The organism is Synechococcus sp. SynAce01, assembly GCF_001885215.1.
Classification (GTDB): Bacteria; Cyanobacteriota; Cyanobacteriia; order PCC-6307; family Cyanobiaceae; genus Regnicoccus; species Regnicoccus frigidus.
On the sequence record NZ_CP018091.1, the window covers coordinates 109,508 to 334,728 of the forward strand.

The 225,221-nt window shown below is 60.0% G+C and carries 235 protein-coding genes, 8 pseudogenes and 1 riboswitch (1 of these 244 cut by a window edge); of the genes and pseudogenes, 122 read left to right on the plus strand and 121 right to left on the minus strand.

What is annotated here, in order from left to right; translation table 11 throughout:
* The 8 genes from BM449_RS00595 to pglX form a co-directional block, all read left to right on the plus strand.
* Positions 1-531, plus strand: the 3' portion of a protein-coding gene (locus tag BM449_RS00595; protein ID WP_233830868.1) for a zincin-like metallopeptidase domain-containing protein. The gene continues 576 nt to the left of window position 1, outside the view; 531 of the gene's 1,107 nt are visible here — the last part of the coding sequence; the start codon falls outside the window, past its left edge; it ends in the stop codon at positions 529-531.
* Between the two features lie 431 nt (positions 532-962).
* A complete protein-coding gene (locus BM449_RS00600; RefSeq protein ID WP_071799665.1) occupies positions 963-1,616 on the plus strand; it encodes a DUF1819 family protein in 654 nt (217 codons plus the stop codon).
* The gene (locus BM449_RS00605; protein ID WP_071799666.1) at positions 1,613-2,230 is read left to right on the plus strand and encodes a DUF1788 domain-containing protein; all 618 of its coding nucleotides are present in this window, start codon (positions 1,613-1,615) and stop codon (positions 2,228-2,230) included. The genes BM449_RS00600 and BM449_RS00605 overlap by 4 nt, the downstream gene beginning before the upstream one ends.
* Positions 2,227-5,712, plus strand: a complete 3,486-nt coding sequence (brxC, locus tag BM449_RS00610; protein ID WP_071799667.1) for a BREX system P-loop protein BrxC — start codon at positions 2,227-2,229, stop codon at positions 5,710-5,712. The genes BM449_RS00605 and brxC overlap by 4 nt, the downstream gene beginning before the upstream one ends.
* A gap of 350 nt (positions 5,713-6,062) precedes the next feature.
* Positions 6,063-6,230: a hypothetical protein gene (locus BM449_RS15130; protein ID WP_186437671.1), complete on the plus strand. Its 168-nt coding sequence runs from the start codon at positions 6,063-6,065 to the stop codon at positions 6,228-6,230.
* A 21-nt stretch (positions 6,231-6,251) separates the two neighbouring features.
* Positions 6,252-6,551, plus strand: a complete 300-nt coding sequence (locus BM449_RS00620) for a type II toxin-antitoxin system RelE/ParE family toxin (RefSeq protein WP_071799669.1) — start codon at positions 6,252-6,254, stop codon at positions 6,549-6,551.
* Positions 6,551-6,883 carry an addiction module antidote protein gene (locus tag BM449_RS00625; RefSeq protein ID WP_071799670.1) on the plus strand — a complete coding sequence of 111 codons (333 nt, stop codon included), beginning with the start codon at positions 6,551-6,553 and terminating at the stop codon, positions 6,881-6,883. Before BM449_RS00620 ends, BM449_RS00625 begins: the two co-directional genes overlap by 1 nt.
* A gap of 50 nt (positions 6,884-6,933) precedes the next feature.
* Positions 6,934-8,739, plus strand: a complete 1,806-nt coding sequence (pglX, locus tag BM449_RS00630; RefSeq protein WP_162922806.1) for a BREX-1 system adenine-specific DNA-methyltransferase PglX — start codon at positions 6,934-6,936, stop codon at positions 8,737-8,739.
* On the opposite strand, the gene BM449_RS00635 is transcribed toward pglX, so the two are convergent.
* Positions 8,703-9,641, minus strand: a complete 939-nt coding sequence (locus BM449_RS00635; RefSeq protein WP_071799672.1) for an IS481 family transposase — start codon at positions 9,639-9,641, stop codon at positions 8,703-8,705. The two genes, pglX and BM449_RS00635, sit on opposite strands and share 37 nt — an antisense overlap.
* A 178-nt stretch (positions 9,642-9,819) precedes the next feature.
* Positions 9,820-10,008: a hypothetical protein gene (locus tag BM449_RS00640; RefSeq protein ID WP_071799673.1), complete on the minus strand. Its 189-nt coding sequence runs from the start codon at positions 10,006-10,008 to the stop codon at positions 9,820-9,822.
* A 472-nt stretch (positions 10,009-10,480) separates the two neighbouring features.
* On the opposite strand from BM449_RS00640, the gene BM449_RS00645 reads away from it, so the two are divergent.
* Together BM449_RS00645 and BM449_RS00650 are read left to right on the plus strand one after the other, a co-directional pair.
* The gene (locus tag BM449_RS00645) at positions 10,481-10,786 is read left to right on the plus strand and encodes an MTH1187 family thiamine-binding protein (protein WP_071801801.1); all 306 of its coding nucleotides are present in this window, start codon (positions 10,481-10,483) and stop codon (positions 10,784-10,786) included.
* Between the two features lie 307 nt (positions 10,787-11,093).
* Positions 11,094-13,265 carry a patatin-like phospholipase family protein gene (locus tag BM449_RS00650; RefSeq protein WP_071799674.1) on the plus strand — a complete coding sequence of 724 codons (2,172 nt, stop codon included), beginning with the start codon at positions 11,094-11,096 and terminating at the stop codon, positions 13,263-13,265.
* Between the two features lie 58 nt (positions 13,266-13,323).
* On the opposite strand, the gene BM449_RS00655 is transcribed toward BM449_RS00650, so the two are convergent.
* Complete coding sequence (locus tag BM449_RS00655) at positions 13,324-15,342, minus strand: ATP-dependent RecD-like DNA helicase (protein ID WP_233830872.1); 2,019 nt, start codon at positions 15,340-15,342, stop codon at positions 13,324-13,326.
* A gap of 14 nt (positions 15,343-15,356) precedes the next feature.
* Here BM449_RS00655 and BM449_RS15240 point away from each other — a divergent pair, with 14 nt between their 5' ends.
* Positions 15,357-15,584 carry a hypothetical protein gene (locus tag BM449_RS15240; RefSeq protein ID WP_233830874.1) on the plus strand — a complete coding sequence of 76 codons (228 nt, stop codon included), beginning with the start codon at positions 15,357-15,359 and terminating at the stop codon, positions 15,582-15,584.
* Positions 15,585-15,853: 269 nt separating this feature from the next.
* Here the strand turns inward: BM449_RS15240 and BM449_RS15245 are convergent, their stop codons facing one another.
* On the minus strand, positions 15,854-16,039 hold the full coding sequence (locus BM449_RS15245; RefSeq protein ID WP_255448143.1) for a DUF1651 domain-containing protein: 186 nt from the start codon (positions 16,037-16,039) through the stop codon (positions 15,854-15,856).
* Positions 16,040-16,226: 187 nt separating this feature from the next.
* A pseudogene (locus tag BM449_RS14800) lies at positions 16,227-16,409 on the minus strand (hypothetical protein); the annotation flags it as partial.
* A gap of 418 nt (positions 16,410-16,827) precedes the next feature.
* Between BM449_RS14800 and BM449_RS00675 the strand changes: the two are divergent.
* Positions 16,828-17,103, plus strand: a complete 276-nt coding sequence (locus BM449_RS00675; RefSeq protein WP_145537095.1) for a hypothetical protein — start codon at positions 16,828-16,830, stop codon at positions 17,101-17,103.
* Positions 17,104-17,112: 9 nt separating this feature from the next.
* On the opposite strand, the pseudogene BM449_RS00680 reads toward BM449_RS00675, so the two are convergent.
* Positions 17,113-17,631: pseudogene (locus BM449_RS00680) on the minus strand (HPP family protein).
* A gap of 155 nt (positions 17,632-17,786) precedes the next feature.
* Here BM449_RS00680 and BM449_RS00685 point away from each other — a divergent pair.
* Positions 17,787-19,994: a cation-translocating P-type ATPase gene (locus BM449_RS00685; protein ID WP_233830877.1), complete on the plus strand. Its 2,208-nt coding sequence runs from the start codon at positions 17,787-17,789 to the stop codon at positions 19,992-19,994.
* A 16-nt stretch (positions 19,995-20,010) separates the two neighbouring features.
* Here BM449_RS00685 and cadR read toward each other — a convergent pair whose 3' ends face one another.
* Complete coding sequence (gene cadR / locus BM449_RS15520) at positions 20,011-20,598, minus strand: Cd(II)/Pb(II)-responsive transcriptional regulator (RefSeq protein WP_255448144.1); 588 nt, start codon at positions 20,596-20,598, stop codon at positions 20,011-20,013.
* A 12-nt stretch (positions 20,599-20,610) separates the two neighbouring features.
* On the opposite strand from cadR, the gene BM449_RS14580 reads away from it, so the two are divergent.
* Together BM449_RS14580 and BM449_RS14345 are read left to right on the plus strand one after the other, a co-directional pair.
* Positions 20,611-20,778, plus strand: coding sequence for a hypothetical protein (locus BM449_RS14580; RefSeq protein WP_186437659.1), 168 nt, complete (start codon positions 20,611-20,613; stop codon positions 20,776-20,778).
* A gap of 54 nt (positions 20,779-20,832) precedes the next feature.
* Entirely contained in the window at positions 20,833-20,985 is a 153-nt protein-coding gene (locus BM449_RS14345) for a hypothetical protein (protein WP_186437660.1), read from the plus strand.
* Here BM449_RS14345 and BM449_RS00695 read toward each other — a convergent pair.
* The 9 genes from BM449_RS00695 to BM449_RS00730 all read right to left on the minus strand — a co-directional run bounded on the left by BM449_RS00695 (position 20,982) and on the right by BM449_RS00730 (position 26,821).
* Positions 20,982-22,439 (minus strand): multicopper oxidase family protein, encoded by a 1,458-nt coding sequence (locus BM449_RS00695; protein ID WP_071801805.1) that lies wholly within the window; start codon positions 22,437-22,439, stop codon positions 20,982-20,984. The genes BM449_RS14345 and BM449_RS00695 overlap by 4 nt on opposite strands.
* Before the next feature lie 8 nt (positions 22,440-22,447).
* Positions 22,448-23,014 (minus strand): DUF411 domain-containing protein, encoded by a 567-nt coding sequence (locus BM449_RS00700; RefSeq protein WP_233830879.1) that lies wholly within the window; start codon positions 23,012-23,014, stop codon positions 22,448-22,450.
* Between the two features lie 80 nt (positions 23,015-23,094).
* The gene (locus tag BM449_RS00705; protein WP_071799676.1) at positions 23,095-23,340 is read right to left on the minus strand and encodes a hypothetical protein; all 246 of its coding nucleotides are present in this window, start codon (positions 23,338-23,340) and stop codon (positions 23,095-23,097) included.
* Between the two features lie 825 nt (positions 23,341-24,165).
* The gene (locus BM449_RS14805; RefSeq protein ID WP_162922808.1) at positions 24,166-24,705 is read right to left on the minus strand and encodes a hypothetical protein; all 540 of its coding nucleotides are present in this window, start codon (positions 24,703-24,705) and stop codon (positions 24,166-24,168) included.
* 58 nt (positions 24,706-24,763) lie between these two features.
* Positions 24,764-24,943, minus strand: coding sequence for a hypothetical protein (locus BM449_RS00715; protein WP_233830882.1), 180 nt, complete (start codon positions 24,941-24,943; stop codon positions 24,764-24,766).
* Positions 24,944-24,969: 26 nt separating this feature from the next.
* A complete protein-coding gene (locus BM449_RS00720; protein WP_120352804.1) occupies positions 24,970-25,719 on the minus strand; it encodes a DUF2092 domain-containing protein in 750 nt (249 codons plus the stop codon).
* Between the two features lie 276 nt (positions 25,720-25,995).
* Complete coding sequence (locus BM449_RS00725; protein ID WP_071799679.1) at positions 25,996-26,256, minus strand: hydrogenase maturation nickel metallochaperone HypA; 261 nt, start codon at positions 26,254-26,256, stop codon at positions 25,996-25,998.
* Complete coding sequence (locus BM449_RS14810; RefSeq protein WP_162922809.1) at positions 26,238-26,378, minus strand: hypothetical protein; 141 nt, start codon at positions 26,376-26,378, stop codon at positions 26,238-26,240. Before BM449_RS14810 ends, BM449_RS00725 begins: the two co-directional genes overlap by 19 nt.
* A gap of 140 nt (positions 26,379-26,518) precedes the next feature.
* Positions 26,519-26,821 (minus strand): PIN domain-containing protein, encoded by a 303-nt coding sequence (locus BM449_RS00730; protein ID WP_145537101.1) that lies wholly within the window; start codon positions 26,819-26,821, stop codon positions 26,519-26,521.
* Positions 26,822-27,106: 285 nt separating this feature from the next.
* Here BM449_RS00730 and BM449_RS00735 point away from each other — a divergent pair, with 285 nt between their 5' ends.
* Positions 27,107-28,618 (plus strand): hypothetical protein, encoded by a 1,512-nt coding sequence (locus BM449_RS00735; RefSeq protein WP_071801808.1) that lies wholly within the window; start codon positions 27,107-27,109, stop codon positions 28,616-28,618.
* A 254-nt stretch (positions 28,619-28,872) separates the two neighbouring features.
* A complete protein-coding gene (locus BM449_RS14815; protein WP_162922810.1) occupies positions 28,873-29,376 on the plus strand; it encodes a hypothetical protein in 504 nt (167 codons plus the stop codon).
* A gap of 551 nt (positions 29,377-29,927) precedes the next feature.
* On the opposite strand, the pseudogene BM449_RS14350 reads toward BM449_RS14815, so the two are convergent.
* The 4 genes and pseudogenes from BM449_RS14350 to BM449_RS00770 form a co-directional block, all read right to left on the minus strand.
* Positions 29,928-30,934: pseudogene (locus BM449_RS14350) on the minus strand (chlorophyll a/b binding light-harvesting protein); the annotation flags it as partial.
* A gap of 157 nt (positions 30,935-31,091) precedes the next feature.
* On the minus strand, positions 31,092-31,577 hold the full coding sequence (locus BM449_RS00760; protein ID WP_071799685.1) for an allophycocyanin subunit beta: 486 nt from the start codon (positions 31,575-31,577) through the stop codon (positions 31,092-31,094).
* 64 nt (positions 31,578-31,641) lie between these two features.
* On the minus strand, positions 31,642-32,115 hold the full coding sequence (locus BM449_RS00765) for an allophycocyanin (RefSeq protein WP_071799686.1): 474 nt from the start codon (positions 32,113-32,115) through the stop codon (positions 31,642-31,644).
* Between the two features lie 285 nt (positions 32,116-32,400).
* Positions 32,401-32,928, minus strand: coding sequence for a hypothetical protein (locus BM449_RS00770; protein WP_071799687.1), 528 nt, complete (start codon positions 32,926-32,928; stop codon positions 32,401-32,403).
* A 137-nt stretch (positions 32,929-33,065) separates the two neighbouring features.
* Between BM449_RS00770 and BM449_RS00775 the strand changes: the two genes are divergently transcribed.
* The 3 genes from BM449_RS00775 to BM449_RS00785 all read left to right on the plus strand — a co-directional run bounded on the left by BM449_RS00775 (position 33,066) and on the right by BM449_RS00785 (position 35,397).
* Positions 33,066-33,410 carry a hypothetical protein gene (locus BM449_RS00775; RefSeq protein WP_162922811.1) on the plus strand — a complete coding sequence of 115 codons (345 nt, stop codon included), beginning with the start codon at positions 33,066-33,068 and terminating at the stop codon, positions 33,408-33,410.
* Between the two features lie 146 nt (positions 33,411-33,556).
* Positions 33,557-33,732: riboswitch (cobalamin riboswitch) on the plus strand.
* A 215-nt stretch (positions 33,733-33,947) separates the two neighbouring features.
* On the plus strand, positions 33,948-34,973 hold the full coding sequence (locus BM449_RS00780; RefSeq protein ID WP_071799688.1) for a fatty acid desaturase: 1,026 nt from the start codon (positions 33,948-33,950) through the stop codon (positions 34,971-34,973).
* 58 nt (positions 34,974-35,031) lie between these two features.
* Positions 35,032-35,397: a hypothetical protein gene (locus BM449_RS00785; RefSeq protein ID WP_083544304.1), complete on the plus strand. Its 366-nt coding sequence runs from the start codon at positions 35,032-35,034 to the stop codon at positions 35,395-35,397.
* Between the two features lie 5 nt (positions 35,398-35,402).
* Here the strand turns inward: BM449_RS00785 and BM449_RS14585 are convergent, their stop codons facing one another.
* Positions 35,403-35,828, minus strand: a complete 426-nt coding sequence (locus tag BM449_RS14585; RefSeq protein WP_071799690.1) for a hypothetical protein — start codon at positions 35,826-35,828, stop codon at positions 35,403-35,405.
* Positions 35,825-36,082, minus strand: coding sequence for a DUF3721 domain-containing protein (locus BM449_RS14590; protein ID WP_071801810.1), 258 nt, complete (start codon positions 36,080-36,082; stop codon positions 35,825-35,827). The genes BM449_RS14585 and BM449_RS14590 overlap by 4 nt, the downstream gene beginning before the upstream one ends.
* Positions 36,083-36,400: 318 nt before the next feature.
* On the opposite strand from BM449_RS14590, the gene BM449_RS00800 reads away from it, so the two are divergent.
* Together BM449_RS00800 and BM449_RS00805 are read left to right on the plus strand one after the other, a co-directional pair.
* A complete protein-coding gene (locus BM449_RS00800; protein WP_071799691.1) occupies positions 36,401-37,159 on the plus strand; it encodes an esterase in 759 nt (252 codons plus the stop codon).
* A 5-nt stretch (positions 37,160-37,164) separates the two neighbouring features.
* Positions 37,165-37,563: a PPC domain-containing DNA-binding protein gene (locus BM449_RS00805; protein ID WP_233831201.1), complete on the plus strand. Its 399-nt coding sequence runs from the start codon at positions 37,165-37,167 to the stop codon at positions 37,561-37,563.
* Between the two features lie 16 nt (positions 37,564-37,579).
* Here BM449_RS00805 and BM449_RS00810 read toward each other — a convergent pair whose 3' ends face one another.
* The gene (locus BM449_RS00810) at positions 37,580-37,792 is read right to left on the minus strand and encodes a hypothetical protein (protein ID WP_071801811.1); all 213 of its coding nucleotides are present in this window, start codon (positions 37,790-37,792) and stop codon (positions 37,580-37,582) included.
* 450 nt (positions 37,793-38,242) lie between these two features.
* On the opposite strand from BM449_RS00810, the gene BM449_RS15250 reads away from it, so the two are divergent.
* Together BM449_RS15250 and BM449_RS00820 are read left to right on the plus strand one after the other, a co-directional pair.
* Complete coding sequence (locus tag BM449_RS15250; RefSeq protein WP_071799693.1) at positions 38,243-38,488, plus strand: hypothetical protein; 246 nt, start codon at positions 38,243-38,245, stop codon at positions 38,486-38,488.
* Entirely contained in the window at positions 38,485-39,048 is a 564-nt protein-coding gene (locus BM449_RS00820) for a pyridoxamine 5'-phosphate oxidase family protein (RefSeq protein WP_071799694.1), read from the plus strand. The genes BM449_RS15250 and BM449_RS00820 overlap by 4 nt, the downstream gene beginning before the upstream one ends.
* Here BM449_RS00820 and BM449_RS00825 read toward each other — a convergent pair.
* Genes BM449_RS00825 through BM449_RS14820 form a run of 3 tightly spaced genes read right to left on the minus strand, consistent with a single transcriptional unit; the run spans position 38,975 to position 42,596 of the window.
* Positions 38,975-40,330 carry a chloride channel protein gene (locus BM449_RS00825; RefSeq protein WP_071799695.1) on the minus strand — a complete coding sequence of 452 codons (1,356 nt, stop codon included), beginning with the start codon at positions 40,328-40,330 and terminating at the stop codon, positions 38,975-38,977. The two genes, BM449_RS00820 and BM449_RS00825, sit on opposite strands and share 74 nt — an antisense overlap.
* Positions 40,327-41,559 (minus strand): multidrug effflux MFS transporter, encoded by a 1,233-nt coding sequence (locus BM449_RS00830; RefSeq protein WP_071799696.1) that lies wholly within the window; start codon positions 41,557-41,559, stop codon positions 40,327-40,329. Before BM449_RS00830 ends, BM449_RS00825 begins: the two co-directional genes overlap by 4 nt.
* Complete coding sequence (locus BM449_RS14820) at positions 41,556-42,596, minus strand: hypothetical protein (RefSeq protein WP_071799697.1); 1,041 nt, start codon at positions 42,594-42,596, stop codon at positions 41,556-41,558. The genes BM449_RS00830 and BM449_RS14820 overlap by 4 nt, the downstream gene beginning before the upstream one ends.
* A gap of 402 nt (positions 42,597-42,998) precedes the next feature.
* Between BM449_RS14820 and BM449_RS00840 the strand changes: the two genes are divergently transcribed.
* The 3 genes from BM449_RS00840 to BM449_RS00850 all read left to right on the plus strand — a co-directional run bounded on the left by BM449_RS00840 (position 42,999) and on the right by BM449_RS00850 (position 45,719).
* Positions 42,999-44,456 carry a DUF6880 family protein gene (locus BM449_RS00840; protein WP_233830885.1) on the plus strand — a complete coding sequence of 486 codons (1,458 nt, stop codon included), beginning with the start codon at positions 42,999-43,001 and terminating at the stop codon, positions 44,454-44,456.
* 93 nt (positions 44,457-44,549) lie between these two features.
* Positions 44,550-45,302, plus strand: coding sequence for an STAS/SEC14 domain-containing protein (locus tag BM449_RS00845; RefSeq protein WP_071799698.1), 753 nt, complete (start codon positions 44,550-44,552; stop codon positions 45,300-45,302).
* Between the two features lie 216 nt (positions 45,303-45,518).
* Positions 45,519-45,719 (plus strand): hypothetical protein, encoded by a 201-nt coding sequence (locus tag BM449_RS00850; protein WP_071799699.1) that lies wholly within the window; start codon positions 45,519-45,521, stop codon positions 45,717-45,719.
* An 18-nt stretch (positions 45,720-45,737) separates the two neighbouring features.
* Here the strand turns inward: BM449_RS00850 and BM449_RS00855 are convergent, their stop codons facing one another.
* A complete protein-coding gene (locus BM449_RS00855) occupies positions 45,738-46,676 on the minus strand; it encodes an IS481 family transposase (RefSeq protein WP_071799672.1) in 939 nt (312 codons plus the stop codon).
* A 255-nt stretch (positions 46,677-46,931) separates the two neighbouring features.
* Here BM449_RS00855 and BM449_RS00860 point away from each other — a divergent pair, with 255 nt between their 5' ends.
* From BM449_RS00860 to BM449_RS15140, 6 genes are all read left to right on the plus strand, one after another.
* On the plus strand, positions 46,932-47,873 hold the full coding sequence (locus BM449_RS00860) for a bile acid:sodium symporter family protein (protein WP_071799700.1): 942 nt from the start codon (positions 46,932-46,934) through the stop codon (positions 47,871-47,873).
* Positions 47,874-47,964: 91 nt separating this feature from the next.
* Positions 47,965-48,405: a rhodanese-like domain-containing protein gene (locus BM449_RS00865; RefSeq protein WP_071801813.1), complete on the plus strand. Its 441-nt coding sequence runs from the start codon at positions 47,965-47,967 to the stop codon at positions 48,403-48,405.
* Positions 48,406-48,625: 220 nt separating this feature from the next.
* Positions 48,626-50,122, plus strand: a complete 1,497-nt coding sequence (locus tag BM449_RS00870; RefSeq protein ID WP_071799701.1) for a DUF1254 domain-containing protein — start codon at positions 48,626-48,628, stop codon at positions 50,120-50,122.
* Positions 50,123-50,242: 120 nt separating this feature from the next.
* Positions 50,243-51,736: a DUF1254 domain-containing protein gene (locus BM449_RS00875; protein ID WP_233830889.1), complete on the plus strand. Its 1,494-nt coding sequence runs from the start codon at positions 50,243-50,245 to the stop codon at positions 51,734-51,736.
* Between the two features lie 44 nt (positions 51,737-51,780).
* A complete protein-coding gene (locus tag BM449_RS15135; protein WP_205526829.1) occupies positions 51,781-52,194 on the plus strand; it encodes a DUF1254 domain-containing protein in 414 nt (137 codons plus the stop codon).
* A gap of 21 nt (positions 52,195-52,215) precedes the next feature.
* Complete coding sequence (locus BM449_RS15140) at positions 52,216-52,830, plus strand: DUF1214 domain-containing protein (protein ID WP_205526830.1); 615 nt, start codon at positions 52,216-52,218, stop codon at positions 52,828-52,830.
* Between the two features lie 122 nt (positions 52,831-52,952).
* On the opposite strand, the gene BM449_RS00885 is transcribed toward BM449_RS15140, so the two are convergent.
* On the minus strand, positions 52,953-53,114 hold the full coding sequence (locus BM449_RS00885; protein WP_071799702.1) for a conjugal transfer protein TrbI: 162 nt from the start codon (positions 53,112-53,114) through the stop codon (positions 52,953-52,955).
* Between the two features lie 101 nt (positions 53,115-53,215).
* Here BM449_RS00885 and BM449_RS00890 point away from each other — a divergent pair, with 101 nt between their 5' ends.
* The gene (locus BM449_RS00890; RefSeq protein WP_071799703.1) at positions 53,216-54,775 is read left to right on the plus strand and encodes an FAD-binding domain-containing protein; all 1,560 of its coding nucleotides are present in this window, start codon (positions 53,216-53,218) and stop codon (positions 54,773-54,775) included.
* Between the two features lie 151 nt (positions 54,776-54,926).
* Positions 54,927-56,576: an FAD-dependent oxidoreductase gene (locus BM449_RS00895; RefSeq protein WP_233830893.1), complete on the plus strand. Its 1,650-nt coding sequence runs from the start codon at positions 54,927-54,929 to the stop codon at positions 56,574-56,576.
* A 328-nt stretch (positions 56,577-56,904) separates the two neighbouring features.
* Here BM449_RS00895 and BM449_RS00900 read toward each other — a convergent pair whose 3' ends face one another.
* From BM449_RS00900 to BM449_RS00935, 7 genes and pseudogenes are all read right to left on the minus strand, one after another.
* Positions 56,905-57,246 carry a type II toxin-antitoxin system PemK/MazF family toxin gene (locus tag BM449_RS00900; protein WP_071799704.1) on the minus strand — a complete coding sequence of 114 codons (342 nt, stop codon included), beginning with the start codon at positions 57,244-57,246 and terminating at the stop codon, positions 56,905-56,907.
* A gap of 331 nt (positions 57,247-57,577) precedes the next feature.
* Positions 57,578-58,669, minus strand: a pseudogene (locus BM449_RS00910) (IS5 family transposase).
* A 751-nt stretch (positions 58,670-59,420) separates the two neighbouring features.
* On the minus strand, positions 59,421-59,681 hold the full coding sequence (locus tag BM449_RS00915; RefSeq protein WP_071799706.1) for a DUF2442 domain-containing protein: 261 nt from the start codon (positions 59,679-59,681) through the stop codon (positions 59,421-59,423).
* Positions 59,674-59,907 carry a DUF4160 domain-containing protein gene (locus BM449_RS00920; RefSeq protein ID WP_071799707.1) on the minus strand — a complete coding sequence of 78 codons (234 nt, stop codon included), beginning with the start codon at positions 59,905-59,907 and terminating at the stop codon, positions 59,674-59,676. Before BM449_RS00920 ends, BM449_RS00915 begins: the two co-directional genes overlap by 8 nt.
* A 134-nt stretch (positions 59,908-60,041) precedes the next feature.
* Positions 60,042-60,395, minus strand: a complete 354-nt coding sequence (locus tag BM449_RS00925) for a type II toxin-antitoxin system PemK/MazF family toxin (protein ID WP_071799708.1) — start codon at positions 60,393-60,395, stop codon at positions 60,042-60,044.
* Between the two features lie 446 nt (positions 60,396-60,841).
* Positions 60,842-61,150, minus strand: a complete 309-nt coding sequence (locus tag BM449_RS00930) for an addiction module antidote protein (protein WP_205526831.1) — start codon at positions 61,148-61,150, stop codon at positions 60,842-60,844.
* Positions 61,150-61,452: a type II toxin-antitoxin system RelE/ParE family toxin gene (locus BM449_RS00935; protein WP_071799710.1), complete on the minus strand. Its 303-nt coding sequence runs from the start codon at positions 61,450-61,452 to the stop codon at positions 61,150-61,152. Before BM449_RS00935 ends, BM449_RS00930 begins: the two co-directional genes overlap by 1 nt.
* Before the next feature lie 401 nt (positions 61,453-61,853).
* Here BM449_RS00935 and BM449_RS14825 point away from each other — a divergent pair, with 401 nt between their 5' ends.
* On the plus strand, positions 61,854-62,264 hold the full coding sequence (locus BM449_RS14825) for a hypothetical protein (protein ID WP_145537238.1): 411 nt from the start codon (positions 61,854-61,856) through the stop codon (positions 62,262-62,264).
* 373 nt (positions 62,265-62,637) lie between these two features.
* On the opposite strand, the gene BM449_RS00940 is transcribed toward BM449_RS14825, so the two are convergent.
* From BM449_RS00940 to BM449_RS14835, 4 genes are all read right to left on the minus strand, one after another.
* Positions 62,638-63,255 carry a hypothetical protein gene (locus BM449_RS00940; RefSeq protein ID WP_145537235.1) on the minus strand — a complete coding sequence of 206 codons (618 nt, stop codon included), beginning with the start codon at positions 63,253-63,255 and terminating at the stop codon, positions 62,638-62,640.
* On the minus strand, positions 63,200-63,847 hold the full coding sequence (locus tag BM449_RS14830) for a hypothetical protein (RefSeq protein WP_145537231.1): 648 nt from the start codon (positions 63,845-63,847) through the stop codon (positions 63,200-63,202). The genes BM449_RS00940 and BM449_RS14830 overlap by 56 nt, the downstream gene beginning before the upstream one ends.
* Positions 63,848-63,974: 127 nt before the next feature.
* On the minus strand, positions 63,975-65,261 hold the full coding sequence (locus BM449_RS00945; RefSeq protein ID WP_071799712.1) for an RNA-directed DNA polymerase: 1,287 nt from the start codon (positions 65,259-65,261) through the stop codon (positions 63,975-63,977).
* Between the two features lie 408 nt (positions 65,262-65,669).
* On the minus strand, positions 65,670-66,437 hold the full coding sequence (locus BM449_RS14835; RefSeq protein WP_145537223.1) for a hypothetical protein: 768 nt from the start codon (positions 66,435-66,437) through the stop codon (positions 65,670-65,672).
* Between the two features lie 82 nt (positions 66,438-66,519).
* Between BM449_RS14835 and BM449_RS00950 the strand changes: the two genes are divergently transcribed.
* Positions 66,520-67,473, plus strand: coding sequence for an IS1595 family transposase (locus BM449_RS00950; protein WP_071799713.1), 954 nt, complete (start codon positions 66,520-66,522; stop codon positions 67,471-67,473).
* Positions 67,474-68,702: 1,229 nt separating this feature from the next.
* Here BM449_RS00950 and BM449_RS00955 read toward each other — a convergent pair.
* The 9 genes from BM449_RS00955 to BM449_RS00995 all read right to left on the minus strand — a co-directional run bounded on the left by BM449_RS00955 (position 68,703) and on the right by BM449_RS00995 (position 78,651).
* Positions 68,703-69,761 carry a transposase gene (locus BM449_RS00955; RefSeq protein WP_071799714.1) on the minus strand — a complete coding sequence of 353 codons (1,059 nt, stop codon included), beginning with the start codon at positions 69,759-69,761 and terminating at the stop codon, positions 68,703-68,705.
* On the minus strand, positions 69,758-70,666 hold the full coding sequence (locus tag BM449_RS00960; RefSeq protein ID WP_071799715.1) for a site-specific integrase: 909 nt from the start codon (positions 70,664-70,666) through the stop codon (positions 69,758-69,760). Before BM449_RS00960 ends, BM449_RS00955 begins: the two co-directional genes overlap by 4 nt.
* A gap of 515 nt (positions 70,667-71,181) precedes the next feature.
* Positions 71,182-72,240 carry a transposase gene (locus BM449_RS00965; protein WP_071799714.1) on the minus strand — a complete coding sequence of 353 codons (1,059 nt, stop codon included), beginning with the start codon at positions 72,238-72,240 and terminating at the stop codon, positions 71,182-71,184.
* Positions 72,237-73,145, minus strand: coding sequence for a site-specific integrase (locus BM449_RS00970; protein ID WP_071799715.1), 909 nt, complete (start codon positions 73,143-73,145; stop codon positions 72,237-72,239). Before BM449_RS00970 ends, BM449_RS00965 begins: the two co-directional genes overlap by 4 nt.
* A gap of 396 nt (positions 73,146-73,541) precedes the next feature.
* Positions 73,542-74,447 carry a tyrosine-type recombinase/integrase gene (locus BM449_RS00975; protein ID WP_071801816.1) on the minus strand — a complete coding sequence of 302 codons (906 nt, stop codon included), beginning with the start codon at positions 74,445-74,447 and terminating at the stop codon, positions 73,542-73,544.
* 77 nt (positions 74,448-74,524) lie between these two features.
* A complete protein-coding gene (locus tag BM449_RS00980) occupies positions 74,525-76,036 on the minus strand; it encodes a cryptochrome/photolyase family protein (protein ID WP_071799716.1) in 1,512 nt (503 codons plus the stop codon).
* On the minus strand, positions 76,027-77,241 hold the full coding sequence (locus BM449_RS00985; protein WP_071799717.1) for an FAD-binding domain-containing protein: 1,215 nt from the start codon (positions 77,239-77,241) through the stop codon (positions 76,027-76,029). The genes BM449_RS00980 and BM449_RS00985 overlap by 10 nt, the downstream gene beginning before the upstream one ends.
* A 6-nt stretch (positions 77,242-77,247) precedes the next feature.
* A complete protein-coding gene (locus BM449_RS00990; RefSeq protein WP_071799718.1) occupies positions 77,248-77,904 on the minus strand; it encodes a DUF3598 family protein in 657 nt (218 codons plus the stop codon).
* Between the two features lie 69 nt (positions 77,905-77,973).
* Positions 77,974-78,651, minus strand: coding sequence for an AhpC/TSA family protein (locus BM449_RS00995; protein WP_071801817.1), 678 nt, complete (start codon positions 78,649-78,651; stop codon positions 77,974-77,976).
* Between the two features lie 255 nt (positions 78,652-78,906).
* On the opposite strand from BM449_RS00995, the gene BM449_RS01000 reads away from it, so the two are divergent.
* A complete protein-coding gene (locus BM449_RS01000; protein ID WP_071801818.1) occupies positions 78,907-80,244 on the plus strand; it encodes a cytochrome P450 in 1,338 nt (445 codons plus the stop codon).
* 534 nt (positions 80,245-80,778) lie between these two features.
* Here BM449_RS01000 and BM449_RS01005 read toward each other — a convergent pair.
* From BM449_RS01005 to BM449_RS01035, 7 genes are all read right to left on the minus strand, one after another.
* Positions 80,779-81,198 carry a lysozyme inhibitor LprI family protein gene (locus BM449_RS01005; protein ID WP_162922812.1) on the minus strand — a complete coding sequence of 140 codons (420 nt, stop codon included), beginning with the start codon at positions 81,196-81,198 and terminating at the stop codon, positions 80,779-80,781.
* 54 nt (positions 81,199-81,252) lie between these two features.
* On the minus strand, positions 81,253-82,350 hold the full coding sequence (locus BM449_RS01010; protein WP_071799719.1) for a hypothetical protein: 1,098 nt from the start codon (positions 82,348-82,350) through the stop codon (positions 81,253-81,255).
* A 66-nt stretch (positions 82,351-82,416) separates the two neighbouring features.
* Positions 82,417-82,665, minus strand: a complete 249-nt coding sequence (locus BM449_RS01015; RefSeq protein WP_071799720.1) for a hypothetical protein — start codon at positions 82,663-82,665, stop codon at positions 82,417-82,419.
* Positions 82,666-83,018: 353 nt separating this feature from the next.
* Complete coding sequence (locus BM449_RS01020) at positions 83,019-83,468, minus strand: hypothetical protein (protein ID WP_071799721.1); 450 nt, start codon at positions 83,466-83,468, stop codon at positions 83,019-83,021.
* The gene (locus tag BM449_RS01025; RefSeq protein ID WP_071799722.1) at positions 83,465-84,319 is read right to left on the minus strand and encodes a sulfite exporter TauE/SafE family protein; all 855 of its coding nucleotides are present in this window, start codon (positions 84,317-84,319) and stop codon (positions 83,465-83,467) included. The genes BM449_RS01020 and BM449_RS01025 overlap by 4 nt, the downstream gene beginning before the upstream one ends.
* A complete protein-coding gene (locus tag BM449_RS01030) occupies positions 84,316-84,825 on the minus strand; it encodes a rhodanese-like domain-containing protein (RefSeq protein WP_083544311.1) in 510 nt (169 codons plus the stop codon). Before BM449_RS01030 ends, BM449_RS01025 begins: the two co-directional genes overlap by 4 nt.
* An 11-nt stretch (positions 84,826-84,836) precedes the next feature.
* Positions 84,837-86,000, minus strand: a complete 1,164-nt coding sequence (locus BM449_RS01035; RefSeq protein ID WP_071799723.1) for an MBL fold metallo-hydrolase — start codon at positions 85,998-86,000, stop codon at positions 84,837-84,839.
* Positions 86,001-86,153: 153 nt separating this feature from the next.
* Here BM449_RS01035 and BM449_RS01040 point away from each other — a divergent pair, with 153 nt between their 5' ends.
* Entirely contained in the window at positions 86,154-86,477 is a 324-nt protein-coding gene (locus tag BM449_RS01040) for a metalloregulator ArsR/SmtB family transcription factor (protein WP_071801821.1), read from the plus strand.
* Positions 86,478-86,491: 14 nt separating this feature from the next.
* Here BM449_RS01040 and BM449_RS01045 read toward each other — a convergent pair whose 3' ends face one another.
* Positions 86,492-87,784: an FAD/NAD(P)-binding oxidoreductase gene (locus tag BM449_RS01045; RefSeq protein WP_071799724.1), complete on the minus strand. Its 1,293-nt coding sequence runs from the start codon at positions 87,782-87,784 to the stop codon at positions 86,492-86,494.
* A gap of 184 nt (positions 87,785-87,968) precedes the next feature.
* Between BM449_RS01045 and BM449_RS01050 the strand changes: the two genes are divergently transcribed.
* Complete coding sequence (locus BM449_RS01050) at positions 87,969-88,475, plus strand: DUF3122 domain-containing protein (RefSeq protein WP_162922813.1); 507 nt, start codon at positions 87,969-87,971, stop codon at positions 88,473-88,475.
* Positions 88,476-88,551: 76 nt separating this feature from the next.
* Here BM449_RS01050 and BM449_RS01055 read toward each other — a convergent pair whose 3' ends face one another.
* On the minus strand, positions 88,552-89,157 hold the full coding sequence (locus BM449_RS01055; protein WP_083544312.1) for a rhodanese-like domain-containing protein: 606 nt from the start codon (positions 89,155-89,157) through the stop codon (positions 88,552-88,554).
* A 175-nt stretch (positions 89,158-89,332) separates the two neighbouring features.
* Positions 89,333-89,554, minus strand: a pseudogene (locus tag BM449_RS01060) (cytochrome b6-f complex iron-sulfur subunit); the annotation flags it as partial.
* 82 nt (positions 89,555-89,636) lie between these two features.
* On the opposite strand from BM449_RS01060, the gene BM449_RS01065 reads away from it, so the two are divergent.
* Positions 89,637-90,311 (plus strand): methyltransferase domain-containing protein, encoded by a 675-nt coding sequence (locus tag BM449_RS01065; protein WP_071801823.1) that lies wholly within the window; start codon positions 89,637-89,639, stop codon positions 90,309-90,311.
* A 129-nt stretch (positions 90,312-90,440) separates the two neighbouring features.
* On the plus strand, positions 90,441-91,040 hold the full coding sequence (locus BM449_RS01070; protein ID WP_205526832.1) for a DUF2202 domain-containing protein: 600 nt from the start codon (positions 90,441-90,443) through the stop codon (positions 91,038-91,040).
* 139 nt (positions 91,041-91,179) lie between these two features.
* Here BM449_RS01070 and cysK read toward each other — a convergent pair whose 3' ends face one another.
* From cysK to BM449_RS01090, 4 genes are all read right to left on the minus strand, one after another.
* On the minus strand, positions 91,180-92,160 hold the full coding sequence (cysK, locus tag BM449_RS01075; protein ID WP_071799727.1) for a cysteine synthase A: 981 nt from the start codon (positions 92,158-92,160) through the stop codon (positions 91,180-91,182).
* 19 nt (positions 92,161-92,179) lie between these two features.
* A complete protein-coding gene (locus BM449_RS01080) occupies positions 92,180-94,789 on the minus strand; it encodes a cyclic nucleotide-binding domain-containing protein (RefSeq protein WP_071799728.1) in 2,610 nt (869 codons plus the stop codon).
* A gap of 409 nt (positions 94,790-95,198) precedes the next feature.
* Positions 95,199-96,200, minus strand: coding sequence for a cytochrome d ubiquinol oxidase subunit II (gene cydB, locus BM449_RS01085; RefSeq protein ID WP_071799729.1), 1,002 nt, complete (start codon positions 96,198-96,200; stop codon positions 95,199-95,201).
* Positions 96,201-96,202: 2 nt separating this feature from the next.
* Positions 96,203-97,612 (minus strand): cytochrome ubiquinol oxidase subunit I, encoded by a 1,410-nt coding sequence (locus BM449_RS01090; protein ID WP_071799730.1) that lies wholly within the window; start codon positions 97,610-97,612, stop codon positions 96,203-96,205.
* A 358-nt stretch (positions 97,613-97,970) separates the two neighbouring features.
* Between BM449_RS01090 and BM449_RS14360 the strand changes: the two are divergent.
* Positions 97,971-98,276 (plus strand): annotated as a pseudogene (locus BM449_RS14360) (transposase); the annotation flags it as partial.
* Between the two features lie 172 nt (positions 98,277-98,448).
* Here the strand turns inward: BM449_RS14360 and BM449_RS14840 are convergent.
* A complete protein-coding gene (locus tag BM449_RS14840; protein WP_145537087.1) occupies positions 98,449-99,291 on the minus strand; it encodes a hypothetical protein in 843 nt (280 codons plus the stop codon).
* A 101-nt stretch (positions 99,292-99,392) separates the two neighbouring features.
* Here BM449_RS14840 and atpD point away from each other — a divergent pair, with 101 nt between their 5' ends.
* Genes atpD through BM449_RS01150 form a run of 9 tightly spaced genes read left to right on the plus strand, consistent with a single transcriptional unit; the run spans position 99,393 to position 106,100 of the window.
* On the plus strand, positions 99,393-100,772 hold the full coding sequence (atpD, locus tag BM449_RS01110; RefSeq protein ID WP_071799733.1) for a F0F1 ATP synthase subunit beta: 1,380 nt from the start codon (positions 99,393-99,395) through the stop codon (positions 100,770-100,772).
* Positions 100,772-101,161 carry a hypothetical protein gene (locus tag BM449_RS01115; protein ID WP_071799734.1) on the plus strand — a complete coding sequence of 130 codons (390 nt, stop codon included), beginning with the start codon at positions 100,772-100,774 and terminating at the stop codon, positions 101,159-101,161. The genes atpD and BM449_RS01115 overlap by 1 nt, the downstream gene beginning before the upstream one ends.
* Entirely contained in the window at positions 101,158-101,478 is a 321-nt protein-coding gene (locus BM449_RS01120) for an AtpZ/AtpI family protein (protein ID WP_071799735.1), read from the plus strand. The genes BM449_RS01115 and BM449_RS01120 overlap by 4 nt, the downstream gene beginning before the upstream one ends.
* A 30-nt stretch (positions 101,479-101,508) precedes the next feature.
* Positions 101,509-101,817 carry an ATP synthase subunit I gene (locus tag BM449_RS01125; protein ID WP_071801825.1) on the plus strand — a complete coding sequence of 103 codons (309 nt, stop codon included), beginning with the start codon at positions 101,509-101,511 and terminating at the stop codon, positions 101,815-101,817.
* Positions 101,818-101,820: 3 nt separating this feature from the next.
* Positions 101,821-102,534 carry a F0F1 ATP synthase subunit A gene (locus BM449_RS01130; protein WP_071799736.1) on the plus strand — a complete coding sequence of 238 codons (714 nt, stop codon included), beginning with the start codon at positions 101,821-101,823 and terminating at the stop codon, positions 102,532-102,534.
* Positions 102,531-102,800, plus strand: a complete 270-nt coding sequence (locus BM449_RS01135; RefSeq protein ID WP_071799737.1) for a F0F1 ATP synthase subunit C — start codon at positions 102,531-102,533, stop codon at positions 102,798-102,800. The genes BM449_RS01130 and BM449_RS01135 overlap by 4 nt, the downstream gene beginning before the upstream one ends.
* A 1-nt stretch (position 102,801) precedes the next feature.
* Positions 102,802-103,596: a hypothetical protein gene (locus BM449_RS01140; RefSeq protein WP_071799738.1), complete on the plus strand. Its 795-nt coding sequence runs from the start codon at positions 102,802-102,804 to the stop codon at positions 103,594-103,596.
* The gene (locus BM449_RS01145; protein WP_071799739.1) at positions 103,571-105,127 is read left to right on the plus strand and encodes a F0F1 ATP synthase subunit alpha; all 1,557 of its coding nucleotides are present in this window, start codon (positions 103,571-103,573) and stop codon (positions 105,125-105,127) included. Before BM449_RS01140 ends, BM449_RS01145 begins: the two co-directional genes overlap by 26 nt.
* 4 nt (positions 105,128-105,131) lie before the next feature.
* Positions 105,132-106,100 (plus strand): F0F1 ATP synthase subunit gamma, encoded by a 969-nt coding sequence (locus tag BM449_RS01150; RefSeq protein ID WP_071799740.1) that lies wholly within the window; start codon positions 105,132-105,134, stop codon positions 106,098-106,100.
* Between the two features lie 260 nt (positions 106,101-106,360).
* Here the strand turns inward: BM449_RS01150 and BM449_RS15255 are convergent.
* The 3 genes and pseudogenes from BM449_RS15255 to pdxH all read right to left on the minus strand — a co-directional run bounded on the left by BM449_RS15255 (position 106,361) and on the right by pdxH (position 108,484).
* Positions 106,361-107,233 (minus strand): annotated as a pseudogene (locus tag BM449_RS15255) (ARMT1-like domain-containing protein).
* 89 nt (positions 107,234-107,322) lie between these two features.
* Entirely contained in the window at positions 107,323-107,838 is a 516-nt protein-coding gene (locus BM449_RS01160) for a DUF4079 domain-containing protein (protein ID WP_083544314.1), read from the minus strand.
* The gene (gene pdxH / locus BM449_RS01165) at positions 107,804-108,484 is read right to left on the minus strand and encodes a pyridoxamine 5'-phosphate oxidase (protein ID WP_071799741.1); all 681 of its coding nucleotides are present in this window, start codon (positions 108,482-108,484) and stop codon (positions 107,804-107,806) included. Before pdxH ends, BM449_RS01160 begins: the two co-directional genes overlap by 35 nt.
* 85 nt (positions 108,485-108,569) lie before the next feature.
* Between pdxH and BM449_RS01170 the strand changes: the two genes are divergently transcribed.
* Entirely contained in the window at positions 108,570-108,971 is a 402-nt protein-coding gene (locus BM449_RS01170) for a DUF393 domain-containing protein (RefSeq protein WP_071799742.1), read from the plus strand.
* Positions 108,968-109,636 (plus strand): HD domain-containing protein, encoded by a 669-nt coding sequence (locus BM449_RS01175; RefSeq protein ID WP_083544315.1) that lies wholly within the window; start codon positions 108,968-108,970, stop codon positions 109,634-109,636. Before BM449_RS01170 ends, BM449_RS01175 begins: the two co-directional genes overlap by 4 nt.
* Before the next feature lie 118 nt (positions 109,637-109,754).
* On the opposite strand, the gene BM449_RS01180 is transcribed toward BM449_RS01175, so the two are convergent.
* Positions 109,755-109,982: a DUF433 domain-containing protein gene (locus tag BM449_RS01180; protein ID WP_071799743.1), complete on the minus strand. Its 228-nt coding sequence runs from the start codon at positions 109,980-109,982 to the stop codon at positions 109,755-109,757.
* 86 nt (positions 109,983-110,068) lie between these two features.
* On the opposite strand from BM449_RS01180, the gene BM449_RS01185 reads away from it, so the two are divergent.
* The 6 genes and pseudogenes from BM449_RS01185 to BM449_RS01205 all read left to right on the plus strand — a co-directional run bounded on the left by BM449_RS01185 (position 110,069) and on the right by BM449_RS01205 (position 115,906).
* The gene (locus BM449_RS01185; RefSeq protein WP_205526834.1) at positions 110,069-111,892 is read left to right on the plus strand and encodes a class I SAM-dependent DNA methyltransferase; all 1,824 of its coding nucleotides are present in this window, start codon (positions 110,069-110,071) and stop codon (positions 111,890-111,892) included.
* On the plus strand, positions 111,882-113,204 hold the full coding sequence (locus tag BM449_RS01190) for a restriction endonuclease subunit S (protein ID WP_071799744.1): 1,323 nt from the start codon (positions 111,882-111,884) through the stop codon (positions 113,202-113,204). Before BM449_RS01185 ends, BM449_RS01190 begins: the two co-directional genes overlap by 11 nt.
* Before the next feature lie 535 nt (positions 113,205-113,739).
* Positions 113,740-113,997, plus strand: a pseudogene (locus BM449_RS15260) (leucine zipper domain-containing protein); the annotation flags it as partial.
* A 248-nt stretch (positions 113,998-114,245) separates the two neighbouring features.
* On the plus strand, positions 114,246-114,677 hold the full coding sequence (locus tag BM449_RS15265) for an integrase core domain-containing protein (protein WP_233830899.1): 432 nt from the start codon (positions 114,246-114,248) through the stop codon (positions 114,675-114,677).
* Positions 114,678-114,728: 51 nt separating this feature from the next.
* Entirely contained in the window at positions 114,729-115,043 is a 315-nt protein-coding gene (locus tag BM449_RS01200; RefSeq protein ID WP_145537208.1) for a hypothetical protein, read from the plus strand.
* Positions 115,040-115,906, plus strand: a complete 867-nt coding sequence (locus tag BM449_RS01205) for a hypothetical protein (RefSeq protein WP_071799746.1) — start codon at positions 115,040-115,042, stop codon at positions 115,904-115,906. Before BM449_RS01200 ends, BM449_RS01205 begins: the two co-directional genes overlap by 4 nt.
* Positions 115,907-116,178: 272 nt before the next feature.
* On the opposite strand, the gene BM449_RS01210 is transcribed toward BM449_RS01205, so the two are convergent.
* The gene (locus BM449_RS01210; protein WP_071799747.1) at positions 116,179-116,379 is read right to left on the minus strand and encodes a hypothetical protein; all 201 of its coding nucleotides are present in this window, start codon (positions 116,377-116,379) and stop codon (positions 116,179-116,181) included.
* Positions 116,380-116,417: 38 nt separating this feature from the next.
* On the opposite strand from BM449_RS01210, the gene BM449_RS01215 reads away from it, so the two are divergent.
* On the plus strand, positions 116,418-116,600 hold the full coding sequence (locus BM449_RS01215) for a hypothetical protein (protein ID WP_071799748.1): 183 nt from the start codon (positions 116,418-116,420) through the stop codon (positions 116,598-116,600).
* A gap of 267 nt (positions 116,601-116,867) precedes the next feature.
* Complete coding sequence (locus tag BM449_RS14365) at positions 116,868-117,077, plus strand: DUF4357 domain-containing protein (RefSeq protein WP_083544316.1); 210 nt, start codon at positions 116,868-116,870, stop codon at positions 117,075-117,077.
* 7 nt (positions 117,078-117,084) lie between these two features.
* Here the strand turns inward: BM449_RS14365 and BM449_RS01225 are convergent, their stop codons facing one another.
* The 4 genes from BM449_RS01225 to BM449_RS01240 form a co-directional block, all read right to left on the minus strand.
* The gene (locus tag BM449_RS01225; protein ID WP_162922816.1) at positions 117,085-117,501 is read right to left on the minus strand and encodes a type II toxin-antitoxin system VapC family toxin; all 417 of its coding nucleotides are present in this window, start codon (positions 117,499-117,501) and stop codon (positions 117,085-117,087) included.
* A 5-nt stretch (positions 117,502-117,506) separates the two neighbouring features.
* Positions 117,507-117,755: an AbrB/MazE/SpoVT family DNA-binding domain-containing protein gene (locus tag BM449_RS01230; RefSeq protein ID WP_071799750.1), complete on the minus strand. Its 249-nt coding sequence runs from the start codon at positions 117,753-117,755 to the stop codon at positions 117,507-117,509.
* Between the two features lie 109 nt (positions 117,756-117,864).
* Entirely contained in the window at positions 117,865-118,383 is a 519-nt protein-coding gene (locus tag BM449_RS01235; RefSeq protein ID WP_071799751.1) for a GNAT family N-acetyltransferase, read from the minus strand.
* A complete protein-coding gene (locus tag BM449_RS01240) occupies positions 118,380-118,664 on the minus strand; it encodes a DUF1778 domain-containing protein (RefSeq protein WP_071799752.1) in 285 nt (94 codons plus the stop codon). Before BM449_RS01240 ends, BM449_RS01235 begins: the two co-directional genes overlap by 4 nt.
* A gap of 96 nt (positions 118,665-118,760) precedes the next feature.
* Between BM449_RS01240 and BM449_RS15270 the strand changes: the two genes are divergently transcribed.
* From BM449_RS15270 to BM449_RS01270, 6 genes are all read left to right on the plus strand, one after another.
* Positions 118,761-119,279: a hypothetical protein gene (locus BM449_RS15270; protein WP_233830904.1), complete on the plus strand. Its 519-nt coding sequence runs from the start codon at positions 118,761-118,763 to the stop codon at positions 119,277-119,279.
* A gap of 220 nt (positions 119,280-119,499) precedes the next feature.
* Entirely contained in the window at positions 119,500-119,850 is a 351-nt protein-coding gene (locus BM449_RS01250) for a hypothetical protein (RefSeq protein WP_071799753.1), read from the plus strand.
* A gap of 75 nt (positions 119,851-119,925) precedes the next feature.
* The gene (locus BM449_RS01255; protein ID WP_071799754.1) at positions 119,926-120,975 is read left to right on the plus strand and encodes a virulence RhuM family protein; all 1,050 of its coding nucleotides are present in this window, start codon (positions 119,926-119,928) and stop codon (positions 120,973-120,975) included.
* Positions 120,972-124,088, plus strand: coding sequence for a type I restriction endonuclease subunit R (locus tag BM449_RS01260; RefSeq protein ID WP_071799755.1), 3,117 nt, complete (start codon positions 120,972-120,974; stop codon positions 124,086-124,088). The genes BM449_RS01255 and BM449_RS01260 overlap by 4 nt, the downstream gene beginning before the upstream one ends.
* A 67-nt stretch (positions 124,089-124,155) precedes the next feature.
* Positions 124,156-124,977 (plus strand): polyphosphate kinase 2, encoded by an 822-nt coding sequence (gene ppk2, locus BM449_RS01265; RefSeq protein WP_071799756.1) that lies wholly within the window; start codon positions 124,156-124,158, stop codon positions 124,975-124,977.
* Between the two features lie 130 nt (positions 124,978-125,107).
* Complete coding sequence (locus BM449_RS01270) at positions 125,108-125,491, plus strand: hypothetical protein (protein WP_071799757.1); 384 nt, start codon at positions 125,108-125,110, stop codon at positions 125,489-125,491.
* A gap of 157 nt (positions 125,492-125,648) precedes the next feature.
* Here BM449_RS01270 and BM449_RS01275 read toward each other — a convergent pair whose 3' ends face one another.
* The 3 genes from BM449_RS01275 to psbA form a co-directional block, all read right to left on the minus strand.
* Complete coding sequence (locus BM449_RS01275; RefSeq protein ID WP_071799758.1) at positions 125,649-126,188, minus strand: cytochrome b/b6 domain-containing protein; 540 nt, start codon at positions 126,186-126,188, stop codon at positions 125,649-125,651.
* Positions 126,189-126,245: 57 nt separating this feature from the next.
* Positions 126,246-126,863 (minus strand): DUF3365 domain-containing protein, encoded by a 618-nt coding sequence (locus BM449_RS01280; RefSeq protein WP_071799759.1) that lies wholly within the window; start codon positions 126,861-126,863, stop codon positions 126,246-126,248.
* Between the two features lie 82 nt (positions 126,864-126,945).
* Positions 126,946-128,025, minus strand: a complete 1,080-nt coding sequence (gene psbA / locus BM449_RS01285) for a photosystem II q(b) protein (protein WP_071799760.1) — start codon at positions 128,023-128,025, stop codon at positions 126,946-126,948.
* A gap of 127 nt (positions 128,026-128,152) precedes the next feature.
* Between psbA and BM449_RS01290 the strand changes: the two genes are divergently transcribed.
* Positions 128,153-128,701, plus strand: coding sequence for a DUF3122 domain-containing protein (locus tag BM449_RS01290; protein ID WP_083544317.1), 549 nt, complete (start codon positions 128,153-128,155; stop codon positions 128,699-128,701).
* A gap of 72 nt (positions 128,702-128,773) precedes the next feature.
* Here the strand turns inward: BM449_RS01290 and BM449_RS01295 are convergent, their stop codons facing one another.
* Positions 128,774-129,163, minus strand: a complete 390-nt coding sequence (locus BM449_RS01295) for a hypothetical protein (protein ID WP_071799761.1) — start codon at positions 129,161-129,163, stop codon at positions 128,774-128,776.
* A gap of 159 nt (positions 129,164-129,322) precedes the next feature.
* Between BM449_RS01295 and BM449_RS01300 the strand changes: the two genes are divergently transcribed.
* Entirely contained in the window at positions 129,323-130,207 is an 885-nt protein-coding gene (locus BM449_RS01300; protein WP_071799762.1) for an SHOCT domain-containing protein, read from the plus strand.
* 15 nt (positions 130,208-130,222) lie between these two features.
* Here the strand turns inward: BM449_RS01300 and BM449_RS01305 are convergent, their stop codons facing one another.
* Positions 130,223-130,888, minus strand: coding sequence for an SDR family oxidoreductase (locus BM449_RS01305; protein ID WP_071799763.1), 666 nt, complete (start codon positions 130,886-130,888; stop codon positions 130,223-130,225).
* A 56-nt stretch (positions 130,889-130,944) separates the two neighbouring features.
* Entirely contained in the window at positions 130,945-131,373 is a 429-nt protein-coding gene (locus tag BM449_RS01310; protein ID WP_233830907.1) for a heavy metal-responsive transcriptional regulator, read from the minus strand.
* A gap of 75 nt (positions 131,374-131,448) precedes the next feature.
* Between BM449_RS01310 and BM449_RS01315 the strand changes: the two genes are divergently transcribed.
* Both BM449_RS01315 and BM449_RS01320 read left to right on the plus strand, forming a co-directional pair.
* Positions 131,449-133,536 carry a copper-translocating P-type ATPase gene (locus BM449_RS01315; RefSeq protein WP_233830910.1) on the plus strand — a complete coding sequence of 696 codons (2,088 nt, stop codon included), beginning with the start codon at positions 131,449-131,451 and terminating at the stop codon, positions 133,534-133,536.
* Entirely contained in the window at positions 133,533-134,138 is a 606-nt protein-coding gene (locus BM449_RS01320) for a cupredoxin domain-containing protein (protein WP_233830913.1), read from the plus strand. Before BM449_RS01315 ends, BM449_RS01320 begins: the two co-directional genes overlap by 4 nt.
* A 7-nt stretch (positions 134,139-134,145) precedes the next feature.
* Here BM449_RS01320 and BM449_RS01325 read toward each other — a convergent pair whose 3' ends face one another.
* Positions 134,146-134,862 carry a DUF305 domain-containing protein gene (locus BM449_RS01325; protein WP_071799765.1) on the minus strand — a complete coding sequence of 239 codons (717 nt, stop codon included), beginning with the start codon at positions 134,860-134,862 and terminating at the stop codon, positions 134,146-134,148.
* A gap of 218 nt (positions 134,863-135,080) precedes the next feature.
* Complete coding sequence (locus BM449_RS01330) at positions 135,081-135,428, minus strand: hypothetical protein (RefSeq protein WP_145537203.1); 348 nt, start codon at positions 135,426-135,428, stop codon at positions 135,081-135,083.
* On the opposite strand from BM449_RS01330, the gene BM449_RS01335 reads away from it, so the two are divergent.
* Together BM449_RS01335 and BM449_RS01340 are read left to right on the plus strand one after the other, a co-directional pair.
* On the plus strand, positions 135,427-135,570 hold the full coding sequence (locus BM449_RS01335; RefSeq protein ID WP_071799767.1) for a chlorophyll a/b-binding protein: 144 nt from the start codon (positions 135,427-135,429) through the stop codon (positions 135,568-135,570). The two genes, BM449_RS01330 and BM449_RS01335, sit on opposite strands and share 2 nt — an antisense overlap.
* 130 nt (positions 135,571-135,700) lie before the next feature.
* Complete coding sequence (locus BM449_RS01340) at positions 135,701-136,432, plus strand: hypothetical protein (RefSeq protein ID WP_071799768.1); 732 nt, start codon at positions 135,701-135,703, stop codon at positions 136,430-136,432.
* A 571-nt stretch (positions 136,433-137,003) separates the two neighbouring features.
* On the opposite strand, the gene BM449_RS01345 is transcribed toward BM449_RS01340, so the two are convergent.
* The 5 genes from BM449_RS01345 to BM449_RS01365 all read right to left on the minus strand — a co-directional run bounded on the left by BM449_RS01345 (position 137,004) and on the right by BM449_RS01365 (position 142,003).
* Positions 137,004-137,993 carry a fatty acid desaturase gene (locus BM449_RS01345; protein WP_233830916.1) on the minus strand — a complete coding sequence of 330 codons (990 nt, stop codon included), beginning with the start codon at positions 137,991-137,993 and terminating at the stop codon, positions 137,004-137,006.
* 274 nt (positions 137,994-138,267) lie between these two features.
* The gene (locus BM449_RS01350; protein WP_071799713.1) at positions 138,268-139,221 is read right to left on the minus strand and encodes an IS1595 family transposase; all 954 of its coding nucleotides are present in this window, start codon (positions 139,219-139,221) and stop codon (positions 138,268-138,270) included.
* 201 nt (positions 139,222-139,422) lie between these two features.
* Positions 139,423-140,208 carry an ABC-2 family transporter protein gene (locus BM449_RS01355; RefSeq protein ID WP_071799770.1) on the minus strand — a complete coding sequence of 262 codons (786 nt, stop codon included), beginning with the start codon at positions 140,206-140,208 and terminating at the stop codon, positions 139,423-139,425.
* A gap of 2 nt (positions 140,209-140,210) precedes the next feature.
* Positions 140,211-141,023: an ABC-2 family transporter protein gene (locus tag BM449_RS01360; protein WP_071799771.1), complete on the minus strand. Its 813-nt coding sequence runs from the start codon at positions 141,021-141,023 to the stop codon at positions 140,211-140,213.
* On the minus strand, positions 141,020-142,003 hold the full coding sequence (locus BM449_RS01365; protein ID WP_186437675.1) for an ATP-binding cassette domain-containing protein: 984 nt from the start codon (positions 142,001-142,003) through the stop codon (positions 141,020-141,022). The genes BM449_RS01360 and BM449_RS01365 overlap by 4 nt, the downstream gene beginning before the upstream one ends.
* A 56-nt stretch (positions 142,004-142,059) precedes the next feature.
* Between BM449_RS01365 and BM449_RS01370 the strand changes: the two genes are divergently transcribed.
* The 3 genes from BM449_RS01370 to BM449_RS14845 all read left to right on the plus strand — a co-directional run bounded on the left by BM449_RS01370 (position 142,060) and on the right by BM449_RS14845 (position 145,186).
* Entirely contained in the window at positions 142,060-143,241 is a 1,182-nt protein-coding gene (locus BM449_RS01370; protein WP_083544318.1) for a glycoside hydrolase family 10 protein, read from the plus strand.
* Entirely contained in the window at positions 143,238-144,914 is a 1,677-nt protein-coding gene (locus BM449_RS01375; protein WP_083544591.1) for a mechanosensitive ion channel domain-containing protein, read from the plus strand. The genes BM449_RS01370 and BM449_RS01375 overlap by 4 nt, the downstream gene beginning before the upstream one ends.
* An 89-nt stretch (positions 144,915-145,003) precedes the next feature.
* The gene (locus BM449_RS14845) at positions 145,004-145,186 is read left to right on the plus strand and encodes a hypothetical protein (RefSeq protein WP_145537311.1); all 183 of its coding nucleotides are present in this window, start codon (positions 145,004-145,006) and stop codon (positions 145,184-145,186) included.
* Positions 145,187-145,244: 58 nt separating this feature from the next.
* On the opposite strand, the gene BM449_RS01380 is transcribed toward BM449_RS14845, so the two are convergent.
* The 11 genes from BM449_RS01380 to BM449_RS15160 form a co-directional block, all read right to left on the minus strand.
* Positions 145,245-145,844 carry a hypothetical protein gene (locus tag BM449_RS01380; RefSeq protein ID WP_233830918.1) on the minus strand — a complete coding sequence of 200 codons (600 nt, stop codon included), beginning with the start codon at positions 145,842-145,844 and terminating at the stop codon, positions 145,245-145,247.
* A 53-nt stretch (positions 145,845-145,897) separates the two neighbouring features.
* On the minus strand, positions 145,898-146,113 hold the full coding sequence (locus tag BM449_RS01385) for a chlorophyll a/b-binding protein (protein ID WP_071801837.1): 216 nt from the start codon (positions 146,111-146,113) through the stop codon (positions 145,898-145,900).
* 201 nt (positions 146,114-146,314) lie between these two features.
* Positions 146,315-146,824, minus strand: coding sequence for a DUF1993 domain-containing protein (locus BM449_RS01390; RefSeq protein ID WP_071799772.1), 510 nt, complete (start codon positions 146,822-146,824; stop codon positions 146,315-146,317).
* A gap of 495 nt (positions 146,825-147,319) precedes the next feature.
* Complete coding sequence (locus BM449_RS01395) at positions 147,320-148,102, minus strand: IS3 family transposase (RefSeq protein WP_120352736.1); 783 nt, start codon at positions 148,100-148,102, stop codon at positions 147,320-147,322.
* 457 nt (positions 148,103-148,559) lie between these two features.
* Complete coding sequence (locus BM449_RS14850; RefSeq protein ID WP_145537314.1) at positions 148,560-149,288, minus strand: hypothetical protein; 729 nt, start codon at positions 149,286-149,288, stop codon at positions 148,560-148,562.
* A 318-nt stretch (positions 149,289-149,606) separates the two neighbouring features.
* Positions 149,607-150,665: a transposase gene (locus tag BM449_RS01405; RefSeq protein WP_071799714.1), complete on the minus strand. Its 1,059-nt coding sequence runs from the start codon at positions 150,663-150,665 to the stop codon at positions 149,607-149,609.
* A complete protein-coding gene (locus BM449_RS01410; RefSeq protein WP_071799715.1) occupies positions 150,662-151,570 on the minus strand; it encodes a site-specific integrase in 909 nt (302 codons plus the stop codon). Before BM449_RS01410 ends, BM449_RS01405 begins: the two co-directional genes overlap by 4 nt.
* A 636-nt stretch (positions 151,571-152,206) precedes the next feature.
* Positions 152,207-152,818 carry a hypothetical protein gene (locus BM449_RS14855; RefSeq protein WP_162922818.1) on the minus strand — a complete coding sequence of 204 codons (612 nt, stop codon included), beginning with the start codon at positions 152,816-152,818 and terminating at the stop codon, positions 152,207-152,209.
* Between the two features lie 543 nt (positions 152,819-153,361).
* On the minus strand, positions 153,362-153,772 hold the full coding sequence (locus BM449_RS01425) for a DUF3368 domain-containing protein (RefSeq protein ID WP_205526835.1): 411 nt from the start codon (positions 153,770-153,772) through the stop codon (positions 153,362-153,364).
* A gap of 67 nt (positions 153,773-153,839) precedes the next feature.
* On the minus strand, positions 153,840-154,016 hold the full coding sequence (locus tag BM449_RS15155; RefSeq protein WP_205526836.1) for a hypothetical protein: 177 nt from the start codon (positions 154,014-154,016) through the stop codon (positions 153,840-153,842).
* The gene (locus tag BM449_RS15160) at positions 154,010-154,198 is read right to left on the minus strand and encodes a type II toxin-antitoxin system Phd/YefM family antitoxin (RefSeq protein WP_205526837.1); all 189 of its coding nucleotides are present in this window, start codon (positions 154,196-154,198) and stop codon (positions 154,010-154,012) included. The genes BM449_RS15155 and BM449_RS15160 overlap by 7 nt, the downstream gene beginning before the upstream one ends.
* 137 nt (positions 154,199-154,335) lie before the next feature.
* On the opposite strand from BM449_RS15160, the gene BM449_RS01435 reads away from it, so the two are divergent.
* From BM449_RS01435 to BM449_RS01460, 6 genes are all read left to right on the plus strand, one after another.
* On the plus strand, positions 154,336-155,547 hold the full coding sequence (locus BM449_RS01435) for a DUF4055 domain-containing protein (RefSeq protein WP_162922819.1): 1,212 nt from the start codon (positions 154,336-154,338) through the stop codon (positions 155,545-155,547).
* Entirely contained in the window at positions 155,480-155,881 is a 402-nt protein-coding gene (locus BM449_RS01440; RefSeq protein WP_162922820.1) for a hypothetical protein, read from the plus strand. Before BM449_RS01435 ends, BM449_RS01440 begins: the two co-directional genes overlap by 68 nt.
* Positions 155,878-156,195 carry a hypothetical protein gene (locus BM449_RS01445; protein WP_071799777.1) on the plus strand — a complete coding sequence of 106 codons (318 nt, stop codon included), beginning with the start codon at positions 155,878-155,880 and terminating at the stop codon, positions 156,193-156,195. The genes BM449_RS01440 and BM449_RS01445 overlap by 4 nt, the downstream gene beginning before the upstream one ends.
* Positions 156,196-156,404: 209 nt before the next feature.
* Positions 156,405-156,995 carry a hypothetical protein gene (locus tag BM449_RS14860; protein ID WP_162922821.1) on the plus strand — a complete coding sequence of 197 codons (591 nt, stop codon included), beginning with the start codon at positions 156,405-156,407 and terminating at the stop codon, positions 156,993-156,995.
* The gene (locus tag BM449_RS14865) at positions 156,965-157,567 is read left to right on the plus strand and encodes a LysM domain-containing protein (protein WP_071799779.1); all 603 of its coding nucleotides are present in this window, start codon (positions 156,965-156,967) and stop codon (positions 157,565-157,567) included. The genes BM449_RS14860 and BM449_RS14865 overlap by 31 nt, the downstream gene beginning before the upstream one ends.
* A 60-nt stretch (positions 157,568-157,627) precedes the next feature.
* Positions 157,628-158,404 carry a hypothetical protein gene (locus tag BM449_RS01460; RefSeq protein ID WP_162922822.1) on the plus strand — a complete coding sequence of 259 codons (777 nt, stop codon included), beginning with the start codon at positions 157,628-157,630 and terminating at the stop codon, positions 158,402-158,404.
* A 688-nt stretch (positions 158,405-159,092) separates the two neighbouring features.
* On the opposite strand, the gene BM449_RS01465 is transcribed toward BM449_RS01460, so the two are convergent.
* Both BM449_RS01465 and BM449_RS01470 read right to left on the minus strand, forming a co-directional pair.
* Positions 159,093-159,425 carry a hypothetical protein gene (locus BM449_RS01465; RefSeq protein ID WP_071799781.1) on the minus strand — a complete coding sequence of 111 codons (333 nt, stop codon included), beginning with the start codon at positions 159,423-159,425 and terminating at the stop codon, positions 159,093-159,095.
* A gap of 364 nt (positions 159,426-159,789) precedes the next feature.
* Entirely contained in the window at positions 159,790-160,005 is a 216-nt protein-coding gene (locus tag BM449_RS01470) for a hypothetical protein (RefSeq protein WP_071799782.1), read from the minus strand.
* Positions 160,006-160,437: 432 nt separating this feature from the next.
* Here BM449_RS01470 and BM449_RS01475 point away from each other — a divergent pair, with 432 nt between their 5' ends.
* The 7 genes from BM449_RS01475 to BM449_RS01495 all read left to right on the plus strand — a co-directional run bounded on the left by BM449_RS01475 (position 160,438) and on the right by BM449_RS01495 (position 164,701).
* Complete coding sequence (locus BM449_RS01475; protein WP_233830923.1) at positions 160,438-160,737, plus strand: galactose oxidase; 300 nt, start codon at positions 160,438-160,440, stop codon at positions 160,735-160,737.
* Complete coding sequence (locus BM449_RS01480) at positions 160,734-160,991, plus strand: DUF1651 domain-containing protein (protein WP_071799783.1); 258 nt, start codon at positions 160,734-160,736, stop codon at positions 160,989-160,991. Before BM449_RS01475 ends, BM449_RS01480 begins: the two co-directional genes overlap by 4 nt.
* Positions 160,992-161,043: 52 nt before the next feature.
* A complete protein-coding gene (locus BM449_RS01485) occupies positions 161,044-161,289 on the plus strand; it encodes a hypothetical protein (RefSeq protein ID WP_071799784.1) in 246 nt (81 codons plus the stop codon).
* A gap of 89 nt (positions 161,290-161,378) precedes the next feature.
* Entirely contained in the window at positions 161,379-161,639 is a 261-nt protein-coding gene (locus BM449_RS15165) for a hypothetical protein (protein ID WP_205526838.1), read from the plus strand.
* Between the two features lie 34 nt (positions 161,640-161,673).
* Positions 161,674-162,438, plus strand: coding sequence for a helix-hairpin-helix domain-containing protein (locus BM449_RS15170; protein WP_205526839.1), 765 nt, complete (start codon positions 161,674-161,676; stop codon positions 162,436-162,438).
* A 307-nt stretch (positions 162,439-162,745) separates the two neighbouring features.
* The gene (locus BM449_RS15180) at positions 162,746-163,591 is read left to right on the plus strand and encodes an ATP-binding domain-containing protein (RefSeq protein ID WP_233831207.1); all 846 of its coding nucleotides are present in this window, start codon (positions 162,746-162,748) and stop codon (positions 163,589-163,591) included.
* A gap of 390 nt (positions 163,592-163,981) precedes the next feature.
* Positions 163,982-164,701, plus strand: a complete 720-nt coding sequence (locus BM449_RS01495; RefSeq protein ID WP_071799785.1) for a DUF305 domain-containing protein — start codon at positions 163,982-163,984, stop codon at positions 164,699-164,701.
* Positions 164,702-164,907: 206 nt separating this feature from the next.
* On the opposite strand, the gene BM449_RS01500 is transcribed toward BM449_RS01495, so the two are convergent.
* From BM449_RS01500 to BM449_RS01525, 6 genes are all read right to left on the minus strand, one after another.
* Positions 164,908-166,026 carry a DMT family transporter gene (locus tag BM449_RS01500; RefSeq protein ID WP_071801840.1) on the minus strand — a complete coding sequence of 373 codons (1,119 nt, stop codon included), beginning with the start codon at positions 166,024-166,026 and terminating at the stop codon, positions 164,908-164,910.
* 87 nt (positions 166,027-166,113) lie between these two features.
* Positions 166,114-167,076 carry a CDF family Co(II)/Ni(II) efflux transporter DmeF gene (gene dmeF / locus BM449_RS01505; protein WP_071799786.1) on the minus strand — a complete coding sequence of 321 codons (963 nt, stop codon included), beginning with the start codon at positions 167,074-167,076 and terminating at the stop codon, positions 166,114-166,116.
* Positions 167,077-167,092: 16 nt separating this feature from the next.
* Positions 167,093-168,607 (minus strand): TolC family protein, encoded by a 1,515-nt coding sequence (locus tag BM449_RS01510; RefSeq protein ID WP_083544320.1) that lies wholly within the window; start codon positions 168,605-168,607, stop codon positions 167,093-167,095.
* Between the two features lie 70 nt (positions 168,608-168,677).
* Complete coding sequence (locus tag BM449_RS01515) at positions 168,678-169,799, minus strand: efflux RND transporter periplasmic adaptor subunit (protein ID WP_162922823.1); 1,122 nt, start codon at positions 169,797-169,799, stop codon at positions 168,678-168,680.
* Between the two features lie 113 nt (positions 169,800-169,912).
* On the minus strand, positions 169,913-173,083 hold the full coding sequence (locus BM449_RS01520) for an efflux RND transporter permease subunit (RefSeq protein WP_083544322.1): 3,171 nt from the start codon (positions 173,081-173,083) through the stop codon (positions 169,913-169,915).
* A 42-nt stretch (positions 173,084-173,125) separates the two neighbouring features.
* On the minus strand, positions 173,126-173,692 hold the full coding sequence (locus BM449_RS01525) for a hypothetical protein (RefSeq protein ID WP_071799788.1): 567 nt from the start codon (positions 173,690-173,692) through the stop codon (positions 173,126-173,128).
* Positions 173,693-173,815: 123 nt separating this feature from the next.
* On the opposite strand from BM449_RS01525, the gene rppA reads away from it, so the two are divergent.
* From rppA to BM449_RS01570, 9 genes are all read left to right on the plus strand, one after another.
* Positions 173,816-174,514 (plus strand): two-component system response regulator RppA, encoded by a 699-nt coding sequence (gene rppA, locus BM449_RS01530; RefSeq protein ID WP_083544323.1) that lies wholly within the window; start codon positions 173,816-173,818, stop codon positions 174,512-174,514.
* A gap of 15 nt (positions 174,515-174,529) precedes the next feature.
* Entirely contained in the window at positions 174,530-175,906 is a 1,377-nt protein-coding gene (rppB, locus tag BM449_RS01535) for a two-component system sensor histidine kinase RppB (RefSeq protein WP_071799789.1), read from the plus strand.
* Positions 175,907-176,149: 243 nt separating this feature from the next.
* Positions 176,150-176,680 (plus strand): DUF305 domain-containing protein, encoded by a 531-nt coding sequence (locus BM449_RS01540; protein ID WP_233830931.1) that lies wholly within the window; start codon positions 176,150-176,152, stop codon positions 176,678-176,680.
* Positions 176,677-177,111, plus strand: coding sequence for a DUF302 domain-containing protein (locus BM449_RS01545; RefSeq protein WP_233830933.1), 435 nt, complete (start codon positions 176,677-176,679; stop codon positions 177,109-177,111). The genes BM449_RS01540 and BM449_RS01545 overlap by 4 nt, the downstream gene beginning before the upstream one ends.
* Positions 177,112-177,392: 281 nt before the next feature.
* A complete protein-coding gene (locus BM449_RS01550) occupies positions 177,393-177,680 on the plus strand; it encodes a nucleotidyltransferase domain-containing protein (protein WP_071799792.1) in 288 nt (95 codons plus the stop codon).
* Between the two features lie 34 nt (positions 177,681-177,714).
* Complete coding sequence (locus BM449_RS01555; RefSeq protein ID WP_083544324.1) at positions 177,715-177,840, plus strand: HepT-like ribonuclease domain-containing protein; 126 nt, start codon at positions 177,715-177,717, stop codon at positions 177,838-177,840.
* A complete protein-coding gene (locus BM449_RS01560) occupies positions 177,837-178,502 on the plus strand; it encodes a thermonuclease family protein (protein WP_233830935.1) in 666 nt (221 codons plus the stop codon). The genes BM449_RS01555 and BM449_RS01560 overlap by 4 nt, the downstream gene beginning before the upstream one ends.
* A 77-nt stretch (positions 178,503-178,579) precedes the next feature.
* Positions 178,580-178,951, plus strand: a complete 372-nt coding sequence (locus BM449_RS01565) for an AbrB family transcriptional regulator (protein ID WP_071799793.1) — start codon at positions 178,580-178,582, stop codon at positions 178,949-178,951.
* Positions 178,952-179,103: 152 nt separating this feature from the next.
* On the plus strand, positions 179,104-179,703 hold the full coding sequence (locus BM449_RS01570) for a hypothetical protein (RefSeq protein WP_145537217.1): 600 nt from the start codon (positions 179,104-179,106) through the stop codon (positions 179,701-179,703).
* A gap of 66 nt (positions 179,704-179,769) precedes the next feature.
* Here the strand turns inward: BM449_RS01570 and BM449_RS01575 are convergent, their stop codons facing one another.
* Complete coding sequence (locus BM449_RS01575) at positions 179,770-180,018, minus strand: hypothetical protein (RefSeq protein WP_071799795.1); 249 nt, start codon at positions 180,016-180,018, stop codon at positions 179,770-179,772.
* A 487-nt stretch (positions 180,019-180,505) separates the two neighbouring features.
* Between BM449_RS01575 and BM449_RS01580 the strand changes: the two genes are divergently transcribed.
* Positions 180,506-181,960: a transposase gene (locus BM449_RS01580; RefSeq protein ID WP_083544325.1), complete on the plus strand. Its 1,455-nt coding sequence runs from the start codon at positions 180,506-180,508 to the stop codon at positions 181,958-181,960.
* Positions 181,961-182,648: 688 nt separating this feature from the next.
* Positions 182,649-182,843 carry a hypothetical protein gene (locus BM449_RS01585; RefSeq protein ID WP_071799796.1) on the plus strand — a complete coding sequence of 65 codons (195 nt, stop codon included), beginning with the start codon at positions 182,649-182,651 and terminating at the stop codon, positions 182,841-182,843.
* A 1-nt stretch (position 182,844) separates the two neighbouring features.
* Here BM449_RS01585 and BM449_RS01590 read toward each other — a convergent pair whose 3' ends face one another.
* Positions 182,845-183,066: a DUF1651 domain-containing protein gene (locus BM449_RS01590; RefSeq protein ID WP_071801845.1), complete on the minus strand. Its 222-nt coding sequence runs from the start codon at positions 183,064-183,066 to the stop codon at positions 182,845-182,847.
* A 315-nt stretch (positions 183,067-183,381) separates the two neighbouring features.
* Between BM449_RS01590 and BM449_RS01595 the strand changes: the two genes are divergently transcribed.
* The gene (locus BM449_RS01595; protein WP_071799797.1) at positions 183,382-183,795 is read left to right on the plus strand and encodes a hypothetical protein; all 414 of its coding nucleotides are present in this window, start codon (positions 183,382-183,384) and stop codon (positions 183,793-183,795) included.
* Between the two features lie 90 nt (positions 183,796-183,885).
* Entirely contained in the window at positions 183,886-184,824 is a 939-nt protein-coding gene (locus tag BM449_RS01600; RefSeq protein ID WP_071799798.1) for an IS481 family transposase, read from the plus strand.
* A gap of 674 nt (positions 184,825-185,498) precedes the next feature.
* On the opposite strand, the gene BM449_RS14870 is transcribed toward BM449_RS01600, so the two are convergent.
* Positions 185,499-186,554, minus strand: a complete 1,056-nt coding sequence (locus BM449_RS14870; RefSeq protein WP_145537368.1) for a hypothetical protein — start codon at positions 186,552-186,554, stop codon at positions 185,499-185,501.
* 328 nt (positions 186,555-186,882) lie between these two features.
* Here BM449_RS14870 and BM449_RS15275 point away from each other — a divergent pair, with 328 nt between their 5' ends.
* From BM449_RS15275 to BM449_RS01625, 4 genes are all read left to right on the plus strand, one after another.
* Positions 186,883-187,122, plus strand: coding sequence for a hypothetical protein (locus BM449_RS15275; protein ID WP_233830939.1), 240 nt, complete (start codon positions 186,883-186,885; stop codon positions 187,120-187,122).
* Positions 187,031-187,729, plus strand: a complete 699-nt coding sequence (locus BM449_RS01615; RefSeq protein ID WP_083544326.1) for an IS3 family transposase — start codon at positions 187,031-187,033, stop codon at positions 187,727-187,729. The genes BM449_RS15275 and BM449_RS01615 overlap by 92 nt, the downstream gene beginning before the upstream one ends.
* Positions 187,730-187,764: 35 nt before the next feature.
* Positions 187,765-189,114: an IS30 family transposase gene (locus BM449_RS01620; RefSeq protein ID WP_162922824.1), complete on the plus strand. Its 1,350-nt coding sequence runs from the start codon at positions 187,765-187,767 to the stop codon at positions 189,112-189,114.
* A gap of 474 nt (positions 189,115-189,588) precedes the next feature.
* Entirely contained in the window at positions 189,589-189,813 is a 225-nt protein-coding gene (locus tag BM449_RS01625) for a transposase (protein ID WP_233831209.1), read from the plus strand.
* 68 nt (positions 189,814-189,881) lie between these two features.
* Here the strand turns inward: BM449_RS01625 and BM449_RS01630 are convergent, their stop codons facing one another.
* From BM449_RS01630 to BM449_RS01645, 4 genes are all read right to left on the minus strand, one after another.
* Positions 189,882-191,270 carry a glycosyltransferase family 4 protein gene (locus BM449_RS01630; protein ID WP_083544329.1) on the minus strand — a complete coding sequence of 463 codons (1,389 nt, stop codon included), beginning with the start codon at positions 191,268-191,270 and terminating at the stop codon, positions 189,882-189,884.
* A gap of 44 nt (positions 191,271-191,314) precedes the next feature.
* Positions 191,315-192,934, minus strand: coding sequence for a hypothetical protein (locus tag BM449_RS14875; protein WP_233830942.1), 1,620 nt, complete (start codon positions 192,932-192,934; stop codon positions 191,315-191,317).
* 6 nt (positions 192,935-192,940) lie between these two features.
* Positions 192,941-194,431: a hypothetical protein gene (locus tag BM449_RS01640; RefSeq protein ID WP_162922825.1), complete on the minus strand. Its 1,491-nt coding sequence runs from the start codon at positions 194,429-194,431 to the stop codon at positions 192,941-192,943.
* Positions 194,432-194,848: 417 nt separating this feature from the next.
* Positions 194,849-195,832, minus strand: coding sequence for a hypothetical protein (locus tag BM449_RS01645; protein WP_145537345.1), 984 nt, complete (start codon positions 195,830-195,832; stop codon positions 194,849-194,851).
* Positions 195,833-196,095: 263 nt separating this feature from the next.
* Here BM449_RS01645 and istA point away from each other — a divergent pair, with 263 nt between their 5' ends.
* Positions 196,096-197,514 carry an IS21 family transposase gene (gene istA / locus BM449_RS15280; RefSeq protein WP_071799807.1) on the plus strand — a complete coding sequence of 473 codons (1,419 nt, stop codon included), beginning with the start codon at positions 196,096-196,098 and terminating at the stop codon, positions 197,512-197,514.
* Complete coding sequence (gene istB, locus BM449_RS01655; RefSeq protein ID WP_233831211.1) at positions 197,429-198,196, plus strand: IS21-like element helper ATPase IstB; 768 nt, start codon at positions 197,429-197,431, stop codon at positions 198,194-198,196. The genes istA and istB overlap by 86 nt, the downstream gene beginning before the upstream one ends.
* Before the next feature lie 355 nt (positions 198,197-198,551).
* On the opposite strand, the gene BM449_RS01660 is transcribed toward istB, so the two are convergent.
* The 3 genes from BM449_RS01660 to BM449_RS15190 form a co-directional block, all read right to left on the minus strand.
* On the minus strand, positions 198,552-198,989 hold the full coding sequence (locus BM449_RS01660; RefSeq protein ID WP_162922826.1) for a hypothetical protein: 438 nt from the start codon (positions 198,987-198,989) through the stop codon (positions 198,552-198,554).
* 157 nt (positions 198,990-199,146) lie between these two features.
* Complete coding sequence (locus tag BM449_RS15185; protein ID WP_205526843.1) at positions 199,147-199,896, minus strand: transposase; 750 nt, start codon at positions 199,894-199,896, stop codon at positions 199,147-199,149.
* A 15-nt stretch (positions 199,897-199,911) separates the two neighbouring features.
* Positions 199,912-200,493: an IS110 family transposase gene (locus BM449_RS15190; protein WP_205526844.1), complete on the minus strand. Its 582-nt coding sequence runs from the start codon at positions 200,491-200,493 to the stop codon at positions 199,912-199,914.
* A 562-nt stretch (positions 200,494-201,055) separates the two neighbouring features.
* Between BM449_RS15190 and BM449_RS01670 the strand changes: the two genes are divergently transcribed.
* From BM449_RS01670 to BM449_RS01680, 3 genes are all read left to right on the plus strand, one after another.
* Positions 201,056-201,316 (plus strand): hypothetical protein, encoded by a 261-nt coding sequence (locus BM449_RS01670; RefSeq protein ID WP_145537049.1) that lies wholly within the window; start codon positions 201,056-201,058, stop codon positions 201,314-201,316.
* 637 nt (positions 201,317-201,953) lie between these two features.
* Positions 201,954-204,389, plus strand: coding sequence for a plasma-membrane proton-efflux P-type ATPase (locus BM449_RS01675; protein ID WP_071799811.1), 2,436 nt, complete (start codon positions 201,954-201,956; stop codon positions 204,387-204,389).
* Positions 204,390-204,733: 344 nt separating this feature from the next.
* Positions 204,734-205,840, plus strand: a complete 1,107-nt coding sequence (locus tag BM449_RS01680; protein ID WP_071799812.1) for a metallophosphoesterase — start codon at positions 204,734-204,736, stop codon at positions 205,838-205,840.
* On the opposite strand, the gene BM449_RS01685 is transcribed toward BM449_RS01680, so the two are convergent.
* Positions 205,800-207,230, minus strand: a complete 1,431-nt coding sequence (locus BM449_RS01685) for an NAD(P)/FAD-dependent oxidoreductase (RefSeq protein ID WP_071801847.1) — start codon at positions 207,228-207,230, stop codon at positions 205,800-205,802. The genes BM449_RS01680 and BM449_RS01685 overlap by 41 nt on opposite strands.
* 123 nt (positions 207,231-207,353) lie before the next feature.
* Positions 207,354-208,559, minus strand: coding sequence for an SAM-dependent methyltransferase (locus BM449_RS01690; RefSeq protein ID WP_071799813.1), 1,206 nt, complete (start codon positions 208,557-208,559; stop codon positions 207,354-207,356).
* A 47-nt stretch (positions 208,560-208,606) separates the two neighbouring features.
* On the opposite strand from BM449_RS01690, the gene BM449_RS01695 reads away from it, so the two are divergent.
* The gene (locus tag BM449_RS01695; RefSeq protein WP_071799814.1) at positions 208,607-209,443 is read left to right on the plus strand and encodes a TPM domain-containing protein; all 837 of its coding nucleotides are present in this window, start codon (positions 208,607-208,609) and stop codon (positions 209,441-209,443) included.
* Between the two features lie 6 nt (positions 209,444-209,449).
* On the opposite strand, the gene BM449_RS01700 is transcribed toward BM449_RS01695, so the two are convergent.
* The 3 genes from BM449_RS01700 to BM449_RS01710 form a co-directional block, all read right to left on the minus strand.
* Positions 209,450-210,229, minus strand: a complete 780-nt coding sequence (locus tag BM449_RS01700; protein WP_120352809.1) for a glycoside hydrolase family 104 protein — start codon at positions 210,227-210,229, stop codon at positions 209,450-209,452.
* A 481-nt stretch (positions 210,230-210,710) separates the two neighbouring features.
* A complete protein-coding gene (locus BM449_RS01705) occupies positions 210,711-211,796 on the minus strand; it encodes a hypothetical protein (protein ID WP_071799816.1) in 1,086 nt (361 codons plus the stop codon).
* Entirely contained in the window at positions 211,790-212,641 is an 852-nt protein-coding gene (locus BM449_RS01710; protein WP_071799817.1) for a TIGR04168 family protein, read from the minus strand. The genes BM449_RS01705 and BM449_RS01710 overlap by 7 nt, the downstream gene beginning before the upstream one ends.
* A gap of 43 nt (positions 212,642-212,684) precedes the next feature.
* Here BM449_RS01710 and nadA point away from each other — a divergent pair, with 43 nt between their 5' ends.
* Positions 212,685-213,695, plus strand: a complete 1,011-nt coding sequence (gene nadA, locus BM449_RS01715) for a quinolinate synthase NadA (protein ID WP_120352741.1) — start codon at positions 212,685-212,687, stop codon at positions 213,693-213,695.
* 31 nt (positions 213,696-213,726) lie between these two features.
* On the opposite strand, the gene BM449_RS01720 is transcribed toward nadA, so the two are convergent.
* Positions 213,727-214,812, minus strand: a complete 1,086-nt coding sequence (locus BM449_RS01720) for a class I fructose-bisphosphate aldolase (protein WP_071799818.1) — start codon at positions 214,810-214,812, stop codon at positions 213,727-213,729.
* Between the two features lie 59 nt (positions 214,813-214,871).
* Here BM449_RS01720 and BM449_RS01725 point away from each other — a divergent pair, with 59 nt between their 5' ends.
* The 7 genes from BM449_RS01725 to BM449_RS01750 all read left to right on the plus strand — a co-directional run bounded on the left by BM449_RS01725 (position 214,872) and on the right by BM449_RS01750 (position 222,206).
* Positions 214,872-215,918, plus strand: coding sequence for a ligase-associated DNA damage response exonuclease (locus BM449_RS01725; protein WP_186437645.1), 1,047 nt, complete (start codon positions 214,872-214,874; stop codon positions 215,916-215,918).
* 348 nt (positions 215,919-216,266) lie between these two features.
* Positions 216,267-216,746 (plus strand): DUF1254 domain-containing protein, encoded by a 480-nt coding sequence (locus tag BM449_RS15195; protein WP_205526845.1) that lies wholly within the window; start codon positions 216,267-216,269, stop codon positions 216,744-216,746.
* Between the two features lie 6 nt (positions 216,747-216,752).
* Complete coding sequence (locus BM449_RS01730) at positions 216,753-217,625, plus strand: DUF1214 domain-containing protein (RefSeq protein ID WP_205526846.1); 873 nt, start codon at positions 216,753-216,755, stop codon at positions 217,623-217,625.
* A gap of 524 nt (positions 217,626-218,149) precedes the next feature.
* Positions 218,150-219,115 carry an orange carotenoid-binding protein gene (locus BM449_RS01735; protein ID WP_071799819.1) on the plus strand — a complete coding sequence of 322 codons (966 nt, stop codon included), beginning with the start codon at positions 218,150-218,152 and terminating at the stop codon, positions 219,113-219,115.
* A 488-nt stretch (positions 219,116-219,603) separates the two neighbouring features.
* A complete protein-coding gene (locus BM449_RS14370) occupies positions 219,604-220,149 on the plus strand; it encodes a phage integrase N-terminal SAM-like domain-containing protein (protein ID WP_083544330.1) in 546 nt (181 codons plus the stop codon).
* Positions 220,150-220,757: 608 nt separating this feature from the next.
* The gene (locus tag BM449_RS14880; protein WP_071799820.1) at positions 220,758-221,327 is read left to right on the plus strand and encodes a hypothetical protein; all 570 of its coding nucleotides are present in this window, start codon (positions 220,758-220,760) and stop codon (positions 221,325-221,327) included.
* Between the two features lie 45 nt (positions 221,328-221,372).
* Positions 221,373-222,206, plus strand: coding sequence for a DUF1350 family protein (locus tag BM449_RS01750; RefSeq protein ID WP_071799821.1), 834 nt, complete (start codon positions 221,373-221,375; stop codon positions 222,204-222,206).
* Between the two features lie 169 nt (positions 222,207-222,375).
* Here BM449_RS01750 and BM449_RS01755 read toward each other — a convergent pair whose 3' ends face one another.
* Positions 222,376-223,254 carry a bile acid:sodium symporter family protein gene (locus BM449_RS01755; protein ID WP_071801850.1) on the minus strand — a complete coding sequence of 293 codons (879 nt, stop codon included), beginning with the start codon at positions 223,252-223,254 and terminating at the stop codon, positions 222,376-222,378.
* A gap of 234 nt (positions 223,255-223,488) precedes the next feature.
* On the opposite strand from BM449_RS01755, the gene BM449_RS01760 reads away from it, so the two are divergent.
* The gene (locus BM449_RS01760) at positions 223,489-225,201 is read left to right on the plus strand and encodes an ATP-dependent DNA ligase (RefSeq protein WP_071799822.1); all 1,713 of its coding nucleotides are present in this window, start codon (positions 223,489-223,491) and stop codon (positions 225,199-225,201) included.
* Positions 225,202-225,221: the final 20 nt, after the last annotated feature.

Genomic DNA, 225,221 nt, shown 5'->3' on the forward strand with positions numbered 1-225,221 from the left:
GCCGATCTCGAGGGCCCGGCCCTCGCCGGCTTGATCGAAGCCCGCAAGCTCGCCGAAGGCGTTGAGTCAAAGCCGGAGCCCGAGCGCCTGGAGGCCGCCGAGGCCGTGCTGGGGGCCTGGCCGGTGCCGGTCAGCTTTGGGGGTGATCGCGCCTGTTATGTGCCAGCGATCGATCGGATCCAGCTGCCCGATCGCGCCAGCTTTCACTCACCCGCTGCGTTCTGCTCCACCTGGGCCCATGAGCAGATCCACTCCACCGGCCATGAGTCGCGCCTGAAGCGGGATCTGGGCGGTGTCTTCGGGAAGGCTCGCTATGCACGCGAGGAGCTGGTCGCTGAGCTGGGCGCGGTGCTGCTGGGGGATCGGTTGGAGATCGGCAGCGAGATCGAGAGCCATGCCGCCTATCTGGGCCACTGGATCGAGATGCTCAAGGCTGAGCCGACGGTGCTCTTTCAGGTGTTGAGAGAGGCGCGGCAGGCAGTGGATCTGATCTATCCAGAGGCGCATGGGGAGGCGGAGCTGAGCGCCTGAGTGAGCCCCACCGCAAGTGAATGGGGGGAACATCCAGCAAAAATGTCCATCGTCAGCCTCGGGATTGGCTGCGCAAAATGACCTAATGCCCGGCCCTCTGCAAAGCACAGCGCCTTCACTGAAGGCTTCACTTTTTCGCGGCTACCCCTAGGGCAAGACCACGTTCTTTCAGGCCAATCTGTCTGCCAGCTGGAGGCGGCCCACAAGACAGAGGTCCCGCATCAACAGCAGGCCTTAAAGATGACTGCTGGCTGCAGGGGTCTGGTATTTCGCAGGAAACGCTGACCAAAATCCTTTGAGCGCCCATAGCTTGCGTGGGCGCTCAAAGGCATGGGGGGCTTGGTTTGTTGGATGGGATAGCTGCCCTGGCAGTGCCAGGATCAAGGCGCAGAAGTTGGGTGGGGACGTTGGCGAAGACTGCCGTCGGAGCCATGCGGTACTGCCTGAGCTTCACCGCCGCAAGCCTGAGGCCCGAACTCGCGTGCGTAATTGCTCAGGTTCACCTGCAGCAGGCGGACTGGCAGAAGACCAAGACGGCTGTCCTGACGAGCAACGCCCTCCAGGCCAGATCCGCCAGCAGTGCCAAACGGCTGGAGTCGGAACTGCGACAGCGGCTACAGACCCTCACCCCAGCCCAGCTGGAGCTCCTGGCCACTGGGTCGGGCGAAGACCGCACAGCTATGGCCTGGCTGGCATCTCTGAAGCGGATTCAGCTGGCTTTTGACGTGGTGCAGGAGGTGCTGGCCGAGAAGCTGGCCGGGATGGATCCGGTGCTGCGCCGCTCCGACATGGTGGCGTTCTATGAGCTGCAAGAACTCATCCACCCGGAACTGGCCGAGGTGGCCTCGTCCTCGCGGCAGAAGATCCGCTCCACTCTCCTGCACATGTTCCGCGAAGCAGGATTGCTGGTTGGTAAAGCAGGCAAGGGAGGTGTTTTAGGAACGGTGCAACGCCCCCTGCTCTCCCTTGAAGTTCAACGGCTGGTCTCAGCGGAGGACCCCGCTCTTCTGGTGGGCTTCCTCGTCGCACCCCCCAGGCAGTCACGGGCTGTGGCGAAGGCGAACGTGCTGGCGCCCAGGCGATGAGCACCAAAACCACCACCGGCCTGGATCAGCGACTGAAGCAAGTTCTGTCTCAGCCCAGCTTCCTGGCGATGAAGGGGTTGGCCAAGGAGATCCCAATCTTCATCCAGACCTACGACCCCTCCGAAGAAGACGAGCTGCGCCAGATCGTGAAAGGTCTGCTCCAGGGGCTCAAGCAGGAAGGACTGCGTGTGATTCATCTGGACCTGTTGGAGCTGGTGATCCAGATCCTTGAGGAGAAGGGATTTCTCGAGGACCTTCTTCGGGACGAGACCACTTATTCGAAAAGTGACGTATTTGAAACACTGCAGAGCACCTCGGATCCCACAAAGGCACTTGTACCGAAACTGATGGAGGTGATCGGTGCGAATCCACAACTCACCCTGATCACGGGATCAGGGCGGATCTATCCCTTCCTGCGCACCCACACCATCATCGAGGCCCTGCAACCGGAGATGGTGAGGCACCCTGTGGTGATCTTCTTCCCCGGTGAGTATTCACAGGATGCTGACGGTGGTTCCTACCTGCGACTGTTTGGCACTACGCCCAACACCAAGATCGAGAACCCCCACTACCGCGCCACCAATCTCGCCTACTTCGACACCCCGATCTCATGACTGCCGCCACAATCCGCGAGCTCTTCGCCAAGCCGGTTGACCGTCCGATCGATGGGGTGATCAAGGCCGACGACGAGCGCAACCTCAAGGTGGAGCTCGATGAGTATGTGATCACCCGCGATGTGCTCAAGGGTCTGGGATCCTTCGTGGACTGCTACCTCGACAACCCCACGGCCAATGGGGTATGGATTTCTGGTTTCTTCGGCTGCGGCAAATCGCACCTGCTGAAGATCCTCTCGCTGCTGCTCGACAGCGAGCGGCGCGTTGGGCCAGAGAACGAGCGGCCGGCTGACATCCTGCTGCCGAAGGTGGAAGACGAAATCATCCAGGCCAACCTGCGCAAGGCGATCACCACGCCGGCGCGCAGCGTGCTGTTCAACATCGATCAGAAGTACGACGGCATTGGCGGCGAGCACAGCGCCCCGATCCTGGAAGTGTTCATGAAGGTGCTGAACGAACTGCAGGGGTATTACGGCGACCAGGGCTATATCGCTCGCTTCGAGCACGACCTCGACAAGCGCGGTGCGTTCGGTGATTTCAAAGAAACCTATCTTCGCCTCAATGGCCGCAACTGGGAGAACGACCGCGAGGCTGTTGCCACCGTCACCAAGAGTTCTTTTGCTCGGGCCTACGCCGAGCAGTTCTCCACCAGCTCCGAGGAGGCAATGAAGGTGATCGGTGAGGCCAAGGCCGAGTACCGCCTCTCGATCGAAGGCTTTGCTAACCGCGTCAAGGAGTACCTCGACAGCCAGCTTCCCGGCTGCCGGCTCAACTTCTTTGTGGACGAGGCGGGCCAGTTCATCGGTCAGGACCGCAGCCGCCTGCTCAACCTGCAGACCGTGGTGGAAAGCCTGGCGACAGCCACCAACGGCCGTGCCTCCGTATTCGTGACCTCCCAAGCCGACCTGGAGGGAATCCTGGGCGAGGAGAAGGTGCGCCAGGCCGATGATCTCAGCAAGATCCAGGGCCGCTTCCGCACCAAGCTCACCCTGGCCAGCGCCGATGTACAGGAGGTGATTCAGCGGCGGCTGCTGGAAAAGGATCCGGTGGAGCCAGATGAGCTGATCCAGATCTATGGGGCGGAGAAGGACAACCTCCAGACCCTGTTCCGCTTCGGCGACAACTCCCTGCAGCTCAAGGGCTGGGCCGATTGCCAGGCCTTCTGTGGCCTCTACCCCTTCCACCCGTATCAGCTGAACCTGTTCCAGCAGGCGCTGCAGAGCCTCGCGGTCCACAACGTGTTCGGCGGCCGCAACATGGCGGTGGGTGAACGCTCGATGCTCTCGGTGTTCCAGGAGGTGGCCAAGGCGATCATGGATCTGCCGATCGGCCAACTCGCCAGCTTCGATCAGCTTTACGACGGCATCCGCGATGTGATCCGTGGAGACAAGCAGCAGACGATGGTGCTGGCGGAACGCCAGGTGGCGCCGTTTGAACTGCGCATCCTCAAGGCCCTGTTCTTGCTCAAGTGGGTGTCCCCGTTTAAGGCCTCACCTCGCAACATTGCGATCCTGTTGATCGATCAGCCCGATCTCGACATCCGCGCCCATGAGCAGCAGGTGAAAGAGGCCCTGCGCAATCTGGAAGTGCAGAGCTACCTGCAACGCAGCGGTGAGCTCTACGAGTTCCTCACCGACAAGGAAAAGGATGTGGAGCAGGAGATCAAGACCACCACCGTGGAAGACTCCCAAGTGATGGGAGCGCTGCAGGCCACGCTCTTCAACGACGTGCTGCGCACCAACAAGATCCGCTTCGAGGACAACAACCAGGATTATTCCTACGCCCAGAAGATCGATGATGCTCTGGTGAAGGGAAAGCCTGATGATGTAGCGGTGAACGTGATCACCCCGGAGCACCCCAACTTCGGCAATGAGGCGATCCTTGTGGCCCAGAACATGGGTCGAGCTGATCTGATGGTGATCCTGCCGGCCCAGGGCCGGCTCACCGATCTGATCCGCACCTACCTGAAAACCGATAAATACATCAAGCAGAACTCCGGCGGTGAAGACGAAGCGCTCAGGGAAATCCTGGCCCAGCGGGGGCGGCAGAACAGCACCCGCCGCAGTGAGATCACCCGTCTGGCTGGTGAGGGATTGCGCCGAGCCCCGCTGGTGGTGAACGGCAGGCGGCTGGAGGTGGGTGAGGGCGATCCCCAGAACCGTTTTTCCAAGGCCTATCAGGAGCTGATCCGCTCGGCCTTCCCCAAGCTGCTGATGGTGAAGCAGATCTACAACGAAGGCACCTTGATGAAGGTGGTGCAGGAGCAGGACGACCTGCTTGCTGGCAGCGTGCTGCAGCTCTCGGAAGCGGAGCAGGAGGTGTACACCGAGGTGGTGCGTCGCCAGAACAAGGAAGGGGAGCGCACCTCCGCCGCCGATCTGATCGAGGTGTTCGAGGCCCGGCCCTACGGCTGGAGCCCCTGGGCCACGCTCACCTTCCTGGGCCGCTTGTTCCGCCTGGGCAAGGTGGAGCTACGCGAGAAGGAGATCCTGAGCCCCAACGAAGTGATCGATGCGCTCACCAACAGCCGTCGCCAGGGGCTGGTGCTGGTGCGCAAGCAGGAGCAGATCGATCCTGCGGCGATCAACACGCTCAAGCGTTTCCACCAAGACTTCTTCGGGGTGGCGAGCAGCGGCACTGATTCCCGCACCACCGCCACAGCAATGCGTGAGGCGCTGGCGCGTGAGGCCGCCGAGCTCGACGCGATCGCCAGCCAGCAGGAGCGCTATCCGTTCGTGGCCGCTGTCGCGCCGATCGCCGCCAGGGTGCGGGAGCTAAGCGGCAAAGACGACCCCTACCTGCTCAACCAGCAGGCCCAGTTCACCGCCGAGCTGCTCGACCAGCTGGAAGACACGCTCACGCCGATCAAGGCGTTCCTGAACGGCGAGCAGAGAACGGTGTACGAGAAGGTGCGTACCTTCCTGGCCAGGCACGGCGACGACCTGATGGAGCTCCCGCCTGAGCCGGTGGCGGTGTTGGGGCGGGTGATGGACAGCCCGGCGCCTTATCACGGCCCGCTGCTGCCGGAGGCCAATGGAGCTGTGGCGACGCTGGAGGCCCTGCTTGAAGAACGGCTGCAGCTGACCCGCTCAGAGGCCCTGGCCCAGATCGCTGAGCAGGAGACCAAGCTCAGGGCCGGTGCTGATTTCCAGAACCTGGCACCGGAGCAACAGGAGCAGGTGCTCGCCAGCACCGATCGGGTGAAGCAGGAGCTGGTGAAGGCGGAGCAGCCCGCTCGGGTGCAGCTGCGGCTCGATCGTTTCCAGAAGGCGGATGTGCCGGCGTTGCTGCAACGGGTGGCGGCCATGGCCGCCCCGGCCGATGCCCCGGTGGCCCTGATCAAGGTGGTGCCTGCATCGAGCTTGCGGCCGAACTTCCCCCTGGGCCAGCTCACCAACCGCGAGGAGCTGGGGCAGTGGCTGGAGGCCTTGCGCACAGCGGCCCAAACCGAGCTGGATCAGGGGCACCGGATCAGCCTGTAAGAGGCCAAGAACCCCGGCCACCACTGGATCTGACCCGTAACTTAAAACCTTTTATGTAAACCCATGCCCCTCCCCAGCGCTCTCACAAAACCACCGCAACGCAGCGCGCCCCAAGCCAAGCGGAGAGGTTGTGCTTCGGCAGGATCTGGCGCGCTTCGGCAGTGCAGCACAGATCAGCCGGGCACTCAACCAGCTGATTGCCGAGGGCAGGCTCGTACGCATCGTCACGGGGGTGTACGCCAAAGCGGCGCCGGGGGCGCTCTCCGGCATCCCGATGGCCAGGCAACCGCTGGGGGCTCTGGCGGCTCGGTGCCGCACAGCGGCGTTACAACGAACGCCTCACCACCCAGGTGTCCTGGCGCACCACCTTCGACAACGGCAAACGGCGCATCAGCCGCCGGCTGCAGATCGGCAAACGGGTGGTGAACTATGAAAACGGTCTCACCCGCCCAGCCTGGCGACGCAGCAGAACGCAGCGCAGAAACCTCAGCGGCTCAACAAGCGGTGCAGGCCTGTAGCTCAGGAGCTACAGTTGGCTGATGAGGGTCGTCAAGTCGGAGGTCTACCAAGCGTGGATCGACGGCCTCAGGGATCAAGCCGGCAGGGCTCGAGTGTTGATGCGAGTGGATCGCTTGATCCATGGCAACCCCGGCGACTATCGCAATCTCACGGAGGGAGTGTCTGAACTGAAAATCGATGTCGGACCCGGCTACCGGGTGTATTACGCCCGAAGAGGCGATCACCTGCTTCTGCTGTTGGGCGGGGGCAGTAAAGCGACCCAGGCCAAAGACATCGCCAAGGCTCTTGATTTAAACCGTGAATTTGAGGATCACTCGTGATGAACCAAGCCCAACCCCTTGCTAATCCATCGGCAACCAGGTTCACGCCCTATGACGTGGCCGAGCATCTCAGAACGCCAGATGAGATGGCGGCCTATCTGGATGCCTGGCTTGAGGAAGCACCGGATGATGTGGCCGGTCTTGCACGGGCCTTGGGGGACATTGCCCGAGCCAAGGGGATGACACAGGTGGCGAAAGACACGGGCCTCAGCCGGGAGAGCCTTTATCGGGCGCTCAGCGCCGATGGCAATCCAAGCTTCGCCACCGTGCTGAAGGTGACCAAGGCTCTGGGCTTGCGGCTTCATGCCCATGCCGTTGCTTGTGAGGGTTGATCAGATCCATGCCCATCAACACCGCCAGCCTCAAAACCTTCGCTCCGGCGATGCGGCGGCAGCTGATCGAGGCGGTGGGCCGCAAGCTCGATCGGTTGCTCACCAGCACCACCCCCGACACGCTCACCACCTACGCCACGCAAATTGCTGAGCTGCGGCAGCAGGAGCAGATCAGCCGGCAGGAGCTGCTGGAGCGGGTGGCCTACAGCTGGTTCAACCGCTTGGCGGCGCTGCGTTATCTCGATGCCAGGGGCTGGCATCCGTTCGGCGCCAAGGTGCTGATGCCGGCCACGGATGCCGACACCCAGCCGGAGCTGCTGAAACTGATGCGCAACGGCCAGCTGCCGGCGGAGCTGCAGCGCCACAGCCAGGAAGCACGGCTGAACCAGCTGCTCGATGGCCAGATCCCCACGGCCACCCCCGGCGCCGACCCCCAGGGGGAGGTGTACCGGGAGCTGGTGCTGGCGGTGTGCCGCTTCTATCACCAGCTGCTGCCAAACCTGTTCGAGGGGCTCGATGACGCCACCGAGCTGCTGCTGCCCGATGACCTGCTCACCGATGGCTCCATCGCGGCGGGCTTCCGCCGCTCGATCCATGATGCCGACTGCGACGACGTGGAGATATTGGGCTGGCTGTATCAGTTCTATATCGCCGAGAAAAAAAAAGAGGTGATGGCCCGCAAGAAGGCGGTGCCTACAGAAGACATCCCCGCCGTCACCCAGCTGTTCACCCCGCACTGGATCGTGCGCTACCTGGTGGAGAACTCTCTGGGGCGGCTGTGGTTGCTGAACCGTCCAGCCTCGAAGCTGCGCGAGCACATGCCCTACTACATCGAGGGCGAACCCGAGACCGACTTCCTCAAAATCACCAAGCCCGAGGAAATCCGCCTGCTCGATCCCGCCGTCGGCAGCGGGCACATGCTCACCTACGCCTTCGACCTGCTCAGTCTCATCTACGCGGAGGAGGGCTACGCCCCCAGCGAGATTCCGGCCCTGATCCTGCGGCACAACCTCTACGGGCTAGAGATCTGCCCCCGTGCCGCCCAGCTCGCCGAGCTGGCGCTTGTGTTCAAGGCGCGGGAATCGTCGCGGCGCTTCTTCCAGAGCGAGCAGCTGGTACGGCCGCAGATCATCGAGCTGCAGAACGTGCAGTTTGAAGGGGACGAGCTGAATGACTACATCGAGGCCCTGGGTCTCGGAGAACTGTTCGATCAAAACCTGTTCAAGTTGCTCCGGAAATTTGAAGAGGCGAAAAACTTCGGCTCGCTGATTCAGCCTTGCATGGATGAACGAAGCCTGGCCTTTGTGCGCGATGCCATCGAAGCAAAGGACCTCGGCGGCCAGCTCTTCCTGCGCGAGACGCACCTCAAAGTCCTGCGCGTGCTCGCACAAGCCGAGGCGCTCACCCAGCGGTATCACGTCGTCGTGGCCAATCCGCCGTATATGGGTTCGAAAGGGATGAATTCCAGCGTGAAACGTTTTCTTGAGACGCAAGTTGAAGACTACAAATCTGATCTTTTCGCCGCATTCATAGTTCGCTGTCTATCACTAGTGTTTCCTGACGGTTTCCTCGGTTTCATGTCGCCATTCGTTTGGATGTTCATCTCGTCCTATGAGGGGCTTCGCAAGAGACTAATTTCTCAAGCAACCATTACGACGCTAGTGCAACTGGAATACTCTGGATTCGAGGGGGCGACTGTTCCGATCTGCACATTTGCTCTTCAGAACAAGCACAATGCAAAATATCGGGCCGGATATATCCGTTTGTCAGATTTTCGTGGAAGTGAAAAGCAAGGGCCTAAGTGTGCTTTCTCACCAGGTCATTCAGCGATCAGCAGCCGCTGGAGGCATTGCTGAGGAGTGAGGCCACCGAGAGCCATGTGGCACCTGCTGCCGTTATAGATCCCCAGATAGCGGGGTAGCCAGCGGTTGCGTTCATCCGATGTTTGGTAGGCGATCACATAGGCCCATTCCGACAAGATGGTTTTGATGAACCGTTCGGCCTTGCCGTTGGTCTGCGGGGTGTAGGGCTTGGTGCGGATGGGTTTCAGATCCAGAGCCCGACAGGCTTTTCGCCAGTCATCCGAGCGATAGGAGGGGCCGTTGTCCGAGAGGATCCGGCGACAGGTGATCCCCTGTTCAGAAAACCATCCGACGGCACGGGCCAGGAAGCCAACGGTTGTCGCCTTCTGCTCGTCTGCGAGCACCTCGACGTAAGCCAGGCGGGTGGCGTCGTCGATCGCGACATGTACCTTCTCGTAGCCGGCACCTCGGGAGGAGCCTTGACGACGGTCGCCGGTGATGCGGTGGCCGACCCGCTCAAACCTGGCCAGCTGTTTGATGTCGACATGGATCATGTCCCCGGGGCGCTCCCACTGGTAGCGACGAACAAGACGTTTGGGGTCAAGGTTCTTCAGGCGTCCCAGGCCCAGGCCCTTCATGAGCCGACCAACGGTGGAGAGGGGCGCACAGAGAGCCCTGGCGATGCGGCGGAGCGTGCAGCGCTGGTGCCGCAGGTCTACAGCCTGCTGGAGTTGCTGCGGATCGAGCGTCCGCCGCTGGCTGCGGCGAACACTCCGTCGATCCGCCAGTGCCGCTACGCCGCCTGCTCGAAACCTGGAGAGCCACTTGTAGGCCGTACGCAGGCTGATCCCGGCTTGTGCTGCAAGGGCTTTGAGTGGCACGCCTTCATCGAGATGCCGGCGGATGAGCCGTTCCCGACTGATGGGTGTCAGTCGGGCCAGAGGGTGGCTATGCATGGTGTGTGAGGTCTTGGGACGGTGGTGACACTCCGACCCTGGCGACCTCACACCCCCTTGTCAGCTGAACAACGTGGTGGGACTACACACTTAGGCGTGAGGCCGCCGAGAGCCATGTGGCACCTGCTGCCGCTACAGAACCGCAGATAAAGGGCAACCAGCGGTTGCGTTCCTCTGATCAGGCCGCCTTGCTGCCCTTTCCCACGCCACCCCCCTCGAACAGCGGGCCCAGCGGCACAACTTCCAGCTGGCCCTGTTCCGCTATCTGGAGCCCGGATGGGTTGGGCTGCTCCGGTCCGAACAGCTCGACTGGCGGAGCATCATGTCCGAGCGGCAGTGGGTTCTGCCGGTAGCGCTGGCGCGGCATGGTGACGAAAGAATCGATGTGTCACTGATTTTGACAGCGCCAGCAGGATTCAGCCCTGCGGCCGGGCCTTCGATCGCTTCGCCACGACCCGCTCTCAGGCATAAACTCCTATTGCCTCCAACAGCCATCCGTCCGATTGTTCACTTATCGTTTTCGGAGGCCCAACGATGGATGACACTCCCCCGGGTCAGGTGCCAGGAGCGCGCTGACGATCCGGTCCCTGCTCCAACATTCTCGACGGATTACTGACTTCCCAGGCGTGTGACGTTGTCGCCGTCCACTGCACCGTTAAAGGCCTCGCCTCAGGTGCCCCGGACCCAAAGGGAGGTCCCACTTGTCAACTGGCCCCAGGCGCCAGCGTCAGCAGCTCAGCCCACAACAAACTCAGATCTTCAGAGCCCGGTGTCCTTGTCGCCGGGCTTTGTCGTGTCGGCTGGAACAGGATGAGGACGGAAGCTGCGCCGAGCAGACCATGAAGGTGATCGTCGATCTCTGCATCGTGCCCATCGGGGTAGGGGTGAACTTGGCGCCCTACATCGCCGCCTGCGAACGCGCGCTGATGCACGCAGGCCTCAAGATCCAGCTCCACCCCAACGGCACCGCAATCGAGGGGGAATGGGGCCCGGTGTTCATGGCAATCGAGGCCTGTCATCAGGTGGTACACGCCATGGGTTGCTTGCGGGTTTACACCAGCGTGGCGATCAACACCCGTACCGATAGAGACCAGACACTGGAAGACAAAGTAGCCAGCGTCGAGGCGCTGCTGAAACAAGGCTGAACGGCACCAATGACAAAGGCGACTCCTGTCGGTCGCCCTACTGCTCCGCAGATGCCAAGGGCTAGGGCCAGTTGCAGCTCTAGGGCTCGCGATGAGTTGGTCGAGGGCTTTGATTCATAGAAAGATCGACCTGCCCTGCTTCATGACGCCCCGCCCCAACCGGAACTGGCGCCAGGCCGCCGGCAAGGAGGAACGGCAGCTCGACCCAGAGTTCCAGGCCCTCCTATCGGAGAAAGAAGGGGACAATTGATCTACTGCTGAGGGGCGGCGGATCGATGCCAGGCTGAGGCCAACTGGTTCCGGAGCAATGCCCCTGGAGAGCCCCACCAAGCTGGCCCTATCGATCTCAGGCGGCGGTCACCGGGCCGCCGCCTTCGGGCTCGGCACGATTGCCCTGCTGCAGGAGCTGGGGCTCATGGAGCGGGTGGCGGTGCTTTCCACCGTGTCAGGCGGATCGCTGGTGGGGGGCTTCTACCTTTGCGCCAAGGCCGGGTTCCTGCACGATGTCGAAGACCCGCAGCGGACCCTGGAGGCCTGGCGAGACGATGGGTTCCAGCAAAGGTTCCTCCTTCCCTTCCTCGCCTTCCTCCATGACGGGCGCCTGGGGGACCGCCTTGTGGCTGACCTGCTGCCGATCCCGCTGGGCCCAGGCCAGAAGCTGATTCGCAGCGCCGCCGAGGAGGTTCAGGCCCTGCTGAAAGAACAAGGCTGTCCTGAAACGTTGGGCCACGAGGCGATCCACGCCCTGCTGGTACATAGCGACTGTGCGCCCGATCACGTGTACTTCAATGCAGCCGATCTCACCTCGCTGGATCTGTTCCGCTTCGGGGTGATGCGGCACCCCCGCAACGGTTCTGCCTATGTGGTGAATCGCTTCCGCATTCCGACCGTCGCCAAGGTGGAGGATCCAGCCCAGATCGTGGCCGCCGGCCTGCGGATCGCCGATTGCGTGGCGGCATCCTTCTGCTTTCCCGGTGGCTTCGAGCCGCTCATCTTCCCTGACGATTTCCTACGCCTCCCAGAGGAAGACGGGGAGATCCGGGCGGTGACCAGGCGCCTGTGCGGCGGTGCCGATGCGGTAGCGCTGATGGACGGGGGCCTGTACGACAACCTCGGACTGGCCAGCGTGGAGATCACGATCCAGTCGCTGCGGCTGGAGGAGGCAATCCTGCTGGGGATCGAGCCCCATCTGGGTGACGCCGAACGGGCCCGCACACCCCATGACAAGCGTGGCCGGATCTACGTTCTGGCCACTGATGTGGACAACATTCAGCCGGCGAACAAGGCGCTGGATCCGGCCAGCCAGAAACCACCGCAGGAAGCCCCGAAAGCGAATGAGTCTCATCGCCGCCGCGGTGGGCTGCTCGCCGCCCGCCGCTGGACCTGGGCTTTGCTCAGTGGTGTAGGCGGCGCCCTGCTGCCGCTGCTGACACTGTTGGCTCTGCCGCCGGCCGTGGCTGTCTGGATCGTGCGCAAGCTGCCCATCCTGCGGCAACCATTGCTGGGCTGGATACGCCGCAGCCCTGCCCTGGCGCTGCCGCTGCGCCAGCTGGGTCTGGTGCCGAATCCTGCCGGAGCCCAGGGCGCCGCTGGCGTGAGCGTGCCGCTGCTGGCGTGCGCCGCCCTGCTCTGGACGCGGCGGCGCACGGCGCAGGTGCTACCGGCCTTCAACGGCTACCTAAAGCGCACCCGCAACCTCACTTATCAGTACCTGAATTACAAGTACCAGAAGTTCGGTGGCGGTGAACCCAACACCTTTCTGCTGCGCAACCTGATCTTCGAGCTGGCACCCGGGCCGGACTCGGACCCGGATCACCGGCTCGACGAGCTCACCCGGCCGCTGCAGGACTTCGACGAACGTAAGGCTGAGACCCATCAGGAAGCCAACGACTGGATTTACCAGAAGCTCGAGCCGATCGCCTGGCTGCTGGCGCTCCCCTGGCCTGAGAATCCCGAGGAAACGCTGCAACTCCCCGGGCGGTTCGACAGTCCGGCGAACCAGGAGCGGCTGTGTCAGCTGCGGGGCGATCTTGCGCTCGATGGGGCGGTACGGACCTGGCAGCGGATCCAGGCAGTGCTGGCTCGGCCGGATGAACCGCTCAGGCAAGCTGATGCAGCCCTGACTTGCCTGTTACGCGTGGCCTCGAGCGTCCACAGGGCGCTGCCCGCCCTATCGGGTCTGCCGCCACTGGTTGGTAATCCGCTGCTGTCGCAGATCTGTGAGATGGCCACGAACCTGCCCACCACCCTCTGGCTGGAGGAGTTCCGTAGTTACGTACCCAACAGCTTCCTGCCCGATGGGCGAATCGAGCACCAAGGCGGCTGGTACGTGGACGAGGGTCTGGTCGACTGCAGGCTGATACGAGCGAATTTGTACAAAGGCGTGGCGGTGGACGTGGCCGTTGCGGCTGGCTTTCTGAACACCTGCTTCAATGTGCTGGAGTTCTGCGCGAGTCGATTGCCTCCTGTCAAGGAGTGATGCTGAGCTGCGCAAACCAGGGCACAACTGAATCCGACATTGATTCCATTGCCACTGCTCAGCCGAGCCACTCCGCCAACTTGGTGTAACGCCGGCGGCTTAGGTGGTTCTTCACCGCCATCGCCAGTGCTTTCTTCTGCCCCACCAGCACCACCAGCTGCTTGCCACGGGTGATGCCGGTGTACACCAGATTGCGCTGCAGCATCGCGTAGTGCTGGGTGAGCAGGGGGATCACCACGGCGGGGTATTCGCTGCCCTGGCTCTTGTGGATCGTGCAGGCGTAGGCAGGCACCAGGTTGTCGAGCTCGCCCCAGCCGTAGGTCACCTCGCGGCCGTCAAAGCCCCCGGCTTCCCCGGAGGGGTAACGCACCGTCAGTTCGCTGGCATCGGCATCGATCGTTTCCACCGTGCCCACATCGCCGTTGAACACCTCCTTCTCGTAGTCGTTGGCCACCTGCATCACCTTGTCGGCCGGCGCAAAGCGCCAGCCAAAGCGCTCCACCTGCTCGGTGGGGTCGGGGTTGAGCAATTGCTGCAGCTCGATGTTGAGCGAGCGGGAGCCACAACCACCGCGCGCCATCGGGCACAGCACCTGCACCTGGGCGATCGGATCGAGGCCAAAGCGCGCCGGGATGCGTTCGCCCACCACCTTGAGGATCAAGGCCACCGCCTGCTCGGGCGAGTCGGCAGGTAGGAAATAGAAGTCGGTGGTGGTCTCAGCCGGCGGTGGCCGTAGATCGGGGATGGTGCCGGCATTGATGGCGTGGGCGGTGGTGATGATGCGGCTGCTGGCCGCCTGGCGGAACACCTCCGTGAGCCGGGCCACCGGCAGGGCGCCGCTGTTGATCAGATCGGCGAGCACCTGGCCGGGCCCCACCGAGGGCAGCTGATCCACATCACCCACCAGCAGCAAGGCCGCCTCTGGTGGGAGGGCGTCCAGCAGGGAGGCCATCAACGGCACATTCACCATCGAGGTCTCATCCACCACCAGCAGATCGCACTCCAGCGGCAGCTCGGCCTTGCGCTTGAAGCCAAAGGCTGCCGGGTCGAACTCCAGCAACCGGTGGATGGTTTTGGCCTCTAGCCCGGTGGTTTCGCCCATCCGCTTGGCGGCCCGGCCGGTAGGGGCGCAGAGCAGAATTCGCAGCCGCTTGGCCGCCAGGATGCGCAGGATGGCGTTGATCAAGGTGGTCTTGCCCACCCCCGGCCCGCCGGTGATCACCAGCACCTTGCTGGAGAGGGCCTGCTCCACCGCTGCCTTCTGGCTGGCAGCGAGCTCCAGGCCCAGGCGTTGCTCCACCCAGGGGATGGCAATGGCGGCCTCGATGCTTCCCCAGGGCGGAGCACTGAGGTTCAGGGCCTGGAGGGCTTCGGCGATGCGGCGCTCATCGCGGTGCAGATGCGCCAGCAAGATGGCGGGTTCACCAGCCAGGGTGTCGGCCACCACCGAGCCCTCGGCGAGTTCCAGATCCAGGGCGCTCTGGATCAACCCTGGCTCCATCGGCACCCGAGAGGTGGCGCCGCTCTCCTCAACCGGCCCACTGGGCCGCTCGACGCTGAGCAGTTCTCCAGCCAGCTTGAGCAGCTCAGCGCTGGGCAGGCCGCAGTGGCCATCACCACTCGCCTCCAGCAGGGCGTAATTGACGCCGGCCCGCAGGCGGATCATGGCGGTGGGCTCAATGCCCAGCCTTGCGGCGATCGCATCAGCGGTGCGGAAGCCGATGCCGCGGATGTCGCGCGCCAGGCGGTAGGGGTTCTCGGCCATCACCTGCACGGCGTCGTTCCCATACGTCTTGAAGATGCGCACGGCCCTGGCGGTGCCGACACCATGGCTGTGCAGGAAGACCATGATTTCGCGCACCACCTTCTGATCGGCCCAGGCCTGGCTGATCCGCTGGCCCCGCACCGGGCCGATGCCCGGCACCTCTCGTAGGCGCTCGGGCGCCTGCTCGATCACCTCGAACACCTGATCGCCGAACGCCGCCACGAGCTTGCTGGCGTAGATCGGGCCGATGCCCGGATCATTCCGAGCCGAGGTACTTCTCGATGCCCTCGGCGGTGGTGGGGGCCGAAGCACGAAGGAAGGAGGCCTTGAACTGCTGGCCGTGCTCCCGGCTGTTCACCCAGGTGCCGCTCACCGTCACCCATTCGCCAGCACTGATTCTCGGCGGCATGACCCACCACCGTCACCAGGTCTCGATGACCGCGGGCCTTGATGCGCAGCACGCAGAAGCCGTTCTCGGCGTTGTGGAACGTGACGCGCTCGATCGATCCCGCCAGCACCTCGGTGGGTTGCGGGCTGGCTTGGGTCTGATCTGACGGGGACTGGCGTGCCAGGGCAGAAGTGGCTTGTGGCCTCACCTTTGCAGGCTTCAGCCCTTCGGGGGGCGAAGGGTGCGCCAGCTGCCGCTCTCGGTGCTCACCTCCAGGCCAAGGCCAACTTGAGCAGCCGGATCGCCGGTGGGCTTTCGCTGCTGCCACCAGTTGGTGGCGAAGGCCCAGGCCTCCTCGATCGAATCGAAGTGCTCATCAAGCTCAAGGTGGAGTTGGCCTTGGTGCGAGGCGATCGGTTTGGGCGGTGGTGGTGATCACCACTGAGGACTGCAGGGGCTCCAGCCCTCCTCGCGTTTAGAGGCCCACAGCTTGAGGGCCTCCTGGCGGCTGATCTCCCGTCGGTTCTTGAGCAGTGGCACCCGCTCACCGGGGAGCAGCTCACCGCTGGTGATCTCCAGGCGTTGGTAGGTGCGCTCCCAGCGGGTTGGGCGGAAGCACAGAACCTAGCGGCCGTCGCTCAGCCAACCCTCCTGCGGGGTCAGTGGGACACGGGACGATGGTCGGCTCATGCTTTTCGCAGTCTGGCCTCGATCAACCGACAGCACTCCTGCACGTTGCTCTCGCTCTCCACCTCGGCGGCTAGCGAGCAGAAGAAGTCGTTCCAGAGGGCCGGCACCGCCAGCAGAATCAGCGGCCACCACCGCCGCAGACCACCACCACATCAGCGCTCAGCACATTGATCACGTTGCGGGCCTTACCCATGCCGGTGAACAGGGCCAGATCCAGGTCTGCTGTGTTCTGCCTGTGGCCACCGCTCCCTTCATCGGGCAGCACCCCCACCACCAGGTGTCCCTCCACCCAAGCCGCGCCGCGGCTCGCCGCCGGTTGCTCATCTCACCTCCGGACACCAGCCCCGCTGGCGGCTTAGCACCGCTCCAACCTCGCTGTGCTCCAGCTCCATCTGCTGGATCGGCGCCGCCACGGATCCGCAGTGGAAGCTGGAGGAATCCTCCCCGGCCTCCAGGAACAGACCTCCGCCAGCGTGAGCTGACCACCACAGCAGTAGTCGATCCTGAGTTCTTCAAACAGTCGTGCAATGGATGGTGGGCATGGGTTAGGGCCTCCTCCAGTGGCTTTTGATCAATTTTCTGAGCCTGTTCCGTGCCTGGCCAGCCGTAGCTCCAGGCCACCCTGTCGAACAGGGTTAGGGTAATCAATATGTTCACACTGAACACCAATGGGGTCAACTACGTGCGTTGCCAACAAGGAACAGGCTCTTGTGATCTTGGTGGTTCAGCAACTGGTCGATGCCCAGTTCGTTCGTGCCAATCAGACAGCAGCCGAGCGGCTCTGGCAGGAGGTGGCTGCACTCGATCTCAGCATCGATCGGGTGATCAACTTGCTTTACAGCGCACTCGATTTCAACAAACGTGACGCGCTGCGCGCTGAGGACAATGCATGGGTGGCCTGCCACCAGGTAAGGCCACCGCGTCGTGGGCCCTTGCGGTCCTGGCGCCTGAGTCGGAGCCGTAGCCAGTCGCACCCTGCGATCTGCACCACCTGAGCCACCTGGTCAAAACCAGTGGTGGGGATAAGGCTCATCAAGGAGCCTCAGACGGCTGAACAGCAACGCCATCAACGTCAACAGCAGGGAACCCGTCAGCATCGGCATCACCACAAATCCGGGCTGGGCTTTGAGCAGAACGCACAGCAAGGCCACAGCACCGGCAGGCGGATGCAGTCAGCGCAGCAGCTGTCCAAGGGCAATGGTGAGCCCAACCGCCAGCCCCATCGCCCAAGTGGTACTGCCCAGGGTTGCCACACACACCACACTGACTGCCGCCGCCATGGTGTTGCCTAACACGATGTTGCGCGGCTGGGCCAGGGGGCTGCTGGGATGGCCGAACAACAGCACGGTGGAAGCCCCGAAGGGTGCGACCACAAGGGCGTAGTGGCTCCAGGAGCTGATCAAGCACAGAGCTGAGATGGCCAGCAGGCCGCCTAACCAGGACGCCATCACATCGTGGGTCTTAAAGCGCGGCTGGAAGGCCCGGCCGCGTATGCACTGCTCCTGGACCCGGCGCCAGGCCATCAGTTGTGTAGCCAAAGGCACAACTGTAGGGCTGCAAGCCTGGTTTCAGGCTTGCAGGGAAGGGCTAATGCAACCGCTGCGAGATCAGGAGTGCCCCCAGACCCTTGACCCTGAAGTGACTACAGGCTGTTTGATGAGGTCTGGATGACATCACCATGGCGGATCCTTGCTGCAGCAGCGGAACCAGCGGGCAGACGGCCGAAGCCATCCCAGCCCCGCAGCCGGCCGCCGCTACCGAACGCTTGTTTCGGATCAGCGCGATGGATTGCGCCACCGAAGAAACCGAGATTCGCCATGCCCTCTCAGGACTCGACGGCATCCGAGGCCTGAGGTTCCTGCTGGCCGAGCGGGTTCTGGCGATCGATGCCGAAACAGCCGCGCTCAGCTCCGCGCTCGCCGCGATCCGCGTGCTGGGGTTCAACCCGGAGCCGATCAGCGCCGATCACCGGCCGTCCGCCGCCCAGACCCGCGCCGAACGGCGCCGTGAACAGCTCCGCCTGGGAAGTTCCTTGCTGCTGGCGATTACGGCAGAGCTGCTGCATCTGGTCATTCCCGCATTCCCGGGTCATGAACTGCTGGAAGGCGGGATGGCGATTGCCGCAATCGCCCTGGCGGGCTTCTCCGTGTTTCGCAAGGGCCTGGCCGCCCTGCGCCAGGGCCGGCTCAACATCAATGCACTGATGAGCGTGGCGGTCACGGGCGCTTTCCTGATCGGCCGTTTCCCGGAAGCTGCCATGGTGATGGCGCTCTACGCCGTCGCCGAGGCGATTGAAGCGCGGGCGGTGGAGCGGGCTCGCCAGGCGATCACCAGCCTGATGGCGATGGCCCCTGATCAGGCGGAGATCCAGAAACCCGATGGTCGCTGGCAACGCGTGTCAGCCACTGCTGTGGCCATCGGAGACGTGGTCCGTGTCCGCCCGGGCGAACGTCTGCCGCTCGATGGCACGGTGCTCAGCGGCGAGAGTGCGGTGAACCAGGCTCCGATCACCGGCGAAAGCCTGCCGGTTGACAAGGTCAGCGGCGATGAGGTTTTTGCCGGCACGATCAACCAGAGCGGCGCCCTCGAGATCCGGGTGACGGCGCCCGCCTCCCAAAGCACGCTGGCGCAGATCATCAAGGCCGTGGAGGAAGCCCAGGCTTCCCGTGCTCCGATCCAACGCTTCGTGGATCGCTTCGCGGCGCGCTACACCCCGGCCGTCTTCGTCTTCGCCCTGGCTGTTGCCCTGCTGACGCCAGCTTTGCTCGGATTCACGCCACCCCAGGCGATCTACAAGGCCCTGGTGCTGCTGGTGATCGCCTGTCCCTGTGCGCTGGTGATTGCCACCCCAGTCACCGTGGTGAGTGGACTGGCCGCCGCCGCCCGTCGCGGCATCATCATCAAGGGAGGCCTGTACATCGAGGAGGCCCGCAAGATCAAGGTGCTGGCTCTCGACAAGACCGGCACGATCACCCTGGGCCAACCCAAGCTGGTGGCCTTCTCCTCTCATCAGGCGGATGCCGACGCCGGCGCGCTTCAACAGCTGGCCAGCAGCCTGGCCGATCGCTCCGACCATCCAGTGTCGAGAGCGATTGCCACAAGCCTGGAGGGTGAACGTCTGAACGTGGAGGCCTTCGAGGCCCTACCCGGGCGGGGGGTGCGCGGCATGATCGCCGGGCGGCCGCTGATGCTGGCCAATCACCGCTGGATCGAGGAGCTGGGGCTCTGCTCCAGCGAACTGGAAGCCTCGATGCAGGTGCACGAACGCCAGGGTAGATCGCTCAGTTTGTTGGCCGATGAAACCGGCGTACTCGCTCTGATCGCCGTCGCTGACACCGTTCGGCCCAGCTCAGCAGCTGCCATGAAGGCCCTGCGCAGCCTGGGTGTCACTCCGGTGATGCTCACGGGCGACAACGCAGCCACCGCCGGCGCGATAGCGGCCGTGGCCGGCATCGAGGAGGTGAAAAGCAACCTGCTACCGCAGGACAAGCTCAAGGCAGTGGCCGATCTGCAGGCCCATTACGGATTCGCGGCCATGGCCGGCGATGGCATCAATGATGCGCCGGCTCTGGCCCAGGCGGACATCGGCTTCGCGATGGGGGCCGCGGGCACCCACATCGCCATCGAAGCGGCTGATGTGGTGATCATGAACGACGACCTGATGCGCGTACCGGAAACGATCGCCCTCTCTCGCCGCACATTCACCATCCTGCGTCAGAACATTGTGCTGGCGCTGGGAATCAAGGCCCTCTTCCTGGTTCTCACCGTGGCCGGCAATGCCACGATGTGGATGGCGGTTTTTGCTGACATGGGCACCAGTCTGATCGTGATCGCCAATGGTCTTCGCCTGCTTCGCAAACCCAAGGTTGAGCGGCTCAGAGTTTGAGCCAGGGCGGAAACGATCAGATCTGGGCCTTGTTGCTACGGGCCGAACGGGTCAACTCCACGAGAATGCCACAGGTTTTCACCTCATCAGATTGCGGACAAAGACCTCTGAGATTCCGCAACTGATGCTGAAGCTGGCGCAGTTCATCGACCCGCGCATCAACCTCGGCCATCTTCTCGTCCAGCAAGGCGTTCACGGTCCGGCAGCTTCCGGCTGGTGCGTCCCGCGCCCCGATCAGGACGCGGACCTCCTCCAGGCTCATGTCAAGGCTGCGGCAGAAGCGGATGAAGCGCAACTGCTCCACATGCTGCAGCGAATAAAGACGGTAATTGCCATCTGTACGCTGCGGCACGGGCAGCAAGTGTTCTCGTTCGTAATAGCGGATGGTTTCGATCTTCACACCGGTAGCCCGTGCCAACTCGCCAATCTGCATCGATCCTCCCTCCCCGGTAGGTGGCAACCCCTTGTAGGGGACATTAGGCCCTTGACCCTGTAGCCACTTCAGGCTTTTCAATGGCAGCCTCTCCAGCCTTCTCTCAGCCTGGGTGAAGCTCACCTTGGCCGCGCTCGCCACGATCGGCATGATCGCTACCGGCTCGATCACCGCCAAGCGCTGGTGATCGAATGTGCGGAGGACGGCGTTAACAGCCAGGCCTCGCCCTTTAAGCAGCAGGGGGTTCAGGGCTATCCCAGCTGGCAGATCAAGGGGGTTTTGGATTCGGGCGTCAAGCCCGTGAACACTCCCGCTGATCTCAGTGGCTATACCGCTTCCCGCGATTTCTGAGCCGGTGTTGCTCGCCTGCCAAGGGCGAGACCTGACGACCCACGCCCCAGCTGTATGGCCCAGGTGATCTTTCACGACTTCCACAAAAGCCTCGATCTAGCTCTGAATGCCACCACCACCAGCCTGGAGCTACCGGCTACCCCGCCGGGGATCGATCCCTTTCATTGCGGCATGAACATGGTGCGCGGTGTGATGGAGGTGAACTAAGCGGCAATCTCCAGGGTTCCCATCATCCCCAGCTCCTCGTGATCAAGGATATGGCAGTGGTAGACGGTGAGTCCGGTGAAATCGTCGAAGCGAGTGCGGATCCGCACGGTCTCCCCCGCTCGGACTAACACCACATCTTTCCAGGCCCGATAGGGTTCCGGAGTGCCGTTGCGACTGATCACCTGAAACGGGTTGACATGAACGTGGAAAGGGTGATCCATGACCCCGTCGTTCACCAGTTCCCATTCTTCGGTGTCTCCGAGTTGGACTCGTGTATCGATCCTGCCGTGCTCGAAGGCGCGGCCGTTGATCAGGAACACCATGCCCATGCCCGGGGCCATGCCGTGGTTGAGCAGGAAGCGGCGGGTGCGCACCGGCTCCGGCAGGGGAACAACCGGCAACAGGCGCTCCGGTAACGGCAGGGTTGCCACAGATCCCTCATAGGCCAGGGTGGCGACAGGCACCGGCCCTTGTTGGGCAGAACCCCGGCCCATTCCCATGCCTCGGCCCATTCCTCTGCTTCGGCCCATGCCGCCCATCATTCCGCCAGAGCCGCGGGCATAGGGAAGGTTCAGCAGCCGGTAGCGGCCGCCCTGCTGGTCACCCCGCACCAGCACCTCAGCCCGCTCGCCGGGAGCCAGCAGCAACTCCTCTAGCTGCACCGGAGTTTCAAGGGCACCGGCATCGGTGGCGATCAGGTGGAAGGGATGGTCCTCCAGGGCCAGCCGCCAGAAGCGGGCATTGGATCCGTTCACAATCCGCAGCCGCAGCAGGCCGCCAGCTGGGATCGAGAGCGCAGGATTCACCTGGCCGTTGACGGTGAGCACCGCTCCCTCCCGTCCCAGCATCATCCCCATGCCGATCGAGCCGAAATCCCCATCACCAGGGAGATCCTTGAGGAAAACCACCTGCTCCTCGGCTGCTTGCACCTCGGGGATGCGATCAAGGGCACCCCGCACGATCAGCACACCCCCCAGGCCACCGAACACCTGATCAGCCACGCTGCCGTGGCGGTGAGGGTGGTAGTAGAAGGTGCCGGCGGGGTGGTCGGCGGGCAGGCTGAAGTCGTAGGTCTGGCTGGCCCCCGGGGCCACGCTCAAGAAGACGTTGTCCGCGTTGCCGCTCGGAGAAATATGCAGACCGTGGTAGTGAAGATTGGTGGGACGATTCAGGCGGTTGTGCAGCCTGATCCGCACGGCGTCGCCGGGTTCAGCCTCCAGCAGCGGACCGGGCAGCAGGCCGTTGTAGGTCAGCGCCGTGCGGTGGGCATTGGCAATCGTCACGGCCGTTTCCGCCGCCACCAGATCCATCTCCAGCCGCCCGCCGCTGGAGCGAACACGTGATGGGCCGGACGCCATGGGGGCGGAGCGCCCCAGCAGGGCCGCGCCCGCGACGGAGGCGGAGGCCCCTGCCGCGAGGCCAAGGAAAGAGCGGCGGCCAAAATGGAAATCCATCGCCATCTTTATGCCTTCACGTGGAAGAAGGGCGTAAACGATCCGTCGCGGGTGAAGGAGAAGACTGTGTAGGACTCACTGCGCAACGCTGACTCCATGCCCGGCGAACCGAGGGGCATTCCCGGCACAGCGATGCCCGCCACCGCCGGACGCTGGCGCAGCAGCTGGTGGATGGCCTCAGCAGGAACATGACCCTCGATCACGTATCCCGCCAAGGTGGCGGTGTGGCAGGACGCCAGATCCCCCGGAACTCCCTGGCTGACCTTGATCTCTTCGAGATTTTCCACCACGTGATCAACCACGCTGAACCCCTCGCCGCGCAGATGGTCCAGCCAGCCCTTGCAGCAGCCGCAGCTCGCTGAGCGGTAGGCCGTCACCTGCTGGCTCTTTCCCTCAGAAACGCTCGGATTGGTCTGCTCAGCAATCGATGGCGGAGCGGTGGACTGCGCGTACCAGGTTCCAAAACCGGCGACGGTCATCACAGCCAGCACCGTGGCGAGCAGAAGACCGCGACGATGCACCCCTGACCAGCGGTGGTGAGGGGGACGATTGGGATCGATTTTCTGGTTGAACATCACACCGGACATACCAATCATTCAAACCATAAGGTCTCCAGTGGAGAGGAGAGTCAAGGGGGCTGCAGGCCAGCGGCTGCTCAGAGCGCGAAAAGAGCGTCGTACTTGTGGTACGCCGGCTTACGCAGTCCATCCACGGCCAGCATCCGGCGCAGTTCGATGATCTCGGCCCGCTGCGCAAGGATTACAACCCGATTCTCCTTGGTGGGCCCATCGCCCATCATCCGCATGCCGTCGATGAAGCGCAGGTCGTAGGTGGAGCCGGCCGGGCCCACATCATGTGCGTGGCCGACATGGGCAGGGTCGACTCCGGTTGGGGTCGCCATGCCAGGCATCCCGTCCATGCGTGGGGTGGGCGGCGGTGTCAGTAGGCAAAACGTGCTGACTGAAAAATCGACATCACCACTGGGGCTTGCAGGGTCTCCAGCCCTCCTGACGCCTGGTGGCCCACAGCTTGAGGGCCTCATCCCGGCTGTGAACTCCCGTCGGTTCTTGAGCAATGGCACCTGCTCGCCTGGGAGCAGTTTGGCTCTGGTGATCTCCAGCCGGCGATAGGTGCGTTTCCAGCGCGTGGGCTTCGAGGCCGCCCTTCTTGCTCGTCTTGGGGTAGCTGGACTCAATCAGGTCAATCAATGCTTGCCAAGGCAGCACCTCTTCAATCTCAGACAGGAACTTCACCCGCCAGTGGCTCCGCCACGCTCGGCCTCTGGCCTCGGTAGGGGTGTGCTTCTAAACTATCAACTGCTCATAATCCGTGAAGTCAAGCTGCTTGCCGGCCGTCAACTCAATACTGAACGGTGATCACAGGTCCATTATGCCGCGATGAGGCTCGGTTTTCCAGAGTCTCCTACTTGCGCGGCAAGCTGACAAGGCGGATTGGACTTGCCAGAACAAAAGCTTGGTGAGGACTTCGCGACCTGACATACAACTTGCTGCATGACCTGTACTGCTCCTCAAGGCTGTCGCTGGCTGCCCGATCATCAGCTAACTAGATAATCGTCCCGCCTTGCAGTCATGGATGTCAGCCATAAGGCGAATCTGCACGTGCAGAGGACCAAATCATGGCTTCTCAAGGCTCCCTCGATAATGACAATATTGCCAGGTGCTCACTAGATAGTCAACCTTTTTGATGGCTAATTGACGCGATTAAGCTATTCTTCAGCTGATGGATTGTCTTTAGCATAGGCTCGGCTCTGACCTTCCAGCTTGGCAATAAGGTTGGGTACAAATTTCTCTGAAAAGCCTGCTACAAATGACCAGGCCAGCAGCTTGGCGAAATCTGCGTTGGTGCCGGGGTTTACATTCAGGACAAAACATCGGATACCATTATAGCCTTCAGTACGATTTGGGAACTCTGGAAACAGACCACCACTTATGATTCCACCCATAAAGACCAAGTACAATACCAATGCGAATGCAGCCGCTACTGAGCACTTCCAGGCAAAATATAATGCCTGCGAGGCATAACCCATGCTCCCGTCATCAGTGCGAAAGGGCTGATTGACAGCCGAGCCCACTATTGCCGCCAAGCCCACGAAGACCGAGATTGGCACAGACTCTGTCTCACCCCCATTCATTAGATGATGGTAGGTGGCATATGCAATTAGACTGGCTGCTACCACTGCAGCCAGTCCGGATAATCGCTTGAACCGAGTTCTTGCTTCTGACCGGCTCATTTGACCTTCATGCATCCCTGGCTTCGCTCGCTGTCTCGGCGTGTGTCACCCCGTGCTTTTTAGGCCGTGTGGATCAGCAGTCGTAGATGCCGACGGCACAGCGACGCACGGTGCGGCGACCCACTCCCGCCACGCTGACGGGCGTGAGCGGCCGGCCCACGCGTGCCTGCGCCGGAGTAACGAGTGCGTTGATGACCGCTGATGACCAGCTCGGTGTCAGGGCTGTGCCAACGAGTCCAAGGGCAAGGATCAAGGCGGTGGCGTGCTTTTTCATGATGGTCATTGGTTGTCTTCACGAACAAAATTACTGGGTAGCTCACCCATGTCTTTCATCGCCTTCAGTTCCTTGAGGGTGATGGATCTGGCCCCTTCAGGCGGCAGGAAAGTGAAGTCCTGCCCGACAGCACCGGCGCCTGTTTTCCAGTCGCTGATCTGGACACTGTATTGCGGAGAACCGAGAACCTCCTTGGCTGTGATCACGTAACGGCAGGGATAGGGCCGATCTCCCTGGGCGATCCAGATCTGATAATCCACATCCTGTTTACGGAAGGCGAGATGATCGCATTCCACGCCACCGATTACCCCGCTGCCAAGGTCCTTGACATCAATCACTTCGTTCGTCAATGCTGCATAAGCCTTCGGCAGCAGCAGGTCGGCAGCCGGCAGTGGCCTTTGGTATTTGTCCTTGAGCTCATCCACCAACACCTCAATTGAACCTGCAATCGGGATCTGCATGTAGACGTTCTGATCCTTGCCAAGGAACGTGAAGGTCGAACCATCGAATATAGATTCGATGTCAACGAACCCACTGGAGCGCGTGGCGCGAATTTTTCCCGGGCGAGCGAGCGAGACTGAGCCTGAACTGGCAAGGGTGAGCCTCTGTTTGTCGCTCGTGACAACTTCCAAGTCGGAGTCGTAGCGGAACGACAGCTCCCTCTGTGCGGCCACGTAGGTGGTCATCCCCTTGAGCAGGGCCATCGCTTCAACCTCACCGGCCACCGCCTTGCTCGCCATCGAGGCGGCTGCCATCGCCGCGAGCAGACAACAGCACGCGCCATGGCGCAAGGCCTCGCGTAAGCCATCGCCAGGCCTGAGAGTCTTGGGCAGCATGGGCATCTTCGAGGACATTCATCAGGAACCATCCCCAGGCTCGACGCTCTCCGTAATCAGGGCAGTGACTGAAACGTTTCTTGATCCGAAAGGCCGTCGGAAACGAACATGCAAAATGAAAGCCTCCAACCCCTTCAACTCCAGCTCCCTCCCCGCCAGCACATCCGCCGACAGGCAGACGCAGTTTGGACAGGCTTAGATCACATTCATCGGCTCAAGGTTCTCTCCACATATTGCGCACCCACACACACTGGGCACCAGCTCCAGCTCCAGCGTTGCCCCTTTGCTGATTCCACCCGCCATCACCACCTCGAAGGCGAAGCCGAGGGCAGCTGAGTCCGCACCCGCGAGCCGACCCACCCGGAGCTTCACGGCGTGAATCCGCCGGCCCCCCTGGGCCGCCGCCGCCTCCAGGGCGATGCGGTGCACTTCCTCCATCAGCGCCAGTTCATGCATCGCCGCACCAGCACCTCGGGCAGCAAGGCACTGGTTGCGGGCGTGAGCCGGGTGCTGAAGCCGTAGCGGTTGTCCGCCACCAGCAGTTGCCTTGCGGGCCGGGTTGACTCAGGGCATGCCATTTCTGAACATCAACGGCAGCGGCCTCTGCGGAGCCGCCGAGGAGCCGGCGGTACGCCGGTTTGGCGGTGATGTGGGTGAGGGGCCCGCTCGATCGTGGATTTGATCAATCCGGAGACTCGCGCCAGTCAGATCGAGAGGCTCAAGTCGCCAGGAAGTTTTCCAGGCCCTCTCCACCAGGCAGTCGGTAGAGGCCGAAATCACGTCGATCGAGGGTGGCAATGCGGCGGAGCCCGTGCTCATGGGCCAACCAGTGCAGCGAGGCATCGGCCAGATCCATCGGCAGATCGCCGTACTGCCGCATCCAGCTGGCCATCAACTCCAGGGCCGCCCCACTGAGCTCGGCAACGCTCAGGCCACCGAGTGAGACCCAGCTCAGAAAGCGAGGGGCCACATCGGCTGGGATCAGATGGCAGACCTCAGTGAGAACAGGCCAGGTGGACACCAAAGCCCCGCTGTGCACCAGGAAAAAGAGGCGCAGGCGCCAGGGCTGCGGGGCTGGTGGATTGCCGCCGTAGCAGCTCAGGGCCTGGTCTCATTGCAGCCGTATTACGGCAGTAATACAAGCAATCGAATGAGGGTAAGGGCGGCTGGACGGGTTTGCTTAATCGTTGGGGGTCCACAGAATCAGATAAAGCCCACGTCCAGCCAGCAGCTCGTCCGCTACGGGCACACCTGCGCTGGAAGCAGTATGAAGGCGTGGTCCGAAGCCGCCGATCAGCCCCAGCCGATGCAGAACAGCTTCTTCGCCGACTCCCTTGACCAGGCCAGCATCAGCAGCAGGATCCTGGCCCTCGAGCAGGGCGTGGTGGGTTACTACAGCATCGGCCTCTACCCGGCGTCCCTGGCCTACAACAGCGCCATGCATGGGGGCGGCGACCGCTTGCTACTGGCGCCACGCCAAGGCCGCTCCCTGTTCGGGGCCTTTTCACCACGGGATTTGTCGGGCATGGACCCGACCCACGTGGCCACGATGGAGCGGATGGTGCGCCGCGAGCATGAAGGTCAGCTGCAGGAGTACACCCTGCGCGACCTGATCGAGCTCTGCGATCTGGTGGTCCTGGGCGCCAACAGCAACCACATTGAGCAAGACCTGCACGAGGCCTGCGAGCTTCGGCATGAGCTGGACCGGGAGCATGTGGTGCTGGCCTGCCTGGCGGGGTCCTTCAGCCACGATCCCCTGCGCAACGATTCCTACGTGCTCTGCGAGCGGCAGCCCAACCTGGCGTTCTTCTCCGGGTTCCACCGCCACGGCGCCCTGCGGGATCCAGTGGACAGCTTCACCGCCAACTTCTGCCATCCCAATGCAATCACGGCCTTGATCGGAGCCCGACTGCTTGACCGGCTATCACCGAATATCCAGGTGTCACCAGGTGTTCATAACGTGGAGGCGCAATACATCAAAGCAGCCAAGAATATTTCATCCATATTTGCAGGTTTTGGCTATGCCTATCACGCCGAAAATACCGGCATCTTGCCTACCCTGTTGACCCTGCTGCTGGACCAGTGTCTTGACCAGGCGTCCTCAGTTTCCATGGGCCGGAAAGACCGGCAACGGCTCTATGGCCGCCAGCCCTTTCCACTGACCGAGCTGGGCTACGGAGTGCAACGAATCGAAGCCACCCTCAGCCGTGGTGGAGACATGGAGAAAGTTCGCGACCATACCTTCACCCAGCTCACGGCCATGGTGGCTGACGTGCGCGGCAGCATGATGCTGCCGGTGTGCGGCAAGCCCACCCGCAACTTCCAGGCGGGCCAGATCCTGGCTGAGGGCATGCGGCGGCTGGGACGCTGCCCCAATGATGTGGATGAATTCGAGCACTGGTGTGAGCAGGCTGGGGTGAAAAAAGGAGGCCTTGAAGGCCTCAAGGCCCTGCGCTACTGGCCCCAGATTCTGATCAATTACGGCATCCAGGTGCATGACGCCTCGATGGTAAACCTTCTGTACATGGCGATTTTCGGCAAGAGCGACACCAAGGCCGTCGCCTTCAAAGTGATGACCGAAAGCCGGGAGCTATCGAACTATTGCCAGGAATCGGTCCGCCCCTCCCACAGTCGCCGCTATTCAGAAGCCTTGCAGAATCTGGATCGGCCGGAATCTTTGGAACTGTTGGCCAATGCTGTGATTGCTGACAATGCCAGGCGGGCCATCCCCGATGACAGCAACCAAGAGGATGGTGATGCCAATGCAGACATTCCTGCCTACCTCAAAGCCATGAATGTGATTGAGAATGTCTGGTAAGTTTGATTTATAGCTTTGATCATCAGATGACATTGATCGAGCAGTGCCTGTCAGCTTTAGGCGCCGTTTATTGCAAGTGGAGAATTTAATAGCCATTGGGTATTAACCATTGTGCATTAGCCATTGGGCATCAGCTATCAGCCGCCAGTCACCAGTCATCTTCCTACTTTCAACTGTCAATTTTCAACTGCTAACCGAGATAAGTTGACGTCACCAACGCAACAAACTCGCAAAGATCCCTAGGCCCTGAAGGTATGCGTGTCAATGCAGCTAGCTTTTTAATTCTTTGGCCGATTCTTCGCCCAGATATTCTCCAAGGACTTGCGAAAGTCTCGTTCTGTCATGGGTTTGGCAAAGTCTCGTTGTCTCATCAGGCTACTGATCCACCAGACCTGCAAACCCGCGAAGGCAAGAGCAACAAGGCCCAACTGGACATATCCCCAGTTCAGCTGCTCCATCACGACACCTGCCGGTTGCTAGCCCAACGGCGCTCCAGGGAATGCCTGAACTGCTCCAAGCCCATCGCCGGGGTGAGTGTGCGCCTTAAGACCAAAGAAAGCCGCCAGACCTTCAGACCCACCGCAACAACAAAAACAATCCAGGCTATTAGGAGCATGCGCGGTCTCACGATCGCAACATTCTCGCCTGCCATCTGCCCAGTGCTCGGTGCCCTCTGGGCGGATGGCTTCGGCTCAGGCTTCGTGCGCCATAAAAAACTACTTGACCCAGGAAAAGGGCCAAGTAGCACAATCAGATGACCTGAACAAGAATTCAACTGACCTGAACAGCAGTGATCTTAACTTTCCTGAGCAACATCAGCTTGAACTTTAGCAGGAATCGGAGCTTGCTTCTTTACTACTTTAGCTCTTTTTGGGGGAGCGCTGTAGCCTTGACTCTGGCTCAGGCTCTGCTCGTAGACCACTTGTTCAAGGGGCTTAGGATAGTTCAAGTTACCCTTGGTCACCAGTGGCTGTTCATACATTCTGACTTGATAACCACCATAGCCAAACTCAGCCTTACCTTCGACTGGAGCCGAAGATTGATAGAAAGTTTGTTTACGATCCTGGAAACAGGTCTGATAGAGCGTTTCCCTAATGCCATTAACCGTGGCGAGACTAGGTTTCTCAATTCCTTGAGAAGGGCAATAGACGAAGTCAGCAAAGGCTTGTTCTGCAACCAGGTACGGGCTGGGTTCAGCCTGGGGGCCTTCATAAAGGGCTTGCGACTGCGGCCGAGGCTCTTGGTGAGCCAGATTCTGGTAAACCAGAGCCAGGCTGTCATCACTGACATCGGTAATGTTTTGACGCCAATTCGATAGAGTTTTCTTCAAATCAAATCCCATGGCCCGCTGATAATGCCAAAGGCCACCCTGCAAGAAGAAAAAAGCCAAGTAAAAGTGGGAATTTGCCAACCAAGTGCGAGCTGAATATCCCGAACCAACAACCCCATTGGGGTCAAAGTAAGAGGGCAGAAAAGCCGATTTCAGCGCCAGGGTCGGACCGTAAAATTCAGTAGGATAGGCCAGTGTATTAAAGCCGCAGTAGTATGAAGCGGCAAAACCAGCCAGGGCAATACCAAACAGGGAATAGCCTAAATACCATCACCAGAGAAAAGGAATGTTCTCCGCACCCAGTTAAAAGGCGGAACCAGGATATGCCAAGCGCCTCCCAGCAGCAGCAGCACAGCCACGTAGACATGGCCACCGACCAGATCTTCTAGGTTGTTGACGTCAAACAGATGGGTACGGTAACTCAGAATTGTGCCGAAATCGAGGGTTGGGTCAGTCACCAGACGCACCGCCCCAATGTTGGAGTCATACAAGCCACCAAAAGCCATGGCCTTGATCACCAGGAGCAGGGCACCTAAACCCAGAATCGCCAGATGGTGCCCCAGAATCAGACCCAGTTGCTTGGGGTCACCCCAATCAAAATCGAACTTTCCTGAACGCCCACTTTCTGCAGCCAAGCTGGGAGCAATCCGGCTACGGTGAAAATAGGCTCCACCTGCCAGTACACCGGCTGCCACGATGTGAATCACCCCAATGGCCATCAGGGGAAAGGTATTCTCAATGGATCCGCCAGAACCAATACCCCAGCCCTGGGTGGCTAAGTGAGGTAGCAAGATCAGCCCTTGATCGTACAAGGGTGCATCGGCAGAGTAAACCGACAACTCAAACAGGGTAAACACCCCGGCCCAGAGCATAATCAGGGCAGCTTGGGCCACATGGGCCACAATAAATGTATTGGAGAGATCAATGAATCGAGCATTACCCCTCCACCAAGGATAGCTTTCTTGGCTTTTTTGAACAGCGTACATGGCAATGATTTGACTGTTTTGAGGTGGTCAACAAGGGGAAGGGTGCCAGTTAATGAGTATCAGAAAAATGCGGTGCAAGATACTAGCTGCCAAACAAGATCGCGGACCGCACACCCCGAACTACAAAATAAGTTCTGACGCTCAATCCCTTTTTCTCTTAGCTCAAGCCGGAAATAATATGGTCCAAGTAAACATCCATTTGCTGGCCGGCATCAGCGCCAACACGTTGCGTGACCACTTCTTTCATGGCCTTAACGGCTTGAAGCGTGGCTTCAATAGGCACTCCTAAAGAAGTATAGGTTTCGCGCAGGCCATTGAGCACACGCTCGTCCAAGATTGAGGCATCTGCCGCAAGCATGGCATAGGTGGCATAGCGCAGAAAATAGGTTAAATCCCTGAGACAAGCTGCATAGCGCCGCGTTGGATACATATTGCCACCAGGGCAGGTTATGTCTCCGTACAACAGGCTCTTGGCCACAGTTTCGCTGATAATACTGGAGGCACTGGCACCAATTTGGCTAGCCGCTTTGACCCGCAGTGAACCGCTTTGGAAATACTGCTTCAGAGCCTCAAGTTCAGCACTTGCCAAATAACTGCCTTTTTCATCAGCAGGATTGATAGCAGCGGTAATTGTGTCTTGCATGGTTTTGTAATTTGAGGAGAAAATTCAACGGCGATCAATCAGACATGAACAGCCAGATCAAGCTCTAAAAAGCCCGAATGAGTTGCTCAAAGTAGGGAGCAGCCAATGTGCCTTCCTCTGAAGTCAATGTGCCCATAGCAATTTCCTTGAGGCAGCGCATCGCAATCTTGAGATTGGCCAATGGCACCCCAAGAGAGACGTACATATCACGCATGCCATCCAAGCCGATATCTTCCATGGGCTTGGAATTACCAGCAAGCACACAGTAGCTCACCAAGCGAATATACCAGCCCTGATCTCTTTGGCAGAGGGCAGTTTTCTCTGGAAGGCCTCGGTTACTCGGCGTATCGGAGCATTGCGCCCAAAAGCGCTTGCTGCCTTCATCAACAATCTTTTGCTGATTGGCTTCCAATTTACGCGCCGCGCTAATGCGCGTTATTCCATTATCAAAAAAGGATTGCAGTTTTGTCAGCTCGGCACTGCTGAGGAACCGGTTGGCCTCATCTGACTGAGCAATCACCTTTGCCACAATACTCATAGCTGCAAAATCCCCTTGACAAAGGAGCTGATTTACTACCACCAAAAGGTAAGGTCGATCGCTCGCGATTCCGCTACCGGCTTTAGTAAACGTAACAACTTTTCCGAGCAGCTTGTTAACTCGTTTTACAGAGTATTGAGATTTGACGCTTTAAGCACTGTGTACTTTTCCTGGCTCAGTCATGCGTTAGGCCTTAAAAAGAGATCCAATGGAACCTCGCCAAAGCCTCAGCAGCCTTGGATGAGACAGTCGTTTCCATCACAATCCGCTGTCACCGCTAACGGTTCAGCCATCAAGGCCATCGTCGACCAGCAATAGGTCCATAGCATCGGAAACCCCGTAACCAAAAGTCCTGCAGAGGCTTCGAACTTCACCGAGCCGCTGCAAAAGGTCGGTTTGTATCTGCTCAGGTAAAGAGACAGTTATCTTCAATGCCCGCTCAAACATCCGCACCAGCGCATCGAAGTAGCCTTCATCTTCTAGGCCTACATCATGGCTGAATCCGGCAGCGCACTCACAGTAAAACACCATCAACTCGGCGAGGTTCTCCGGTTGATCGGCCGCCTTTTTGTAGTCCGAAATTGCTTTCTTGGCCTTGGCTACCGAAATGTCTTGATTCATCAAAATATCCGGCCGTAACCAGCGATTGATGGTGGCCTTGAAAGGCTGGAGTGCATCGCTACCAATGGAAAAATGTGCATGCAGTAACGCTTGGTTGTCTTTGCTTGCAGCGTAGAGATCGTGCACCAGACCAATCAATCTGGCCCGGTCAAGGTCGGCCAGTTTGGACTTGAGATCGCTCCAATGGGGCATCGTTTTCTAGGTGGCCATGCCAAAATTCTTTCAGACTATGAGCTCTGTCGGCCGGCGATGCCAACTCAGTACAGAGCCTGCTCAAGCGCTTAGAGCTGCCGGTGCTGTAGCGATACTTGAAGGAGTGTGCCGGCACCATGATGTTGAGACTGCTTCTGGGACGTGTCGTCCTGTCGTCTGGCTGGTTGGTCTGCGCTTTGGTGCCGATTGGCCGCGCCGAGGGGTGGAAGGCCTGCGCCTTCAATGACCAGCCGATCGGCTGTCGCGACACCCACTCCCCTGACGGCAGCGTGCGCATCCTCTGGAACGACGGCAAAACGATGACCTATCGCATCGAGAAGGAAGGCTTCCCCTATTCCACCCTGCAGGACACACTCGGTGGAGTCTGGGAGCGGCAGGTGTTCGTTCAAGGCAATGCCGTGTTCACCAACAAGGCGAATGGCAATCGGATTTTTGTGCCGTTGCGTCCAGAATCCAACTGACCATGAACGACCGCTAGGCGTTGATGAAGGCCTCATTGGTCGAGCCCAACGTTGAAGTCAACGGCTGCTCTGGCTAGCGCCACAGGGTCCAAACCCAGCGTATGAACACCGGCAGGCCCAGGTGGCTGCCGATGGGAACCCATACGGTCCAGAATGGGGGGGACGGTTTCAGCGGTTCACACCCTGAAGGAAACGAGGAAAGTCTGGTGGGAAGAGGGTTTTCGGGCCCTTTTCGAATCCAGCGCTGTCCCGCAGCTGTGATGGGGCTCCCTGACAGGACGACCCCTCAGTCAGAACGCTCGCCGTCGTTATCCCCCATCTCCACCGGCGCGGACCGGCTCCCACGATGACCAAACCTTCCAGTTCAAGGACCAAAGCCTCATGCCGCGCGGGCTTCCGCCCCGCTGAGATGTCCACTGTTCCTTAAACGCCCTGCCCCAAGGCCGACGCCCTGCCTGACCGTTCAGAGCGGTTGACGGCGATCCGCTCACGAATCTGCTCACGGCCTTCGTCTTCCCTTCCCCATTGCCCCCGCGCATGACCACCGACCACCGGCGGGCCGACTTCGTTCTGGCCCCTTATATCCGCAGTAGCAATCGCCGCGGCGCGCTGCAGATCCTCAGCGCCGTCGGGCCCTACTTATTGCTCTGGGCCCTGGCCATTCAGGCTGCGGGGCACGCCATCTGGGCGCTTCCGTTCATTTTGGTTCTGCTGGTTCTCTTCTCCCTGCGTTGCTTTTCATTGATGCATGACTGCGGCCACCAGTCGCTGTTTCGCAGCCGCCGGCTGAACCAGATCGGTGGCTTCCTGCTCGGATTGGTCAACGCCATTCCCCAGGTGGCCTGGTCGGCGGATCATGCCTTCCACCACCGCACCAATGGCGACTGGGAGCGTTACCGCGGCGTAGCTGACTTCCTCTCCAGCGAAGACTTCGCCCGGCTCGATTCAAAGCAGCAGCGGATCTATGGGCTATTGCGCCATCCTCTGATGGCCTTCCCCGGGGGCTTCTATTACCTCGCCATCCAACCGCGGCTGGCCCTGCTGCAGGCGATCGGCGCCGCCGTGCGCGCCCGGGCTATCCCCCGCACAGCCGAGTTCTGGGAGCAGCTGCTTAACAGCGTCTGTGTGATCGGCATTCTCATCCTGGCCGGCCAAGCCTGGGGTTACGGATTCGTGCTGGGGCTGTATGCCATCACGTTGGCCTTTGCCGCGATGCTGTTCATCTGGATCTTCTATGTGCAGCACATCTTCGAAGGGACCTATGCCCATCCCAGCGAGGGCTGGAGCAAGATGAAAGGGGCACTTGAAGGCACCAGTTACCTGCAGATGCCGGTGTTGTTGCGCTGGTTCACCGCCGACATCGGCTATCACAACATCCACCATCTCTCGGAAGGCATTCCGAACTACAACCTCAGAGCTGCCCATCTCGCCAACGCAGAGCTGCTGCGCGATGTGCCCACACTCCGATTGGGCGACATGCTCGCGTGCGGCAAATTCATCCTCTGGGATCGGGCCGCCCAGCGCTTGGTGCCGCTACCAGAGCAGGCCCATGCCATTTCATGAGCCTGCCTCACCATGCTCACGGTCTTGGGAACCTCGGTTTCTTGAGCAAAACAGCCTGTTGATCGGCCATGCCGCCTGGCAGGGCTACGGCGACAGCGGAGCCGGGATGCTGTTTTGTGAGCTCGCCAGTCCAGTTCCGCTGGAGCTGGACTGGCGCTACCAGAGCGTGACCTTCAGCCGGCAGTATCTGGGTCGCGATCAGGTGGCGGCTCGGCTGCGGCGCCATGGCCTGGGGCCTGAAGCCATCAACCCCAGCCTGGACGCCCTCAACACCTACGACCCAGCCCGGGAAGTGGTGGTGATGCTTTGTGGCCATGGCTGTGAGCTGATCGCCCTGCTCAGGAACCTGCGCACAGCACCGCCGGCCTGCTTTGAGCAAGTGGAGAGGCGCTGGTCAGAGTTCGCTTGCGCTATGCATTCCTAAGGCTTTCAGGGTTCGGGATGCTCTTCGCAGGGCATCCACAGCCTTCCCATGGGATGGGCGCCTTGACAACCGAGTTCACGGGCCTTGAGCAGGGCTTCTTCACGGGTGGGGTAGGCGAAAAAGTTGCCGCTGGGCTGGCCGTGATGGTGATGCACCTGGGCGGCTTCACCACCAAGCCGGAACGGTCCCATGCCCTCCATGCCGGTCCACCACACCCCCATCACATTGACGCCGGCGATCAGCACGCCCATGCCAACCACGGTGGCGTTGATCACGCCCATGCCAACGAGGCCAAGGCTGACCACGCCCATCGGCACCACGCCGATGCTCACCACACCCATGGGCACAATCCCGATCGAGATGATCCCCAAGGGGGCGATGCCGATCGCCACCAGCTTCGGCTTACCGCCGCATTCACCCGTCACCGTCACTTGTGGCCCATGCTGGAGTGAGTTCCGCCGGTGGTCTCGGCGTGGCTGCTGCACGGCATCCACTGATGGCCCATTCGGTGTGCACCGTTGCAGCCGAAGCGCGGTGCGGCGGCCTCCGCCTCCGCCTTGGTGGCGAACACGGCCTGAACAGCCCCCTTGCCCGCTGGAGCCGACTGAGCTTTTGCTGCCTGCGTATGGACCACCCCCCAGGCGGAGCTCAGCAGCAGAACCTGGCAGGCCAACAAACGCAACATCGGGCAAGCATCCATTGAAATTCCATTGTGCACGGGTTGGGGAGGAGGCCGGGCGGCGCCGATCCGCGCCTTCGAGTTCACGTTCGAGCCGTTGGGCCTCACCGCTCTGGCCATTCAGGTGGTGACGGGCCTGTGGATGGGCTGGATCTACCTGTCTGGCTTCCAGGGGATCTTCAACCCGGCACGGTGGCATTGGCCTGGCACATCCGCGGCATCACCGCCCTGGCGATCGCTTTTGTGGCGGTCGGCGCGCTGATCCGCCTGGGCGGGTTGGGTTGAACAAAGACTGGTCTGGTTGCTTCCCCCCTGGCGCTGCCCATGCCCTCCCAACCGATCGTGATCCTCGGTGGTTTCCTGATCAGCCCTGAGGCCTACGCGCCAATGGCCACAAAGCTTGAGCAGTTGAGCGGACAGCCGGTGCGGCTGGTGGCGGTGGTCAAGGCTGAGTGGCTGCTGACCGTGTTCGCCTTCGGTTGGGCGAGGATTCTCGATCGGGTGGCCACCACGGTGGCTGATCTGGCCCGGCACTCCCCCACGGGCCAGGTGACCCTGATCGGCCACAGCTCCGGTGGGGTCATGCTGCGGCTGTTTCTCGATGACGCACCGTTCCAGGGCCGCTGCTACGACGGCAAAGCCCTGGCCGACACGCTGGTGATGCTGGGCAGTCCCCACACCGCCTTGAGGGCCACGGCCCTGCGCCAGATGGTGCAACAGCGTCTGCCGGGATCCTTCTTCTCTGATCGGGTAGGGGACGATCGGGTCAAGGCCGACAGGGTGAGGTATGTCTCGGTGGCGGGAGATCTGGAGTTGCCAGCGGCCAGTTCCATGGCCAGGCGTCTGGCACCGACGGCCTATCGCAACAGCAGCGGCGATGCCAACGACCGGGGCGACGGCCTGGTGCCAGTGACCTCGGCCCTGCTGGAGGGCTCAACCTCCGTGGTGCTGCCTGGCGTGGCCCATGGCGGTGCCTTCGGGGCGAACTGGTATGGCACTCCGGCGGTGGTGGTGGAGTGGTGGTGCGCCCTTGAGCAGCCCGAAACGGGAGCCGACACCGTGGCCAAGGGGCCGGTTGCATGAGAGTGGTGCCGTTGCGGCTGACGCCAGGGGCAGATCTGCGCCTGGTGCTGGAGGCCTGGATGCAAGAACAGAACGAGCAGGCTGGCTGCGTGATAAGCGGCATCGGCAGCCTGTCGGTGGCCCGGCTGCGCTGGGCCGGCCAGGAGGCGATCACCACCCTGACGGGAGATCTGGAGATCCTGTCGCTGGCCGGCAGCCTCTCGCCCGATGGGGTCCACCTGCACATCGCTCTGGCAGACAGCACAGGAGCGGTGGTGGGTGGCCATCTCTGCAGCGGATCGCTGGTGCGCACCACCGCTGAACTGGTGCTGGCTCTGCTGCCGGAGTGGCGCTTCAAGCGGGAGTTCGACCCTGCCACAGGCTTTGCCGAGCTGCAGATCCGCAAGGCAGATGCCAGCGACTGACTGAGCGGCCTTGCGATCAACCCTCGGGTTCTTCAACTGGCGGTGGGACTGGCAGTGGGACTGGCAGTGGCCATCGCCGCTCCACCGTGACAAAAACCACCCAGGCCAGAGCAGCGCTGATGCCGCCGCTCCAATCAGCGCGCAGCAGTTCCACGATCGCTGCCGTGCTGGCCACGATGCGCAGAGCACGCAGGCCAAAGCGGCCCAACTTCTGGAAGTTCGCCGTCATGAAAAGGGGGGTGTTGCGGCTCACTCCAGCACGACGAAGCCCGGTGACAAGGCCACCGGGCTTCGAAGATTGGTGAGGGGCGGAGTTGCTGACGTTGGCCACTGGGGCCAGTTTTCTAGTGGGGCTTCCGCTGCGTCCGGGGCACCTCAGGCGGCGCAATGGACGGAACAACACTCTATTTTTTTCGAATCAAAAATGTTTTCGTACTGAAAACGGTTTCAATCCGAAAATCTTTGGTGCGCCTGGGAAACCAGAGATCCGTGAAGGATGTTTGGAGCAGGGGCCTGATCGTCAGCGAACTCCTGAGAGTTGCTCAGGTGGGGTGTCTTCCATGGTATGGAGCCTCCCGGTGTCGATGGCTTCATCATCGGCCCGGCAGCTCACTGGGGCAATAGGGGTTTATGCCTGATCCCGGCGGCCGCGCCAGGATTGAAGCACTGCATCTCTGCCATGTTCCTGCCCAGCCCCTTCTGTCTCCTCCCTGCCGCCAAGATCGCTGGACTGCAGGCGACGGTCCTGTTGCTGCTCACCGCCCTGATCAAGGCCAGGATCCAGATCAAGGCGGCCTCTGCGCTGGGGTTGTCCCTGCTCGCCCTGCAGACCCTCGTGTTCCTCGCCGCCGCGGGCGCCTTGGGCCTGACGACCCTCGCTGGTGTGGCGGTTGCACTCAAACAACGCCAAGCGCAGACGGCTTGAGCACACTTCCGCCCTGGCGCCCGCTGTTGCGGGCGGCCCGCGAGCGGGAAGGCCGCTCTCCAGCAGCCCGCTGGCTGCAGCTGGCCAGCGTGGCTGTCGATGGCACGCCGCGCGTGCGCACCCTGGTATTCCGTGGCTGGGCCGATGGCGAGGCCCTGGATCTGCTCACCGACGGTCGCAGTGCCAAACCGCTCGAGCTTCAGTGGCAGCCAGCCGTGGAACTCTGTTGGCTGCTGCCCAAGGCCCGTGCTCAGTTCCGTCTGCGCGGGCAGGTGCTGGCTTTGCCCGCTGAGTTGGAACAAGGCGAAAGGGAACGGCACTGGCAAACCCTCAGCCCCGGCGGCCGTGCCCTCTGGGGTTGGCCCGTACCCGGGGCAGCGTGGGATCCCACGGCGGCTTATCCAGCGGAGTTGGCCGTCGATACCCCGCTGCCTGAGCACTTCGAGCTGCTGCGCATCGGCCTGAAGCAGGTGGAGTTGCTGGAGCTCAAGGATCACCCGCACCAGCGCCGCCTTTGGTGCCGTGATCGTGGCTGGGAGGAGGAGCGCCTGAACCCCTGAACGCTCTGGTCTGGGCTTCGTTCCAGCTGATGCCTCCGAGCCAGCGGCCGATGGCCGCCGCGATGGCCGAACCGGTGAGCAGCCAGGGCAGGGTGGCGGGATTGCCCTGCAGCGTGAACACAAATACCGAGCAGAACAGGGGTGTGCGGCAGGCGCCGCTGAACAATGCGGCTGCAGCGATGGCGACCAGGGCCGCCTGTTGATCCGCCGGCCACTGCTGCAGCCAGGGGCCGACCAGCACGGCCCCCAGGCTCATCGAATCGTGCATCAGGCCGCCCGGAGCGCCGATCGCGATACTCAGCAACGGCCCAAGCAGCCGCGGCGCACCTGCCCACCAGGGCATGTCCGCACGGCCGGCCAGGGCTGGGCCGAGAGCGAGCGAGCCGTCGTTGAGGCTGATGCCGCCACTGGCCACCGCCAGCAGGGCGAACAACAGACCGATGGCCAGCGCGGCAGGCACCAGATGTGAACGCAACAAAGAGCCAAGGCGCTGGGCGAAGGGAACCAGCAGGCGAACCAGCAGCACACCGATCAGGGCGGCCGCCACACTGATGAGCAAGGCGAGCGGCAGCAGGACAGGCGCCAGCGGCAGCGCCATCCCTTCGGCCAGGCGGGCGGGTTGTCCCAGCTCGGAATTGAGCAGGGTGCCGATGCCCGCCAGCAACAAGGTGGGCACCAGCAGTTGGAAGCCAGACACGGCGCTGAGTTCTTCGAGCGCGTAGGCGGCCCCCAGCAGGGGTGATTGAAAGGCAGCACCGAGGCCGGCACCACCACCGATAGCGACAGTGAGGGCCAGCGGCAGCCGCTGAAGGGGGGCGAGCCGGCGGCGCAGGGCCAGCAGGATCGAAGCGCCGAGGGCGGCGGAGGGGGATTCCGTGCCCACGCTCAGCCCGGCGAGATGGGTAAGTGCCAGCAGGGGCAAACGCGCCAGCTGGTGCCTGAGCGAGAGGTTGGCGATGGCGCGATCACGTTCTGCATCCGTGTCGGCGTCCTGGAGAACCAGCACGCCAGTGAGGCCGCCGCCCCGGCCAGCAGCCAACGGCCTCCAGGCCAGCAGCACGAAGGCCACGGTGGCAAGCAGCGGACCTGCCACCAGCAGAGGCTTGAAAGCCCCATCGCCCCCGAGGGGCCAGAGCCGCTGGAGCCGGAAGCCAAGTTCAGAGAGCCATTGATAGGGAAGTTCCGCCAGGCCAATCACCAGCCCCGCCAACAGCAGGGTCAGGGCCCAGCTGACTGCCTGGCGAAGCGACTGCGCATGGCGCGAGAGCGACGCGGTGGTCATGCGCTGATGTCCACCCGGGTGTAGGCCCGCACCAGGGCCGCCAGCATCAGGGCAAGGGCGAGCAGGGAGAGCGCCAGCGGCACCTGGGAGGTGTCCGGCAGCCAGACGACAAGGGCCACCAGCGCGGCGGTACCCTCCTGCTGCAGAAAACCGGTGAGGGCTGAGGCCTGGCCAGCCGCGGCAGGGAAAGCCTGCATCGGCAGGGCCAAACCGATCGGGACCACGATGCCGCCTCCCGCCACCACCACCAACATCGGCCCCAGCAGCGAGAGCGGATCAAAGCGGCCGGCCAGTCCCAGCGCCAGCATCACCAGGGCACCAGCGGTGATCGCACCAAGGCCAATCCAGAGCAGCCGCTGCTGACCCAGACGCACCACCGTGCGGCGCACAAGGAGAGACCCCACCAAATAAGCCGCGCTTAAAGAAAGGGAAAGGTTGCCGAACTGGGCGGGGCTGTAGCCGAAGCTGTGCTCGAAATCAAAGGGACTGGCGGCGGCGTAGCCCGCCACCACGCCAGTGGCGAGCATCACGATCAGGGCCGGCAGCAGGAAGCGGCGATCCCGGAGCAGGCGGCCATAGTCACGCAGCACCACAGCCAGCTCCCGACGCAGCGTGGTGGCACGGGAGGTCACGGGCGGCAGGGTTTCGCCCAGCTCCCGGACCAGGTAGGCGAGCGCGAGTGAGCCCAAGACGGTGAGGAGAACAAAGTCGGCCCGCCAGGAGGCCACGCTGGCGATCCACCCCCCGAGAAAGGGCGCGATACCGAGGGCCAGCGCATAGCTGATCGCCACCACCGACATCGCCTGGGCCAGGGAGCGCTGGCTGAACACATCCCGGAGGCAGGCCCGCGACACGCTGGTGCCACAGCCGGCGGCCACCCCCTGCAGTAGCCGCAGCAGCAGAAACGCCCCAAATCCAGGCACCAAGGCCAGCCCCAGGCTCGCGAGCGTGAACAGGGTCACGCCGCAAAGGGCGATCGGCCGGCGCCCGAAGCGATCGGCCAGAGGGCCCCACACCAACTGGGAGAAGCCGTAGCCGAGGGCGTAGGCAGTGATCGATTCCTCAGCAGTGCTGGCACTCACCTGAAAATCACTGGCCATGGCAGGCAGCGAGGGCAGGGCGATGAACAGGCCCGATTGCCCCAGGGCACTGCCCAGGCAGGCGTAGCTGATCTGGGCAATCCCGGTACTTGATCCCTTGGCGGTGCCTGAACCAGGAGGGGGGATCACGCGAGCTCCGGCCAGAGATCGGGTTGATCGATCATGGGCTTGCGCAGCGGCAGCACGTTGAAGCGGCGGCGGATCTCCCGCAACGGTTCTGCGGCCATGGCCAGATGGTCGAGCTGGCTGAAATCGCCTCGGCAGGCCGATCCGCGCACGAGCGCCTCGCCGAACAGCGCGGTGGAACCAGGCAGATCGAGGGCTCCGAGGCGACCGTTCACGCCGTGATAGGGCTCACCGCCTCCGCCATAGGCAACGAATTGATGATTGGTGCCGTGCTTGAACAGACCCACTTCATGGATCAGAACGTTCGTCAATGACGCCATCCAATTGGCGTCGCTGTTGTTCAGGGCCAACTTGAACGCACCCAGGGCAATCTCACCGGGCCCTGTCGGTTCATAGCCCGTGATCACGTGGTTCATGTCATGACACACGTAATAGCGGGGATTGGGCGTTTCCCTGCTGGGCATGGCCATGCCATTGCGCTCGTAGAGCTGAACGAATGCCCAGCCCAAGCTGCCGTAAGGCAGCGATGGCAGCTGGTCCAGGGCCGCGAAGAACGCATCGTCGCCCTGGGCCTCGCCAGGCCCCGGCACCCCGGCTTGCCGCTCGGAGAGTTCGGGGATGTAGGCGTCATACGCGCGAACAAATCGCGCCGTCGCCTCAGCCGCCGAACAATGGGCAAAATCCCGGACGATCTGGAGCTGGGGCGGATCGATCTCCAGGGCGCGGGCATAGGCCTCCAGGCGCTGCAGCTGGCTTTCGCTCTTGGGATGGCGGCAAAGGTCAAGGATCAAGCCCATCTGCAGGAACAGGCGCCGCCAGCAGGGCTCAGGCAACACCGCGGCCAAGGCCCCAGGGGCCAGCGGTTCAAGTTCTTGCAACTGGCTGTCTTCGAGGGCGAGCAGATGGCTGGCCACGGCAGAGAAGACCCGATGCTGTTCTGCGGTGGGGCCACCCTCTGCATCAATCAGACCCAGCAAACCGGCGGCAAGATGGCGGGCCTCTGTTGGGCTGACTGGGAACGGAATTCGATGGGGTGTCATCACCAAAACAACCAGCCTGAGCGGAACTCTATGGGGTGCATAAGTTCTGGCCTTTGATCCGATTGAAGTTGACCCGCTTGTTATCGATCCGATTGTTATCGATCCGATCGTGTTTGATCTCCTATCGCTCAGAGGGACCGTGATCCCGGTGGGATTGGTGAAGTCACCCTGAGGCAGCGCTATGTCTCCAAGGCCACGCCATAGTCCACAAAGTCCTTTCAATTCAGCTGCCCAATATGGCGGATGGCAGGCGGGTGACTGGCTGGTGATGTGCAGGCTGATCAGATCAAGTCCATCGCCTTTCTGATCGATTGCCAAGGTCAGTGATCTGTTTCTCCTGCGTTTGTTCTCACCTGGAGCTTTAGTCCCCAGGGAGACAGAACGGAAACCCATCAGGTGTCCGTGAGCGGCAAGCATGATCCGTTCAAACGCGCCAATCTCGAAGCCATTGCGCATCCGGCCCCGTTTTGCTTGGCCGGGCTGGATCAAGGCGATGATCGCAGCATCGTCGTGGGACCGATGGCCGGCAAGCGCACCCTCAACGCCCGCAACCTTGAAGCCCTCGGGGCGCCTGTGCTCGCCGAACTGCTGATCGAGCTGAGCAGCGGCCATGCCGTGATGCAGCGGCGCCTGCGCTTAGCCCTGGCTGCTGCGGAGGGGGCCAGCGAAGCCGCCCAGGAGGTGCGCAAGCGCCTGGCGGCGATCGCCCGCTCCAGCACCTACGTGGATTCGCGCAAACGCAAAGCTCTGATCTGCGAGCTGGAAGCCCAGCGCCAAGCCATTTCCGGAGCGATCGCCGAGGCCGATCCGGCCCAGGCCTTCGCGTTGCTGGTGCGCTTCCTGGAGCTGGGTGATGGCGTGATGGATCGCTGCTCCGACAGCACCGGCGCCGTGATCGGGGTGTTCCAGCAAGCGGTGGCCGAGCTGGGGCCAATCGCCAGCGCCGCCAAGCTGAAACCAGACGCCTTGGCGGAGCAGGTGGTCGATTTGCTCGGCGACAACGGCTATGGCCAGTTCGATGGGCTGATCCCGGCGCTGAAAGACGCACTGGGCGAGCAGGGGCTGCGGCTGCTGGAGCGCCACTGCCGTGAACGCGGCGCCCGCGATGGCCACCCCGCCCTGCTGCAGATCGCCGAATGCCGCGGCGATGTGGACGCCTACCTGGGCCAGTTCGACGCCAGCCAGCTCAGCTGGCCCAGCACCGCCGCCGATGTGGCCCAGCACCTGCTGACCGCAGGCCGAGCGGAACAAGCGCTGGTGGTGCTCGATGGCGCTGCCAAGGGCGCGGCCAGCTGGCATTCCCCCGACTGGAACGAAACCCGCATCGCCGTCCTCGAAGCGCTTGGCCGAAGCGACGAAGCCCAGGACTTGCGCTGGCAGTGCTTCTCTTCAACCCTGTCGATCACACACCTGCGCGATCACCTCAAACGGCTCGCAGCCTTCGAGGATGGGGAGGCTGAGGAGCGGGCCTTCCAGGTGGTGGCGGAGCACCCGATGCCTCTGCTGGCCTTGCAGTTCCTGGTGAACTGGCCCGCCCTACCCCGCGCCGCCCGTTACGTGATCACGCACTGGGAGGAGTGGGACGGGGAAGCCTTCGACATCTACGGACCGGCCGCCGAACGCCTCAGCGCCGGCCATCCGCTGGCCGCCACGCTGCTGTTGCGGGCCATGGTGGCCTTCGCCCTGTCGATGGGCCGAGCCAAGCGGTACCGCTACGCCGCCGAGCACCTGCGCAGCTGCGACCAGCTGGCCTGCCGTATCGACGACTGGCAGGGCATGGAGAATCACGAGCGATTCGTCAGCCGCCTGCAGCAGACCTTCGGGGCGAAGTGGAGCTTTTGGCAGATGTTGGAGCGCTGAACGGATCAGGGTCCCGGCAAGCCAAGCAGATGTTTTGGGCGCTCTGGCCTCGGATGGCTACGGTTCAGGTAGGCCATTCCCAAGGAGATTCCCATGATCGAATGCATGAGCGGGCTACCGGATGGCACCCTCGGTTTTTCCTTCCAGGGACAGATCACGGCCGACGATTATGACCACGTGCTGACACCAGCGCTTGATCGTGCCCTTGAGCAGCACGACCACCTCAAGCTGATCGCCCAGCTGGGGCCGTCCTTTGAGGGTTACGACCTGGGCGCCGCCTGGGCCGATGGTCGTGAAGCCTTGCGGCACTGGGATGGATTCGAGCGATTGGCACTGGTGAGCGATGTGGCCTGGGTGCGCACGGCGGCGGCGGCCTTCAGCCTGGCCATGCCCTGCCCGGTGCGGGTGTTCGCCGACGCAGACCTGGAGGATGCTCGCCGTTGGTTATCGGAATCACTGGGCACAATGCGCCTGGAGCGGCACGGCGATGTGATCGAGGTCCGGCTGATCGGCACGATCGAAGCCAGTTCCTATCAACAGATGGAAGCCAACCTCGACGCTGAACTTCAGGATGTCGATGGCGCAAGGCTGCTGCTGGATCTGCGCGAGTTCGATGGCTGGGCCGGCCTCGGCGCCCTGGGGCGCCACATGGCACTCGTGCGCGACCATCGCCGGACGATGCGGCGTGTTGTAGTGGTGGGCAACAAGGCCTGGCAGGCGCTGGCGGAAAAGCTGGTCTCCCAGTTTGTTGAAGCTGAGACCCGTTTCTTCGATGCAGCTGATTATGCCCTGGCGGAAACCTGGATTCGTCTACAATCCAACGACGACAAACAAATCAAAGCTTGAGTTCTGGCCAAGATCCGACAGCGTTTGCGAAGATCAACAACAAAATGGTTAGAGGGAAGACTGAAGTCAAAGGCGTTGTTCTTGCGGCTGGAAGCGAAGCCCTTGGTTGACACATTGTGCTGAATCGCTGAGCTACGTCTCTCCTGCACCGCTAGCCTTATGACAGCAATGGCCCACACAAGTGGGCAGATCCAATGAATCGGTGGCTGGTGATCCGTGTCTGAATTTCTTCGCCAACTCGCCCTGATGGTGGTGATGCAGGTGGTGCGGTTTCAATTTCCCGATGTGGCCACCGCTTCCAGCCAAGACCTGGCCCGTCAGCTGGCGAGCGATCCGTCTGCGCCCGTGATGATCGACACGCGCGAACCCAGCGCTATCGCTACGCCGTCGAGAATCTGCGCAGCTGCGATCAGCTAGCTGTGCTTTCTCACCAGGTCATTCAGCGATCAGCAGCCGCTGGAGGCATTGCTGAGGAGTGAGGCCACCGAGAGCCATGTGGCACCTGCTGCCGTTATAGATCCCCAGATAGCGGGGTAGCCAGCGGTTGCGTTCATCCGATGTTTGGTAGGCGATCACATAGGCCCATTCCGACAAGATGGTTTTGATGAACCGTTCGGCCTTGCCGTTGGTCTGCGGGGTGTAGGGCTTGGTGCGGATGGGTTTCAGATCCAGAGCCCGACAGGCTTTTCGCCAGTCATCCGAGCGATAGGAGGGGCCGTTGTCCGAGAGGATCCGGCGACAGGTGATCCCCTGTTCAGAAAACCATCCGACGGCACGGGCCAGGAAGCCAACGGTTGTCGCCTTCTGCTCGTCTGCGAGCACCTCGACGTAAGCCAGGCGGGTGGCGTCGTCGATCGCGACATGTACCTTCTCGTAGCCGGCACCTCGGGAGGAGCCTTGACGACGGTCGCCGGTGATGCGGTGGCCGACCCGCTCAAACCTGGCCAGCTGTTTGATGTCGACATGGATCATGTCCCCGGGGCGCTCCCACTGGTAGCGACGAACAAGACGTTTGGGGTCAAGGTTCTTCAGGCGTCCCAGGCCCAGGCCCTTCATGAGCCGACCAACGGTGGAGAGGGGCGCACAGAGAGCCCTGGCGATGCGGCGGAGCGTGCAGCGCTGGTGCCGCAGGTCTACAGCCTGCTGGAGTTGCTGCGGATCGAGCGTCCGCCGCTGGCTGCGGCGAACACTCCGTCGATCCGCCAGTGCCGCTACGCCGCCTGCTCGAAACCTGGAGAGCCACTTGTAGGCCGTACGCAGGCTGATCCCGGCTTGTGCTGCAAGGGCTTTGAGTGGCACGCCTTCATCGAGATGCCGGCGGATGAGCCGTTCCCGACTGATGGGTGTCAGTCGGGCCAGAGGGTGGCTATGCATGGTGTGTGAGGTCTTGGGACGGTGGTGACACTCCGACCCTGGCGACCTCACACCCCCTTGTCAGCTGAACAACGTGGTGGGACTACACAGCTAGCCTCCTGCATCGACGACTGGCAGGGCGTGGAGGATCACGAGCATTTTGTGAGCCGCCTGCAGCAGGCCTTCGGGGCGAAGTGGAGCTTCTGGCAGATGTTGGAGCGCTGAGCGCCAGGGCTGGAGCTGTAGGTTCCCGTCTACTTCGAGAAGGTTGTCCAGGTGCTGGAGCGATTCACACTGCTGTTCCCGCTTTGGACCCTGCTGGGGGTTGTGCTGGCGCTGCCGTTCCCCTGGCTGTTCACCTGGCTGCAAGGGCCTCTCATCGTGCTGGCCCTGGGGGTGATCATGCTCGGCATGGGCCTGGAGCTGCAGCCGGCCGATTTCCGGCGGGTGCTCCGCCGTCCGCGGCCGGTCGCTCTCGGCGTGATCGGCCAGTTCAGCGTGATGCCCCTGCTGGCCGCAGCGCTGGCCTGGGGTCTGGGGCTGGAGCCGCCCCTGGCCGTGGGGCTGATCCTGGTGGGGTGCTGCCCAGGCGGAACGGCCAGCAACGTGGTGACCTTGATCGCCCGGGCTGATGTGGCGCTGTCGGTGGTGATGACCACGGCGAGCACCTTGCTGGCTGTGGTGCTCACCCCTGCGCTCACTGGGCTTCTGGCCGGTCGTTATGTGCCTGTGGACGGCTGGAAGCTGTTGTTGGACGTGTTGCAGGTGGTGCTGCTGCCCCTGGCCGCCGGCATTGGCCTCAAACGCGGCACCCCGCGGCTGGCCCGTTGGATCGGACCGTTGATGCCTCCACTGGCAGTGCTGGCGATTGTTCTGATCGTGGCCAGCATTGTGGGCAGCCAACGGCAGGCCTTGCTGGAGCAGGGCCCGCTGTTATTCCTCGCGGCGCTGTTGCTGCATGGCGGCGGCTTCCTGCTGGGTTGGCTGATCCCCGCGGCCGAGCAGCAGCCGATTTTGGTGCGTAGAACCCTGAGCATCGAAGTGGGGATGCAGAATTCCGGACTGGCGGTAGTGCTGGCCCGATCGGCGTTCGCCGCCACCCCACTCACAGCCCTACCCGGTGCCATCTCGGCAGTGGTTCACGCGGTGCTGGGAAGCCTGCTGGCCAGTTGGTGGAGGAGGAATGAACGAAGGAACAAAACAGCACCAAACGGCTAAAATCACGTTCATAGAAGTCCAACGAATCGAGCAGATCAACTATGGAAAAGGACGTTGACTAGTGGTTGAATTTCTTCGCCAACTCGCCCTGATGGTGGTGATGCAGGTGGTGCGGTTTCAATTTCCCGATGTGGCCACCGTTTCCAGCCAAGACCTGGCCTTTCAGCTGGCGAACGATCCGTCTGCGCCCGTGATGATCGATACGCGCGAACCAAGGGAATATGCCGTCAGCCACCTTCCTGGAGCCCTCAACCTCACCACGGTGGAAGCCATCGAGAAGGAGGGTATTGCTAAGGATCGTCCATTGGTGGTGTATTGCACCGTTGGCTATCGCTCCGCCTATCTGGCCAGAGAACTGAATGCAGCGGGCTATGGACAGGTAGCGAATCTGGACGGTTCTATCATTCAGTGGCACAACCAGGGCAATCGCCTGTTGGCTCAAGGAGAATTGGTCCAAAAAGTGCATCCCTACGACAAAACCTGGGGCCTCCTGCTAAACCCCAATGATCGATCCGATGGAACGCCGAAATAGCAGCATATCAAAGCTTCTAGATCACCTAGCGTAACCTCTTCATCCAGGAGGACGAGAGAGAGATCAAACCGTTCAACAAGCTCACACATGCATTTCAAACTTGGGACAGATGCCGTGTATAACTTTACACGCAAAGACTATGTAGCAAGCCCTGTAAGCCACTTCGGATCAAGAACCATCCAAGTCATTGCAATCAAAGCCCTGAATCAGGAAAATCCCTATGAGCATATTTTCTCACACCACTTTCAAATTGGCCTTGATGAGCGTCTGTTCGCTTGCACTGCTTTCGGGTGGCGATCAAGCATGCGCTGGGCCTTCAACCGAAATCCCGGAAATCGCCAGCACGGCTGCTCCCTCCATAGCTGGAGATGGACTCACGACCAAGCAATTCAAGGCCATCGCCGAGGAGGGATTCATCTACGGCTTACCGCTGGTGATGAACTATGCGGTGATGTATGAGTATGCCGTCGACAAAGCTGGTAGCCAATTCAAGGCGCCTTTCAACCAGATCAGGAACATCCCACGGGTGTACACCTATAGGGATACAGCTGTCGTTACAGCCAACAGCGATACGCCTTATTCCTTCGTGTGGCTGGATCTTCGAGCCGAACCCATGGTGATCTCCATACCGGCCGTCAAGGACCGCTATTACTCGGTGATGCTTACTGACAGCCACACCTACAACTACGGCTATCTGGGCAGCCGTGCCACCGGCGGCAAGGCCGGAAAGTACATGATCGTCGGTCCAGGCTGGAAGGGCGAGAAGCCTGCAGGCATTGATAAGGTATTTCAGTCGCTGACACCATTCAGCCTGGCAGTATTCCGAACCCAGCTGATCAATCCGGCGGATATGCACAATGTGGAGAAGATCCAGTCCCAGTACAAGGCTGAGCCACTGTCTGCTTTTATCGGTGAGCCGGCCCCACCAGCCGCGCCAAAGATCAATTTTCTGCCTGCTACGACCGCCGGTATCAAAGACAACTTCTGGGCTTACCTGAACGCTGCACTTGAATACATTCCGGAAGCTGAGGAAGACAAGGCCATCCGCGGCAGTCTGGCCCAGTTCGGTATCGGGCCTGGCAAAGCCTTCGACATCAAGGCGCTGTCACCGGAACGCCAGCAGGCCATGGACGAGGCGATGAAGGCCGGTGACGAGAAGGTCTCCACCTATTTGGCCTCCGGCATGACAGAGGCCAATGGTTGGCAACTCGGCTCCTTGCCTGGGGACCGAGCGCACTACGACGGGAACTGGGTCATGCGTGCTGCCACCGCCAAGGCGGGCATCTACGGGAACGATGCCGCCGAGGCCGTGTATCCCTTGGGGCGTGTGGATGTCAACGGAAAGATCCTAGATACCAGCCAGCACAATTACACGCTCACCTTCGCCCCAGGCCAGCTGCCGCCAGTGAATGCGTTCTGGTCGGTGACCATGTACGACGGCAAGTCACAGTTGATGATCAAAAATCCGATCAACCGCTACTTAATCAACACGGCCATGGTACCTCAGTTAAAGAAGAACGTTGACGGCTCCGTGACGATCTACATCCAGAAGGATTCACCGGGAAAGGCCAGGGAAAGCAATTGGCTGCCGGCACCGGATGACACGGCCTATCTGGTCATGCGTCTGTACTGGCCAAAGCCTGCCACCAATGCGCTATCTGTTCTGCCGGTTGGCAAGGGCACCTGGAAGCCACCGGGCATTGTGAAAGCCAACTGAGCAAACGATTGGTCGTAGTGATAAAAAAACAGCAATGATTATGAGACAAATAAGGGATTAGTATAAAGCGCCAACCCGATTCATCCGTAGAGCAGAACAGTGATTATGTATCGACGTTTCATGAATATGGCCTTTACGGCAGCTCTGCTCATGCTGCCGTTGTCACACAGTGCCGCCGCCCAAGTCAGCAAGTCTGAGCTGGAATCAATTTCGATCCCGGATCGGGTCGAAACTCCGATTGGTGAATTGAAGTTCTTTGACGGCGTTCCCACCAACGCCACCATCGACAAGCTCTATGACAACCTCGACCGCATGCGCGGGCTGCAGGTCTACTTGGACAACGTCGGCGGTGTATCGATCCAGAGCGTCCTCGACGGACTCGCAAAAGCGGGTGCTGACACACCGAACAAGATCGCTCTGTTCGAGAAGCTGATGGATTCTAAGACACTGGTCGTTACGGCGAACACCTCGACGCTGTATGCCTATGCGGGCACTGATCTGGCCAAGGATGGTCCGACGGTTATCGAAATTCCACCGGGCATGCTCGGCTTTCTCAACGATGCATGGCAGCGCTTTGTTGGCAACATGGGCGTGACCGGGCCGGACAAGGGCATGGGTGGAAAATATCTGGTGCTGCCACCCGGCTACACCGGCAAGATCCCTGCCGGCTACTTTCTGCTGAAACCGCAGACGAACAGAAACTTCCTGTTTCTGCGCGGCTCGATTGCCAAGGGGCTGGAGCCAGCCGTGGAGAACATCACTTCGGGCTTGAAGATCTACCCATTGAAGGATGCTGCTGAGCCGGCACCAACTGAGTTCGTCAATATGTCTGACAAGGCCTTCAACACGGTCTTTCCAAACGACCTGCAGTACTTTCAAATCCTCAACGATATGATTCAGCGCGAGCCGATTGAGGCGATCAGCCCGGAGGTACGCGGTGCTATCGCCTCAATCGGCATTGTCAAAGGCAAGCCATTCGCGCCCGATGCGCGCATGAAACAGCTGCTCATCGAGGCCGGTACGCTCGGAAATGCCACAGGGCGCGCCATCACCTATCAGCCGCGCATCGGCGGCGTCTTCATCTATCCCGGAACCGAGAGCAGCTGGACCACCGCCTACGCAAACAAAAACACATCATTCGTGTCCGAGGGCACAGTCGACTTGTCTGCGCGAGCGTTGTTCTATTTCAACGCAGGCGGAGTAACGCCGGCTATGGCAACCTCCCGTGTTGGAGCGGGATCTGACTACGCATTCGCCACTCTGGATGCCGACAAGAACCCGTTCGATGGTGCCAAGACCTACAGACTGCGTCTGCCGCCCAACGTGCCGGTGAATGACTTCTGGGCGCTCACATTGTATGACACACAGACACGCTCGATGTTGCAGACCAGCCAACCTTTCCCAACCGTCGGAAGCCAGGACGAGGGCATGCAAAAAAATGCAGACGGCTCATTCGACATCTATTTCGGGCCAAAGCCGCCTGTAGGCAAAGAGGGCAACTGGCTAGCGACGCTGCCGGGTAAAAGCTGGTTCACGATCCTGCGAATGTACGGCCCGCTTGAGCCATGGATTAACAAGACCTGGCGCCCAAGCGAGATCGAGTTGCTGAAGTAAGACATCATTTCCTATACAACGATCTGCAACGAGGAGTCTTCAAAATGAACAATTTCTTTTCCACCGCCGCAATCGCACTCATCAGCGCACTGGCCATCCCTTCGTTGGAGGCCAATGCCAAAGATTTAAGAGCTGCAGTTGACCGTCCGATCGTAGTCAACGTTGATAACTTCAACGAAGCACAAAGCGACCTCGAGTTTGCAGGCATTTTGAAATTGTCCGGCGGCATCAACCAGCTGCATCACAACCGCACGCCGACACCAATCGACAAGCAGAACGTGATCCGGATGAATCGCGACACCCTTTACAGCCTTGGGCTTATCAACATCTCCGAGGGTGCGACTATCACCTTGCCAGATGCCGGCAAACGCTACATGTCGTTGATGATCATCAACAACAATGGCTACGTGAACAATGTCTACTACGGTGGCGGCTCGTACAAGTTGACAATAGCTTAGTTTGATACACCAATCGTTGGCGTGATTATTCGCACTTTAGCCAACTCCACGAACAAAGCTGATCTCGCCGTAGCACACAAGCTACAAGACCAAATCAAGATCAATGCCAGTTCCAATCAAGTGTTTGTCTTGCCCAATTACGACATGATCAGTTATGAGGCAACGCTCGAACCGATTCTCGACCTGGCCAAGGGCTTGAAACGCTACACCCGCATCTTCGGCTCCAAAGCCGATGTTGATCCGGTTCACTTCTTGATTGGCAGCGCTTCTGCCTGGGGCGGACTACCAGACAAAGACGCGCAATACTACAATATAGAGCCCAATCTACCATTAGGCAAGTACGAACTGACGGTCAAGGATGTACCGGTGAAGGGTTTTTGGTCGATCAGCTTATACAACGCGAAGGGCTATTTCCAGAAAAATAACCTGAATGCCTACAGCCTCAACAACCTGATTGCAAAGCCGAACAGCGATGGCTCCTACACGGTGCGTTTTGGTGGCTGCACCGCCAGCACCGAAAACTGCCTGCCGATCATGGACGGCTGGAACTACAGCGTACGTATGTACGAGCCAAGCCAGGCCATCATCGATGGCACGTGGACATTCCCCAGCCCGCCAACACCACGCATCGACTGATTCACGCTGAATTTAGAAGCCTCATCCCTTCAATTGGCTGTAAGTACAACAGTATCGGCCTACATGTCATCCGGCAGTTGGGGTAATCGATCACGGATGACGCCCAGCGTGATTTGAAGGGCTCAACCGTTGCATTCACAGCCGCAGCCGAGGTGGCAGGGCTCGCCGTTGGGGTGGCCGTTGGCACAGGCATCGCTGCAGAAGGATCCTTCTGCCTTCACCGAGCAATGGCACTTCGGGCAAGCGCATTCGATCTTGACGGGGCTTTGCAGGGTCGTGGTCATGGCTTCTCTCTGCAGGCGGCGAGCAACCCCATCATTCTGGGGCCTTTTCTTCGTTTTCTGGGCCTCTCAGCGAGCGGGATGGTCTGTTTAGGGTCGCCTCCATGGGGCCGGTGCAGATCGTCTGGTTCAAACGGGATCTGCGCGTGGCCGATCACCAGCCGCTGCTGCAGGCCAGTCGCGGCGGTCCGGTGCTGCCGTTGGTGGTGGTGGAGCCCCTGCTCTGGCAGCAGGACGATTGCTCAGCGCGCCAGTGGGCCTTCTGCGCCGAGAGCCTTGAGGAGCTCCGCCTGGCTTTGGCCGCGCTTGGCCAGCCGCTGGTGGTGCGGATCGGTTCGGTGGTGGAAGTGCTGGAGCGGGCCCGCCGTCAGTTCGGTGTGGCGGGGCTGTGGAGCCATGAGGAAACCGGCAACAGCTGGACCTACGCGCGCGACCGGCAGGTGGCCCGGTGGGCCGCAAACCACGGCATCGCCTGGAGCGAGACCCCGCCGTTTGGTGTGTTCCGAGGTCTACGCAGCCGCAACGGCTGGGCACGCCGCTGGGAAGCTCGCATGGCTGAGCCGATCACAGCTGCTCCCGATGCCTTGCAGCCGCTGGTGGGCGTTGAGCCCGGCGCCATCCCCACCGCAGGCGAACTCGGCCTGGCGGTTGACCCCTGCCCGGGCCGGCAGAGCGGCGGAAGGAAGGAAGGACTGGCCCTGCTGCAGAGCTTTTTAGCTGTGCGAGGAGCCCGCTACCACCGTGAGCTCTCCAGCCCGCAGACGGCCTTCGCCCACTGCTCGCGCCTGTCCCCCCACCTCACCTGGGGCACCCTGTCGATGCGGGAGGTAGTGCAGGAGAGCCGGAGGAGGCGCAGCGAAGTGAAGGCTCTGCCGCCCACCACCCGTGCCACCTGGCCCCTGGCGCTGCGCGGCTTTGAGGAGCGATTGCACTGGCATTGCCACTTCATCCAGAAGCTTGAAAGCCAGCCGGATCTGGAGTTCAAGGAGCTCCATCCCCTCACCGCCGGCCTGCGCAGCAGCGACCCGGAGCGGTTAGCCGCCTGGGCCGAAGGACGCACCGGCCTGCCGTTTGTGGATGCCTGCATGCGCGCCCTGATCGCCACGGGCTGGATCAACTTCCGCATGCGGGCGATGTTGATGTCGGTGGCCAGCTACCAGCTGTGGCTGCCCTGGCGCGAGAGCGGCCTGCATCTGGCCCGCCTGTTCGTCGACTACGAACCCGGCATCCACTGGAGCCAGTGCCAGATGCAGTCGGGCACAACGGGCATCAACACGATCCGCCTCTACAACCCAATCAAACAGGGCCAGGATCACGATCCCCGCGGCAACTTCATCCGCCAATGGCTACCTGAACTGCACGCCATACCGGCTGTGCACCTGCATGAACCGTGGACGATGGCGCCCTCCACCCAGGAGCGCGTCGGCTGTGTGCTCGGGGTGCATTACCCATTCCCAATCGTTGAACCAACCATCGCTGCTCGGGAAGCCCGCGAAAAGATCTGGGCTCGGCGGCAGGAGTTGGGCTTTGCGGAGCTGGCCGATGCGATTCAGAAGAAGCACGGGTCACGCCGCTCTGGCCTGGCAGCGAGTGGGGGTCAACGGCGGCGCCGGTCGGTGGCTGGAAGCACCAACAATCAACAATTGGGGCTGAATCTAGGCTAAGCCTTGACCCAAAGACACTGACATTTGACAGGTAGAGCGAGACCGACAGCTCTTGCGACAGGATCAGGCTGATCTGTGCAAGGCCAGTCCTGTTTCTTACTTCCCCAGCTCTACACCAATGGGCTTTGAGTAGCTTGCAGAGGATCTGCTGATGCTTGAGCGAACGATGCCAGACGAAACCATGCTCGGCGGCAGAGAATCGCATGTGGTCGTCATCGGCGGCGGATGGGCTGGCTGGGGTGCCGCAAAATCACTCTGCGAAGCCGGTGTTCGCGTGACCCTGATCGATGGGATGGTCGATCCAACCGGCAGTCAACCAATCACAACCAAAAGCGGTAAACCATTTGAGGCGGGCACCAGAGGATTTTGGAAGGACTATCCCAACATCAATGCCCTCAGCGAAGATCTCAACATTGGCCCTATTTTCACTGACTTCACAACCAGTGCTTTTTGGTCACCCGATGGATTGGAAGCGACTGCTCCTGTTTTTGGAGAGCAGCCCCAGTGGCCAAGCCCCCTTGGTCAAGCGATGGCAACAGTGAACAACTTCAAGCAACTTCCGATTCAAGATCGACTCAGCATCGCAGGACTTCTCTATGCCATGCTCGACCTCTATCGCAGCGATGAGGTATTCCAGAAATACGACAAGCTTAGCGCTCAATCACTTTTTGAACAACTTGGCATCAGCGATCGGCTGATCAATGATTTCCTGCGGCCGATCATGCTGGTTGGTTTGTTCAAGCCTCCCGAAGAACTTTCGGCCGCTGTGACCATGGAGCTCCTCTATTACTACGCCCTGGCCCATCAAGACTCGTTTGATGTGCGTTGGATTCGCTCAAAAAGTATTGCGGAGCATCTTTTTGCCCCTCTCAGTCGAAGGCTGATCTCACACCATCATCTGCAGGTGCTTGGGGGAACCCTAGCGACACGGTTGAATCTGTCACGTGAAAAGCAAAGCATCACATCGGTTGAAATTCAGAGCATCAAAACAAAAGAAGTCACGGTGATTGATGATGCCGATGCGGTGGTTTTGGCGGTGGGTGCGAAAGGGCTCAAATCTCTGATGTCTCAATCACCAGAATGCAGCCATGCGGCACCAGAGCTGGTTGCCGCTGCTTCTCTCGGTTCAATCGATGTCGTTTCAACGCGTCTGTGGCTGGATCGCAATATCCCCATGGCTTACCCAGCCAATGTTTTCTCCCGCTTCGAATCGCTGAAGGGCGCGGGAGGCACATTTTTCATGCTGGATCAACTGCAAAAAGATTCAGAGGCGGCGCTATGGGGTGATGAGCAACCGCAGGGTTCGGTGATTGCCAGCGACTTTTACAACGCCTCTGCCATTGCAGTGATGAAGGATCAAGAGATCATTGATCTTCTCATCCATGAGCTGCTTCCCATTGCTCACCCCGAATTCAAAAACGCAAAGGTGGTTGATTATGAGGTGCGGCGTTATCCCGGTTCTGTGTCTCTGTTCTCTCCAGGCAGTTTCCAGAAGCGACCACCCTTGGAAACCTCTGTAGAAACGATTGTTTGTGCTGGTGACTGGGTGCGGATGGGCGACGAAGAACATGGTGCCAAAGGCCTGTGCCAGGAAAGAGCCTATGTGTGTGGTCTGGAAGCCGGAAACTCCCTGATCAGGCGCAACATTGTTAGAGGCCCGAATCCACCGGAGAGCAGCCAACATCCCGTGATCCCAATTCGTGCCGACGAACCACAAGTTGTCCTAGGCCGTGCTCTCAACAAAATCGTAATGGATCCAATCGAGGCCTTTGGCCTGAAACTACCTTGGTTTGACTCCTAGCGTCCATCACCATCGCTGGACCGAGCGCATCATCAACCACTGCTCTGATGTCCTGTGCTCAAATGTGAGGGCAGGCGTGACCGTGATAGTCATTCAGGGGGCTCCTTTGCGTAGCTCCACGTATTGCTCGATGGCTCAATAAACAACTAGTTGCCTATATTATTCCAAAGTTCAAATACTGCTCGAACAGTGCTACGGAGTCCTTCTGAAGCTCTGCCCTCTATGACTTTTTACCGCCTAACCCCCAAGAGCAGGTGCGGGCAAGTGCTTAAGATGATGAGCATTAGGCACTAATCCCATCTTCTAAGTCTGGATGTTAGCCAGGCCATTACGCAACAAACATATCCTGTAAAACTCTCAGAACTTTAAGAAGAGTCACTTCAGGGAGAACGCCGAGCCGTTTGACTAACCGCTCTCTATCGACAGTCCGCAACTGATCAGCAACGATATGACCATTCTTGCCTTGAAAGGTGCAAGCAATACGGAATGGGTAGGGATGACCTCCAGTCGTCAGCGGTGCAACGATAAAAGTACTCATATGGGTATTCAGTTCATTGGGTGACACAATTATGCAAGGCCTTGTCTTTCTGATTGCTTGCCCTCGCGTTGGGTTCAAAGAAACCAGGAAAATATCTCCTCGGGAAACGGCGAGGTCAGTCACCACTCCCATTCCTCATCGTCGAACTTGGTAGAGATGGTGTCATCAAGAAGTACCTCCGGGGCAAAGGCAGCTGCCGCCTCAGCCCAGCCAGCCCGTGCTTTTGCAATGGCTGTGATGGTGAGAACCCCTGGAGAGGCGTGGATCTCCACCTCATCCGACAATCCAGCCTCTTCCAGCAGAGGCTTCGCAAGGCGTAGGCCCCGTGAGTTTCCAATCCTGACCAGTTTCGCCCTCACAACTCATCCACGCCAACAATGTGATCACATTGTAGCCACGCTTCTGGCTTTGGCGGTGGTCTCTTCGGCTCTGGTTAACGCTCAAGATCAGCGGCGGGCGGAGGCTAATAAATAAAGTCCCATCTCAGCTCCCGTCCGATGGATCTTGATGTTAGGACTAACTGGCGCAGGCCGCCCCACTGTTTGATCCAGCCAAATACTTTCTCGATGCCGCGGCGGGCATTGATTGATTTGGCGTAGCCCTCATGGCGTGCAGTGCGGCCATCGATGGCGGAACCACCAGGGCGGCTGGTGTTCTGAGCGACGTGCGGCGTCACGGCAATGCGGCGCATCTCGGCGACAAAACCCCTGGTGTCGTAGTTCTTGTCGGCACCAAGGGTTTTCTGGTGGGCACCGGGGATGTCAGCCGCCATCGCCTTGGCGGCATCCCGTTCTCCAGTGCCCGTGGCTTGGGTGACGCGACAGTCCACGATCAGGGCATGGCGGTTGTCCATGAGCACGTGCCCCCTGTAGCTCGGTTGGGCGGGGTGGGCGTTGGACTTGCGGGCCAGCAAGGCGTCTGGATCGACGCTGGAGCGATGGGTCTTGTTGCTGAGCTTGATGCTGCGGAAATCCCCCTTGGCCCGCTTCTTGCCGGGCTTTGGAGTGCCAAAGCCCTCGCCAGGACCTGATGGCGGTGGCGGTGGGTCCTCCTGCCCGTCGATCCGCTCCAGCGAGGCATGGGATGCACAGGCCTGCAGCAGGGTGCCATCCACTGAAAAGTGCTCGTCGCTGAGCAGCGGCTTGACCTCTGGAGCGCCCATCAGCTTCTCCAGGAAGCGCCCCATGACGTCGTCATTGAGAAGCCGCTCGCGGTTCTTGGTAAACGTGGTGGGGTGCCAGATCGGATCATCCGGGCTCAGGCCTACAAACCAGCGAAATAGCGAAATAGCAGGTTGTAGTGGAGCTGCTCCAAAAGCAGCCGCTCCGATCGAATCCCGTAGAACGCCTGCAGCAACGAGGCCAGCAGCAGTTGCTCGGGCGGCACCGAGGGCCGGCCTTCCGCGGCATAACAGGTCACAGAAGGTGGGATTGAGGCGATCGAGGGCCTGATCCGCCAGCTTCCGGATCCGCCGCAGCGGATGGCTGGCCGGGATCCGCTCCTCGATCGACACGTAGGAGAACAGGGAGCCACTGCGCTCCTGGTGACCTCGCATCTGGGCTGGGCAGTTGATCCATTTTCGCGCAGGCCTGGTTTTTCAGCAAACTCTTAGCAGCAGCAGGCAAGAAAGACGATTGTCAAAAAACTTCGACTAGAGTAACATCATATTACATTCTGGCGCTTATCATGGGATGCAAAAAAACTCGATATTATTTCATTGTTAAGATATTTAAAAAAAATTGATTATGATTAAAACGGCAAGACATCAGCTGAATGCAATTCTCCTGCTGCTGGCAACCAGTGCAATTGCTTCCCCCGCTCTTTCTCAAGAATCGCCTAGACGCGCCAATCCAGCCGCATCCCAGAACTTGCGTGCCCAATCCATACCGGACATTTCAGCAAGTGAGATGATTATGACTGGCATTACTGCCGACATGGACTATGTCAAGAAGCAGGATCGTCCTCGCGGAATTTCAGTTAATACATATGGACTGTGCCGCTTTAGCGAACTAGGACAATCCCGCGTTTTTTGCACTAACCCTAGGAACTTAGCTCAAATTAGTCGACCGCAGAACCCAGGGGACAGTCGAATCAGCACTTTTGCCCAGCGCGAAGAAGATGATATTAGGCTCGGGGTGCGTCCTAGCGGCGGACGACAGGCAAGATACCTTTGGTGCCGATTTGGACCCCAAGGTGGTTCCCGCAGCGAATGCGCCAGTTAATCCTAACGTTAGCCATCACCAGAACGCAATAAGACTAAGAAATCGAACCGAACCTTCCGGTGGCTGCTCTGGTGTATGGCGTTGTTAGCTGGTCAGCGCCTTCACCCGCGGCGATGGTGCGCCACGAAGAAGGCCCTCCACGCTCAGATCCTCATCAATATCCGGCCAGTGGATTCCAAAGCCAGCCCCAGCAATCTCCCAATTCTCGCGCTCCCGAGGGGTGGCATGTAAAAGCCGCGGATACCAAGCCAGAGGTGCAGAGATAGAGCGGCCGTCTGCGAGGTCAACAATCAGCTTGTCCTCTGTGCAGGCAACATCTGTGACCCGTTCGCCAGGGTTAGCCATGAAACTCCTCCCACGCTCTCGACAGGATAGCTCTGTTCATGCTGACCAGCCGTTCAATCTCACGAAGCTCTTTGGCCCTAAAGCCAAGGCTTGAGGAAAGTGCCACTGGCGTGAGCCAAACTTTGCATGAAGCCTGATCTCGGTCAACATGAATATGAGGAGGTTCGTTTGGCTCGTGACTGTAGAAGTAGAACCGATACGGGCCGCTTCTGAGAATTGTCGGCATCCGTGATCGCCATCATCACTCAAAGCATAGCCAGCACGGGGTTCCTGTACAGCTAACGCCCAAGATCACCTGCACGCAGGAAGCTCATGAGAATATCAGGGCTTCCTAGGAGGCGTGACAGGTGGATCTTGGTATTAGAAGGTGTCACCATTCAGGCCTCTTCGGAGGATCTTGACCAATGCATCCATCACTCCAACCATCTTCGCATCTTTAAGTCTGCCTGCCTTTCCAATAATGATCGAAGCATTCGCAGTAAACAACTTTACGATGCGTACAAAGCTCTCCCGCCTAAGCCCGCCTTCGGCAAAGTCACTTCCCAAAAGAGGAATCGCGAGTCTATCCGCGTAGGCTTTGCTCGTAATCTGACAAAGGATGAAGTCTGCCATTCCAACGTCTGCAATGATCAAGGCAGGTCTTCGCTTGGATTGGGACAGGTCTGAATAGGGGAATGGAATTAAAACTACGTCTCTTATTGAAGGTGGGCCCATGCAGCTTCCTCTTCTGAGTTCAGCCAGTCTGCAGACAGAGACCTTTCGCTTAAGGAAACTCCGCTGATGACAGAGTCAGGCTCTTCAGTGGGAACAGAAACAAACACCCTCGCCCCCTTTGCCAGACGAACATGGCTACTTATCTTGATGCGTCCATCTGTTTCAACAATTGCCTCAAATACATTTTCCATAGATCGGAGTCACTGGTATGTGCCTGAGTTCTTTCAGCATAGCCCCAATGTTGTCGTTGTGAAGGCAGGCTTGACAACGCAGACGTAGGCATTGGCATGGCCACACTCATCCTTCCAACGCTGCCCCTGAGTGGCAGGCAGAATTTTAATGCTATCAAAACGAATTCGTTGGCAGCCTGTCCACTCCAGGGGCATGTTCGAAGGTGTCGCATCACCACAGGCATCTTTCTCGGACCTATACCCCGCCAGCAGAGTTCAAGTCACCTCCGCTTCACTTCTCACGCCGGCGCTCAACTTCAGTCCAAGAGCCGTGACGACTTTCAGGATGGTGTCAAAGCTCGGGCTGCGCTCACCAGACAGGGCCTTGTAGAGACTCTCCCTGGAAAGACCCGAATCTCGTGCCACCTGGGTCATCCCCTGGGCACGTGCGATGTCGCCCAGAGCCTTTGCAATGAAGGCAGCATCACCATCAGCCTCCTCGATGCAGGCTTCCAGATAGGCCGCCATATCCTCCGGTGTTTGGAGATGCTCGGCAACGTCGTACAGGCTGGTCGTAGTTTTCATCAGGTCGCCTCCGTCAGGTTGTCTGCCAAAAGAAGGGCTTCATCAATGTCCTTGGCTTGTGAGCTCTTGTCTCCGCCAGCCAAAAGGATGATCAAGGTGGTTCCCCTCTTCAGGTAGTAGACCCTGTATCCAGGGCCATAGTTGATCCGCAACTCCGACACGCCGGACCCGACGGGCTTGACGTCACCAGGATTGCCGCCGATGAGGCGCTCGATCCTGGCCAGAACCTTCGCCCGTCCTCTCAGATCACGGAGACCCACAAGCCAACGCACGAACCGCTCTGTCTGGCGGACTTCAACCATCCGTCAACTGTAGCTTCCTGGCTACGGCAATGGAACCCTTCTTGCGAGCCACATCAAGGTCGACACATCCTTCGAACGCTGCTCCTGAGTGGCAGGCAGTTAGTGCCAATCTGTAGCAGAGGTCTTATGGAGGCCTGTCCACTCCAGGAGCTTGTTCGAAGTGTCATATTTACTAGCTTAATTCGCAAAATATCTGCATTCACCGAGTAGTTTTCCCAAGAGAATAAATGACTCCAGCTCTAGGACCGGGATTTTAAATCCTGGAAGTGATGCGAATACGCAATGCTGATAAACTTATTCACCTCTGCTACCTTCTGAGTCACAACGGGTTTGGTATTAACTCAAGCCAGTCAAGACGGCGTGAATGGGGATCCTGTACACTCACCCAAAAACTTGGTGCGATGACCAGCACAGGTCGTGGTCGAGGGGCAACCTACGCTGAAAGTACAAAGCTCCAGATTATTCGGGCAGTACTGAGGCAGCCGGGGCGTACTGGTAGGCAGATTGCTGAGTCTCTTGGTCTTCACCGTTCAAGAGTCAACGCATTTCTTTACGGCGAAGGGAAAAGGCGCTTCGGCTTAATGGAATCCAACTGGCGGTGGTATCCAGGCAGAGCACATGAACCTTGGATGCCCAGTAACCGGGCAACAGAACCAGCATATCAGGATCATCCAGTGGTCGAACAGACAGAAAGCGTATGCGCGATTCTGTCGAGAATGAGCATTACAAATGCGACACTGAAGATTCGTACTCTTTCACTTAAACTTGTTGAGCTTGCATTTGGTGAAGATGAATATCCAGCTTTGGACTAACGGCTGCAAGCTGAGTTGATAATCAGGAAGAAGACCCTGGAATCAGCCTCCAAAGAAGTTCAGGTGGTCAGGCATGGTTCAAGTCGTTGGGCGTGGGTCATTATTGTCGTTCTTGGAGTTTGGGTGCTGACGTTGCTGAGCAATCAGAAACCAGCAGATAACCAGAATAATCTGCAGCAGTCAGGTGAAGCTGAGCGGGTGTTGCCTGGGCAGTAAGGAAGTGAGTTCCGCAATGCAACATAGAGCCACAACCAAGAAAGATAAAGGGACGAGATATAAATCTCGCCGACCCTTCGAACGCTCCAGATCAGAAGCGGGCATTTGTTCATAGCCTCAGCCAATTCCTTCTGCTCCCGCCTTCTGTATCTGGATGTTAGGTAGCTCCTTCAACTCCCAGAAGCATCATAGATGTGATCTCTGGCCACTCATACTCCTTGCGTCGATGCATTACCCATTTTTCAGCCTCCCTGTGGATTTGTACGTGCCAGTAGAGGCGGCCGTCTTCCCGAATGGTCTGATTCATCCCCTCTAGCTGAGACTTGATGAACTCTAAAGGTAAAACGGCAATCTGTTCTGGCGATCCACAGCCAAAGCACGCATATGCAGATGATGCCTCAGACAGCTTCTCAAGTTGGTGCTGCTGAAACGCAAACCAATAACCGGGCCCACTAGAATTCTTATACTCCTTGGACACGGCACAAGTTATTGTGAGGCCTGAATCAAGATCACCAAAAACCACCCTTGATTGCTTGGTTAGATCTGCATTAAAGAACTTTCCGATCTTGTCTACACATGCAAGATTGAAGGAGACAGGCTTCTCTCGCTCTTTTGGATCCCTTCCGCTTGGGGTGTCTTCGCTTCCGTCTTCGCCAGCTAGCTCTTCCGGGGTTTCCTCCAGGATATCTTCTGCTGTCGAAAAGACAAGATCAATGATCTCATCTACCCGGGTGTACTCCCGGGTAGATGAGAACTTCGCGAATCCGTGCTTCAACGGAAGGGCTATCAAGATCCTGGCGAATCTTCATTAGACGCAAGAGAGCATCAATAGATATCAGGCGAACATCCCAAGCATAGCGAGAGCCGCGAATCTGGGCTTCAAGTTCACCAGTGTCTTCGCGCCCTACAATGATTAGTATTGACGACTGGTCTTCGCTAATCCGGCCAGCTTTAATGAGCCGCCTGCGATACGTTGCAACAGTTTCTACTGGGAGCCGATATGCATCAGTGGTCTTAACTTCTGCAACAATCGCATGATTGTTCGGCGCAGTCCAAATGCCGTCATGCCCAATATCACTCTTGGTTCCACGATATCGGCCTGGATCAACTTTAAATCCCAGCCGTGAGGCAATTTCGTTGACTATATCCTGTAGGGCTAAACCGGAATCCTTGAATGCACTTTCAAGGCAATCGTTAGCATACTTGCCAATAAGATCGCCTGGGACTCTGGCCAGAAAGTTACGGAATTCTGCTGGTGCCGAGTTGTTGTCGCCGAGCTTTCCATCACCCGCGAATCCAATGATCTGGTCTACGCGCTTGGCTCGAATCTGCTCAGGATTCTCCTTCCAGATCTGAATGAGAGTCATGGGTCACCATTCGTCATCGGAGTCTACCTAACGCTTTCCATCACCTGGCCGCAGATTCTTCTTGCGTAAACAGACACCCTGCGGCGCGGCTCAGGTGCATGGCCATGTTGGACTGCTGCTATAACCCTCAGTATTGGGTAATCCCTGTTGGGGACATTGATGGTACTCTTGGTTCAGGGACAGGAGCCGTAGCAGGTGGTGCTGCAGCGGCCAAATCATAAAAACTGACACCAGCACTCTTGAGAAAGCTGAAGCGCGGATCGCTATTCACGTGGTCGACGCCATGAACCGACGGAAGCCACCCTTTGATATTCGCTTCATAAGCTAGTAGCCAGTTCTCGTCGTAGAGCGCTTCAGTAGTCATATAGCTGCTCCACAGGGTAGAAACTATGCCTCCGGGTATGAGCCCTATGTCATTTGCATGCAGCGTGAGAAGTGCAACAAACGAGTTGTCGCACTCAACAAGTGCCGATGCTGAGGCAGAATCAATCTGGATTCTCAATGCGAGACAGGCCCACAGCGACCATGCCACTTCGCTGGTGTGATCAAGGCGTGCGTGTTCCGTGATGATCGTGCAGAGTGCCTGCTCTAGGGCTGCATGGGGGCAGGGTTCACCATCATTCACGCGGCGAATGAGTGTCTGAAGTACATACGGAAGGCAGGCTGGTTCCGGAACTGCGCAGTTGAGGAGCAGAGTGCAAAAGATGTTCCAGTTGCTGGGATCGATTTTGATACCACTCACACGGGCAACTGCATACTGCAAGACTGGTTGACTTGAATGAATTTCCGCCAAGTAAAATGCAAGAGTAAAATAGTCAATCAGTTCGGTTAGCTGGGATCTTGCCTTTGCAGAGTCGAGCGGATGTCGTCTCAATTGAGCCACCCAAGTCGAATCAAGTGGCGCCGGCAAATTAATTACCTTTGTCTTCCTTGGATTTAAGGCTAATCCATACTTTGCCAAGATGCTCTCTAGTCGATGAAACGCCTCATCGGCTTCCGTCCTACTTCTAAAGCCAAGTTCGTAATCGTCAATATAGCGATGACCTCGCAGGCCTGGAATGGTATTTATCAATTCCTTGTCACAGGCCTGCATCAGTATTTCAGCAAGAACTAGAGATGTGTCAGGCCCAATTGGTATTCCGACTGTTTGTCCGTCTTGCGCGGATCGCACAAGTAGATCTAACCGGTTTCCCAATAGCGTGTTGTCTCGCTTTCGTTTGGCAACCGCCTTAGTGTGCAGCACCCAAGGAAGGGAATGGGTATAAATTGAATGATAGAAACGACTAATATCTGTCTTTAGAATAAATCTGTTGTTGCGCCTTGACTCGACTGCGTCTAGCGCACGATGGCTTTGGGGCTTAGACGCTTGTATAGCCCTTCCCGAGGATGCGAATACTGGATTTGTTGCCGACATAATAGTACCACCTACGGCCGGAATTAAGTCGGCCCAGTTAGATACTATCTCAAGTGCCAGTGCATGTTGACTGACTGGATTTGGAACATCTAGGGCGCGGCGAAGAAGACCACCACGGGCTAAAGAGTAACGTGCCGGCTTTGTCGTCTCTAGTCGACCATTACGCTGGCTAGAGTCAACCTGAAATCCTGAAGGCAGAGTGGCACCTGGTGCGGTACAGGTGCTAGCAAGCGTTTCAGTTGTGAACGGGTTCGGGAGTTCTCTGGGAAAGTAACCCCTCGCGAGAATGTCTTTCAGAATCACAGTGCCACCAAGGTAAAGGAGTCAGTCCAACGCTCAAGATCAGCGGCGGATACTATCTCATCGCTCGAGACAAGCAATACAGGACCCGCCCGCTGCATCTTGATGTTATACGCCTGCCTCAGTAAGTGATACTATAGCAAGATCAGGTTCTGCATGGGTCTTGCACACAAAGCGTTCTGCAAGGCCATGGTGTTTCTCGTGAATCAAATGGCACAACGGCTTTTCAGTTAAGAACATATCGCAGTAAGGCAGGGCCATTCCGGCATGGCGAAGATCGGCAAGATTGTTGACTTTGTATCTTCTGTTTCTTTGCCATCGGAAAGCCGCGTGAAGAGTGACGAATGTCGTCAGAGTTGGCAACTTATCCTCCATCTTGTCTAGCTTGAAAATGTTGTATATCAAGTTTGCAGCTGTCTGACCTATCGAAGGGTCTGGTTTCGCATTCAGATCTGCACCTGCTCCAGCTTCACTCAGATAAATCTGAAACATAATCTTCGAAAGGGAGTCTTTTAGAAGACTCAGAATACCAGCCAGTTCAATCATGAACAGCTGTTTAAACGAGCTGAATTCATTTGCGTTGGCAAACTTTCCTTTGTTGTACTTATCTGCAGAATCGGGGATGGGCTTCCACTCTGGGCGACATCCAAGATGTTGGAATATATCGGCAAAGTCTGCATTCCACATCTGATCAAAAAATGCTTTTTCAATAGCATCAGACTGCTCCCTGGTAAATGACTTTGACTGAGGTGCCACATACCCAAGGACATAGCCACATTTCGTCCATATCGAATAACTTATATCGTGCGTTGTATCAATTTCTCCTTTATGCTGAGCGAAGAAATACCATAATTCAGCATCTATTCGAGTGAACAAGTCCGAACTTGATTAGGCAGCAAGCTCCGCAGGCAGCCCTTTTGGGACCTAGGCTGGTACGCATATACCAGTCGTCACTGCCATGGCTATGAATCGGATCCAGTTCCAGGCCAGCCTGTCGCTGCCCCAGTTTATTGAGCTCTACGGAACCGAGCAAAAATGTGAAGTTGCCCTGGAACAGGCGCGCTGGCCTGATGGTTTCCGTTGCCCACGTTGTGAGGGCAAGGAGTACGGGCTCATCATTGGCAGGCGCCACAAGCGCTATCAGTGCCGGAGCTGTCGTCATCAAGCCACCCTCACGGCCGGTACCATCTTGGAGGCAACAAAGTTACCTCTGACCACCTGGTTCCTTGCCTTCTACCTCGTCGGCCAAGCCAAGACAGGAATCTCCTCACTAGCTCTGAGGCGTCATCTCGGTGTGAACTACCGAACGGCATGGTTGCTTCAGAACAAGATCATGCAGGCAATGAAAGAACGTGATGGCGCCTATGTCCTCAGAGGAAGGGTGCAGGTGGATGATGCCTACCTTGGCGGAGAACGCTGTGGTGGCAAGCCTGGTCGTGGATCGGAGAACAAGGTGCCGGTCGTGGCAGCCGTCTCTGTCGATGAGGCGGGCCACCCCCGGTATATAAAACTTGCCACCGTGCCCACGTTCTCTTTTGCCGCTATTGCTGATTGGGCCCAAGATTCACTGGCGATAGGCTGTGAAGTGATCTCCGATGGGCTGGCTTGCTTTCGCGCCGTTGCAGAAGTCGGTTGCTTCCATCATCCTGTGGTCGTAAAGGGTCGTCATCCCAATGAATTACCAGAATTCCGTTGGATTAACACGGTGCTCAGCAACTTGAAAACCAGCTTCAGCGGCAGCTTCCATGCCCTTCGCTTCGAAAAGTACGCTGATCGCTACTTGGGCGCCTTCAGCTACCGCTTCAATCGGCGGTTCAATCTGGCGGCAATGACCGAGCGTGTGGTTCATGCCATCTGCAGCTGTCAAGCACGGCCGGAACGACTCCTGAGGTGTGCGGAGTTTGCTACCTAATCGAGAGTCCGAAAGGCATATGGCCCCAGATAGTTCATCAACCAGTCGAATAGTTGCCAAAAGTGTATCTGGATCGCTTTGCATGAAGATCTCAGCAAAGCTATCCTGCGAAATGGGACAGATTGCACGCTCGGATTCAACGGCATTACGAATTAGATCGAGAAGTGCAACGAGGTTCTCGTCAGTCCTCCGACCTATGGCCACGTCACGAAACATTATCCAATATCTAGTGTCTAGGTATATCTTGTAACGCCCAGTTATTGAAGTCGCTAACTCGATGTGCCGGCTACGAACATATGAGGACGGAGCAATCTCGGGCTGTCCCAAGTGCTGCATAAGTGTGTTTACTAACTTCATGGGGGCAAGGCGGAGCGTGGTAGTCTCTCTTTGCAAGTAGCGGGCTGTTCGGAAAAGTCTAAACGAGTAACGCTCAAGATCAGTGGCAGGTCGTAGCTCTGTGATTTAACATGAATGTCAACTTCCGTCCGCAGTACCTTGATGTTAGACGGCTAATGAACTCTTGGTTTATGGTGCTGCACCCCCCTCGTTCCGCTGCTTGTGCTACTGAAATCAATATGAAGAAAACAAGGGAAAGTCCAAGAGATTAGGCTCTTACTATCGCGGAGCTGGAAAGTGCTGTTCGGCAAAATTCTTCAGTTCATTGTCGCTGAATTCTTCTGGCACATCCACTGAGAGGGCAGCTGTTCCTGCAGCATTAAGTGCATAGAAATAGTCTTTACTGTGCGTGTCGTTCGCAAATGCGATGCGCCTTCCTGTGATTTGTTTCAGCATGAGCCGTGAAGATAACATCACGAGTTTCTGAGATTTGTGTCACATCAAATTCAGGTGGCAAGTTCATGGCAGATATGAATCTGCCTAAAAGCTAATCACGAACTTTGCCATTGTCAATATCTGTAGCATCGGCTCCCTAGTCCGTATAACGAATATGGATAGATCGTGCGCAGCCACGATCTTATCCGAAGTTGAACAAGCCCGCAACTCAGAAATCCAAGGCCTACTGCAGAAACATCCAGCCTGATTTCACAGTTGCTCCAGATTCACTGTGGGGGCAATGGCCTGTCGCATGACCCACATGACTCTGGCGTTGCGTCACTGGTTAGTATAAGGGCGCAACCGTACTGGCAGGCCAGTTCTCTGCATAGGGATCGGCCTGGATCAGGCTATAGGGTCTATCTCTCGATTGATCTTCTAGGCCTTTCTTGATCGGCTCAACACAATCGTGGTGCCATATTGCGCACCCGCACGGCGATGATGTTCATCACCCCTCTGCAACGTGGGCAGAGAATGGGGGGCTTTTGGCTCGCTGCTGGCTGATCTGGTAGCGACACCCTGAGAAGGAGTTGCACCAGCTGAATCAGTCGCTTGCAATGGCCATGCAGGATGCCGAAATCGCGGACACGACGGAACCGTTTAGGCAGTACATGCCGCAGAAGCAGCCAGAGGAAGTCACCCCCGGGCACAGTCTGGATTGTCTCGTGTCCCTGGTTGTCCGTCGTTCGGAACGTTACCTTGCCATCCGCGTCAGAAAGGATGTTCTTCTCAGGTAGAACGCCTCGATACAAATAGCGACCAAGGTAGAGCAAGACCTTGTCGCCACGTCCCACATGCTTGCAGTTCACCACCCATTCCTGCGGCAGGGCTGTCTTAATTTGCAAGCCAAGTCGCCGCATTCCCTCATACCACTTGGCACGGAAGACCTTGGCCAGGTTGGCAGCATGAAACAGGTACTGTGTCGCCTTAGTCCTCCATTCCTGACGCTGCTGATTCACAGCACCTGCAGGCACAATCAGATGCACGTGTGGATGGAAATAGAGTTTGCGGTTATGGGTATGCAGTACAGCATGGGCACCGATCTGCCCCTTGAGTTTCGGGTCACGCCGAGCGAATGAATCAATTGTTTGCCAGGCTGTTTTCAGCAACAGATCGTAGGCGGTGCGCTGATGCTGCCAGATCAATGGCCGTAGTTCTGCCGGTACCGTGAAGGTGATCAGGAAATACTGCACAGGTAGCAACTTGGCTCGTTGCCGTTCAATCCACTGTTGGCTTTCATGGTGCTGGCAGTGCGGGCAACTGCGATGGCCGCAGGAATGGGGGATCTTGATGGTGTGTTCACAGTCAGAACATTGCAGCACCATCAGGTCGCTGCCTTGACGGCGGCAGCGCCGCATCGCCTGCAGAGCCTGGCGATGACTCGGCAGCAGTTGAGGGCCATGGCGGCGTTCCAGGTCGCCCTGGTAACGCTCCACCAATTGGGAGAGAAGAATCATGACTCCTCCACCCAGCGCAGCTGGAAGCCGCTCAGCAGCGTTTCAATGCGATCGCCGGTGTGATCGCGGACCACCTTGGTGATGTGGGCGTAGCGGGCTGTGGTGTTGCTATGGCTGTGCCCGAGCAGGGACTGGATGAGGCGCAGGTCCATTCCCTGCTCCAGCAGGTGCGTGGCGTAGGCGTGCCGCAGCGAGTGAACCGTGAGCCTCTTCTCAATCCCGCATTCCAGGCGAGCTGCTTTCAGTGCCGCCTGCACGCCGCTGGCATCCATCGGTGCACTGGCGATCCGCACGATGAATTGGCTGCCGGCCGGACTGGGGAACAGCAACCGGGGATGGCGGTGAGTCGTCCAGAAGCGACGCATGGCTTCCAGCGTCAACGCCGGCATCGGAACGTAGCGATCTTTGCCGCCCTTGCCATCGCGAATATGCACGCGTCGCTGTGAACCGTCGATGTCGGACACTTCCAAGGCCAGACCTTCACTGATGCGCAGGCCCAGGCTGTAGATCACCAGCAGAACAATCCGGTAGCGCAACTTGCGCACCGTATTGATCAGCCTGTGCACTTCCTCGCGAGTTGGAATATCCGGCAGGCTATGAACTCGAGGTGGACGGATGATCTTGATCCACTCCATCTCGCGATCGAGCACATAGCGATGGAAAAACTGCAGACTGCAGAGATCGACCTTGATCGTGCTCCACGAATACTGCTCAAGCAAAGCGGCAAAGTAGTCTTTGAGTTCAGAGGGGCTGAGATCATCAGGGCAACGGTCGAAATGACCGGTCACTCGACGTAGCGTTCGGCTGTAGCTGTCGATCGTCTTGCTGCGTAGGCCATGCAGCCTCATCGCTTGCAGGTTCGCATCAAACAGGCCATCAAAGCGCTCCTGTTCAGCAGGATCCATTGCGGTAGCTTCCCGTTGGAAAGACGAAGGGAGTGGGCGCATCAATAGATGCGCTTCCCTCAGTGTGTTCTCGGAAGACCTCCGCAGTCAGAACACAACAGGAATTGTTCAGCCTTGGTCCGCAGCATCAACCACGTGGGATGGCCTCAAAGACAAGACGAAGCTCCGACTCGAAGTCGTTATATTATGCTTGGATTTTAAATCTGCCGCGTAGCGGCTTTGTTCAACGAATATGGATAGATCGTGCGCAGCCACGATCTTATCCGAAGTTGAACAAGCCCGCAACTCAGAAATCCAAGGCCTACTGCAGAAACATCCAGCCTGATTTCACAGTTGCTCCAGATTCACTGTGGGGGCAATGGCCTGTCGCATGACCCACATGACTCTGGCGTTGCGTCACTGGTTAGTATAAGGGCGCAACCGTACTGGCAGGCCAGTTCTCTGCATAGGGATCGGCCTGGATCAGGCTATAGGGTCTATCTCTCGATTGATCTTCTAGGCCTTTCTTGATCGGCTCAACACAATCGTGGTGCCATATTGCGCACCCGCACGGCGATGATGTTCATCACCCCTCTGCAACGTGGGCAGAGAATGGGGGGCTTTTGGCTCGCTGCTGGCTGATCTGGTAGCGACACCCTGAGAAGGAGTTGCACCAGCTGAATCAGTCGCTTGCAATGGCCATGCAGGATGCCGAAATCGCGGACACGACGGAACCGTTTAGGCAGTACATGCCGCAGAAGCAGCCAGAGGAAGTCACCCCCGGGCACAGTCTGGATTGTCTCGTGTCCCTGGTTGTCCGTCGTTCGGAACGTTACCTTGCCATCCGCGTCAGAAAGGATGTTCTTCTCAGGTAGAACGCCTCGATACAAATAGCGACCAAGGTAGAGCAAGACCTTGTCGCCACGTCCCACATGCTTGCAGTTCACCACCCATTCCTGCGGCAGGGCTGTCTTAATTTGCAAGCCAAGTCGCCGCATTCCCTCATACCACTTGGCACGGAAGACCTTGGCCAGGTTGGCAGCATGAAACAGGTACTGTGTCGCCTTAGTCCTCCATTCCTGACGCTGCTGATTCACAGCACCTGCAGGCACAATCAGATGCACGTGTGGATGGAAATAGAGTTTGCGGTTATGGGTATGCAGTACAGCATGGGCACCGATCTGCCCCTTGAGTTTCGGGTCACGCCGAGCGAATGAATCAATTGTTTGCCAGGCTGTTTTCAGCAACAGATCGTAGGCGGTGCGCTGATGCTGCCAGATCAATGGCCGTAGTTCTGCCGGTACCGTGAAGGTGATCAGGAAATACTGCACAGGTAGCAACTTGGCTCGTTGCCGTTCAATCCACTGTTGGCTTTCATGGTGCTGGCAGTGCGGGCAACTGCGATGGCCGCAGGAATGGGGGATCTTGATGGTGTGTTCACAGTCAGAACATTGCAGCACCATCAGGTCGCTGCCTTGACGGCGGCAGCGCCGCATCGCCTGCAGAGCCTGGCGATGACTCGGCAGCAGTTGAGGGCCATGGCGGCGTTCCAGGTCGCCCTGGTAACGCTCCACCAATTGGGAGAGAAGAATCATGACTCCTCCACCCAGCGCAGCTGGAAGCCGCTCAGCAGCGTTTCAATGCGATCGCCGGTGTGATCGCGGACCACCTTGGTGATGTGGGCGTAGCGGGCTGTGGTGTTGCTATGGCTGTGCCCGAGCAGGGACTGGATGAGGCGCAGGTCCATTCCCTGCTCCAGCAGGTGCGTGGCGTAGGCGTGCCGCAGCGAGTGAACCGTGAGCCTCTTCTCAATCCCGCATTCCAGGCGAGCTGCTTTCAGTGCCGCCTGCACGCCGCTGGCATCCATCGGTGCACTGGCGATCCGCACGATGAATTGGCTGCCGGCCGGACTGGGGAACAGCAACCGGGGATGGCGGTGAGTCGTCCAGAAGCGACGCATGGCTTCCAGCGTCAACGCCGGCATCGGAACGTAGCGATCTTTGCCGCCCTTGCCATCGCGAATATGCACGCGTCGCTGTGAACCGTCGATGTCGGACACTTCCAAGGCCAGACCTTCACTGATGCGCAGGCCCAGGCTGTAGATCACCAGCAGAACAATCCGGTAGCGCAACTTGCGCACCGTATTGATCAGCCTGTGCACTTCCTCGCGAGTTGGAATATCCGGCAGGCTATGAACTCGAGGTGGACGGATGATCTTGATCCACTCCATCTCGCGATCGAGCACATAGCGATGGAAAAACTGCAGACTGCAGAGATCGACCTTGATCGTGCTCCACGAATACTGCTCAAGCAAAGCGGCAAAGTAGTCTTTGAGTTCAGAGGGGCTGAGATCATCAGGGCAACGGTCGAAATGACCGGTCACTCGACGTAGCGTTCGGCTGTAGCTGTCGATCGTCTTGCTGCGTAGGCCATGCAGCCTCATCGCTTGCAGGTTCGCATCAAACAGGCCATCAAAGCGCTCCTGTTCAGCAGGATCCATTGCGGTAGCTTCCCGTTGGAAAGACGAAGGGAGTGGGCGCATCAATAGATGCGCTTCCCTCAGTGTGTTCTCGGAAGACCTCCGCAGTCAGAACACAACAGGAATTGTTCAGCCTTGGTCCGCAGCATCAACCACGTGGGATGGCCTCAAAGACAAGACGAAGCTCCGACTCGAAGTCGTTATATTATGCTTGGATTTTAAATCTGCCGCGTAGCGGCTTTGTTCAACGCTGATTAGGCGGGTCCGGTAACCGCCTCTTGTCTGTGGATCTAACCAGCCTAAGCACTCGTCCTGATCCTCGCATCGGCAGGAAAGCCCTGCCGTCACAGATTTCTCAGATTGAGTCTGCAAGCCCCTAGCAGTTTATGCGGACCCGATAACCATCTGTTTGTTTGGTTACAGAAGATCGACCGGGCTGCTCACCCCCAGCGGTCCCCTGTTCAGCACGTGGGTGTAGATCATGGTGGTTTTGACATCACTGTGCCCCAGAAGTTCCTGGATTGTGCGGATGTCCTGCCCCCGCTCCAGCAGATGGGTCGCGAACGAGTGGCGGAAGGTGTGGCAGGTGGCTGGCTTGGTTAGTCCAGCTGCCAGCACGGCGCGGCGCACCGCCTTCTGGATCAGGCTGGGGTCGAGATGGTGTCGGCCCTGTTGTCCGGAGGAGGCGTCGCGCCACCGCTGATGCTGCGGAAACACCCATTGCCAGCCCTGGGCCAGGTCTTCCCGGTGGATCTGTCTCACCGCCTCAAGATGCCCTCTGAGCCGGACTCCCAGGCTCTCCGGCAGCAGGGTGCGGCGATCCTTGCCCCCTTTGCCATCACGCACCATCAGCTCGTGTCGGCTGAAGTCAAGATCGTGCACCCGCAGCCGCAGGGCTTCGATCAGCCGCAACCCACTGCCATACAGCAGGCCAGCCACCAGCGCCTCCACTCCATACAGTCTTTGCAGCACGGAACGGACCTCCTCCGGCGTCAGCACCACGGGTAGCCGTGGGCGCTTGCGGGCCCGCACCACCCCCTCCAGCTCCAGATCGCGATCCAACAGTTCCCGGTAAAGAAACAGGAGTGCCGCCAGGGCCTGGTTCTGGGTGGAGGCACTCACCTGCTGCTCCACGGCCAGATGACTGAGAAAGGCATTCACTTCGGCACTACCCATCTCCCGGGGATGCCGCAGCTGGTGAAACCGCAGAAAGCGCCTGAGCGACTGCTCATAGGTCTTCACAGTGCGGCGGGCGTAGTGACGCACCTGTAGTTCTTCTCGGTAGCGCTGGATCAGTCCTGGCGGGCGGGCTTCTGTGGCCACAAGCCTTTCACTGTGGAGGGGATTTTCCCAGAGTTCCCAATCAGTGGCTCCCTCAGCCACGGCAACGATCGGGAAAATCAAGGCACAACCGTGGCGCGCGCCAGGAAAGCTTCAGCTGCAGCGCTTAAGCCAGCTCGGCGCTCTGGATCCATCTTGTCGAGCAGGCTCACCATCATCGAGAGGCGGGGGTTGGCACGGAAGAAGGTGCGGTGGTGGTCAATGAAGCGCCAGTAGAGGCCATCCCAGATCTCGCACCAGGGGCCGCGTTTGAAGTCGCCCATTTTAAGGATGTAGTTGGAGCCGCCGATGTAGGGCTTGGTGGCAAAGAGGCCGCCATCGCTCATCTGGCCCATGCCGTACACGTTCGGGCCCATCACCCATTCGTAGGAATCGAGGTAGCGCTCCATGAACCAGCGCTGCACCTCCTTGGGGTGGATCTCACACAGCAGCATCAGGTTGCTGATCACCATCAGCCGCTCGATGTGGTGGTTGTAGCCGAGGCGATTGACTCGCTCGATCGCCGCATCCAGGGGCGGCAGGCCGCTGCTGCCGTCGTTCCAGCAGGGCGCCAGCTGGCGGTGGTGGTTCCAGAAGTTGCTGATCTCCTGGCGTTCGCCATGCACCCGATCGATGCCGCGCACGAACTCGCGCCAGCCGATCAGTTGACGCAGAAACCCCTCCAGCGAGGCGATCGGCAACGCCTGTTCGCTGTCCTGTCGATCGCTCACATGCTTCAAGGTGGCGGCGATCACAGCAGCGGGCGTGAGCAGGCCGATGTTCAGGAGCGCCGAGAGCAGCGCGTGGTGGAGCGTGTCGTGCGTTCGGCTGAGGGCGTCTTCGTAGGGGCCGAACCCGTTCAGCCGGTCGTGGAGAAAGCGTTGCAGCCAGGCATCGGCGCCGGCGTGATCAAAAGGGATCCAGAGATCGCCCAGCTCGCCGGGGTTGTTCGCGAATTGGCTCTCGATCAGCTTGCGCAGTGCCGGCTCATGGCCACTGGCCCCAACGGCAGGCAGGGATGGCTCGTCATAGCCCTTCGGCAAGCGGCGCCGGTTTTCGGTGTCGAAGCTCCAGCGGCCGCCGCTGGGTGTGCCGTCGGCTTCCAGCAGCAGCCCCAGGCGTTGGCGCTGCCGTTGGTAGAAGGTCTTCATCCAGGGGCGGCGGCGGCCTTCGAACCAGGCCTGGCTCTCGGCAATCGATTCGAGGAAAGCGGGCGAAGGCAGCACGCTCAGCTGCACGCCGTGGTCCTGGCAGAACTGTTGCAGGGTTGCTTCAAAGCGGCGATCAGCGATCTCGGCCACCTGCAGGGTGTCGCCATCGCCCAGTTCCGATCGGAGCCGCTGCCAGAACGGCACAGCCAAGGAATCGGCCAGCTCGAAATAACGCACCGCCAAGCCCTGCTCAACAAGGGCATCACGGAAGCTGCGCATCGCCACGAAGGTGTGGAGCAAGCGCAACTTGTGGTAGCGATAGGCCGAAGCCACGCCGTGGTCTTCGATCATCAGCACCCGGCTGCCGGCGGCGAGCTGCAGCGCCGAAGGGCTGAACCACTCGCGGTGCAGCTGATCGCCCAGAATCAGGGTTAAGACCATCGCGTCTGGTGCGTCAGATCAGGGTCATAGCGGCGCACCTGGCGCTCCAGATCGAAGCGGCGTGGTGCTGCTCCACCGAAGCTGCGGGGATCGGAGCCCACACCAGCCAGATAGGCCCAGTTGCCCGTGTTGAGGGCGGGATGGGCGTCGATCAACCACCACTCGAAGCAGCGGGCGCCCCAGGTCCAGGGCAGACGCAGCTCGTTGATGAAGTGCGAGGCCACCCACTGGCGACCCCGGTTGGAGAGGTAGCCAGTGGCGCGCAATTCGCGCAGCTGGGCATCAATCAAGGGGTGGCCGCTCTGTGCCAGCTTCCAACGCCGAAAGCGCTCGCGGTTGGCGTCCCACTGGGGTGGTCGCTGCTGGATGCCGCCGGGGGCATGGAAGGCCGCCCCGTGGCGCTGCTCCGACCAGATGAAAAACTCACGCCAGAGCAATTCCTGCTTCATCCATTCAGAGCCCTCATCAGCGCCATGGCTGGCCTGGTAGTTGAGCAGCTCCTGCCAGATCCGCCGCACCGAGAGCGACCCGATCGCCAGGAAGGGGGAGAACTTCGAGGAGAACTCCGTGCCCACCAGTTCGTTGCGGCTGGCCTTGTAGTCGCGAAGGCCGGTGGAGTCGAACACGTAGTGCTGCAGCCGGGCGAGGGCCGTGGCTTCATCGCCGCAGAAGGGGAAGGCGCTGCGTGGATCGCATGCGCTGGGCTCGGGCGCTGGGATTGGCTGCTGCGGCTGCAGCCAGGCCTGGGGCCAAGCCTCCAGCCCAGCGCCGAGGCCTGTGAGATCGGCTGGCGGCAGCGGTGGCTGCGGAGCCTGCTGCAAGCCGCGACGGAACTCCGCAAACACCCGCGGAAACGTTTCGGCCGGGATCGGCCAATCGGCAAAAAGCCGGCTCTCCTGGCCCTGCAGCACCACAGCGGGGACGACCAGGCCACGGATCGTTTCGAGCGCTTCGGCGGTGGTGCTCTGCGGGAACTGGAGCAGGGGAATGGCCACCGCCGCCAGGTTGGCCTGCAGTGAGGCCATGGCCTCTCGCTCCAGCCGTTGTTGGTGGGGACCCCGCAGCCGCTGGCCCTCGCGCCGGCAGACCAGCACGATCAGGCGCTCACCATGCTGGCGGGCTAGGGCCGCAGCCTCGTGGAAGGCGGGCTGGTCATCGAGGCGCAGCTGCCCTTCGAGAGCCACCGCGATGGTGGTCTCACTCACCGGGGGTTACCAAGGTTTTGGACCGAGGTGATCCAGCCTGGCAAGCACAGCCGGCTGCGCTTGGGGCAGGCCGTTGGCGCCATAGCCACGCTCGATCACCAGCCTCCGGCCCGGCTCGGGCTGCCAGCAAAGCTTGACCGCCAAGGGATCGCCGAAGCGCCGCTCCAGCGCAGTGGTGAGGGTGAGGTCGGCGGTGAGCTGCCAGGAGCAACTGGCAGGGGCTTCGTCACCCTCCACCAACACAGCTCGCAGGGGCTGCGCCGGAGCGGGATCGGCAACTCCGGGACGGGCCTCCACCACGACAACCACGCTCTCAAGTCGTTCGGCGCCATGACGCACCACCACCCGGCGGCGGCGCTCGCCATCCACCAGGCAGAGCTCCATCACGGCTGGCCAGGGGCCAGTTTTGTCGGGGCCGAGGCTCCAGTGGCCCTCGGGGCTGATTGTCATCAAGTCCGGTGGGTCAACGAAACGCATCGTCGCCACCTTGCCGGTGTTCAGGTAAGTGAGAGCCGCTTCGATCTGGCCGTCTAATTCCTGCACGTGCAGGCGTGTACCGAAGCGCTCGCTCTCGAGGCCCTGGCCATCCAGGCGGATGAAGCTGCCTTCCCAGTGGCCGGCATTGTGGTCCAGCAAGTTGGCTCGGCGATTGGAGCTGGGCACTGGTTGGCGTAAGGCAGAGGGCCCTCGATGCTGGCAACCGGATGGACTCCAGCGTGGCTGGCGCAGGCATCAGCTGAGGAAAGGATCCAGGAAGCTGAGCGGCCTGGCCATCGTGGCCGAAAAGCCGAGGATGCCCGCGTCCCGATGGCTGTAGAGCAGGGTGTCGTCGACGCCCAACAGGAAGGTGCCGCCCCGCTGGGTGAGGAAGTCATCCCGTGGGACGTAGGTGCGCCAATGGCCCAGCACCTCAGCCATGTTGCGCAGCCGCATCGTGGCCAGCTCAAACGGTCGCTGGAACCCGCTCCCGCCCGCTTTGGCAAAGAAGGAACCCTTGATCGGCGGCAGCGGGCCCGCCTGGATGGTGTCGTCGTCGGCGATGCGCTGGGGAGCGCTGCGATCGCCCGTGTAACCACGCAGCACCTCGGCCAAGGTGCCCGGTGAGCCAATGCCGGCGCACATCAACAACAGGTTCGGCCAGGCACCGCCCGGCTGCTGCAAGCCTTCGTAGAGCCCCAGGGCTCGATGCAGCTGGGGTTCGGCGTTCACCAGCAGGTTCTGCAGGGGGAACCCGGTGAAGGCGCAGAACCGCTTCCGGCCCGCCTCCGCGCCGATGCCGATCGCCAGCACGGCAATGCCGGCAGACTCCAGCCGCGGCAAGGCGGGCACCAGGGCCTGGGCGTATTCGAGGCTGTCAAAATCGCCCAGCTGGGGCAGCAGCAGCACAAGCCGGCGGCGGCCCGATCCCATCCCCTCCACCTGCGCCAGCAGCTCCAGCAAGGCAGGGACCGCAACAGGCCAAGCCTCGGCCAAAGCGGGATCGACGGTGGACACGGGGCTCGGCGCACGCATGAAGCGTCCATCGTGGCGCGCCAAAGAAAGGCTGCCGCGATAGCGGCGTTGTTCCGGCAGCCTGGTGCGTACCACGAGCGACTTTGATTGGCCCTCGACCCTGGATTGCCCCCCGATCCCGCCAGCCTCCGGCCCCTGCCCACCACACCCGCCGTGAGCGGGGTGCTCGAGACCCTCTCGTTTCTGCGTGATCCCGGTTTTGCCCGCTCGCGCTTTGAGCGCTACGGCGATGTCTATGGCACCACCCTGCTTGGGCAGCGCACCGTGTTCATCCGGGGGGAGAAGGCGATCAGCGACCTGTTCGCCGGCGGCGATGCCCTCGAAGGCTGGTGGCCAGACAGTGTGCGCAAGCTGCTGGGCCCCCTGTCGCTGGCCAACCGCAACGGCGCCGATCACAAGGCCCGCCGCCGGGTGGTGGGACAGCTGTTCGCCGCGTCTGCTCTCAAGCGCTACAGCCCGGCAATCGTGGCGTTGGTCGATGACCTCAACAACGAGCTTCTCAGCGAAGAAGCGCCGCTGGCGCTGGTGCCCAAGCTGAGGCGCTTTGCCTTCAGCGTGATCGCCAGCACGGTGCTGGGGCTTGATCCCGTTGATCGCGATGCCCTGTTCGGCGATTTCGAGACCTGGTGCCAGGGCCTGTTCTCCCTGCCGTTCGCCCTGCCAGGCAGCCCCTACGCCAAAGCCCTTCAGGCCCGTCAGCGCCTGCTGCGCCGCCTCGGCGCGGTGCTCAAGAAGGCGCAAAGTGCCGCTGCAGCTGGTGAGCCTCTTGCCGCTGGCGGGCTTGATCTGCTCGCCGGTGGCCTCGATGAAGCCGGCCTACCCCTTGGCGATGACGACGTGGCCGAGCAGCTGTTGCTGTTGCTTTTTGCCGGCTATGAGACCACCGCCTCGTCCCTGAGCTGCCTGCTGCTGAGCCTTCTGCAGCATCCAGCCGAGCTGGCCTGGCTGCAGCAAGAGCTTGACGGCCTGCCCTGGCCTCCTGCGCAGGCTGAGGCCGTAACCGCCTACGACGCCAGCCGTGCGCCACGGCTCGATGCCGTGGTGAAAGAGGTGATGCGCCTGACCCCGCCGGTGGGGGGCTTCTTCCGCCGCACCCGCAAGCCGCTTGCCCTGGCGGATGTGCTGGTTCCAGCCGATCAGGTGGTGCAGGTGAGCATCACCGCCAGCCACCGGCAAGGAAGCGGCAACGAAGATCTGGAGGTCTTCCGGCCGCAGCGCCATCTCTCGGGAACCTGCACCGCCACCCTGCTGCCGTTCGGTGGCGGAGAGCGGGTCTGCCTGGGTAAGGCGCTGGCCGAACTGGAGATCAGGCTGCTTGCGGTGGGGCTGCTCAAGCAGCTGAGCTTGGCGCTGGAGCCCGATCAGGACTTCACCCTCAGGGTCATTCCCAGCCCCTCCCCAAAGGACGGCCTTTTGGTTCGGCCACACAGGCGGGCCGCCATTCTTGAAAAGGGAGCTGAACTTGGAGCGGCTGCGCTTGATGCTGACTGAGTATCGATGGCTTGCTCTGCTTTGTGGTCAGCGGCGGCGATGATTTGGATTGGCTGATGGCCTCGGATCGGGCGAAGGCCTTGGCTTGGGCGAAGGCCTTGGCTTGAATGTTGGGCTTGGCATTCTTGCTTGTAACTAGAAATCATCGCTAATGAGACTCTTAAAAGCAGGATCAATAGGATTTTGCTATTGCCTAATCGCGACCGAGCAAACCTCGTGGTTTCGATAATTTAAGCCAAGTAGGCATGTCAGTGGATTTGAGCTACAATGGTGATGAGTATATTTTGACCCATGCGAATTCTTCTCCTGGCTGGCGCGCTCCTCCTCTCCTCCCTGGCCCCGGTGGCAGAGGCAAAAACAACCAGGACTTTCTCCGGAGGAGCCCCCGCCGATGTCGAGAAGAACGCCAAGAGAGCAGGATTTGACTATCCCGACGGAGAGATGAAGTGTTCTTCAACACAATGCACGCAACGCTGGGCCCAAGAATGATTGGAGCCAGCGTGCCGTTACAACAAAGCCCTGATCAGGTTGGCTTCAAGGCCGGAATTGATCAAGCATCGTCTTGCTCAGTTCAATCTCACAGGATGTGGTGAAGATGCCATAGCCACTGCCCTGAAAGCTCAATGATTTGGCATAGGCGCAGACCTTGCGCCGTTCGCGGCGAAAGGCCTCTGCCTGCCTGATCGGATCAGGGCTGGTGCGGAAGACGTTCCTGAGGTTGTCGCGCCAGAGGCCCTGGAAATCATCTTCAGGCACGGCTTGCGCCTGTTTGGCAACGCCGCCCAAGGCCTCTTCCAGCTCCTGGTCCAGCTTCCTGAGAACCTTGACCAGACAGCGGCTTGTTTCGACCGTGGTCATGGCATCGCTGCAGGCGTCCTGTTCTGCATGGGCTGCTCCCTGCAGCGGCGGCAACAGGGCCACAAGCGTTCCGAGCAGCAGCACAAGGGGCTTCAAAGGTAGAGAGAATTTCATCAAGGCCATTCAGCGGGTCTGTCAGCGGGGCTGGTTTTATCCTGGGGCATCGCAGCTGGCAGCGACCCGCGTAGAACCACCGGGTGATCGCGGGCGCCGAAGACTGAACAGAACGGCCAACCCAAAGCCACCCAGCTGCATGGGCAACGCGTAGGACAGTCCGGCCAGCTGGGCCAGCAACCCCATACCCAAGCTGCCGGCCAAACCTCCCACACTCCCGGAGCGCTCCAGGCGGTCCCAGCCCATCGCCTTGTCCTCAGCATCGATGCTCTCGGCCAGCCCATGATCGCTTGCGGCGGCCACTCCACCCAAGGGCAGAAACAGCGCCACGGCGCCCCAGCCCGGCACAAATTGGGTGGCGAGCAACAAGGCGGCCATCAGGCCATAGCGGCCGGGAGGCGCCAAGCCAACGAACAAGCGACGCAGCGATCGGCCCAGAAGATAGGCGCTGAGAACCATGCCGAAGTCGAAGCAATTGCCGCTCCCCAACTCGCGCACCCAGAGGGCGATCATCGCGAACAGCCCCCCGAACAACATCCCCTGACCCAGGGAGGCGGCATGCAACTGATCCTGATGGGGACGCGAGCGCTGGTCCAGCTCCTGAGGAACCGGCTCTTCTGGCATCCCCGCCTCGGCCCCAGGCTCAGCACGCAGTGACACCAGCAACAGGGGCAGCAGCAGAAGCAAGGCGTTGACGTACTGGGCCAAGGCACGGCCCAACGGGAAAAGCACGCCCGTCAGCACCGTGCCGATCCATTGCCCCAGGTCACCACTCGAACGCAACTGATTCACGCTGAGGTCCGAGCCCCTGAGCAAGGTCTGCTGCATGGGCAGAACGCTGATGCGTTCACCCAGGGCGAGCAGAACGGCAGCCAGCAGAACCCACAACGGTGAACGCCCAGGAATCCCGAGGCTGGCAAGCAACAACAGCAGTACGGCTACCAGCTTGAGCAGATAGCCCGACCGCCGCCGTGGCAACGCAAACAGGGCCGGCACACTGCTGAGAGCCGGCAACATCGCGTTCATCAACGGCGATGGGGTCAGGCCACTCAGCAGCCAAGCGGTGGAGGCATAGCTCAGACTTCCTCCTGCGACAGCACTGGCCCAGAGCAGGGGACGAAATGCAGGTGACATCGCGTTAAAGTGAAACGGCGCTGAAGCCTTGGACGTTGACTTCTTCGCCATAGCGAAAAGTAACCGTCAGATCATCCTGTACCTGCCAATCTGGATTTTCTCTTCAATTTTTATGGTTTTATTATAAAGATCGATACCTTCCACAGAAGCCACTTCTCCCTGAATGCCTTGGGCTGCCATCTGCTCAACAAGTTGCTTGATGAAGGCTTCTTCAACTTTATTTTGATCAAAGCCGCTTGGAGTTAGCTTCGCAAAGAAGCGACCAATCCTTGATGCCACCACAGAACTAGGATTGCTGATTTTAATCAAGATCATTGGATCTATGCAAAGCGGTTAGCGTGGATCTTAACTCATTACTGAGCTAGTCATTGCCGGAGAGCGTTTAGCCTGTAGCGATACGCACAGATCGGCCGGCTCAGTCAAGCATTCTTGAGCGATAACACAATAAAGACTGCCTTCTTTTGAGTGTATTGATAAAAAATACATTTACGGATATTTGTCACTGTTGCAGCAAATTATTCTGGTATTGAGCAAAGACACCAGGCCTGCATTGATGCGGCAATGCCAATCAAGTTGGCAGTTTTGCAAATAGCAAGAAGTAACAAGAGCAGGCTCTGATTCCAGTTCTGGACAACAACTCCTTCACAAAGAAGCTGATGCTGGTCAGCTCAAGCTTCAGCCAACTCCAAGCTGATGGCTTTCTCCACAGCAGCTGGCAGGTTGCGCGACACAGGGCAGAGCTTCATCCGCCGACTGATGAAGGCGATGGCCTCGTCATCGGCGCGGGCCAACTCCTCGGCGGGCGCTCCAGGATCAAGCGTCAGGCGGAAGTGGCCATTCACCTGCTCAAGAATCCAGTCAGAACTGGTGATCACCGTGAACGTCCCCTCCACCCGTTGCAAGGGAATGGCCCGCTCCTGGGCATTGGCCACCAGATAAAAGTGCTGGCAGAGCAACAACGAAAGCAGGTAGAGCCGGAACCCTGGTGTGCTGAGGCTTGGGTGTTGTGCTTGCCAGTCTCCGGAGTCAGCGTGGAATTCCACCAGAAGTTCATCGCTGGCAGGGTCGGCAGCACCGTGGCTGCTGCACAGCCGGAACTCAAACGTGCGTGTGCTCATGGCATGGACCTCAGGGATAGGGGAGCAGAACGGAAGCTGATCGGCGCGGCACGTTGGGCGCTGGCGGTCTGGCGGCGAACAGCCTCCATGCCACTGAGCAGGGCCGAGCCGATCAGCAGGGCCGCGAAACCGCGCCGCAGCTTGCGGTCATTGAGCCGGGGGGCCAGCCACTGGCCCAGCCCGGCGCCGATCGCCCCGCCAGCCAGCAGGGGCAGCACCAGCGGCAGGCTGGCCGCCGGCCAGTGGCCCAGGGCTTCGAGGGCCACCAGGCTGTTGGTGATGATCAGCAGCAGGCTGGTGCCACTGGCCAGCGGCATCGGCAAACCGGCCAGCAGCACCAGGGCCGGCACTAGCGCGAAGCCTCCACCAACGCCGGCAATGCCGGTAAGCAGACCCACCAACACCCCCTGGACGGCCAGGGCGGCTGGCCGGCGCAGCGTCCCGCTGGCTGAGTGGGTGCGATCATCTTCATCTGCGGCCGGGCCACGCCGGGTGAGCAGCCAGGAGGCGACCAGGGCCGCCACAGCGAAGATCCCCAGCTGCACCGGTTCGGAGATCAAGCCGGCCTTGACGAGGCTGCCGCCGATCCAGCTTCCCGCCAATGCCGGCACGCCCAACACCAGGGCGGGCCGGAGGGCCACCTGGCGGCGGCGCAGGTAAGGGCCGATGTTGGCCAGCGCCAACACAATCACAACAACCAGGGAAAGGGGAATGGCCTCCTTGGCCGGCAGCCCGGCACCGCTGATCAGCAGGGGTAACAACAGAATCGAACCACCAGCCCCGAGCACCGCCAGCAGGAAGCCGATCAGGGCTCCGCCGAGGATCAACAGCAGGGCGGTGGAGGTGATCATGCCCTCACCCGGTTCCAGGGCATGGCAGCAAGCAGGCGGGCCATGCCGCAGAAGCCGCTGACCCCGGCAAAAACAAGGCCAGCCCCCACGAAGCCAGCCAGCCAGATCCATCCCGGTGCCACGGTGCTGAGGATCACACCGAGAAGCACCAGCCCCCCGGCCGCGATCTGCACCTGGCGCATCAGCGGCAGGGGAGCGCCGCTGCGTTTGTGGATCGGCAGCCCCGCCTGCTGCCAGGCGTCGATGCCGCCGCTGAGATCGGTGAGGCGATCAGGGTGTCCCCGCCGCAACAGCTCGGCCAGTCCCTTCGCGCTGCGGTTGCCGCTCTGGCAAACCAACACCAATGGTCCCTCGGGGAGGGAGGTGCGGCCCAGCCGGGAGAGGGGAATGTTGCGGCTGCCCGGGATCGATCCGCTGCTGAATTCAACCGGCTCGCGCACGTCGACGACGCTGATCGGGTCGCTCTTGAGCTGGTCGGCCAGCTGGCGTGGGGTTTGGGAGGTCATGGCTCGTGTGGTCAAGGCAGTTGTGGTCGAGGCTGTGGGGATGAAGCGTCGGCGAAGTTGAGGGGGTAGCCATTGGCCTGCCAAGCACGCAGACCGCCGCGAAGGTTGGCCACCTGGGGACGTCCTGCCTTGAGCAGGAGCTGGGTCCCCAGAGCCGAGCGACTGCCGGAGTGGCAGAGCACCACGACGGGTTGATCCTTTGGGATCTCAGCGGTCCGTGCCTCCAGTTCGGGCAAGGGGATCAGCAGGCTGCCGGCGATGCGACCATCGGGACCATCGAATTCCTCGGCCGAGCGCACATCCACCACCACCGCCTCGCCCCGATGGCTGGCGAGCCAGGCCGGCGGCAGCTCGGGCAGGCCGGCATAACTGCGCTGGACCTGCGCCCAGGAGGCACCTCCGGCCGTTGAATCCTCGCGGGGTTTGCCGGAACGCAGATTGCCGGGCAGGGCGATGGCGATGCGGTGGGGGTGGGGCAATTTCATCGTCTCCATGTAGACGACGAAATCGCGTTCGTTGGCCTCGCCACCGAGGCGGGCGTTGAAGGCCTTCTCCTCAGCCACCGAGGTGACGCCTCGGCCGGTGTAGTCGTGGCCTGGATAAAGCAGGCAGGACTCCGGCAACGAGAGGAGTTGCTCGGTGATCGAGCGGTAGAGGGTATGGGCGTCGCCCTGCTGGAAGTCGCAGCGGCCGCAGCCCCGCACCAGCAGGGCGTCGCCACAGAAGGCCAGGCTGTGGTCGTCGAGTACAAAGCTGAGACAGCCATTGGTGTGCCCCGGTGTGGCGCGCACCTCCAGGGCCCGCTCTCCGAAGGCCACCCGATCACCGTGCTGCAGGGGCAGGCTCACGTGTTCCGCCCCGACGCTGGCGGCCAAACCGATGGCGCTGCCGGTGGCGGCGTGCATCAGCCAGCTGCCCGTCACGTGGTCGGCGTGGGCATGGGTGTCGAGGCAGGCCAGCAGCTCGATGCCCAGTTCGCGGATCAAGGAGAGATCGCGGTCGTGCTGCTCGAAAACCGAATCGATCAGCAGGCCCTGGCGGCTGCTGACATCGGCGAGTAGGTAGGTGAAGGTGCCGGTGCCGGCGTCAAAGAGCTGGCGGAAGAGCAGGGGCTGACCACCGGCTGCAGCGGCCAGGGACAGGGCGGCAGACGCTGGAGCGCGAGCAACGGCCATGGGAGAGCAACGGCAACTGCTATGAGCATAACCGCATAAAGAGCTTAGAAGCGTTTTTTTTATGAGCGCAGTGGAGTTAGGCGCCAGGGTTGACATGTTTTTGGCATAATGCTTTGAGCGTCATAAAGACCATTCATGGCCGCCGCCGATTCCATGCCCAGCCCCGAGCTCCTCGAAGAACTCAGCGGTTTCTTTCGGCTCCTGAGTGAACCGGCACGCCTGCAGTTGCTCTGCCAGCTCAAGCACGGCAAGGCCAGGGATGTGACCTCCCTGATCGAAGCCACGGGCTTCAGCCAGTCGCACATCAGCCGTCAGCTCGGCCAACTACAGCGTGCCGGCCTGATCCGTTGCGAACGTGATGGCACGCGCCTGATTTACACGGTGGCCGACCCGTTGGTGGAGGAACTCTGCAACCTGGTTCAGGGCCGCCTGAGGCAGCGCTTGGAGAAGCAACTTCGGCAGCTGCAGGCGGTCTGATCACTCCGGCTTGATCACGGCTGCTGATGCGCCAGCCCCAGCCAGCGCACCAGCGGAGCCAACGGCTTGATGAAACGACTTTCGAGCAAGCGACCCTTCAGTACCCGATTCCAGTACACCCAAGGGAACACCCGTGTTTCCACCAGCCACATGCTCCAGCGCTCCTTGGTTGGATCCACGAGGAAGGAGCTGACCGGCTGGAGCTGGTAGTCAAATTCCGCCATCACCACGCGGCCAAAACCGGTGATCAACGGGCAGGCCGTATAGCCGTCGTACTGGGCCGGTAGGGGAGCAGCATCGAGCTGGGCCAGCAGGTTGGCCACCAACACCGGCGCCTGGCCACGGATGGCGGCCAGGCTCTTGGAGGTGGGCAGAGAGCTCACATCACCGAGGGCGAACACATCGGCAAAGCGCTTGTGCTGGCAAGTGAGCCTGTTCACGTCCACCCAGCCACCCGGTCCTTTGATGGCCAGGGGACTGGCGGCCATCACATCAGGGGCCGACATCGGCGGCACCACATGCAAGAGGTCGAAGTGGATCGCCTCTTGCTGGGGCGGCTTACCTTCTGAGCTGACCTCGAAGATCGCCAGCTGTTCCTCGGCGCGCACCTCGATCAAGTTGTGGAGCAGACGGGTCTCGATCCCCCGGCGCGCCACGACGCGCTCAACCGTGGCGTTGTAGGCCTTCACCGGATAGAGATGGGCCAGGGCCGTGCAGAAGATCACCCGGGCGTTCACGCCCACACCGCTGGTGGCCTGGAAGATGTCATCGGCCAGATACATCACCTTCTGGGGAGCACCGCCGCATTTGATCGGGGTGGCAGGGTGGCTGAAAACAGCCGTACCACCCTTGAAGCTGCGGATCGCCTCCCAGGTGGTCGCGATGTGGGCGCGTGAGTAGTTGCTGATGATGCCGTAGCTGCCGAGTGCCTCCGGCAGCCCTTTGATCTGACTCCAATTGAGCTGGAGACCCATGGCCACCACCAGCACGTCGTAGCTGAGGGCTTCGCCGGCGGCCGTGATCACCCGGCGGGCCTGGGGTTCAAAACTTGCGGCGCTGCCCTGAATCCAGACAGCCCCAGCCGGGATCACGCTGGCCTCGGAACGGTGGGTCTGCTCGAGCGCCAACAGACCAGCTCCAGCCGGGATCCAGCCGGACTGGTACTCGTGGACGGCTGCGGGCTCCAGGATGGCCAGATCCAGGCCGGGCCGAGCCCGCAGCAACTGGGCCGCGACGATGAGCCCGCCGGAGCCGCCACCGACAATCAAAACCTGGAAGTGCCTTGCGCTGGAAGCAGATTCAGCCATCTCTCCATCCCGAGCTCGCCTTTAGCTCTAACCCGGCCTGGCGCGCCGTGCCGCCATTGGCACATCTGTTGATGCGTTTGTAGCCATAAGCGGGTAAGAGCCAGCCTGGCGCAGCACGGCGAAGACCAACAGCCCAGTCCCGATGCTTGCACTAGAATTGCTAGGCCTTTATGCGTTTAGAGCCATGAATTGCCTTGACCGGGGTGAGCTTCGTCCGATGCAATGGTTGCTGGGCGTCCTGCCGCTGCTGATGGCGTTGTTGCTGGGAACGTCGCCAGCCCTTGCGGCGGATACCTGGTCGCTCAGCGATCAGGCGGGCCATCGCCTCAGCGCCCAGGTCTTTGAGCAGCCTTTCCCGGAGTACCCCTCTGGCCTGCGCATCCGCTTCAACGCCCTGGATGCCAAAACAACCCTGGATCACGGGACCGATCTGGTCTTGAGCGATTCGCTGGGTCAGGAGTGGAACCTGCCCAATCGCAGCGAAGAAATCGTGCCCAGCGATGGCTCAGTGGTTCCCGCCGGATCGGCCCAGTTCGATCTCGATGCCTTGATGCCACGGCCCAGTGAAGCCCTGCCCCTCCACGTCGCCGTTCCCAGCGGCCAAGGTGTTCTTGACTTCAACCTCAGCCCCGAGCAGGTGCTGGAACTCCACGCGATGGGATCGGTTCAGCGGCGCAGCGACCTGACCTGAGCACACCGGCATGGAAGGCCCCAGCTCAGGAGCCTTCCAGCCAACTGGGCTGATCAAACTCGATGGACTGATCCGCTCATGGCCAATTGTTCGCTGATGGGATCACAGCTTGTTCTGCGGCTTCCCAGCCAACGAAACCAGGCGGGAAACCCTTGACACGATCAAAGCCCTGCAGCTGAAGGGCCATCACGGCCATGGCCGCTCGATACCCGGTTGAGCAATACACAACGACGTCTTGATCGTGCGGAACGGCATCAAGATGCCGTTCCAAGTCGCTGAGCGGAAGATTGATCGCTCCAGGGATGTGACCAACCTCATACTCCGCTGGATTACGAACATCGATAAGCATAGAATTGCCAGCTTCGATCAGGCTCTTCATGGCTGGAACCGAGCCGATCGCATGAAAATTTGCGGGCAGGAGATCAAGGTAGTGACCAACAGCTGTTTCTATTGGGGTTGGATTCACTGAAGTTGTTGGCACTGTGGTTGCAGCCGCCGTGTTAGCAGCCATGGCGATTGGATGGCTACCAATGCCAAGCAGAATAAAAGCCATCAAGGCAACGCCAAAAAGCGCTGAGGTGATCGAAGCCCAGATTTTCTGGTGGGGAACAGTGTTCATGCGCTCAGCAACTTTTGAACATTGGCGAAGCCAGTAAAAGCCTGCCAGCGATTCCAGCAGCACCGCCCCACCCCCGTCAGCACGGGGTAGACAACGTTAAGGGCGAAAGGCATCGGACTTGAGCGGAGGTCGTGGACCCGCAAAAGCGGCCTCCACCCGATTCTGGCTGGTAGATCCATCAAAATCCATCGCTGAATCGGCAGCGATCCTGGAGATCCCCTCCTGCCAGGCCGGCATCGTCGTACTGGCTGCCGTGGCAAAGGCAGATGAACTTCCCTGGCGCCGAATCCCAAGGCACGACGCAGCCCAGGTGGGTGCGGATGGCGTTGATGCCGTAGCCGTTGATGGCATCGCCGCCCTGATGGCTGTTGAGCCAGCCAGCGGCCGTGATTGGGCTACCCAGCTCGTCGCGGACCATCACTCCCCCGCCGCCGGCCGCCGAACGGGGCGGAATGAAGAACCGGCCCGTGAGTTCAAAATCAGGTGGTGGTGGCGACCACCGAAATCCAGCCACAGTGTCCAAACCTGACCAAATTGAACTGATGAGCAGACCCCTGCCTACCTCACAGAACGTCCCGGGCCGTGCTTCCGCTCTGAGCTGCGATCCAGGGCGCTGGAACCAGCGCTACAGAGAAGGGGGTGATGGCTGGGAACTGGGCCAGCCAGCTCCGCCGTTGGAGAAATTTCTGCGTTGCCATCCCGAGTCACCTGCGCACAAAGGGAAAGTGCTGGTCCCTGGCTGCGGACGCGGGCATGAGGCAGCCCTGCTGGCTGAACTCGGGTTTTCGGCGGTGGCGCTGGACTTCAGCAGTGTGGCCATTCAGGAGGCGCGCCGGATTCATGGCCCCGATCGCTCCGAGTTGCGTTGGCTCCAGGCCGATCTGTTTGATGCGTCTGCGCTCAGCGCTGCCGGTCTGACCAAGGGAAGCTTGGATGGCGTGGTCGAGCACACCTGTTTCTGTGCCATCGATCCAGGTCTGCGCAAGGCCTACCTAGGCACGATCCAAAGACTGCTCAAGCCAGGCGGCTGGCTGCTCGGCTTGCTGTTCTGCCAGAGCCGCGAAGGCGGCCCGCCCTTTGGCAGTGACCCGCAGGAGCTGGCCTGCCAATGGCGCCAGGCTGGTTTCGTCTCAGACATCTGGGAGCCGGCCCAGGGATCCGTGGCCCAGCGCCGTGAGGAGTGGCTGGGTCTTTGGCGAAAACCGAGTGGGTGCTGACCCTGATTGACGCAGGCGGCTTGTCCCGGGACCATCCCGCAGCCGTTGCCCCGTAACAGGCCCAGCGAATAAGGCATCCGACTTCAGATTAATACAACGATATCAGGATAAAGACATTAGAATGACTCCATGGTGAAGCCATCACCGGCAGCACCCGCTCTCTTGCCCGGCCGTTCTGCGGCCCGTGTGATGACTTCACTGACTGACGCCGAAATCCAGGCACTGCACGATGCTCTGAACGACGAGTATCACGCCTGGGCCACCTATACCCAGGTACTGGAGGACTTTGGGCCGGTACGCCCTTTTCAGCACATCCGCGATTCGGAGCAGCGCCATATTCAGGCCTTGCAGCATCTTTTTCACCGCTACAACCTCACCGTTCCTACCAATCCCTGGAGTGCGGTAAACCTGAGCCATTACGCCAGCGCGCAGGAGGCCTGTGAAGCCGGTGTGCAGGCAGAGATCGACAACGTTGATCTCTACCAACGGATCCTGAGGGCTACCCAACGGCCAGAAATGCTACGGGTGTTTGAACGCCTGCGGTCGGCCTCCCAGAACCGCCACCTGGCTGCCTTTCAGCGTGCTGCAGCCCGGTTCAACTTCAACACAAATCCTGTGGCTGCCCAAGTGAACAATGCATGCCCAGGCGGTGGAGGCGGCGGTCGTCGAGGGCGAGGCCACTGCGGAAGGCAGCGGCATGGTCGAATGCCGCTGATACCTGAGCAATAAAGGCGGAAACCATCACGCACAGTTCTCTGTGCTTCAAGCCGACTATGCAATTGGGGTCAAGAGGTTGAGCTGCTGGCATGATTCGTAAAGTTATCAGGTCATAGCTATATATTCATCGATCATTCGAGGTCGCAATAGGCTAAAGCTCGGACTCGCTGAGAGTTTCAGGTAATGGCCCTGTGGGTTTGGCTGAATTCCACATGCGCGTGCTGAGATAACGCTCCCCACCACTCGGTTGGATGACAACAATACGTTGACCTTGAAACTCAGGTCTCCGTCCGATCTGCACCGCGGCATACACTGCCGCGCCTGTTGAAATACCACTCAAAATCCCTTCTTCCTGAGCTAGTTGCCGTCCAGTTTCATAGGCTTGAGCCTCGGTAACTGTAATGATCTCATCGATCAAATCAATTCTCAAGACATCAGGAATGAAGCCCGCCCCAAGGCCCTGAAGATCGTGTTGTCCTGCAGGTTGCCCACTTAGTATGGCGCTATGGGACGGTTCAACAGCAACAATCTTGAGAAGAGGGTTCTGCTGCTTGAGGTATTGTCCAGCTCCCGTGAGCGTACCGCCTGTTCCAACGCCAACGACGAAAACCCCAAAATCGCCATCGGTGTCTTCCCAGATTTCAGGACCGGTGGTTTCATAGTGAATTTTAGGGTTGGCAGGATTGCTGAATTGATGCGGCGAAAAAGCATTCGTCAACGTTCCCAGCAGATAGTTGGCATGGGCAATCGCTCCAGGCATATCAGCTTGAGCAGCGGTCAAGATAACCTCAGCACCATAGGCACGTAAGATCTGTTGCCGCTCTCTGCTCATATGTTCAGGCATCGTCAGAATCAGCCGATAGCCCCTTGCCGCACAGACCATGGCAAGACCAATCCCGGTATTCCCAGAGGTTGCTTCAACAATGGTGGAGATCCCTGGTTGGATCAACCCAGCATTTTCCGCCTCCATAATCATGCTCGCCGCAATTCGATCTTTGACCGACTGGGCAGGATTGAGACCTTCAAGCTTTAAGACGATATCTGCGTCACAGCCCCACCTCCGCGGCAGCCGTTGAAGCTGCACCAGAGGCGTGCGTCCGATCACTTCAAGCACACTGGGATAGATCTTCATGGTGTTTCTGATGGGTCGTTCAAACAATGAGCCAGAAGCCACCGACTGTTAGTCCAACCATCAAGAGAAGGTGGGGCAAGTTGCTCAGTAGCGTCCGTTTTGTGATTCTCAACAGCGGATAGAGGCTGAACACCAGAGCTGCAAGCAATGTCACGCCCTGTATGAAGACGGCTACATCAGCGCTCCAGGTGAGAATGGGTAAACCAATCCCGCTGAATCCAAGGCTGCGGGCAAAAACTGGCACAATCTTCCCCGCTTCTGTCATCGCCGCAGGCACATAGTGAGCCAGATTAAGAGCCAGGGTGAAAGGAAGATAAGCGTAAATAGCCGTGAGATAGGGAGGCTGGTCGGGATCAAATCGGCGCGCGATCGCATGCGCCAGATAGGTCGCCAAAGCCGGAAGACTGAGCAAGAGCAGTGCAATCACGGCGCTGCTCCAAAAATGCTGGGCATCAACCGGTACAGCAGGGAATCCAAATGCAGAGAGGATTCTTTCGCTGTGGTGCATCAGTACACCGCCCAAAAGCAACAACAGGAGGGCCACTTCAGCCCAGAATCCCTGGTGATTCTCCAGCAGATCTGTGGTGGGAAAGCGCAGATTAAGCTGAACCGAACGATTCGGGCAGGCTTTCAAGCAGGTCATGCACAGAACACAATCACGATTATCTTGAAGCTGTGCGGGATGTGAATAGAGCGGGCAGCCCCCCGTCGCCTGCCCTTCGCTAGCAAGCGAATCGGCAAAAGTAACAGTCGTAGCGTCGCTCCCCTTGTAGCATCCAAAAGTGCTGCATTGGCTACCACACACCTGTTGATCTGAGCGCAACTCAACCATGGCGAGTTTGGCAAACATGCCATTCATGCCACCGATGGGGCAGAGATAGCGGCACCACAAACGCCGCTCGTAGATCAGGCTACAAATCACCGCTCCTGCGGTAATCGCCAGGAGCAGCCAGGCCGAGAGATAGGCACTGTTGGGCAAGTCCCAGAGCTTTTCCCATAGATAAATCACCACAAAGCCGCCGAATAGCACCCACGCCCCCCAGCGATTGAGCCATTGGGTTGGCCACGGCAGCTGCTGGCGAGGGAATAACCACAGCGAGGCGCGTCGCAACCATTCCGCTGTGATCATAAAGGGACAAACTGCACACCACAGCCGGCCAATGAAAACAAACAACAGCAAATATCCCGGCCACCACCAAGCCCAAAAGAAATTCAAGGTCACACTGCTCTCTCGTGTTTGCGGCCCCAAAAATCCAGCCAGGGTTACGGGCACAAAAAGCGCCATCATCACGATCCACAGACCTTCGGGGTACCAGCGGCTCAGCAAAAGACCCCTTAGCCAGGGAATCTGGGTGAGCAGGTCGACGCGGAAGGCATTTCTTGGCGACTGCACCGACCAAAGAGCCTGCTCTGGAATGATCAACTGCCCGGCAGGTGACATAATCACTGCACGGTTAAGAATCGCCGCTAGCTCTATGATGTTGCCGGGATAGGCATAGCTGATCAGGCGGCGTAGATCCGACTGAGAGAGGGTCATCAGTGGACGACTCTGGGCTTGACAAGACTGCGCGAGGAAGTGACTAGTAAAGTCAGGAATATCAGCCTTTCGCTGGGAAAGACTGAACAGTTTGATCGTCATACCCTCAAAGCCTGAAAGTACCAACTTTTCAGGAGATGTAAAAATGAGCCGTACCAACGACGGAAAAGTTTTGGGGGTACTATTGGACGCAACATTGAGCTGAATGTTGCCAGTGTTGCAATAGGCAATCAGACGAGCTTGATCCTCCACACTGAGAACCTGGAGGTTGCTCAGCAACAACGTTCCACGCTCCATTAGTTCAATGAGCCCGGCCTCAGACCCTTCACGGCCAAATAACAAATCTGTGTTGAGGGCACCATGTGCTGATCGAGGCAGCTGCCCACAGTCCAGTTCTGCAAAAGGTTGGTCTGCCAGGCCCGAGCGACTATGAATCAGCCCGGCAACGAAGGTCTTACCAGAGCCCTTCGGCCCGAGCAGGACGACCGGCTGGAGCAGCGTGGCAGCTTGGTCAATCGTGTCGTTCAGCTTCTGGCTGAATTTGCTGCTGCCCAGGATGGTCTCGCCTGCTGGCACCGAGCAGATGTAATCCCGCAACCCTTGGACGCGTTGCTGTTCCCGGGCGATACGGGTGCTAAAGGCATTGAGATCTTCAGCCAGCACAGTATTGAACAGATGCTCAATCTCGGTGTACTGCTGCGTGAGCTGCCGCAACAGACGCTGGGGCAAAAACCAGATTTCACTGGCTGTCAGGGCGATGGCCTGCGTCTGGTGTTGGGCGCTGCCTGGATTGGCCAGGAGCGAAACGTAGCCAAAAAGCTCACCCGCACTGCGCTGACGAATGAGTGATTGACCGATCGGAGAAAGCCGCTGAATCTCTACGGCCCCCCACTTCAGCAGATACAATCCCAGTGACGATTGACCTTCACGGTAGATCAGCGTTCCAGCTTCAACCCTCAGCAGGTGTAGCGATCGCGCTAATTCTTTTCGGGCAAGATCAGGTAGCTGCCCCCAGAGGCGATGGAATTGCAGCCAGTTTGAGTACTCTTGAATGCGGCTCTCCTCTTGGGCAGGCATTCCTTCAAGGCCCATTCCCAGAGGTCGATGATCGAGGCCTGAAGGGTGAGGGCTGGGGAAAACACTAACCATGCTTTCATGGTAATAGCTTCAAGGCTTAATAATTGACGACTTCCGTAAAGTTGCTGGTTTTTTTAAGTTTTGGTTGGCCTCGATTCAAGTCCGACTCAAACAGCATGCCACGATGGCTCTAATGCTGCTACCCACGTTTGATATCCTCCAAGATCTTTATCGCACGTTTCACTCACATTCCACTCTGTTACGCTGCGAGCATGGCAGATCCCTCGGCAGTCGCCTAGAGCGGTCCCCCCCGACAGGCCGATGATGAGCACAACTCCCAGCAAGAAGGGACGAATACGAGGAAGGGTGAGGATCAGTGCCATTCGTTGAATAGCTTTGCTTTATTCAGACCCATAGGCTGATCTCATTCGGTGCTCACCTTGCCACGGAAGGCAATATAGTTATAGATATTATAAAATAGCATGATTGGGATCAGTACACCAATAAAGGTGAGCATGAACACCAGCGAACTCACCGACGCTGAGGCCTGAAAGATCGTGATCGACGGCGGAATCACCGCCGGGAAAACCATTACACCTAAGCCAGCAAAGCTAACGACAAACAACAGAACGGTATAAACAAATGGCCATATCTCCTGCTCCATCGCCAAGCTGCGGAACAGCTGCACGATCAAGGCAATGCCCACGAGAGGCAACACCACAAAAAAGGGCAGAAAGGAGGGATCGAACAGTCGTTCGCGTAGCGACTCCGACACGAAGGGTGCCGTGACCGTGATCAGCAGGGCCCCACCAAGGGTGGTGGCAGCCGCCAGACGGGCGGTGCGAACGTGGAGCCGCTGCAGTTCACCGCTGGTTTTAAGGATCAGGTAAGTGGAACCGATCAGAACGTAGCCCTGGATGAGCGTAATAGCCACCAGCAGGCTGCTGGGGTTGACCCAGATCCAGACGGAGCCGGTGAAGTGGCCAGCGGCATCGGTGGGGATGCCGGAGAGAACGGTGCCAAGGCAGATGCCCTGAGAGGCGGCAGCCACCAAGCTGCCGATGCCGAACATCAGATTCCAGGGACGCTTATTGATGGAGTTCTCGCGGAATTCAAAAGCGACGGCCCGCAGGATCAGTCCCAGGATCATCAGATAGATGGGGCCATAGAGCGCCTTGAGGATGGTGCCGTAGGCCAGCGGAAAGGCCCCAAATAGAGCACCGCCCATCAGCACCAGCCAGGTTTCGTTGGCATCCCAGACATTGCCGAGGCTGGTCATCAGCACGCTGCGCTGGGTCTCACCCGTTGAGGTAAGCGACAGGATGCCCACCCCCAGATCAAAGCCATCGAGAATCACATAGAGCAGCAGGAACAGGGCCAGGATCACGAACCAGACCGTGGGCATGAACCATTCGAGGAAGTCCATGCTCAGGCGCTCGGGGTGGGGTTGGCAAGAACGCTGGCCCCTCCACCATTCGGGGGCTCGAGGCTGAGATTCGGGCCCTTGGCAATGATTTGGGAACCGAAGTAGAGCGCAAAGATCAGTAGCACCGTGTAGATCACGGCGAAACCGCTCAAGCTGGTGAGCACCTCTGCGGCGGGCAGGACCGAGGCCGCGTCAGCGGTGCGCAGCTGGCCATAGACGGTCCAGGGCTGGCGGCCCACGCAACGCACCACCCAGCCCGATTCGATCGCCAGGTAGCCGGCCGGGGCCGAGAGGATCCAGGCCCAGCTGAACCAGGGCCACTGGCCTAAGCTGTCGGCGCTGAGGCGGCCGCGCCACCAGAACAGCAGGCTGAGGGCCATCAGGGCCGCTGCTGCCAGGCCGATCGCCACCATCACCCGGAAGGAATAGAAGAGCAGCCCCACCATGTGCGGCCGTTGGTCGGCGGGCCAGCTATTGAGACCCCGCAACGGCTGGCTGAGCTGGGGCCGTGTTTCCAGGATCCAGCTGAAGGCTCCAGGCAGCGCCAGGCTCCAGCGGTTGCTGCCGCTAGCCTCATCAGGGGCTGCCAGCACGCTCCAGGCGGGGGAGCTGCCGGCGGCCTGATCGTCCCAGAGGGCCTCGATTGCCGCCAGTTTGGTGGGCTGGTATTCGGCCACCTGCACAGCGCTTTCGTGGCCGGCCAGAATCTGCAGCGGCGCTACCGCCAGCAGGATCACCAGCGCCAGCTTGAAGGAGAACAGGAAAAACTCCGGCGCCTTGCTGCGCATCAGCGACCAGGCACTGATCGCCGCCACTACGAGCATCGAAGTTTCCAGCGTGGCCAGGGCCATGTGGATCACACTTTTGACCATGAAGGGGTTATTGATCGCAGCAAAATAGTTCTGCACCTGGAAGTGACCATCGGAGAAGGTGCCGCCCGATGGGGTCTGCAGCCAGGAGTTGGCGCTGAGGATCCAGAACACCGAGAGGTTGGCGCCGAAGGCCACCATCACCGTGGAGAGGAAGTGGATGGCCGGCGGCACCCGCGTCCAGCCGTACAGCATGATCCCGAGAAAACCGGCCTCGAGCATGAAGGCCATCGCCCCCTCAAAGCCCAGCACTGAGCCGAAGAAATCACCGGCGAATTCGGATAGGGGCGCCCAGTTGGTGCCGAACTGGAACTCCATCGGCAGCCCCGAGGCCACGCCGATGCCGAAGTTGAGCACGTAGAGCTTTGCCCAGAAGCGGCACTGGTGGTAATACAGGGGGTTGCGTGTGCGCAGCCAGATGGCTTCGAGTACCACCAGATAGATCGCCAGCCCAGTGGAGAGAACGGGCCAGAGCATGTGAAAGATCGCCGTCAGGGCGAACTGCAGCCGTGAGAGGACGATGGTGTCGGCAAGCCAGTTCATGGAGAAGCTGCGGCGGAGAGGTGCGGGAGCGACACCGTGACAACAAGCCGGCCAGCTTGCCAAGCTTTGATAGTGGCACCAGTCTGTGGCAAGCTAGGACAAGCCGTGGGGGTGCAATGGAATGTTGCAATCACCATTCTGTTGCTGGCGAATTCACAAAGGGGATGTTTCCACCCTTTGCTGGCCCTTTGCGGCCGTGGCCCGTTCCGCGGAGTCTGCATAGGCTGCCTTTGACGCTTGTTGGTCGACCTCATACCCCAACCATCCACGGCGCGCAGGTTCTGCGCTTTGCTCTGCAGCATTGCCCTGAGCGGCCTGGTGGGGCGGTGGAACGTGACCGGCATGGGGGTCACGTCACCACCGGATCGTCGACAACTACGCCACGCATAAGCACGCCAAAGTCCGCACCTGGCTGGCCCAGCGGACCCGTTTCCCTATCCACTACACCCCCACCTACGCCTCCTGGCTTAACCAGGTGGAGCGTTGGTTTGGAATCATCACGCAGCGGGCGATCCGCCGCGGCAACATCTCCAGCATCAAGGAGCTGATCGGCAAAATCAAGCAATTCATCGCCGCCTACAACTAGACCAAGGCCCCGTTCAGCTGGACGGCTACGGCGGTTTCAATCCTGGAGAAGCTCCAAAGACTTTGCTCGCATATTTCCTGTATTCCACAATCTGCCTGCACAAAGCGCACTGTTCTGGCTCAGCTTGCCATGCCTGCTGAAAAATTGCTGCTCGCAGGGATGGGGGCCGCGCTCGATCGCGCCTTTGGCAGGCTATCGCCACATGGCACCACTTACCATGACGAAAAACAAGAGCATCTACATGGTGATGCTACAAACCTGGTTGGACCGGTGACTTGGTGGCATCCAACAACTTATCGGCTAGGGCCTGCTTCATGGATTTCAAGAGGGAATGAGCTGATTCCAGGGTGCAGACGTTCCTGCAGAAGAAACAGACACCTCTAGGACTTCGCTTCTCCATACGGACGAGGTCAGCGCCAGCCGCTGAGTTGAAGGCCTCCGCCTTCTTCTGCAAGCTGCTGCAGGGCATACTCAGATCACGTGAAGCATAAGTATTCACTTCCTGCCATAGATCCCGAAACACGGCAAACATCCTTGCCGCCCTATCTGCCCGTTTGATGATCGGCGCCGAACTACCTGCAGCCTTTGCTCCCGAGAGCGCGCCTAAGAATTTCTGAAAGGCAGTGCTGGTGTCGGGCAGATTGTTTTTCAGCTGCCCCTTGTCACGGAGAAAGGCTCCTGTGTGGCGCATGGCGATAGCGAGAATATCCTCTTCAGGACTGGTATTCACCAATCCTCGCCGCCACGCGTGTGTGTAGTACATGCGCTCGGACACGACGAGCGGAGCGCCGACCACCAGCCCGGCAGCACCTTGCGGCGTATTAGGAATCTCGCATCCTATGGGCGATCCACTGGCAGGAGGTTGACAAGGAATGAAGCGCAGGCTTCGATCAGGCCCTATGGGGAAACCATAGTGTGGTACTTCGGCGACCGGTCTGATCTCCCCCTGAAAGCGCACCCGGATCCAGGGGTCGTCGTCATTGCTCCATCGGATCAGAGCTTTATCCAGATCCACGAGCAGCGACCCCTGGGCAGGAAGCATCCAGAGGGTGGATACCAGCAGGGAAACCAGATGGCTTTTGTTCAGGTGCATGTGCTCAGAGGGCAGAAGCCCACCCCAGAAGGCTAGAAAAAAGGAGAATGGTTGTCCACCGGACCTGGCGGCAACCAGGGAAATGAGTCAAAACTGGGCCCATGGCATTGGAAAAAACCAACAGAGGTACTGTCGTTGCAGTTCGGGAGAGCGTTGTTGATGTGCATTTTCCTCAACAACTTCCGTCACTATTGAATCGATTGGATGCTGGAGAAGATGGCCATGTCGTGATTGAAGTAGTCAGCCATCTCAGCACCGAGGTCGTGCGGTGCATCGCCTTGACCACGGCCTCAGGGCTGGCGAGGGGCTCACTTGTTATCGACACTGGTCATTCGTTAAGGGTTCCAGTCGGCAAACAACTGCTGGGACGCATGTTAAATGTATTCGGGGAGGCTATCGATCAGGGTGATCGAATCGAGGGCGTGGCCCGGCGATCCATTCACCAATCCACCGTTCCATTAGTCGAACTATCGACCCATCCGGAAATTCTGGAAACGGGCATCAAGATAATCGATATCCTGACTCCAGTGGAACGTGGTGGCAAGGCGGGGCTATTCGGTGGGGCCGGAGTGGGGAAGACAGTGCTGATCATGGAAATGATCCACAACATGGTGCGTCACCATCAAGGGATTAGCCTGTTTTGCGGAATCGGAGAAAGAAGTAGAGAGGGAGAAGATCTTTATCGCGCCATGCAAAACGCGGAGCTTCTGGACAAGACCGTGATGGTCTTCGGTCAGATGAGCAAGCCGCCGGGTGCCCGTTACAGGGTAGGCCACGCAGCTCTAACGATGGCTGAATACTTTCGTGATGACGCTCACCAAGATGTGCTGCTGCTAATAGATAATATTTATCGTTTCATTCAGGCAGGCCAGGAAGTCTCTGGTTTAATGGGGGAACTGCCATCCAAGGTCGGCTACCAACCGGCCTTGGCCTCTGAGCTGGCGGCGCTTGAGGAACGGATCTCCAGCACCTCCTCGGGGGCGATCACCTCGATTCAGGCTGTGTATGTTCCAGCTGACGACTTCACAGACCCCGCAGCCGTACATACGTTCGGTCACCTCTCCTCCACAATTCTGCTATCACGTAAGCGGGCCAGCCAGGGCTTCTATCCTGCTGTTGATAGCCTTGGCTCGAATTCCAAAATGCTGATGAGTGGCATCGCCGGCCAGCGCCACTATTCCATCGCGCTTGCCGTTAGAGAAGCTCTGGCAACCTACGAAGAACTGAAAGATCTCATTGCGATGCTGGGGATCGAGGAGTTGTCTTCCTATGATCGCAAGTTAGTAAACCGGGCTCGGCGACTGGAAAAGTTTCTCACACAACCTTTCTTCACTACCGAGCAATTCACCGGCAAACCCGGTCGACATGTGAAACTTATCGACGCTCTGGAGGGATGTGAACGGATCCTCAACGATGATTTCGCTCAAGTTCCCGAATCCGCGCTCTACATGATTGGTACCATTGACGAGGCTGTGGCCTGATGGAGTTGCAGGTGCTGGCGCCCTTTGAGGAGATCCTTCGGGCCGATGTCGTTAAGGTGCTGGCGGAGAGCCAAAGCGGATACTTCGCTCTGCTTCCGCATCATGCCGATCTGGTGAGCACCCTGGTCCCAGGGATTCTTTCATATGAATACTTAGATGGTCGCGATGGATTCGTGGCAGTGGACGAGGGACTTCTGCTCAAGAGAGGGAGTCAGTTGATGGTCACAGTTCGTCAAGGCGTGGCAGGAGGATCCCTGGAGACGTTGCAAAAGACAGTGGTGGAAAAGTTTCAGGCCCTTGATGTGCGGGAAGAGCAGGCTCGTGCCGTACTGGCGAGACTAGAAGCCAGCTTTGTGCATGGCCTGGCGGGGCTGGGAGAGTGGGGATGAGACCGACTAGCGGCAAGAGTTTCCGACCCCGGCAAAAGCCACCATCGCTTGCCTCTCAAGTGCGGTATAAGGCCGAAAGTCGGCTTCGCGCCAAGGCTGAGGGTGATCGGAACATCGTGATTAGGGGGCTTGGTCTATCTGGAATGGTGGGCTGGTCTGTAACCCTGCCGGCACTGCTTGGTCTTGCGCTGGGGATGTGGATTGACAGGCGTTTCCCCAACTCCTATTCATGGACATTAATGTTCTTAATACTCGGAATCGTGCTGGGCTGTTGGAACGCCTGGCGATGGATGCAACAGCAGCAGGACGAGCCATAATGGTCAGGTCCTTTGTCTCTGAATTCTAGCGTGGCAGCACTTCTCGCTAACGTTTCACTTCTGATAGCCCTGCTTGTCGGGTTTGTACTGGGTCTGTGCTTTTTCACCTCTCTATGGCTCACAGTGCGCCATCTACCTCGCTCCTCCAATCCGGTGCTACTGATGCTTGGAAGCGGGCTGGCAAGGGTTGCCATAGCAGTTCCTGTTTTCTATTTTGTGGCCGCAGGCCAGTGGCAACGTGTGGCTGCCGCCCTACTGGGTTTTGTACTCGCCCGCTCTCTGCTGATCCTCCGCTGGCGCCCCATCCCTTCAACAGAGCCTACTTTTCTGGATGACTAAGGCATGCAGCTAAGCCCCGATACGAACGTGATTGCAAGCTGGGGGCCTTGGACACTCAGTGCCACCATAGTCTTCACCTGGCTCACGATAGCCGTGCTGGTCGGCTTCTCCCTGTGGTTAGGGCGAGGCCTAAGCGCCGAAGGCATTCCCTCCCACGTGCAATCTATTGTTGAGACTATTGTTGAGGAAATCTGCCAACAAATTGAGGATGTTACACAGCAAGATCCAACTCTTTACCTACCCTTCGTTGGTAGCCTATTTTTATTCATTGTAACCGCCAACATTCTGACAATCATTCCCGGCTTCGAGCCGCCAACCGGTTCACTTTCGACTACCGTAGCACTTTCGATTTGTGTATTTTTTGCGGTTCCCATTTATGGCATTGGTCATTTAGGCTTGCGCCGCTACCTACTCTCCTACTTGAAGCCAACACCGCTGATGTTGCCCTTTCAGATCATCGGTGAGTTCTCTCGAACGGTTGCGCTTGCAATGCGTCTGTTTGGCAATATAATGAGCGGAAGCCTGATCACAGCTATCCTTCTGTCCATTGTGCCGTTCTTTATCCCGGCTCTGATGCAGGCGATGGGACTTGTTTTTGGAGTGATTCAGGCCTATGTCTTCGCGGTGCTTTCGTTGGTCTATATCTCATCAGCGGCTAGCATTAGTGATGAATCCCGGGGTTACTCCCCCGTCAAAAAAACTGGAGCCCCCCCATGAGTGACCTCGCCCTAATAGGCATAGCCTCCATCGCTGGAGCCGCCTTTACGATGGCCGTGGGCTCGATTGGCCCTGCCCTGGGGGAAGGCTGGGCGGTTGCACGCGCTTTGGGAGCGTTGGCCCAGCAGCCTGATAAGGCCAATGTAATTACCCGCACCCTCTTTGTTGGGCTGGCGATGGTTGAGTCAACCGCCATTTATTGCCTGGTTGTAGCGATGGTCCTGATTTTCGTTAATCCATTTTGGATTTATTTCAAAGGACTCTGACATGCTTGTTGACTGGTTTATTGTTGCGGCCCAGATTTTTAATTTTTTACTCCTTGTAGCCCTGCTTCGCTGGGTTCTCTACGATCCAATCCGCAATGTAATTCGAAAGCGTCGGGATCGAATCATGCACGACATCGAGAAAGCAAAAGAATTTCAGCAAACGGCCCAGGGGGAAATGGAGGAGCAGCAGCGCCTCCGCCGTGATCTTGAAGCGCATCATCAGCAGCTCCTCGCCGAGGCCAATGCCGACGTGCAGGCGCAGCGTAATGATCAGCTCAGTCGCATGCGCAATGAGCTGGATGAGCTACGCCATCGCAGTTATCTGTCGCTCAAAGAAGAGAAGGAGGCCTGCCTCCTGACTGTGAGTCAGCGAGTCCTTCAGGAGAGTCAGTCCATTGCACGCAAGGCGCTAAAGGATCTAGCCAACGCCAATCTTGAGCATCAGATTGTGGATGTGTTTCTCGATAGGCTGAAGCATCTTGAGCCCTTCGAGCGAAATTCAATTCAGGTAAAGGATGGGAAAAGTAATGGACCTATCACGGTCCGTACCTCATTCCCCCTTTCAGCGGAACTCCGTCAGGCTCTGATTGATCAGTTGCTTGCGTCTCTCGCTTGCAACGGATGTGTAACATTCATCGATGATCCCCTGTTCCCCATTGGCATCCAGCTTGGGATTGAAGGGAAAGCGATCCGCTGGACGCTGGATCACTACCTTAGCGATCTCGATCAACATCTAACCAAGGCCCTCCTTCCGAACAGCGGCTCCCTTCATGACTCAGCGACAACATCAGCTTGAAGCTGCTTTGCTCGGGGCGCTGGATTCGCTGAGTCGTTCCGTCGCCGTGTTCTGCCCGGCCCTTTCCGTACAGGAGATTGGCGTCACCCTTTCTGTACGAGGTGGAATTGCTCAAGTGAGTGGACTTCCTAATGTGCGATCTGATGAACTCGTCAGTTTCTCTTGCCAGGATGAGCGATCAGGCACGTCATCCCTTCTTGGAATCGCCTTCAATCTCGACCCTGAGGAAGTAGGAGTGGTCCTGCTGGGGGACGGTCGTCATCTCAGTGCCGGGGATCCGGTCGTTCGAACAGGCCGGGTCGTGGAGGTGCCGGTTGGTGAGGGTCTGCTGGGCCGCACGATCACGGCCTTAGGTGAACCACTTGACGGATTGGGAGCCGTCGAATTCAGCGCGATGCGCCCAATCGAACGCGAAGGTCCGGCGATCCTGGAGCGGGCGGCAGTAACGGTGCCACTTCAGACCGGCTGGAAAGTTGTTGATGCACTGATTCCGATCGGCCGAGGCCAGAGGGAGCTCATCATCGGAGATCGTCAGACAGGAAAGACTCTGCTGGCTATTGATACGATACTCAATCAGAAAGGCAAGGACGTTATATGCATTTACTGCGCGATGGGACAGCGTTCAGCCTCCATCGCGAACGTGATTGCGACCCTCTCAAAATATGGCGCAATGGAGTATAGCATCGTAATTGTTGCCTCGGGACAGGATTCACCAGGGCTGCGCTATGTTACACCTTATGCCGCTACCACGATGGCAGAATACTTTATGGAGAAGGGGCGTGATGTGCTGATTGTTTATGATGATCTCACCCACCACGCACGCACGTATCGGGAGATCTCCCTTCTGCTGCGGCGAACCCCGGGACGTGAAGCTTATCCTGGGGATATCTTCTATCTGCATTCGCGCTTACTGGAGCGGGCTACTCACCTTTCAACCGCCCTGGGCGGGGGATCTCTTACTGCGCTGCCAATCATCGAAACCCAGGCACAGAATATCTCAGCTTACGTCCCAACCAATCTAATTTCTATTACCGACGGGCAAATATATCTCTCTTCTGAACTGTTCCAAATGGGAATCTTCCCAGCTGTGGACGTTGGTAAATCGGTCTCCCGAGTCGGCTCAAAAACCCAGCTCGCCTCCCTTCGGGAGATTAGTCCTGGCCTGCGCTTAGCCTATGCCCAGTATCAGGAGATACAACTCTTCACTCGTTTTGGAACCCAACTTGATTCCAGTACCCGTGAAATCTTGCAGCGAGGGCACCAGATCCGGGATGTGCTCCGGCAGGGGCTGCACAACCCCTTGTCAGTGTCTGACCAAGTTGCCATGTTGTTTGGGACGGATGCGGGGCTCTTTGACGAGCTGCCGAAGATGAGTCTGCAACAAAAGGAAGCGAGTATTCTGAGCCATGTGCGTCAGGAGCTCGATGCCCTTTGCCAGAGGATTGATGCCGGCGAGCCCCTCACGGCAGACGATCGTGAGGCACTCTGCGTGACGATTGGCTCCGCCATTGGCGGAGCCTCAAAGCCATAAAAGCATGCAGACGCTTGAGGAGTTGCGAGCAATGATTCGCACGACAACAGAGCTTCAGTCGGTGGTACGAACAATGAAGGCACTGGCTATGGCGGGTACGCGACAGTCTCAGTTGGCGCGGGAATCACTCGTCGCCTATACCGCTAATGTGGAGCAGGCCCTGCAGGCTGTGCTGCGGTTGCAGCGCTTTGACGCCGGCCCTTCTTCTCTGACTTCTTTATTGCCTTCTGTCTCCTCCACTGGGGATGTGGGAGTGATTCTTTATGGATCTAGCCACGGACTTTGTGGTCCGTTCAACGAACAGATCGTGACCTTCACTGTTGAGGAACTACGGCGCCTTGGCATCGCCGACCAGCGATGCAGGATGGCGGTGGTTGGAGACCGCCTCTCCACCCTGCTGGATGGTGGCCCCCTACCGATTGAGGCACGTTTTTCACTGCCCAGTTCGCTGGAGGCGGCTTCAGCACTGCTTCAGGAACTCCTCCCGTTGATCGAAGGCTGGCGATTCCCTGATTCAACCGCTGGGGCAATGAAGGCAGGTCCCGAATGGGCCGATATGGAGCATTCGAGCACCTGTGTCGTACGGATCTTGCTTGTGTACCAGAGTTATCTTGCTGCGACGACCCATCAGCCCACGGTGCGGCAGCTCCTGCCCCTTAATCCCTCTTGGCTGGCGAATCTGCAATGGCGTGAGTGGGAATCGTGCGGTGAGCCGATGAGCAACCAGCCGCTGCCCGGCCTTTTCGCAGACATCGTGCAGGAGTATCTCCACCTCTCCCTATTCCGGGCCGCGGTTGAATCGTTGGCCAGCGAGAATGCTGCTCGACTCGCAGCCATGCACGCTGCGGGAGAACACATCGAGGAGCGCCTCTATGACTTGAATGCTATGCACCGACAGCAGCGGCAGAATGCGATCACCGGTGAACTCCTCGACATCGTTTCTGGTTTCGAAGCTCTTCGGCAGAGAGAGTGAACCGATTTGTGCCAGTGGAATAAAGTTTTCGCTATTGCTTCTTGATTTCAGTAACCACGGATAGGACGAGTTCTCGTTCATGCGTTTCCCGCTTTGCAGAAGATGACACCCCTCTCATCCACAACTCAAGGGCCCTGATGCGAGACATTTGATGAAACAGATCAAGGCGTCGTTGTACGAGATGGGCTAGCCGAAGGTTTCTACGAAGCAGTTGGCTGATGCCCGCCAATCACCTAGGGGCTCTTGTTGAAGGGGGCTGTTCAATGTATTGCCGTTGCTAGCGACTTGGAATCAACTAACATTTGCATGCCCATCGGCTGGTTGACAAGATTGGCTATCACAAGACATTTGACCTTGAACAAGAAAAAGATATTACCTGGTGCGTCACTGAGAGTCTCAAAGTTTCCTTGCCCTTTAGCAATAATTAGATCGGCAGTCTCAAATCTGTCGCGAAGATCTTGATTGCATTCCGTCAGGATGGTTCCTGGAGCGTCTGAACCATTGTCCATAACCTCAACAATTTGATCAAGCCCCACCGTTCGCGCATCCGCAAGCGTGGCATCATTCAGGACTGGCGCACCGCGCACAACAAAAGTAAGCCGGATCGGAAGAAGTTGTTCAACCAGAAGTCGATCAAAGGCAATTTCACCGGCATTATCAGATAAATACTAGATGGATTGAGCTTGGGTGATCGCCTGACGAAACCTCTCCTGCTCTCCAGAGAATGGGTCTGTCAGAGCTTGGTTCAAAGTTTGCCGCACATCTGCCTCTGTCAAGCTGCTATTACTGCCCATATCGATGACATTTCCAGCGATCGCCAGACGAGTTGCCATGAACAAGGGATCGCTGGCAGCTTCAACCTCAGCGCGGAACATCGGGATCAACTCCATCGCAACGCGATTTTGCCAGTCCTTCGTTGCACGGTAAGGGTCAGCGACCCCCGTAATTTCGCGCAACCGTCGATGGATGCGTTGCGCCATTGCTGGAGGTGATTGATTGAGGTCCATGTCTCCAGCCCAGCTCAGCGCATCACGTAGAATGCGCTCATGAACTAACGGATTTGTGGACACCAACCTGGCTGCATCCAAAGATTGACGCAAGAGACAGGGAATGCAATCTAACGAAGTCTTCACGATGGTTGCTCAATTCGATTGCAAGCTACGCGCTCTTCTGAAATCACTCCGGCCGAACGGTGCAGCTACCACTCAGCTGCACCGTTCGATCAGGCACTCAGCAGCTTTTGAACGATGGCGATGGCTGTGAAGGCCTGCCAGTCGAATAGCAGCAGCACTACCCCATTGATCGACACGTGCAGAACGCGCGCCCAGTTTTTGCCCTTCTGAAGCGATGACCCCAGGAAGGCTGTGGCGATCACCAGCACGGCCACACCCAGCCCAACGAAGAGGTGGGGGCCAATGATCAGCTTGCCATTTTTAAGGAAGGTGACGGCCATTCCAGCAGCAGCCCCCAGCAGCGTGACGCCCAGGATCACCGTACCCAATTGGGCATGACGCTGGCCGTATTGCAAGGGAATCATTGCCTTGCGTTCCTCGGCGCTCAGCTTGCGGATCAAGCTGGCCATGTAGCCGAGATAGCCCGAATAGAGCATCAAGCCAAGCAGCGGCATCTCTACAAGTTTGGCCAGGATGTTGGCCGCAGAATCGGCAGCGATCCTGGAGATCCAGCCCTGCAGGGCCGCGGTGTTAGGGCGCCAACCGCTCGATGCACCAGGCAACATCCGCACCAGCAGCTGAGCCCGCCTGATCCCCGGCGGGCCGATAGCGAAAGCGATCGTGCAGGCGGTTCTGTCGCCCCTGCCAGAACTCGAACTCGAATGGCAGCACGCGCAGGCCACCCCAGGCCGGCGGCAGTGGCACCTCACCACCGGCAAAGCGGCGTTTCATGGCTTCCAATTGGCTTTCGAGGATCGAGCGCGAGCCGATCACGGTGCTCTGCTGCGACACCCAAGCCCCCAGCCGGCTTCCGAACGGACGCGAGAGGAAATAGCTGAGTGATTCGGCTGCGCTGATCCGCTCGGCCCGGCCCAGGATCGCCACCTGGCGCTCCAACCCATACCAGGGAAAGAGCAGGCTCACCTCCGGGTGGGCAGCGATCTCGTTGGCCTTGCGGCTCTCGTAGTGCGTGAAGAAGACGAAGCCCCGCGCGTCAAAGGCCTTGAGCAACACGGTGCGGGCGCTGGGGCGGCAGCCATCGCTGCTGCCGAGCACCATGGCGTTGGGCTCGTTCAGCTCTGAGGCCACGGCCTGATCGAACCAGCGGCGGAATTGCGTCACCGGATCGGCCGCCAGATCGGCCCGCCGCAAGGCCGCGCTGCGGTAGTCGCGACGCAGCTGGGCGGGATCAATGGGGGCGGCGGGTGGCATGGGCGGTTAGGCAGGGCCCCATCCAACAGGGCCGCAGCCTTCAGCCTGACGCGTTGCCACCGGGGCTTGCGCCAGGATCAAAGCCATGGCCGAACCTGCGCTGACCCTTCTGTACGACGGGGCCTGTCCCCTCTGCCGCCGCGAGGTGGACACCTTGCAGGGGCGCGATCGCGGCCGGGGCCTGATTCGTTTTGTCGACATTGATGCGCCGGATTACGATCCCGCTGCCCATGGCGGCATCAGCTACCGCGAGGCGATGGGAAGCATGCGCGGCCTCGGCGCCGATGGCCGCGTGATCAAGGATGTGGCCGTGTTCCGAGAGGCCTACCGCTTGGTGGGACTGGGCTGGCTGTATGCCCCCACCGCCTGGCCCGTGATCGGCCCGTTGGTGGATGCGCTCTATGGCGTCTGGGCCAGCTGGCGCCTACGGCTGACTGGCCGGGGCGACCTGGAAATGCTCTGCCGGGGAAGGGGAGCGAGCGGATGACCCAAAAGCTGGCCCATAGCGAGCGCTACACCGCCGCCCTCAGCTGGGCCACCCAGCTGCACCGCTTCCAAACCCGCAAGGGCAAAACCGTGCCCTACATCTCCCACCTGATCGCCGTGAGCGGCCTGGTCTGGGAAGACGGCGGCAGCGAAAACGAGGCGATCGCCGCCCTGCTGCACGATGCCATCGAGGACGCAGGCCAGACCTACGACAGCATCGCGGCCGCCTTCGGGGTGGAGGTGGCCGGCATCGTGCGCGACTGCACCGACACCAGCGAGGGCCTCAGCGGCGACAACAAGGAGCCCTGGCTGCTGCGCAAAACGCGCTATCTGGCTTCCCTTGAGCGCAAACCCGAGAGCTCGCTACGGGTGACGGCAGCCGACAAGGCCCACAACGCCCGCGACATGGTGCTCGACGCCCGCCGCGATCCAAACAGCTGGGATCGCTTCAAGGCCGGCCTCGACGGCAGCGCCTGGTATTTGCTGCGGATGCACCAGACCCTCAGCCACCGCCTGCCCGGCAGCCGCTCCAGCGAGCTGCTGGGAAGATCCGTGCGGGAGATCCTCGCCAGCGAGGCCTACCTACGGCTGACGCCCACCGGCATCGCCCCGGCGGTGTGGGCGGCGGGCTACGCGGAGCGATCGATGGGGCAGTTGCAGGGCTGAGGCTGGCCCTGGCTTGATCGAGGCAGCGCAGCAGGATCACCTGAAGAGAGAGGTTGGACGTATTCCCCACCCGAAGCCAAGGTTTCTGACCGAGAACGCCTCGATGTCGGGGAAGCGACTACTGATCCAAGGGGAGAGCGACTTCCCGTGCCGCGTAACGAAGAGCTGCTGGTAGATCCTCCGCTTCAAGATCGGGGAGCTCAGCGAGGATCTGTTCGCTGCTGAGCCCGGCGGCATAGAGATCGAGCACATCACTCACCCGGATGCGCATACCCCGGATGCATGGCTTGCCACCACACAACGCCACGGCCACCTCCGGATCGCAGCCTTCTCCGCGACGACCCATCGGTAAGCGATGAACCGCTGGCCTAACCCTCAAAACTGCCCCACCTCAGGCAGACTCCCTGCAGCGCCGCCCAACCCGCTCCATCCATGGCCGATCAGGAGCACCTGGACGACTTCCTCGAAGCCCTGGAAAAGGCCGGCAGCCCCGTCAAAAACCCAGCTCTGCGCCAAGCCCTTGGCTGGGAGGAGCCCCTCTACGAGGATGTGAAGGCGGCACTGGTGGCCAAGGGAATCGTCACCCGCGGCCGAGGTCGCAGCGACAGCGTGTCCCTGGCCGGCGCCGAGCCCGTGGTGCAGCAGGCCGCCCCCGCCAAGGCCACCCGCAAGGGCAAAACCTCCAGCAACGGCACCGCCAACCTTGGCTTCGAGGCCAAGCTCTGGCTTACGGCCGACAAGCTGCGCAACAACATGGACGCGGCCGAATACAAGCACGTGGTGCTCGGCCTGATCTTCCTCAAATACATCTCAGACAGCTTCGAAGAGCATCGCGTCAAGCTGCTCGCCGGCGTTGGCGACTACGAGGGCGCCAACCCGGAAGACCCCGACGAATACAAGGCCGAAAACGTGTTCTGGGTGCCGGCCGAGGCCCGCTGGAGCCAGCTGCAGGCCCATGCCAAACAGGCCACGATCGGCAAGCTCGTGGACGACGCCATGGTGGCGATCGAGCGCGACAACCCACGCCTCAAGGGGGTGCTGCCGAAGGATTACGCCAGAGCTGGCCTCGACAAGCAGCGCCTGGGGGAACTGATCGATGTGATCGCCACGATCGAACTCACCGCCGCCAGCGAAGGCGAGGGCTTGTCTGCGAAGAGCCATCGCTCCGTGGATCTGCTGGGCCGGGTGTACGAATACTTCCTCACCCGCTTTGCCTCAGCCGAGGGCAAGAACGGCGGCCAGTTCTACACGCCCAGTTGTGTGGTGCGCTGCCTGGTGGAGATGCTGGAGCCCTACAAGGGCCGCATCTACGACCCCTGCTGCGGCTCGGGCGGCATGTTCGTGCAGAGCGAGAAGTTCGTGGAAAGCCACGGCGGCCGGCTGGGCGACATTTCCATCTACGGCCAGGAGAGCAACGCCACCACCCGCCGGCTGGCAGTGATGAACCTGGCCCTGCGCGGCATCGAGGCCGACTTCGGCCCCGAGCATGCCGACAGCTTCCGCCGCGACATTCATCCCGATCTGCGGGCGGATTACGTGATCGCCAATCCGCCCTTCAACGACTCCGACTGGTTCCGCAAGGACGACGACGTGCGCTGGCAGTACGGCGTACCGCCGAAGGGCAACGCCAACTTCGCCTGGGTGCAGCACTTCATCCACCACCTGGCGCCCCGCGGCATGGCCGGCTTCGTGCTCGCCAACGGCAGCATGAGCTCCAACCAGAGCGGCGAAGGCGAGATCCGCCGCGCCCTGATCGAGGCGGATCTGGTGGACTGCATGGTGGCCCGGCCCGGCCAGCTCTTTTACAGCACCCAGATTCCGGTGTGCCTCTGGTTCCTGACGAAGAGTAAAGCTGCCGACGGCCATCGAGGCTTCCGCGATCGGCGCGGGCACACATTGTTCATCGATGCCCGCAAGCTCGGCAGCCTGATCGATCGGGTGCATCGGGAGCTGCTTGAGGCCGACCTGGAGAAGATCACCAGCACCTATCACCATTGGCGGGGAGTCAACGGCGCGGAGAGCTACGACGATGTGCCGGGGTTCTGCAAATCCGCCACCACCGCCGAGATTGCGGCCCATGGCCACGTGCTCACGCCAGGGCGGTATGTGGGGGCGGAGGAAGTGGAAGACGACGGCGAGCCGTTTGAGGTGAAGATGCCGCGGCTGGTGGCGGAGCTGGAGGCTCAGTATGCGGAGTCGGCGAAGCTGGAGCAGGCCATCAGAGCCAACCTGAGGGGGCTGGGTTATGGCGGGTAAGTGGGAAGATCTAACTCTCGGTGATTTGGGACGAGTCATTACGGGCAAGACACCACTGACTGCGATCGAAGGAAACTTCGGTGGTCAGATTCCATTCGTCACCCCATCAGACATGGACGGAAGGAAGACCATCAGCACGACCGCACGCCACCTCACTGAAATAGGCGCGGAATCAGTTAGAAGCTCAAAGATTCCCGCGGGTTCCGTTATGGTTTCGTGCATCGGCTCCGACATGGGGAAGGCCGTTATCGCTGGCCGCGATTGCATCACCAATCAGCAAATTAATTCAATCGTCGTGGACGACCGATTCAGCAGCGAGTTCATCTACTACAACCTCAGCACGCGCAAAAATGAGATTCGACACCAAGCAGCAGGCGGTTCAGCGCAACCAATTCTGAATAAAGGACATTTCTCGCAGCTTGAAATCGCGCTACCACCCCTCGCCGAGCAACAAGCCATCGCGGCGGTGCTTGGGGCGCTGGACGACAAGATCGAGTTGAACCGGCGGATGAACGCGACGCTGGAGGCGATGGCGCGGGCGCTGTTCCAGAGCTGGTTCGTGGATTTCGATCCTGTGCGAGCCACGCTGGATGGGCGGGAGCCTGTTGGGCTCGATCAAGACACTGCTGCCAGGTTCCCCGATCACTTAGAAGATTCACCGCTCGGAGACATTCCAAAGGGATGGCAAGTCAAGCGAATCAGCGAAGTTGTTGAAGAAGTCTTTGATGGCCCACACGCTACACCACCCAATGCGGAGGAAGGCCCTGTCTTCCTTGGGATCAAGAACCTTACCGGAACGGCTCTTGATCTCAGCGAAATAAGGCATATCAGTGAATCAGACTGGTTCCATTGGACGAAACGCGTAACTCCAAGGCCGCTTGATATTGTATTCAGTTATGAAGCAACACTTGGATTCTTTACCCTAATCCCCCCAGGACTGAGATGTTGCCTCGGACGCAGGCTGGCGCTGATTCGGCCAAGAACTGAGAACGGCCACGCTCACTTTTGGTTTCACCAGTTCATCGGCCCAGAATTCCAGCGATACCTTATGCAGCATTCTGTTCAGGGCGCTACCGTGGATCGAATCCCTCTGACTCAATTCCCTAACTACTTGGTACTCAATCCGCCCACAGCTTTGAAGAAAACCTTTGAGGTCCGTGTAGCTCCACTTTGGGACAAAATCCACTCCAACGCAAACCAATCCGGCACCCTTGCCAACCTGCGCAACACGTTGCTTCCGAAGCTTCTGAGCGGGGAGCTGAGGCTGGCGGGCGACGGATGGCTTGCCGAAGAAGCATCCGCCACCCTGTAATCTCATTCCATAATGCCCAGTGCAATTTATAGGATTGAGTCAGTCGGACGCCAGCTAGGGATTGGCGTTGCTGGAAGTCGCTATGTGTATTTAAGCGCAGTTGCGAAAGAGAACAGCGCGGCGGTGGCTCCTTACTGCATCCCGAACGAATTGATTTGTGGCGAACTCGGACGCTTTCTCCGCCTGCCCGTTCCTCCAGTGGGAATAGTTTCGCAGGCGAGTGGCGGGCCTCTTTTCGCTTCGCTGGACTTCAACTTAACCGGGAATACACTGCCGCCGGTGAATGTGGCGAATTGCGTGAGGGTTTTGCCGTCATTGTCAGCGGGGTTACTACTCTTTGACATTTGGATAGCGAACTGTGACCGGCATGCGGAGAACTTCTCAGTGGATTTCTACGGCATTCCATTGCAAATGAACATCTTTGACCACAGTCACGCTCTCTTAGGTGTGTAGTCCCACCACGTTGTTCAGCTGACAAGGGGGTGTGAGGTCGCCAGGGTCGGAGTGTCACCACCGTCCCAAGACCTCACACACCATGCATAGCCACCCTCTGGCCCGACTGACACCCATCAGTCGGGAACGGCTCATCCGCCGGCATCTCGATGAAGGCGTGCCACTCAAAGCCCTTGCAGCACAAGCCGGGATCAGCCTGCGTACGGCCTACAAGTGGCTCTCCAGGTTTCGAGCAGGCGGCGTAGCGGCACTGGCGGATCGACGGAGTGTTCGCCGCACCCAGCGGCGGACGCTCGATCCGCAGCAACTCCAGCAGGCTGTAGACCTGCGGCACCAGCGCTGCACGCTCCGCCGCATCGCCAGGGCTCTCTGTGCGCCCCTCTCCACCGTTGGTCGGCTCATGAAGGGCCTGGGTCTGGGACGACTGAAGAACCTTGACCCCAAACGTCTTGTTCGTCGCTACCAGTGGGAGCGCCCCGGGGACATGATCCATGTCGACATCAAACAGCTGGCCAGGTTTGAGCGGGTCGGCCACCGCATCACCGGCGACCGTCGTCAAGGCTCCTCCCGAGGTGCCGGCTACGAAAGGTGCACGTCGCGATCGACGACGCCACCCGCCTGGCCTACGTCGAAGTGCTGGCTGATGAGCAGAAGGAGACGACCGTTGGATTCCTGGCCCGTGCCGTCGGCTGGTTCTCTGAGCAGGGGATCACCTGTCGGCGGATCCTCTCAGACAACGGCCCCTCCTACCGCTCTGGAGACTGGCGAAAAGCCTGTCGCGCCTTGGATCTCAAGCCCATCCGCACCAAGCCCTACACGCCGCAGACCAACGGGAAGGCCGAACGGTTCATCAAAACCATCCTGGCGGAATGGGCTTACGTGATCGCCTACCAAACATCGGATGAACGCAACCGCTGGCTACCCCGCTATCTGGGGATCTATAACGGCAGCAGGTGCCACATGGCTCTCGGTGGCCTCACGCCTCAGCAATGCCTCCAGCGGCTGCTGATCGCTGAATGACCTGGTGAGAAAGCACACTTAGGCTACGCCGCAGGACAGGGCGAGACACGCTTGACGACGCTGCGCGACCGGCTAGGAATTTCCTGGACGACGAATAATCCAGTGGACTCTGGTCAACACCGGCATTGCTTGCTCGATGCCGTGAACGATGACTATTACTTTGATTACTGGCTCAGGAGAATCAGGGCAACGCCGGATTTCTATATCGAAGAAGTCTGCGAAGACGCCAAGCCTTACGGACTAACGGCACAAGAAGTCGCCGCTGCGATTGACTTTTTGAAGGCAAGGCGAGATAATATGAAAGATATCATCAGCAACAACCAGGCCGAGTTTTCGGCCATCCAGGCTTGGAGGCTGCCATTATGAACACGACCAAGTACCTGCTTGCAAAATACATCCCCGACTTGCACCGGTTCGAGCCGCGCAACATCGGCGTCATCGTCTGGTCGCTACTCGGCATTGAGGCGCGTTTTCTTGCAGAGTACTCTGATCGCCCGGGAGAAGTGGATGGTCGCTCCATTCCCAGCTTCGTGACTTCCGCCAGTGCCTATCGGCAATGGATTCGCTATTGGCGGGATGCAGTCGTGGGAACGAGCATGCGACCTTTGGGCGGCGGTGACGTGGTGTCGTCAAGTTCTCCGGGCTTTATTGAGGTGTTGCAACAGACGGCGCGCGGCAATTTCGTCGTGGTGGATTCAGGTTCTGTGCTTGATGACATCAGCGAGGAGGAGCTACCGGCGGTGGCGGATCAGCTTTTCGCGCAACTTATCGAGGCGAACACCGCTGAGGAACCACGCGATATTGGGTTCGACGAATTGTGTGATTCACTGATGACTCTAACTCAACTCAAGGATCATCGCAACTTCTACGATAGGTATCCTGTGAGGTGCACCGTCCGTGGCGTTGATGAGGAGTTTTTCTTCAGCCACGCCATTGCCAACGGTACGCTTGAACGAGCTTATCAACGCTTTCCGATTCCCAAACGAAAGTCTCAGATCCAGAAGAATAGGGACTCAACGGCTTGGATGCTTGAGAGCATATTGAATGCCAAACTTATTACTTCCGATCACACAGTGTTGTTGGTGAATGCGACGCCTGAGCAGCTTTCGCAAGCCGAAGTGGACAAATCGATCCGTTTACTTGGCTCCATGTCGCGGGTCGTGAATATCCTTGATGAGGCAGAGGCCTTGGCAGAGTTTGGTGCCGCTGCTCAATTGCCTGCACACTAAACAATTCCTCCATTGTTATCCCCGGCCCACATTTGGCAGTACAGGAAGCCATCCCCACCCCAGACGACGTTTTTGGCCCTATTCCCCGAATTTCGGTGCCGAGCTCCCCGAATTTGGGCTCCAGCTCCCCGAATTTGAGTGCCAGCTCCTCGAATTTGACCGAGCAGCGCGACCTTGAGGATTGCTTGGTGTCAGGCCAGCTGCCATTTCCTATGGTGGATGATCTGGCGCCGCTCTCAGAGGCTTTGCGCTCCCGTTTGGAAGCAATGGCATTAGAGCCCCGAACCAAGAGAAAGGTGGATCGCCAGGTGCTGATCGATGTCGTCCTGGACCTTTGCGAAGGACGGTTCATCACCCTCCGCTGACTGGCAGAACTGGTGAATCGGAAGCCCGACACCCTCCGGGATCAGTACCTCAAGGTGCTCGTCCGCCAGCGGGAACTGAGCCTTGCGTTCCCGAAAACGCCCAACCATGAACGGCAGGCGTACACCGCCGTCAAGGTGTCCAACCCATGACCACCACCCGCCCTTTCGCCTTGCGCTTGTTCGTGCCCTCTGGCCTGCCGGAAGGGATGCGAATCGTGGAGAGGACGAACTGGAGCGGCATCGGCTACGTGATCCCTCGCTCCCAGCTCAAGGAGTTCACCCAGAGGCCTGAGGCCGGTCGTCCTGGCGTGTACAGGTGTACATGTTGACGGCGGCCCTGAGGACGGCGGCGTCGACATCGCCTACATCGGGGAGGCGGACCCCCTCGCGTGGCGCCTGGAGCAGCACCAGGCCAAGGAGTTATGGACTACCGCCTACGCCTTCACCTTCAAGGACGGCCACCTGAACAAGGCCCACGCCCAGCGCCTGGAGACCCTGCTGATCGGCCTGGGTTCACCGTCCTCAAGGGGGCCAGGGGGCGCCGGGACTTCACCGCCAGCGCCCCCAACGCACTGATGCGCACGCGGTAGCAACTCATCCGGCAAGGCGTCCACGCCAGGCAGGACAACCAGGTGGCACTGCTCCAGGACTACGAGTTCAAGTCGCCGTCCCAGGCGGCGGCTCTATTGCTCGCCCGCAGTGCCAACGGCCGGCTTGAGTGGAAGGATGCCGCGTGGATCACCCTCAAGGAGCACCAGGAGCGAGCGGCGGCGGTCTCCGAGTTGGTTGAGACATACAGGCCCTAATTCCCGCTCAGGAACGTGCCGGTACAAACAGACGTGGCGCGAGATTGAGCTGGCGACTGCGCCGAACGAAACCGCGATCATCAAACGACGCCATCGCCTCGCAGCTGCGGCAGCTGGCATGGTGCAGGGCATCGGCGAAGTCGAGCCCATTGCCCACCCCGGCCACGGCCTGCTCCAGGGCTGGCCGGTCTTCTGCCGTGAGGCCGGGATGGGCCAGCAAGTGGTCGAACACCTGCAGCACCTTCTCCACCGGGAAGCCGTAGTAGCCACGCAGCACCCACTCCAGTTCCAGGGCCACGGTTTTGGCCAGGAACAGCGGCTGGCCGGATTCGATCAGATCGCGGGCAGCCCGGTGCTGGCGTTCCGTGGCCGCACCGGCATCGTCCTCCGCTACGAAGTAGCGGGCCAGCACATTGGTGTCCACGCCAATCACGGGCGCAGCAGGCTCGCGGGGTCAAAGTCAGCCGGCACGGCTGGCCGGCTGGTCTTCAGCAATCCGAACCCGCTCTCAGGCAGTGGCTGCTCCGGCTTCCAGGGGCGCAGCTCGATGTGATCCCCCACTAACGCGAAACGCACGCGGCTGCCCCTGGCCAGCCCGAACTGCTGACGCAACGCCTTGGGGATGGTGACCTGCCCCTTGCTGGTGATCGAGCTGGTGGCGGCATCGGCAGAGTCCATCGACACTCGCTCCTGGGCTGGGTATTACCTGGTAAGGATAGGTGTGGGACGCTCCCATGGGCATGCCTGCCTCGTTCAGCCACGAGCAGGGTCATCTGTCTTTTGGAGCTCACCCCATCGTCCGCAGGATGTCCTTCATCAGCAGCACCAGGTGCAATGGGTCGGTGGGGGAGGGCTCGAATTCCGGGATGAGATGCAGATAGAATGCTCGCGCCGATGTGCTCTCGGCATGGACGAGCAATCCCCGGCAACCAACTTCTGAGCCGATCTGTGCCGTGCGGCCGATCACATCCGCCAGCAGAGCGGCACCGAGGCCCCGACCTTCATGGTGAAGGTCAACCCCCAGGCGAGCCAGCAGGGCAACGGGCTGGGGATAGCGGCCGGCGCCCTTTTGAAGCCGCAGCGGAGCCTGCGCCGGAGTGATGCTGGCCATGCACCAGGCGTAGTAGGCCACCACATCAATGCTGCCCGCTTCGGTGACCACGAACACCCTGCTGGTGCCGCCAGGGGCATGGGCCTGGCGGGCATGCTTTCGCAACCAGATCGTCTGCTCCTCGGACCGGCATTCGAAACCGTCGAGGCGATCGGCGGAGGCCAGCAGCCGGGGCGACTTGTAGCCGGCGCTCACTCCTGAAACGGTGAGGGCCGATCCATCAGCGCACGCAGACCCTTCAGCGAACGGGCCGGCCGTTGGTTGGCGTGCTCCCAGGCGTCGAGCGCCTCGGGGTCGAGGCGGAATCCGTCGCGGTCGGCCAGCACCTGCTGGGCGGCCAGGCGGAGATGGGTGATCACGAACCGGGTGAGATCGGTGCCGGAAGCGGTGACAGCCCGATCAATCAGTTGGCGATCCTCGGCTGTGGCCCGTACTTCGATGCGTCGATTGCGGGAACGGGTGCTGGCGGGGTCCAAAGGCCTGCCTCGGTGTCCGGCAATTGTACGGCCACCAAGATCCTTGGCCCGCCTAGGCTGATGACATCAGGCACACAGCCTCCCTAGGCTTGCCTGATGAAGCCCTTCGCGTGGAGCCCTGAGAAAAATGCTCAACTCCTGGCCGAGCGGCAGCTGTGCTTCGAAGCAGTGGTGGTGGCGATTGAGGCGGGCGATCTGCTCGACGTGTTGGAGCACCCCAACCAGCAGCGCTATCCAGGGCAGCGCATCCTCGTGGTGCGGCTCCATGGCTACGTCCACCTGGTGCCGATGATCGAAACCGAAGAGCATCTGTTAGCGAGAACGATCATCCCCTCCCCGCCTGAACTGGAGCCTGCAGAGCAGCAGCTTCTCACTGAATTCGAGGCCGGTGAACTGCGCAGTGTGGCCACGCCGGCTCTTCTCAGTCAGCTCCAGGAAGCAGCGAAGACAACGGGCCAGAAAGACCAGCGGATCAACATCCGTCTTTCCAGCGGTGACCTCCAGGCCCTCCGCACCCGTGCCATGCAGGAAGGCATTCCTTATCAAACGCTGATCAGCAGCGTGCTGCACAAGTACGTGAGCGGCACGTTGCAGGAGCGCACCACGGTGAGCTGATGGCGATGCGTGAAGCCGCCAGCAACTCGAATCTCCCGGGACTGCCCCGTGCCAGCGACGGCCATGGGTCATCTGTCCTGCGGGAGCTCACCGCAAGGTCGGAAGGATGACCTTCATCAGCAGCGCCAGGTGCAACGGGTCGGTGGGACTGACAGCAGGTCTGACAGTCGTTCAGGAACCGCTTAGCCTCTGGCTGGCAAGCAAACGAGTTGCCGGGACGATGCTGAGCAAGGACCTCACCGGCAAGCCTTGGGCGGTGACCCCCGAGAAGATCGCGGAGGCCGTGCGCCGGTTGGTTGCCGCAGCCGCACCCACGCGCCTGATCGCCTTTGGTTCCGCTGCCGCAGGGGATCTCAGCGTTGCCAACGTCCTTGACCTTCTGGTGGTGGAAGCCCAGGTGGCCGACCGCTACCAGGAAATGCTGCGCCTGCGCCGTGTCCTGCGCGGGCTGTTGATGCCGATCGACCTGATCGTGACGAGCCAGGCCCTCTACGACTCCCGCGCCCAGGTGCCAGGCACTGTGGAGTTCGCGGCTCGCACACAAGGCCGGGTGCTGTATGCGGGCGATTGAGCAGGCCACTTGCATGGTGCCACAAACAACCGTTGCAGAATCTGCAACAGTTCACTCCGGAAGCTGGCTGAACTCATGAGCGACGAAGTCTTGCCCGATTCCGAACTCATCCTCTACCAGACAGAAGATGGCCGCACACGCATCCAATGTCGATTAGAAGATGAAACCCTGTGGCTGACCCAGGCACAGATGGCCGAGCTGTTTGAAACAACTCCCCAGAACGTGACCCTGCATTTGAAAAGCATCTTTTCTGAGGGTGAGCTGGTCGAATCGGCAACTTGTAAGAACTACTTACAGGTTCGTTTGGAGGGTGGGCGCGAAGTCTCGCGCAAGCTTCGCCATTATCGGCTTGAAGCGGTTTTGGCGGTCGGTTTCCGCGTGCGCAGCCATCGAGGCACTCAGTTCCGCCAGTGGGCCATTGGCTGCTTAAACGAGTATCTGGTGAAAGGCTTCACCATTGACGACGAGCGGCTGAAGAATCCCCCAGGAAAGGGTCAGAGAGACTATTTTGACGAGCTTCTCGATCGCATCCGCGACATCCGCTCGTCGGAACGTCGCTTCTATCAGAAGGTACTGGATATCTACGCAACGAGTGTGGACTACACGCCGGATGCGGAAACCACCCAGCAGTTCTTCGCCACTGTGCAGAACAAGATGCATTGGGCGGCCCATGGCCATACAGCCGCTGAGGTCATCGCCGAGCGGGTGGACGCGACAAAGCCATTCATGGGCTTGCAGACCACACGACCCAGCGGCATCGTGCGCAAAGGTGACATATCTGTCGCCAAGAACTACCTCTCCGCAGATGAACTTCAGGTCTTGAACCGTATCGTTAGCCTCTACATCGAATATGCGGAGCTCCAGGCGTTGGAGCGCAGGCCGATGACGATGCGAGACTGGATCAAGAAGCTGGATGAGTTTCTGGCCATCTCCGGACGTGATGTACTGGACAATGCAGGAAGCGTTTCTGCTGAGTCTGCCAGGAGGAAAGCTGAGTTGGAATATGGCCGCTATCGGGCGCTGCTCGATGCGCAACCTCAGCCTATCGATGTGGAGTTTGAGAAGGCTGCCAAAGACTTGAAGAACTTACCGACGCCGAAGAAGCCCAAACCGCCGAAGCCATGACCCTCACCGAAGCCCTCATCGAAGAGGCGGCCCTTGGCTGGTTCCAGGAGCTGGGCTATGTGGTGCGCCATGGCCCTGATCTCGCCCCCGGCGAACCGGCGGCGGAGCGGCAGTCGTTCGGCGATGTGGTGCTGGTGGGCCGGCTGCGCGAAGCTACTCGCCGGCTCAACCCAGCCATCCCCGATGACGCCCGTGAGGAAGCCCTGCGCAAGCTGTTGCGCCTGGCCACCCCGTCGCTGGTACAGACCAACAGCGCCTTCCACCGCCTGCTGCGTGAGGGCGTACCGGTGGAGTATCCCCGCCCCGATGGCAGCATCGCCGGCGACCATGTACGGCTGGTCGACTTCGCCGACGCCAGTGCCAACGACTGGCTGGTGGTGAACCAGTTCAGCGTCAGCGACGGCCAACACAACCGCCGGCCCGACCTGGTCGTGTTCCTCAACGGCCTGCCCCTGGGCCTGATTGAGCTCAAGAACGCCGCCGTTGAAGGCGCCACCATCTGGAGCGCCTACGCCCAGCTGCAGACCTACAAAGCTGAGATTCCTTCGCTGCTTCAGTACAACGCCGCCCTGGTGGTGAGCGATGGGCTGCAGGCCCGCATCGGCTCGATCACCGCCAACCAGGAGTGGTTCAAGCTGTGGCGCAGCATTGATGGCGAAACCGACGCCCCCGCCACAGCCCTGGAGCTGGAAACGCTGATCCGTGGTGTGTTCGAGCCGCAGCGGTTCCTCGATCTGCTGCAGCATTTCATCGTCTTTGAGGAAGACCCTGATTCGGGAGCCCTCCACAAGATCATTGCCGGCTACCACCAATTCCACGCCGTGAATGCGGCCGTGCAGGAAACCGTGCGCGCCAGCGGCATGGGGCCCGCCGCCCGCAGCTTGGGCGGCAGGCCGGGCGACCGTCGCGCCGGCGTGGTGTGGCACACCCAGGGCAGCGGCAAGAGCTTTTCGATGCTCTTCTATGCCGCCCGCATCGTGCGCTATCCAGCGATGGCCAATCCCACCCTGGTGGTGCTCACCGATCGCAACGACCTCGATGATCAGCTCTTCGGGCAGTTCCAGCGCTGCGCCGACATCCTCGGGCAAACGCCGCTGCAGGCCGCCAATCGTGAGCAGTTGCGCGAGCTGCTCAACCGCGCCAGTGGCGGCGTGGTGTTCACCACCATCCAGAAGTTCATGCCCGAAAAGGGTGCGCCGATGCCCGAGCTCAGCGCCCGCCGCAACATCGTGGTGATCGCCGATGAAGCGCACCGCAGCCAGTATGGCTTCGGCGGCAAGGTGAATGAGAAGACCGGCGCGATGACCTACGGCTTCGCCAGCAACCTGCGCGATGCCCTGCCCAACGCCTCCTTTATCGGCTTCACAGGCACGCCGATCGAGCAGACCGACGCCAACACCCGCGCCGTGTTCGGCGATTACATCTCCATCTACGACATCCAGCGCGCCGTGGCCGATCGGGCCACCGTGCCGATCTACTACGAGAGCCGCATCTCCAAGCTCTCCCTGAACGCCGCCGCGTTGCCTGGTCTTGATGCCGAATTCGAGGAAATCACCGAAGGCGAAGAGCAAACCAGCAAGGAAAAGCTGAAAACCAAGTGGGCCGCCCTCGAAGCCTTGGTTGGCGATCCCCAGCGCCTCGCCCTGGTGGCCGCCGATCTGGTGGCGCATGTGGAGAAACGCCTGGAGGCGATGGATGGCAAGGCGATGGTCGTCTGCATGAGCCGCCGCATCTGCGTCGATCTCTACAACGCTTTGATTCAGCTGAGGCCCGAATGGGCGACTGACACCCTCAAGGTGGTGATGACCGGCAGCGCCGATGACGGCCCCGACTGGCAGCCCCACATCCGCAGCAAGGAGGCCCGCCGCCAGCTGGCCAACCGCTTCAAGGATGCCAACGATTCCTTCAAGATCGTGATCGTGCGTGACATGTGGCTCACGGGCTTCGATGCCCCCTGTCTGCACACCATGTATGCCGACAAGCCGATGCAGGGCCACGGGCTGATGCAGGCGATCGCCCGCGTCAACCGCGTCTTCCGCGACAAGCCCGGCGGTCTGGTGGTGGATTATCTCGGCCTCGCCGATCAGCTCAAGCGGGCCCTGGCCACCTACACAGAAAGCGGCGGCAAAGGCGACCCCACCTTCGACACCGCCGGCGCCATCGCCGTGATGCTCGAAAAACACGGCATCGCCTCGGATCTCCTGCACGGGTTTGACTGGTCGGCCTGGACCAGCGGCACCCCCACCGAGCGCCTGCAGCTCCTTCCCGCAGGCCAGGAGCACATCCTGTTTCAGGAGAACGGCAAGCAGCGCTGGCTGCAGGTGGTGGCCGAACTCTCCCGCGCCTTCGCCCTATGCTCCGCCAGCGACGAAGCCGCCGAGATCCGCGACGACGTGAGTTTCTTTCAGGCGTTGCAGGCTGCCCTCTCCAAGCAAACCAGCTCCACCAGCCGATCACCTGAGCAGATCGACGCCGCCATCCGCCAGCTGGTGAGTCAGGCGATCAGCACCGACGGCCAGGTGATCGACGTGTTCACCGCAGCCGGCCTGCCAAGGCCCGACATTTCGATCCTCAGCGATCAGTTCCTCGCCGAGGTGCGTGGCCTTAAGCATAAGAATGTGGCCGCGGAGTTGCTGGAAAAACTACTCAAAGATGAGCTCAAAGTGCGCTCAAAACGCAACCTGGTACAGAGCCAGGTGTTCTCCGAGAAGCTCAAAAAAACCCTTAATGCTTACCACAACCGCGCCATCACCACCGCCGAGGTGATCGAGGAGCTCATCTCGCTCGCCAAAGAGCTCGATGCCGCCAGCAAACGCGGCGAAGACCTCGGCCTCTCCGACGACGAAGTCGCCTTCTACGACGCCCTCGCTGCCAACGACAGCGCCGTTGAAGCCATGGGTGACGCCAAGCTCAAACTGATCGCCGCCGAACTCATCACCCAGGTGAAAAAGAGCGTGTCGATCGACTGGACCCTGCGCGAAAGTGCCCGCGCCAAGATCCGCGTGATGGTGAAACGCATCCTCAACCGCTACGGCTACCCACCTGATCTACAGGACGCCGCTGTGCAAACCGTGCTGGCTCAGGCGGAGCTGTTGTGTTCGGCCTGGGTGTAAGTGGTTGCATTGCGGAGCTACCGTTGATCCAGCGCATCAACCACTCCCGCCCGATCCAAGTAGGCCCATGAGCAAGAAGCAACGTCTATCACCCGTCGAGACAATTGAGGAGATGCAGAACAATCTTCCCTACGACAAACCGATCGACAAGAAAGACTACAAACAAGACCTCGAAGTGCTTCAGATCGAACTGCTCAAGGCTCAGCGCCATATCAAGGCTGTCGGACAGCGCGTGGTGATCCTGTTCGAAGGTCGCGATGCGGCAGGCAAAGGCGGATCAATCAAGCGCTTCCGCGAACACCTGAACCCTCGCGGCAGTGAACATGTGGCGCTACTTAAGCCCAACGATGCCGAAGCGACCCAGTGGTACTTCCAGCGCTATGTTCCGCACCTGCCATCGGCCGGCGAAATCACGATGTTCGACAGGTCGTGGTACAACCGGGCAGGCGTTGAGAAGGTGATGGAGTTCTGCACACCGCAGGAACACGCTTTGTTCCTGCGCCAGGTTCCTGGCTTCGAACAGTCACTCGTCAGCAGTGGAATTCTATTATTCAAGCTCTGGTTTGCCGTGTCAGAAGCCCGCCAGAAGCTGCGTTTCAAAGACCGGCGCGAGGATCCACTCAAGCAGTGGAAGTTGTCGCCCATCGACGAGGTGAGCGTGGAGAAGTATGGCGAGTACACCGAAGCTCGCAATGAGATGCTGCTCGCCACCGACACCCTCGTGGCGCCTTGGACCATCGTTAACTCGAACGAGAAGAAACGGGCCCGTCTTGGCGCCATCCGCAGCGTTCTCCACGCCCTTAACTACGAGCTCAAAGACCACGACGCCGTCGGTGAGCCCGATCCACGGGTTGTGCGTACAGCCCATTCACTGTTCATCGACAACTGAGCTGGTCGCCTTGCGCCGGTCTGGGTTTTTTGGACGTCACCTCAGGACTGGCCAGGGTCACCACAGTTTGTCCATCAGCCCAGACATGTGAGACGCCTGGGGCACTGATCAGTACAGCCGCCCCACCGCCTTGGCCACCCGCGCAGTTTATTCCTTCAGAGGCTTTCCAGGCGCTCCGATCCGCCATCTCTACCTGCACCACGATGGCTACCCGACCGGAGCCGCCTGGCGCTTCGCCATGGCCCGCCGCCACAACCCCAGCTCCGCTGGTTTTCTTAACGCCTTCCTGGAAACTCAGCCGCGAGCGGAACCCCTGGCCACTCCAGATCAATCTGCAGATGCTGAATACCGCTATGGACTGGAGCTACTCGCTGGGGATGATTCCCATCTACAGGTGCAGTACTGGCGGCGAATGCCTGGGGGAACCAGCTGGCAGCCCCGTTGCGGACCGATCACCTTGGAGAAGTTCATCCAGCGCTTCCTGCCCGGTGAACCCCTTGAATCCGCTCAGTAACTCGGGCCATATCTGCATCACAGGGAAACGTGACTTTTAGCTTATAGAGAAGCCACTAGACAACTTCTCAGCTGGTCCATGACAAGGATTCCTTGCCAGTTGTTTATAAAATAGACAGCAGGATTTAATACCACCAACTGTCACGAACTGGATAAGCTCAGGATGCTCCGCTGCCTCGCCTCAGAAACCGCCGCACCTGGCCCGGCCAGTCGCCAGGAAGGTCGCCTTTTTTGACGGCGGGATTGGTCATCGAGGCCAGCAGCGGCCAGCCGCCCAGTTGCAGGCTGGCGCCAACGTGAACCAGCACAGTGAGGGCGATCAGCAGCCAGGCCAGCAGGTGCAGGGAATAGGCGAGGTGGTTCAGCTCTCCCTGCCTGAGCCAGTCCTCCTGCATCAACTTGCCCGTGCCGATGGCCAGGGCCAGGGCCACAAGGGCCACGGAATTGGCTGATCGCCGCAGGCGTGAGCGGCCCAGGCTCAAGGAGTAGGCCAGGAAGGGCACAGCGAGCAGCAACAGCAACACGCCGATCTGACCGTGGAGGTCAATCCAGTGGCCTGCTGGGGTGAAGGGAAGTCGCCCCCAGCGGCCGTCATAGCGGCTGTAAACGATCAGGCCGCTGATCCAGCAACCCAGCACCGCCAGGGCCGTGCCGCCATGGAGCAAGCGCAGCAAGGACGGTTGATAGGGGCGGGGCATCCAGATGGCTGCAGATGGGAAAAGCTTGCCTCAGGCGGCGTCAGCCAGCAGCACCAGTTAGTTCTGTGCTTCCGCCAACGCCTGTTGCAGCTCGGGGATGAACACGGCGTACATGCCGCGCAGGTCCCCCACGTTGAAATCGAAGGCCTTATCGGCGGGGTAGTTGTCTTTGACGAAGGAAGGCCGGCTGGCTTTGCTGCCGTGGCAGGCCAGGCAGCTGGGCTCCACGTTGATACGGCGGTAATAGTTCACGCCGCTCGCCTGCTCGGCGCCAGCCGGCTGCCACAGTCCGGTGATCGCCGGCTGGCGATGGAACAGATCGAGCACCTGCCGCTCCTGGGCCGTGGCGGGCGCATGGTCGGGATTACGAAACTTGCTGGCCACCTGGCGCACCTGCCAGCCGTTCTCCTTACCGATCGCCATCGCCCGCAGGCCCACCGGTTTGCAGACCTCCTTCATCGTTTGCAGCGTTGGCTCCTCGCTGCTGCCCTCAAGCGTGGAGGCCAGGCTCACGCGCATCCGATCGAGCTGCTCCATCTCCGCCACAGCCCGGGCCAGCTCAGCTGGTTCGACGGCAGAGCGGGTCGGCGGCCGATCGCTTTGGGCAGCCCAAGCCGCTGGGGGCGTGAGGCTCAGCAGCAAGGCGGCAAGCAGCGCGAAGAGAAAGGACGTCATGGGCTGGACTCCAGGCAAGAGAGCGGGGCGAGCAGGCGGTGGGCGCCGTCCTGGGATCGACTGGGCGGGGGTCAAAGTCCCACTAACCGATCGCTGGTGCCGTCAGGGCCACGGGGGTGCTGGCGCTGGTGGCCAGATCAAGCGGGAAGTTGTGCACGTTGCGCTCGTGCATCGCCTCGATGCCCAGGCCACCCCGGTTGAGCACATCGGCCCAGGTGTTGATCACCCGGCCTTGGTGATCCAGCACGGAGTGGTTGAAGTTGAGGCCGTTGAGGTTGAACGAGAAGCTGGCCACGGCCAGGGCCGCGAACCAGATGCCCACCACCGGCCAGGCGGCCAGCAAGAAGTGCAGGCTGCGGCTGTTGTTGAAGGAGGCGTACTGGAAGATCAGACGGCCAAAGTAGCCGTGGGCGGCCACGATGTTGTACGTCTCTTCTTCCTGGCCGAACTTGTAGCCGTGGTTGAGGGATTCGGTTTCGGTGGACTCCCGCACCAGTGAACTGGTGACGAGTGAGCCGTGCATGGCGGCGAATAGGGCCCCGCCGAAGACACCGGTGACTCCCAGCATGTGGAAGGGGTGCATCAGCACGTTGTGCTCAGCCTGGAGCACCAGCATGAAGTTGAAGGTGCCGGAGATGCCCAAGGGCATGCCATCGGAGAAGGAGCCCTGGCCCACCGAATAGACCAGCAGCACGGCGGTGGCAGCAGCCACTGGGGCTGAGTAGGCCACAGCGATCCAAGGACGCATGCCCAGCCTGTAGCTGAGCTCCCACTCTCGTCCCATCCAGCAGAAAATGCCAATCAAAAAGTGGAAGATGATCAGCTGATAGGGGCCGCCGTTGTAGAGCCACTCATCCAGGCTGGAGGCGGCCCAGATCGGGTAAAAGTGCAGGCCGATCGCGTTACTGGAGGGAACAACCGCGGCGGTGATGATGTTGTTGCCATAGAGCAGACCACCGGAAACAGGCTCGCGAACGCCATCGATGTCAACGGGGGGCGCGCCGATGAAGGCGACCACGAAACAGCTGGTGGCAACCAGCAGGGTGGGAATCATCAACACCCCGAACCAGCCCACATAGAGGCGGTTCTCGGTGCTGGTGACCCAGTCGGTGAAGCGATTCCAGGGATTGCCCCGGGAGCGCTTGAAGGTGGTTGACGTCATGGTGAGACCTCAGAAGACAGGAGTCGGAGCGGGACGAGCTGGCCTGGCCAGAGCGAACATTCGGCAAAAGCCCTCCCGACCCTCCTACAATACTAACGATATATCGGCCTAGGTCGCACATGCTGCTATGAGTCATTCTGCTCCGATCCTCCAGTCACAACAGCCGCCGACGACGCCTGGGCCACAGCGGCGTTGGCGAGCCCGCCTGCTCAGCCTTCTGGTCGCCCTGCTATTGGCCGCCCCCGTGCTGGCCTTTGCCGTGCCAGTCCAGGCTGCAGCTGAGATTCAGCGCTGGTCACTGGCCGATACCAACGGCGATGGCTGGGCGATCAGCCTGTTTGAGCAACCCGACCCGGATTTTCCGAAGGGCTGGCGCCTGCGCCTGACGGCCCTGGCTCTCGGTGAGCAGCTCGACCACCAACGCGGCCTCGAACTCGAAGACAGCCAGGGGAGCCACTGGCAACTGGCTAACCACAGCGAGGAACAGGTGCCGGCAGGCGATCCAGCCGTTCCAGCCAGTTCGGCCCAGTTCGATCTGGCCAGGCTGCAGCCCAGGCCCAGCGCGATCTTGCCCCTGCGACTGGCGATTCCGCTCCAGAACGGGACCGATCAGGCGCTGATGCTCTCACCGGAGATCGTTGAAGCCATCGGCCTCAAGGCTGGGCAGGGAAGCTGATCGGGCGCGCTGAGGTCTGCTGCGGCGGAAGTCCCAGGGGCGTCGATGCAAGCGCTGGCGTCAATGCATTGCTCAGGAGGGATTCTCCAGGCCCTCCAGAGCCGTTCGCAGATCTCCCATGAACGCCTCATCGAGCTCAGTGGCGGTGATCTCTTCTCCCACCAGGTCCTGGATCAGGGGGTAAAAGCGCACCTCAAACCACTTGCGAAACACCGAATAGGTGTGCTCCGCCGGCCAGGTGCCGCTGTCGCGATTCCAGAAGTCGAGCTCCGCCTCAAAGATCGCCTCGTAGATCTCCTTGAGGATCTCTTCGGCTTCGTCGTTCGTCTCGAAATCGGGGATCAGATACAGACAGGGCTCCCGGGCTCCACCCGCCGTGGTGTCGAGATCCAGCCGCTCGGCCCAGGCGAGCAGATGGGCGGCGGGGTAGATCCCGACGGCGCAGCGATTGACGATGGCCATGGCGCTGCCTGCAGGTCTGCTGGAACCCTAGACAGAGCCATCCGGTGCTCCAAGCCACGGAGTTGGCCAGGTGGTGGTGATAGGTTAAAAAATCGCTTCAGATTCAGCCGGGATTTGCACCGGCACTCGCACAGGATTTGGCTCAGCCAGAACATCGCAATGGAAAAACTCACGGCCGAAGGGCTTGAAGTCGTCAACGACTTGGCCCAGCGCTATGGCTTCAGCCAGGACGCCGTGCTGCACATGACCTTCGCGGTGCTTAAGGGGCGTGGCGGCATGGCCCAGTTCAATCACCCCGAATTCGCCGGCTCCGGCCAATGGATGAACGGCGGCATGATGATGCTGGGTGACATGTTCAACCAGGGGCTCAAGGCCCGCGTCGATGGGCTCTGCCAGGGATTGGCCGCAGCCGTCGCCAGCCAGCCCGACCTCTTTCCAAAGGGAAGCTTCCAGTCGCAGAGCCAGAGCGGCGGCGGCAGCCAGCAGATGCAGGTGGGCGGTGGCATGCAGATGGCCACGGGCATGCAGCCGATGAGCTTTGGCTCCGGCGCGCTATTCAGCGCCGACCCCCAGGACAGCTGGTGGCCAGCAGGTCTCGGCGCCCCAAGCTCCAGCGGCTCCCAGAACGACATGCACTACGCCTATTTCCCGGCCGCCGGCCGGCTGGCGGTGAAGGTCAACGGCAACGTCAGTGTCTACGACACCAGCGGCCACCAGATCTCCGGCCTCTCCCAGCAGCAGTCGTCCGGTGGCGGCGTGGTGTTTAGCACCGGCACCGGCAGCATCAGCCTCACCCACCTGCCAGCGGTGAACGTCACAGCAGCCCCCACGGCCACTCCTGCAGCCGCCCAGGCTGAGCCTCAAGCACCGAGCGCTGCAGTTGCCGCTCCATCCAGCTCTGCACCATCGAACCCGGCGGCCAGCAAGGCCAGCAGTACCGATGTCTTCGCCACCCTGGAGCGTCTCGGGGAGCTCATGCAGAAAGGCATCCTCACCGAGGACGAGTTCACAGCCAAAAAGGCCGAGCTGCTCAGCCGCCTCTAGGAACAACCCCAGCCCTCACCAGGGCAAGAGCTGGCCATTGGCATGCCAGAAGCTACCGGAGGTCTCCAGGCTGAGCGCGTCGATGCGGGCGAGCAGGCCCGTCACCGCCTGCTCAGCTGTGATGCCTTGCTCGCTGAAGCCGGTCATGCGGGTGCTCACCAGGCCGGGATGGAGCAGGGCAACGGCAATCCCCCGGGGCTTGAGATCGATCGCCATCGACTTGCCGGCCATGCAGAGCGCCACCTTCGACATCCGGTAGCCGTAGGAGCCGCCCGAGGTGTTGTCGTCGATAGAGCCCATGCGGCTGGTCATCAGGATCACCTTGGCGCCTGGATGCAGCTGGCCCAGCAAGGCACTGGTGAGCTCCAGAGGGGCGATGGCGTTCACCTCGAACTGGCGCCGCAGACTGCCGGCATCGAGGTGCTCCAGGTTGGTGCGCTCGACGATGCCGGCGTTATGGATCAGCCCATCGATCGGCAGCCCATCGAGCCGCTCCACCAGGCCGGCTATCGCTTCGCCGGAGGTGAGCTCCAGCCCCGCCTCCAGGCGCACACCCAGGCTCTCCAGCTCCGGCGATGGCTGGCGGCAGGCCGCCACAACCAGCTCACCGCGGGCCTGCAGCTGACGGCAATACTCCAGGCCGATGCCGCGGTTGGCGCCGGTGATCAGGTAAGTGGCCATGGGCTGAAGAGCTGCTGCTGCCAGTCGTTGGAGCGTAGGAAGTCAGGCGCGTGCGCTCACACCTGAAGGTTTGGGCAGATCAGCTCCGCTTCCCTGGCCGGATGGCTCTGCCAGCCCGCCAGCAGCCCCTGCAGTTCCTGGCGAAGCTGGCGCAGCTCCTTGATCTGGCCATCGATCCGCTCGATCTGGCGCCCCAGCTGGATCGCAATGTCGCCGCAGGGCAAATCACCGGCGTCATGAACCGCCAGCGATCCCTGGATTTCTTCGAGGCTGAGCCCAAGGGTCTTGAGACGGCGAATGAACTCCAGACGCCGCAGGCTGTCTTCGGCGAACAGGCGATAGCCCCCCTGGCTGCGGCCGATCGCCGGCAGCAGGCCCAGCTCTTCGTAGTAGCGCAACGTTTTGACCGGCAGACCACTGCGGGCCGCCAGCACACCGATCTTCATGCCGGCCTGCTTACCGGCCTGCAGGCCGGTCTTCTTCACAACGACTTCCACAAGGGTTGACTCTCCACCTAGATGGAGACTCTAAGGTAAAGGTTGGCCTTTGCTCCTGATTCCGTGTCCGTCAGCGATCCGTGCTGCGCCACCAGCTCCGGCCCTGATCGGGAGCTGGCGAGGGAACTGACCCTGCTGCGCCGAAAACTGGCTGTCGGCGCGGTGCTCACCGGGCTGATCGTGATCGCCCATCTGCCGCACATGCTCGGCCAGCCGCTGCCGTTTGTGCCCGCCTGGTTGTCGAGCCCATGGACGCAGCTGATCCTCTGCACCCCGGTGATGGCCTGGTGCGGCGGGATTTTTTTCCGCGGCGCCTGGGCCGCCTTTCGCCGCCATGGGGCGGACATGAACACCCTGGTGGCCGCCGGTACTGGTTTCGCCTATCTCGGCTCGCTCTTCGCCACGGTGTTTCCGGGCGTGCTCAAGGCCGAGGGATTGCCGGCAGACGTGTATTACGAAACCGCCGCGGTGGTGATCTGGCTGGTGCTGCTCGGCAATCTGCTCGAAGCCCGCGCCCGCGGACAGACCTCCGAGGCGATCCGCAAGCTGATCGGCATGCAGCCACCCACCGCCCGGGTGCTGCGCAACGGCACAGCCGTGGATCTGCCCGTTGGCCAGGTGGTGGTGGGCGAGCGGATTCAGGTGCGCCCGGGCGAACGCATTCCCCTCGACGGTCTGATCGAGGAGGGCAGCTCCTATGTGGAGGAATCGATGCTCACCGGCGAACCCACCCCCGTGGCCAAGGCCAGCGGCGATGAAGTGATCGGCGCCTCGCTCAACCGCAGCGGCAGCTTCATTTTTCGCGTCACCCGCATCGGCGGCGACACCTTGCTGGCCCAGATCGTTGAACTGGTGCGTCAGGCCCAGAGCTCGCGCACCCAGGTGCAGAAACTGGCGGATCAGGTGGTCGGCTGGTTCGTTCCCGTGGTGATCGCCATCGCCATCGGCGCCTTCGTGATCTGGTTCCTGGTCACCGGCAACACAGTGCTGGCCCTGCTGTTCAGCGTCAGTGTGCTGGTGATCGCCTGTCCCTGCGCCCTCGGGCTGGCCACGCCCACCTCGATCATGGTGGCCTCGGGCAAAGGAGCAGAGAACGGCCTGCTGTTCCGCAGTGCTGAAAGCATTGAGACAGCCGGCAAGCTGCAGACCATCGTTCTCGACAAGACCGGCACGCTGACCCGCGGCCAGCCGGAGGTGACGGATTTCGAGCGGGTCGGTGGCGGGCGGGTGGAGGCCAGGGCCCTGCTGGCGATGACGGCCGCGCTCGAATCCCGCTCTGAACACCCCCTGGCTGAGGCGGTCGTCAGCTACGTGCGCGGCCAGCTGAGCGACCCAGAACTCCCGGCCGTGCAGGGCTTCGAAGCGATCGCTGGTCGAGGCGTTCAAGGAACGGTGGGGGGCCAGGAGGTGCGGATCGGCACTCCGCGCTGGTTCGAGGAACTCGGCCTGCCGATGACGGCCCTGGCCCCACTCACCCAGCGCCTGGAAGACGCGGCCCGCAGTACAGCCGCCGTGGTGGTGGACGGCAGACTGGAGGCCTGTTTCGGCATCGCCGACGCCCTCAAGCCCGGCTCCACGGAGGCGGTGCGGGCGCTCAGGCGCCTGGGCCTGGAGGTGGTGATGCTCACCGGCGATGCAAGGCGCAGCGCCGAAGTGATCGGCGCACAGCTCGGCATCACGCGGGTGATCGCCGAGGTGCGCCCCCAGGACAAGGCCGCCGTGGTGGAGCACCTGCAGCGCAGCGGCCAGATCACCGGCATGGTGGGCGATGGCCTCAACGACGCTCCGGCCCTGGCGGTGGCCGATGTGGGCTTCGCGATCGGCACCGGAACCGATGTGGCGATCGCCGCCAGCGACATCACCCTGCTCAGTGGCGATCTGCGCGGCATCGCCACCGCCATCGAGCTCAGCCGCGCGGCGATGGCGAACATCCGCCAGAACCTCTTCTTCGCCTTCGTCTACAACACCGCCGGCATTCCCCTGGCAGCCGGCGTGCTGTTTCCCTTCACCGGCTGGCTGCTGAGCCCGATGATCGCCGGCGCCGCCATGGCCTTCAGCTCTGTCTCGGTGGTGATGAACGCCCTGCGCTTGCGCCAGTTCCGCCCCTCGCCGGCGTTGGCTGAAAGGCAGCTGGCGGAGGTGCAGCCATGATCACGATCCTGCTGGCTGTGGCTTTGCCGGTAGCAGTGGCTTTGCCGGTGGCGATGGCCTCCGAACCGGCCTCGCTCCCATCCTCCAGACAGCTGCTGGCCCAAAAGCCGATCGCCGTCGAGCGCTTTGAAGCCAGCGGTACACAGGCCGCTGGCATGGAGGCCGTCATGCAGACCGGGCCGTGGCGGCGCACCGCCCAGCCCCTGGGCCTGCAGCTGCTGGTGGCCAGCGGCGGGCTGGGCCTGATCCTGCTGGAGCTGTGGTGGTTTCTGGGGGCGAGCAAACCGGCGACGCTGGCGGCCTCCAGGGGAGATGGGATCCAGCAGATCACCATCACCGTCGATGGCGGCTACGAGCCAAGGCGGATCAGGGTGCGGGCAGGACAGCCCGTGCGGCTTGCCTTCCACCGCCTCGATCCCAGCAGTTGCGTGGCCCAGGTGCTCTTCCCCGACTTTCAGCGCGTTCTCGATCTCCCCGTCGGCGACACCACGGTGCTGGAGCTGCTGCCGGAGAAGCCGGGGCGCTACCCCTTCCACTGCGGCATGAACATGGTGCGCGGCGAGCTTGAAGTGGTGGAGCGAGACGCGCCGCCAGGAGAATGAGCCTCGCTCAAAGGGCAAAGAGATTGTCGAACTTGTAGTAGGCGGGTTTGCGTAATCCTTCCACCGCCAGCATCCGCCGCAGCGCGATGATCTCGGCCCGCTGGGCCACGATCACCTGCCGCGCAAAGCGACGAATCGTGGTGTTGGAGCTCTTGGCGAGGGCATCGTGGGCCATCATCAACGCCCCGCCGTGATGCTCAAGCATCCCCTCGAGAAACCAGACCACCCGGTTCTCCCTGGTGGGGCCCTCGCCCATCATGCGCATGCCCTCGATCTGGGCCTGGCTCATGCGGATGAGGCCCGAGAGGCTGTCTGGATCGGCACCGGGAGCCAGGGCTACGGGGTAGGCGGGGGCCTCGGGATACCAGGCCTTTCGCCACAGCCCCATCGCCCGGATTTCAGCGGCTTGCTCGCGCCAGATCGAATTGGCCAGGGCGCCAACGCCCGGCTCGCCAATCCCGAACACAAATTCGCTCATCCGCAACGCCCCGGTGTGGTGCTGCACCATCCCGTCGAGGAAGCGCAGGTCGAAGGTGGCTCCGGCCGGGCCAACGTCATGGGCGTGGGCACCGTGATCCATCGGTGCCGCATGGTCCATCGGTGCCGTGTGGTCCATCGGTGCCGTGTGGTGATGGTGAGGATCCATCTGGGCACGGGCCTCCGGCACGGAAGCGGCGAAACCACTGAGGCCGATCCATACACCAAGGAGAAAGAAAGGACGCATGCCAGGGGATCAGGAGTCCACTCACCGTATGGTCTCCCCTCAACTGGAGAGTCAAGGACTAGGGGAACAGTGCCATCGGCGCAAGCCGGCTAACAAGTCCATCGGTCGACGAGCTGATCAGCAACTCTTCCACTTGCCTCAATTCATCGATGGGGGAGGCGTTGCTGCGATTTCCTGGGAATGATGGAGGTGGTGTCCTCGGGCCGATCAAGCCAGCCTCACTGCCTGGCCTGGAAAAGCAAGCGGTTCTTGCCGGCCCCGCCTTGAAGCAGAAGGCTGCGACGGTCGATGCTGCAGCGCCGCACGCCTTCAAGCGCCGTGCCGAAACAGAGGCGATCACCCTCGAGCTCGATGCCGCCAATCAGGCGATTGCAACCACCATTGCCAGAGAAGTGCAATGGACCGCACTCTGCGAAGAAGGGGCGCACCCTGGCAAAGGCTGCAAATGCTGCAGGCGCCAACTTGAAAAGCAAGAGGCGAAACCGGGCAGGCCCAATAGCCGAAAGGAAGTGACACATTGCTTCATAGGCTGTTACACTTCTTGCAGTTACCACCACCAGCACCATGGCTGACTCCACCTCCCGCTTTGGCTTCGTTGATTTCGCTGAAACCTGGAATGGCCGCATGGCCATGCTCGGCTTCGTGATCGGCTTGGGCACCGAGCTGCTCACCGGCCAGGGAATCCTCTCCCAGATCGGCCTCGGCTGATTCAGAGCGCCAGTCGTTCTCCTGAAATCTGAACCAGACGTCCGATCGGTCTTTTCGGATTCAGGTTTTTTTACCCGGATGGACCACCATCCGGGTTTTGTTTTTGGCTCTTCTCCATCAGGATTGCTGAATGGCTTTTGCAATCATTTTCGTGCTGGCCGCCGAAGCGGACCTGCCTGGTGAGAATCCCGATTGGGACGCCTTGCTGACAGCGCAGCACAAGGGAATCAGCGGTGGCGTTGCCCTGCGGATCTTCAAGGTCCCCAAGGAGGAGACCAAAACCCTGGATGAACTGGTGTCTGAAGGGCTGGCCGTCCTGGCTGGAGCCGATCCGTTGCCAGGTGTTGCCGATGAATCGGGAAGTGACCGGATCTGTGATGCGACGGTGCCCCATCTCGAACCCCGTTCCCGCTGGCTCGCGGTTTACGAACTGAGCGGAGCGGCCGCTGTGGCTGTCTCAGGCCATCCAGCCCTCCAGATGGAGATCGAGGCTTGCCGCTGCCTCGACCGTTTCCCCCTGCGCGAAGCCGCAAACGAAACCTGTTGGTTCTATCCCACCGAGAACGGCCGCTATCTCTGCTGGGAGAACCAACGCCAGCTGCAAAGCCTGCCGGGCTTCCTGCCCGACCAACCGGTCGAAGCCAAACCGGTGAGCTACGACCGTCAGGACGTGCATGTGCTTTGGTCATTGATGGCCGACGACCAGGCCCTCACCTGCGTGGGACTGACCTATCAGGGGCGACAGATTGAGTGGAGCACCACGCCGACAAAGTCGGAAAACTGGGCCACCTGGACGTCATTCGAGGTGGACACAATGGCCGACGAGGCCTACAAAGAAATCACCACCTTGACGGTGTTCTGACCCCTGCAGCACCCACCTCGATCAGATCAGCAGACCGATCGTGAGGCTCACCAAAGCCAGACCAGCCAGGCCTGTGGCAGCGAGAAGGGGAATCGAGGTTGCCATGGAGAAGCCCTGCAAGCCGCAAATCTAAAGCAATCCTTAAGCCCACCAAGGCTGCGGGCGGAGGAGCGGCGCAATCCGTAATGCTGAGCCAGTGAAGCCAGCCGTCAAGAAGCAACTTCAAAGCAAAAAGTCTGATCAGCGTTTAAGGCTGCCAAGGGAGAAGGTCAACGCTTCATTGGAACGCCTCGTCAATCTATGGCTTCCACGATCCATTTCCAGGTTTGGCCTCAACTCGGGATAGTTTCCGATGCTTAGATAGTCCAAAACAACAGAAAACATGACTCCAAAAAAAACGACCTGTGCCACCGTTCAATCAGAACGAGTGCGCAGGTCATCATGAACGGTAGCGGGCTTGTCTCAGCACCCGATTGACATAGAATCTATTCAACAACCAGATCAGACATGACTGAATCGTACTGATCAGACCAAACAAGGCCTGATCAAACAGATCTAATCACAGTTGCAATCATCTGTAGTAATAGCCCCCGTCGGCTGGATTGCGTGTCACGTAGCTGCACTGACGGCCAATTCTCCAGAGAGCAAGATGAATCGGTGTGGGGTCGTAGCGGACAACTTCGGGGAATGCTTCGCGGATCAATTCAGTGGCACGCCAGGCGTTGTAGTGGGGAATGCGTGAGCTGAGGTGGTGAGCCACGTGGGTGGAGCCGATACCGTGGTGCAGAAAATTCAACAACGGTCCATAGGGACGGTCAACGGTCTGCAGGGCTCCCTTCGCCCAGTTCCACTCGTCAGCCGTGAAATGGGGAATGTCGGTGTCGGTGTGCTGCAGCCAGGTGTAGCAAACCAACCAAGCATTGATCACCAGGTAAGGCAACCCATACACGCAAAGCACCCGCAGCAGCGACGTTTGCATGGCCCAGAAGACCATGAGCGAAAACACCACAACCAGGCCGATGTTGGACATCTGCACCAGGCCTTTCCAGCGACCTGGAAACAACTCACGGCTTCCGGGGCTGACCTGGGGGATGGGAATGAAATGGGAGGTGGGAAAACCCTGCGCTGGCCCACCGGTGATGCCAAACATCAAATAGAGCGGCCAGCCGACTAGCAGGTGGACAACAACAGAAACGACTCCATAGGCCGATTCGCCCAACACACCTTTGAACCAGAGGCTGAACGATCCCCACGCCGATTCGAGCAGGGAAGGAACATGGGTTTCGCCAGCTTCGAGATGGTTGCAATTGGCGTGGTGAACCGCATGGCTGCGCAGCCAGGAGAAATAGGGCACAAGCAGCAAGCTGTGCAGCACCAGCCCGACAGCGTTCTCCACCGTGCGGTTGGGATGGAAGGCGTTATGGCCGCATTCATGGGCCAGCACCCAGCAGCCGCCTGCCAAGGTTCCAGTGATCACGGCATAGAGCAACCAGACCGGAGCAAACACCCACTGCAGTGGAATCAGGCAGCCAACGCCATAGGCCAGAAGAGACGTGGACAACGAAAAAGCAAGGCATCTCCAGGCCTTTCCGGTGTCTATTTCACTGATCTCCTCAGGGAGGCAAGCCAGCAATTGTTGTTTGGTGGGCCAGGAACGGGGCCCGGAATGTTCAGAAGTGGAAGCTGGAACTTGGTCTGCAGGCGAGAGAAAAACAGCTTGGCTCATAAATCAATCAAAACCACCAAGCACACTCCTCGAACGAATCATGGATTGAGGCGAAATCTAACCGCCGACTGGCCCACCTGTGGCACCCCTCGAGCATCGATTCACTCGATTAGGTAGCAAACTCCGCACACCTCAGGAGTCGTTCCGGCCGTGCTTGACAGCTGCAGATGGCATGAACCACACGCTCGGTCATTGCCGCCAGATTGAACCGCCGATTGAAGCGGTAGCTGAAGGCGCCCAAGTAGCGATCAGCGTACTTTTCGAAGCGAAGGGCATGGAAGCTGCCGCTGAAGCTGGTTTTCAAGTTGCTGAGCACCGTGTTAATCCAACGGAATTCTGGTAATTCATTGGGATGACGACCCTTTACGACCACAGGATGATGGAAGCAACCGACTTCTGCAACGGCGCGAAAGCAAGCCAGCCCATCGGAGATCACTTCACAGCCTATCGCCAGTGAATCTTGGGCCCAATCAGCAATAGCGGCAAAAGAGAACGTGGGCACGGTGGCAAGTTTTATATACCGGGGGTGGCCCGCCTCATCGACAGAGACGGCTGCCACGACCGGCACCTTGTTCTCCGATCCACGACCAGGCTTGCCACCACAGCGTTCTCCGCCAAGGTAGGCATCATCCACCTGCACCCTTCCTCTGAGGACATAGGCGCCATCACGTTCTTTCATTGCCTGCATGATCTTGTTCTGAAGCAACCATGCCGTTCGGTAGTTCACACCGAGATGACGCCTCAGAGCTAGTGAGGAGATTCCTGTCTTGGCTTGGCCGACGAGGTAGAAGGCAAGGAACCAGGTGGTCAGAGGTAACTTTGTTGCCTCCAAGATGGTACCGGCCGTGAGGGTGGCTTGATGACGACAGCTCCGGCACTGATAGCGCTTGTGGCGCCTGCCAATGATGAGCCCGTACTCCTTGCCCTCACAACGTGGGCAACGGAAACCATCAGGCCAGCGCGCCTGTTCCAGGGCAACTTCACATTTTTGCTCGGTTCCGTAGAGCTCAATAAACTGGGGCAGCGACAGGCTGGCCTGGAACTGGATCCGATTCATAGCCATGGCAGTGACGACTGGTATATGCGTACCAGCCTAGGTCCCAAAAGGGCTGCCTGCGGAGCTTGCTGCCTAATCAAGTCGATTCAAGCCAAAACTCGTAGCACACGACAGCTCCTGGGTTTTCAATCGCAGCGGGGATCGGAATGCAACAAGTTCAAACCCTGACCCAGAGAGAACTGCAGCCGCTTGAACCCAGGCTGGCGATCAACTCGATGCCGAGGTGTAAAAGCGCAGGGCGAACTGCCAGAACTTGCGGCTGCCCAAGAGGCAGAACGCCGCCACCGCGAGGGAGGCGAGCAGCCAGGGAGCCGAGCCACGGCCGAGAATCGCCTCAGCCGGCACGGTTGTGAGGAAAGCCACCGGCAGGACAAAGGTGAAAAACGTGCGCAAGGCCACGGGATAGGCGCTGACCGGGTAGCGGCCTGCCACCAGGGCGGCGCGCAGCACCTCGGTGGCGTTCCAGACCTTCACGAACCAGATGCTGGTGGCCGCCAGCACGAACCAGAGGCTGTAAAGGATCAAGGTGCTGCTGAGCAACAGCACCAGGGCCGCGACGACGCTGGCGCCATCGGGCCTGGCGCCAGCCTGGGCGGCGGCCACCACGATCAGAGCAAGACCGGCAGCCACCCCCGGCAGCCCCCAGGGGGAGAAGGTGCGCGCCGAGAGCCAGAACTGGCTGTCGACCGGCTTGAGCAGCACGAAATCGAGGGTGCCCTCCCGCACGTGCGTGACGATCGTGCTGAGGTTCGGCTGCAGCACCGTGCTGGTGATGCCGTCAAGCAGGGTGTAGAGGCCGAGAACCACCAGGGCCTCCTCCCAGCTCCAGCCGCCCAGGCTGCCGCCCTGGCCGAACAGCAGCGAGAGCACGAACAGGCTGCCGGCCAGGTTGCCGCCCACGGCCAGCAACTCGATCAGCACGTTCACCTGGTATTCCAGGTCAGCGGCCAGAGATGTGGCCCAGAACCGCCGCAACAGCCGCAGGTTTCGCATCCTCAGGCCCCCATCGCCGAATAGCGGCGCAGGCCCGCCTGCCAAAGCCAGAGGGCGAGGGGCAGCAGCAGAGCCGCCCAGACGCCGATTGTGATCAGGCCACCGGCCAGATCCACCGGTTCACCGGCGAGCAACTGGGCCGGAAACGACAGCATCGCCGGGAAAGGGGTGAGCAAGGCGAAGGCACGCACCCCCTCCGGGAAAGCCTCCAGGGGCGCCACCAGACCAGAGAGAAACAGGTACGGAATCAGCAAGAGCCGCTCCAGTGCAGCGGCGCGCTCGGTCCAGAAGCAGAGCATGGTGATCACGGTCTGAAACAGGAAGCGCAGCAGGAAAGCCAGGTGGATGGCGACCACGGCCAGCAGGAAGCCGCCCGGGCTGGGCAGCCAGAAGGCGGCGGGCTGAAACAGAAAGAAGATCGCCATGATCAGCACCACGAACGGCAAGCGCGTGGCCTGCTCGGAGAGGTGGGAGGCGAGATAGCGCCAGAGGGGGTGCAGCGGCTGGAGCAAATAGGGCGAGAGCCGGCCCTGGAGCGCGTCTTCTTCGAAGACATGCACCAACCAGACAATCGTGAATTGCCGCACCACAAAAGCCGACAGGAAGTAGCGGCTGAGGCGCTCCGGGCTCAGCCCCAGGCCACCGGCCGCCTCCGAACCACTCCAGACCCCGAGCATGATCAAGGGCAGCACGCCCGAGAGCGCCCAGAGGGCGATTTCAGCCCTGTACTCGAGCATGTAGGCGTACTGGGTGGAGAGCAGCACCCGGGCGATGCGCCACCCGCGAGCGAAACGAAGCCTGCGGCTGCCCCTCATGACACGGCCCCCTGACGAAACAGCCGGCCGATGATCTCCTCGATCGGCGGATCGCTCACCTCCAGGTCGAGCACGTCGAAATCGGCCAGCAGCCGGCCGACCGTGGCCGTGAGCTCAGAGCGCGGCACCAACAGCCGCAGCTGCTGACCATCCTGGGATTCAAAGGTGCCATAGGAGGCAAAGGCCGCCGCCGGTGGCGGATCGCGCAGCTCAAAACGCACTTCGCGATGGGGGGCAAGCCGTTCGGTGAGGCCGTCCAGGCTGCCGTCATAGAAGAGACGCCCCTGGTGGATCAGCAACACCCGGCGGCAGAGGGCGGTGATGTCGGCCATGTAGTGGCTGGTGAGCAGCACGGTGGCGCCATGGCGGCGGTTGTAATCGGCGAGAAACTCACGCACCCGTGCCTGGGCGTTGACATCGAGACCCAGGGTGGGTTCATCGAGAAAGAGAACGGCCGGACGATGCAGCAGGGCCGCCAGCAACTCCGCCTTCATCCGCTGGCCGAGCGAGAGCTTGCGCACCGGGCGGGTGAGCTCCTCGCCCAGATCGAGCATGCCGGCCAGCTCGTCGATGCGGCGTTTGGCTTCGCTGTCGTCGATGCCGTAGACGGCAGCATTGACCCGCAGCGAATCGAGCGGCGGCAGATCCCAGATCAGTTGCTGCTTCTGGCCCATCACCAGGGTGATCTGGCGCAGGAAGCCGGCCTGGCGGCGGAAGGGAACGCAGCCGGCCACCTCCACCTCTCCGGCGCTGGGGTGAATCAGGCCGGTGAGCATCTTGAGTGTGGTGGTCTTGCCGGCGCCGTTGGGGCCGAGAAAGCCAACGATCTCTCCGGGCTCGATCGTGAAGTTGACATCGCTGACCGCCTGCACATCACGGCTGCGGCGGGCGAAGAAATGGCGCAGGGTGCCGCCCAGGCCCGGCTGCTTGTCGGCCACCCGGTAGGTCTTGGAGAGGCCGCGGGCGGAGATGATCGGCATCGAGCCTGGCGGAACACAGCTCCTAGGATCACTGGTCAGAAGCTGGGGTGGCGAGGATGAGGGGATACCGCACCCTGCTCCGCGCTCTTTGCCTGCTGCTGGCCTGGTTGCTGGTGGTGCTGCCCGCCAGGCCGGGAGACTCTGAGCCGGTTCCAGCGCCAGCCTTGGCTCAGAAAGAAATCCGCGGGGTCTGGCTGACCGGCAACGACATGGACACCCTGCGCAGCCGTCCGCGCCTGCAGGCCGCCTTGGGCGAGCTGAGCCGCCTCAACTTCAACACCATCTACCCGGTGGTCTGGAACAGCGGCTACGCCTATCACACCAGCGCGGTGACCAAGCGGCGAAAGATTCAGTCGTTTTCGTTCAAGGGCTTAGAAGGGCAAGACATCCTCGCTGATGTGATCAAGGAGGGCCATGCCCGGGGCCTGCTGGTGATTCCCTGGTTTGAATTCGGCTTCATGGCGCCGCCCTTCTCAGAACTGGCCGTTCAACATCCCACCTGGCTGACCCAGAAGCGCGACGGCGGCAAAACCTCGATCAGCGCCGCCGGGGAGGTGGTCTGGCTGAATCCGTTCCACCCGGAGGTGCAGGCGTTCATCACCGAGCTGGTGCTGGAGATCACCAGCCAATACGACGGCGACGGCATTCAGTTCGACGATCACATGAGCCTGCCGCGGAGTTTCGGCTATGACGACTACACCGTGGCCCTTTACACCAAAGAGACCAAAAAAGCCCCACCAGCCAACCCAGAAGACCCCGGTTGGGTGAAGTGGCGTGCCGACAAGATCACCGCCTTTATGACCAGATTAAACAAGGCAGTGAAAGCGGCAAAACCGAAGGCGATTATTTCTGTTTCCCCCAACTACTACGACTTTGCCTACAAACTCCAGCTCCAGGATTGGCTTGAATGGATGCGGCGCGGCATTGCTGACGAGGTGATCGTGCAGCTCTACCGGCCCGATCTGCCCAGCTTCGCCGCCGAGCTTAATCGCCCTGAACTACAGGAAAGCAAGCAGAAGATTCCAACGGCCGTGGGAATCATGAGCGGCCAGCGCACCAGCACAGTTCCGATCCAGCGCATCACAGACCAGGTGAGCGCCACGCATCAGCGTGGCCTGGGCGTGGCCTTCTTCTATTTCGAAAGCCTCTGGGAGCACACCGACGAGCCCGTGGAGGTGCGCCAGGCCAGCCTGCAGGACCTCTTCCCGATCCCGGCACGCCGATGGCGCCGCTCATGAGGGTGCGTGTTCTGCAGAGTCGGCTGCTGACTCGGCTACAGCGATCGCTCGCGCTCTGCCTGGCCCCCCTGCTGTTGGGCCTGGCTCTCGCTCTGGCCCCGGGGCTGGCTCCCGCCCAGGTCGGGCCGGCTGCGGCGGCTGAGAGCGCGGAGCTGGATCCCGGCTCAGCGTTCGTGGTGGTTGACGGGATCGAGCTGTTTCGGGTGCGCTCCTCAAATGACTACAGCGCCGAGCAACGGGTGGAGGCCGTGAATGACGTGCTCAGCGACACGGTGGCCGCCAACGATCCCGCCGAGGTCTCCGTGGTGGAGCGCAATGGGCTGCCGGTCATCGCCATCGATGACAAGCCACTGCTGACAGTGACAAGGCGCGATGGACCTGAAGGCGTCAGCCCGGAGGCCCTGGCGGAGGTGTGGAGGCGGCAGCTGGGGCGCGCGATCGAGCGGGGCCGGCAGGAACGCCAACCCGCCACCGTGCTGCGACTGGTGCTGATCAGCCTCGGCTTGCTTCTGGGTGCCTGGATCGTCCAGCGTCTGCTGGGTCTGGCCTTTCGGCGGCTGTTTCCACAGGCCATGGTCCCGCCGGATCGTGAAGCGGAGGTGGGAGCCCCGGACCTGCAGGGCTCCAGGCTGTTACTGCGCTTCCTGCTGCGAACCCTGCAGCTGGCGGTCTGGATCGGCGTGATCGCCCGCTGCATCAGCTTGTTTCCGGTGAGCCGAACCTGGCTCGGAAAGATTCGGGACGCGCTGGCCGACAGCCTGGCCTCACCCTTCCTGCCCCTGGGCGAGCGCAGTTACTCCGTTCTCGACATCCTCGTTCTGATTGCCCTGTTCCTGCTGCTGGCCAAAGGGCTGGGGGTGGTGCATCAGCTGTTGCGCACCCGGGTGCTGCGGTACACCGGAATCGGCAAAGGCTCCCAGGAAGCGATCGCCTTCATTGTTCAGTACACGTTGCTGTTCGTGGGCTCGCTGGTGCTGCTGCAGCTCTGGGGGCTTGATCTGAGCTCCCTCGCTCTGTTCGCCAGTGTGTTCGGGGTGGCCCTGGGCCTGGGCCTGCAAGGCATCACCAAGAACTTCATCAGTGGCCTGATCATCATCTTCGAGCGGCCGATCGAAGTGGGTGATTTCGTTGAAATCGGCGCACTCCAGGGCACTGTCCAACGGATCAGCCTGCGCTGCACCGAAGTGGTGACGTTGGATCGCATTGCGATCATCGTTCCCAACTCCGAATTTCTCGAATCTCAGGTGGTGAACTGGAGCCATGGCAGCCCCACATCGCGGCTGATCCTGCCGGTGGGGGTGGCCTATGAATCGGATTGCCAGCAGGTGCGCGAGGTGCTGATCCAGGCTTGCCAAGGCTATGGCGGGATCCTGAGTGAGCCACCACCCAAGGTGTATTTCAAGGGGTTCGGTGACAGCTCCCTGGATTTCAGCCTGCTGGTGTGGATCTCCCAGCCGATGCGGCAGTACGAAATCATCAGCGAGCTCAATTTCAAAATCGAGGCCGCCCTGCGTGAACACCAGATCACGATTCCCTTCCCCCAGCGCGACCTGCATCTACGGCCCGGCAGTCTGCAGCTCAGCCTGCCGAGCGAACTGAGCGATGCTCTGCGCGAGCAGGCCTCCAGCCGCAGCGCAAGCCCCCCCCCAGCCTCACCGGAAGCAGGCTGCTGAGCCAATGACTGCCGGGCCAACATGCTCTCATCGAACAGAATCCTGACCTGACTAGATCCTCATCTGACAACGAAGGGCAAGCTCAGCTTGTGACACACTTGCCACACCAGCAACGGCCGACCGTGCCCAACGAGAAAAAGTCTTCAACCTCGGCGATCGCTGGCCTGCTGGTCGTGATCGGATCGATCGGCGGTGTGGGCCTGCTGGTGTGGCTGACGGTCGTTCTGCTGGATCTCAAGCACCTGAACACCTCAGGGTTCACCCTCCCTTGAACGCAGGCTCAGCCGCCCGCCCCTGTTGGTTTGGTTCCTCTGCCCGCTGATCTGATCGTCAGCTGATCCCGATCCAATCGCGCAAGGATTGCAGAGACTGCTGTTCATAGCTGCAGAAATCAACCTGGCTGATGTTCCTCACCTTGGCCTTCTTACCCAGGGCTAAACCGGAGTCAAAGGCAAACAAGTGCTTCCAGGAGAATCGATAGGGCTTTGGATAAAACAGCAGGGAGCAGAACTTGAAGAGTGCCAGATGAAACCCGTTGGTTCGCAGATCGTTTCCCATCGTGAAACCAACGACGAAGGCCTCATCATCAAGGGAGAAGTGCCTGCGCAGCAAAAGGTGAAGGCAATCATGCCGGTACAAGTTGATGTTGCCCGGCAAAGCGAACCTGCTGCTTGGGTTCTCAAGCAATCGCACCAAGAAGGGGATGCATGAACCGGGATCGCCCGTCATGCTTAGAAGCGCTTCGCCGAGGCTGGAAGAGCCAGGGATCGGGGCAAGATCCTGTAGCCCTGAGGCTAAGTCGTTGCTGGGGCGGGAATCCATCAGAAAACTGCGAAGTTGGGGAATCCGGCCTGAAACAATCCGGCCTGAAACAATCAACCTGATCTGTAAACCCAAGCTAGTGGGGCCAGCGACGATCACCAACAACACGGGTCTGGTCTTTGCTCAAACCGCAACACGTGCCGCGTCCATTAGGCCTTGGCTCAGCCGAGCAGCCAGAGCAGCATCAACCGCAGTTGACCGACAATGCCTTCGCCGGTGATCAGTTCACCAGCGATCGCCGCCACAAAGCCGAGCATGGCCGCCCGGCCATTGAGGCGTTCCACCCCAACCAATGCCGAGCGATTCCAGGGCAGATCACCGGTCATGCTGGCACCAAAGCGCTCAACGGGTTCGTAATTGAACGCGTCATCAGGCATGGGATTGGGCGTTGGATGGGGCGTTGGATCGGGGATTGATTTGGGCGTGTGATCACTCATGGGATTGGGAGACTAGGGCAACCAAAAAGGGCTGGAAAGGTGCAAAACAGTGCCTGAAGTGGCCAAACACAACCAGTTTTAAACCACAAAAAAGGTCAGTAGAGAAGCGAAGCCCCAAGACCTGAATGGATCCATGGGCGCCTACGGCTCGCCCAGGAAATCACGCTTGCCCAGCACCACGCCGTTGTGGCGCAGCAGGTCGTAGGCGGTGGTGATGTGGAAGTAAACATTTGGGAACACGAAACTGCTCAGGAACGGCCAGCCCTGCATCGTGATCGTCGCCCCACGGCCCACCGGCACCGTCACCTCCCGGATCTCTGATCCTTGGAGCTGCTCGGCCGTCACGCTGTCGAGGTAGGCGACCGTGTCCTCCAGCCGCTTGATCAACTCCCCGAAGCTGGTCTCGGTGTCAGCGACAGCCGGGGCCTCACTGCCGCTCAGGCGGGCCACGCCGCGCCGGGCGATGTCTGCGGCAATTTGCACCTGACGGACCAATGGGAACATGTCGGGATAGAGGCGGCACTGCAGCAGCACCTCGGCATCGATTCCCTGGGCTTCGGCATGCTGTTGGCCCTTGGCCAGAACTGCAGCCAGGTTGCTGAGCGCGCGCTTCAGGGGCGGCACCGCCGCCACATGCATCGACAGTTCCATGGGCAAGCGCTTTAGCCATTGCAGATAAAAGCAGTCTAGGTGGGGGCTTGCGTGCGGCTTACAAGTGGCGCTCCAGGTTCCAAGACAGTTGTGATAAGGCAGTGGCGTGGGGGGAGGGGCGTGGGGGCAGTGGTCGATCGCCAAAGTTTTTGCAGCCCGCCGATCCGTTGCATCGCTAGCAGACAGTTGGCGTGATTCATGCGGATGAACCACCGGAAAACTGGCCGACTGCGGAGTGAGCTTGAGCGGCCCCTACATTAATCAGGCCTTTTTACAGAGAGGTAGTTGCCGGCGGCCCCTTAGGCATTAACAAGCTGGAGTTCTTGCACGGAGTTCATGCTACCGTAAATCAATGGAGTTGCCCCGATTTCGTGGACACCGCTCAGGAGTTCACAGATACGAGTGTAGGGGCAGTGATGAACTGTTGCTCGTAATCGATCGGAGCGAGGTAACTGATCGTTGAATGGCGGCGCTCACGGTTGTAGTAGCCCTCGATCAGAAGGCCAGATCGTTTTGCAGTTGCTGGGGTGAAGTCAGATCCTTACGGTCGTCATCAAGATCCAGCTCGAATTTGAGAGTGGAGAAGAAGCTCTCCACCACCGCGTTGTCCCAGCAGCAGCCCTTGGCGGACATGCTGCACACGATCTCGTGTTTCTCCAGGAGATCGCGGTAGTCAGTAGCCCGGTATTGGCTGCCCTGGTCCGTATGGATCAGCAGCTTCTCGGGTTCGACCTGGCGATGACCGAGGGCTCGGTTGAGCGCCTCGATCACCAAAGCGGTATCGATCCGGCTGTCGAGTTTCCATCCGACGACCCGGCGACTGAACAGATCGATCCAGACGGCCAGGTACCGCCAGCCGGCCTTGGTGCGGATATACGTGATGTCGCCGGCCCAGCTGCGATTGGGAGCCGAGGGCTGGAAGTCCTGCTGCAGCAGGTTTTCCGTTGCCCCGCAGACGCTGCTGCTGGCCTTGCGGCAGGGGCGGAATGCCTTGCGGGTTTTGGCCTGCAGCTGGGCACGACGCATGAGCCTGGCCACGCGGTGGCGCCCGACCTGGCGGCCGGCAGCAGCCAACTCCTGGTGCACACGCGGTGATCCGTAGAAGCCACGGTGCTGCTGGAACACCTCCTGGATCTCAGCGGTGATCACTGCATCCTCCCGGGCCCTTGACCCTGGGTTCTCCTGCCGCTGTCGCCAGGCGTAGTAGCCACTGCGGGCCAGCCCCAGCTGCCGGCACAGCCAGGAGACGGAGAAGCGGGCCTCCAGGTCGTGAATCAGGCAAAACCTCTTGGCGGCAGCTGCTCCTTGGCAAAGTGCGCTGCCGCCAGCCTGAAAAAATCCTTCTCCCTCCTGAGCTCACGGTTCTCCTGGCGGAGTCGATTCAACTCAGAGCGTTCCTCGCTTGTGAGCAGGCCCTGGTCCTTGGGGCCGCTATCACCACGGTCAATCCGGGCCTGGCGAACCCAGTTGGCGAGGCTGCTGGAGGGAAGGCCCAGCCGCTGGGCGACGGCAGAGCAAGAGAGGTCCTCTTGGAGGCAGAACGCGACAGCTTCCTGTTTCTGCTGCGCCGTGAACCTACGCCTTGTCTTGGTGGGATTGGTCATTGATGGAGAGTCTGGAGGTTATGGCGTGACCCTTAGCGACCTGTCCACAGAATCAGGGGAACCCCAGGCGAGCGTTAGCGAGTCCAGTGGAGGCGCAGCTTTTTGCGCCGGAACGATATTTAAGAAATTTGTTATAGGCTTTTACCAAGACTATCCTCCAATGCTTTTAGAAGACTAGGCGCAGACTGCCTAACGAAATAGACCTGGTCATTAGTTATATTCTCGCCATGTACTGCATAGTTACAAATTGATATGACCTCTTGTATGCCAATGACAATCTCTTTAGGCATGTAATCTGACTGTCTTAGTTGATACAACAATTTCCCAACAGAGACTCTTTTGCTATCAAGCCCGAATGCTATAGAGTGCCGGCGAAGAAGCTTTTCAAAAGCCAACCTAACCTCGAACATCTCTGTTTCAATCGAACCAGCATATTTTTCGCGTAGATTTTCTGTTTCTTCTGCCTTAATACCTAGCTTGGCTAGTGCATCTTGAATTTGAGCTGATAAATCTGGGATTTCCGAATCCTTTGGAGGTTCGGGATTTGTATTTACATATATTTGATTATTGTTAGCGGAAGAAACTTCAATAGAGGAAGTAACTTCGGTTTTTAATATTGCTAATTGATGAGTCAAATCTTTCTTCAGCTCTTGAATATCTTGCTTAAGCTTGATTCCGAATAGATCCATTTCTTGAAAAATAGGAGCAAGGCAGATGCCAATCCATATAATAAATACTATTGAATCAAAATAAGTAGGTTTTCCACTTATTAGGTCGTCCTGTCTGCTGTACAGAAAGAGGCCTATGACGATCACAAGGACAAACCACCAAAATATTTTAAAATCTTCCGTATTTTTCATAAACGCTCGATTCGCGGGATTGCCTTATAACGAATATGGATAGATCGTGCGCAGCCACGATCTTATCCGAAGTTGAACAAGCCCGCAACTCAGAAATCCAAGGCCTACTGCAGAAACATCCAGCCTGATTTCACAGTTGCTCCAGATTCACTGTGGGGGCAATGGCCTGTCGCATGACCCACATGACTCTGGCGTTGCGTCACTGGTTAGTATAAGGGCGCAACCGTACTGGCAGGCCAGTTCTCTGCATAGGGATCGGCCTGGATCAGGCTATAGGGTCTATCTCTCGATTGATCTTCTAGGCCTTTCTTGATCGGCTCAACACAATCGTGGTGCCATATTGCGCACCCGCACGGCGATGATGTTCATCACCCCTCTGCAACGTGGGCAGAGAATGGGGGGCTTTTGGCTCGCTGCTGGCTGATCTGGTAGCGACACCCTGAGAAGGAGTTGCACCAGCTGAATCAGTCGCTTGCAATGGCCATGCAGGATGCCGAAATCGCGGACACGACGGAACCGTTTAGGCAGTACATGCCGCAGAAGCAGCCAGAGGAAGTCACCCCCGGGCACAGTCTGGATTGTCTCGTGTCCCTGGTTGTCCGTCGTTCGGAACGTTACCTTGCCATCCGCGTCAGAAAGGATGTTCTTCTCAGGTAGAACGCCTCGATACAAATAGCGACCAAGGTAGAGCAAGACCTTGTCGCCACGTCCCACATGCTTGCAGTTCACCACCCATTCCTGCGGCAGGGCTGTCTTAATTTGCAAGCCAAGTCGCCGCATTCCCTCATACCACTTGGCACGGAAGACCTTGGCCAGGTTGGCAGCATGAAACAGGTACTGTGTCGCCTTAGTCCTCCATTCCTGACGCTGCTGATTCACAGCACCTGCAGGCACAATCAGATGCACGTGTGGATGGAAATAGAGTTTGCGGTTATGGGTATGCAGTACAGCATGGGCACCGATCTGCCCCTTGAGTTTCGGGTCACGCCGAGCGAATGAATCAATTGTTTGCCAGGCTGTTTTCAGCAACAGATCGTAGGCGGTGCGCTGATGCTGCCAGATCAATGGCCGTAGTTCTGCCGGTACCGTGAAGGTGATCAGGAAATACTGCACAGGTAGCAACTTGGCTCGTTGCCGTTCAATCCACTGTTGGCTTTCATGGTGCTGGCAGTGCGGGCAACTGCGATGGCCGCAGGAATGGGGGATCTTGATGGTGTGTTCACAGTCAGAACATTGCAGCACCATCAGGTCGCTGCCTTGACGGCGGCAGCGCCGCATCGCCTGCAGAGCCTGGCGATGACTCGGCAGCAGTTGAGGGCCATGGCGGCGTTCCAGGTCGCCCTGGTAACGCTCCACCAATTGGGAGAGAAGAATCATGACTCCTCCACCCAGCGCAGCTGGAAGCCGCTCAGCAGCGTTTCAATGCGATCGCCGGTGTGATCGCGGACCACCTTGGTGATGTGGGCGTAGCGGGCTGTGGTGTTGCTATGGCTGTGCCCGAGCAGGGACTGGATGAGGCGCAGGTCCATTCCCTGCTCCAGCAGGTGCGTGGCGTAGGCGTGCCGCAGCGAGTGAACCGTGAGCCTCTTCTCAATCCCGCATTCCAGGCGAGCTGCTTTCAGTGCCGCCTGCACGCCGCTGGCATCCATCGGTGCACTGGCGATCCGCACGATGAATTGGCTGCCGGCCGGACTGGGGAACAGCAACCGGGGATGGCGGTGAGTCGTCCAGAAGCGACGCATGGCTTCCAGCGTCAACGCCGGCATCGGAACGTAGCGATCTTTGCCGCCCTTGCCATCGCGAATATGCACGCGTCGCTGTGAACCGTCGATGTCGGACACTTCCAAGGCCAGACCTTCACTGATGCGCAGGCCCAGGCTGTAGATCACCAGCAGAACAATCCGGTAGCGCAACTTGCGCACCGTATTGATCAGCCTGTGCACTTCCTCGCGAGTTGGAATATCCGGCAGGCTATGAACTCGAGGTGGACGGATGATCTTGATCCACTCCATCTCGCGATCGAGCACATAGCGATGGAAAAACTGCAGACTGCAGAGATCGACCTTGATCGTGCTCCACGAATACTGCTCAAGCAAAGCGGCAAAGTAGTCTTTGAGTTCAGAGGGGCTGAGATCATCAGGGCAACGGTCGAAATGACCGGTCACTCGACGTAGCGTTCGGCTGTAGCTGTCGATCGTCTTGCTGCGTAGGCCATGCAGCCTCATCGCTTGCAGGTTCGCATCAAACAGGCCATCAAAGCGCTCCTGTTCAGCAGGATCCATTGCGGTAGCTTCCCGTTGGAAAGACGAAGGGAGTGGGCGCATCAATAGATGCGCTTCCCTCAGTGTGTTCTCGGAAGACCTCCGCAGTCAGAACACAACAGGAATTGTTCAGCCTTGGTCCGCAGCATCAACCACGTGGGATGGCCTCAAAGACAAGACGAAGCTCCGACTCGAAGTCGTTATATTATGCTTGGATTTTAAATCTGCCGCGTAGCGGCTTTGTTCAACATGCGTTTCGACGGTCCGCATAACACCCCTACCCAGCACTGTCTCTTCCGCATATCACGACGAGGTCAGCTCCCATAAATGGCTCAGACCGATGGCTCCGCATAGGTTCTCAGGGGTGAGGTGGTTGCGGCCCAACAACTTGGGCTGATCCGTATAGCATCCTGATTCTAGCCTCTGCTTCTCCTGGTTTCCTTGGCATCGGACTCTGTCTCTGAAGCGAGCAGATCCGCCGGGCTTCTAACCCCAACCGGTCCCCGATTGAAGACATGTGTATAGATCATGGTGGGCTTCATATCGCTGTGCCAGGGCCGCCTAACGGAAAGGATCAGGCGGCGGCTAGAGGAACTCGCCCAACATAGCTACTTTGCTCCCGCTCGCCTGCATCCGTTTGTTCTGCCCCATGCATACCTAAAGGCGGTGCTTATCAATGATGGCGCTGATGCTCTCGGTGCACTGGTTAACTCCGCCCCTTCCTGGATGCCGAGCATGCTCAATAGCGATAGATGGATGTTCGCCCCGAAACGCATGCGAGAACGCTTTCTGCGCATTGGCACCCAAGAGAATTACAACACGGGGCTCCAAGGCAGCTACCATTCTTTGGGTGCCATATTCACAGATTCGCTTGAGTCGTCGGTATTCTTCAGCTCGGGGCTGCTTGATGAAGTCCTTGATCCCATCTGAGCCGGTTTGCACCCAAAATCGATTTAGACCCACACATTGCCGAAGCAAATCCTCACGCTTTAAGTTGCAGTTGAAGATCGTTTTAAGCTGAGCAGCAAAGGTGTGATTGTGTACAAGATATGAGGACTTCTGGGGGACGCCTTTTTCGATCTCCCTAACAATATTTAATGCCAAGGTCATATCAACACGATCGAACCATGAGGGATTGTCACCGATCAGCATCAAATCAGGGCGGATCTTGGGAATTGGGGTATACAGGATCGCAAAATGCCCCAGATCATGACCCCTATCCTCGGCTTTGTACCCCCTTGATTTCAGATCAAAATACTCAAATACCAATGGATAGTTTATCCTATTAAGGTGTGATCTGAAGTCACGATAAATTCCGTTGACCAACTCGTTGACAGATGCTAGGTCATTCATATGCCTACTCAAATACAAAAATCACTGTGGGCAGAACTTGTTATTGGATGGTTTCCGTGAACCACCGCCGAAAGCTCACCCCTTTCCGAGAACCACAGCTCAAGGACATCGGGCGCAAGGCACGAACTCAGTTGCATCAATGGGTTTCCGATTTATCTCCATAAGCTTGGCCGTGGTTCCCAGGTCCGAGAACCACTTGTTCAGTACGCTACACAATCTCTGCCGGGCTGCGGACCCCAAGCTGATCACGATTGAGAACATGGGTATAGATCCTGGTCGTGATCACGTCCCGGTGGCTCAGTAGTTCCTTGATCGTGCGGATGTCCTGGCTGCTCTGCAGTCGGAGGCTGCAAAGCGGGTCGCGCCACTTCAGGTTGTTGGAGAACAGCCTTGAGGCAACCCGTGGCGTTGTCAGTCCATCTCCCTTTGCTGGGCTGAGCGTCGTAGCCCAGACCTCTCTCAGGGATCCTGTGGAGTTTCAGGGCTGCTCTCTCCGCAGCGCCGCAGAACGGCATGAATCACTGCCGGAGCGATCCTGAAATCGCTGTCATGCAGTTGGGACAGCACGGCCCGAGCTGACGGGATCAAATGGCGCGCTCGGGCCATGCCGATGACCGCGGCTGTACCTGCAATTGACAGCCCCAGGCCCTGGGCCACGGCCCGCCCTGAGCGCTCGTCGATCAGCAACAGCGCCGGGCCCGGATGTGCAAGGGCCAGGCGAATGCTGGCCGCTTCTCCCTCATCGAGATCCGGCAGGTCAGGCCCCGCTGGGATGGGACCAGCAATCTGGAGCCAGCCAGCCTCCAGTGCTGCGGTGATGCGCGCTTCTTCTGCAGGGAAGCCTCCGGTGATCACTTCATCGGCCACCACCGCTGGGATGAGGACCTCACGAACAGCTCCTTCAGCCAGCCGATCCCGTTCACACGGGCGAGGCCGATCAGAGGGCTGGCGTCACTGATGACGACTGCAGCCATTGCTCCAGGGTGTCAAGGTCGGCGTTGGTTTCGGCTTCCGTCAGACGGATCACCGGGATCCCCAGCCGCGAGAGATGGGAGATGAAGGCGGGTGTCCATCTCGGCGACCCGGGCGGCGCGAGCCAGGGAGAGCTCACCATCGCGGAACAGGGCGTGGCCAGTGCGGCCGCACGCCCGGTGCCTGCAGCAGGCCGCCCTGATCGAGGCCCATCATCACCGCATCGGGATGGTCCCTGTTGAGCACGACGACCATGCCCTGCTTGGACTGGCGCAGGGCCTCGGCCGGATTGTTCTTGAGGCCGCTGACGCTGACGGCATGCATGGCCCATCCCTCCAGGGATGATCTGATGGGATGACTCTAAGGGCGATTGAGAAGGGAGCAGGCAGGCCCCCTCCTGGCAATAGCCCCAGCAGCACCAAGCCCTTGGCCTCCAGGAGTCGCAGCCGATCCCGCAACAAGTGGCTGCCGCTCTCTCCGAAAGAGCAGCACGCAGGCGTTGCCGCCAAGGCGTCTCGCCGCTGGAGCCCTGGCGGGAGCATCCCTCCTGGTGGCCGTGCGTGATCGGCTTCAGCTCGCCTACGACTGCTGGAACCTGCTGCAGTCACCGGAAGGCGCCTGCCGCCGCAGCGTCTACTGCCCCAGGGCACAAGGAGCCTTCTCTCTCCTATGGGAGCCGCATCGAAGCCGCCCGGCCGACCGGCTTCTTCCGCGATGCCCTGCGCACCTATGCCGGCATGCTCTCCTTCCTTCACCCCCGCGCCCTGCCGAGCAGCCTGCTGCGGGTGCTCGGTGATGTCGATGGCCACGGCACTGACCTGTCGGTGTTCCTGTTTGTCGCCGATCTGCTCGTGCTGCGCGATGGCGGCTGTCTGTTGATGGTGCTGCCGCCCGAGCACCGCTGGCCCTCCGAGGGTCATCGCCTCGATGCCATCGCCGCTGGTGATCGCGCTTCCCTGCCCCGGCTGCTGCTTGTGCCCCGTACGGACCTGCTGGACTGGGCACAGCCGAATCCCCAGGCGGCGCCCCATGGCCTCTGGTGGCGCCAGGATCGCCGCCGGCCGGTGACGCCGCGGCAGCACGGTGCCATCCCTGTTCACTTCATCGGCGCTGACGGCAATCAGCTGCAGTCCGCTCAGCTTTCGGACTGGACCTACCACCGCCTGCTGCTCACACCAGATGGCATGACCCAGGCGTCGTTCGCCGCGGTGCCCAGCCCCCGTGAACCCGGTGGTTTCAGGGCCCAGCCCCTTGGCACCGCCTTGCTTAGCCCCAGGTTGCATCAGCTTCCTGCGGTCTGGTACGCCGCCGATGGCGCGGGCTTTGGGCAGGGTGACCTCCCGCACCTTGGCCTGGCGCACCAGTACCTCACCCACTACCGGCTCAAAAGCGAGTACGAGGACCTGCTTTCGCGCTGTGCCCTGCCGGTGGCGGTGCGCAGCGGCCTGGTCGATCAGTTCGGCAACGTGCCTGATGCCATGGCGATGAGCGCCCGCGAACCGCTGGTGCTCTCCACCAACACCTTCATGGACCTGCCTGCCGGCGCGGACTTCGAGTGGAAGGAGATCCGCGCCGCTCCCTGGCCGAGCACCGCGCTACCTGCAGATGCTGGATCAGAACATGCGCCGCGATGCGCTCGTGCCCGCCGAGAACATGGGCGCCGGCCGCAGTGAACAGGAGATCAGCCTCACAGCCGGGCAATCCTTTGCGCTCCTCCAGTCGCTGGCGACGCACAAGACTTCGGTGTTCTCCACCCTGCTGGGCCACTGGTGCGCTCTCACCGGTGATCCGCTGGAGGCAGGAGCCGGGGTGTCGCTGACCGTGACGCCGCTCACCCCGCCAGCTCGGCCCCTGCCCTCAGTTGATGAATGGCTCAGCCTGCACGAGCGCGGCGTGATCAGCAGCGCTGAGCTACGCCACCAGCTCGCGCTCTCCAGCGCCCCAGGCGTGGTGAACCCCATGGCAGCAACGGCTGATCCGATCGCCGTACCCAGCCACCAGCCATGAGCGATCCCATCACCAACCCCTACGCCTGGCGTCCCACTGATCTCGAAGCGATCCGCCGTGCCCTGCAGATGCCCGCAACGGCACCAGCCGTGCGTGCCATCAATGACGCCATGGCGCAGCTGGAGGCCAGCTACCCCGATCCGATCCCCAGCGCCAAGGCGAGCCTCGATGCCATTGCCTTGATTGATGCCGCCCTGCTCGCTCCACCTCCCCCGCTTGACCCTGATGCGCCACCGCAGAACGCGGTGGTGACGAAGGTGTCGCGCAAGGGCGCTGCCATTCCGATCCCCGAGCAACTGCCGACAAAAAGCTGATGTGATCGAGTACGCCACCGATCTGCTCATGGAGGAAGTGGTCACCGAATACGAGATCCCCAGCGCAGACAGGCGGCTGCGCTTCCGCGCTGGCGCCGGCCCAGCAGCGCCGTCTTCACGCGCAGACGATTCTCTGATCCTGCCGAGCCTGCGTAGCTGGCAGGCCACCCCCAGCCCAGTAGTTACCAGGGCTGGATCCTGCGCGGCTGATGACCATGTCCGCCTCGCCGTTGCAGGTTGTCGCCAATGCCCGGTGCTGTTCTTTCAACCCCAGCACCCCGGTTCAGGGAGCCGGTGATCGTGGCGCGCATGTGCTCGATGTCTTCATTGCCCAGCAGCGCCTGATCTCCAACAACACCAACGGCCCTGGTGTCGATACCGGCGACATCCTCTGCGAGGGCTACATCTGCCGGGCGGCGGTGCTCGATGCCAAGCGCCCCTACGCCTGGGACTTCCTTGATGCCAGCCAGCCCTGGCAGGGCATCGGTGTGCGCGGCACCTACCAGCCGCCTGATCTCACCGACCCCGACACCGGCATCACCACGACGCCCCCGGCCACCACCTGCTTTGCCCCCTGTGATGGCCTCTGCTGGCTGGGTGATCTCTCGGGCCTCCAGTCGCCCGGCCTGCTGCCCCCACAGCCGCGAGCTGAGCTGCTTGGCCTCTCTCTGCTGCTGGTGGGCCAGGCCTATGGCTCCGGTGGCATCGGCGCCCTTGGTGCAGCCACAGCTGGGCGAGAAGGTGGTGCTGGCGCTCAAGCCCAACCGGCGTGCTGGTCATCAGTCCCGGTGACACATTGAGCGTGATTGCGGAGCGCTACGGCACCACCGTGCAGACCTTGCGCAAGGAGAACCCTGAACTGGCGACCTACGAAACGATTGTCACCGTGGTGGGCGACACGCTCAACCTGCTGGCTGGTCGTCACGGCACCACGGTGGACACCCTGCGCAACCTCAACCCGCAACTGCTTCGCGCTGATGGCCACCTGGTGCTGGAGGGCGACACATTGGCCGTGCTCGCTGAGCTTTACGACACCACCAGACCCACCCTGCGCGAGTACAACCTCCCGGATCTTGATCGCTACCCCGGCGCTGAGCAGCTGCCGCTGGGCCTGGTGGTGAACGTGCCGGCGATCAGGCCCAGCAGTGAGCTGGACCCTGGCCAGGATCTGGTGGTGCCAGCGATCCGGCCCTCGACCCTGCTTCCCGCTGGCGGATGGATCCGTCTCCCGAAACTGCGCGGTGTCTCGGTGACCGATGACCTCTGGGATGTGGACCCGACACCAGGAGCAGCCCACGCCCGATCCCGATCCCGATCCCACTTCGCCGCTGGTTGGTTTCTCTTCTATCAATCTCTGAGCAGCTGGCAATAGATGGCAGGAGCAGAGCCCGGACGGGCTGCTCCCATCAACCACAGCCGCGATGGGTGGACCATGCCTCAATCCTTCTTTGATCAACTCGCTGCAGCTCAGCAGCGCTACGTCTCCTTTGATCAGCCGCAGCACCAGCCCAACCAGGGTGCCGGCGACACTGACCATGACCATGCAGCCGATACCTCCGACCTGGAGGATGAGTCGCTCGACGAGGAGCAGGACGACGAGGAACCCCTCGATGACATTGCTGGCGATGAGCCAGAGCCCGAGCCTGCTCCCCGCGGCGCGCAGATCAGCGAGGCCCTCAAGGCCGAGCGCCGTAAGACCAACAACCTGGAGCGCGATCTGCGCACCTTGAAGCGCCAGCTCTCCCAGTTCTCCAAGATCAATCCCGATGAGTACGAGCGGCTGCAGGAGGCCGAGCGGCAGAAGGAACAGCTGGAACGTGAGATTGCCACCCGCGAGCGCCAACTGGAAGCCTCTGCTGCCCGCAAGGTGAAGCTGGTGGCCAAAGAGCGTGATGAGGCCCTCAAGCAGGTGGATGAACTGCGCAAGGATCGCTGCTGGAGCGCTTGTTCATTGATGCCGAGGGGCGTACCGGTGGCGACAACCGTGGCAGCTTCTTTGAGATCTTTCGCTCCCAGGTTGGCGCTGAGTTCAGGCTCAGCAAAGACGCCAATGGGCGTGACATTCTCGAGCCGATCGACAGCAAGGGCAGCACGATCCTTGGCGATGACGGCACCCTCGCTGCCTCCGAGCACGTGGAGTCGTTGCGCACTCACCCGGTGCTCAGTTTTCTCTTCAGTCAGCGTGGCGGCCTTGGCCCGAACACGGTGATCGCTGAGTTCGATGGCAATGGCCAGACGACCAACCTGCAGAGCATGACCACCTCAGAGCTGTACCTGGCCAGCTATGGACCCAAGCCAGCCGGGGCCAGGCGCTGATCCCAGCTGCACCGGCTACTGATCAGGACAGAGGCAATGACTGAATCTGCTGGCCCGAGCACATCTGTGCCGGGCCTTTTTTATTGGAGAAGATGCGAGTAGGAAGCCAGTGTGGTTCTCGCTTTCGCTGTTGAACGGCGCCGTCGATGTTGCTGTGAATGAATCGATCGACAACCAGACGCGACGGTGCAAGATAAGCAGAGGTGTACGAAAATAAAAACCAAGATCCAAAAAGGGGTAACTATCCTTTGAAATGAGAAACGCGCGGACATTGCCTCGGAAATGTCGCAAAATCTGGAAGACCAATGCACCACAACTGGAGGCATCACACGAAAGTGATAACGAAGCCCGAGCAGGCGCGAGAGGAGAAGAGAAGCTGTGGTGATGCCGGCTGCTGGCTTTGATTTGGCGGTACAGGTGCAAGGCAGCGGAATCCGAGTGGGAGCGAGCGGGTGGAGCGGCCTGGAGCAGCCGCCACCAAGACCAGAGCGCAGCGCAGCGGCGATGTCCTCTGATGTCTGCCGGATGATGGTTGACATCTGCGGGCAGTTTTGGGCGGCCCTGAGCCGCCCTGGCTGGGGCTACACGGCCCAGGAGAGCGGAAGATCCTGATCGGCCTCCTGCTGCTCGCTTTGCGGCTGGAGATCGCGCCACGAGCCTGTGTCGATGGGTTGTGGCTCGATCCAGCGACCGGCTTTGACTTCCTCCTGCCAGGCCTCGATGGTGGCCATCAGCTGCGGATTGGCCGGTGCCAGCCGTGCCGACGCGACAGCGGAGAGCCGGCCATTGAGCCAATGAATGCCGCTGCCCAGAGCGAAACCAGCGCCGTAGGCGATGGAGCAGCAGAGGATGAGCGTGGCGAGGCTGTGAGCCAGCACGGAGCGCAGCAGGGACTCGGTGGTGTGGGTTTGCATCGCACCAGAGGCGAAGAACGCCGCCCCCACGCCCTGGGTGAGCCGGACGGGTCAAGGGCGGCGAAGCCGCTTGCGGAGCCCTTGACGCGGCCGGCGGCGCCAGCCCGAGAGCGCAGCGATCGGCTGCTGGCAGCCCAGGGCACCATGCGGTGCGTTTCGCCCGTTCCGATGCGCCCGCGCTCTGAGTCGCGGCCGGTGCTGGTTCGCCCGAGTGTTACTGACGTTGCTGTCTGCGCGGCTGAGGCCGCGTCGTCATCGGCCGCGCTATCAGCCTGGTGCAACACCTAAGCCGCACACCGTTGGTTCGCTCCAGCTCTTGTGGCGAGCAGGAGCAGAGAAAAGGGCCGCGTTAGCGGCCCGGGGCTCAGATCACCGAGACGGTGCAGCCCCTTGTGCCCTGCAAGGAGCGGGCGATGGCGAATGCCTTCTCAGCAGGCACGAAGCGCATCTTCTTGACGGGCTTGCCGCGCTTCCCGAAGAACCGCTGCTCGCAATGGTGGGCGCCGCCCTTGGGGCCATCGGGATAGAAGTGAACGATGACGCGGCGGATTTCGCAGCTGGGTGCAGAGGGTGTGGCCATGGCCTTGAGGTGAGGAACCCGATGCAGCAGCGCGGCCCGCGCAGGGAAGGCAGGGGGCGCGAAGCGCCTCGCGTCAGCCCTTGCCGAACCGAGCAGGCCAGCGCAGCCTTCGGGGGCTCCTCACCGGGGCCGTGGCGGAACACTCCCCATCGGTGCTGACCAATCCGTGTTGGCCGGCGGCTGTCGCCGATCCGAGGCGGCGGTGATCACGCCCGGCGGCCGGTGTCAGAGGTCGTTCGCTTGCTTGGTCAACTGCACGTGTGCAGTTCATGGCCGGTGGCATCGAGGAACCGGGTGCGGGTCTGGGTGCCGGACCGATCAGCCCGCTTTCAGCGCGACGTTGTCACCTGGGGCTCCACCTGGGGTCGCGCCCGAGCTGGCGGGAACCAGATGACTTCTGCTAGTACAGGTGTTCTCTTTGATGGTGTCGCCGTGGCTGCTTCCCTGCCCCGCTCCCGCGGTGCCAGGCCGGCGCCTAGCTCAGCCGCAGGCGATGACGGCTGCGAGCACTGGCCCTTTCTTGATGAAGCAGTCCTGCTGCCCACCCGTAGCCGCAAGGTCTGCATGACTTGTCATTGGTTTCGGCACCACGCCGGGGTCAACTGCATCCCCCTGCTCACCTGCCAGCTGCACCAGGGCCTGCTGGTGCAAGGGGAGCACCTCACCCACCGCTGCCATGGCTGGACTGAAGACCTCTCGCGCCAGCGTGGCTGGGCGCCGGAAGGGTCGTGACAGCTGCGGCCAGGAGGCCAATACCGCTCTCCCCCAAGGATGGCTGGCTGCGTGATGGCCGCCAGGTGCTGCGTTTTCGCCCGACCCGCTGGGAGCGGGATTACCACCGGCTGGAAATCACCACCGGCGAGTTGCTCCCCGACCAGGAGATCCCCTTGCTGAAATCACGCCGGGATCTGAGCCGTGCTGAGGCCCTGAAGCTCTGGGAGGAGAAACGCAAGGCGGGCTGGACGCCCTGCAGCCCCCAGTGGTGATCACCACCACAGCACAAACCGATCGACTCCCACCAAGCTGAGCTCAGAATTGATGACCACCTTCTTGCCGATCAGCAGCAGCCACCAGCCACGGCGTTATCGCCTGGTGGATCACCACGGCCAACCTCACCTTGAGCTCGATGAGCACTTCGAGTCGATCGAGGAGGCCTGGGCCTTCGCCACCAACTGGTGGCAGCAGCGAAAGCCCACCGGCGATCCGGCTGCTCAAGTTGGCCTTGGCCTGGAGGTGAGCACCGAGAGCGGCAGCTGGCGCACCCTTCGCCCCCCGAAGGGCTGAAGCCTGCAAAGGTGAGGCCACAAGCCACTTCTGCCCTGGCACGCCAGTCCCCGTCAGATCAGACCCAAGCCAGCCCGCAACCCACCGAGGTGCTGGCAGGCTCAATCGAGCGCGTCACCTTCCACAACGCCGAGAACGGCTTCTGCGTGCTGCGCATCAAGGCCCGCGGCCACCGCGACCTGGTGACGGTGGTGGGCTATGCCGCCGAGATCAGCGCCGGCGAATGGGTGACGGTGAGCGGCACCTGGGTGAACAGCCGGGAGCACGGCCAGCAGTTCAAGGCCTCCTTCCTCAGGGCCTCCGCCCCGACCACCGCAGAGGGATCGAGAAGTACCTGGGTTCTGGAATGATCCGGGCATCGGCCCGATCTACGCCAGCAAGCTCGTGGCGGCGTTCGGCGATCAGGTGTTCGAGGTGATCGAGCAGGCGCCCGAGCGCCTACGAGAGGTGCCGGGCATCGGCCCGGTGCGGGGCCAGCGGATCAGCCAGGCCTGGGCCGATCAGAAGGTGGTGCGCGAAATCATGGTCTTCCTGCACAGCCATGGTGTCGGCACCGCCAGGGCCGTGCGCATCTTCAAGACGTATGGGAACGACGCCGTGCAGGTGATGGCCGAGAACCCCTACCGCCTGGCGCGCGACATCCGCGGCATCGGCTTCCGCACCGCTGATGCGATCGCCGCAAGGCTGGGCATTGAGCCCACCGCCATGATCCGCCTGCGGGCCGGCGTCAATTACGCCCTGCTGGAGGCGAGTGGTGATGGCCACTGCGGCCTGCCCAGCGCTGAGCTGCTCAAGCTGGCTGGAGAACTGCTCAGCGTCGAGCGGCCCAGTGGGCCGGTTGAGGAGAGCGGCGCCACCTCTCGGGTGCCGATGGAGCCAGGGTTGATCCAGAGCGCCCTGGATCTGGAACTCGCCGAGGGCTCGGTGGTGGCCGACACCCTGGCTGGTGAACCCGCCATCTTGCTGGCGCATCTGCACCGCGATGAGCGCCGCATCGCCGAAGCCCTCCAGGCCCTGAACCTCAGTGCTCCGCCCTGGGGAAGCATCGAGGCCGCCATTGCCATCCCCTGGGTGGAGCAACGCCTGCCTGGAGCTCGCTGCCAGCCAGAAGGGCGGTGGAGCAGGCCCTCTCCAGCAAGGTGCTGGTGATCACCGGGGGCCGGGGGTGGGCAAGACCACCTGATCAACGCGATCCTGCGCATCATGGCGGCCAAGAAGCTACGCATTCTGCTCTGCGCCCCACCGGCCGGGCCGCCAAGCGGATGGGCGAAACCACCGGGCTAGAGGCCAAAACCATCCACCGGTTGCTGGAGTTCGACCCGGCGCCTTTGGCTTCAAGCGCAAGGCCGAGCTGCCGCTGGAGTGCGATCTGCTGGTGGTGGATGAGACCTCGATGGTGATGTGCCGTTGATGGCCTCCTGCTGGACGCCCTGCCACCGAGGCGGCCTTGCTGCTGGTGGGTGATGTGGATCAGCTGCCCTCGGTGGGGCCCGGCCAGGTGCTCGCCGATCTGATCAACAGCGGCGCCCTGCCGGTGGCCCGGCTCACGGAGGTGTTCCGCCAGGCCGCGAGCAGCCGCATCATCACCGCCGCCCACGCCATCAATGCCGGCACCATCCCCGATCTACGGCCGCCGCCGGCTGAGACCACCACCGACTTCTATTTCCTACCTGCCGACTCGCCCGAGCAGGCGGTGGCCTTGATCCTCAAGGTGGTGGGCGAACGCATCCCGGCGCGCTTTGGCCTCGATCCGATCGCCCAGGTGCAGGTGCTGTGCCCGATGGCGCGCGGTGGTTGTGGCTCCCGCTCACTCAACATCGAGCTGCAGCAGCTGCTCAACCCCGACCCCACCGAGCAGGTGGAGCGCTTCGGCTGGCGTTTTGCCCCGGCCGACAAGGTGATGCAGGTGGCAAACGACTACGAGAAGGAGGTATTCAACGGCGATGTGGGCACGGTGGAAACAATCGATGCCGATGCCAGCGAACTGACGGTGCGCTTTCCCTCCGGGGAATCCGGGAGCAGCGACGGCCGCGAGGTGACCTATGGCTGGGGTGAACTCGACAACCTGGTGCCTGCCTACGCCTGCACGATCCACAAGAGCCAGGGCAGCGAATACCCCGCTGTGGTCATCCCCCTGCTCACCCAGCACTACGCCATGCTGCAGCGCAATCTGGTGTACACCGGCATCACCCGCGGCAAGCAGCTGGTGGTGCTGGTGGGGCAGAAGAAAGCACTGGCGATGGCGGTGAAGAACCACCTGGGCCGCCGGCGTTACACCAAGCTGGCGGAGTGGCTCAGCTGATCAGCTGCCAGGGCGACGAGGCGATCTTGGCTACTTCTTTCTCTGCGCAGTTGCAATCGCTCTGATGCCGCCGTCGCTGAGGTGGATGGCTCGGCTTGCCGTACTGACAACCAAGGCAGGCGGATCTATCAATGAATCAGAGGCAAAGTGGAAGAAGCACTTGAGTAAGACTTAGCCTCCCCCGGATCTGAAGGAGAGCCGCCCACCGTCAGAGGAGTTGCAAGTGCCCATTCCGTGGCCCTGACCGAGAGTTTCAGAGAGCCAGGGGTGCACCCATCTTCGCCAAAACTTTGAGTTCACCAGAAGCCGAGGTGTACATCCTTGCCTTCGCTTGACTCTCCTGCATAGGGGAGACCATACGGTGTAGACGTTGCATTCACATCCACCCCCATGCCACGTCGCTCGCTGCTGATCACCTTGTCGGCCATCGCTGCAGTCAGTGTTCTGCCTTTTCCGGCGCTGGCCCAGATGGATCCCCACGAGGGTCATCGCGGCATGGACGGCATGCCTGGCATGACGACCCCGACCGGTGGCGACCCGGCCCATGCCGGCCATGCGCACGATGTTGGCCCGGCCGGCTCCACTTACGACCTGCGCTTCATCGACGGCATGGTGCAGCACCACACTGGGGCGCTGCGCATGAGCGAGTTCGTCTTCAATATCGGCCAGCCTGGCGTGGGGGCCTTGGGTCATTCGATCTGGCGCGATCAGGCCCAGGAGATCCGGGCGATGGCTCTCTGGCGCAAGGCCTGGTACCCCCAGGCGCCGGTGTACCCGGTGGCGCTCAAGCCGGGCGGAGACCCCAACAGCCTGGCGGGGCTTACCCGCATGAGCCAGGCTCAGATCGATGGCATGCGGATGATGGGCGATGGGCCCACGAAGGAGAACCGGGTGGTGTGGTTTCTCGAAGGAATGCTCGATCACCACGGCGGGGCGCTGATCATGGCCCACGACGCCCGCGCCAAGAGCACCAATCCCACAATCCTGCGTTTCGCTCGGGAGGTGATCATCGCCCAGCGGGCTGAGATTATTGAACTGCGCCGAATGTTGGCGGTCGAGGGATTACGCAAGCCGGAATATCACAAATACGACGCTCTTTTCGCGCTCTGAGCAGCCGCTGGCCCTGCAGCCCTCGTCTCATCCTGCTCTCCTGGTGCCGTGGTTCGCTTGTCGTCCTGACAGATCACCTCTGTTGTTCTACTCATGAATTCAGATGCCATCACCCGGGTGATACGAGCCATTGAGCTTCTGCGTAGGCGCAGCCTTTTCGATGAGAAGCTGTAGGGCGCCAGGCAAGGGGCGTCCTACTTCGCCACTCAAAGCCCTTGCTGATGCCGGTGCCGGTGATGTGCATCACTGACGTGAGGGTGATAATGCTCGATCGGTTCGTGCTGATGTTCATGGGCATGCCAGTAGCCCTGCTGTGCGTTGCCCGTTGACGGACTGCCCTCAGGGTGGAGATGGCTGTGGTGAAGGTCTCCGACGACTGGATCGTGCTTGTGTCGGTGGGCATGCCGGAACGCCTGATGGCGATGCCAGTGGGCATGGTGTTCTTTCAGCAGCACCGCAACGCCGAGCAGCATCAAGGCTGAGGCCATGGCCATGGCGCCGGTGAAGGCTTCGCGCAGCGCCAGCACCGAGAACAACACGCCCACGAACGGAGCCGTGGCAAACACCACAGCCTCGCGAGCTGCGCCCAGGTGGCGTAGAGCCAGCAGATCCAGCCAGATCGAAAGGCCGTATCCCACGGTGCCGATGGCCAGCAGCCCCAGCACAGCGGGAGCGGCCGGCAGGGATTGGCCAGATGCGAGAGCCAGGATCAGCATCGGAGCTGAGGCCCCGATCGCTTTCAGCAGGGCGATCTGGAGCGGGTCGCGCAGGCTCAGGCGTTGGCTGAGGTTGTTGTCGATCCCCCAGGCCAGGCAGGCGCCGCCGATCAACAGCGTGCCCTGCAGGGTGGCACCGTCAAAGGAGCTGTCGGTGAGCAGCACGGCACCGCTGAGGATCAAAACGGCAGCGATCAGTCCCTTGCCGCTGAGGTGTTCACGGCCAATCAACACCGCGATCAACAAGGTGAACACTGCTTCTAGGTTCAGCAGCAGCGAGGCTGATCCCGCAGGCAGCAGGGTGAGCCCCTGCACCAGGCAGATGGGTCCGACCATCCCACCGAGAATGCTGATCCCCAGGAGTGGTGGAAGGTCTTGGCGCTGAATCGGGGATTCCTCCTGTTGATGGACAACAAAACCCCGCACGATCAAAAGCCCGAAGGTGGCTCCTCCGTACAGCAGTGCCGCGATCATCAGCGGCGAGCCATCCCGACTGAAGACACTGATCAGCGGAGCGCTAAGACCGAAGAACAAGGCAGCCAGCAGCCCGGCGATCAAGCCCTGACTCTGTGGGGCACCCCTCACTTTCGTGGCATGGTCGTGGAACATGATCACAAGCCTTCTATATCACTTGTTTGATCTTCATCAGCCTGAGAATATCTGCCGTGCAATGAAGCCCGAGGTGTCAGATTGTTTCTAGCCAGCGAGTTGCAACCTTTCGGCAGATTCTGGGCATGCATGCACTTCAACTGTGACATGGACAAGGCCCATGTTCTTGGGGATACATGCTTTGTATTGAGCTGGCGTCAGTGGTTCATGTGCAACGACGGAGATGATGGCGGAATAGATCTTTGGCCCAATCGCCCACACATGCAGATCCGTGAGCACTGTGTCATCGTCGGCCTCGATGCTTTGCCTGATTGTGCGCCTGAGATTGTGCGGACCTTCCTGGTCCAGCAATACCCTGCTCGTAGACCGTAATAAGACGACCGACCACTGCGCGACAAGCACAGCTCCAACGATTCCCATTGCCGAATCCATCCAGATGAACCCGAAATACTTTGCAGTGAGCAAGGCGACTATTGCCAGGATAGAGGTAAGCGCATCAGCAAGGACATGTAGGTATGCTGCTTTGAGGTTGTGGTCATGATGATGGCCGTGGTGATGGCTGTGATCATGCTCAACATGGCTATGGTCGTGGTCTCTGACGCCGAGGATAAGCACACAGACGCCATTAACCAGCAAGCCCAGCACAGCAATGAAAATTGCCTGATCAAAAATAATTTCAATCGGATTAAGTAGTCTGCCAACACTTTCCACTGCCATAAAGAGTGCAAAGACAGCTAGCAGTAGTGCTCCGGTGAAGCCCCCAAGTGCGTTGACCTTGCCGGTTCCAAAGCTGAATCGAGGATTGCCGGCGTTGCGCCTGGCATAGACATAAGCGAAGGCTGAAACGCTGAGCGCAACGGCGTGTGATGCCATATGTAGGCCATCGGCCAGCAATGCCATCGAGCCGAACATCGTGCCGGCGACGAGCTCAACCACCATCATCACGACCGTGATCCCAATGACAATCAGCGTGCGCGATTCTCCAGGTCGTCTTAGCTCTTGGCCAAACGTATGCCCGTGCTGCCAAGTGTGAATGTTTTCGTTATGCATGCTGTGTTTGTTGCCCCTAAGGTGAACTGTATGGCTCTGGCCGGATAGATGCTGAGCCCTTGCGGGTTTCAACCAGCGGCAAGGTGCTCGCAGGCCATTGGGCCGAATAGCGGTAGAGGCTGGCGACTGCAGTGTTGTGGCTGTGTATCGCATCGATTCGATCCACGGCGGCCCGCTCTGCACTGCGCAGATTGTCAAGCACGGTGGTCATGTCTGTCACCCCAAGCTCGTACCGGGATTCGACGGCGATAAGAGCGGCCCGTGAGCTTCTGATTCTGGCTTCCGCACTTTCGATCGCCAGCTGCGAAATTGCATAGCGTGCGAGGGTGGCGACCGCCTGCTTGCGGATCTGCAGCCGCTGCTGAGCTGCCTCCGCTTGCCATTGGGACGATTCCGATCGGCGACTGTTGGCAGCAGCACGCTGGAGCCCACCATCAAAGAGGGTCCAGCTGAATCCGAGTCCAACGGCACCGTCCAGGGTGGCAGTTTCCGAATTTCCTCTGGAAAGCCGGTTGATGCCGGCAGCTGCCGAGAGGGAGAGTTTGGGCAGATATTGATTTTGTAAGGCGCTCGCCTCCCAGGAGGCCCCACTGGCCTGGGCCAGGCTTGCCTGGATTTCCTCGCGCAGGGCCAAGGCCTGCTGAAGTGTCTGTTCGCGGTCCAGCGGCCAAGCCTCGCTGGGCTGCAGCGGTTCGGACGGCAGCACGAACTTCACATCAGGCAGCGCCATGGCTCCAGCCAGTTCGGCAGAGTCAGTGAAGAGTTCTTCATAGGCTCGTAAAAGCTGCTGGAGTTGCTCGAGTTGGGCAGTGCGGATCTGTTCAACATCAGCAATGCTGCGCAAGCCGGCATTGAAGAGCGCCTCGCTGCGCATAACCTGCTCGGTGGTGAAGATATAGATCTCTTGATGTGTCTGAATCTTTTCGAGCATCGCCTGGAGATCGACGTAGCGCGTCTGGAGCCTCAGCAGCAGGTCTCTGGCACGGATGTCGAACAGGAATTTTTTAGCTTCGAGCTCGGCGCCCGCGGAGCGGATTGTGGGCCCGCGAGCGGGGTCAAAGAAGGTCCACTCGACCCCTGCCAACTGGACGATCTCATTGGGCCCGGTGGCACCGGCCGCCTGGGGGCCGATGGGAATCAGAGGCTGGGAATACTCCGTGGACGCATTCAGGCCGACCAAGGGACTGGCGGAAAGCTGGATCGTGGGAGACCACTGCCTTCGAGCTGCCACGAGCCGCCATTCCGTTCCCTGGATCTCGGCATAGGCCATGGCCAGCTCGGGTTGGTTCTCCAGCCCGGAACGCAGGGCGGTTTCCAGGTCCACACGTTTCGCCTCACTGCTGAGTTGCCCCTCAAGCACTCCAAGTCGCTCCTTCAACCTGCCGGCAATCGGGCTGGGCTCGACGGTGAGAGGCTTAAACCAAAGGGGCGATGGAGGCGTCCGTGCAACGGCCAGCTCAGGGCCGGCGAACATGCCAGCAATGGCTACCGGCAGCCAGAGCATCAAAAAACGTGGTTGTCGTGTTGGCATGGAACTGGATCGATGGTTTACACCTATCCCTGCTCTGCGCTGGGTAGGTATGGAGCGACTGTCCTGAGGCCTAGGGGCGACTGCGTTCCAGCTCGGTCTTCAGCACATAGGTGTTTGAGCCGGCAAGAGTTTCGCCTCCCTTGAGGCCCGAGAGGATCTCCGTGCGGCCTCCTGTCTGCTTCCCAATCGCCACAGATAGAGGCCTGGCCACACCCTTTTCGTAGAGAAAGACCACTGGGCTGCCGTTCAGGGTCTGAACAGCTCCTGAAGGCACCGTGAGGCGAATGTCGGCGGCATTGACCACAGGAAAAGCCGTCACCGCCGTTCCCGCCGGCGGTGTCGTGGCGTTGATCGGCTGCGCCCGCAACAGAGTGCCACGATTAGCTCCGCTGCCGCCGCTGCCCACACTGGTGACCCGGGCCTGGAATTCACGCGATCCTGCTGTCACACGCAGCAGTTCCCCGACTTTGATGCTTTCACCAAGAATCGGTGTCACAACAAAGTGGAGTTCCGTTGCGCCAGGATTACTGATTTCGGCTACCACTTCGCCGGCCTGCACGAAACTACCAGGCAACATCTTCACGGCCGTCACTTGGCCGCTGATCGGGCTCTTGAAAAGAACATTTCCCGATGCATCTGGTGAGTCCGCAGTGCTGGCCTTGGCGGCGGCGGCTCGAACCTCGGCATTGGCGCGCACGATCTCGATACGTTTGTTCTCTAACTCCTGCCAGGGGAGATAGCCTTTCTTCGCCAGTGGCAGCATGCGGCGATACTGGCCGTCAACCAGCTTGGCCTGGGCCCGCGATACTTCCAGTTCGGCGTAGATCATCGCCGCTTCAGGGCTGACGACCGCTGCAATCGGCTGCCCGGCACGAACAGCATCACCGGGCGCGACAAGCAGCTTGCGGATTCGACCAGCTACCGGCACGCCCACCGCGGAACTGCCACCTACTGCAGCTTCAACGAAACCTGAGATCGGACGTTCGGCGCCACTGCTTCGCTCCGGCTCGATCAGCTCGATGCCGAAGCTGCGCAACTGGGCCTCGCTCATCTTCACGCCCTCCATCGGCTTGCCCTCCCTGACCTGGCTGGTATCGGTTTGGCTCGGGTCTGAGGGGGTAGTGATCTGTGGGCTAGTGCCAGAACAGCGGCCAAGGCCGAAAGCCACCGCCAGGGCAAGGCCAGCCCCCACGGGCAGCAGCCATGGCCGACTGGATTGAACCGTTGCAGAATCGAGGAACTGGAGAACTCCGTTCCGCTTGCCTTGCTGGTCTTCTTCCCCGGAGGGAGAATTCGGGGTGTTCGTCATTGCTTAGCGACAAGAATCGGCGGTGATACGGTTTCTAAAGAATGTTCTTGAGCGTCATCACGCCGGTGCACTCCGGTGGCCGGCAGCAACCAGCTACCGAAGCGGGCATAAAGAGCCGGGAGCACTAGCAGAGTGAGGCCGGTAGAGGTGATCAACCCCCCGAGCACCACAATCGCCAGGGGTTGGAGGATCTCGTTGCCTGCCCCGAAGGCCAGGGCCAGCGGCAACATGCCCAGAGCCGAGCTCAGGGCAGTCATCAGAATTGCATTGAGACGCTCAAGACTGCCCGCGCGGATCACCTCTCTGAGCTCTATTCCTTGCGCATGACGGCGGTTGTAGTTGTCGACCAGAAGCAGGCCATTGCGAACCGCTACCCCGAACAGGGTGATGAAGCCGATCAGCGAGGCCACCGAAAGCACACCGCCACTCAGCAGGATGGCGGCAAGGCCACCGACGAGGGCCAGCGGCAGGTTGATGAGGATGGCGATCGTTGCCGGGAGTGATTGAACCGACATGAACATCAGCACACCGATCACCACAACTGCCAGCAGGCTGTAGAGCACCAAGTTGGCGGTGGCCCGCTCCTCGGATTCGAACTGTCCGCCATAACGGATCAGGTAGCCGCTGGGCAGAGTGATGGTGGAATCGATCACCTTCTGAATGTCTTTGACGACTGGGCCAAGCGGCCGTCCACTGACGTTGGACGACACCACGATCAACCTGGAGACATCCTCCCGGTTCACGATGTTGGCCCCCAGGCCGTTGTCGACCCGGGCAATGCTGCCGATCGGAACTGTGACTCCGGAAGGAGTAGCGATTGGAAGGGAACGGATGGCGTCGAGGTTGTCGCGTGCTCCTGCTTTCACCGTCACGAGCACATCAGTGGGCAGGGAATCTTCCATCACCTGCCCTACCACCTTGCCGTTGAGGGCAATCTCCAAGGCCTCAGAGAGCTGTTGAACATTCAGACCCAGCACCGCTGCCGCTTGGCGGTCGAAGCGGATCTGCACCTGCTCGATAGGCAGTTGCGGCTCAAGCTGCAGATCCACCACCCCCTCAATCGGCTCAATGGCGTCACGCACCTGCTCGCCGATCCTGCGCAGCTCGCCGAGATCGGGGCCGTAGATCTTGATGGCGATCGCACTGCGCACACCCGAGAGCACTTCATCCATACGGTGGGAGATAAAGCCACCGATGTTTGGGGCTACCCCAGGCAGCTTCAGGAATGCTTCACGCAGCTGTCTGATGCTCTCCTCACGGTTGTTCATGGCCTGATCACTCAGCTCCACATCCACATGAGCCAGATTCACCCCAGCACCGTCGGCATCACCGGGGGCCCGGCCAACCCGCACCTGCACCCACTCGAACAGGGGGCTGGCCATCAGGGTGTTGGAGAGTGCGAGGCCGGCGCGGTTGGTCATCTCCAGCGACACGCCGGGGTAGAGCACCATCGAATTCACCAGGGACTTCTCGCGGAACTCCGGCAGAAAGACCCGCCCAAGGCTGGGCAGGATGGTGAAGGCCACCACGACGGCCACCAGGGCAACGGAGAGCACCCGCTTGGGTGAAACCAATGCGATCTCCAGCAGCGGCCGGTAGAGCCGCTCCGCCCGGTCCGCAATCCAGGTGTTCTCCGCTGGAAGCTGGGCCCTGGCCAGGAGAATCGCGCAGAGCGCAGGCGTGAGCGTGATCGCCACCAGGGTGGAGGCCACGATCGAGAACAGATAGGCCAGGCCCATCGGCGCGAAGATCCGTCCTTCCACCCCCGACAGGCTGAAGATCGGCGCGAAGACCACCACGATGATCACGGTGGAGAGAATCACCGGCTGGCGCACTTGCACCGACGTGTCAAACACCACCTGCAGGGGATTGCTGGGCCGACCGGCGGCCTGGTTGCGGCGCAAGCCGCTGTAGCAGTTCTCCATGTCGACAATGGCGTCGTCGACCACCGAGCCGATCGCCACCACCAACCCACCGAGGGTCATGGTGTTGATCTCCAGCCCGAAGGCACGCATCAGCATCAAGCCGATCAACAAAGACAGGGGGATGGCACTGAGGGTGATGACGGCGGTACGCCAGTTCATCAGGAACAGCACCATCACCACCGAGACGATCACGATGCCTTCGATCAGCGAACCACTGACGTTATTGATCGCTGTATCAATGAAGCTGGCCTGACGGAAGGTGCGCTTGACCTGAATGTCACTCGGCAGGGTCTGGCTGAGGGCGGCGATTCGCTCCTCCACCTCACGGGTGACCTTGGGAGTGTCGATGTCGGGCTGTTTGTTGATCATCAGCACTAACGCCGGCTTGCCGTTGAAGCTGCCGTCTCCGCGCTTGAGAGCCGGGGCACGCCGTACCTCGGCCACAGCCGTCAGTGGCACGCTTCTGCCTGTCTGGTCAACAACCACCGCGCTCGACAGATCCTTGCTATCGGTGGCCTGGCCGAACGGTCGGATCAGCCTTTCCTGGCCTCCGCCGACGAGGAAACCGCCGGGGGTGATGGCGCTGGCGCCAGCCACACCATCAGCAACGGCCTGCAGCGAAATCTGGCGACGCTGCAGCTCCTCTGGATCAATCAGCACTTGTTGCTGGGGCTCATCGCCGCCGTAAAAGCTGACCTGGGCCACCCCTGGAATGGACAGAATCTGGTTGCGAAAGGTCCTGACTACCAGGCGATGGAGCTCCATCGGCGTGGTGGAGCCGTCCTCGCTGACGGTGAAGGCGTACTGCAGGATCGTGCCGAGAGGGGAAAGCAGCGGAGAGATTTCCGGCTTGCCGGCGTTGGCTGGAAGTACCGAGGAGATCTGCCCAAGGCGCTCCGCCACCGATTGACGAGCCCGGTTGATATCGGCGTTCTGATCAAAGACCACCTGCACCATTGAGAGTCCGACCTTGGAAGACGAGCGCACCGTTTTCACACCCGGCAGACCATTGACGGCCGATTCGATCGGCACGGTGATGCGTGACTCCACTTCCTCGGGCGCGAGACCATCGGCTGTGGTCTGCACATCCACCTGTGGTGGGGCGAACTGGGGAAAGACATCGAGGGGCATCCGGCTCAGGATGGAAAGGCCCCAGAGGGTGATCAAGATGGCGGCAACAACAACCAACCATCTCCTGGTGATCGAGGTCCGCAGCGTCTGGTTGAGCAGGCGGTTGAGCATGAAATCGAGTTGAGGAGCGGGAGAGAACGAGGGGTTCGGGGGTCAGTTCTTTTTGCCCAGGCGCGAGGCCACCACCACCCCGCCAACCACCAGCACTGCGGCACCGGCACCAATCACCAAGGGGTTGAGACCAGCCGCTTCTGCCGCGGTGGCGGCCACTGGGGTTGCCGCTGCCGTTGTGGCTCCTTCTCCGCTGGCTGCTGCTGCGCTCTGGCTCTTCTTGGACTCGGCGTAGAGAGAGAGTGCACCCTGGTTCACCACCTTCTCGCCAACTGTCACGCCGTCAGTCACTGCGATCTGATCGCCCTGACTGGCACCTGTCTGAATGAAGACCGGGTCATAGCTGGAGCCGTACTTCACGAACACCAGCGGCTTGCCATCCGCATCCACCACGGCGGCGACGGGAATGGTGACAACACCACCAGCCTCTGTGGCTGCTGCGGTGGTGATTCCCAGCAGCGAATCGATCTCCGTGCTCGCCTTCACCTGGCGCACGTCCCCCGTCTGCTGAAACTCATCGCCATGCCCCACATGGGCCAGGGCCGGGCTGACGCTGCCGAGGGCCAGCGTTCCAAGGCTGAGGCTGCCGGCCAGAAGTAATGCGTGCATGCTGCTGCTGCCGCAAAGGCAGGACAAGGACTCGCCGAGGATGCCGCAGGTGGGATGAAAAACAGGTGAAACCGCCTGTTCTCACTAGGATCAGCGTCACCCGCCGCCCCATGACCCAGGCCCATGCCCCTGCGCATCCTGTTGGTCGAGGACGAGGCCGAGCTGGCCGCTGCAATCCAGGCCGTGCTCAGTGCCGAGCGGCATGTGGTTGATCACGTTGCTGAGGGCCTGGGGGCATGGAGTTTGCTCCGCAGCGATCTAGCCACGTACAACCTGGCGATCGTTGATTGGATGCTGCCGGGTCTGACGGGAGTTGACCTCTGCCGGCGCCTGCGTGGGGCCGGACTCGATCTGCCGGTGCTGATGCTCACGGCCCTGGCCGACACCAAGCACCGGGTTCAGGGCCTCGATGCCGGCGCCGACGACTACCTGAGCAAGCCGTTTGCGATGGAGGAACTACTGGCAAGGATCAGGGCGCTGCATCGGCGCCAGCCCAGTTACCGCGAGCCTGTGCTCCGCGCTGGTTCTTACGTTCTCGATCCAGCTGAAGGCTGCCTCAGCGTCGAGGAGGCGCTTGGAACCACGACGATCGCTTTGTCTGCCAAGGAACTCCAGCTGATGGGCTACTTCATGGAGCATCCCCGCGAAATCATCCCGGGATCACGCTTGCGCGCCCAGCTCTGGTCGCTCGATGAGGATCCGATCAGCAATGTGGTCGCTGCCCAGGTGCGGCTGCTGCGGCGCAAGATCGCCAGTCACGGGCTGCCCTCTCCGATCGACACCGTGCCCTCGAAGGGCTATCGCTTCGATCCGGAGCCCTAGCGAGGGAAGCGCCCCATGCTCAAGCTTGGTCCCATTCCCCGCAGTCGTCTGCGGCTGGCGGCTGCCTACCTGGTGGTGATCGGGGTGATCCTCTATGGCGCGGGTTACGGGATGTTTGGACTGTTGATGCGCGCCAACTGGTCGGCCCTCGAGAGCGAGGTGGAAACTCTGGCCGGCACCTTGCATGACAGCCTCAAGCCGTTGCTGCCTGCAGAAGCCAGGCCCTCTCCCGAGCTCGCCTCGGTTCTCCCCGGTCTTTGCCTGGTGGGTGATCCCTGTCTGGCACCCGCTTCGCTGCTGCCGCGCCATGCCGTGAGCATCACTGATTCGGAGCGCTTCTACCTGCGTCTGCTTGATCCCCGTGGCGTTCTGATCGCTCACTCCCCTGGATCACCAAAAGCCAGGGGGCCAAGCCCTGGCCCCACCTGGACCGTGGTGGAGGAACAAGCAAAGGAGCGCTTCCTGCAGTATTCGATCCATCTGCACCGCTCCGACACGCCAGGGCAGCCAGGCACAGATCAGAAGGAACTGGATTGGGGGTATCTGCAGATCGGGCGCAGCTTGCGCGGGCTCGATGCGGAGCGGGAACGGCTGTGGTGGTCGGCCCAAACGATCGTGGTGTTGGCGCTGCTGGTGGCAGCCCTGGCCAGCTGGTGGTTGTCCGGCCTGGCGATGCGGCCGCTGCTGGCGGCCTACCGGCAGCAGGAGCAGTTCACCGCCGATGCGGCCCACGAACTACGCGCACCTCTGACCAACCTGCTGGCCGTGGTGGACGCCCACAGGTCGCAGCAGTCAGCTGACCCGATCGCCATTAACCAGAGACTGGATCAGACGCTGGCCGTGGTCACTGGGCAGGGGCAACGGCTGAGCCGCTTGATCAGCGACCTTCTGCTTCTCGCCCGGCTCGATGGACCTGAGGCAGCTTCGGCGCCGCAGCCGTGTCCATTGGCGCAGATCGCGCGCGACCTGGTGGAGGAGACCAGCGAGGCGGCGGCGGCGGCAGGCGTGCAGCTGCACCTGGTGGGTGGTGCAGACGACTTTGACGTGCTGGGAGTGGAGCCTGATCTCTATCGGCTCGTATCCAACTTGCTCCTCAACGCAATTCAGTACACGCCTACGGGTGGAGAAGTGGTTCTGAGAGTGAGGCGAGAGGGAAGCCATGGGCTGCTGCAAGTACAGGACAGCGGTATTGGCATCACCCCGGCGGATCAACGACGCATCTTCGATCGTTTCTTTCGCAGTGATCCAGGTCGCTCCCGTCGTCAGGGCGGCACCGGCCTTGGACTCTCGATCGTGGCGGCCATTGTGCGCCGCCATCACGGACAGATCTCTGTGGCCTCAAGCGTTGGTTCCGGAAGTGTCTTCTCTGTGAAGCTCCCCATCGCTGGCTGAAGCACAAGAGTGAACCTTCTCACCTGATCAGCGTCACCGTCCCTGTGCGTGGCGAGCTTGAAAGCAGAGGTTCAAGACGAAGGTGCAGCTCAGATGGCAAACGATTCCAAACAGACCAGAGCCTGGAGACCGGCCCTCCTGGCCTTTGCCACTGCAGGGGCCTTCTCCTTGACCCTGCTGACGGGTTGCCCGTCGTGGTCTCAGAGCAGGGGTAGTTCATGGATGCCTGGTTCTGGCAGAGGCATGGGGGAACCTGGCCAGATGGGGATGGGCTACTCAGATCAGCAGTTCATCGTGATGATGATCCCGCACCACGACGGGGCGATCGCCATGGCTGATCTCGCTCTCACGAAGTCACGCAGGCCTGAGATCAAGGCCCTCGCCAAGAGCATCAAGGCCAGTCAGACCAAGGAGAACGCCCAGATGCGCGCCTGGTACCAGGAGTGGTACGGCCAGGGGGTGTCGCCCTGGGGGCCTGGCTCGAGCTGGGGCTGGCAGGGCGGGATGGGGCCTATGGGAATGGGAATGGGAGGTGGATTCATGGGCAACATGGGTACGAACCTGACCGCCCTGAGCACCGCCCCTGACTTCGATCGCGCCTTCATCGAACAGATGATTCCCCACCATCAAATGGGCGTGATGATGGCGTCAATGGCTCAGACCAACAGCCAGCACCCGGAGCTACGTCAGTTGCAGCAGGCCATGCTGCGGGTGCAGAGCGATGAAATCCAGCAAATGTCCCAGTGGTATCGCAGCTGGTACGGCAAGCCTTGACGCCACCGATGGATCAGTTCTTCATCCTCGACACGCCGAAATCCTTCGAGGAGGCCAGTGCCGCCCTCCAGGAGGCGGTGTTGGATCAGGGCTTCGGCGTGCTGGCCGTGCATGATCTGGGCAACACCCTGCGCAGCAAAGGCCTGCCGTTCCCGGAACAGTGCCGCATCTTCGAGGTGTGCAACCCCCAGCAGGCCGCCGCGGTGCTCAGCACCACGATGGCGCTCAACATGGCTCTGCCCTGCAGGATCTCCATCTACACCGAAGCCGGCCAGACCCGCATCGGCATGATCCGCCCCGAGGCGATGCTCGCCAGCCTCTCGGCCGATCCCTCCCTTCGGGAGGTGGCTAGAGCCGTGGAGGCCTCCACCACGGCGATCATCGAGGCCGCTGCGGCTTGGCCGTCCGTGTCAACCAGCCTTTCCGGCTGACACCGATCGATCGGGAGCGGCAGATCCGGCTGCCTTTCGATGGGTCACGGCGGCTGGATCAGCTCGCTTCCGAGAACGGCAACGGCTTTTCATCAGCCATCGAGGTCAGAGAACTTCACCAAGCCCTGCAACCGGCCCTAGCCCTTGGCTTCTGCGCAGCAGTAGGGCGCTCGACACGGGGCGCCCTTCTCATTGGAACTGAGTTAGGCCCTGACAAGGCCATGCGTAGACGTGCCGAGCTGAGCTGTCTCTCTTAGGCTGACCACGGCTTCTGAGTTGCCATGCGCCTCGACGACCTGCTGGCTCAGGCTCCAAGGATCAGGGAGATTGCGACGGCACACGGCGCCAGCAATGTGGCGGCGTTTGGCTCGGTGGCCCGTGATCAGGCAGGAGCCGACAGTGACCTGGATCTCCTGGTGGATCTGCCCCCGCGCACGGGTCTGCTGGAGCGCATCGCCCTGAAGCTGGCTTTGGAAGACACGTTGCACTGCCGCGTGGATTTGATTCGCCGCCGCAATCTCAAGCCAGCCGTCCTGGCTTTTGCTGAGCGGGACGCCATTCCCCTGTGATCGAGCCAAGGGACCGTGATACCCCTGGCGGGAGATGGCCGGGATGCGGGACGTACTCATCCATGCCTATGACCGAGTGGACCTCGAAGAGGTGTGGATCACGTTGAGCGAGCAATTGCCAGCGCTGCTGGAGCAGATCGAACCTGTGCTCGCCCTTTGATCAGGTGGCTGCTGATCGGTGCCGCTGCGTTCATCGCTGGGTGGGGCAACGTTTTCTCCGCCGACACCGCGCAGGCCAACCAACAGGCTTCCGCCACGCTGCTCTCGATCGGTGATGGCGACACCATCCGCGTTCAACAGGGTCAGCAGCGGATCACGGTGCGGCTGGCCTGCATTGATGCGCCCGAGATGGCCCAGGCTCCCTATGGCGAACAGGCCCGCAGCTATCTGCAGAGCCGGTTGAAGATCGGCAGCAAGGTGAACCTCCTTTCTCAGACCGTGGATCGCTATGGCCGCACCGTGGCCGAAGTGATCGGGGAGGTCAACTTGAACTTGGCGATGGTGGAAGACGGGATGGCCTTTGCGTATCGGAAGTTCCTGGGCCATTGCGACGAGAAGGCCTATCTCGATGCCGAATTCAGAGCCAACCGGCGCCGCTATGGGGTGTGGAAGGTGCCTGGCGGAATCACCAGGCCCTGGGACTTCCGACGCAGTAGAAGATCATCGGGATCTGCTGCTGATTCCAGATCCGTTCCTGGCGGCCGCCGCTATCGCTGCAGCGAGATCGGCTCCTATGCCCTGGCCCAGGAACTGCTGCGCCAGGGTCACAGCTATCTCGATGGCAACGGCGATGGGGAAGCCTGCGAAAGTCTGCGCCCTTGAGATGACGGTTGGCCGCACCTTTTACGCCAAAACCCTCTTCCATCTTGCTATGTTGGTTCCATTCTTGCTCTACATCGATGGCCCTTGTTGGATCTGATCTGCTCGCCAAAGTCAAAGAACTTGGAGATGGCTCCAAATCTGATCTGGTGCGAGCTGCCGGCTACGTGAGCACCAAGAAAGATGGCAGTGAGCGCCTGAACTTCACGGCCTTCTACGAGGCCCTGTTGGAGGCCAAAGGCCTCAGCTTTGGTGATGGCACTAGCAAAGGACGCGGCAGTGGTGGGCGCAGCTTGAGCTACACCGCCAAAATCCAGTTCAACGGAAATTTGCTGGTGGGCAAGGCTTACACCGCCCTGCTTGACCTCAAGCCTGGCGATGAATTCGAGATCAAGCTGGGCAAGAAACAGATCCGGCTGATTCCTGCTGGTGCGGTCGACGACGAGGAATGAGGCGAGCGTGCAGCTCTGTTACGGCTGACGTCAAGGCCTCCACTGCGGTTGGTGCGACGAACAACTTTCCCTAGCGTGATTGCCACTGCTGCAGGGTCACGGTGCAGGAAAACCAGCTCGTCAAAAACTGCCTGCGACGGCACGGTGGAGCCTTGTTGTTCGTGGCACCGGAGTGGAGCGAGGCTCAGCGATCTGTCCAATGCCAGATCGTCGACGTCTTTGCGCTGAAAGTGGTGACCGGTTTCACCTGTGATCCCCACGGCAGGTTGCTGCTGGAGGCCGATCCCTCGGTGGCGGCTGGCCGGAGCTGGTCGCTGGTCAAAGCCTGCCAGCTGGCGCGTAACGACGCCAGACCAAAGCGTTGGGTGGTGCTGCAACGCAACACCAAAGCCTGGGGGCTGTTTTGGGCAGGCGGCGGACTGCATCGCTGCCGGCAGGAACTGCTGGAGACCACGCGATCACCAACACCGGGTTCCGCCATCGTCCCGGTGACGCCGGAAGCGGTGCTGAAGCTCGTCCTCAATCTGCAAGTGGAGGACAAGTCTGCAGAGAAGGCAAGCCAAACGGTTGTTGCTCCTGCTCCTGCTGCAGTGGCTGCCTCTGGAGTTCTGCGGGCTGTTCTGTTGACCTCCCTGGCCTGGCTTGCCGTGCTGGGCGTGTCCGCTGCACATTTCCTGGGAGTGCTGCAGGAACAGGACCGCAAGTTGGAGCTGCTGCTTGAGCGGCTGCCAGCACCCGCTGTCAATCGCTGATTTACAACCCGTAGGCCCAATGGGCAGCGGGCGCCGGCTCAGCTGCCGCTGGAGGGCCCGGCCGCCTCACCCGGGGCCTGCCGCAAAGCGCTCCCACTGCTGCTGTTCCTGCTCGCTGCGGATCTGCTGGATGCGGCTGAGGAATTGCTCGATCACCGGCAGCGCCACTTGCCGCAGGAAGTGCCGTTCAGTGGCTGAAAAGGGAGCTCCATGGGCCCGTGTGGCCTCGGCCGCTAAGAGAACGGCGCGGATGGCCTCGCGGCAGCTGAGCAGGAGCAGCACGGGATCGGTGCCGCTGTTGATGGGACGGGGCATGGCAGCAGACGCCAGTTGGCGCGCAGGCGGGACGCCCCTACCGCCGCACCGCATGGCAAGGGTCGGCCGTCAGGCCGACTTGCACCGTCCTTGCCGCGGGGCGGACGATGGGAAGACCCGCCTCCAGCCGCCTCTCTAATCGCTCTTGTGATTCCACCGCCCGGATTCCCCAAGCGCTGGCAATCGGTACGCGATCCACTCCGCTCCCCTTTGTCGAGGGCATCGCCCTACCCCACCATTCCGGTGGACCCGATGAGCCTGAGCGCTCCGGCTTGGCCCGTTCCCCATAACTCGGAGCCTGTCGCGCATGGATCAGCGGCCGAGCTCTCCACAGACGCCCACGAATCTGCCCAGATCCCAGTGGCAGCAATGGATCTGCCCACGAGAATTGGGCATGCAGAAGCCAAAGTCCTTCCGCCCCTGGTAGCCGGAGCAGACGACCCTGCTGCCGCCACAACCCCGTGACTGGCTCTCGGTTGATCACCAGGTGGATTTCCTGCTGGATTTGGTGGTTGAGCTGGATCTCTCCTCCATCCTGATCCCCGCTCAGGCCAAGGATCCACGCGGTGAGAAGGGTTTTGATCCGCGCATGATGACCATGCTGCTGCTCTACGCCTACTGCGTGGGCATCGTCTCCTCCCGCAAGATCGAGCGCGCCTGCTACGAGGATCTGGCCTTTCGGGTGTTGACGGGCAACCAGCAGCCGGACCACACACGGATCAGTGAGTTCCGTCGCCGCAACCTCGATTCCCTCAGGGGTCTATTTGTTCAGATCCTGCGCCTGTGCCAGAAGGCCGGGGTTGTGAGCCTGGGCCATGTGGCGTTGGACGGCACCAAGGTGCAGGCCAATGCCTCCATGCACAAAGCCATGAGCCACGAGCGCATGCTCAGGGCGGAGAAGCAGCTGGAGAAAGAGATCAATGCCTTGATGCGCAAGGCCGAGATCCTTGATGCCCAGGAGGATCGCCGCTACGGCAAGGGGAAGCTGGGCAGTGAGCTCCTCGATGAACTGAGGCGGCGTCAGGACCGCCTGGCCAGGATCCGCCAGGCCCGCAAGGAGATGGAAGCGGAGACCGCCGCAGCAGCAGCACGTCAGCGGCACGAGGAAGCAGAAGAGGCCAAGGCCCAAGCCACTGCCGCCCGGGAATCGGATGCACCGGCAGCCGAGAAGGCCGATCTTGACAAGAAAGCCGAGGCAGCAGCAGCCAAGGCCAGGGCGGCCCGTGAGAAGGCAATCGAGGCTGCCGAGATCGCCGATGTGGAACCGCCGGATCTGGAGCCCTTGGCGCCTGAGGCGATGCCACGCCGTGGTCTGGCGAGAAGGGCCGATGGCACACCGCAGAACAAAACCCAGCGGAACTTCACCGACGCCGACAGCCATCTCATGAAGTCAGATAGCCACTACATCCAGGGCTACAACTGCCAGTTGGCGGTGGACAGCGACTACCAGGTGATCGTGGCGGTCGGGGTGAGCAACCAGCCGCCGGATGTCGAGCATCTGGAACCCATGCTGGTACGCATCGCCGCCAGCGCCGGTGCCCTGCCCACGGTGATGACGATGGATGCGGGCTACTGGAGCGATAACAACGCCAACGCATGCGCTGATCAGGGCATTGATGCCTACATCGCCACCGGCCGGCTGCCCCACGGCCAGCCGCCCCCGCCGAAATGCGGACCGCTGCCCAGGAACGCCGATGCCAAAGCCCGCATGGCCCGCAAGATCAGAAGCAAGAAGGGCGCCAAGATCTACGCCCAGCGCAAGGCGATCGTGGAGCCGGTGAACGGGCAGATCAAGGAAGCCCGCGGTCTACGCCGCTTTCTGTTGAAGGGCATTGAGAAGGTGAGCGGCGAATGGCACCTGATCGCCGCCACCCACAACCTGTTGAAGTTGTTCAGGTTCAGGCGATCACAGCAACAGGCGCTGGTGGCGGCAACGGGATGAGGGGCATGGCCAAACCCTGGCGATGGCACTCAGGATTGGCTCAAACACAAATCGAAAGACCCTAGAAACGAAAGAAGGGGGCCTCATCGCTTCGACTCAGGGCCGAGTTTGCCGTGACCGGCGGGCCCCTGCTTTATCGGCAACAAACTCCTAGGCGGAGATTTACAGAATGTGCAAATATATTCACCACTATCGGAAAGTCCCGCTGCCTCCTCGCCCATTTCAGTGAGGCAGAAGCGAATAGTCTTCAACCTGAATACGCAGTGGTCACGAAGGCAGCAGGCTACTCAGAAGGCACACAACGCCAATCAAGCCCTCACCAGTAGCCCACAGCTCGCCAGGAAGTATGTAGAGCAACTCATTCCCTTCTGCTCCAGCATTGGGAGCGTCGTCTTTTACGTGTGGGAATTGGGAGTTGGGTGGTCAGTAGGCCACGATTCTAATCTAGTTCAAGACCGTTGCGTTTACCCATCACAAGGAAGATCGTTCTACCTCTGGGGCGAGATCGGCTGTACCTAGGAGTGTTGCCAATACTGCAGCGCGCCCCTTAGCACTACGAATTATGGCTGAGGGAAACCCCTAGGTTCTGGTCTCCTTCTGGGTGGGTTCATTGAGTCAGGGCCACCACGCTCATCTCAGGGTCCAACCCAAGAAAAGTGGGAACACTGTCACCAGCTACCCCTGACCGATGCCTCTCACCACCTCTGATATCTCCATCCAGCTCTTGATGGACAGCACGGTCAGCCTTCAAGAGATCGAGGCCCGCATTACGGCCGGGGTCTTCACGGCGGTGCACAACCCTGACCGTGAGCCTGCAGTGCGACAGGTGCTGGATCTGTTGCTTGCGGTGCCGGATGCCATCAGCCCAGTTGGGGTGATCTGAACTACCACTGTGGCTCCACCCTTCTCCAGCCCGCCTTCAGTAACTTCTGCCACTGCTCGACCGCCCACTTCCGGGAGAGCCTCTCTCGCCGCTTCAGCAGGGCTGGCTGACCGGGAATCGGCTCCCCTCGATCGATGAACACGTAGGCCTTGTAGCGAGCAGCAGGATCACGGTGGAAGCGGAGGACATTGCGGCCATTGGGCTGCTGGAGCCAGCCGTCCATGAAGAAGAGAATAGTACGGCTGTATTCTCGCCGATCGTGAGCCCGATGCTGCCAAGCGTGGTGGAGCTGGCGCCATTGGGCGCAAGGAAACACACCTTGGAGGCAGAAGGTGAAGTAAGACAGCACTTCATCCGTCCCTCCACCTGCCTCTATGCCCGATCGAGAACAGCAGGACGAGGTCCTTTTTCGCTGTCGCCTGACAGTCTTTACTGTTGTTTCACCTCATCATCAGGTGAAAGTCGTTCTCACCTCTCCCTCATCACCGGTTTGGGCAGGTGGCATCGTCATCCCTCACCACAATTGCCCCCTAGGCCCATGGCACCCGCCAACCTCGCCACCGTCGAGCCCCGGTTTATGAGCGCCCGCTTCCGGCCGGAGCTCAAGGCCCTTCTGCTGATATGGATGCCGCTTCTCCTTGGCCTACCGGCCCTGGCGGCCCCCATCGACATGATCTGCTCGTTACCGCCCGCCTCCGTCGGGGGCCTAGGAACCCTCGTTGACTTCAGCCTCAGCGAAGGCTCGGGTAGAGGTTTGTCGTTCTGGCCGACCAGCGGGCAGCGTCGATCGGTGCTCGCTCAAGTTGCCAGCTGGAAGATTCAAATCCTGCAGCCCGGAAGCGGTGTACTTCTGTTCAGCATCGATCGTCTCAACGGCAGCATCACCGCCGCCGAGGGTGAACCTGGGCGCTGCACCAACGCAGGCCATGTTCGTTTGGATCGAGCCATCTAGATGTGTAGTCCCACCACGTTGTTCAGCTGACAAGGGGGTGTGAGGTCGCCAGGGTCGGAGTGTCACCACCGTCCCAAGACCTCACACACCATGCATAGCCACCCTCTGGCCCGACTGACACCCATCAGTCGGGAACGGCTCATCCGCCGGCATCTCGATGAAGGCGTGCCACTCAAAGCCCTTGCAGCACAAGCCGGGATCAGCCTGCGTACGGCCTACAAGTGGCTCTCCAGGTTTCGAGCAGGCGGCGTAGCGGCACTGGCGGATCGACGGAGTGTTCGCCGCACCCAGCGGCGGACGCTCGATCCGCAGCAACTCCAGCAGGCTGTAGACCTGCGGCACCAGCGCTGCACGCTCCGCCGCATCGCCAGGGCTCTCTGTGCGCCCCTCTCCACCGTTGGTCGGCTCATGAAGGGCCTGGGTCTGGGACGACTGAAGAACCTTGACCCCAAACGTCTTGTTCGTCGCTACCAGTGGGAGCGCCCCGGGGACATGATCCATGTCGACATCAAACAGCTGGCCAGGTTTGAGCGGGTCGGCCACCGCATCACCGGCGACCGTCGTCAAGGCTCCTCCCGAGGTGCCGGCTACGAAAAGGTGCACGTCGCGATCGACGACGCCACCCGCCTGGCCTACGTCGAAGTGCTGGCTGATGAGCAGAAGGAGACGACCGTTGGATTCCTGGCCCGTGCCGTCGGCTGGTTCTCTGAGCAGGGGATCACCTGTCGGCGGATCCTCTCAGACAACGGCCCCTCCTACCGCTCTGGAGACTGGCGAAAAGCCTGTCGCGCCTTGGATCTCAAGCCCATCCGCACCAAGCCCTACACGCCGCAGACCAACGGGAAGGCCGAACGGTTCATCAAAACCATCCTGGCGGAATGGGCTTACGTGATCGCCTACCAAACATCGGATGAACGCAACCGCTGGCTACCCCGCTATCTGGGGATCTATAACGGCAGCAGGTGCCACATGGCTCTCGGTGGCCTCACTCCTCAGCAATGCCTCCAGCGGCTGCTGATCGCTGAATGACCTGGTGAGAAAGCACATCTAGAGGCCTGGTCGGATACCTGAGTGCCACGGACACGTAGGTGATGTCCTCTGACAATGCATTGCAGTGAATTTCGAAACTGCGTCGCCTGCCGATGTCGGGTTCAATTGCGCCTGAGGCTGATCGGGACAAGCAGCAGCTCACCCCCTACTCCTCCAGGCACAGGTATTCAGCCGACGGTCACCGCCTGGGCTTACAGCCCAAACAGCTGTCCGATGCGAGGGGACATTCCCTGGAAGTTCACATGGGTAGCTACGCCAGGTTCATGACCAGAAACCTGACGGATGCATTTGACGTGGTGAACAGCAATATTATGTCGACTACTATTCTTGTTGGAAACGTGTCTTGAACTGCTCCTTCCCCTGTAACCGCCAGGTCTTCCTCCATTTGAAGAGGGTGATCACGTGAATGCCCAGCTCTTCTGAAATCCGGGTCACGTTCTGCCGGTGCGGCGGGCTCATCCGCCTTTTCACATCAGCCTTGACGGCCTCGCTGTATCCGTGCATTGAACTGCTCCATCAAGCCCCCTGGTGGAAAAGTTGGTCGGGATGGAGAGGCGTCATCTTGTCAGGCAGAGGGGGGACCAGCGCTATAAATGGAGAGCGTTAGCGGAGACTAAAATGTTTGACATCGACTATTCGAGTTAGCCTTGCGGTTAGGGGGGCGATTGAAGGGAAGGTGAGTTGATCTTACACAGGCGTTTACGTAGCTTGCGTATGTAGCCGAACATGACTACGACCCCAAGTCCTGGTAGTGATGGACCTGGGACAGGCGTGACGGTACCCGTAATGGTAAAAGCATCCAGGGCGGAAGTGAGGTTGGTAGTACTGTTGCCGGTCCCGCGCACATCCTCTAAGTAGGTCGTCCATCGGATTCCACCGATCTGGGTGCCAGTTGAAAGCCCGACATCGATGTAGCTTAAGTTGGGGATATTGTTGTTTGTGCCGTTCATTCCCGTTTGAGTGCTGTTCGAGCCTACGCCGATCACTGTTGAGGTTGAAGCCGCTACATAGTTGCCTAAGCCCGCCTGGCCAGTAAAGCCGCCACCGGCCGCAACGTATTGAGAGGCAGCCCCGGGAGTGAAGGTGAGCGCAGTGTTGATCAAAGAGCTGAATGGATTCCCCTGTGAATCGAGGAACTGGATCACCGAATATTCCCAGGTTGTACCAGCGGTATTGAGACTAGCAAAATCGAAAGACGCCCCAGTAACGCCCAAGTTGGCATTGAAGCGTAACTCGAAACTATTCGCCGTTATCGTGCCTGGATTGTTGCTGATAACACCGGTGGTGTAGCCATGGCTGGCTCCTACCCTTCCGGAAGTTACCGCAGGGAATGGAGACGACGACCCTATAGCTCCCAGTACCACACGTCCATATCCGCCGAAGCCAATTGCACTATTTGCAGAAAGGGTGAAGTCATTGAGATCGCCATTGCTGCTAACCAGTTTGGCGCCGGTGAGGTCATTGATGGTGTTGTAGCTGAAGGGTGTGTTTCCACTGAGTACCTGACCTGGACTGATTAGGTTGAGCACTTCACTGCCTGGTGTCGATCCAGAGAGGAACTCAAGATTGTTAAAGTTAGCAGCATGGGCTTGATATACTCCCGCCAGCAAGCCACCAGTGATTCCAATCAGTGTATTAAGTACTGTAGGGATAACCTGGCTCCTTTGTCTATTGACTGATTTGATTGCAGGAACAAACAATTTTATCATTTATCGGAAACGATGTAGCTCAAAGACAGTCACAGTGGTTAAAGTAAGTTATTAATAGGCAATAGCAATACTGAACACTATTGCCAAGCTGAACTACCTGCGGGGTGAAGGCACGAGTTAAAGCAATAACCCAATTTAGCGGATCCGTTCGACCGCATGGGACTGATGCCAACAGACTAAGTTGGTCTGGGTTTTCTCGACAAGCCCCATCGTTAACCTTTGAGGCGGGGCACCGCCCCTGAAAGGGGCTCCTACCGTTGGCGAAGCCTTCTCCGAAGGAGTTGAGCAAACGCCGTACCACAGCCCTGAGTTCAAGGCCAGGGTCGCCATGGAGGCGATCAGTGGCCGCAAGACGCTCCAGGAGATTGCCGCTGATCACGCGATCCACCCAATCCAGGTGAGCCAGTGGAAGAAGCAGATGCTGGAGGGCGCCAGCGAGCTGTTAGGCCGAGGCAAGAGCAGCAACGCCAAGGAGGATGTACAGGCCAAGGAGGCGGAGCTGTTCCAGCAGATCGGTCGTCTCCAGATGGAGCTGGAGTGGCTTAAAAAAAAGTCTCAGCTGCTGTGATGCCCGTGAACTGCGCAAGCTGGTCGACCACGATCACCCTGAGATCAGCATCACCCGGCAGTGTGAGCTGCTGGGGCTGCCACGATCCACGCTCTACTACCGGCCCACACCGATGCGTGAATCGACGCTGCGGATCATGGCCAGGATCGATGCTCTCTATCTGGAGGATCCCTGCAGCGGCAGCCGCCGGATGGTGGACTACCTGGCCAGAGAAGGGATCCCGATCAGCCGTGAGCGCGTGCGAAACCTCATGCGGCGCATGGGTCTACGGGCCATCTACCAGAAGCCACGCACCACAGTGCCAGTTGATCCATCGGAGCGCTTTCCCTGCCTGGTGGACCTCAAGGAGGTCAAGGAAGTGGATCAGGTTTGGGCAACGGATATCACCTATATCGCGCTGCGGAAAGGCTTCCTCTACCTCGTGGCTGTTGTGGATCTGTTTTCCCGGCATGTACTCAGTTGGAAACTCACGGGCAGCCTTGACACGGAATTCTGCCTGGAGGCCTTGGAGATGGCTCTTGCTGGTGGGAGAAAGCCACAGATCTTCCACTCCGATCAGGGGTGTCAGCTCGGTTTCAAGTGGTCGTCGCAACACCTCATTCACTGAGGGATTTTGGGATGACGAGCAAGCATCAGCGGCAGATGGCCGTTCGCTCGATGAGGGGGAAAATCCCCTCTCCTGGCCGTCCCTCGACAGCTCAGCACAAGCATCGAGTTCTTTTCTGGATGGCGATCGCTCAGGGGTTATCGAGCGAGAATGCCGCATCCGAGGCGGGCATCCCTCAAGCGATTGGAACGCGTTGGTTCCGCAATGCTGGCGGGATGCCTCCGATCGATCTGAACCCGCCTTCGGGCCGTTTCCTGTCCTTTTCTGAGCGGGAGGAGATAGCCATCCTCTGGGCGAGGAATCTGGGAGTCCGCGCCATTGCCCGTGAGCTGGGTCGCTCCGCCTCGACCATCTGCCGAGAGTTGCGCCGTAATTCCTCAACACGCAGCAATGCGTTGGCCTATCGGGCCACAACGGCACAGTGGCATGCTGAACGTCGCGCCAGACGTCCCAAAGTTGCCAGGCTCGCCGGGAACGGCCACCTGCGTAAGTATGTCCAGGAACGGCTTTCTGGCCAGATCACCCGCCCGAACGGTGATGTCGTGCCGGGTCCTGTTACAAGCTGGATCGGCCGCAGGCATGGTCGTCGTCAGGACCGGCTTTGGGCGACCTCCTGGAGCCCGGAGCAGATCTCGAACCGGCTCCGTATCGATTTTCCTGATGATGCGTCGATGCGGATCTCTCATGAGGCGATCTATCAGGCTCTCTATGTTCAGGGCCGTGGAGCGTTGAAACGGGAACTTGTCGCGTGCCTGCGCACTGGGCGTGCCCTACGTGTTCCTCGCGCAAGGCGCCAGGCAAGCGGCAAGAACTTCCTCACCCCGGAGGTCATGATTTCCCAGCGGCCGGCCGAGGTTGACGATCGCGCCATTCCGGGGCATTGGGAAGGCGACCTCATCGTGGGGCTCAAGAGTTCAGCGATTGGAACGCTCGTGGAGCGCACCACCCGATTCACCCTGCTGCTGCACCTGCCCCGCATGCAGGGCCATGGAGAACAGCCACGGATCAAGAACGGCCCCCCACTGACCGGACATGGTGCAGAGGCGGTTCGCGATGCGATCGCTGCAACGATCGACACGCTTCCTGCTCAGCTGCGCAGATCCCTGACCTGGGACCAGGGAGCTGAGATGGCACAACACGCTCAACTCCGCATCGACACAGGCCTGAGGATCTTCTTCTGCGACCCGCATAGCCCCTGGCAACGCGGGTCGAATGAAAACACCAACGGGCTGCTGCGGCAGTACTTCCCAAAAGGTACTGATTTGTCCCGACACTCCCGTAACGAGCTTGATGCCGTCGCCCTGGCACTCAATACACGCCCACGCAAAACCCTCGGATGGAGGACCCCTGCTGAGGCCCTTGACAATCATCTGAGGGCTTTGTGAAATCCCCTTTCTAATTCGCGACGGTGTTCTCGCGCATCGCTGCCATCGGACCTAAGCGACAGATCTGGCATTCTGTTCTCCCTGAAAACCACTGTGCATACTGGCTTTTGGATCCATAGGCACCGTCTGTTGAAACGATCATCAAGTGAGCCGGTGATCCATTTTTCCCTCTGAACAAACCGCCTTGGCGGCAAGCGGGGGCGTCAGCCACCGATTGCCGACGAGGTGGAACCGCCCGCAAGCGGGCGGGGCCCAGCCGCTGCTGCTCGTTACTAACTGATCGAAAAGAAATTTAAAAATGATGCAGCTGAGAAAACCCGTATCTACAAGCCCTTATGCTCCTTTTCCAACCCGGTGTTGCGACGACCGGTGGAATCCACCCAGTTCACCTCCGGTGACTTCGTGGCAAGGCTCAAGGCAGAGGAGATCAAGGTCAGCTGGTCGGGACGGAGGCGCTGTTACGACAACATCCTGGTGGAGAGGCTATGGAGAACAGTCAAATATGAGGAGGTGTATCTCCGTGCCTACAGCGATGGCTGGGAAGCGGAAATCAGCTTGGCCCGATTCCTTTGGAGGTACTGCCATGTAAGACCACATAGCTCATTGGGCGGCAAAACCCCCAATGAGGTCTACAGTCAGATTCAACCCTGTTCTTCCCGCCCGAGGTTTACGATGTCAGGGGCCGAATCTGTCCAATAAAAGCCACCCACCTCAGATCCCAAGGGGCTGTGTGGCCTGTCCTGTTCATGTGGTGCCAACGGCAGCGATCAATCCAGGGAAAAGGTCGGCAGAAAGTTCGCCACGTTGCATAGCTCAATATCGATCGCCCCAACATCGGTAAAATCCTGGCTGGTATTCCTGGTTCGCTCGATGAATCGAGCAGTTCTGACTGGGTGGGCCGTCAGCCCGACGAGGCGCTGAATCCAGTTTTTACGGGACACGGCTGGGACAAGACCCTGCAGCCCAAGGAACCAGGGAATCAGTGAGGCTATGAGGCCAAGAGATTCAGATGGACGATGCGCGAAGGATGGCATGGAGATAGCGATCGAACGAATAAATGCATGCTGCGATTCGGCAAGAACCAGGGGCTCACAAAGGGTCCGAAGCTCAGATCCAGTTGTACTCAAAGCATCAATAAGGCGATCGGGATGACAAAGATAAGACTCATAACAAGTGGTCGGCTTAAGCTCTCGCTCAAGAAGACATCGCTTCATCCACTCAAGATCCACACTACCAAGCGAGTGATCGCTGTGGCAGCTGTAGACGAGGCCCCGCCGATACTGGACCGGGCAGAGATACTCCGGCTCAATCAACTCCGACGCCGCAGCATGATCGCTACAGATCACCGGCAATCCTGCATAACTGGCTTCAATGAGAACTCGTCCAAGCGTCTCCAGATTAGAGGTGGTAGGAAACAACAGCACATCGATCCTGGCAAGGAAGTCCCAGATCTCGGCACTCGAGCGTGCAGGGGAATAGCTATAGACATCGGATATGCCGAGCGCCTGTACCAACATCTGGTCAACTAAATGCGGCTCACAGCTGGAGGAATGGTTGTGCCCGCAGGCGAACAACCTGTAGCGACGGGATGACAAACTTTTAGTCTCTTGATTCAGCTCAATTAACAAACGCACGAGATCTGGAAAGTTCTTGTCTTCCGAGATGCGCCCTAGATAACCAAGAATCAAGTCCGCGTCAGTGTTCCGAGAGCGCTTAGACAAAATCCGCTCACGCTCCGGAAAGCACACAGCAAGTGGATGAGAAAGAAGTGAAGGAAAATGCTTGAGCCCTGGAAAGATTGCTTCAAATACGCCCCGAGCGTAGCGGCTGGGCACCAAGAGCGTGTCGTCGTACCGAAGAAAAGGATGGCAAAGAAACTCTTGAAATAGATAGCCGCTCCAGAGAGCAGTATGCACATCCCGGACGATTCGATAGGAAAGTCGAAGGTGTTCTCGGAGATAGAAATAATAATGCGCATGAGGACCTACATTGCTCACTACACAGTCGGCATTGGCCAACATTTCGACTGCGTAAGAGTCATCAGAAAGCAGCCGATTAAAATCATGGAAGTGCACGTTTAAAGCAGGCCCTGACCGATGCTTCAACAGCCAAGTCATGTTCTCGTGGGCAAAATTTACGCCATCACGCTGGGGCAACGCTGGATCGGTCCTGTAGTCATGAAGGGTAACTCGAAATGTCTTCAGATCAGGCTCTCCCCATCAAAAGGCTCAGTTGCTTGGAGGCCTGCAAGAGCAAGGATGGTGGCCGGCAGGTCCTCCAGTCGACCATGACGCAGCTTTTCACCTGGCTTGATTCCTGGACCAACAGCGAGAAGCAGGTTACTGACCTCGGTCCCATGCATCACATGCCCTCCAGAACAGAAGAAGGGAAGAGGGCCAATTCGACCAAACTCCTCGCTATCCAATACATCAGCTGGAGGGCCAGAATCACCCCAGCGCACGATAAGGTCAGGGGGCAGGTGAGAACTTTCAAAAGGCGTTTCTCGCATGATCAACACATCATGTGCCAAGAATTTCCCGGTACGGGGATTCACGCATCGCAGGAGCAAGTCACGTAGCTCATGAAGAGTGGGGAGGAACTCCGCAGCATCGACCAGGCCTTCCACCTCACGCCCACGGACGTTCAGACGCACATAGCCATCTGCCACACTGGGGAGAGCGAAAGCCCGCATGCGGGGCCATAAGTTTCGGAACCAGTTGGCCGGATTCCAGCTGAGTGGATCTCCCGAAGCCTCCTGCTCAAAGGGACTGGAAATCAGAGCCTGCGCCGCCTCCCCCACGGTCTTCCAGACTTCAGCCTTCCAGTGCTCTCCATAGTCGTAGCGCCTAGAAGGCACTGGGGATCCAACCTCAGAAGTTGAGCCAATAGCGGTCTCACCTGGAAAGGCCCAGCGATACATCAGCTCTGGAAGAAGCGCCATACTGGGCACATCCATATGGTTGGCCGATACTTGATCAATGGTGTAGACAATAAATGAAGTATCGTGACGCGCAAGTGTGTACAGCCTGGCCAGTGATCGGTCAATTTCGCGATAGACTTCAATGAGCGGCGAATTCCCTTCAGGAGATTCATCAGCCTGCGAGGGCAGAGCTCCTTCCCCTAAATGCCAAAGCATGTGATTCGCTGTATGGCTTTCTGAATAAAGAGAAAGAAAGAGATCCCAGTCTTCTGCTTGCAGAAGCTCAGCGCAGATAGCCGTTCGACGGCGGACAGATTCACACAATTGTCTCTGAAGTTTCAGCAAGTCCTTCTTGATATAAAGACTGGGAAGGGAAACAGAGCGCTCAGGCTTGCCTGAGATCGGATCAATCATTAACTTCAGGCCATCTTCGATTGGCGGATAGAGCCCATGAACACTCTCAAGATTTGCCAATAACCATTCTGGCTGACTCAAGGGAGCAAATGTATTGGTCTCGCTCCCCCAACCTGCTACTTGGAGGCCGTTGAGATCAGAAGACATAGGCGCCACCATATCGAACACACAGATTCGATGAGAAGCATGGCCGGAATAGAACAGTGGCAGCGAGGCCGAGTCTCTGTGAATTGGCAGAACAGCATAGAGATATTTCTGTGCATCAAAGCAGCATCCTGGATGCGTTGTAGCTCGTCCCGTGAGAAAAACATCCCAACAGGATTCGTTCAGGAAAAGCTTAGTGTAAGAATAGTTACCTGTCGCACCATTCGAGCGCATCCAAGCCAAAAATGGAAGCTCCCCAGAATCCAATGCGTCCATAAGGAGCTCAGTATTAGGAGCATCGATTCCAAGCGCAATAACAGATCTTTTGACACTATCAGTCATGGGTTATCACGGAGTAAGGAAGGGAGTCTGAATCGAGGTCTTTACTGCCGAATCAACCACTCGCAGTTTGCTGACGTGGGGCTTGATCAGCTGCAAGAGCCGCTCGGAGTCTGGGTGGTCTTGCGGCAAGGCATCGCTAAGCAAAGTGCATGTGCCAAATGAGGGAGCAGGAAGCCCCCTCTGAAGAATCTCGTTGGTTCTCAACGTGATCAGAGCTGATCTCAGGCGTTGGTCCTGAATCAGGATCTGAGCAGCGGAGAAGCCATTGGGAGACTTACACGCCAATGGCTTCTCATCAATCCAGGCCTCGTCAGCAAGGACTAGCCCATTACAGTGCAATTGCCGCGCCAATTCATGGGCCAGCGCATGCAGAACCCCAGGCTTCATGCCATCAGAAACTATCAAAAGGTGAACCAGGACAGGCTCTGCACATGTAAGCATATTAGCCAAGATCTCATGGTAAACCAAGGGAGTATCAAACGTACCGATCTGAGGCTGGGCGTTCACCTCGCAGACAATGCCTCCGCCATCCTTCCACGACACATTAACGTCAGGTATGATCAGGTCGATTCCGGCGATGTCCAGCCGGAAGGTTCGCGCAACATGAAGTGCAAGCTCTAGATTCTCAGGATGTACTTGGTCTTTGTCGATCACGATTTGGGTTCCACCTGCTGAGATGTTCGCTTTGCCGCGAAGCCTCACAACAGTGCCCTCCTTAGGAATTGAGAGAGAATCTAGCCCTTGGTAGGCAAGAAGCATGTGAGCTTCTGGATCGAGTTCGAGTCGCATCTTGCCAGTCCTTCGCCAGATCCTCTGATGCAGCTCCGAGGACTGCTCCCTGAGCACGAGACCAGCAACAGTTGTCCTGCCGTCGCCAACAACTCTGCCGGGAATTCTGTGCATGATCTTGACGATTTGACCATGAGCGACTGTGAATCGATAGTCCTCTCCAGCGATGAACTTCTCGACGAGAATCCTCCCAGATAACTTTGCAGCCTCTCGATAGGCCATCCCGACAGACTGCTCATCCCTCAAACCAGCAAAGACCCCGCGGCCCTGCTCTTGGTCCGCTGGCTTGATCACCACGGGATAGCCCAGTTCACCTGCCAGCCGGATGGCCTCTTCTTCTGAACGGCAGATTTGATGGGTGGGCCCAGGCAGCCCATGCTGCTTAAGAAAGCAGGCTGTCCGCGCCTTATCTTTCGCCAGAGCCACGGACATGCAAGGAGTCTGATCCGTCAGAGAACTGTCGATCCAGCGTGTTGAAGCACCGTGGCCAATGGCCATGATATATCTGTCGATCCGAATTACCGGTAGGGCCAGCTCATGGGCCGCCTTGACAAAATAGAAGTTGTTGGTCCCCTTCAGGCCAAAGGCACTCAGTTGTCTGATCAACTGATCCCTGCTCCGGTGAATCTCCTCCAGGCGATTGTTCACGGCAGCAGGAGATTGGACGAAGGCATTGATCAGGAATTCAAGCCAGCGCAGGGTGTCCACCGAAGCCCGTGGAAACGAGTAGGGAAGGAAAAGATCGTGCGCCTCCAAGGGGACATCCCTCCCCTCGATCCTTGCAGGACACGAGTGATAGGGTCCGAACACAGGAAGATTCGCCAGGCGCTGGATCTCGAGATGGGTCATCAGAATCCCATCGAGGAGATCCAGGACGGGGGACTCTCTGCCCCCATCGCCATGAGTTGCATCAGGCTCCACGACCCTGGAGAGGAAGTCCCTGACCTTGCCTGCTGCTGTGGGCCTGTCACGAAGGATCCCGATTCGGCCTTCAAGGAAAGGCTGACGGATTCCGTAGCCCATGCCCTGATAGACCCGGAACTGGGTCGAGAAACGAAGAAGAGAGAAGTTCTTGCCTCGTGGTCCTGATCGCTGAGACCGATCGGATGAGGGGAGCGCCACGACTCAGGCTCCCACTACTTCGGACCGACCCATAGATTCCGTATGGAGCCACTCCAGGATACAAGCCTTGGCCGTATGGACATTGAGGGCATGAACCAGCACGGGATCACCCGGAGCGGCATCCTTGAGGAAAGCGGGGATGGCGGCATGGACCTCTCCGACATAGCGAAGGTCCACCCCCGGATCGGCTGCATAACCGGCCTCAAGAATCATCGCCACAGCCTCTTCCTCAACGCGACCAGTATCCTGTTCACCTCGTGCAATCCGGACCACATCGAACAGCCGACAGGCTTCAGCTGCCATGGAGCACATCCAGTGATCAGCAGCGACGAAGCCCAGTCGAAGCAAGATCCGCGTGCGGGAGTTAGGCTTCGTGTTAAGCGACTCCATCAGCACAGAAATGGACTGTAGCGTTTCAGTGGTTCCCGCCCAGCTCAGAACGATGGATCGCCCAGGAGTATCGATTCTTTCAGATCGACCTGGATTGTGGCTCGAATCGAAGTCAAGGATCCGCTCTCGAATCAGATTTGGAGCCACGCCCATCCTCTCGGCCATCACCGCCACGAATGCCGCTGCGATCACTGTCCCCCGGCACAGACCACCCCAGGCACCTTGGATCTCCGCTGCAGGAATCTCACACAGTGTGGTGTCGCCGCGACACAGGACCACCACGCCATCGGGCCCATCTCGCCACAGGGCGGCCGCTTGCAGGTTGATCTCCTGGCGGCGGCTGGTGTTCTGCCGGGCCCTGACGCTGAGGATCGCGTTCAACGTCTCGTCGTCGCCGCCAGTGTTCTGGCGGATGTAGAGATCCGTTTTGAGGTAGCTGCGGATCTGATCGAGCAGCCGGCCTTCTGCCGGCAGGATCGCCATCAGCTCGGTGCCACCGAAGTTGCGGCTGTGCAACACCGCCTCGCTGCCGTAGTGGGGATGCTCAGGAGTCACCAGGTTCACGGCCACATCAGACTCCTTGCTATCCGGCGACAATCTGGTTGAGGGGTCGCGCCAAACAGGTTGACCGCTCTTGAGGGGCTGAGCTGAATCCAGTTGCCATGCGCAGGGCACCGGCCCATGCCAGCTCCCCTTACCGCTCAACAGATTGCGCTGTACATGTCCAAACGACGAGTCAGCAGCCGCCAGGAGGTGGCTGCTGCAGCGGCGGGTATCTCGGTGAGTAGTGCTCACCGGATCGATTCAGGCCGCCTCCAACCCAAAGCCGCCAAGCCCCCAGCAGACGCCGACCTGACCCGTTGGTTGAGGTTTGGGAGCCCCTGTTGGTGCCGTTATTGGAGCGCCATCCAGCTCTGACGCCCACCACGTTGTTGGAGCACCTGCAGGAGAAAAAGCCAGACCAGGACTGGATTCCTGTCAAACGCACCCTGCAGCGTCGTGTGCAGCAGTGGAAGGCGTTGCAGGGCCCACCGCCGGAGGTGATGTTCCCCCTGGCCTATCAGCCCGGCGAGATCGGCTTTTGCGATTTCACCAAGGTCAAGCGGGTGGAGATCACAGTGCGGGGCGAGCCCTTTCCGCACCTGCTGTTCCACTACCGCCTGGCCTGGAGCGGCTGGGCCTACGGCCAGGTGGTGCACGGCGGCGAAAGCTTTGTGGCTCTCTCAGAAGGGTTGCAGAACGCCCTGGCCGCCTGCGGTGGTGTGCCCAGAGAGCTGCGCACGGATCGGCTTTCGGCTGCCAGTCGCAATCGTGATGGCAGTTACGCCATCGACATCACGCCCCGCTACCAAGCCCTCTGCGCCCACTACCACCTTGCTCCCAGCCGCAACAACCGCGGCGTGGCCCAAGAGAACGGCATCGTCGAGGCGCCCCATGGCCATGTCAAACGGCGGCTGGAGCAGAAGCTGCTGCTGCGCGGCAGCTGTGATTTCGACGAGCCGGCCGAATACGGCGAGCTGCTCTCCGAGGTGTTCAGTGCCCTCAATGCCCCACGGCAGCGGCGCTATGAGCAGGAGTTCGAGGTCCTGGGCACCTTGCCTGCCTTCCGATTCGCAGATTACGAGCTGCTGACTGTGCGTGTGCGTAGCACCAGCACGATCGAGGTGCGGCAGGTCGTCTACTCCGTGCCGCCGAGCCTGATTGGCCGTCAGGTCACGGTGCGGCTGCACCATGACCGGCTGATCGTTTACCTCGGTAGTGACTGGGTTTGCCAGTTGCCCAGGGTCTACGGCAGCGGCTGCCATGGACCCCGGGCTTGGTGTATCGACCTGGAGCACCTGATCGATGGGTTGCGCGCCAAACCCCGCGCCCTGCTGCATTGCCGCTACCAACGCCAGCTGTTCCCTGATACCCGCTGGTGGGATGTCTGGCAGCGCCTGCTTGCCAGCGGTGACCGCGACGCGGCGGCCCGGCTGATGGTCGAAGCGCTGTATGTCGCCGTGCGGGTGGCGTCATTTGAGCTGGTGCTCGCCTTTCTGCAGCAGGCGCAGCAGCGCAAAACCCTGTCCCTCTCGCTCTTGCAGCAGCGCTTCCGGGTGCCGCCCCGCACAGGCAACCTGCCTGATCTCGTCATTCCCCAACACCTGCTGGCCTCCTATGACCACCTCCTCCCCGGTGCCCCGCTCTCAGGCGGTGGAAGCGGCCCTGCCGCTGCTGCTCAAACAGCTCAAGCTGGCGCGGTTCCGCAGCCACTGGCAGCCGCTCGCTCAGCAGGCTGAGGCCGAGGGCTGGAGCCCCGGCCAGTTCCTCTATGCCCTCTGCGAGCAGGAGGTGGATCACCGTCAGCTGGCACGGCACCAGCGCCTCCTGCGGGAGGCTCATCTGCCCTGGCAGAAAGGACTCGATGGCTTTGATCAGCAGCAGATCGAGGCCAAGCATTGGCAGGAGCTGCAGGTACTGGCCCGCAGCCACACCTGGCTGCTGCAGGCCGAGAATCTGCTGCTGTTTGGCCCCAGCGGCGTGGGCAAGACCCACCTGGCCATAGCCATCACAATGGCGATGATCGAGCAGGATCAACCCTGCCGCTTCTTCCCGGCCACCGCTCTGGTGCAGCTGCTGCAGAAGGCCAAGGCCAGCTACGAGCTGCCGGCCGTCATCCAGAAGTTGGATCGCTACGCCTTGCTGGTGATCGACGACATCAGCTACGTGCGCCGCAACGAGCTGGAAACCTCGGTGCTGTTTGAGCTGATCTGCCACCGCTACGAACGCCGCTCGTTGCTGGTGACCTCCAACCAGCCGTTCCGCGAGTGGGACACGATTTTTCCAAGTGGATCCATGACCGTGGCAGCGGTGGACCGGTTGGTGCACCACTGCCACATCGTGGGCATCAAAGGCGAGAGCTACCGTCAGAAAGAAGCTGCTGCAAGGGTTTCTAGTGATTCCAGTGATCCGCCTATGTAATTGACGCGGGCGACATGGCCGTCACGATCAATGGCCGCAGCAACCCAGCTCGCCAGAAACAAGGCGGCGACACGAAAACTGGCCCACCAGCCTTGAAATTGACGCCCGACCCACAACTTGATTGACGTCACGCGACAGCATGGTCAAGATCCAGTACCTACATGGAACCTCAAGCTTGCAGGAGGTTCAAAACAGGGGGATGCCACCGGTCAACCAGATTGACGCCACCCATCAACCTGATTGACACGGGACAGCAGGCTGAGCCCGATCTCAGCGCAGGCACTCGCCAGCCTGGCACCGGCTGCATTCGCCTCGGCGATCAGCTCAATGGCCCTATGCCGAGTCGCAGCAGTGGTCAGCCTTCCGCGTCCTCCGAGCAGAAGGCTTCCCACTTTTTTCGCAGCACCAGCAAGGCCGCCATCTCCGCCATGGCCTTTTCCTTGCGCTGCAGCTCCTTTTTGAGGGCTTTGATCTCTCGCTGGTCCTGGGCGCGGAGCTTTTCGAGCTCCTTCTGCTCGGCCATCGTCAGCACCGGCTTGGCATTGGCATCCTGGGCTGCCTGGCGCCAACGCTCCACCTGCTCGAAAAACGGGCCCCGCTCCCGGCAGCATGCGCTGAGCTCAGTGGCATTCAGGCTAGCGGTCTCCAGCACCACCGTGAACTTGTCGGCAGCGCTCCAGCCGTCTGGGTCCTTCTCCGATGCCGGCACCACCTCCCCCTGTAACCGCCACGTCTTCCTCCATTTGTAGAGGGTGATCACGTGGATGCCCAGCTCTTCTGAAATCCTGGCCACGCTCTGCCTGTGCGGCGGGCTCATCCGCCTTCTCACATCAGCCTTGACGGCCTCGCTGTATCCGCGCATTGATCATGTCCTCAAGCCCCCAGGTGTACTGACGAGAGGGGTGACATCTTCCTAAGAAACACCCACGGCCATCAGAGATCTCGGCCATTCATCCGGTTGCGACCAGTTTGTAACCAAGCGCTTTTGCACGCCTTTCCAGACCACGCACGTGTCGTTCTTGTGATGCCTGCTGGTAAGCCAAAGCCCCCGGCTCTTGAAATGCCATGCCATAGCGCAACATATTATAGTAAAGAATGGCAATCTTGCGCGCTGTAGCTATCAATGCTTTGCCTTTTCCAACCCGTGCAGATAGCCGCCGCTGGAATGCACCCAAGGCAGTGCTGGTTCTGCTGATTGGCACTGCTGCCATCCAAAAAGCGCTGCCGGCCCTAGTTGCTCCCTGTCGTGTCCGCGAGGAAAGTACCCGGCCACCAGAAATCTTATTTTGTGGGCTCAAGCCAAGCCAGGAGACAAAATGCTTGGCGCTTGGCCAGCGGGTCATGTCAAGCCCACACTCACTGATCAAGGTAATCACCGTTGCAGGCCCTAAACCGGGCAGGCTTAATAGGTCTTGGCCTGCTAACGCTGTAATCAAGGCCTGAGGATTGAACGAGAAACCATTGCCCATGATTCGCCAGTCGCTTGCTTGCTTCTCAGGCTCAACATAGCTATCCCCGGCCAGGTCATTCAGAACGACTTGACCGGCTAATTCACATTCTTGAATCTTTACTGAATAAGCATCAAACATCTCGACTGCAACCTTAAGCTCAAAGAGGTGTTCTTCTTGATAGTTGCCGTTTAGAGCGGCAGCTATCGTTGCTTGTGACTCCTTGCAGCGGGGATCACGCAGTGCGGCCAACTCCTCTGCATCTCTTTAACCTGAAAGGATGGCATCAATGATCCTGCGTGCAGTCAGACCAGTGATGTCTTTCACAACATGATGCAACTGTAGATTCATTTGCATGAGGGCCTTCTGCATGTGTTGCTGATGCGAGGAGCGATAACGCACCAAAACATCCCTTTGCCGGAAGTAAGCCCTGAGCTTGGCGATACAGGGATCTGGTTGAAAGCTTGCGCGAACAAGACCGTAGCTGTGAAGTTGCTGCAACCATTGAGCATCACTGATATCAGTCTTCCGTCCGGGAACATTCTTGACGTGCCTAGCATTGACCAGATAGACTTCAATGCCATATTCCACTAGTATTTCGTAGAGTGGAACCCAGTAGATTCCAGTCGATTCCATGGCCACCGTCTTGATGTCGATGGCAAGCAACCACTCAGCCATAGCTTTCAAATCATTGGTGAAGCTTGAGAATTTCCGTACTGGGTCATCGTCAAGCTCCGCTGGTACCGCTACAACATGAAACCGACTGCCGATGTCGATTCCTGCTGAACGTGGATTGACCACTCTTAGGCGCGCACGGCGGAGGCGAGAGGGGGAAGAAGTTCCTGGCATGCATCCACTGCAATGGGTCTGAGGAGGGAAGCCAAGCAGGTTCTGCGCTAAAGAATGAACATTTTCCTAATCGGGATCAACACTCGGGATTACTCCAGAAGTGTCGTCGCCAGGGCAGGGAGCGCTGTGAGAACCCAGACCACGTTTCCTTGCGGGAACAAGTCTCCAAAGATGTCATCGGCCATGGCCTGACTTACCCATGGCCAGTTTGGCAACGGCCTTTGGACTTGGCCGTGGGTGTTTCGGACGCGAGGGCGTGCTCAGGGGTACTGGTACGTTTCCTGAAACCGGGGGAGACGACTGGTATAAATCCATCGAACGACTCATTGGCCAAACTGATTGGCCCAGCGAGAAGCTTTACACGAATGTCAATGATTGCTAAACTGCAGAATGACTTGTCGTAAACCACATTTCAGGCATCCCCATTATCGTTTCATGTGCAGCCAGTTCGTCTTTACCGTGAGGCATGGGGCCTACCTGGTTGCACGACAGGCTTTGCATGGACGGCGGAGTCTCCCAAACTAGTACCCACGCAGACGTGGTGGCAGGCGTTAAGCGAGCCGTGATTGTTTCCCTGACAGACGGTGGCAGCAATGCTGTGAAACATGGGCTTCGCACATCAGTCATGCCCAATACACTTCAAGCTGAAGTCAAGGCCCTTGAAGCACAGGGCACCAAAACCAAACTGATTGTGTGCGGCTTGTCTCCAGGCATGACGCACATCAAGAGCCTCGTTGACCCCACCTCGATTAAACCCATGATGACCGATGGGCGCTCTAGAGGGGTTGACGAAGCCAAAGAACTCGTTGCTTTTTGGAACTAGTATTAGTTGCCCTTTCATGCCTCATGCATAAATCACATCGTCACCACAATAGACAAATCCGCCATATTTTTTCATTTTCTGTAGATGCGAAAGTTGCAGATCTACTCTATAAAAACTACTTTTCTCAGATATCGACTATCGGCCCATTAAGCGGGCACCTTGAAATAGTATCATTTCCAAGCCAGACCTGAGACGCCAAAAACTCATCCTGCGAACGCGCAGATCCCGCAGACATCCAACTCCATGGCTTCAAGTTAGTCCGCTTCCATCTAGCATTGATGATGGGTTAACGGCTGTGTCTATGATCAAACAGCGAGCTTAGTCTCTCACAGAGAATCGCCTAGAGCAGGCCATCATATTGACCTAATATATCTCAAAGCCTATGGATGTACCTCTCCACATCCCAGAATCAACACTATCCCATTCAGCTATGCCAAATGGACAGCTTCAATTACATAGCTCAAAGGCCGACAGGGAGTCGTGCGTACTTTTCAAGATACCCACAATAAGTTTTCGCATCTCAAGCATCAAGCCCGACAGGAGTAGCCATGTTAAATAGTTATCATCTTCATCGACACAAAGCAACAGCAAGGGAGGGCTCATGAGAACAAGATCAGGTCAATCGAAAAGCTCAGAAATGGAATCAACAGATACAGAGCTTTCAAGTAATCTATCAATACCTGATCTGATAGCAAAACTCAAAACATCTAAGACAGGGCTCAGCCAAGAGGAAGCTGATCAACGCCTTTCTAGGTACGGACCAAACGAATTAAAAGAACAAAAAGCCAATCCCTTTCTGGCTTTTCTCCAGAACTTCTGGGGACCAATTCCATGGATGATTGAAATTGCAGCAGTTCTTTCGGCAATAGTGGGACATTGGCCTGACTTCTTCATCATTCTCCTGTTGCTGATCTCCAATGCTTTTGTTGGCTTCTGGGAGGAACATGAGGCGGGCAACGCAATCGCTGCACTGAAGGCAAAGCTGTCTGTAAGAGCGCGAGTCAAACGGCATGGACAGTGGATCACGATCGCATCTCGTGAATTGGTACCAGGTGATTTGATCCGCCTGCGACTTGGTGACATTGTGCCCGCCGATGCCCGCCTGCTTGATGGGGATCCAGTCGAAGTCGATCAATCCGCTCTGACTGGCGAATCTTTACCCACTGAACGCAAGTCTGGCGAGGCCATATATTCAGGTTCAATCCTTCGCCAGGGGGAAGTCAGTGCAATAGTTTACGCGACAGGTTCAAAGACTTACTTCGGTAAGACCGCGCAACTCGTGCAGACAGGACAGACAGTCAGCCATTTTCAAAAGGCAGTCTTGAAGATTGGCAATTATCTAATTGTCCTGGCTTTGGGGCTTGTAACGCTAATTATTGTCGTTGCGATCATCCGAGGGGATCCCATCCTTACAACCTTGCAGTTCGCCTTGGTGTTGACAGTAGCGGCGATTCCTGTCGCCATGCCGACGGTTCTTTCGGTCACAATGGCCGTTGGAGCCCGATTGCTTGCCAAGAAACAGGCGATCGTAAGCAAATTGGTTGCAATCGAAGAGTTAGCAGGTGTAGACGTTCTCTGCGCGGATAAAACTGGCACACTGACCCAGAATAAGTTAACTTTAGGAGATCCCTTTTGTGTCAACTCAAGTTCTGTCGAGGAGGTCATTCTCTATGGTGCGCTGGCATCACGCTCGGAAAACAATGACACGATTGATCTCGCTGTATTGGATGGGATAAAGAGCAACCAGTCTCTAAATAATTACGAGATCGTCCACTTTATCCCCTTTGACCCAGTGCATAAACGTACTGAATCTACAGTCAAGGGTAGTGACAGCAGGACCTTCAAGGTGACCAAGGGAGCACCGCAGGTAATTCTTGCTTTAGCTGAAAACACTCAGGAGATTAAAATGGCCGTTGACAAGGCTGTCAATGCATTTGCGGCACGAGGGTTTCGCTCGTTGGGAGTAGCGCGAGCAGAAGGGGATGGGCCCTGGCAATTTATAGGGGTTCTCCCCTTGTTCGATCCGCCCTGGGGCGATGCAAAGAGCACAATCGCTACGGCAAGCAAGATGGGTGTTCAGATCAAGATGGTGACAGGCGATGCACTCGCGATCGCTAAGGAAACAGCAAAAGTACTGGGGCTGGGCACAACTATTCTCGATGCCAGCAGTCTGGGCGATGTCAAGCAGCAAGAGACAACGGCGGCAGCTAAATCCATCGAGCAAGCCGATGGCTTCGCCCAAGTGTTCCCTGAACACAAGTTCCATATTGTCGATGTGCTGCAAAAACACGGTCACTTTGTTGGCATGACCGGTGATGGTGTGAATGACGCCCCTGCGCTGAAAAAATCGGACTGCGGCATTGCTGTTTCGGATGCAACAGAGGCGGCAAGGGCAGCCGCAGACATTGTGCTGCTGACGCCTGGACTGTCGGTGATTATTGAAGCGATCAAGGAGAGTCGCCGCATTTTTCAACGGATGAACAGCTACGCGATCTACCGCATCACCGAAACGCTGCGCGTTCTGTTGTTGATGACATTGGCAATCCTGGTGTTCAACTTCTATCCTGTCACCGCTGTCATGATCGTCATACTGGCATTACTCAACGATGGTGCAATATTATCGATCGCCTATGACCGCGTTCATTATCGCGATCAGCCTGAAGTATGGGATATGCGCTTAGTGCTAAGCATCTCTACCGTGCTGGGCGTAATGGGCGTAATCTCTGCATTTGGATTATTTTATCTGGGAGAGCGTGTTTTTCTACTAGATCGCGACCATATCCAGACCTTGATGTACCTAAAACTCTCTATCGCAGGACATTTAACCATCTTCCTGACACGTACACAAGGACCGTTCTGGTCGATTCGTCCCGCAAGGATTCTATGGTTCGCCGTTCTCGGCACCCAGGCTCTTGCCACGGTGATCGCCGTCTATGGGTTCTTCATGACACCGCTCGGCTGGGGCTGGGCACTGTTCGTTTGGGGCTACGCACTGGTTTGGTTCCTTGTCAATGACCGCGTGAAGCTACTCGCCTATTGGCTTCTAATACCGCGTCGATTGAAATTCTCCTAATTGTTTTCAATCGCTGAGTTTTAGGGTCAGAATATGGGGCGTTAGTGGATGAGCGTTGCGGAATCAACTCCGCCAGAGTGGTTCAACTAAACAGCAAGGGCTCGCCCAACGAAGGCATCACCACTCTCCATCTTTCACCGTTCCAGCTGGCTCCATAGGTCCAGAGCTGCTCCAGAAGATGGTTTCTTACTGGCGAGCCTTTTTCTATCTATTGATGCGATAGCTGTATCTGTTTCACAATTCATGGCTGAGACGCGCGCTCGCACCCACGAACATCAACGACAGGGTGGATGGGCATCCGGGTAAGAAGCCAGGCCTTTGCCAGCCATTGGTAGCGTCAGTCCATGAATGCGCCGTTTTCTCGCCGTAAGCTTCTTGCCCTCGCCGCCGGCGCCGCCGGTGCCGGTGGCTTGCGGGCCCTGGGGGTCTGGCCTGGGGGGAGCCAGACGGCTGAAGGCGAGATCAGCGCCAGCGCTGCGGCAGCCCCAGGAGCGGCGAGCGCGGCGGAACTTGCCGCCGGAGTGAAACTGCCAGCGCGGGCCGATCTCCGCCTGGTGCTGATCTCTGATCTCAACTCCAGTTACGGCTCCACCACCTACATCCCCGAGGTGGCCAGGGCCGTGTCCCTGATCCCCTCGCTGCGCCCTGACCTGGTGCTTTGCGCCGGCGACATGGTGGCCGGACAGAAGACCAGCCTCAGCGATGGCCAGCTCAGGGCGATGTGGGCGTCTTTCGGGGGGCGGATCCTGGCGCCCTTACGCAACGCCGGCCTGCCCTTTGCGCCAACGATGGGCAACCATGACGCGTCGTCGAGCCGCAGCGGCGGGCGTTACACGTTCGAGCGTGAGCGCCAGGAAGCGGCCCGTTTCTGGACGAGTCGCCGCAAAGATCTGGGGCTCTCCTTCCTGGATGCCTCGGGCTTTCCCTTCTTCTATTCCGTTCTGCAGGATGGGCTGTTCCTGCTGGTCTGGGACGCCTCCTCCGCCCTGATTTCAGCCGAGCAGCTGCGTTGGGCCGAGCGCAGCCTCGCCTCTGACGCCGCCCGCTTGGCCCGCCGCAGGCTCGTACTCGGCCACCTGCCCCTGCAGGCCGTGGCCAAGGGCCGCGACAGCGGCGGCAACGTGCTGAGCGGAGCGAGCAGCTTGCGCCAGCTCCTGGAGCGCTACGACGTGGAGGCCTACATCAGCGGCCACCAGCACGCCTATTTCCCGGCCCGGCTTGGCCAGCTCGATCTTTTCGCGCTCGGCGCCAGCGGCAGCGGCCCGCGCCAACTACTCCTGGGAGGCGCCGCCGCCTTCCAGACCCTCACCGTGCTCGATCTCTCCTGGCAGAGCGGAAGCACCCGTGACACCACCTACAACCTGCGCACCCTGGAGGTGGTGAACCGCAACGCCCTCCCGGGTCGAATCATCAACCGCCAGGGCCAGGCGCTGGTGCGGCGAGCCGGCTGACCCCGGGGATCTCGGAGATCTCGGTGGCCGCCGGAGCCCGCGTCAGGCCCACATCCACGCCGATGTGCTGCTCCGGGCGGCCGGTGATCAGCAGGGCGCTGCGCTGACGGGTGGCGATCTGCCACAGCCAGCGGGTGAGCAGGGTGATGCGGTTTTCGGTGGCAGGGATGAAGGCCAGGTGGGCCAGTCCCCAGAGCAGCCAACCGAGCAAGCCAGTGACGCGCAGGCCGCGCAGGTCGGCCACCGCGAACAGCGGACCGATCACCGCCATGGAGCCAAGATCCAGCCAGCGGAAGGGCGGACTGACCTCGCCCTTGATCTGGCGCAGGATGTCGCCGGCCACCCACGACCCCATCTGCACCGCCGGGCCGGCCATGCCGGGCAGCGGCGCGCCGTCGCTGGTGTGGCCGTAGCTGCAGAGATCGCCCACCACCCGCAGCTCCGGATGACCCGGCACCGAGAAATCGGGCTCCACCAGCACGCGCCCGAGGCGATCCACAGCGCAGCCGCTGCGCTCGGCCAGCAGTTTTCCGAGCCGTGAGGCCCGCACCCCAGCGGTCCAGCAGACGGTGGCGGCCTCGAGAAAGCGGGGTTCCCCTTCTTCCTTGAGCAGGACCTTGCCCGGCTCGATCGCCCCCACCATTGAGCCCAGACACAGCTCCACCCCATTGCGCTCCAGGTACTCCGCTGCCGCCGCCGAGAGGCTGGGATGCATTGTTGGCAGCACCCGATCCACCGCATCCACCAGCACCACCCGGCAGAGCTCCACCTGCAACTGCTTGAAATCGCGGCGGATGGCGCTGTGCATCAGCTCCACCAGGGAGCCCGCCAGTTCGCAACCGGCCGGCCCGGCACCCACCACCACCACCGACTGCAGGAACTGGCGGCGCTGGGGATCGGTGGTCTGCTCGGCCTCTTCCAGGGCCATCAGCAACCGGCGACGAATTTCCTGGGCGTGCTCCAGGATCTTCATCGGCGGTGCCAGCGGCCGCCATTCCTCGTGACCGAAATAGGTGCTGCCCGAACCGCAGGCCAGCACCAGCTGGTCGTAGCCGTAGTGATGGCCGTTGAACCGCAGGGAACGGTTCTCCAGATCAAGGTCGGTGACCTCCCCCAGCAGCACCTGAACGTTGGGGGCCTGACCCACCATCTGGCGCAGGGGCGAGGCCACATCCGCCGCCGAGACCAGCCCCGAAGCCACCTGATAGAGGAGGGGCTGAAACAGGTTGAAATTGCGCTTGTCAATCAGGGTGACGCGCACCGGCTGGCGGGCCAGGGCCTGGCAGACGCGAACGCCGGCGAAGCCACCGCCCACCACCACCACATGGGGCCAGCTCGCCTGGGTGGCGGCGGGGGGGTCGAGTTCAAGAAAGAAGCGTTCCGGCGCCATTGAATCGGTGAGCATCAGCAAGACCAACAAGTTGACGTTTAGGGCGCAGGCGCCGAGCGGGTTGTCTCCGTTGCAGCACTCGCACAGGCAGGGCGGGAACTGGGCTGGGCCTTGATGGGCGGGCTAGGCCGGTTCGGCCAAAAACAGGGGGGTGTCGCCTGAACGGGGCTGGGCCTGATCCGCTCCGGACTCGCCCCGGGCAAAGGCCAGCCAGCGGAAATCACCGAGGGCGGCGGGATCCACCAGCCGCAGCAAGGCTTCGCGACGGGCCAGCAGCTCGCCCAGCCCGGCGCCGCCCTGGTGCTGAAGCCCGTGCAGCCGTTCCGCCAGCCCCAGGGCCAGCAGCGCCTCCCCCTGGCGGCACTGACCCAGCAGCTGCCAACCGCTGGCGCTGGCCGCCGCCACCAGGCTGTCGATGCAGAGGTGGGCGGTGAGATCCCAGTGGCCGGGATCGGCCAGGGGATCGCTGCTGGCCTGCTGGCCCCGGTAGGCCATCAAGGTGCCGTTGGAGCGCTGCGGCGCGTAGTAGCGCCAGGCCTCCAGGGCGTAGTCGACCACCAGCAGGCGGCCGCAGCGCAGCGCCGCACCACAGGCCGCCAGCCAGGGCTCGAGCCCCGGATGCAGCTCCGTGCACCAGCCTGGAGGCCGCTGCTCCCCAGGCGGTTGCAGGCCCAGGGGCTGCAGCCGTGCCGCTGCCGCCGGCTCCAGGGGTCCGCCGGGCTCCAGCCGCAACGTTCCCTGCTGGAGCGTCACCAGCTGCTGGCGCCAGCCCGCCCCGCTGCTCACGATCCGCTCCACCGCCAGGGCATCGAGCACCTCGTGGGCCAGCACCACGCCCCGCAGCGGCCGCGCCGCCAGCTCCTCGAAGCTGCTCCAGCGCACCGGCAGCGGGCAATCCTCAAGCCGCTGCCGCTGGCGGGCGGCCATGCCGGCGTTGGGCTCCACCAGCACCAGCTCGGTGCAGGCCGCCAGCAACGGCCAACCGTCCACCAGCGCAGCGGCCAGCTGCCCGGCCAGGTCGCCCTCGCCAGGGCCGGTCTCGATCAGGGAGAGGCGGGAGCTGCCGATCTCCTGCGAAGAGGTGTCTTGCGTCGGTGGATCCAGTGCAAGCTCCTTGAGCCACTGGGCAACCTGGGCCGCGAGCAGGCCGGCAAAGTCAGCCCCCAGCGACGGGGCCGTGGCGAAATCGCCATGGCGGCCGATGCGCAGGCGGCCAGCTCCGTAGGCACCGTGCTCAGGGTCATGCAACGCCCAGTCCATGTAGCGGGCGAAGGGCACGCTGCCGCCTGCCGCTTCGAGGCGCTGTTGCAGCCAGGCAGGAACGGGCACGGCAGGAGCCTGGCTGGAAGAGAATGAAGCGTCACTGAAGCAGCCGCATGGGTCAAGCCGACCGATCCCGTCCCACTCCTCCGCCTGGCCTGCTCGGGATCGCGGCGGCCCTGCTGGTGCTGCTGACGGCCCTGGGCGGCCTGGCCGGGGGGGCGATGGCGGCGGACAACCCTGAGTTGCTTCCCGATCACCCCACCCCGGTGATCGATCTGGCCCGGGCCCTCACCGACGGCCAGCGCGACAGCCTGGAAGCCGAACTGGCCGATTTTGAAACAAGCAGCGGCTGGAAGCTGCGGGTCCTCACCCAGTACGAGCGCACCCCCGGCCTGGCGGTGAAGGAGTTCTGGGGGCTCGATGAGCGCAGCCTCGTGCTTGTGGCCGATCCGCGCGGCGGCAACCTGCTCAACTTCAACGTCGGCGACGCCCTGTTCGCCCTGATGCCCCGCACCTTCTGGGTGGAGCTGCAGACGCGCTACGGCAACCAGTACTACGTGCGCGACCACGGCGAAGACGGCGCCATCGTTGATTCCCTCGCTGCCGTGGAAACCTGCCTGGAGCGGGGCGGCTGTCAGGTGGTGCCCGGCCTTCCCCAGGAGCAGTGGTTGCTCACCTTCTGCACCTCAGTGCTGGGCGGCTTGATCGTCGGCTTTGCCGGCTACCCACGCAAGGAGGGGGATCGGGTCGCCTGGAGTTGGGTGCTGCTGCTCTCACCGCTGTGGGGAATGCTGTTCCTGATCTTTGGACTTGGGCCGGTGATCACGCGCACCTCAGATCTGCTGCCCATCCTGCGCAACAGCCTCGGCTTCCTGGGCTCAACGGTGCTGGCCTACCTGATCGCCCAGCGCACGGTGGGCAAGCCCCCGCTCAGCGGCGATCAGGCCTGAACTGATTTAGTTGGGGGTGCTGCCGACATCCCGCAGGGCACAAGCCAGGCTGCCGTAGGTGCACTGAGCAATCGGCGGCTCCACGGTCTGAGCCTGGGCAATGTCATTGCGGCGGATGATGCTGGCCCGCAGCATTGAGAGATTGGCCTCATAGAACTGCTTGAGCTCGGTGAAGCGCTTGACCGGCTGGCCATAGAAACTGCGGCCAGCGAGGGTGGGGAAGGAGGCCCACTCAGGTGCCAGCTTGGCAGCCAGTTGCGGGGTCATCACGCCGCGGTCTGCCAGCTCAAGGGCTCCACGGTGGCGGATCAGAAAAATCGCTGCTTGATCCTGCACCTCAGGGCCGAAGCCACCCAGACCCATCCGACGGGTCACCATGTCCCAGGTGGGTGGCATGAACTGGTAAGCACCGGCAGCTGCACTGGCATACCGGGCCGTGCGCATCACCCGGTTGGGGTGACGGTCCAAGGAGGACATCAACGAGCCGCCGAACAGGATCCAGTAACCCTGGTCCTGGCCGTTGGCCCAGGTGCCCTCAGCGAAGCGAATCGTGTTGAGCAGGGCCCGTCGTTCCGGCGTGATCGCGAAGGAGCGGGCCGTGTCGGCGGCTTCGCGCACATCCACCGCGGCCACGGAACGGGGTTCCAGTGGGGAGGCCATGGGAGCGCTCATGCTGGGACGACGAATCTCCTGCCAGATGGTGGCCTGAGCCGGGGCTGCTGCCCCGATCAACAGAGCGGAGAGGAGGAGGCGAGCGGGCGGGAAGAAGTTAGGCAAACCGGGGATGTCGTGAGTGGGGAAGAACAACGCAAGGCATTAGCCACCTCAGAAAGCAGTGACCGCCATGGGAATTTGGCGGACTTTGACGCAACAAGAAAACGAAGAAGGTTGCGATCGCAACCAAATTGCGGCGGGAATTAGTTGGAACGACTGCAGAACAGCTGAGCGAGAAAACTTTGTGCTTCAGCAGATGAATCGTGAAAGATTTGGATCAGGAACCGTCGGAGAGATGGATGGATACATCGCGGCGGGCTATGTCGTTGGATAACTTGACAAATACCGGGCCCACAGGTGTTCGCATAAGTGACAGTCGCATAAGTGTCTACCGGTTATCAGATGTGGTGTGGGCGTTCGCATCACTGACTCAGGCAAGGATTCTTGTTGATCAGGGCCCCATCTTTCGCGATGATCAGCTCTCCTGATTGAAGCCATGAGCATCGATAGGCATTTCCAGTAAAAGCCTTCCAGTGCAGCGCTTCTCGGCCATTCAGGCTAGTGCCGAAGCCGCTCTTGCAGCCGCAAAGGCTTCGATCGCCTCAGCCGCCTGCTCCGCCCCATCGCTCACCAGTGGCGCCCCCCGGGCGGCCAGCAACGGCTGGTCGAGTTGCCAGTCACCGCCCAGCAGTTGGGCCTGGCTCAGCAACCGGTGCGGCCCGCAGCGCTGCAGCTCCCGCTCCATGACCGCCGCCTCGGCGAAGCCCTGCCGCGCCACCAGATGGACTCCCATCTGATTGGAGAGGGCCTCACAGAAACTGCTGTAGCCCGCCTTGCCGATCAGCCGCTCGCACAGGGGCATCACCTCCAGCGGCCGCACGTCTGCGGGCAGAACCCGGCCATTCGGTGCGGCTGCAGCCGCTGGATCGGAGCTGATGAACCACCAATCGGGCCAGCGTCCAAACAGTTCGGGATCGAGCCGATAGCCGAAGCCACCGAAGGCCAGCAGCACGCAGCGCTGTCGCTGCTGGGGCAGATCCAGTTGGCGGCGCAGGATCTGCGGATTCAGCCGTGGCTTCCCGGCGGTGAGTCCCACCCGCGTCTCCGGCAGCCGCCAGTCCATGGCCAGCGAAAACGGGCAGCGGATCAGACCATCACCCCGGCGGTACAGATCCCGGCAACGCTCCGCCCAGGCCAGGAACGCACCGCCCATCGGGGCGTAGATGTCGTCCCAGCCGAAGTTGCCCATCCAGAGCAACGGCAGCCCGGTGGCTTCCGCCAGCCGGGCTGCGGCAGGGGGAACATCGCCCAGCAGCAGCGCAGGGCCGCCCTGGGCCGCCAACCAGGCCGCCTCGGTGCTGATCTGCCCAGGCAGGCGCTGCTCCAGGGCCGCAAGGGCCGCGAGTGTGGCCGGCCCGTCCACTCCGAGAGCATCAGCCTGCACAGCGCCCACATCCCAGCCACAGGGGCGGTGCTCAAAGGGAGTGGCCCCGAAGGCGCCGGCGAGAAAGGAGGTGGGCAGGGAGCTGGAGATCACCAGCCGCCAGGAGGGTTGGCGTGCCGCCAGGGCCAGCAGCACCGAAGCCACCCGCGACCCATGGCCAAAGCCGTGGCCGCTGACGCAGGCATAGATCAGCACGTCACGGCAAGGGGTTGCTCCACCAACGTCTGTTCATAGAGCAGGCGACCTTCCGGGCTGTACCAGCGGTGGCTGGCGTGAACCAGCCGGTGGCCGTCAAGTTCGGCCCAGGAGAAATGGCGCAGTTCCCGCCCCTCACCGTCGATGCCGTGGCGCGGCACACAGGCCGCATTGAGATAGGCGGTGCCGCGGCGATCAACCAGAAAGCTGCGGCGTTCGCCGCTGCCACGCATCAGGCGGTGGTGCATATGACCGAAAACCACCAGCGGCAGGGGGCGCTGGCGCTGGATGCGCTCGATCGCCATCGCCAGGTCCATGTCGCCCCAGTCGCAGGCGGGAGGTTTCCAATCCCGGCCGCAGGGGTCGCGGGCCTCGCTGCCCAGGCCCGTGGGGCCTGAATGGGCCAGCAGCACGAGGGGGCGCTCTGGATCGGCAGCCAGGGCGGCCGCCGTGATCCGATCGGCCGATTCCCGCGAGGAGACCGGCCCCCACAGCGCCTTCACCCCCATGGAAAGGTGATAGCCGCCGCCGGCGCTGGCTGGGCGCCCGCCCACCACCGAGAGTCCAGCTGGCTCAAGGTCGCAGCGGCGCCAGCCGCAATGGCGCTCACCGAGTAGGTCGATCTGGCGCTGGAGCTTGCGGCCGCTGTCGTCTTTGCCGGTGTCGTGGTTGCCGAGAATGCAGGCGAGTGGCTGATCGAGCGAGGCGAGGCTGGTGGCGATCCGCTCCTGGCCATCACTGAGATCGCCGACCACCAGAAAGGCATCGGGCGCCAGGATGCGCAGCAGGGCCACGTCGCTGCGATCCCACTGCCCGTGCAGATCCCCGGCAATGGCGATGCGTATCTGCGCCGTGTCGACTCCCTAGGCTGGGAGCATCCTGCCGCAAATGAGGCTCCGGTTGGTTTTCGCGGCCTCTGAGACTCGCTTCCCTTCTCCCACCACCACCGCTGCCGGCTCAGGCTCCGCTCCAAGCCACGCGGCCCTGCCGGGGGCCATCGACGCCCTGAAGCGCCGGCGGAACGCCGTGATCCTGGCGCACTACTACCAGAGCCCCGAAATCCAGGACGTGGCCGATTTCATCGGCGATTCCCTGGAGCTCTCCCGACAGGCGGCTGCAACGGACGCCGAGGTGATCGTCTTCTGTGGCGTTCACTTCATGGCCGAAACCGCCAAGATCCTCAGCCCCGCCAAAATGGTGCTGCTGCCGGATCTGGAGGCGGGCTGTTCCCTGGCTGACGCCTGCCCCGCCGACGCCTTCGCCGCCTTCCGCGCCGAGCACCCAGACCACCTGGTGGTGAGCTACATCAACTGCTCGGCGGCGGTGAAAGCCCAGAGCGACCTGATCTGCACCAGCAGCAACGCCGTGCGCCTAGTGCAGCAGCTGCCAGCCGAGCGGCCGATCCTGTTCGCCCCCGACCAGAACCTGGGTCGCTGGGTGGCCCAACAGAGTGGGCGTGAACTCACCCTCTGGCCCGGCAGCTGCATCGTGCACGAAACCTTCAGCGAGGAGGCCGTGCTGCGGCTGAAGCTGGAGCACCCACAGGCCGAAGTGATCGCCCATCCGGAATGCCAGCCCAACCTGCTCGATCTCGCCGACTTCATCGGCTCCACCAGCAAGCTGCTGGCCCGCGCGGCCGCCAGCCCGGCCCCCGGTTTCATCGTGCTCACCGAGCCCGGCATCCTGCACCAGATGCGGCGCCAGGTGCCGGCCAAGAGTTTTTATGAGGTGCCGGGTCTCGACGGCTGCAGTTGCAACGCCTGCCCCTACATGCGGCTGAACACGCTGGAGAAGCTCTGGCATTGCCTCGAGACGATGGCCCCGGCGATCGAGCTCGACGAAGCCATGCGGCTGAAGGCCCTGGCGCCGATCCAGCGGATGCTGGAACTGAGCGTCTGAGCTGGATCGCGTTCCTCAGCGCAGGTCCGCCTCAGTAGCTGTAGTTCGCCACAAACAGCGAGCCTGCATCATCTGTGGGTTCCGAGCCCGGCACATAAACGCCGCGGGCAGCGGCGCCGTTGGCCCTGGCGCGGGCCAGCAGGGCCGCCTGACCCGCCGCCAGATCGTGGCCCTTCCACTGGCTGAGGCATGAATGCTGCAGGGCACGGCCGTAGGAGAACCCCAGGTGCCAGGGGGCGCCAGCAGCGGCCGCATTGATGGCGGAGAGGTACACACTGGCCTCCTCCTCGCCCAGTCCGCCCGAGAGAAACAGGATCGCCGGCACGGCGGGGGGCACGCTGCGCTTGAGGGTGCGCAGGCTGAAATCGGCCACCTGCTCGGAGCTGGGGCGCTCGGTGCAGTCGGCGCCGGGGAGGGTCATCGAGGGCTTGAGCAGGGTGCCCTCCAGGAACACTCCGTTGAGCCCGAGGGCTTCATAAACCGTGCGCAGTACCCATTCCTGCAGGGCGGCGGTGGTGAGGATGTCGTGGTCGCCATCCATCAGGATCTCCGGCTCCACGATCGGCACCAGGCCCTCGTCCTGGACGGTGCGGGCATAGCGAGCGAGCCCCCAGGCGTTCTCACGCACGCACAGCTCCGACGGGCAGCCATCGGCTGAGATGCGCAGCACCGCCCGCCATTTGGCAAAGCGGGCGCCGCGGGCATAGGCGCTCGCGGCCCGCTCCCGCAGACCCTTAAGCCCGGTGCACCAGCTTTCGCCGGGCAGGCCACCGGCCAGGGGCTCCACGCCCAGATCCAGCTTGATGCCGGCGATCAGGCCCTGCTGCTTGAAACAATCGAGGATCGAGGCGCCCGCTTGGCTGGAGCTGGCGGCAGCCTGCTGGAACAGGGTTTCCTCGTAGAGGATCACGCCACTGATCCATTCGCCGAGGCCAGGGGCGGTGGCCAGCAGAGTGCGATAAGCGCGGCGGTGCTCCTCACTGTTCTCCAGTCCAATCGCCGCAAAGCGCTTGCCGATCGTGCCGGTGGATTCATCGGCCGCCAGCAGACCACTGCCAGGCCGGGAGAGGGCGGCGGCCGTGGCCTCCAGCTCCTCGCGATAGGTGTCGAGTGCCATGGGGCCAGCGGCGATGCGGGATCCATGGCTAACTGGGAAGGGTCGTCACCGTCAACGCCATGGCCCTGCCCCGCGACGGCCTGATCCAGCTCAGCCCGCAGGGGCTGTATTGCCCGGCGGCAGACGCCTGGATCGACCCCTGGCGGCCGGTGCCCCGGGCCCTGATCACCCACGGCCACGCCGACCATGCACGCCCCGGCAGTGGCGCCTATTGGGCCGTGGCCAGCGGCGAAGGCGTGCTGCGCCAGCGGCTGGGCCAGGCGATCGCGCTCACAGCCATGGACTACGGCCAGGAGCTGAAGCTGGGTGACGCCACCCTGTCGTTCCACAGCGCCGGCCATGTGCTGGGCTCCGCCCAGATCCGCCTCAGCGCCGGTTCAGAAACCTGGCTGATCAGCGGCGACTACAAACGGGATGACGACCCCAGCTGCGCGCCGTTCGAGCCGGTGCGCGCCGATGTGTTGATCACCGAGGCCACCTTTGGCCTACCGATCTACCGCTGGCAGCCGGGCCGAGAGGTGGCCGCCGAGATCCTGAGCTGGTGGCGGGCCGCCCCGGAGCGGCCATCGCTGCTGTTCGCCTATGCCTTTGGCAAGGCGCAGCGGCTGCTGGCGGAACTGGCGGCGCTGGGAGTGCAAGAGGAGGTGCTGCTGCATGGCGCCGTGCAGACCCTGATGGCCCCCTACCGATCCCAGGGCATCGTGCTGCAACCGACGCGACCCGTTAGTGAGCTGCCAAGAAGTGAATCACTGGCAGGCCGGCTGGTGATTGCGCCGCCCTCAGCCCACCGCTCGGTGTGGATGAAACGCTTCAAGGCGCCCCAGACGGCCTTCGTGAGCGGCTGGATGGCCGTACGTGGCGCCCGGCGGCGGCGCGGCTACGAGCGCGGCTTCACCCTCAGCGATCACGCCGACTGGAACGGCCTGCTGCGCAGCGTGCGCGATTCAGGCGCCCGCCAGGTGTATGTGACCCACGGCAACAGCGACGGCCTGGCCCGCTATCTGCGCGAACAGGAAGGGATCGATGCGGAACCCCTGCAGGGGGGCTTTGAAGCGGAGCGCTCAGACGAAGACAGGGTTGCCGCTGGCGTCGAACCATTGGGCTGAATCCAAATCATTTTCAAAATCACTGGTTCCTAAGACGAACAGCCCTGCCGGCTCTCAAAGGCTGGAGTTGCCAAAGGGGCAAAGATGAGGCCTGCACGGTTGTCCGCACTCTCCGCTCCAATCCGAGAAGCGCGCATTCGCTATAGCAACGGACCAGCTCGCGATATCAGAGCGGAGAAACAAAAAACCAAAACGTGATCCAAAGACGATCTAATATAGAATCACAGCTATTTATAGCGACACGACACACTCTCCAAAACAGCTGGTCCAGCGGGAAAGTATTCAATGCTCAGAAATAATTCAAAGCGGCTTTCATTCGCCTTTGTTGCATTTTAAAGCCTTACCGCCTTGCCAGCCCGGGCTCAAGCCAAACCGGCCGCTGTCAACGTCAAGCAGATCGCAAAGGAGGCTTTTATCGATGGCTTTCCGATGGTGATGAACTATACCATATTCTACGAGTATTTCATCAACAGATCTGGAGCCGAATACAAAGCACCTTTAAACCATCTCTACAACACAGCTCGCGCCTACACCCCGAAAGACACTGCGATTGCTACACCCAATAGCGATACGCCCTATTCATCCTTTGGGATGTATTTACGCGCAGAACCATTTGCTATCTGCAATCCAAGGATTGAAGAATCACGCTACTTCTCCGTGCAACTCGTTGACATTTACACGTTCAACTATGGGTACATCGACAGTCGCACAACAGACAACAGTGCCGCGCGTAACACGATTGCAGGTCCGAACTGGACGGGAGAAAAGCCTGATGGAATCGGCAAGCTGTTCCGCAGTGAAACTGACTTCTCCATCGCCATCATCTGAACTCAGTTGATTGATTCTGCCGATCTCGAAAATGTTGTAAAAATCCAATCAGTCTACCGGGCCTTAACACTCTCCAAGTTTCAGAACAAGCCATCACCACCAACCGCACCAGCCATCGCCTGGCCCGCGATCAACAAGGAGCTGGCTGACACCAATCCCTTCACCTACCTGAATTTCGTTTTGGGCTTCGCCCCAGCCACAGGGCCAGCCGCCGTGGAAATTCCCATGCGCAAGCGCTTGGCCAACATCGGCATAGAAGCGGGCAAGCCGTTCTCCCTTGATGCACGTTCACCCCAGCAGAAGGCTGAATTCACCATGGGAATGACGAGTGGTCTGGAGGCAATCAAGGCAACCACCGGCGCCCTTGGCAAGGATGAAAATGGTTGGCACGTAGCCACAAACGGCTTCGGTGATCGCAAGACCTATGCGGGCAACTTCTCACTCCGTGCTGCCGCCGCCATGGCGGGCATCTATGGCAATGATGCTGTTGAAGTGTTGTATCCATTGCTGGCCACCGATGGAGACGGAAAGAAAGCCGATACCAGCACCAACCGCTACACACTCACCTTCACGGCCGATCAGCTGCCACCCGTCAATGCGTTCTGGTCCGTCACCATGTACGACGGAAAGACGCAGTTACTGATCGACAACCCGATCAACCGGTATCTGATCAACTCGCCGATGCTGCCCAAGCTGAAAAAGAACATCGACGGCTCACTCACCATCCACATCCAGAAAGATTCACCGGGCAAGGCAGGGGAAGCCAACTGGCTGCCAGCCCCCAATGGCCCGATCTATTTGGTCATGCGGCTCTACTGGCCCAAAGAATCGGCCCTGAAGGGATCCTGGCAACCGCCAGCCTTGCAGCGGGTCGAGTGAATCCGGTCAAAGCCATGGCCCGTCGGTTGCCGGTCTCAGCCTCGTTGGAAACATCCAAGTGGTCACGGAGCTTCCTCTGACAGAGCGACGTAGTCGGTGAGTAAATGCGGCTCCCACAATACAGGGCAGCGAGTGAAGATCCCATAGCCTATCAATTAGAATTAGCTATTTTGCGAATCGAGAATATGTACCACAATCTATTCTTCACAGTCGATCGATCTGAACGACCAAGGCCCGCGGGCTTATCGTTGATGGGCCGTTGCAAGAGACAGACCCTCCCTGCCGCCCCTCAATTGAAAACAACAAGAAGAGCAAGATTAAAGCGATAGGCAGCAAAATTCAAATCAAGAAGAACGAGCTACACCGATTCATGTTTACCAGAAAGAATTAACAACTTTTCAGTCATTCCGATAACTTAACTCCATGATCAACAATGCCAATCAAAGCCAGTCGCACGGCAGGCTCTTGGCATCACAATTCAGCATAGATCGAGGCTAAGATAACTGATCGAAGAATTAAAGAAGTTGCCCTTTACCATCGAGTCTGCTCGCAATATTTTCCCTGGAACGCTGGCAGCGGATGTGGTGCCAGCCACGATTGTGCGCTTCAACAAATTGGAGGTTGAAGACAAACTGGCGTTGATCTGGTTTGCCTACCAGGAAATGGGAAAGACACTCTCAGTGACAACTCCCGACCCTGTGAATATGCAGTTTGCCAGCAGCACGCTCAGCCAGATCAAGTTGATGGATTTTAGTGAGCAAGTGCAATTAATGCGCGACCTCGCCAGTCGCACGGATCGACCCATCTCCCGTATTTATGCCACCTGGTCAGTCAATATCAAACTTGGCTTTTGGTTCCAAATGGGCCAGTGGATGGAAGAGGGGATTGTCACTCCGATTCCTCAGAACTACCAACTCTCAGCCAATGCCTTGGCTGTCCTTCAAGCCATTCGGGATGTTGTTGATCCAGGTCAACAAATTACGATTCTGCGCAATGCCGTGGTGGACATGGGTTTTGACACAGAGCAGTTGGGCAGTTACAGCTCGGTGGCGGAACCGTTAGTCCCACCGATAGAGAGGGCCAAGCGCAACCCGATTGCTGACATTCCTGGCGTGGAAAACCCTTTGATCTGTGAGTATATCGAAAATCTGAATGCCAATGACTTTGACGCCCTGCTTCAACTCTTTGCTTTGGATGGCGCCTTGCAACCCCCTTTCCAACGTCCAATTGTGGGGCATGAAGCCCTGATTCGCTTTTTTCGGGAAGATTGTCAGAACTTGAGCTTGTTGCCAGAACGGGGCATCACCGAACCGGACGAGGATGGTTACACCCGGATCAAGGTCACCGGCAAGGTTCAAACCCCTTGGTTTGGTAGGGATGTGGGCATGAACGTGTCCTGGCGCTTCCTTCTCAATCCAGAGAACAAAATCTACTTTGTAGCCATTGACTTACTCGCTTCCGCCCAAGAGCTGCTGAATTTGGCTCCTTAGGTTGTTTTGTTATTCAGCAGTCCTGCGACAAAGAATGCGAAGCCACTTAAGTGATAAGATTTGGCACTTTTTCATAACAGCCAGCTCCACATCAATGCCCATTTCATCAGGAGTTTTCCTCCACTTGCTCAAGAAACTACTCCACGGTCTCAACTAGATTGGCGCCACAATCAAACCGATTGAAACGGGGCATTATGCTTGAACTAGCATCCATGGGGAAAGCTATAGGGATCGGGGACAAGGGTTGGATCGTCGCCATACGTTTCTAATGGCCAACCTTCTCTATAGGGTACTTTTCAGAAAATCCAAACCAGGCATGGTGTAGTTGCCTGCAAATTTCGAAATATATGTAAGACAAAGGCAACATCAAAGTCGCTGGCGACACATCATGAATCACAGCAGTCAACCATAGCATCAGTCGAACGGGAAAATAGCTGTATAATCGCCTTGCTTCAAAGACCCTGCCTAGGCGTTCGATAGTCCTATCTATGCCTGAGGATCTGCTCAGCCTCCTTCAAGACAAGCTGGCATCACTTGGTTATGCCCGAAGAACAAAAGAGGCGTATGAACTTTGGATTCATCGCTTTTTTGCGTTTCATCAGACATCCCATCTAAGTGAAATCAAGGAAACGGAACTCAATTCATTCCTGATTCACCTGGCAACAGTGGAAGGCGTTAGCCCCTCAAGCCAACATCAGGCCTCTTCAGCATTGATCTTTCTTTGCCGTCATGTACTCGGCAATGGGAAGATCAAAGCATCTTCATTAAATCGGATTCCCAGACAGGACAAGCTGCCTTTGATTCTTTGCCAGGAAGACGTGGAGAAAGTACTTCGTACCATGTCTAATCCTAGTTCTGTCGTGGCAAGTTTGCTCTATGGCAGCGGATTACGACTGATGGAAGCGCTACAGCTCAGATGCAGAGACTTGGAGCTGCGTAGACAGAAGTTCGTATTCGCAACGGTCAAAGCGAGGTACTCAGGACCACAATCATTCCATTTCCCCTCATCACCCCCCTGCAACAACATCTGTTAACTGTCAGAAAGGTTCATCAGACAGACCTGGAAGCAGGATGGGGGCGCGTGCAATTGCCAGATGTTCTTAGCCTTGACAAGGGATGGCTTTCAACCTGCTGGGAATGGCAGTGGCTGTTTCCTCAACATAGACGCATGATTAATCAACTGACCGGCGAGCAGAGTCGTCATCATCTCAATCCAACCGTTGTTCAAAAAGCCCTGAAGCAGGCACTCCACAAATGTGAGATTCATAAACCCGTAAGCTGCCACACTTTGCGACATAGTTTCGGGACCCATATGTTGGAATTGGGCAATGAACTAAAAACCATCCAGATCCTGATGGGGCATGATCATCTCAGAGTCACACAACAATACAGCCAACTAACGAATCCAAATCGTTTCGGGTAGACCTGTTTCATTGGCTAACACTGACCAGTATGTCGAAACAACTGGCAGCACAAAGCCGTGTAATACCTACACAAATCTCAATGTCATCAGGACATTGCTTTTTGCCACTGCAATCTCAAAGGCACAGCAACAAAACAAGCAGTGTGGATACACGCCCCTACGGCAGGCAAGCAGTCGATGCCACTTAGCTTGACCAAGCCTGTAGTGATTCCACCGTCCATGGCACTCGTCTCAACCTTTGAACTGTTACTGAAGCCGCAGCTACCGACTTCAGTCACGGCAAGTATTCCAAATCTTGCTCCCCTGACCCGGACAATTTTACAGGGGTACTTTTTGTCAATTGCCAATCCTAACGGAATTAAAATTGCCCTTAGAATCATATTTACAACACAAACACCAGGACTGGATCCCGCCACGGTTCTTGCCTTTCTTGATACTGCGGGGACGAACACAACCTTGACAGGTAACACCACCATTGCAAGCGGTATCGCTAGTACTACTTACGACATCACGATTGATGCTAACGATACTTGCCTCTTGATTCTTCAGCCAAATATCACAGATCAGAAGTTTTTCCTAGCCAGTGATTATGAATTGCGCGGATACTCCGAGATTTTTGCCTTAGAGCCAAATAGCCTGCGCTCTCTTGCTGTTCTTGTTACCGCAGAACACCGAGGCACATTTTATGGATTGCTTGATGACAAAGAGTTCCTCAATCTCGGTGAGGTTGCTTACTCCTTGCCGTTGGCTGGGGGTGGATCGCTTATCCATGTGGATTCTGCTTCATAAGCACCACCGCGAATGACCTTGGGCCTCTTGATGCTTTCACCATTAATGCGGAGTCGACAGGTACTGCTCCACCCACAACCGCGTGGGGTGATCCAGTTCATCGGTGCCTTCCTGTTCGGCTCCTTTCCAGGCAGTGCCTATCGGCCCCTGCTTCAGGCTCTGTATGCGCAGGGTTATTCCTTAGTGTTGCATCGTTTTTCATTCAATCCAGTGCAGTTCAACCACTGGCAAGTGGCTTTCGGCTTGCTGGAGAGGAAGCAGCAAGTCCTCGATCAGATCCAGCAAGCGCTTCCCCCTGACAAGGCAGCGTTCTATGCCGACCCAACCAACACCTGCTGGTTGGGTCACAGCCTCGGATGCAAATTCATCCTGTTGCTGGAAATCCTCAGCAACCAGCCTGATCGCCGCGAGGAAATTCTGCGCGGTGCTTTGCCGGTACTCGCTGCTGAATCCATCTTGGCTCGATTGGGCCACATGGAGAGAACATCCGCCGATGGCGGCCAAGGTGTCCGTGATCAGGCTTCAATCCTGTTGGCTCCAGAGATCAGCAACACAGTTCGCGTGCTGCGTTCCGGATGGCAGATCTCCCGACAAGGGGTCCAACCAAACCTGCAACAAACCAAGGATCTCGTCCTGGCCAGCTTCGAGCTGTTCAATCTGACTGGGGTGATTGGCTTCAACAGCGACGGCATCTCGCTTGACGATGTGGAGTTCCTGAGATCAGAACTGGCACGGCGAGAGGTTCCATCACTGCCCATAGCTGAGCTGGAGGGATGGCATTTCGAACCTCTGGGATTGCATGTAGGCCGACTGGCTCAGAGCATCGACGACGGATTCGTTCAGCTAAGGGCAACGCTGAAGCAGCCCCTAGTTTCATAGATCAAGTAGCCAAAGATCAAGCAGACTTTGCAAGGGATATTGCAGCGTTCTAGACGTATCGATCAAGGACTTTCTATCCTTTTTAAGATCTTTTTTCTACCAGATTTCAGCCAACTCAGCTGGAAGACATAATCATTGGCCGATGGCTGCGGACCCACCCAATAGCTCATCAAACCGAGAGTCTCGGCTTATTGATCAGCCGTCTGCCATAGAGAATAGCCATGAATCCAGTGCCATACATCAACAAGCTGTAAACAGCAGCAGGCACAGCCATCTCAGGGTTGTTGAGCAAGCCAGCGGTTATAGCAATCGCCAGGGTTCCATTCTGAATGCCCACTTCAATCGCCAAACAGATCTGTTGGGCGCGGGGCAGCTGAAATAGCCTCCCAGCCAGAAGGCCGGCCAGCATGGCCAGCAGGTTCAGGAAGAGCACTCCGATTCCCACCTGCATGAGAAACCCCGGCAATTTGCTGCCTTCGCGGAACAGCAGCAGCCCAATAATCAGGGCTAGCAATCCCGAAGCAAGCCGGCTCATGGGCTTCTCGAGGCGACGTGCGGCTTGAGGAAAGGCGCGCCGAATGGCCATGCCAATCGCAATCGGTAGCAGGGTGATCAGGACAATCTGCAGCATGGTCGAGCCGATCGGCAGGGCGATGGCGGCCCGTTCTCCAAGAAAGGTTTGGAGTGCCAGATTGATCAAAATCGGGATGGTAAAAACTGTGATCACGCTATTGATGGCCGTGAGGGTCACCGACAGGGCCACATCGCCCTTGGCCAGGTAGGTGATCAGATTCGATGAAGGACCGCCCGGACACACCGCCACCACAATCAGTCCAACAGCAAGGTCGGGCGGCATGGGAAGGATCGTTGCAATCAACGCACCCAGCAGCGGCAACACCACAATCTGGCAAAACGTACCCACGGCAACGGCCTTGGGATAGCGCGTGATGCGCTTGAAATCGTTGGGAACCAGGCTCAACCCCATCCCCAACATGACAACTGCCAAAGCCAGCGGCAGTAAAATAGCGGTGAAGAAACTACTCTGCATCAGCACCAGAACTGGAAAACAGTAAAGGAATGAAGCCGTTCAAACAACTGGCTCTCAACATCGACTCATTCTCGATCACTACCATCCATGGGTTGCGATCCATCGACCCCTTTTCAAGGTCAACTTGGTCCGTCAACCTGGTCCGGCAGCGGCACTTCGCTGATCGCCGTGCTGCTCACAGCGCCTGAACTGTCTGGGGCAGTGTGAAGCACGTTCCGCTTGAGCAGGCTGCCCATGCGCGAGTTCTGCGCCCTCTATGAGCAGCTCGACCGCAGCCCCGGCACCAACGCCCGGGTGGAAGCGCTGCAGGCTTATTTCGCGGCAGTGGATCCAGCCGACGGGGCCTGGGCGCTCAGCCTGTTGCTCGGCAAACGACGCAAGCGCCTGCTCACCGGAAGGCGCCTGCGCGAAATCGCCCTGGCCGCCTCAGCTCTGCCCGAATGGTTGTTCGACGACTGCCACGGCCAGGTGGGCGACAGTGCCGAAACCATCGCCCTGCTGCTGCCCCAGCTGGCGCTGCCCGAAGCCGAGCTGATCGAGCGGCCGCTGGCAGAGTGGATGGGGGAGCGGCTGCCGGCGATCGCAGCGCTTGAGGTTCACGCCCAGGCTGAAGCCGTGCTCAGCACCTGGGCGGGTCTGCCGCCGGGCCAGGCCTTCCTGTTCAACAAGCTGCTCACCGGTGGCCTGCGGGTGGGTGTGTCCACAGGACTGGTGACACGGGCCCTGGCGCGGCTGGCGGGCCTCGAAGAGGCAGAGATCGCCCAGCGGCTCATGGGTGGCCTGGAGCCCAGCGCCGACGCCTTCCGCGCCCTGCTCGCCCCGCTGACGGAGGCGGGGGCGGTGCCGGCGAGTCGGCCCTATCCCTTCTTTCTGGCCAGCCCCCTCGATCCGGCCCAGCTGGAGGGTTGGGATCCAGCCCATTGGCGGGCGGAGTGGAAGTGGGACGGCATCCGCGGCCAGTTGATCCGCCGGGCCGGCACCAGCTTTCTCTGGAGCCGTGGCGAGGAGCTGGTGAACGAGAGCTTCCCAGAGTTGGTGAGCCTGGGTGAGGCCCTGCCGGAGGGCACCGTGCTCGATGGCGAAGTGATCGTCTGGGATGCCGGAGAGGAGCGCCCCGCCAGCTTCGCCAGCCTGCAGCGGCGGCTGGGTCGCAAGAGCGTGGGCGCCAGCCTGCGCCGTCAATGCCCGATGGCCTTTGTCGCCTACGACCTGTTGGAGTCCGGCGGCGTCGACCAGCGCACCGAGCCGCTGCAGCTGCGCTTGGCACGCTTGGAGGAGCTGCAGGTCGCCGTTGACCAGGGTGATCATCCCGAACGGCAACGCCTGCGGATCTCGGCGGGCTTGTCCCTGGAGTGCTGGGAGGAGCTGGAAGTGCAGCGTGGCCGCGCCCGCGAGGTTGGGGCCGAAGGGCTGATGCTCAAACGGCTCGACTCCCCTTACCGGGCCGGCCGCCGACGCGGTGATTGGTGGAAGCACAAACTCGAACCGCTCCATCTCGATGCCGTGCTGCTCTACGCCCAGGCGGGCAGTGGCCGGCGCGCCAACCTCTTCACCGATTACACCTTTGGCCTTTGGAGCCAGCCGCCTGGAACCACTGGCTTTGGCGATGCCGCAAACGCTGGCCCAGGAGAACCAGAGCCCCAGCTGATGACCTTCGCCAAGGCTTACTCCGGCCTTGATGACGCCGAGATCAACGAACTCGACCGCTGGATCCGCCGCCACACCACCGAGCGTTTCGGGCCAGTGCGGGCGGTGGAGCCCCTGCAGGTGTTCGAGCTGGCCTTCGAAGGGCTGCAGCCCTCGAAACGCCACAAGAGCGGCATCGCCGTGCGCTTTCCGCGCATCTCCCGCTGGCGCCGCGACAAACCGGCGGCCGAAGCCGATTGCCTGGCAGGCGCCCTGGCGTTGATGGACAGTGAGCGGGAAGGAAGTGGATCAGCTCGGTAGCGTGTCGCCCGGTAACGGGC

Excerpts from the sequence above, each read along its gene's own strand:
- BM449_RS15250 (WP_071799693.1), top strand. The coding sequence starts at position 38,243 with ATGTTCCTGCCCAGCCCCTTCTGTCTCCTCCCTGCCGCCAAGATCGCT.
- BM449_RS01720 (WP_071799818.1), bottom strand. The coding sequence starts at position 214,812 with ATGGCACTCGACACCTATCGCGAGGAGCTGGAGGCCACGGCCGCCGCC.
- BM449_RS01585 (WP_071799796.1), top strand. The coding sequence starts at position 182,649 with ATGCCTCTCACCACCTCTGATATCTCCATCCAGCTCTTGATGGACAGC.
- BM449_RS01340 (WP_071799768.1), top strand. The coding sequence starts at position 135,701 with ATGGCTTTTGCAATCATTTTCGTGCTGGCCGCCGAAGCGGACCTGCCT.
- BM449_RS01030 (WP_083544311.1), bottom strand. The coding sequence starts at position 84,825 with ATGACCTCCCAAACCCCACGCCAGCTGGCCGACCAGCTCAAGAGCGAC.
- BM449_RS00965 (WP_071799714.1), bottom strand. The coding sequence starts at position 72,240 with ATGATTCTTCTCTCCCAATTGGTGGAGCGTTACCAGGGCGACCTGGAA.
- BM449_RS15160 (WP_205526837.1), bottom strand. The coding sequence starts at position 154,198 with ATGCATGCCGTCAGCGTCAGCGGCCTCAAGAACAATCCGGCCGAGGCC.
- BM449_RS01015 (WP_071799720.1), bottom strand. The coding sequence starts at position 82,665 with ATGATCTTGATTAAAATCAGCAATCCTAGTTCTGTGGTGGCATCAAGG.
- BM449_RS01010 (WP_071799719.1), bottom strand. The coding sequence starts at position 82,350 with ATGTCACCTGCATTTCGTCCCCTGCTCTGGGCCAGTGCTGTCGCAGGA.
- BM449_RS01620 (WP_162922824.1), top strand. The coding sequence starts at position 187,765 with ATGGCCGTTCGCTCGATGAGGGGGAAAATCCCCTCTCCTGGCCGTCCC.
- BM449_RS01180 (WP_071799743.1), bottom strand. The coding sequence starts at position 109,982 with ATGGGTCGTCGCGGAGAAGGCTGCGATCCGGAGGTGGCCGTGGCGTTG.
- BM449_RS00770 (WP_071799687.1), bottom strand. The coding sequence starts at position 32,928 with ATGCCCCATTGGAGCGATCTCAAGTCCAAACTGGCCGACCTTGACCGG.
- BM449_RS01025 (WP_071799722.1), bottom strand. The coding sequence starts at position 84,319 with ATGATCACCTCCACCGCCCTGCTGTTGATCCTCGGCGGAGCCCTGATC.
- BM449_RS00600 (WP_071799665.1), top strand. The coding sequence starts at position 963 with ATGCGGTACTGCCTGAGCTTCACCGCCGCAAGCCTGAGGCCCGAACTC.
- BM449_RS01280 (WP_071799759.1), bottom strand. The coding sequence starts at position 126,863 with ATGACGTCCTTTCTCTTCGCGCTGCTTGCCGCCTTGCTGCTGAGCCTC.
- BM449_RS00780 (WP_071799688.1), top strand. The coding sequence starts at position 33,948 with ATGACCACCGACCACCGGCGGGCCGACTTCGTTCTGGCCCCTTATATC.
- BM449_RS00700 (WP_233830879.1), bottom strand. The coding sequence starts at position 23,014 with ATGTTCAACCAGAAAATCGATCCCAATCGTCCCCCTCACCACCGCTGG.
- BM449_RS01325 (WP_071799765.1), bottom strand. The coding sequence starts at position 134,862 with ATGCGTCCTTTCTTTCTCCTTGGTGTATGGATCGGCCTCAGTGGTTTC.
- BM449_RS14830 (WP_145537231.1), bottom strand. The coding sequence starts at position 63,847 with ATGACTCTCATTCAGATCTGGAAGGAGAATCCTGAGCAGATTCGAGCC.
- BM449_RS00930 (WP_205526831.1), bottom strand. The coding sequence starts at position 61,150 with ATGAAAACTACGACCAGCCTGTACGACGTTGCCGAGCATCTCCAAACA.
- BM449_RS01540 (WP_233830931.1), top strand. The coding sequence starts at position 176,150 with ATGGGGGAACCTGGCCAGATGGGGATGGGCTACTCAGATCAGCAGTTC.
- BM449_RS01230 (WP_071799750.1), bottom strand. The coding sequence starts at position 117,755 with ATGGACTCTGCCGATGCCGCCACCAGCTCGATCACCAGCAAGGGGCAG.
- BM449_RS01525 (WP_071799788.1), bottom strand. The coding sequence starts at position 173,692 with ATGCACGCATTACTTCTGGCCGGCAGCCTCAGCCTTGGAACGCTGGCC.
- BM449_RS01020 (WP_071799721.1), bottom strand. The coding sequence starts at position 83,468 with ATGAGCACACGCACGTTTGAGTTCCGGCTGTGCAGCAGCCACGGTGCT.
- BM449_RS01600 (WP_071799798.1), top strand. The coding sequence starts at position 183,886 with ATGCATAGCCACCCTCTGGCCCGACTGACACCCATCAGTCGGGAACGG.
- BM449_RS00685 (WP_233830877.1), top strand. The coding sequence starts at position 17,787 with ATGGCGGATCCTTGCTGCAGCAGCGGAACCAGCGGGCAGACGGCCGAA.
- BM449_RS00605 (WP_071799666.1), top strand. The coding sequence starts at position 1,613 with ATGAGCACCAAAACCACCACCGGCCTGGATCAGCGACTGAAGCAAGTT.
- atpD (WP_071799733.1), top strand. The coding sequence starts at position 99,393 with ATGGCATTGGAAAAAACCAACAGAGGTACTGTCGTTGCAGTTCGGGAG.
- BM449_RS00695 (WP_071801805.1), bottom strand. The coding sequence starts at position 22,439 with ATGGATTTCCATTTTGGCCGCCGCTCTTTCCTTGGCCTCGCGGCAGGG.
- BM449_RS14870 (WP_145537368.1), bottom strand. The coding sequence starts at position 186,554 with ATGATAAAATTGTTTGTTCCTGCAATCAAATCAGTCAATAGACAAAGG.
- BM449_RS00885 (WP_071799702.1), bottom strand. The coding sequence starts at position 53,114 with ATGACCACGACCCTGCAAAGCCCCGTCAAGATCGAATGCGCTTGCCCG.
- BM449_RS01205 (WP_071799746.1), top strand. The coding sequence starts at position 115,040 with ATGAACACGACCAAGTACCTGCTTGCAAAATACATCCCCGACTTGCAC.
- BM449_RS14590 (WP_071801810.1), bottom strand. The coding sequence starts at position 36,082 with ATGTTGCGTTTGTTGGCCTGCCAGGTTCTGCTGCTGAGCTCCGCCTGG.
- BM449_RS01725 (WP_186437645.1), top strand. The coding sequence starts at position 214,872 with ATGGCCCTGCCCCGCGACGGCCTGATCCAGCTCAGCCCGCAGGGGCTG.
- BM449_RS00720 (WP_120352804.1), bottom strand. The coding sequence starts at position 25,719 with ATGGCAGCCGCCTCGATGGCGAGCAAGGCGGTGGCCGGTGAGGTTGAA.
- BM449_RS00920 (WP_071799707.1), bottom strand. The coding sequence starts at position 59,907 with ATGCCGACAATTCTCAGAAGCGGCCCGTATCGGTTCTACTTCTACAGT.
- BM449_RS00895 (WP_233830893.1), top strand. The coding sequence starts at position 54,927 with ATGCTTGAGCGAACGATGCCAGACGAAACCATGCTCGGCGGCAGAGAA.
- BM449_RS00845 (WP_071799698.1), top strand. The coding sequence starts at position 44,550 with ATGATCGAATGCATGAGCGGGCTACCGGATGGCACCCTCGGTTTTTCC.
- BM449_RS00765 (WP_071799686.1), bottom strand. The coding sequence starts at position 32,115 with ATGAGTATTGTGGCAAAGGTGATTGCTCAGTCAGATGAGGCCAACCGG.
- BM449_RS15155 (WP_205526836.1), bottom strand. The coding sequence starts at position 154,016 with ATGGTGAGCTCTCCCTGGCTCGCGCCGCCCGGGTCGCCGAGATGGACA.
- BM449_RS14820 (WP_071799697.1), bottom strand. The coding sequence starts at position 42,596 with ATGACACCCCATCGAATTCCGTTCCCAGTCAGCCCAACAGAGGCCCGC.
- BM449_RS01350 (WP_071799713.1), bottom strand. The coding sequence starts at position 139,221 with ATGGCTATGAATCGGATCCAGTTCCAGGCCAGCCTGTCGCTGCCCCAG.
- cysK (WP_071799727.1), bottom strand. The coding sequence starts at position 92,160 with ATGAAGATCTATCCCAGTGTGCTTGAAGTGATCGGACGCACGCCTCTG.
- BM449_RS01070 (WP_205526832.1), top strand. The coding sequence starts at position 90,441 with ATGGTGAAGCCATCACCGGCAGCACCCGCTCTCTTGCCCGGCCGTTCT.
- BM449_RS01365 (WP_186437675.1), bottom strand. The coding sequence starts at position 142,003 with ATGCCGATCATCTCCGCCCGCGGCCTCTCCAAGACCTACCGGGTGGCC.
- BM449_RS14370 (WP_083544330.1), top strand. The coding sequence starts at position 219,604 with ATGCCTGAGGATCTGCTCAGCCTCCTTCAAGACAAGCTGGCATCACTT.
- BM449_RS00980 (WP_071799716.1), bottom strand. The coding sequence starts at position 76,036 with ATGGTCTTAACCCTGATTCTGGGCGATCAGCTGCACCGCGAGTGGTTC.
- BM449_RS01465 (WP_071799781.1), bottom strand. The coding sequence starts at position 159,425 with ATGCAAACCCACACCACCGAGTCCCTGCTGCGCTCCGTGCTGGCTCAC.
- BM449_RS01685 (WP_071801847.1), bottom strand. The coding sequence starts at position 207,230 with ATGGCGCCGGAACGCTTCTTTCTTGAACTCGACCCCCCCGCCGCCACC.
- BM449_RS00925 (WP_071799708.1), bottom strand. The coding sequence starts at position 60,395 with ATGGGCCCACCTTCAATAAGAGACGTAGTTTTAATTCCATTCCCCTAT.
- BM449_RS01330 (WP_145537203.1), bottom strand. The coding sequence starts at position 135,428 with ATGGTGCTGGTGGTGGTAACTGCAAGAAGTGTAACAGCCTATGAAGCA.
- BM449_RS01255 (WP_071799754.1), top strand. The coding sequence starts at position 119,926 with ATGAGCGACGAAGTCTTGCCCGATTCCGAACTCATCCTCTACCAGACA.
- BM449_RS01755 (WP_071801850.1), bottom strand. The coding sequence starts at position 223,254 with ATGCAGAGTAGTTTCTTCACCGCTATTTTACTGCCGCTGGCTTTGGCA.
- BM449_RS01470 (WP_071799782.1), bottom strand. The coding sequence starts at position 160,005 with ATGGCCACACCCTCTGCACCCAGCTGCGAAATCCGCCGCGTCATCGTT.
- BM449_RS14860 (WP_162922821.1), top strand. The coding sequence starts at position 156,405 with ATGACCATGTCCGCCTCGCCGTTGCAGGTTGTCGCCAATGCCCGGTGC.
- BM449_RS15270 (WP_233830904.1), top strand. The coding sequence starts at position 118,761 with ATGAAGCCCTTCGCGTGGAGCCCTGAGAAAAATGCTCAACTCCTGGCC.
- BM449_RS01145 (WP_071799739.1), top strand. The coding sequence starts at position 103,571 with ATGACTCAGCGACAACATCAGCTTGAAGCTGCTTTGCTCGGGGCGCTG.
- BM449_RS01320 (WP_233830913.1), top strand. The coding sequence starts at position 133,533 with ATGATCACGATCCTGCTGGCTGTGGCTTTGCCGGTAGCAGTGGCTTTG.
- BM449_RS01675 (WP_071799811.1), top strand. The coding sequence starts at position 201,954 with ATGGAATCAACAGATACAGAGCTTTCAAGTAATCTATCAATACCTGAT.
- BM449_RS14345 (WP_186437660.1), top strand. The coding sequence starts at position 20,833 with ATGGCCCAGGTGATCTTTCACGACTTCCACAAAAGCCTCGATCTAGCT.
- BM449_RS00995 (WP_071801817.1), bottom strand. The coding sequence starts at position 78,651 with ATGGGATCGGGCCGCCGCCGGCTTGTGCTGCTGCTGCCCCAGCTGGGC.
- BM449_RS00935 (WP_071799710.1), bottom strand. The coding sequence starts at position 61,452 with ATGGTTGAAGTCCGCCAGACAGAGCGGTTCGTGCGTTGGCTTGTGGGT.
- BM449_RS01555 (WP_083544324.1), top strand. The coding sequence starts at position 177,715 with ATGGCCGGGATGCGGGACGTACTCATCCATGCCTATGACCGAGTGGAC.
- BM449_RS01260 (WP_071799755.1), top strand. The coding sequence starts at position 120,972 with ATGACCCTCACCGAAGCCCTCATCGAAGAGGCGGCCCTTGGCTGGTTC.
- BM449_RS00735 (WP_071801808.1), top strand. The coding sequence starts at position 27,107 with ATGCAGAACAGCTTCTTCGCCGACTCCCTTGACCAGGCCAGCATCAGC.
- BM449_RS01590 (WP_071801845.1), bottom strand. The coding sequence starts at position 183,066 with ATGGACGGCTGGCTCCAGCAGCCCAATGGCCGCAATGTCCTCCGCTTC.
- BM449_RS01130 (WP_071799736.1), top strand. The coding sequence starts at position 101,821 with ATGCAGCTAAGCCCCGATACGAACGTGATTGCAAGCTGGGGGCCTTGG.
- BM449_RS01595 (WP_071799797.1), top strand. The coding sequence starts at position 183,382 with ATGGCACCCGCCAACCTCGCCACCGTCGAGCCCCGGTTTATGAGCGCC.
- BM449_RS00865 (WP_071801813.1), top strand. The coding sequence starts at position 47,965 with ATGGTGGTGATGCAGGTGGTGCGGTTTCAATTTCCCGATGTGGCCACC.
- BM449_RS14875 (WP_233830942.1), bottom strand. The coding sequence starts at position 192,934 with ATGACTGATAGTGTCAAAAGATCTGTTATTGCGCTTGGAATCGATGCT.
- BM449_RS01150 (WP_071799740.1), top strand. The coding sequence starts at position 105,132 with ATGCAGACGCTTGAGGAGTTGCGAGCAATGATTCGCACGACAACAGAG.
- BM449_RS00725 (WP_071799679.1), bottom strand. The coding sequence starts at position 26,256 with ATGCATGAACTGGCGCTGATGGAGGAAGTGCACCGCATCGCCCTGGAG.
- BM449_RS00960 (WP_071799715.1), bottom strand. The coding sequence starts at position 70,666 with ATGGATCCTGCTGAACAGGAGCGCTTTGATGGCCTGTTTGATGCGAAC.
- BM449_RS00635 (WP_071799672.1), bottom strand. The coding sequence starts at position 9,641 with ATGCATAGCCACCCTCTGGCCCGACTGACACCCATCAGTCGGGAACGG.
- BM449_RS01370 (WP_083544318.1), top strand. The coding sequence starts at position 142,060 with ATGAGGGGATACCGCACCCTGCTCCGCGCTCTTTGCCTGCTGCTGGCC.
- cydB (WP_071799729.1), bottom strand. The coding sequence starts at position 96,200 with ATGGACTTCCTCGAATGGTTCATGCCCACGGTCTGGTTCGTGATCCTG.
- BM449_RS01485 (WP_071799784.1), top strand. The coding sequence starts at position 161,044 with ATGACCACCTTCTTGCCGATCAGCAGCAGCCACCAGCCACGGCGTTAT.
- BM449_RS15275 (WP_233830939.1), top strand. The coding sequence starts at position 186,883 with ATGGAGGCGATCAGTGGCCGCAAGACGCTCCAGGAGATTGCCGCTGAT.
- BM449_RS01355 (WP_071799770.1), bottom strand. The coding sequence starts at position 140,208 with ATGCGAAACCTGCGGCTGTTGCGGCGGTTCTGGGCCACATCTCTGGCC.
- dmeF (WP_071799786.1), bottom strand. The coding sequence starts at position 167,076 with ATGCATAACGAAAACATTCACACTTGGCAGCACGGGCATACGTTTGGC.
- BM449_RS01500 (WP_071801840.1), bottom strand. The coding sequence starts at position 166,026 with ATGTTCCACGACCATGCCACGAAAGTGAGGGGTGCCCCACAGAGTCAG.
- BM449_RS01575 (WP_071799795.1), bottom strand. The coding sequence starts at position 180,018 with ATGCCCCGTCCCATCAACAGCGGCACCGATCCCGTGCTGCTCCTGCTC.
- BM449_RS01190 (WP_071799744.1), top strand. The coding sequence starts at position 111,882 with ATGGCGGGTAAGTGGGAAGATCTAACTCTCGGTGATTTGGGACGAGTC.
- BM449_RS14880 (WP_071799820.1), top strand. The coding sequence starts at position 220,758 with ATGGCACTCGTCTCAACCTTTGAACTGTTACTGAAGCCGCAGCTACCG.
- BM449_RS01335 (WP_071799767.1), top strand. The coding sequence starts at position 135,427 with ATGGCTGACTCCACCTCCCGCTTTGGCTTCGTTGATTTCGCTGAAACC.
- brxC (WP_071799667.1), top strand. The coding sequence starts at position 2,227 with ATGACTGCCGCCACAATCCGCGAGCTCTTCGCCAAGCCGGTTGACCGT.
- BM449_RS00705 (WP_071799676.1), bottom strand. The coding sequence starts at position 23,340 with ATGGCGACCCCAACCGGAGTCGACCCTGCCCATGTCGGCCACGCACAT.
- BM449_RS00620 (WP_071799669.1), top strand. The coding sequence starts at position 6,252 with ATGAGGGTCGTCAAGTCGGAGGTCTACCAAGCGTGGATCGACGGCCTC.
- BM449_RS01250 (WP_071799753.1), top strand. The coding sequence starts at position 119,500 with ATGCTGAGCAAGGACCTCACCGGCAAGCCTTGGGCGGTGACCCCCGAG.
- BM449_RS00950 (WP_071799713.1), top strand. The coding sequence starts at position 66,520 with ATGGCTATGAATCGGATCCAGTTCCAGGCCAGCCTGTCGCTGCCCCAG.
- BM449_RS14825 (WP_145537238.1), top strand. The coding sequence starts at position 61,854 with ATGACCAGCACAGGTCGTGGTCGAGGGGCAACCTACGCTGAAAGTACA.
- pglX (WP_162922806.1), top strand. The coding sequence starts at position 6,934 with ATGCGGCGGCAGCTGATCGAGGCGGTGGGCCGCAAGCTCGATCGGTTG.
- BM449_RS00870 (WP_071799701.1), top strand. The coding sequence starts at position 48,626 with ATGAGCATATTTTCTCACACCACTTTCAAATTGGCCTTGATGAGCGTC.
- BM449_RS00900 (WP_071799704.1), bottom strand. The coding sequence starts at position 57,246 with ATGGGAGTGGTGACTGACCTCGCCGTTTCCCGAGGAGATATTTTCCTG.
- BM449_RS00855 (WP_071799672.1), bottom strand. The coding sequence starts at position 46,676 with ATGCATAGCCACCCTCTGGCCCGACTGACACCCATCAGTCGGGAACGG.
- BM449_RS01375 (WP_083544591.1), top strand. The coding sequence starts at position 143,238 with ATGAGGGTGCGTGTTCTGCAGAGTCGGCTGCTGACTCGGCTACAGCGA.
- BM449_RS15190 (WP_205526844.1), bottom strand. The coding sequence starts at position 200,493 with ATGCCAGGAACTTCTTCCCCCTCTCGCCTCCGCCGTGCGCGCCTAAGA.
- BM449_RS00645 (WP_071801801.1), top strand. The coding sequence starts at position 10,481 with ATGAAGGTGATCGTCGATCTCTGCATCGTGCCCATCGGGGTAGGGGTG.
- BM449_RS01550 (WP_071799792.1), top strand. The coding sequence starts at position 177,393 with ATGCGCCTCGACGACCTGCTGGCTCAGGCTCCAAGGATCAGGGAGATT.
- BM449_RS01135 (WP_071799737.1), top strand. The coding sequence starts at position 102,531 with ATGAGTGACCTCGCCCTAATAGGCATAGCCTCCATCGCTGGAGCCGCC.
- BM449_RS01160 (WP_083544314.1), bottom strand. The coding sequence starts at position 107,838 with ATGTTGCCTGGTGCATCGAGCGGTTGGCGCCCTAACACCGCGGCCCTG.
- BM449_RS00650 (WP_071799674.1), top strand. The coding sequence starts at position 11,094 with ATGCCCCTGGAGAGCCCCACCAAGCTGGCCCTATCGATCTCAGGCGGC.
- BM449_RS01035 (WP_071799723.1), bottom strand. The coding sequence starts at position 86,000 with ATGGCCGTTGCTCGCGCTCCAGCGTCTGCCGCCCTGTCCCTGGCCGCT.
- BM449_RS01680 (WP_071799812.1), top strand. The coding sequence starts at position 204,734 with ATGAATGCGCCGTTTTCTCGCCGTAAGCTTCTTGCCCTCGCCGCCGGC.
- BM449_RS01045 (WP_071799724.1), bottom strand. The coding sequence starts at position 87,784 with ATGGCTGAATCTGCTTCCAGCGCAAGGCACTTCCAGGTTTTGATTGTC.
- BM449_RS00915 (WP_071799706.1), bottom strand. The coding sequence starts at position 59,681 with ATGGCTAACCCTGGCGAACGGGTCACAGATGTTGCCTGCACAGAGGAC.
- pdxH (WP_071799741.1), bottom strand. The coding sequence starts at position 108,484 with ATGCCACCCGCCGCCCCCATTGATCCCGCCCAGCTGCGTCGCGACTAC.
- BM449_RS01175 (WP_083544315.1), top strand. The coding sequence starts at position 108,968 with ATGACCCAAAAGCTGGCCCATAGCGAGCGCTACACCGCCGCCCTCAGC.
- BM449_RS01495 (WP_071799785.1), top strand. The coding sequence starts at position 163,982 with ATGCCACGTCGCTCGCTGCTGATCACCTTGTCGGCCATCGCTGCAGTC.
- BM449_RS00890 (WP_071799703.1), top strand. The coding sequence starts at position 53,216 with ATGGGGCCGGTGCAGATCGTCTGGTTCAAACGGGATCTGCGCGTGGCC.
- BM449_RS01305 (WP_071799763.1), bottom strand. The coding sequence starts at position 130,888 with ATGGCCACTTACCTGATCACCGGCGCCAACCGCGGCATCGGCCTGGAG.
- BM449_RS00825 (WP_071799695.1), bottom strand. The coding sequence starts at position 40,330 with ATGACCACCGCGTCGCTCTCGCGCCATGCGCAGTCGCTTCGCCAGGCA.
- BM449_RS15135 (WP_205526829.1), top strand. The coding sequence starts at position 51,781 with ATGAACAATTTCTTTTCCACCGCCGCAATCGCACTCATCAGCGCACTG.
- BM449_RS01170 (WP_071799742.1), top strand. The coding sequence starts at position 108,570 with ATGGCCGAACCTGCGCTGACCCTTCTGTACGACGGGGCCTGTCCCCTC.
- BM449_RS01695 (WP_071799814.1), top strand. The coding sequence starts at position 208,607 with ATGGGTCAAGCCGACCGATCCCGTCCCACTCCTCCGCCTGGCCTGCTC.
- rppA (WP_083544323.1), top strand. The coding sequence starts at position 173,816 with ATGCCCCTGCGCATCCTGTTGGTCGAGGACGAGGCCGAGCTGGCCGCT.
- BM449_RS01360 (WP_071799771.1), bottom strand. The coding sequence starts at position 141,023 with ATGAGGGGCAGCCGCAGGCTTCGTTTCGCTCGCGGGTGGCGCATCGCC.
- BM449_RS00800 (WP_071799691.1), top strand. The coding sequence starts at position 36,401 with ATGCCCTCCCAACCGATCGTGATCCTCGGTGGTTTCCTGATCAGCCCT.
- BM449_RS00640 (WP_071799673.1), bottom strand. The coding sequence starts at position 10,008 with ATGCCGCGCCAGCGCTACCGGCAGAACCCACTGCCGCTCGGACATGAT.
- BM449_RS00875 (WP_233830889.1), top strand. The coding sequence starts at position 50,243 with ATGAATATGGCCTTTACGGCAGCTCTGCTCATGCTGCCGTTGTCACAC.
- BM449_RS01040 (WP_071801821.1), top strand. The coding sequence starts at position 86,154 with ATGCCCAGCCCCGAGCTCCTCGAAGAACTCAGCGGTTTCTTTCGGCTC.
- BM449_RS01445 (WP_071799777.1), top strand. The coding sequence starts at position 155,878 with ATGAGCGATCCCATCACCAACCCCTACGCCTGGCGTCCCACTGATCTC.
- BM449_RS01215 (WP_071799748.1), top strand. The coding sequence starts at position 116,418 with ATGACCACCACCCGCCCTTTCGCCTTGCGCTTGTTCGTGCCCTCTGGC.
- BM449_RS14840 (WP_145537087.1), bottom strand. The coding sequence starts at position 99,291 with ATGCACCTGAACAAAAGCCATCTGGTTTCCCTGCTGGTATCCACCCTC.
- BM449_RS01405 (WP_071799714.1), bottom strand. The coding sequence starts at position 150,665 with ATGATTCTTCTCTCCCAATTGGTGGAGCGTTACCAGGGCGACCTGGAA.
- BM449_RS01615 (WP_083544326.1), top strand. The coding sequence starts at position 187,031 with ATGTACAGGCCAAGGAGGCGGAGCTGTTCCAGCAGATCGGTCGTCTCC.
- BM449_RS01210 (WP_071799747.1), bottom strand. The coding sequence starts at position 116,379 with ATGGTTGGGCGTTTTCGGGAACGCAAGGCTCAGTTCCCGCTGGCGGAC.
- BM449_RS01300 (WP_071799762.1), top strand. The coding sequence starts at position 129,323 with ATGGAAAAACTCACGGCCGAAGGGCTTGAAGTCGTCAACGACTTGGCC.
- BM449_RS14815 (WP_162922810.1), top strand. The coding sequence starts at position 28,873 with ATGCGTGTCAATGCAGCTAGCTTTTTAATTCTTTGGCCGATTCTTCGC.
- BM449_RS00945 (WP_071799712.1), bottom strand. The coding sequence starts at position 65,261 with ATGTCGGCAACAAATCCAGTATTCGCATCCTCGGGAAGGGCTATACAA.
- BM449_RS01440 (WP_162922820.1), top strand. The coding sequence starts at position 155,480 with ATGCTGGATCAGAACATGCGCCGCGATGCGCTCGTGCCCGCCGAGAAC.
- BM449_RS01295 (WP_071799761.1), bottom strand. The coding sequence starts at position 129,163 with ATGGCCATCGTCAATCGCTGCGCCGTCGGGATCTACCCCGCCGCCCAT.
- BM449_RS01185 (WP_205526834.1), top strand. The coding sequence starts at position 110,069 with ATGGCCGATCAGGAGCACCTGGACGACTTCCTCGAAGCCCTGGAAAAG.
- BM449_RS01520 (WP_083544322.1), bottom strand. The coding sequence starts at position 173,083 with ATGCTCAACCGCCTGCTCAACCAGACGCTGCGGACCTCGATCACCAGG.
- ppk2 (WP_071799756.1), top strand. The coding sequence starts at position 124,156 with ATGAGCAAGAAGCAACGTCTATCACCCGTCGAGACAATTGAGGAGATG.
- BM449_RS01410 (WP_071799715.1), bottom strand. The coding sequence starts at position 151,570 with ATGGATCCTGCTGAACAGGAGCGCTTTGATGGCCTGTTTGATGCGAAC.
- BM449_RS14850 (WP_145537314.1), bottom strand. The coding sequence starts at position 149,288 with ATGAAAAATACGGAAGATTTTAAAATATTTTGGTGGTTTGTCCTTGTG.
- BM449_RS00955 (WP_071799714.1), bottom strand. The coding sequence starts at position 69,761 with ATGATTCTTCTCTCCCAATTGGTGGAGCGTTACCAGGGCGACCTGGAA.
- BM449_RS00625 (WP_071799670.1), top strand. The coding sequence starts at position 6,551 with ATGAACCAAGCCCAACCCCTTGCTAATCCATCGGCAACCAGGTTCACG.
- BM449_RS01760 (WP_071799822.1), top strand. The coding sequence starts at position 223,489 with ATGCGCGAGTTCTGCGCCCTCTATGAGCAGCTCGACCGCAGCCCCGGC.
- rppB (WP_071799789.1), top strand. The coding sequence starts at position 174,530 with ATGCTCAAGCTTGGTCCCATTCCCCGCAGTCGTCTGCGGCTGGCGGCT.
- BM449_RS01290 (WP_083544317.1), top strand. The coding sequence starts at position 128,153 with ATGAGTCATTCTGCTCCGATCCTCCAGTCACAACAGCCGCCGACGACG.
- BM449_RS01275 (WP_071799758.1), bottom strand. The coding sequence starts at position 126,188 with ATGCCCCGCCCCTATCAACCGTCCTTGCTGCGCTTGCTCCATGGCGGC.
- BM449_RS00810 (WP_071801811.1), bottom strand. The coding sequence starts at position 37,792 with ATGACGGCGAACTTCCAGAAGTTGGGCCGCTTTGGCCTGCGTGCTCTG.
- BM449_RS01565 (WP_071799793.1), top strand. The coding sequence starts at position 178,580 with ATGGCCCTTGTTGGATCTGATCTGCTCGCCAAAGTCAAAGAACTTGGA.
- psbA (WP_071799760.1), bottom strand. The coding sequence starts at position 128,025 with ATGACGTCAACCACCTTCAAGCGCTCCCGGGGCAATCCCTGGAATCGC.
- BM449_RS14810 (WP_162922809.1), bottom strand. The coding sequence starts at position 26,378 with ATGGCATGCCCTGAGTCAACCCGGCCCGCAAGGCAACTGCTGGTGGCG.
- BM449_RS01510 (WP_083544320.1), bottom strand. The coding sequence starts at position 168,607 with ATGCCAACACGACAACCACGTTTTTTGATGCTCTGGCTGCCGGTAGCC.
- BM449_RS01460 (WP_162922822.1), top strand. The coding sequence starts at position 157,628 with ATGCCTCAATCCTTCTTTGATCAACTCGCTGCAGCTCAGCAGCGCTAC.
- BM449_RS01120 (WP_071799735.1), top strand. The coding sequence starts at position 101,158 with ATGAGACCGACTAGCGGCAAGAGTTTCCGACCCCGGCAAAAGCCACCA.
- BM449_RS01080 (WP_071799728.1), bottom strand. The coding sequence starts at position 94,789 with ATGGGCCTTGAAGGAATGCCTGCCCAAGAGGAGAGCCGCATTCAAGAG.
- BM449_RS01140 (WP_071799738.1), top strand. The coding sequence starts at position 102,802 with ATGCTTGTTGACTGGTTTATTGTTGCGGCCCAGATTTTTAATTTTTTA.
- BM449_RS00760 (WP_071799685.1), bottom strand. The coding sequence starts at position 31,577 with ATGCAAGACACAATTACCGCTGCTATCAATCCTGCTGATGAAAAAGGC.
- BM449_RS01390 (WP_071799772.1), bottom strand. The coding sequence starts at position 146,824 with ATGGAACTGTCGATGCATGTGGCGGCGGTGCCGCCCCTGAAGCGCGCG.
- BM449_RS14805 (WP_162922808.1), bottom strand. The coding sequence starts at position 24,705 with ATGCATGAAGGTCAAATGAGCCGGTCAGAAGCAAGAACTCGGTTCAAG.
- nadA (WP_120352741.1), top strand. The coding sequence starts at position 212,685 with ATGAGGCTCCGGTTGGTTTTCGCGGCCTCTGAGACTCGCTTCCCTTCT.
- BM449_RS00775 (WP_162922811.1), top strand. The coding sequence starts at position 33,066 with ATGATGTTGAGACTGCTTCTGGGACGTGTCGTCCTGTCGTCTGGCTGG.
- BM449_RS01065 (WP_071801823.1), top strand. The coding sequence starts at position 89,637 with ATGAGCAGACCCCTGCCTACCTCACAGAACGTCCCGGGCCGTGCTTCC.
- BM449_RS01090 (WP_071799730.1), bottom strand. The coding sequence starts at position 97,612 with ATGAACTGGCTTGCCGACACCATCGTCCTCTCACGGCTGCAGTTCGCC.
- BM449_RS00970 (WP_071799715.1), bottom strand. The coding sequence starts at position 73,145 with ATGGATCCTGCTGAACAGGAGCGCTTTGATGGCCTGTTTGATGCGAAC.
- BM449_RS01750 (WP_071799821.1), top strand. The coding sequence starts at position 221,373 with ATGCGGAGTCGACAGGTACTGCTCCACCCACAACCGCGTGGGGTGATC.
- BM449_RS01050 (WP_162922813.1), top strand. The coding sequence starts at position 87,969 with ATGAATTGCCTTGACCGGGGTGAGCTTCGTCCGATGCAATGGTTGCTG.
- BM449_RS01385 (WP_071801837.1), bottom strand. The coding sequence starts at position 146,113 with ATGCCTGATGACGCGTTCAATTACGAACCCGTTGAGCGCTTTGGTGCC.
- BM449_RS01115 (WP_071799734.1), top strand. The coding sequence starts at position 100,772 with ATGGAGTTGCAGGTGCTGGCGCCCTTTGAGGAGATCCTTCGGGCCGAT.